Genomic DNA, 162,501 nt, shown 5'->3' on the forward strand with positions numbered 1-162,501 from the left:
GGTGCAAGGGTCGAATTCAGGCAATTTCCACGGCGTGTTCAGGTATTTACCGACCGATCCGTCATAGGCGGCCTTATAAGTGCCAGCCGTTCCCGCATCCCTAAGCGCACCGTCGATAAATTTGCAAAATTCGACGTCGCCCTTTTTGATGCCGATGCCCGAACGTTCCACTGTCAGGTGCTTGCCGACCAGTTCGAACTGGTCCGGCTCTTTCGCAACGTAGCCCAGTTCAACTGCCGCACCGATAACCGCGCCGTCGACGGAACCCTTTTTTATGGCCTCGCCGCATTTGGAGAAATCGTCGAAGGCGATCACGCGTGCCTTCGGGAAGCGGGTGTCCAGGGTCGTACGGCCCTCGCTGCCGTTCAGGACACAGATTTTCTTGCCGTCCATGTCTTCAGGCTGGTGGATCCCGGCTGGTTTACCCTTCTTGATCATGATGTCCTGCCCGTGGATCAAGTACGGCCCGGCAAAGCTGATTGCTTTGCGGCGTTCATCCGTGATGGCCAGCGTCGTGATCACCATGTCCGCCTTGCCTTGCTGGATGAATGGGACACGATTAGCGGATACCGTTTCCACCCATTCGATCTGAGCGGGCTTGAGTCCGAGCTTCGCGGCTATGATCATGCCGATGTCCACGTCGAAACTGACCGGCCGCCCGCTCAGATTGCGCAGTCCGAATAGAGGCTGATCAAACTTGGTTCCAATGCGGATCTTTCCCGATTTGACGATGTTCTCCATCGCCGAGCCAGGCGGATAGGCCTGTTGTGCATAAGGGTTCCCATTGCTAGTCTTAGCGTCTCATTTGCCGGTCCAGGCGTGTGTCCGATGATCCGTTGATGTCCCAATGAAGCCAAGAAGCGTTAGATCTGCTTGCGGATAATCGTGCAGCATAGTACTGCCGGGTCTCGTATACCCCAGGACCTTGCCCTCGGGATATTGGCTGCGCCCGTCGGCAATGATCGCTATTTCACCGCCGCCGATTGTTATATCAGTCTGGAGGAAGGACAAATTGTTGAGGAAGCTGCAGGTGCTTGCAAGTGCGTGAAGTTTTCGCGCAGCCGCGTTCCGCCCGTTTCCGCTGCTGCTCAACGTAGGAACCGCGATGGGAATGCTGAGAATTCAGGGCTTCAAGAAGACGATGAAGGCGAAGTGGATGGCGGGTGCATGAGCAAAAACAGCATAATCCGCAAGATAATTGTGTTTGTCAGGTTCAAGCCGCCCCCTTAATCTTGCTCGCATGGCAACGACGAATAGGGCATAGGGACATGGACGAAGATTCGTTGAGCGGCTGGATTGGAACCTCGGAGGTGCTGACCGATTCGCTGGACTCCGTTCGTTTCAACGCGGCTGCAGCAGCGCTCTTGACCGATGCTTCCAACCCGCTGCATGCCAGTAACTTGCCACCGCTATGGCATTGGATGTATTTCTGGTCGCCCGCGGCGCACGATGCGCTGGGTGACGATGGCCATCCGAAGAAGGGCGGCTTCTTGCCGCCAGTGAAATTGCCGCGCCGCATGTGGGCCGGCGGCAAGCTGGTTTTCAGGGGCACGCCCGTTATCGGCGATACGCTGACGCGGACTTCGACCGTGACCGCTATTCGAGAAGCCGCCGGCAGGTCCGGGCCGCTGGTGTTTGTCACGGTCAGGCATCAATACACGCGTGACGACGTGCTTCTTATCGAAGAGTATCAGGATATTGTGTATCGCGGTCGGCAAGGAATGGCGTCCGCGGCGTCTCAACCAAAAGAGGCGCCGAGCGACCATGCATGGAGCAGCAGCTTCACGCCCGACACGACACTTCTTTTCCGCTATAGCGCGCTGACATTCAACGGACATCGCATTCACTACGATCGCGATTATGCGATCTGTGAGGAAGGTTATGCCGGCCTTGTCGTGCAGGGCCCACTTGTTGCGACCCTGCTCGCCGGCTTCGCGCAACGACACCTGCGAATGCCGCTATCGAGCTTTGCGTTCAGGGGTATCCGGCCGCTCATGGACGGGGCTCCCGTGATGTTGTGCGGAAAGCCAGCGGTTGATGGATCCGGCGCGCATCTATGGACGCGCGACGCGCACGGATTCGTCACGATGGAAGCGACCGCGACGGTCGGACATTTGAACTCCCAATCATGAGTTATCCATTTCTTAACGAGGTCCGGGTCATCGAAAGCTCGGCGTTCATTGCGGCGCCGCTGGCGGGGTTGACGTTGTCTCAGTTTGGCGCGGACGTGATCCGGATCGATATGATCGGCGGGGGTATCGACTATGCGCGCATGCCCTTGGCACCGTCGGGACGCAGCCTCTACTGGACCGGCCTGAACAAGGAGAAGAGATCCATTGCGATCGATATTCGCCAGCCTCGCGGTCGTGAGCTCGTCCAGCAACTGGTTACGGCACCCGGCAATGACGGAGGAATCTTGCTGACCAACGTGGGCGTTCCATGGCTCAGTCATGCGACGCTCGCGGCGCAGCGCGATGATTTAATCAGTTGTACGATACAAGGTAACTTCGACGGCTCAACGGCGGTGGATTACACGGTCAATTGCGCAACAGGATATCCATTCGTCCAAGGTAAGCGTGAACATCCAGCAAGCCACGCGCATCCGACGCCAGTGAACAGCACGTTCCCCGCATGGGACGCATGCTGCGCATACCAGGCCGCGCTGGCGGTGACATGCGCTGTGATGGCGCGCCGCGCGACAGGTGCAGGTTCTGAGCTGAAAATTGCGCTCTCCGACGTCGCGTTCTCGATGCTTTCTCATCTCGGCATCATGACCGAAGCCGAAGTGCTCGGACGCGAGCGCGAACCCATTGGCAACTTCATTTATGGCGCCTTTGGCCGGGACTTCGTGACGCGCGATGGCAAGCGGCTGATGATTGCCGGCATATCGGCGGGGCAATGGAAAGCACTGGTCGAGGCTTGCGAACTCGCCGGTCCGATTGCGGAACTATCCGCGCGGCTGGACAAGGACCTGAATAAGGAATCGCATCGATACGAAGCGCGTGAAGCCATCGCGGTGCTTATCGAGCGGTGGTTCGCTGCGCGCTCCTACAACGAGATCGAACAACGTTTCAATGCATCGCGTGTGTGCTGGGGACCGTACCGCGGCGTCTGCGAACTGTTGCGTGACGACAATCGCGTCGGTGCCAACAATCCGCTGTATCAGCGCGTTAGCACGGAGGGCGTTGGTGAACACTGGGCCGCTGGCACGCCCGTGCGCGCCGAAGGAGTGGCTCGTAGCGAAGTGCGTCCTGCGGCGCTGCTCGGGCAGCATACGGACGAGGTGCTGAGCAGCGTGCTCGGCCTGGATAGCGCAGCCGTGGGCAAGCTTCACGATGCCGGTATTGTCGCCGGTCCCAAGTCGGATCCAACCGTTCTCCATCGATAATCCCACGATGCCCTCATTTCCGTCTCCAAGCCGTGGGACCATGGACGCCACGCTCATTCGCTCCTATCTCTTTGTTCCCGCGACGCATCCCGCGCGTTTCGCCAAGGCAGCGGCCTCGGGGGCGGACGCCGTCATCATCGATCTGGAAGATGCCGTGTCCCCCGACGCGAAAGACGATGCCCGCAATGCCGCCTGTGCGTTCTTCGATGCCGGCGGTCATGCGCTGCTGCGCGTGAACGCTGCGGACACCGCGTGGTTTGCGCAGGACATGGCGTTATGCGCATCGGCGGGCGTGACGGGCATTGTATTGCCGAAAGCCGAGGGCGCGCGTGAACTCGACGCCGTTCGAAACGCGTTGCACGAAGCCAAACCTGTCCTGCCGATCATCGAGACCGCTGCGGGGATTGCGAATGCAGGAAGCATCGCCGCAGACCCGCAGACGGTGCGGCTGCTCTTCGGCACGGTCGATTTTTGTCTCGACCTGAACGTGCAAGGAGACGGCGAAGAACTGTTGTTCTATCGATCACTGCTTGTGCTTGCCTCGCGGCTTGGCGGCATAGACATGCCTGTCGATGGCCCCGCCCTATCCATTCACGAGCCTGAGGCATTGCAGCGCGCTTGCGAACATGCAAGGCGCATTGGGTTTGGCGGCAAACTCTGTATTCATCCCGCGCAAGTGGCCGATGTGAACCGATGCTTCTCTCCATCGGACGCCGAGCTGGAGTGGGCCGCGCGTGTAGTGGATCGGGCGGGCAGCGGCGCTGGTGCGTTTTCGCTCGATGGAAAGATGGTGGATGCGCCAGTCATAGAACGAGCCGCGAGGATACTTAGCCGTGCACGCACCGCATAAAGAAGAATGTCTGGACCATTGCAAGGACCCCATGCGGCAATTCAGGCTGGATGGAAAGGTGGCGCTCGTGACCGGCGCAGGCGAAGGGATTGGCGCCGCGATTGCATTGGCTTTCGCAGAAGCGGGAGCCAACGTGATACTCGTCGCGCGAACCGTGTCGAAGCTCGAAGAGGTAGCGGCTCAGGCACGCAAGGCCGGACCCGGGCGCGTGATGGTCGCGCCGTGCGACGTCACCCACAACGACGCGATGCGCGCGCTGATCGGCACGCTGCCATCGCTTGATATCGCGATCAACAATGCAGGCACCAATTATCCGGGGCCGTTCGTCGACGTTTCGGCGGAGCACCTCGACACCATGCTCACGCTGAACGTACGCTCGTATTTCGTCGTGGCCCAGGCGGCCGTCAAGAAGATGCTGGAAAGCAATACGGCCCGATCCGGAGGGCGCAGCGTCATCAATATCTCCTCGCAAATGGGACATGTCGGTGCGCCCGAGCGCAGCGCCTACTGCATGACCAAGCACGCCGTTGAAGGCTTGACGAAAGCCATGGCGGTCGAGCTTGCGCAGCGCAACATCCGCGTCAACAGCATTGCGCCGACTTTCATCGATACCCCTCTGATTCGCCGTATTGTGGACACGCACGAGAAGCATGTCGCGCTCGTCTCGTGCATACCGCTCGCGCGTCTTGGCTGCGTGGAAGACGTGGCCAGCGCCGCGGTTTATCTGGCGTCGCCGGCTGCCGCCATGATCACCGGGACGTGTCTTGCGACCGACGGAGGGTGGACCGCGCAATGATTCCATGCTGCACGATTGATCGGCTAAACCGAAGAATCGTCAAGACTATTGTGATAGTAGGCGCACGCGTCCGTGCGTAAAGTACGTACATAGGAAAGTTTTTGTTTGACCGATAAAGAAGGAGCGCAGCAGGCAAGATGACAACGACTAAACAATACGATTACATCATTGTCGGCGCGGGGTCTGCGGGATGTGTGCTGGCGAACCGGTTATCCGCCGATCGCACCACCCGCGTGCTGCTGCTCGAGGCGGGTCCTGCAGACGACAAACTGTGGATTCGCATTCCAGCCGGCATGACACGCCTGATCTCGGACCCGAAGGTGAACTGGCGATATTCCACGTGCAAGGAGCCGGGACTCAATGATCGCGTGCTTGCTTGTCCGCGTGGTAAGACACTGGGCGGTTCAAGCTCAATCAACGGCCTGGTCTACATGCGCGGTCACCCGGACGACTATGATCACTGGCGCGACCTCGGAAATCGCGGCTGGGGTTGGTCCGACGTGCTGCCGCTCTACAAGAAGAGCGAGAACTACGAAGGCGGCAGCAGTATGTATCACGGTGGTACGGGCGAACTGAGCGTGGAGGACTTGAAATCGCCGCACGAGGCGTCGCGGGCATTCGTTGAAGCCGGGCAACGCATTGGCATCAAGCTGAATCGGGACTTTAGCGGCGCCACGCACGAAGGCATCGGGTTCCTGCAATTGAACCTCCGATCAGGCGTACGCGAATCCGCGGCCACCGCGTTCCTCAACCCCGTCAAGAAGCGCCCGAATCTGGAAATCTGCGTGAACGCGCGCGTGCAGCGTGTGTTGACCGAAGGACGTCGCGCGATCGGGGTACGCTTCACGGCCGATGGCGCCACCCATGAGGCGCGAGCGCACGAAGTCATTTTGTCTGGCGGAGCGATCAACTCGCCCCAGCTTCTCATGCTCTCCGGAATCGGACCTGCCGATCATTTGCGTTCGCTGGGTATTGGCGTTGTGCATGACTTGCCGGGCGTGGGAGAGAACCTCCACGACCACACCTATGTGCATTATCTTGCGCAGGTATCGCCCGAATTTTCAATCAACCGGAAGATCTCCTCGAATTTGAGACTGCTGCCCCACGTGTTGCGTTACATCACAACACGTCAGGGTTTGCTGACGAGCGCGGCCGCGCAGGTTGGCGCATATCTTCGTTCGGACCCGAGCCTGAATCGCCCCGACTTGCAGATGCAGTTCCGTCCGTTCAGCATTCTGGTGCGCAAGGACGGCACGATATCGGCCGAAAACGTCCCTGCGGTCACGGCATCGTGCAGCCAGAGCAGGCCGCAGTCGCGTGGACGTCTTTGGCTCGATTCATCGGACCCGATGGTGGCGCCGCAGATCTTGTTCAACTATCTTACGGCGCAAACCGATCGTCAGGTGCTGATGGCAGGAGTGCGGTGGATGCGCAAGGTATTTGCCGCCGAGCCGTTTGCCAGTCATGTCGTGAAAGAAACAGTGCCAGGTCTTGGCGTAAGTTCGGACGAAGATCTGATGGCTTATCTGCGTGCCAATGCGCAGCCGATGTATCACCCGGTCGGAAGCTGCAAGATGGGCCACGACGCCATGGCGGTGGTGGACGACCGTCTGCGCGTACATGGCATTGGAAATCTCCGCGTAGTCGATGCCTCGATCATGCCGAGCATCACATCCGGCAATACCAATGCGCCGACCATCATGATTGCGGAAAAGGCGTCGCAGATGATTCTGGAAGACGCACGGCGCGGGCGCGCCGAGATTCCGGTAAGCGTGTCCGAGCATGCCTGAGCGTAAACGGTCGTTCTGAAATCGATGAATCGGGGAGTCTCTTCGGTTCAAATCAATATAGTTAGTACAACACATAGGATATTCAGATCATGTTTGTTGAAGAAAGAATCTATACAATCATCCCGGGAAAAACGCCTGATTTCCTGAAGCTATACGAGGAAGAGGGCATGGCGATCCAGGCGCGGCATCTTCCCGCCATGGTGGGCTATTACTCGTCAGATATCGGCACGTTGAATCTGATCGTACATTTGTGGGCGTTCGACGACATCAACCAGCGTGTGGCGTTGCGCGCCCAGATGGTCGCCGACCCGGACTGGCAGGACTATCTGAAAAAACTCATGCCACTGATCCTGCATCAGGAATCACGCATCCTGCGTCCCGCCTCATTCTTTGAAGGCAGGCTGCAAACGATTATCGATGCAGGGAAAAAGAAGCTCAATGCACAACCTGCCTGAGCATTGCGGACATGACTTCCGACCCGTTCCTATTTGAATGACTCTCATGAACACGCTGAAAAACAAGGTTGCACTCGTTACGGGCTCGACCAGTGGAATTGGTCTTGGCATTGCGCGATGTCTGGCTGAAGCCGGCACCGACGTCATGCTCAACGGCTTTGGCGACGCCCGCTCCGTCGAATCCCAACGCGCGGAACTGGCTGCGGAGTTTGGTTGCCGCGTAGCTTACAGCGCGGCCAACATGGCCAACGCCGCCGAGGTTCGCGAACTGATCGCGCAATGCACACGCGAGCTCGGGCAGGTGGATATCCTCGTGAATAACGCGGGCATCCAGTTCACGTCGCCAATCGATGAATTTCCCGACGAGAAATGGGACGCCATCATTGCGACCAACCTATCGTCGAATTTTCATTCCATCAAGGCCGTGTTGCCCCAGATGAAAGAGCGCAACTGGGGGCGCATCGTGAATATCGCGTCGGCGCATGCACTGGTGGCCTCGGTCACCAAGTCTGCGTATGCAGCGGCGAAACATGGGGTGATCGGACTAACCAAAGTGGTTGCGCTGGAAACAGCCCGGACCGGCGTTACTTGCAATGCGATTTGCCCGGGCATGATCCTGACGCCGCTGGTACAAAAGCAGATAGACGACTGGGCCGAGCGCGACGGCATATCAAAGGAACGGGCTCAGGAACTGATGATCGCGGAAAAAATCCCGACAGGTCAGTTCCAGACAGCCGCGCAGATTGGCGCGCTGGTCGTGTTTCTGTGCTCCGAAGCGGCGGGACAGGTTCGAGGCGCGGCCATGCCAGTCGATGGCGGATGGACTGTGCAGTAAAGGCCGCGCGCATCGTCGCTCGCAGCCGGTCACGGACGATGCGTCAGCTATGGCGCAGGCGCGCTCCTTGAGCGCGTGGCATCAACACGGTGTAGTCCAGGTCGAGAACAACGCCAGGGTGATAAGCCGGCACGCCGTCGGTCTCTTCAATCGCTCGTTCAACCTTCGAAGGCGAGGTGTTCTTCAGACCAACCAGACGCAAACGAAGCGCTGCGACGTCGGTACGTCCGGGAAGTTTCCATTTGTCTACGACCTCGGAGTAGGCATACAAGGTATCGCCTGCAACGATTGCCGCAACGTGCGTGCCGGCGTTGATCGCAAGAATGGACAGCACGTTTTCCAGGCCATCATACGCGAGCGCGCGGCAAACGGAGATCACGTGGCCCCCGTAGACGAGCCGCCGCCCCACGCGCGAATCCCTCATCGCGAGTGCGTCGAAGTGAGGACGCGCGTTGTTCTGATATAGCCGCGTGGCGAGCATGTGCTCCGCTTCCTCAACGGTCGCGCCCGATGGATGATTGATGCGCTCGCCGACCGCATAGTCCTCCCAGAAATCGAGCGACCCGGTCGTCTCGCCCAGTTCCTGAATCGCTTCGCTCGAGCGCAGGCGTGCATGCGGCAGGAGTTTGTCGGTGGGAACGAACGCCGATAACGCGGGGACGCGATGTTCTTTTGAAGCCGCTTTGCGCGCCGTGTCTTCGGGCGTGGAAGCAGTTTTTCCCTGTACTCGTTTGTGAACCATCACCCATCGCACCCAAGTGATCACCGGATGGTCGTCCTCGCGATATGCAGTAGAGCGGACATACACCACGCCGCTCTTGCCGCTCGAATTCTCTTTCAAGCCGATCACCACGCTTTCGCAGTGCAGCGTGTTGCCGGCATAGACGGGGCACAAAAAACGCGCTTCCGCGTAACCCAGGTTCGCGATTGCGTTCATCGAAATGTCGGGAACTGTCTTGCCAAAAGCGATATTGAAGACGAGCAAGTCGTCGATGGGGCGGCTTGTAAAGCCGAGTTCTTGAGCCGCCGTTGCTGACGAGTGTGTGATGGCGCGGCTGCCCGTGAGCGCGACGTACATGGACGCATCGCCTTCGGTGACGGTACGCGGCGTGCCATGCCGGATGACCTGGTCCAGATGAAAATCCTCGAAGAAATTGCCGCGGCGTTCCTTGTCTGCCATGGTGCCGTTCCTCGCTTGTGGGTGCGTACCCGCGGATGCGGGCCGAATCATGTCGGGTGACTTTAAGCTGAGCGCGGGCTGCGGACAAACGAGGTTATTGCGTTGATTATGCGGTTTTTCCGCTTAACCACGATCCGGTTCATTCCATCGCATAAGCGGGCTTGGCTGTGACCGGGCCGCCGATCAGTTGCTTGAGCAACTGGACAAGCCGTCCGGAAGCGGGTGACAAGCTTCGGCCGCGCGTGGTGATGACCGCGATCTGACGTGCGAGCGGGGGGTTGACGATCCGCAGCACATAGGTGGTGGGATCGGGTTCGGCGGGCAGCGCGATTTCCGGCAGGATGGCCGCGCCGAGGCCCGCATTGGCCATCGATATTAGAGTCTGCGCCTGCGTGAACTGGTAACGGGTCGTGAATGACAGATGCCGCTCGGACATGATCTCCTCAAGCATTGAACGCAAGGCCGTTGCGCGGTTGAGTACCAGCAGCGGCATGTTGGTAAGTGTCGCGAGATCAATGGTCTTGCGGCTTGTCGCGATGAAGCGTTTGGGCACGAGCGCGTAAAACGCGTCGGTCAGAACGGGTTCGAAATGAAACTCCGGAACGTTCACTATAGGGCCGATTCCGAAGTCGACCTCGCGTTTTCGGACGCTGTCGAAGAGCGCTTCGGAAGTCAGCTCGCGCACGAAGATATCGACGCCCGGGTACTCTCGCTCGAACTCCGCGAGCACCGGGGCAAGGCGCGTTTCGGCAATGGTCGGCGAACACGATAACGACACACGTCCGCGCCGGATGTCCGCGAGTTCCTGGATCTTCCGCAAGCCTGAATCGACTTCCAGCAACGCTCGTTGTGCGCACTGCAGCAACTCGTCGCCTTCATCTGTCAGACGCACGCTGCGAGTTGTCCGATGAAACAGGTCCACGCCAAGCTGCAGTTCGAGCTGACGGATTTGAGAACTGATCGCGGACTGAGACTTGAAAGATTTTTCCGCTGCGATTCGGAAACTGCCGTGCTCGCCGACCAGGATAAAAGTCTGCAGGAGCTTGAGGTTGATGTTCTTGAGCGGCTTGATGGAAGGCTTCATTCGACACCAAGGGGAGGGCCGGGAAAACCGCATAATAAGCGCGATAGAACAGAAAGTGTGGACGCAATCGAACACTACAGATTTACCCTTATCTCCTGCGCGCCAAGTCCGCTCGCCAACCGTTTGCTTCGGATCACTGAAAGCCGAGTGGCGTATCGGGGACGTCCTGTCATGACTTCGAGAGCCGCTTGCACCAAGCGTTTGAGACACATTCGAACCCTTGTGAAAGGTGTTTTTATTATGCGGTTGAATCGCATAATAATGAAGATAAATGCGTTTGTCGGGCCCAAGGAGCGGTCGTAAAGTCTGTGTCCATTAGAGCGGGAAGTCTTCGAACCGTTAAAGGACAAGGACAAACGATGGCATTGGACAAGTCAGCAGCAGCGCACTCCGCGGACAATGGCCCCAGCGCGCCAGCAGCGTTACGCAACCTGAAGGTCCTCGACATAGCGACCTTTGTTGCGGCTCCTTTCTGCGGCACCATCCTTGCGGATTTTGGCGCTGAGGTGATCAAGATCGAACAGCCTAAAACGGGAGACGCGCTGCGTCAGTTCGGAACCGTCACCGAATGCGGCGACAGTCTCGTATGGTTGAGCGAGTCGAGAAACAAGAAGACCGTCACGCTTGATCTGCGCAAACCCGAAGGCGCTGATGTGTTCCGCAAGCTTGTAGCGCAGTCGGACATCGTGCTCGAAAACTTTCGTCCTGGCACGCTGGAGCGCTGGGGACTTGGTTTCGAGGCGCTTCGCGAGATAAATCCCGGCCTGATCATGCTGCGCATCAGCGCGTACGGGCAAACAGGTCCGAAACGGGAAGAGCCTGGCTTCGCGCGCATTGCGCATGCGTTCGCCGGGCTTTCATATCTGGCTGGAGAATCCGATGGTCCGCCGGTCGTCCCTGGCTCGACCTCGATGGCTGACTATATCTCGGGCATGTGGGGCGCTATTGGCGTGCTCACGGCATTGCGCGCCCGTGATCAAAGCGGCAGGGGGCAGTTCATCGATATCGGCCTGTACGAGTCTGTCTTTCGCCTGCTCGATGAGATTGCACCGGCGTTCGCCAAATACGGTTCAGTGCGAGGCCGCATGGGCGCGGATACGGTCAATGTCGTCCCGCATAGCCACTATCGGACGCGCACGGGCGAATGGGTCGCGCTTGCGTGTACCAACGACAAGATGTTCGAGCGGCTGACTGTCGTGATGGGCCGTCCCGAACTATACGAGGAATTCAGGACCAGCGTTATCCGCGTGGCGAACCGCGATCGCGTCAATGCGCTCGTCGCCGATTGGATGGCGTCATGCACGCTTGAAGAAGTGATCGATAAAACCCGCGAGGGCGGCGTGCCATGTGCGCAGATTTACTCGATTCGAGAGATATTCGAGGATCCGCAGTATGCGGCGCGCGGCAATCTGCTGAAGGTGGACGATCCGCGTGCGGGCCCGCTGACCGTGCCTGCCGCTGTACCACGGATGTCCGAAACCCCGGCCACGTTCAGGCACGCAGGTCGCGCTCTCGGCGCAGACAACGCCGAGATCTATGCAAAGTACCTCAATCTGACTGAAGAGGATTTGCGGGTACTGACCGATCTTGGCGTGATCTGACCATGGCCTCTCAGTCAGGAGTATCGAGTATGAACACGGCAACAAAAGCGGCGGCAGGACTTGAGCGGTACCGGATGTATATCGGTGGCGAGTGGACTGATGCTGCGGACGGCGAGACGTTCGAGACCACCGATCCATACACCATGCAGGCCTGGGCGACACTGCCGCGCGGCCGCAAGGTGGACGCGGAGCGCGCGGTGCAAGCAGCCGACAAGGCTTTTAACTCAGGGCCGTGGTCAGCCATGAAAGCGAGTGCACGCGGGTTGCTGCTGCACAGGCTGGCGGATCTCATTGTGCGCGATGCCGACAAGCTTGCGCGGATCGAAGTGCGCGACAACGGCAAGCTGATCACGGAGATGCGGGCCCAAACCGGCTATCTGCCCGAATACTTCCGCTACTTCGGGGGCCTTGCGGACAAGATAGAAGGCGCGGTCTTGCCCATCGACAAGTCCGACACGTTCAACTACACCACACATGAGCCGCTTGGCGTGTGCGTGGCGATCACGGCGTGGAATTCTCCGCTCCTGCTCGCTGTCAACAAGCTCGCGCCCGGACTCGCGGCTGGCAATACCTTTGTGCTGAAGCCGTCCGAATACACGTCGGCTTCTGCACTCGAACTGGCCAAGCTCTTCGAAGAAGCCGGCTTTCCTCCCGGCGTGCTCAACGTGGTGACGGGGTACGGCGCGGAAGTCGGGGCGCCGCTTGTCGAGCACAAGAAGGTAGCAAAGATCGGTTTCACCGGCAGTGAGTTTGGCGGCCAGAAGATCTACGAAGCAGCGGCGCGAGACTTCAAGCACGTCACGCTGGAACTGGGCGGCAAATCGGCGAACATCGTTTTCGCGGATGCGAATCTCGACGACGCCGTGAAGGGCGCCATCTCCGGCATCTTCGCGGCGACGGGCCAGACCTGCGTAGCCGGCTCGCGCCTCTTGGTGCAAGACAGCATCTACGATGAATTCGTGGACCGGCTAGTCGCATTTGCCCGCAGCGCGCGCATGGGTGACCCGTCCGATCGCGCGACACAAGTAGGTCCGGTCACCACACCGCCGCAATACGAAAAGATCCTGGAATACATCGGCATTGCCCGCAATGAAGGCGCGCAATGCCGGCTTGGCGGGAACGCGTCTACACGTCCGGAATGCGGCGCAGGACTTTTTGTCGAGCCGACCATTTTCTCCGAGGTGCGCAACGACATGCGCATTGCGCAGGAAGAGGTATTCGGACCGGTGCTGAGCTGCATCCGGTTCAAGGATGACGACGAGGCCGCGGCAATTGCCAACGACAGTCTTTATGGACTGGCTGCCGGTGTCTGGACGTCCGACTTGCGGCGCGCGCTCGAGTTTCCAAAGCGCCTGAAGGTGGGGATGGTATGGGTGAACATGTACCGCGCAGTCAGCTACATGTCGCCGTTTGGCGGCTACAAGCGTTCGGGCATTGGCCGCGAGAACGGCATGGACGCGATCCGCGAATACCTGCAGACGAAAAGCGTGTGGATCAGCACGGCGAAGGAGACACCCGACCCTTTCGTGATCCGCTAACGCCCGATGCTATCTACTACCGAGCCGGAGATTCCCATGACAACCCGAATATCCGAAAACCCGACCATGCAGCAGTTCAGGATCGACCAGCGTGTTGCGCTCGTGACGGGAGCGGGGCGGGGCATTGGCGCTGCGATCGCGCAGGCGCTTGCTGACGCCGGAGCGGAAATCGTACTTGTGGCGCGCACGCGCGGGCAACTCGAAGAAGTCGCGGCACAGATCACGAGCCGTGGAGGACGGGCCCACGTGCAAGTGTGCGACGTCACCGACTCGGCCGCGATCCGCGCATTGATCGACGCATTGCCTGCGCTCGATATCCTCGTGAACAACGCGGGCACCAATATTCCCGAGCCTTTTGTAGATGTCAGCGACGAACACCTCGACGTGGTCCTCAATCTGAATGTGAAGGCGTATTTCGTGGTTGCGCAAGCCGCTGTGAAGCGCATGTTGCGCGATGAAGGACGCAGCGCCCGGGGCGGCGCTGTCATCAATATCTCATCGCAGATGGGCCACATAGGTTCCCCCAACCGCACGGCCTATTGCATGACGAAACACGCTGTGGAAGGACTCACCAAAGCGATGGCGATAGAGCTTGCGCCCGAGCGCATTCGCGTCAATAGCATCGGGCCGACCTTCGTTGACACGGCACTGGTACGCAGCATCGTCGACACGCCGGAAAAGCGCGAGTTCCTGGTGTCGAAAATCCCGTTGGGGCACATGGCCGACGTACGCGACATCGCGGCGGCGGCAGTCTATCTCGCATCGCCGGCAGCCGCGATGGTCACCGGCGCTTCGCTGCTGGTAGATGGCGGATGGACCGCTCAGTAAGCAATCTTGCCAACCCATTGAACCGTTAGTCATACCGTCTGGAGTGCACGAATGAACAGAACATATGGACGATTCGTCGTCGAGCAAACCGGGGCCCCCGATGTCATGCGCTGGGTCCAGGAGCCCGCGCAGACAGTAGGCGCCGATGACGTGCGTGTGCGTCATGAAGCGATCGGCGTGGATTACATCGATACGCAGATCCGTGCCGGTGAGATGCCTGCCACGTTGCCTACCGGGCTTGGTTTTGCTGGCGTCGGTATCGTGGAAGAAACCGGCGCGAATGTGACGCATGTGAAAGAAGGCGATCGCGTTGCTTATATGTATTTCACCGCGGGAAGTTATGGCGAGGAGCGCGTGGTGCCAGGCGAGCGCATCTTCCGCTTGCCTGATCAAACGCTCGCGCCCGATCTCGCTGCCGGTGCGCTATTTCGTGGGCTGACCGCGTGGTACCTGTCGACGAGGCTGCGCACCATCAAACCCGGTGATGCGGTACTCGTTCATGCGGCAGCGGGTGGTGTTGGCCTGATGCTCACGCAGTGGCTGAAGCATCTCGGCGCAACCGTGATCGGTACGGTCAACTCGCAGGAGAAGGCCGACGTGCTGCGCGAGTTCGGTTGCCTGCATGCTGTCGTGATCCCGCAGGAAAGCTTCGTCGATAAGGTGTGCGAAGTAACGGGCGGCAAAGGCGTCGCGGTGGTGTATGAAAGCATTGGCCGCGAGACCTTCGAGGGTTCGCTTGATTGTGCCAGCCGTTTTGGTTTGATCGCGTCGTTCGGCTGGCCTTCGGGAGATCCAGGACCGGTCTCGCTGATGCATCTGCGCAGCAAGGGTTCGCTCTTCATTACGCGGCCGACCGTGACACAGTACACCGCGGACGCTGCCGATTTCCGCGAGGGTGCTGCCGCGCTGTTCGGCTTGATCCAGAACGGCACGCTGCGCGTGAAGGTCGGCAATGCGTATCCACTGAAGGACGCGGCGAAGGCGCATACAGACATTGTAGCGGGCAGGACCGTGGGCTCCGTGGTGCTGACGGTGTAGGGCCAGACAGTTCATCATTACCGGAGACACGCAATGTTATTGAAAGACAAGGTCGCGATCGTAACGGGCTGTGCGTCTATGAAAGGAATCGGCTTCGCTACGGCGAAGCTGTTCTCGGCGCATGGCGCGCGCGTCGCCATGATCGACCTGAACGAAGACGCGGCTGGTACGGCTGCTGCCATGATCGGTAAGCAGCACCGGGGTTTTGCCTGCGACGTGCGGGATGCCGCACGTTGCGAGCAGGTCGTGGAGGAGATTCTCGAAATGTTCGGTGCGGTCGACATTCTCGTGAATAACGCGGGCATCAGCCAGCCGGACCGGCTGATGGACAGCACGATGAATGATTACAACCTGGTGATGGACGTGAGCGCGAGAGGCACCTTCAATATGTCGCGCGCCATCGTGCCGCATTTTCGCACGCGCAAGAGCGGCGCGATCGTCTGCATGGGATCGCTCGCGGCACAGCGAGGCGGCGGGGTGCTTGGCGGACCGCATTACGCGGCGGCGAAGGGGGCGGTGCAGGCGCTCGCCAAATCGATGGCGCGTGAACTCGCGCCCGACGGTATCCGCGCCAACGCGATCGCGCCGGGACTCATTGATACGGAACTGCTGCTGGGAAAAATCACCGACGAAGGCAAACAGGCGGTCGCCGCCAGCACGCCGCTCGGAAGGCTCGGTACCGCGCAGGATGTCGCAAACGTCTGCTTGTTTCTGGCATCGGACTTGTCCGGCTATGTGACCGGGGTGGTCTTGGACGTCAACGGCGGTTATCACATTCATTGACGTGAGATTCATGCAGTTTTTGGTAAGCGAACTTTATTTATTAATAAGGATAACGATTTTTTATCGAGACCTGAATCCGGGTCTCGCGAAAACATCGGGCAGGGCGGCGACGCGCCGGTATCCCCTTGCATGACCGGGGCAAAGAGCGCGCGCCAAACGGGGTAGACGGAGGTTGTCGACTCATTGCATTGCAGGTGCCAGGCGCAACGCGGCGAGAAGACAGGCTCACCCATCCGCTGCAATTGATGCAGTCACAGGAGACAAAATCATGCTGATCAAATCCAAAAATGTGCGCTTGCTTGCTGTGGCGCTCGCAGCGAGCCTGACGGTCGCGGCGCACGCGGCCGACCCCATCAAGATCGGTGTATCCGGGCCGTTCACCGGTGGGTCGGCGCCCATGGGCCTTTCAATGAGAAACGGCATTAAACTCGCTGTCGATGAAATCAACGCCGCAGGCGGCGTACTCGGGCGGCCCCTCCAGATGGTCGAGCGCGACGACGAAGCCAATAACGCACGCGGACTGCAAGTCGCGCAGGAACTGGTCTACAAGGAGCACATAGCGGCGGGCGTCGGCATCATTTCGACCGGCGTGATTCTCGCGAGCCAGAAGGTCTATCAGGACGCGCAGATTCCGTTGCTCACGCCAGGCCCGAGTGGCACGTCGGTGACCAAGGTCTTCATGACCTCGGCCTATCCGAAGAGTTACATCTTCCGGGTCTCGCTGGTCGACCGGATCCAGTCCGCGATGATCGCCAACGAGGCGGTTGTGAAAGACCACTACAAGAAGGTCGCCATTTTCGCGGACTCGTCGAACTACGGTCAGCTCGGCCGGCAGGACATGACCGCGGCGCTTGAAAAGCTTGACGTCACGCCGGTCGATGTCGAAAAGTGGAATCAGGGTGACGTGAACATGACCTCGCAAGTACTGCGCGCGAAATCGGCAGGTGCGGAAGCTATCCTGACGTACGGCGAAGGGCCTGAACTCGCGCAGATCGTGAACGAGATGGCCAAGCTTGGCTGGAAGGCGCCGATTATCGGTAGCTGGACATTGTCCATGCCGAACTATATCCAGCTCGCGGGCGCCAATGCCGACGGCACACGGTTTCCGCAGACCTTCGTGGCGAACACGTCGCCGCGACGCACGGAATTCGTCGAGAAGTACAAGAAGGTCTATCACACGGACTACATTCCGGGTGCGGTGTGGGCGGCGCAAGGTTATGACGTGACCTATCTGATGGCAGCGGCCATGAAACAGGCAGGCACGACCGATGGCCCGAAAGTGCGCGATGCGCTCGAAGACCTTCACGAGAAGATGGACGGCCTGATCATGACCTACGACCACCCGTTTTCCAAGACCGATCATGACGCGATCCGGGATGCATCGGTGGCGGTCATGGCGCAAATCAAGAACGGCATGGTCGTGAAAATAGACGAAGGCCAAGCGCAGGCCGCGCGCTGATCCACGCAGGCAGTTTTCTCCTGCGACGCCCTACACCAGGCGTCTTGCCCGCGCGGCGAATCTCCGGACGCCGCCGCGCGAGTCACTCCACTTGCTGCTTTCGAGGTAACGAGGCATGAACGTCATCTTGCAGATCATTGTAAGCGGATGTGCCGTCGGAATGATCTATGCGGTCACCGCATTCGGTTACCAGCTTACATTCGCCACCTCCGGCACCATGAATTTCGCGCAGGGGCAGGCGCTTGCCGTCGGCGCATTGATGGGTCTCACGATCCTGCAGCATGTCGGCAACTACTGGCTGATGATTCCCATCGTGCTTGTGATGGGCGCGATTGTCGGCGTGATCACCGAACGTATCAGCGTGCGCTCGGCTGTCGCGGCGAAAAGCGAAGGCTGGATCATGGCGACCATTGCGCTCGGCATCATCATGACAAACATGGCTGAGAACATCTGGGGTACTGACGATCTTAAATTTCCATCGCCGCTGCCCGACACGCGTATCACAGTCTGGGGCGCAAGCATCCTGCCAATGGAACTGCTTGTGATCGCCGGCGCGCTCGCGCTGATGGCCGCGGTCGAGGTGTTCAACCGCAAGACCATCTATGGACGCGCGGTGATCGCCACCGCCAGTGACGCCGATGCTGCCGGCCTGATGGGTATCAATACGCGTCTGGTGGTGACGTTTTCTTATGCACTCTCGTGCATGAGCGCGGCTTTCGCGGGCATCCTGATTGCCCCGCTGACGGTTGCCGGCGCCGACATGGGGGCGACGCTCGGGCTCAAGGCGTTTGCTGTCGCCATCATCGGCGGGCTGACGTCGGGCATGGGGATCATTGCGGGGGGCGTGATTCTGGGCGTCGCGGAGACATTCACCGGCTATTACGTATCGAGCGGCTATAAGGATGTGCCTGGCCTGCTGTTGCTGCTTGCTGCCCTGGCGATCAAGCCCGCCGGTCTGTTCGGCAGAACTTCAATCAAAAAGGTGTGAACATGGGGCAATCGAAGAAGCTTGCATCATGGCTCATGATAGTCGGCCTGGCGGCATTCCCGCTAATTAGCCAGAACCCGTATTACACCCATTTGCTCGTGATCATCGGTATCTACTGCGTCGTGGTCTTCGGGCTGGATATCGTGGTTGGGTACACCGGGGAAGTGTCGCTCGGGCATGCCGGTCTTTTTGGCATCGGTGCATACGCCACAGGCATCCTGCTTGCCACAGCGGGGCTGCCCTTCTGGATAGCGATTCCCTGCGCTATCGCCATAACTGCTTTTTCCGGCGCCATCCTCGCGGTGCCGGCATTGCGGTTGACCGGTCCGTATCTCGCGATGGTGACGCTGGCGTTCGGAACCATTGTCCAGATCCTGCTCAATGAAATGGATTTCCTGACAAACGGCGCGCAAGGTCTTGCGATCAGCAAGCCTGTGGTCCTCGGTCATCTGGTGAGCGCCACCGACTTCTACTACGTGGTGCTGGCCGTTGCCGCACTTGCAATGCTGGTCGTGTCGCGGATCATGTCGTCTCACTATGGCCGCGCGTTCCTCGCGTTGCGCGGCAGCCCGGTCGCGGCGGACTGCATGGGCGTGTCGGTCTACCGCTACAAGGTGATCGCGTTCGTGATCAGCGCCGCGTTCGCCGGACTGGCTGGTTCGCTGTATGGATTGTCCGAGGAATACATTGCCCCGAATACCTTTTCCATGGAGCTCTCCACGCTGTTCCTGCTCGCCGTCACGCTGGGCGGAAAACGCTCGCGCGTGGGCACGGTGATCGGTGCGTCGACCATTGTGATCCTGCCGAATCTGCTGTCCGATATCGTCTTGTTCCGCGCCCTGACTGTTGTGATCGCGGTCGTGGTTGCCGTGCTTGCAGTGCATGTCTATCGCAGCAAACGCGCCACTATGCGCGCGCTTCTCGCGCCGGTCGTCACGGTGGCTGCTTTCGTCTGCTTTGCGTTCACCGTCAGCGACATCGTCAGCCAGCGCCTGACCATCTTCGGGTTGATTATTCTGGGCGTGGTGTATTACCTGCCCGAAGGCGTGGCAGGTTACTTCAGGGTGCTTACACGCAACTGGAGTGCGGCCAGGGCGCTGCGGACCGCAACCCCGGATAGCCGCCCGCCACATGAGGTGCCGCAAGAAGAGCTGTGGGGAAACGCGGCGCTGCGCCTGGCTTCGCCAGCGGAGTGCCTGCTCGACTTATCGGGCGTCGTGATGCAGTTTGGCGGCCTGCGCGCGCTCAACGACATCTCTCTCAAGGTGATGCGCGGCACCGTGCATGGACTGATCGGGCCCAATGGCTCGGGCAAGAGCACGATGATGAACGTGCTCACCGGCGTGTACGCCGCGACCGGCGGCAACATCGACTTCAATGGTGAACGCTCGAACGGGCTGACGCCTTCAAGGATTGCACGCAAAGGCATTGCACGCACGTTCCAGAACGTTCAGTTGTTCGGGGAAATGAGCACGCTCGAGAACGTGCTGGTCGGACTGCACCAGACCTTTCATGCCAATCTGCTCGACGTGATATTCCGCACGCCTCGTTTTCGCCGGGAAGAGCAGGCGGCACGTGTGCGCGCCGCGGCGTTGCTTGGTTTTGTCGGCATGCACGATCTTGCGGCCGAGCAGGCGCGCAACCTTCCGTACGGTAAGCAGCGCCTGCTCGAGATAGCGCGGGCGCTGGGTACGTCGCCGTCCTTGCTGCTCCTCGATGAACCCGCCGCTGGCCTGCGGCCCGCCGACTTGCCGGAACTGCGGCAGATGATCGAGAAGATTCGCGGACACGGCATTACCGTGATCCTGATCGAGCATCACATGGACCTGGTCATGGCGATTTGCGACCGTGTCTCGGTACTCGATTTCGGACAGAAGATTGCCGAGGGTGCGCCCGCCGATATTTCCCGCGACCGCCGCGTGATTGAAGCGTATCTCGGCGCACCGGCCGTTGCGCCGGGTGCGGCCATCGCTACCCCGACTGTGGCCTAGGAGACGCGCAATCATGCTCAGGATCGATTCCATACACGCAGGTTACGGCACCACCGAAGTGCTGCATGGGGTCTCGCTCGAAGTCGCCAAGGGCCGCGTGGTCAGCCTGATCGGCTCGAATGGCGCGGGCAAGACTACGACCATGCGTGTGATCTCCGGCATGTTGCGCGCCCGTGCGGGCATTGTGATGCTCAACGGGCAGGACATCACGCAATTCGAGTCCTTCAAGGTCGCACGGCTCGGGCTCGCGCACAGTCCCGAAGGGCGCCATGTGTTTCCCACTCTGTCGGTCAGGGATAACCTCGAACTGGGCGCGTTCGCGCGGTTCGTCGGCAAGCGCAGGAAGGGCGACATCAAAAGTGACCTCGAACGCGCCATGGACCTCTTTCCCATCCTGAGGAAACGCGCGACGCAGCAAGCGGGAACCTTGTCTGGCGGCGAGCAGCAAATGCTTGCGATGGCGCGCGCCATCATGCTCGACCCGGAAGTGGTGCTGCTTGATGAACCATCGATGGGCCTCGCCCCCCTGCTCGTGGACGAAGTGTTCAGGACAATCGAGCGTCTTAAGCAAGATGGCGTGACGATGCTTGTCGTCGAGCAGTTCGCGGCGGCTGCGCTGCAGGTGAGCGATTACGGATATGTGCTCGAGAACGGCAAGGTTGCGATTGAAGGACCGGCCGTCACCTTGCGCGACAACAAGGCGGTGCAGGCCGCGTATCTGGGCGGCATGCATTGAAGCCAGACCAACGGATCAAACCACGCATGCGAATGCGATCAAGGAGCAGACGTGAACCAGCATCAGTTGCACGAAGCCGCCAGCACGCTTTTGAAAAATGCCCGCGACCGCACGCGGCTTGTCGCGCTACCCGAGAGCTGCAGGCCCGCGAGCCGCGCTGACGCGTACGCGGTTCAGGCGGAGGCCGCGCGCCTGTCCGGGCGACTCGTGGCCGGGTGGAAGATCGCCGCGACAAGCAAGGCGGGACAGGAGCATATCGGCGTGGATGGACCCATCGCTGCGCGGCTTTTATCCGAGCATGTGATCGCTGGCGGACTGACCGTGCCGATGAAAACAAACGTGATGAACGTCGCCGAAGCGGAGTTTGCCTTTCGCATGAAGTCCGCGCTGCCGCCCCGAGGCCGGCCGTATGAGACAGGCGAAGTCATGGATGCGGTCGATACGCTTCACCTCGCGATCGAAGTGCCTGATTCCCGTTACGAGGACTTCGCGCGAGTCGGTGCGCCCCAACTGATCGCCGATGCCGCGTGTGCGCTGTGGCTTGTCGTCAGTCCCGCGGTTGCAGAGGGTTGGCGTAGCGCCGATCTCGTGTCGCACAAGGTCGCGGCATATCGCAACGGCTTGCTTGCGGGCGAGGGCAGTGGCGCGAATGTGCTGGGCGACCCGTGCATTGCGATTACGTGGCTTGCCAATGAATTGAACAGCGTTGGCGAGTGCTTGCAGCCCGGACAGCTCGTCACTACGGGGGCGTGTGTGGCACCCATGGCAGTCGCGCCGGGTGACACGATGAACGTCGATTTCGGCGCATTCGGCTCGGTCGAGGTGTCGTTTTCATAGATACACGGCGTCACGGTCAATGCCAGGCCTGCACGAGATAGGTGACTTAACAGGAGACAAAGCCATGGACCTCAGTCTTACGGAAAGCCGTGCGCGGCTATCGGGCAAGGATAAACGGGCGATTGCCGGCGCGGTGGCCGGCACGGTGTTCGAGTGGTACGACTTCGTGCTGTATGGTTCGCTCGCGGATGTCATCGCGGCGAATTTCTTTACCGGTATAGAACCGGGCACCGCCTTCATCTTCGCGTTGATGACGTTTTCGGTCGGGTTCGTCGTGCGGCCTCTCGGCGCTGTGATCTTTGGGCGTCTCGGCGACATGATAGGGCGCAAGAAGACTTTCATGACCACGGTCATGCTGATGGGACTGGCGACTTGCGCCGTTGCGCTTACGCCCGGCTATGCAACCATTGGCGTGGCTGCGCCGATCATCCTCGTGCTCTCGCGCATCCTGCAGGGTTTTGCGGTAGGCGGGGAGTTTGGTGGCGCGGCGACTTACGTGGCCGAACATTCGCCGCAGAATCGCAGAGGCCGCAATACGTCCCTGATCCAGGCGACGGCTTCAACCGGCTTGCTCGGCGCGCTGATCATCACCATTGCCACACGTATTCTCACAGGACCTGACTTCGCGGTCTGGGGCTGGCGCATACCGTTTTCGATATCCATCATTTTGCTGATCGTGTCGCTCGCGCTGCGCAGGAAGATGGACGAATCGCCCGCATTCGAGCGGGCCCGCGCGGCAGGCGTGCTGTCAAAATCGCCGGTGCGCGATTCGTTGCGCGGGAAGAATCTGGCCAAGGTCATGGTGGCGCTGTTCGGGATCTGCGGCGGCATGACGGTCGTGTGGTACGTGGTTGTGATCTATCCACTGTTCTTTCTCACGCGCGTATTGAAAGTCGATGCCAACGTGTCGAACCTGCTGGTTGCCATCGCCATGCTGGCCGCAATCCCCATGCTGTATGGCTGTGGTGCATTGTCCGACCGCTTTGGGCGCAAGCCCGTTTTGTTGATCGGATATCTGCTCGCCGCGGTGACCATCTTTCCCGCGTTCCGCGCAATCACGCACTACGCCAATCCCGCACTCGAACAGGCGCAGACCAAGAATCCCGCCGTGGTTCACGCCGACCTGCGTGCGTGCGCTTTCATGTTCGACCCGGCAGGCGTGCGTAATTTCAGCAATCCCTGCGATATCGCGAAGAAAACGTTGAGCGCCGCCTCGGTCAACTATTCGGTCGTCGGCGGCGGCTCTGGCGAGCCGGTCACGGTCACGATAGGCGACGACGTGATTCGTGGATTCGACGCCACCAGTCTTGACGCCGCCGGGCTGAAGGCGAAGGCGGGCGACTTTAGCCAGGCGCTCTCCGCGGCGCTGGTGAAGGCGGGGTATCCGCCAAAGGCTGCTCCCGATCAGTTCCACTTCGGCGCCGTCTTGCTGCTGATGTTGTTCCTGGTCTTCGTCATGAGCCTGACCTACGCGCCCATTGCCGCCATCCTGGTCGAGATGTTCCCGACAGAGTTGCGATACACATCGATGTCCATTCCGTTTCACGTAGCGAGCGGATGGATTGGCGGGCTGCTTCCCGCGCTGTCGTTTGCCATTGCCGCCGCGCAGGGGAATATCTACGCGGGTCTGTGGTATCCGATGTTTTGGGTCGGGCTGGCGCTGGTGGTCACCGCATTTGCGTATCGCGAGTCGCGAGCGGTCAATATCTTTAGATCGTAGAGTGCGTCGTCGGACCGGGCCAACAGTATGAGGTGCCGTGTTTGTTCGAATACGACACCGTGTCGCGACGCTCGCTTGGGGCAAGGTGGGCGCGGGAGGTCGCGCCTGAAGATGCACTTTGTTTGGTGCGCGGTCCCGACCGGCGTTTGGGGCCGCCATCAATTCGGCACGGGTTCAATCGGGCACGATGCGGACGTGATCGGCCAGCGGGATTTGCTTGGCTTCTGGGCGCCTTGGCGGCTGGAGCGCAACGGGTCATAGCGATAAACACGTTTCAGAGCAAACATGCATTGGCTGGCGCACGCCTAAATTACTTGGGCTCCGTGCGCGAGTGATCGACGGGAATTTTTCGCGTCTGTGTTAATGCCACACCACCTTCTCCTGCGATACCGTGTCCGCCATCGTCAATACGCCTCTGCTCGCGATTGCGCATGCTTTTATGCACGGCAAAGTACAACTGCAGCAAAATTAGAATGGCCGATGCAGCCATGAATACCGCGCTGATCGGGTGCTCGAAAAACACGCCCAGGCGGCCGTCCGACAGAAGCAGCGAGCGGCGGAAGTTTTCCTCGACGAGCGGTCCGAGTACGAAGCCAAGCAGGATCGGCGCAACCGGAAAGTCGAGCGTAAGAAAGATTGCGCCGATCACGCCGAACACCAGCACTTCGCCCACCTGGAAGAGGCTGTTGTTGGTGCTATAGACACCGACCGCGATAAAAAAGAGCGCGGACGGAAACAGATACCGGTAAGGCACTTTCAGGAATTTCACCCAGATGCCGATGAGCGGCACGTTCAGCACGACCAGCAGAATGTTACCGACCCAGAAGCTCGCTATCAGCCCCCAGAACAGGTCCGCATGCTCGGTGATCAATTGCGGTCCTGGCTGAATGCCCTGGATCAGCAGGGCGCCGAGTATCAGCGCCATCACCGGGTCGCCCGGAATGCCGAGACTCATAGTCGGAATGAAGTCGACCTGGGTTTTGGAGTGCGAGGCGGCTTCGGGCGCTGCGACACCAGCGATCTCGCCTGAGCCGAAACGCTCTGGATGTCTCGCTATCTTCTTTTCCACCGCATAAGCCAGGAACGTCGTAATGGTCGGTCCGGTACCTGGCATCGCGCCGAACAGCGTTCCCATCAGCGTGCCGCGCAGCATCGGAAAAAATGCCTGGCGAAGCTCGTTGCGGCTAGGCCGCATATCGCGTATTCGAAGCTTGATGCCGGTGCCCACCGCATGCATGTGATTGACGTTGGCGAGGAACTCTGCCACGCCGAACAGCCCAAGCGCCAGCGCCACCAGTTCGATACCGTCCGAAAGCTGATAGACACCGAACGTGTAGCGCATCGTGCCGCTGTTCACGTCGGTGCCCACCACGCCCAGCATCAGGCCGAATAGCGTCATCGCGACGCCCTTCAATGGCGAGCTTCGCGACATCGTGCCGCCCGCAAGCAGTCCGAGCAGCATGATCGAGAACAGCTCGGCCGGGCCGAACTTGAATGCCATGCGCACCAGCAGCGGTGACGCAAACACCATTACGGTAATACCGAACGAGGCGGCGAAGAACGACGAGATCATGGTGATGCCGAGCGCCGTGCCACCTTTGCCCTTCTGTGTAAGTGGATAGCCGTCGAGACAGGTCACCGCATGCGGGGGATGGCAGGGCAGGTTCAGGAGAATCGCGCCGATTGCGCCGCCGTATTGCGAACCGTAGAAGATGCCGGCCAGCATCAAAATGGCGGCAACCGGCGGCATCGTATAGGTCAGCGGCAGCAGGATCGAGATTGCCGATAGCGGTCCCATGCCAGGCAGCACGCCTATCAGATTGCCGATGAGCACGCCGAAGAACGACCACATCAGATTGTGCAGTTCGAGCGCGACGCCGAAGCCGTGCCAGAGATCGACCAGAGATTGTCCAATCATGACTTAACCCCAGGAAAACAACGGGAATTGCAGTTTCAGCGCCCAGCGGAACACCACGGCGCTGATCACGACCATTGCAAGGGCGAGCATTGCAGCCCGTTTAGGATCATTGGTGCGATCACCGAGCGCAGAGATGAAAACGAGCGCGAAGGTCGCGGGCGCGAGCCCGCCATACTCGCCAATGCCGACGAACGCCGCGATGCCGCCGAGAATGCAGGCCCACGCACCCCATTCGGGTTGACGGGCAGGAGATTCGGTGCTGGTCGCGGCGCGCCGCGCTGACAGCCGGGCCGAAATGACGATGCCGAGTCCCACCAGCGCCATCAGCAAGCCGAGTGCGACCGGGAAAAATCCCGGGCCCATGTTGTTCAGCGTGCCGACGTCGTAGGTCGCGCCTTCCACTAGCGCGCCCGCACCGATCAGCAGCATTAGCGTGCCGCCAAGATAGTCCCGGCGGACCTGGGTCAACTGCAAGGGCATGACTGTCTCCTGTGTATCTCGCGCAGCTCTGCGGCCGGGCGTGAAGCGTCAGACGAAACTGCGTGCGGCGAAGCGCAGGCGCCGGTGATTCATCACCAGCAACAGCAGCGCGCCACCGCCTGAAATGAAGGCCATCGGCAGGAACGCCAGTGCATAGCTGCCGTGCGCCTCGCGGATCAGGCCGACGATATAAATCGGGAAGAACGAAATCAGGCTGCTGATCGCGTTGATTTGCGCAATACCCGCCGCCTTGATGTTGTCGGGCAACCATTCGGTCGCGATGGCCCACGTCGGCGCCTTCGACGCGTAGATGCCGACCACGGTGAGGCCCAGCAACAGATAGGACGGCACAAACGCGGACGACACCATCATCAGCGCGGTGGCGAGCGCCGCCACGATCAACGGCACGGCGGTGTGCCAGATCCGCTCGGAACGCCGGTCCGAGTGATAGCCCGCGGCAATCACCGCGACGGCGCCGAGGAGGAACGGCACGGAGTTGAGCCAGCCGGCCGCCATGTCCGACACGTGAAACGATTTGATGAAGCGCGGCGCCCACACGGCGAATGTATTCGAGGTGGCCGACGAAGCCGCGAGCACGACCGCGAGGCCCAGCACGCGCGGATTGCACAGCACGCGCCAGAGCGGCACCGCGTGGCCCGTGCTGGCTTCGTCCGGAGCGCGATCGCGTGCCAGCATGTTGCGATAGATCTCGCGTTCGGCAGGCGTCAACCAGCGTGCGTCTTCCGGGCGGTTATCGATGTAGAACATGCAGACGACTCCGAGCACCACCGCCGGCAGTCCTTCTGCGATGAACAGCCATTGCCACCCGGCCAGCCCGAGCACGCCGTTCAAGTGCAGCAGCGCGGCGGAAAGCGGTGAGCCGAAGAAGCTCGACAATGGAATTGCGAGTGCGAACCAGCCGACGTAAGTTGCGCGGTGCGACTTCGGAAACCAGTATGTGAGGTACAGGATAACGCCGGGAAAGAGTCCCGCCTCGGCTGCGCCGAGCACGAAGCGCATCACGGAGAACGACCACGGTCCTTGCACGAGCGCCATGCAGGTGGAGACGATGCCCCACGTGATCATGATGCGCGTGAAAAAGCGCCGCACACCTTGCTTCAGAATCAGGATATTCGACGGTACTTCAAATAGCACGTACGACACAAAATACAATCCCCCGCCGAGTCCAAGAATGGCTGGCGAGATGTGGATATCGCTTTCCATCTGGAACGACGCGAAGCCGATGTTGACTCGGTCGATGAATGAAACGAAGTAGCAAAGAATCAGGAACGGCATGATGCGCAAGGCGGCACGCCGAATCAGCTTTTTCTCGACGTCGGTCGCCCATTCCAGATTTCTGTCCACTTGTGTCTCCTTATTGTCAATTGCATAAACAACTGCCGAGGGTCAATGCGCGCCGCGCTCTTGCACGGTGCATGCCTGTTCAGTCGTTTTCCGTTGTCGCATCTTCGATCCCTCGGGAGTTGAGCGCCAATCATATTCATACCGAAAGCGATACGTTTTTCTGATATAGATGATTTCCCGGAGACGAAAGTGCGAGCATGGATATCGCATGCGGCGAGAATATCCGCGTGATTCCGAATATTTCGGGTACTCCTTGCGTGATAAGTTCCGCACTATTCTGTTGAGCCCCGGCCGCGCGGTGCATCCATGGATCAGCGGACAGGGGGTGGAAATGAATCTAAAAGGTTATGCCTGAACTTCCGAACTATCTGCCCCGGCTTGCGCAAATGCATAAGTTGCGCGCTTTTGCTGCCGTCGCGCGGCACGGCAACGTACATCGCGCCAGCGAAGCATTGCATCTGTCGCAACCTTCGGTGACGCGCGCGGTGCGGCAGCTTGAAATGTCGCTTGGCACGCTGTTGTTCGAGCGCACGACCAAGGGGATGCGTCTCACGGCGGCCGGCGACTGCGCGTACCGGCGTGTCGAGCGTGCGCTCGAGGCGTTGCGTGCGGCGGGCAGCGACATTCTGCGTCGCGCGGTCCCTGGGCGACACCGCGTGCCGCCGACGGAGCGGCTGTCGGAAACCGTCACCGAAGCCATGCTGACGGCACTCGTCGCGGTCGCGCGCTCCGGTAGCGAAAAGGCCGCGGCGGCCGCGGTTGGCGTGACCCAGCCGGCACTCAATCGCAATCTTCATCTGCTCGAACATCTGGCCGGCGTGCCGCTCTTCATGCGCTCCGGCCGCGGCACGCAGCTCACCGAGCCCGGCGAGCTGCTGCTGATGCACGTAAAGCTCGCGCTCAGCGAAATCCGCGTCGCTGACGAAGAACTGGTGTCGTTGCGGGGAGAACTGGCCGGACTGCTGGTGGTGGGCGCGTTGCCGCTCTCGAGCGGACATCTCGTGCCGCTCGCGACCGAACGCACGTTGCGCAACCATCCGGGGCTCAACATACGGATCGTCGATGGCACCTACGAAACGCTGGGCCACGGCCTGCGTTGTGCCGACGTCAATCTGATCGTCGGCGCGTTGCGCTCAGACGAGAGCGAACCCTATTCGATCCACGAGCCGTTGTTCGACGACACGCTGAGCGTGGTGGTCCGTGCGCAGCATCCGTTGCTGCGGCAACAGAACATCGGCAGCCTGAATCGACTGCGTGAACACGAATGGGTCGTGCCGCTCGCGGGCACGCCATCACGCGTATTGTTCGACGGCGCGTTTCGCGCTGAATCGGTCGAGCCGCCCAACACGCAACTCGAAGCAAACAGTCCTTCGATTGTGCGCACGCTCCTGCTTTCGAGCGATCGGCTCGCGCTGGTTTCGCATCGTCAGATCCAGCACGAGTTGCGGCAGGGCATCCTCGTCATCCTGCCAGTGGAAGTGAAATTCGCGCGTCGCACGATCGGTATCGCGCGGCTGCGTAATACCGAACCGTCACCCGGCATGCTGGCGTTGCTCGGCGCACTGCGAGCCGTATCGGCGGAATGACGCAGTGCGCACCTGGCTGCGATCAACCCGCCCCGAGCCTCGGCGCAGGCCTAAGGGTTTTTCCCGGGCCGGGCTATAAGCATAACGTATCGATCTGCCGACGATCGGTATTAGCCAGGGCGGCGGTCAGGCGCAACAATCTCGCATCGTTGCAGACCTGGCAGATACCGGTTCGATGCGGACTGACGGGGACGCGTTCCTTCACTCATCCGTTTATTCATGTCCACTCTCTCTCCGACTTCGACACACCGCAAGACCGGTCTAGTCGTCAGCGCGCACTCGGCCGATTTCGTCTGGCGAGCCGGTGGCGCGATCGCGTTGCACGCCAGCCAGGGCTATCGCATGATGGTCGTTTGCCTCTCGTTCGGAGAGCGCGGCGAATCAGCGAAACTGTGGCGCAAAGGCGGCCAGACGATCGAAAGCGTCAAGGCCGCGCGCCGCGACGAGGCGCTCGAGGCAGCCGCGATTCTCGGAGCCGAGATCCAATTCTTCGATCTCGGCGATTATCCGCTTCGCGTCTCCGACGAAGCCTTGATGCGGCTGGTCGACGTGTATCGCGATCTGCTGCCTTCGTTCGTGCTGAGCCATTCAGCCGAAGACCCATACAACGCCGACCATCCGCTGGCAATGAGCGTAACGCGCGAGGCGCGCATCATTGCGCAGGCCGAGGGCTATAAGCCGGGACAGCAGATTCTTGGCGCACCGCCCGTCTATGCATTCGAACCGCACCAGACAGAACAATGCAACTGGTCACCTAATACCTTTCTCGACATCACGGAGGTGTGGGATCGGAAACGCGGCGCCATCGAAGCGATGGCGGGCCAGGAACATCTTTGGCATTACTACACACGTGTCGCACTGCAACGCGGCGTGCAGGCCAAGCGCAACATCGGCATTACGGCCGCGCGCAACATCGAATATGCGGAGGCTTACATGCAGCTCACCCCTAACGTAGTGGAGTCGCTCGCATGACGCTCGGAATCGTGGTGCCCAACAAACGGCGCGCCGACGCGCAGGCCATCGCCGCCCTCGCGCAGGCCGGCGCGGCGACAGCCCATGAAGCCCAAGGTCGGCTCGGCCTGATGGGAGCAGGCATTCGCCCAGTCTGGCAAGGCGCGGCGATAGCCGGCTCAGCTGTCACAGTGTTGCTGGTTCCCGGTGACAACTGGATGCTGCATGTTGCCGTGGAGCAATGCCAGCCGGGCGACATCGTCGTCGCCGCCGTCACCTCGCCTTGCGACAACGGCTATTTCGGCGAACTGCTGGCTACGTCGATGGCGGCGCGAGGTGTGCTCGGCCTCGTGATCGATGCCGGTTGCCGCGACGTCAAGGCGCTCAAGGACATGAATTTCCCTGTGTGGTCGAAGGCCGTGTCCGCGCAAGGCACGGTGAAGGCAACGCTTGGCTCGGTCAATGTCCCGGTGGTATGCGCCGGCCAGGCGGTCCGTCCGGGCGACGTCATCGTCGCCGATGACGACGGCATTGTGGTCGTGCCGTTCGGCGACGTCGACAAGGTCGTGCATGCCTCGACACAGCGGCTCGAGAAAGAAGCCAGGACGCGCGCTGTGCTCGCCTCCGGCGTGCTCGGACTCGACTACTACGGCATGCGGGAAACGCTTGCCGCGAAGGGGCTTTGCTACGTCGCGCCGCAAGATGAATGAACTCGACGCAGCCGCTCGGCGTAGGGCCGCACGGTGCGCAAGACCAGGAAGGAGGCCATAAGCGTCATGACGATCCGTTCGATCGAAGCCATTCCGTTAAGTCTGCCTTACGAGATGTTCGGGCCGAAGCCGCTTTTCGCCGGACATCCGCGACAGATGGAAATCCTGCTCGTGCGCGTCGAGACGGAAGAAGGCCAGGTCGGCTGGGGCGAGGCATTTGGCTATGCAGTGTGGCCGGCCACCCGCGCTGCGCTCGAGCATCTCGTCGCGCCGCTCGCGATTGGCCGCGATGAAACCGGTATCGCCGAGCTCAACCTGCAATTGCAACGGCCTTTGCATTTGCTCGGACGCACTGGCGCGGTCACGTTCGCGCTGTCGGGCCTCGACATCGCGCTGTGGGATCTTGCCGGCAAGGCTGCGGGCAAACCCGTCTCTGCATTGCTGGGTGGCGCGCGGCATCGTGATCTGCCGGTCTATGCCAGCCTGATGCGCTACACCGACCCGGCGCTCGCAGCGCATAACGCGGCGGCGGCGCATGAACGCGGCTTTGCTGCGATCAAACTGCACGAGACCGGTGTCGAGCACGTCAAGATGGCACGCGAGGCGCTGGGTCCACAAGTGGGTTTGATGCTGGATGTAAATTGCCCGTGGAATGTCGACGAGGCGGTCGGGATTGCGCAGCAGCTCGCGCGTTTCGATCTGACGTGGTTCGAAGAGCCTGTCTGGCCTCCGGAAGATTTTGCGGCGCTCGCACAAGTGCGGCAACGCTGTGGCCTCGCCATTTCGGCGGGCGAGAACGTGATGAGCGCGACCCATTTCAAGCAGATGTTCGAAGCGGGCGCGGTCGACATCGCGCAGCCGAGCGTCACGAAGATCGGCGGTATCAGCGAATTCATGAAGATCGCTGGCATTGCGGCGCGCTATTGCGTGCCGCTCGTGCCGCACTGCCCGTACTTCGGTCCCGGGCTGCTTGCGAGTTTGCATATCGCATCGACTTTCGAAGCCGAAACCATGATCGAATATTCGTTCGCGGATCTCGGCGCGAGTCCGCTTGGCGACGCGATTGCAATCCGCGACGGCCGCATCACCATTCCACAGGCGCCTGGTCTTGGCCGGGACCCCGATCCCGACGTGATCGCGCGATATCGCGTGGCCTGACTCACACACTGACGAGGAAACTCTATGCAGGGGGAATTACCGCGCTATCCGGACGAAGCCGTCCGCGTGCTCGATCCGCGCTTTGCCCGCTACGTTAATCCGTTCGCGGCGGTGGAGCGGCTTGCCGACGGATGCCGATGGGGTGAAGGCCCGGTCTGGTTCGGCGACGGACGGTATCTCCTATGGAGCGATATCCCCAACGACCGCATCATGCGCTGGACCGAGGAAACCGGCGCGGTAAGCGTGTTTCGCTCTGGCTCGAACCTGCTTGCGAACGGGAACACGCGTGACCGGCAGGGACGGCTCATAACGGCCGAACATGGCGGCAGGCGCATATCGAGAACCGAGTACGACGGCTCGATCACGGTGCTCGCGGACCGGTATCAAGGCAAGCGTCTCAATTCGCCCAACGACGTGATCGTCAAATCCGACGACTCGATCTGGTTCACAGATCCGCCGTTCGGCTTACTCAACAACTACACAGGCCGGGTCGGCCAGCAGGAACTGCCCGCGAACGTCTATCGGCTCGATCCGCACGCGGGCGAGCTGAGGGTGGTGGCAGACGATATCGAAGGGCCGAACGGCCTGGCTTTTTCGCCCGACGAGTCCATCCTCTACGTGATCGAGTCGCGCACCAATCCGCGCCGTATCCGGGCGTTCGACGTGGAAGGCGGCACGCAGCTCGTGAAAAGCCGGGTGCTGATGGACGCCGGTCCCGGCACGCCGGATGGATTGCGCGTCGATATCGACGGCAACTTGTGGTGTGGCTGGGGCATGGGCCGCGCGGAGCTGGATGGCGTGCGAATCCTGTCGCCACAAGGCGAGCCCATCGGTCATATCGCGTTGCCGGAGCGCTGCGCCAATCTGTGCTTTGGCGGTCCACAGCGCAACCGCTTGTTCATGGCGGCGAGCCGTTCGCTGTATTCGTTGTTCGTCAACACACAGGGTGTGGCGAACGGATAGATTCACGCGCAAAGGCGCTCTCCAAACGAGAGATCAGCGCGATGGCGCGGTTCACTATAACTATTTCGGAGACCAAATTGAGACTCAAGCACCTGATACCTGCAACCCTGCTGGCGCTCGTCAGCGTCCTCAGCCCGGCGGCTCACGCGGCCTATCCCGAATATCCGATCCGGCTGATCCTGCCATTCTCCCCTGGCGGCTCCAGCGACCTCGTGGCGCGGGCCGTCGCGCAGAAGGCGTCGACGTTGCTGCATCAGGCGATCGTGGTCGACAATCGGCCCGGCGCGGGCGGCGTGGTGGCGACCAGCTTCGTCGCGAATGCGAAACCCGACGGCTATACGCTGCTGTTCGCGCAGACTTCGCACGCATCCAACCCATCGCTTATGAAGCGGCTGCCCTACGATTCCGAGAAAGGCTTCACGCCGATCGCGCTTCTCGCGGATCATCCGGGCGTGCTGCTGGCGTCGACAAAAACGCCCTACAACACGTTCGCTGAATTTCTCGCATACGCCAAGGCGAATCCCGGCAAGGTCAAATATGCGTCCGCAGGCATTGGCACATGGCCGCATCTGACCATGGCGATGCTGGCGAGCGATGCGAACCTGAAAATGGTTCACGTCCCCTATGCGGGCGCCGCTCCGTCGCGGATTGATCTGCTGGCTGGCCGCGTCGACGTGAAGGTCGAAGCCTACGCCACAGTCAGCGACCTGATCAGGAGCCACCAACTCAAGGCGCTGGCCGTTACCGGCAAGGAACACGTGGCCGCGCTGCCGGGCGTGCCGACCATCGCCGAATCGGGCTTCCCGGGTTTCGATTCATCGATCTGGATGGCGGTGCTCGGACCGGCGAACCTCCCGCCCGACGTCACGCAAAAGCTGCAGGCCGCCTTCACCGCCGCAGCCAAGGAACCCGCCGTTGTCAAGCAACTGGCCGACCAGGGCATCTATGCGCGCGGGCTGCCCGGCAGCGCGGTCGCGACGCTGATCCACGACGAAATCATCAAGTGGCACAAGGTGTTGGGCGCGGCCGGCGTTCAGCCGATGTAACGCACGTGGCTCACGTTCTTCAAGCCACCGACAGACACTGACTGGAATTTCGCGAAGCATCATGGCTCTTTATTTTTCCGAAACTGACGTCCGCCATGTGCTGACGATGCAAGTCGCGCTGCAAGAAGTCGAGCAGGCGTTCGCGGCCCGTGGCCGTGGCGTGGCGTTCGATGTGCCGCGCGAACGCGCGCGGCTGCCCGGTGCGCATCTGCATATTATGCAGGCGGCCGCACCCGAACTCGACCTGGTTGGCTATAAGGCGTACTACATCAAGCCCGGCGCGGGCCGCGTATCGCTGATTCATCTAATCAGCCGCAGCAGCGGCGAGCTTCAGTCAATTGTCGAAGCTGACTGGCTCGGGCAAATGCGCACGGGCGCCACAACCGGCGTAGCGGCACGGCACCTTGCGCGCAGTGAGGCTGGCGTGCTCGGCCTGTTCGGTTACGGGCGCCACGCCGTTACGCAACTCGAGGCGATCAGCCTTGCGTGCTGCTTGCGTGAAGTGCGCGTGTTCGGTCGCGACGGCGAACGTGTCGAGGCTTTTTGCCGCGAGCAGCGCGAGCGTCTTCAACTGGATGTGCGGCCAGCAGCTTCGCGGGAGGACGCGGTGTATGGCGCCGACGTGATTGCGTTGATGACGCGTTCCAGCGAGCCGCTCTTCGACGGAGCGTGGCTTGAAACCGGTCAGCTCGTGACCGCTGCCGGTTCGAACAGCCTAGATCGCCGCGAGGTCGATCTTGAGACTGTGGCGCGCGCCGACCTGATCGTGGTCGACTCACGCGAAGTCGCCGAGCGCGAATGCGGCGACCTCCTGCCTGCCTATGAAGCCGGCATCGTGCATTGGGAAAGCATCACCGATCTCGGGCAGGTGGTGGCCGGCGTGCGTCCGGGACGGCGCGACGACGCGCAGATCATCTTGTTCGAGTCGCATGGAATGGCGTTGCAGGACATCTATACCGCTTCGAAGGTCGTCGAACTGGCGCGCGCGCAGGGTCTCGGCACGCCGCTGCCGATCGCTTGAACGCACCGCATCCGCTGGCAACGCAGCACGATTGAGCAATTACACAAATTCAATTAACGCTTGGAGACCGAATCACTATGTCAACCGGAAGAAAAACCCTCGTGGCCGCCGGCCTTATGTCGTTCGGCTGCTTGTCCGCTCACGCGCAGAGTACTGTCACGATCTACGGGATTCTCGACGCGGGTATTACCTACGTGAACAACGCCGCGATTTCGACAGGCCACTCGAGCCTGCTCGAGTATGGCAATGGCGTCGCGCAGGCGAGCCGTTGGGGCATGAGGGGAACGGAAGATCTAGGCAATGGCTTGCATGCGGTGTTCACCCTCGAGAACGGCTTTAACACCGGCAACGGAACGTTCGCGCAGGGCGGCGCCGAATTCGGCCGCCAGGCTTTTGTCGGCCTGTCGAAAGACGGTATCGGCTCGTTGACGTTCGGGCGCCAGTACGCATTTTCGACGGAATATCTCGGCACGTATTATTCGATGGGCGGTGCAACGGTAGTCGGCAATTTCGCATTCCATCCGAATGCGCTCGACCAGGAAACAGCCACGCAACTAAACAACACTATCAAGTTTTCGAGCGCCGATCTGCATGGCCTCAAGTTCGGCGCGTTATATGGTTTTTCAAATCAGGCTGGCGCGTTCGCGGGTTCCGCCCCGACGGCCAATCCGGTCAACGCCGGTTCGTCGCGCACGTATAGTTTCGGCTTCAACTACGACTACGGCAAGCTCGGCCTGTCGGGCGCCTACACCAATATCGGCAACCCCAACGCCGCCACGCCTGCCTTCACGACCACGATCGCGAACGTCAACACGCAGGCCAACAAGGATTTGTGGACGCTCGGCTTCGGCTTGCGCTACGTGTTCGGTCCCTTGCTCGCGTTCGGCAACTGGACCGACACGCACCTGATTCCGCTGACCGGCCGTTCTTCGGTACTGACGAGCTATGAAATCGGCGGAAGCTATTCATTCACGCCCGCCTTGAGCTTCGCGCTCGGCGACTCATATTCGTCGCTGACAGGCGGCTTCAATGGTCACTGGAACCAGATCAATAGCGGCCTGGATTATGCATTGTCGAAACGTACCGACGTGTACGCGCTAGTGGTATATCAGAAGGCTACCGGCACCAATACGATCAACGGCAAGGTCGTACCGGTGCAGGCGGAAATCGGCGCGGCCACTACCTTTACTGCGAATTCCGGCGTTGGAGCGAGCAGCCAGCTGGCTGCTCGCGTCGGCATACGCCATCGGTTCTGATGCCGGCCGGGCGCGCCCCGCACAGAACCCCCGACCTGGAGTCAGTTTGTAATGAAAATCACTCGCCTCGTTACTGAAGTCGTCCGGCTGCCACTGCCGACGCCTATTCCCAGCGCGCGCATGACCATCCAATCGGCCGACTGCGTGCTGGTCTTCCTCGAGACCGACGCGGGGCTGATCGGGGAAGGCATGGCATTCACGCTCAACGGCAAGCGTCTCGCGCTGGTCGAATCGATGATCCGCAGCCTCGAGCCGCTCGTGCTCGGCATCGAACCGTCGATGAGCGGCGCGTTCTGGCGTGCCGCCATGGGCGACGTCGCTTTTCTCGGGCAACGCGGCTTGACGGTAGTCGGTTTGTCGGCGCTCGACATGGCGTTGTGGGATCTGCGCGGCAAGGAAGCCGGCATGAACATCAGCCGCCTGCTCGGACGCTGCCGCGACGCCATGCCGGCTTATCGCAGCGGCGGGTTGCGTCTGTCGCTGTCGATCGACGAATTGCAGCGCGAAGCGGCGAGCTTCGTTGAGCAGGGCTTTCGCGCGATGAAGATGTCGCTGGGCAAGCCGCTCGCCGCCGACGACCGTGCGCGCGTCGCCGCCGTGCGCGAAGCGATCGGCCCGAACGCGCGCCTGATGGCGGACTGCAACCAGCAGTTCAGCGTGGCCGAAGCGATCCGCCGCGGCCGCACGCTGGAAGAATTCAATCTGGCGTGGATAGAAGAGCCGGTTCCATATCACGATCACCACGGCGAAGCCGCGGTGGCCGCCGCGCTCGACACGCCGGTGGCCAGCGGCGAGAGCGAATATACGCGCGCCGGCATGCTGGACATGCTGCGTCTGCGCTCGGCCGACATCCTGATGCCGGATCTGCAACGCATGGGCGGTCCGACCGAGCTGCTCAAGGTCGCGCACTGCGCCGAACTCGCCAACGTGCCGGTCTCGCTGCATCTTTTCAGCGAGTGGAGCCTCGCGCTCGCAGGTGCGTTGCCCAATGCCGAGGTGCTCGAATACATGCCCTGGTTCTCCGGTCTCTATACGAACCGCATCGAGCTGGATGGCAACGGCTGTGTGCCGCTTTCCGATCTTCCTGGCTGGGGATTCCCATTCGACCCTACCGCGGTCGCACGCTACCGCGTCTAACCTGAGCAAGCCTGAGCTACGCCCATGGATCACGCCTCGACTCGCCTTTCCTTTCGCATGCCTCGCGGCGCGTGCGATACGCACTGCCACATCTGGGGTTCGCTCGCGCGCTTTCCCTACGCCGAATCGCGGCCCTATACGCCGCCTGAACGCGACAAGCACATGTTGAGCGCGCTGCATCAGCGCCTGGGCATCGAGCGAACCGTGGTGGTGCAGGGCATTGTGTATCGCACCGACAACCGCGTGATTCTCGATGCGATTGCCGACCGGCCGCACACGCGGCGCGGCATCGCGCTGATCGATCCAGACATCCCCGAGGCCGAACTGCAGCGGCTGCACGAAGGCGGGATTCGCGGCGTGCGCTTTGGCTTTGTCAGCCATCTTGCGTCGCGTCCCGACCTGGCGAGTTTCCGGCGCACGGTCGAGCGGATTTCGCCCTATGGCTGGCACGTTCTACTGCACGTCGATGCCGCCGATCTGATTGAACTGGCGCCGGTTTTCGCCGCCTTGCCGGTGCCGTTCGTCATCGATCACATGGGGCGGGTCGATGCGGCGCAGGGCCTCGCGCAGCCGCCGTTCGCACAGCTTCTGGAGCTCGCGCGGCGGGACAATTGCTGGGTAAAGTTGTCGGGCGCCGACCGCGTATCGGCGCAAGGCGGCACCTTTGACGACGCCGTGCCGTTCGCCCGGGCGCTGCTCGAGGCCGCGCCCGAGCGCGTGATATGGGGCACCGACTATCCGCATCCGAAGCCCCGCCACGATGTCATCGACGATTCGAAGCTGGTCGAGCTGCTGCCGCGTATTGGCGATGCCGGCCAGTTGCGGAAATTGCTGGTGGACAATCCGCTGCGCCTGTACGGCTTCACAGAATGAGCGAAGCTCGAATCCCAATGAATCAAAGGCACGAAATGAACGACCCGACGATCGCGCAGCGGCTTGGCCACTTCATCCATGCGAATTCTTACGAAGCCCTTCCCGCGCATGTCGTCGAACAGGCCAAATCGCGCATGCTGGATTCGCTCGGCACCGCGCTGGCGTCGCGCGAACTGCCCGTGCCGGCGACCGCGTTGAAGTTCGTCGCGGGCAGCCAGGGCGCCGCGAGTATCTATGGACATACGCAACGCGTGGCCGCTATCGACGCCGCGTTTGTGAACGCGACGTTGATCAACGGCACGACCCACGACGACTTTCTCGACAAGTCGCACCCCGGCGCGGTGACGATTCCAGCCGCGCTCGCGATCGCCGAAGAGCGGGGCAGCTCCGGACGTGACGTGCTCGCCGCAGTCGTGCTCGGCTATGACCTTGTCGGACGTGCCTATCGCGGCGGTCCCACGATGCTGCCGAAATTCAGGGCCACCGGCGTTGCCGGCGCAATTGGCGCGGCGGCGGCGGCGGGGAAGCTGCAAGGCTCGAACGCCGATGAACTCGCCAGCGCCCTGGGTCTTGCCGCCATGTTCGCATCCGGTTTCGGCGAAGGTTTCGTGTCGGGCACGATGGACGTCAAGCTCAATGTCGGCTGGGCGTGCCGCAGCGGTGTATCGGCGGCCCGCCTTGCGCAGTGCGGGGCCACCGCGGCGCCACGCGTGTTCGAAGGCAACGCGGGCTTTTTCAACGCATTCGCAGGCAATACGGATGCTGCCGCCGAGGCGGTGCGCGATCTTGGCGCGCCATTTCTAATCGAGCAATCAGTCTACAAGGAGCGGCCGGTCTGCATCTTCGTCCAGACGCCTGTCGAACTCGTGCTTGCGCTAGTCGACGAACACGCAATCAGGGCCGCCGCGGTCGAACGTGTCGTGATTCACGCGCCACGCGCAACCTTCACGAACCCCGGCTTTCACAACGTAGCGCCTTTTTCGACACATCTTCAGGCACGCATCAGCGCGCGCTTCACGACCGCGGCGGCGCTGCTCGGACGCCCGGTTGGCGAATACGCGTTTTACTACGATATCCACGACGAAGAAGTGCTTGCGCTCGCCGAGCGCATCGAACTCGTCGACATCGGGCCCGACGCCGATAGCATACGTGTCGACATCGTCCATTGCGGCACGACGTTCACCAGAAGCGCGGTCGAGATGGATTCGCTGTTCCCGACGCTGGACAAATCGCGCGCGAAGTTCGAACGCGTAGCAGGCCCATGGCTTGGCAAACGTACGCCGCAAGTCGTCGATCTGGTCCTCGGCCTCGACCAACTGTGCGATATCCGCGAGCTCACGCGGCTATTGCGCGCTGACGCCGCATTGGCATGACGTGCATGCCGCCCTGTCGCCCACTGCTGCACATGTTAAACGGAGGACATCATGATGGGATGGCGTGCCCGCTTGGGCATTCTTGTGCCGCCAGGCAATCCGACGCTCGAACCCGAGGTGATGCAACTGACGCCGCATGGCGTATCCGCGCATTTCACGCGGATGGTCGCGCATGGCGAGACCGGCTCACATGACGGGCAGGACGATCGGAATCGCACTCAGATCGCGCACCTCGACGAGAACGTCGAATTGCTTTCGATGGTCAAGCCCGGCGTCATTGCGCTTGGCCACACGGCGACGAGCTATACGCTCGGCGTACAAGCCGAAGCCGATCTGATCGAAAGAATCACGCAACGCTGGCATATTCCGTTCATTACGGCGTTCGGCAGTGTCGTTGCCGCGCTACGGCATCTTGGTATCGAGCGCGTTGCATATGGCACGCCGTATAACGCGCAGACAACCCTGCAAGGCAAGGCCCATCTCGAAGCATATGGCTTCAAGGTCGTCGCGTTCGGCAGCTTGCCGAACGTGCGTAACATCTACGACGAATCGAGCGAACGCGCTTACGGCCTCGGCCGGCAAGTGAATTCGGCGGACGCGCAGATCGTATTCCTGAGCGGCGTGGGCATGCCGACCGTCGACGCCATCGACATGCTCGAACGCGATCTCGGCAAGCCCGTGATATCGAGCGTCACCGCCATGATGTGGAACGCTCTGCGCATCACTGGTGTTCACGCGCCCATAGAAGGTGGCGGCCAGTTGTTGCGATCTTCCGCGTCGCCTTCATCCGGCTACATTTAAGCGTACTCGTGCGTTTGCGTGCACATGTGACGCGCGTGCCGGCCGATTCCCGTTCCCTCAAGTGATTTCATGACCAAGACCCTTCACGTCATTTCGTCGATGGCGACCCGGCACGTGCTTAACGAACTTGCGGAATTATTCCAGCGCCAACACTCTTGCCGGCTGGACATCGAGTCGGTGGGCGGGGTAGTCGCCGCGCAACGGGTGCAGGCGGGTGATGCATTCGACGTCGCCGTGCTGGCAGCCGACGCAATCGAGGCGCTGGCACAAGCAGGCAAGGTGAGGGCGGCAACCTGTCTCGATGTCGCGTGCGCGGAGGTAGCCGTCGCTGTGCGGCGTGGCGCGCCCCGGCCTGACATCGGCTCGGAGGCGGCGCTCAAGCACGCGGTCGAGGCGGCGAGCAGCATTGGCTATTCGACCGGTCCGAGCGGTACGCATCTGCAATCGCTATTTGAGCGTTGGGGCATGGCGGAGGCGATCGCCGGACGCACGATCCTGGCGCCGCCGGGCACGCCGGTCGGTGCGCTGGTGGCCGAGGGTCGCGCGGAACTTGGCTTTCAGCAACTAAGCGAGATGATTCATCTGCAAGGAATCGAAGTGCTTGGACCGTTGCCGCCCGGGGTGCATATCGTCACGGTGTTCAGCGCGGCGCTCACTGCCGGAGCGGTAGACACGCAACTCTCGAAGATGTGGCTGGCCTTTCTGGTTTCGCCAGAAGCGGACGAGGTAAAACGACGCAACGGAATGACGCCAGCGCAGTGAGACGCGCCAGCCATGCCGTCCGCGTTACCACAGGGTTATCAATGCGCGGCACAAAATCCCTCGATCGGCTGTGCGAAGGCTCGTCTAAACTTGGGAATCGCCGTCGACCATCGCTTGCGACGTGCAATGCCCTGATGGTTTTGGCGACACGCCGGGCGTGCTTGACACGTTGCCTGTTCGAGTGAGAAGGACAAACTCGCACGGCGCGGCGTTGTTGTCCCGGCATGTTTTGCGCCTTACTATTGTCGAACCCAGACAATTGAAAGAGGAAGCAAATCGCTATGAGAGAAAGTGTTCGGGACGTAAGAGTCGTGAACCTTCGAGTTCGAGTGTTAGCTGAGACCCTCGTCAGCGAATTCCATATGGGCCAGCAGGCTAAACGGCCTGCATCAACGGGCCGGACATAAGCGTGCTGCCTTGACCTGTAGCCTATGTGCAAAACCCAGTTTGCAATCCGGGAGGCGTCCACATAAACGCCTCTTAGGCCGACCACCGGGCGGCTGACTCAGTCGCCGCGCCGACCAGATCGGAAGCGCCACACGCGTCAGTTTTTTTGGTCCCTAGCCGTCATTGTTGTTGCAGTATGGGTAGGATGATGGGTAGGGTGTGTTCGGGAAGAGTGGGAGTCAAACCTGGCGGTGCTTTGCGGGCAACTGTTGGAGTCGGCTGCCTTCCGCCATGGTCTTTTTTTAGAATGCTGCGGTTATTTTTGGTCGATATTATTTCAGCAAAAATATAGTGGCTGGTTATCTCGTCGGCTTCACTTTATCGCCTCTTCTGTTCCGCACGTAGTGCTGGGTCATCGTCAAGGATGTGTGGCCCAGTTGCTTTTGTGCCTGGCGAATGTTCCCGTGCTGTCCGTCTTATCCGTCCCCGCCTTGGCCCGCAGATCACGAATCTGAAAGTCTCCATCTTTCACGTCGAGCAAAACTTGATCAAAGCAGGTAACAAATAAAGCCCCAGCCGCTAATGTGCGCAAACATACGGTGATCCTGTTGGCAGTTAATTAAAATTCTTCCACGAGCTTCGTGTAGCCTCAGCGTGGCACGGCACACGCTTGCGACCACTACCGAATTACTCGGTGCCTATGGCCGCCGTTATTGAGCCGCCAAAACTAGAATTGGTGATAATAAAAATGTGGATGCGGAGATATTCAGTACAAAAACCGGACGTTACCGGGGTGGTGAGCTTGGGCTTGGTTCTTAACTTATTTTTGATGCGCCCGACGGCGCTCGGTGAAACATATACGTCTCTAGGCATGGTGCTCGCCGTTCCACTTGTGTACCTTCATATATGGCACAACACTAAACGAACCCGTTATTCAAATGCGGTGATTCGATGGGACATTGCGTCGCTGCTCAGCCTGCTATGCCTGTATTGGCTTTACATTTGCCCGATTTCGATAGTCTTTGAAATGTCCCAACTCGACTGGGTATTAAAAGAGTTTGTCACCACTCTCATGATCGCGCTTGTCTACGGCATGTTTCTCATGGATGCAGAAGCCAATCGCAGGTTCTTTAAGACCTTATGCACGGTTATTTCCGTGCTTGGCTTATCCAGCGTCATCACCGTCGCATTATCAGCAATACTCGGTAGCAAAGACGCGTTGTTCCTGTTCTCGTTGAACGTCAAGGGATATACCGAGGTTACCTTGCACCAAGAGACATCGACTGGCGCCATTTATTTTCCCTTTTCAATGCTTTACGGCGATTACGTGTCGGGAACGGTCAAGCTTGATCGTTATTGCGCGTTCTTCCGCGAAGCGGGCATTTATCAGGCAGTCGCATGTTTTTGCCTTGCATATGAAGCTTTCACGCGCCGATCCAAACTTGTCATGTTTGGACTGGCCGGCGGCACTATCTGCGCGTTCTCATCTTTGGGGATCGCTCTGCTTGCAATGAGCATTGGAACCATCTTTTTATTCTCGGGTTCACGAGTTGCGTCATGGCGTGTAGTGATCACAGCGGTCATTCTCGGGCTCGTATATCCGGTGTCGATGTACACCCCGTATATCGGACTGGAAGACAAGGCAGTCACGCACGGCGCCTCGCTATCCGATCGCTCGAGTTCGATCGAACGGGGTCTGGAGGATGTCCGACGCAATCCATTTGGCAATGGCCTTTATTCAAGCCTTGGCAAGAACGACGGGATCTGCCTGCTCGCGGAACTGGGCATGATCGGACTGTTTGGTTTCGCCTGCAAAGTCCTGCTTCTGTCCGGATTGAGACTAGGGCCAGGTCTGAATTGGAAGAAAGTCGCGACTTGTGCGCCGTTGTTGATCACGGCGCTCGTATCCCAGCCGATCGCGGGAGCGCCCGTTATGCTCGTGATCGGCATGGTGTTTGTTCCACGCGTGGTCAATCGGAAGGGGCGCGCAGCGCTTCGGTTGATGAGGCCTGGTATGCCCGAGATTTTAGCCAGCGGACCCGCGGTGGTTACAGCTAAACAAATGTCGGTGGATTCGCCTTTGCCGGATTCTTTCGTGGCTAACAACTGATCGCGCTGTTTATTTGACGATGTTCTGGCCAGTTGCGCTGCGCTTCGTGAGGCGCAGCGGCGTTGGGCAATTCGTGATCGTATTTCCTGAAACCGAGCTTTCCGCCACTGCGTTGATGCCCTGTGCAAATCCCGACACGTAATTACCTGTGATGATTGTGTCGGTGGTGCCCGGGTCTGGCAACAGGATGCCAGTGGTTTCGCCGCGAGTCACGGATCCTTGCACGTGATTATCGGCAATGATCGCCCGCGTGACTGGCTGTGCGTCGTGACTGACGCTCGGATCCACGCCGAATTGAATGCCATTGTTCGCCCTAAGCGCGGTCACCACGTTTCCGGTAATGGCGATCGCCCCGCTCGCATCTTCCACATGAAGCGTACCGTTCGCGCTCGCGCTGTTCGAGGCGACCGTGTTTGCGCGAATGACGAGATCGGTCACGTGCGCAACATTGAGCGGGAGATCGAGTTGCAGGTTGCTAGGCGCGATCGTATTTCCCTCAATAACAACGTCGGAGCACATGATATGAGGGGTGTTGACGCCGATGCTCGCATCCAAGCAACTGTTGCCGCTGATGTGCAGATGCCGGGATGGTCTGCCTAGCGGTTTTTCTCTGACTCGCCTTTCCATGCCGTCCTGATTGTTAATTTGAACCCCGTACGAGCATTTTTCGAACACATTGTCTTGAACGTAGAGACCGTTGAGTCCTGTGCCGAGAAACCAAGAGCCAAAGATGTTCGACTGTAACTTCGATGGCTCCGTCGTACGGGAGAAGACGCGGTTTCGAAAAAACCGCTGGTTGGATGCGTCGTTGACAGCGTTGAGCACGCCTTGCATCGCGTCCTTGCCGACGTTGGAGAGATCGAAGACTAACTCCGTGACAAACGTATCGGAGCCGCCCCATTCGAAGGCGCAACTTGCTTTTGCGCTGTCGACCCTACTGGTCAAAGTCGCGCCTTCACCGATGGTCGTGACATCGCGAGCGTAGATGCTTCCCTTGACGAGATAAGTACGTCCACGCAAGAACACCGTGCGCTGCGAAGTGCCGCGGACGTGCGCATACATCGCATTCAACGCAGCGGTGTCATCGGATATGCCGTCTCCTTTAGCGCCGAAAATCAGCGGCGTGACAATAAAAGCGTCTTTCATGGCCAGTTCGTGGGAAAACGATCCGGCTTGAGGCGTTCGTGTAGCCGCGCGCGCACGGTCGCCGGCTCCGATAAGCAGGGCGGACAGCGTGGTATTGATGACGAAACGGCGGCGCGGGTTTTGTGAACGCTTCATTGAGTGCATTGACAAGGCAGGGTGTTCGCGTGCAGTGGCCATGCGTTGCATAAGCCGTTCGTAGTTTAACTTCAAATATCCCGACTTTGTACGGCGTAGCAAAGCCGGTTGATTCGGCTCGTCGTGACATTTCCAATGGCGGACTTCGTAGATGCCGTGAAACGGCTGCCGCTGTTTCGACAGCAATTGTCCTCAGTCGTGGCCTCCTGCGTTGCAGCCGTACCATGCAAGTCGCCGATGTGCGATTCGTCGCGCAGCAACGGATCGGTCGCGGTCATGCCAGCGAGCCGGGAGGCTGTAATCACACCGCGTCGACCTGCGAAAGCGCGGCGATAAGATCTCCGAACCTTTCGCCCTGCACCACGATATGTCCACGCAAAGCGGCCGCCGCCGCTTCGCCGTCACCTTTTCCAAGGGCATCGACCACGGCCTGGTGTTCACTGAAGGAAGCGCCCATGCGGCCTTTTACTCTTAGCTGCAAGCGCCGGTACGGCCTGAGCAGTTTGTGCAGGGCTTTCGCTTGGTCATGCAGGAAGCCGTTGTGACTTCCCTGATAGATAAGGCAGTGAAAACGCTCGTTCAAATGATAATAATTGTCCGGGTCATCCGAATCGCGCGCCTGCTCGCACGCAAGGTGTGCTGACTTGAGTTCGTCTAGCTGCGCTGTATTCATGCGCCGCGCCGCAAGACGGCCGCACATTGCTTCGAGTTCGGCCATTACCTCGAACATCTCGATCAGCCGGTGCAGGCTGATCTTCGCTACAACCGCGCCGTGCCGCGGCCGCATCTCCACCATTCCCGCCGACGCAAGCTGGAGCAGCGCCTCGCGCACCGGGGTCCGCGACACCTGAAAACGCGCCGTGAGTTCAGCTTCATCGAGCGGCGCCCCGGGCGGCAGCGCGCCTGTCGCAATGTCCTCTTCAATGGATTCCCTTAACTGGTCCGCGCGAGTGAGCTTGTTCGTCATGATCGACCTTAACGGTTGCGGCGTTGGCAAGGCGGTACGCGTAAACGATAGTTGAGAATGCAGGGGCGTGACTTATAAATACACAAACACTCCGTAAATATTTTAAAGCCTCACCTACAACTTACAAATCTTTTTCAGCGTATTTAAATGGACTTCGGATCGTAGTCCATTTCTGCGCACGGCCCGCGCTCGCCCCCGGGGTTGCTGACTGCCCCTGTTTCTGCGCCCAGCGTTCGCGCGCGCATCCCGTTGCGGGGCCCTTTCCAGCAATACTTGCATGACGGAGACACTGACCATGATAGTCAAATCAGTAGGTGTACTACTGGGTATGGGTGCGGGCGCCTTGTTGATCGGCGGCTGCGGACATAGTGACGACGGTTCGAAAAGCATCGACAGGGGCGCTGGCTTCATCAACAGTTTCCAGATCATCTCGACCGCGCCCGCGTTCGGTGGCGCAACTCCCGCGGGCGCGGCGGGACCCTATCAGGTCATCACTGCTGTCGTGCATGGCGAGCTTGATCCGAACAACCCGCTCAATGCGGGCATAGTCAACATCAAGAACGCACCGGTCGGGGCAGACGGCTATGTGGCCTATGAAACCGATGTCGTGCTCCTGCGGCCACAAAGTGCGTCAACTGCAAAGCGCGTGTTGTTCTACGATGTCGTGAATCGTGGCAGCAAGATAGGCGACGCGTCATTCATAGGCGGCGGAGCGCTGGATACGGGCGCTGCGCCAGCATCCAGCTTCCCCTCACTTCTGCGCAACGGCTATACAGTCTTGTGGAGCGGATGGCAGGGCGATGTTCCGCTCACGGGCAATAGCTCGCTTGCCGGCGCTGGGCTGCTTGGCACGAGCTTTCCGGTCGCGACCAACAAGGACGGCACGCCAATGACCGCGTTGAGCCGCGAAGAGTTTATTCCGGACTACGCCGGCGGTCCCGCCACGACCATTCCACTCACTTACCCGCCCGCCGATCTCAATGACAAGACGTCGGTCACTTTCACGGCGCGGCAGTCGTGGCTGACGGCGTACGGCAGCATTCCGGGCGGAGTGCAAACCTACACGGCGCCCTCAGTCTCCGTTCCGGCATGGAGTTATATCAGTACACCGAACAACGTATATGAAGGAAATTACTCGGTGACGTTCACTCCGCCGACCAGCGTTCCCGGCCCCAACGGCACGAGTGTTCCACCGGACGCCGGCACTATCTATAGTTTCGTCTATAAGGCGGCGGCACCCACTGTGGACGGCATCGGTTTTGCGGCACTGCGCGACCTGGTCTCGTTCCTCCGATACGACTCGACCGACGCCCAAGGCATGGCGAACCCCCTCAATGACCTGAAGACAGCTCCCTGCGCCACGGCCTCATGCTCGCAAAATACCAATTTCGATGTTGCCATCGGCGAAGGCATTTCGCAGTCCGGGCGCTTCATGAAGGACTTTTTGTATCAGGGATTCAACGTCGACAAGAACGGCAAGATTGTGTTTGACGGTATGTTCCCGATCATCTCCGCTGCCCGGCGTACCTGGACCAACGCCGCGTTTGCGCAGCCTGGCCGCTGGTCCAAGCAGCACGAAGACCATTTCATGCCGGGCTTCCAGTTTCCATTCACTTACGCCACGCTCACCGACCCCGTCAGCGGCATGACAGACGGTCTGCTGAAACAATGCACGCAAACCAACACCTGTCCGAAGATCATGCAACTCGATGGCGCCTTCGAATGGTGGGGCGGCGCTGCTTCGCTCGTGGTCACTGACGGACGCGGCAACGACGTGCAGCTGCCTCCTAACGTTCGTTATTACCTCGTGCCTGGTACACAGCATGGCGGCGGTAACGGCGTCACAACCGGCAATCTCGTCATTCCCGCGGCAGGGAGCCAGTGTCAGTTGCCGGGCTCGCCCGTGGAGGAAACGCCGGTTGAGCGGGCTCTGATTCCAGCTCTTGTGAACTGGGTCGCCAACGGGACGGAGCCACCGGCGTCGCAATATCCAACGGTGGCGTCGGGTACGCTCGTGGCGCCCACGCAAACGGCGACCGGCTTCCCGAATCTTGCGAATGTCAGCGTGCCGAGCGGGACGGCGGCCACCCCGGTTGCACTGCAACTGACGTTCAATGGCGAATATAACCAGCTTTTCGTGACCGATTACAGCAATGCCGTACCTGTGGTCAACACCGCGCAGCAGTACACCATACTCGTGCCCAAAGTCGATGCAAACGGCAACGAGACAACGGGCGTCTTGGTACCCGACGTCAGCGTGCCGCTTGCAACTTACACGGGATGGAATTATCGCGGAGCGGGTCACGCCATAGGCGATGGCTGCATCTCCAACGGAGCGGCGATTCCGTTTGCTGCGAACGCCGCAGCACAAGCGGGTGGGATGGATTCGCGCGCGACGCTGACAACGCTTTATGGCGCAAGCCGGTCGAAGTACCAGGCGGCCGTGGCGGCGGCAGCCAACGCGCTGGTAAGCAAGGGCTATTTGTTGCAGGCGGACGCGGACAATGTCTTCATTGCAAACGCGGCGAGTGTCTCACCCACGTTATTGCCGCAGCCCTGAACCCGCAGCGGGACGCAAGATCGTGACATGGTCAAGTGTCACGATCGCTCGATCATGAGGATGCCTCTTCATCATGAATGCGACATCTCCAACAAAAAGACTCGCAGCCGCCAGATGGCTCGCAATCGCTATGATGATGCCGCTTGCCGGGTGCGGCGGGGGAGGAGACTCCAATAACGCCGCTTCGACCACTCCCGCTCCCACTTCTTCCGATGTGGCCGTTTATGGAAACAGCCTGACGCTTGGCAGTGTTGCGCCGCTGTCGTTGTCGTATATTGCGGCGAAATCGACTACGAACGCGATGATCGTGAGTCCTGTCGCGGCGCCCCTGCTTGCAGCAGGCAGCACGCCACTGGTATCCAGTCACTTCCAGAGCGGCTTGGCTGGTGCGGGGATCGCATGTGTTTCGGCACCGGCGAACAGCATTGGTACCGTGGCAGGCGTCAATGTGGGTGTGAACATCAAGAGTGTCGCTGTGCTTCTTGATGGATCATGGACGGTATCGACAACACCTTCTGCGACATGGATCTCGCTTGGCGCCAATGCCGCGACATTCGATGGCTGGGAAAACTGTGGCGCCAAAGCGGAAGGGAGCCCGTCGCCGTCATCCACCCTGGTCGTTGCTGCGGACGGGAGCTTTACCGACAACGTCTTCAACGGCAATCCATCGACTACCGTGAATATCGTGAATCAAGATTTCACCGCTTCGCAAGCCGCTTCGATGCTTTCGGACGCTGGATATCTGGATACGAGTCAGGCCGGCAATCCGCAAGATATCCGGTTGAAGATTTATCAAAACACTGCCAAGCAAACGCTTCTTGTGGAGCAGGGCATTCCCTCGAGCGGTGCAACCAACGGCAACCCTGGCTATGTCGCGATCTACTATCGGCGTTGACGTGTTTTGCGTTAACCTTTGCATTAGATGCAACCGGTCCTGCAATCCACCGCTTGATCAAGTTCTGCTCAACAGCCTAAAAACTCCTCTGATGAAACCTCGGTCGTTTCAACATACATGGTTGGCATTTCCCGTGAGCAAGCACGCAGAAGCGCGGTCACCGTAATAGGACAAGACAGAGCGGAAAGGACATCCGTCGATGAGCGTCCGGACGGAGTGTGCGTCACTGGACAACTGAAGCCAAGCTGAAAACCAGGTGGGCAGCGGCAGCGGTCCACCGATTTTCATGTGGCACTTTTAAAAAGTATTGACCTTAAAGTCCACTTTGATCCTACAGTTAAAAGACGGTCAAGCAGGGCGTCAACGGACTATGGATGCCCGCCGCTGCGTACCGTTAAGGCGAATTGGACGAGGACAGTGAAGGCTCTCCATGGGCGGATAGTTCGGGTGCCGGGACGCCGTGCTGAATGCAGGCACCCAGGATGGAATCCCTTTAATCATCGTCGCCGACCATCTATCAGACAGAAGGAGCAGTACGTGAGCCTGACCGCAGCGACCAGGCGCACTACACCGATTGATTGCGAACACATCACCGGAGAAGCGAAAATGGGATTTGTCACAACGAACGATGGCGTCGATATTTTCTATAAAGACTGGGGCCCGCGTGACGCACAGGTCATTTTCTTTCATCATGGATGGCCGCTCAGTGCGGATGATTGGGATGCCCAGATGCTCTTTTTTCTGGCCAAGGGTTTCCGGGTCATCGCACACGACCGGCGCGGACATGGGAGGTCGAGTCAGGTCTGGGACGGCCATGACATGGATCATTACGCCGATGACGTTGCGGCGGTCGTGAACCATCTCGGCGTGCAGAAGGCGGTACACGTGGGCCATTCCACGGGCGGTGGCGAGGTCATCCACTATGTCGCCCGCCACGGTGAAGATCGCGTTTCAAAGGCGGTACTCATCAGCGCGGTGCCGCCCATCATGGTCAAGACCGAGAGTAACCCGGGCGGCTTGCCCAAGCAGGTCTTCGACGATCTTCAGGCGCAGCTCGCGGCAAACCGGGCGCAGTTTTACTACGACGTTCCCGCGGGCCCGTTCTACGGTTACAACCGGCCTGACGCTAAGCCCTCTGATGGCATCATCAGGAACTGGTGGCGGCAGGGCATGATGGGCAGCGCAAAGGCTCACTATGACGGCATTGTCGCCTTCTCGCAGACGGATTTCACCGAAGACCTGAAAAGCACCACCATTCCCGTTCTGGTCATGCATGGTGACGACGATCAGATTGTTCCCTATGCGGATTCGGGACCGCTCTCGGCGAAGCTGGCGAGGAATGGTACGCTGAAGACCTACCCAGGTTTTCCTCACGGCATGCCGACGACCAACGCCGACGCGATCAATGCCGATCTGCTCGCGTTCGTCAAAGAATCATAGAGCCGTCAACTGCCTGCGATCGCGCCGCTACTGACGCGTCCAGGCAAATCAACGAGCTACCCCGCGGGTGGCTCGTTCCGTTTTCCAAAGCCGCCATGGAAGAAAACATGGCGGACGCCAGCTATGGTCCATCAGAAAATCGCATTTCAGAAACCACCCCTGAGCCGCCGTTCGATTTTCTCGAAAGCGGACATTGTCCGACCGGGGTCTATTGGTCGCTGCCGACTACACGTTTATTGCGCCGGTGATTTTCATTTCCAGCACGAACGCGCGCACCCGATGGAATAACCGGCACCGCTTCCCTGTTCTGTAGGTATATCCGACGCCCAGCGACTTCGTTCAACGATCCGTCGCTGCACGGAGCAGACGGACGCAGCCGCGTCTGATAGAACCCACTACGGAGGACACCGATGCCTTTGGAACAAAACGGACAATGCGGGACCGACCGGCCCGATCCGCCGGTACGCTGGAAACATTCGACCACACCGAACATCACATGGACCTGGCACCATACGATCCCATGGAATCAGTTGCGCGCAACATGGAACTGGATGGTCGAGAACGCGGACTGGAGCTCGCTAAAGGCGTTCCTTTACCTGATTGGCTCGGACAACAGCGAAACTGTGGTTGCTGAGATTCAAGCTGGTCAGTTGATGCAGCGCGATGAACTGCATCAGATGATCGCGTGGCAGAAATGGAATGTGGTGGAAGGTCCAGGCGGCCCCAATCGTGCGCCGGGTGACGACCCTGGCGAAGGCTTCGAGGCGTGGTCGTTGTGGGGACTGTCGAATAATCAGCGGCAAACAGTGCTTGATGTGAAACAGATTTATGACGCAATGCTAAAACTGCCGCAACAAACGCAGCCGGGCAACTTCGGCGCATTCCTTTCAACGTTCCGTCACCTGCGTAATAGGCAACTGATCATGTGGGAACCGAAGATGTGGGATGCGGTGATCGTCGGCCGGGCTCCAAAGCATCCACGGGAACCCGACGTGAGATCGACGTGGAGGAGACGGCGAGGCTAGACGCCGTGCATCTTCCACATCACGCATTCGCATCGGTGCCGAATACCGGAATCTCGCAAAAAGACCAAATGAACTTAGGTATGCTTTTCAACGCCGAGATGGTCGCGCAGATGTTTTCCGGTATATTCCTTGCGAAATACGCCGCGACGCTGCAACTCCGGCACAACCTGCGAAACGAAGTCTTCAGTGCCTTGCGGAAAATGCGTGGGAACCGCAAGAAAGCCATCGCAGGCGTCATTTTCGAGCCATTCCTGCATGGTGTCGGCGATAGTCGTTGGCGCGCCGACCAACTTCATGTAGCTACCTTCCGCAAAACGTCGAGCGGTTTGCAGAATTGAGAGATTTTCTCCCCGAGCCAGGTTGACGATTGCGTCCCGATGAGACTTGCCTGCGTTGGTCTCCGGCAGGTCGGGCATTGGGCCGTTGAGGTCATAGTCCCTGAAGTTAAGACCGCCGGAATGCGGCGCCAAGTGCGTGATGGCCAGTTCCTCAGGAATAAGGTCCCGCATCCGAATACGAAAATCTTCGGCATCCTGATCTGTCTTCCCGACAATGGGTGTAATACCCGGCAGGATCTTGATCTTGTCGGGGTCACGGCCGAACCTCATCGCCCGCTGTCGGATGTCTTCGCGGAAGGCTTGACTCGTCTTCATGTCCGTTTGCAGAGTGAAAACCACGTCAGCCGTACGCGCCGCAAGCTCTCGTCCTGGTTCGGACGAGCCGGCCTGGAATACGACCGGGCGGCCTTGTGGACTTCGTCCCATCGTGAGGGGGCCACGCACCTTGAAGAATTTCCCTTCGTGCTTCAGGAAATGCATTTTCTCCACGTCGAAGTACACGCCGCTTTTTTTGTCGCGGATGACGGCGCCTTTGTCCCAGCTGTCCCACAATCCGTTGACTACATCGATGAACTCGCTGGCCCTTTCATAGCGAAGTGAATGCTCCAGATGGGTATCCAGACCGAAGTTTTGAGCCTCACTCTCATTAAAAGACGTGACGAGATTCCAGCCGGCCCGGCCGTTGCTAATGAAGTCAATGGACGCAAACCGACGAGCGAGGTTATACGGCTCGTTGAAGCTTGCGGTTGAAGTCGCTGCAAGTCCAAGATGGGTTGTGGCCATGGCGAGCGCTGGCAGCAGCATCATTGGATCAAAATGCATTGCTCGTGGATTGGCGGCCCCGTAGGTATCGCCGTTCATGATGTTGTTGCTGCGCGGGATGGCCGCCTGATCTTCAAAGAAAATGGCATCAAGTTTGGCCGCCTCAGCGAGCTTTGCTGCCCGAACATAATGTTCAATACCAAGATCGACTTCGGGAATCGCATCGGGCAGGCGCCAGGCGCCGAGATGCTGCCCCGGGAAAAGAAAGAGCGCTAGGCTCATCATCCTGTTGTTCATCAGACTTCCTCGTTTAACGGATCGTTTGCTCAACTTGAATCGATGAAGCTTGCGTGGCAAGAATGTTTATCAACGCCGCCCGTATTTGGTTGGCGTTCCCTGGTCACCCGTCTCAGGTGTGGGATGGTATGAGGGTGACTTTGAACTCAACCCTCCCAGCAAACCATCTTTCCATAAATGTGGTGTACCACGCATTTGGGAGGAAATCGTATGCAATAGTTATGCCAAGATTTTTTATTTGCGCTCTGCAGCCAGCAACGCAAATTCGGGTAGCAATTGCTTCATTTACGCCGTGGACATCCCTTCGTCGTGCATTCAGGGCACCGCTTTGGATCACGGAAATGAGATATTGCACCAAAGAGGGTGCACCACATATTTAGGCCGTACTAGTCAGAAAGCGGATGTAATGAGCGCAGGAGATTACGAGCCATGCCGCTGCGATAGCGTAGAAATATAGGCAACATCCGGGCGCCTTCAAACCAAACGCGTGCCGAGTTGCATCTACGCCGCGCCGACGTCGCCGTCGACCGCGCCACGCAGGCCGTGATCAAGTACTTGGAACGCAGCGTGGCTTCGGAACCTGATTAGCCGCTCGTGGAAGACGGTCCTGCAATGTACAAGACGTTTCGCGACAAGGAGGACGGGTGTATCAATGTCGTCCTCAAACCCTGAAGGCGAGCAATCCGCTCCGTGTGGATTCGGACGGCTGTTCGTATGACAATGTGGGCTCGATTAAATAATGCGGTGCCAGCCCTGGCCGGCTGCCCGCGCACAATCAACCCTGTTGCATGGGAGACAGCTTGATGAAATGCACAATCGTGGGATCGCGGTTTTTCGGCGCCTCGGTGCTGGAAGCGTTTCTGGCCGAAGGAATCAAGATCGCCGGCGTGGTCGCGCCCGCGGCTGATGACCGCCTTGCCGTCGCCGCCCGTGCGGCCGGCTTGCCGAGCGTCATCCACGAAAATCCGAAGTTCATTGAAGGTAGCGCCATTCCTGAAGACACGGGTCTCATCATCGCCGCGCACACCCATGCGCGCGTAAGCGACGAGGCGTTGGCTCGCTCGCGCCTGGGCGGTGTGGGTTATCACCCTTCGCTTCTGCCACGTCACCGCGGCATTGCGGCGGTCGAGTGGACCATTTTGGAAGGCGACCCGATCGCGGGAGGCTCCATTTATCATCTCTCGCACGGGTGGGACGCGGGCGCGATCGCGGCGCAGGACTGGTGCTTCGTCAGGAAGGGCGAAACCGCGCGGGAACTCTGGGAACGCGCGCTCGCCCCGATGGGACTCAAGCTGTTGCTGCGCGTCGCCCATCACGCTCGCGAACGTGGCGAGCTGCCGGCGAGCGCGCAGGATGAGCAGTTCGCGACGCGCGCGCCGATCATTCGTCGTCGCATCGACATCAGCGAGGAGCCGCCCGGACCGCTTGCAACGCTCGTTGTCACCGCGATCGGCGCGGACCGCCCGGGCATCGTCAATCTGCTTTCCGAGCGCGCGCGGGCTTTCGGCGCCAACTGGACCGGCAGCCGCATGGCGAGCATCGGCAGCCAGTTCGCCGGCATGGTGCAGTTCGAAGTGGCGCAGCGTCACGCCGATGCGCTTACCACCGCGTTACGCGATCTCGAGAGCGCGGGATTGCGCGTCGTGATCGCCCGCAGCGACCTGCCTCCGCTCGAAAGCGGCCGCCGCCGCTTCTCGCTGGAGCTGACGGCGCCCGACCGTCCCGGCATCGTGCAGGACCTTTCGGCGAGTTTGTCGGCGCACGACATCAGCATCGAGGAACTGAGCACAGAGCTCGCCTTCGAACCCGCCCGGCCGCATCAGTTCGCGGTCAAGGCAGTGCTCGCAGTGCCTGAAAACATGTCGATCGACGCCTTGCGCGCATTGCTCGAATCGCTGGCTGCCGACATGTTGGCCGACATGGCTCTTGGCGAAAACGGCGCGCAACCGTGTTGATGTGGATTTTCTCGCTTCTTCAGGAATCGGCTCGTCAGCAGTATCACCGTCTAGTTGATTCCCGCCTCCAGATCTCCCCAGCCGCTGAATCGATCAATATTGTGGAATATGAAATTATTAATTGCTCATATCGGATAAATAAAAAGCGCTCTCCTTAAATTAATCAGATGTAATCTCCCTAATTCAAGTACCAAGCTATCCGCTTTACCGGATATTCGAAAAGATAATGTAAGTCAGTTTAAAGAAAGCAGGAATTTTTGAGTCGATTTTTGACTTTCTGTCAGAGCTGTACTAGATTAAAAAACACTCGCATACTCCACGAAAGTTGTTGCCAAACATTTTCAATGCGAGTTTGAGACCGTAAGCATACTTACGGTCTCTCCTTTCACATTGCCCACGCGCATTTGATATGCTCGTGGGCAAATTTCGTTTAACATCAAGATGTTATGTGGTAAAAATTAAGTTGCTTAATGGCAACAACTTTAATGACGCGTATTTTTGAGATGTATGCTCTGCGCTGATTCGTTTCCTGATTGTTATCGCGTGGAGAATGAAATGAAAAAGATAGCTTTGAGTGCGCTTTCATTGAGCCTGTTTGGACTAGCGGGTGCGGTACATGCCCAATCCAGTGTCACCCTATACGGCACTATCGATGCGGGTGTCGGCTATGTTAAAACCAGTGCGGGCGCGCGGTGGGGATTTATCGACGGCACGCTCTCGGGCGATCGCTGGGGATTAAAGGGATCTGAGGATCTTGGTGCTGGCCTGAAGGCTATTTTCGATTTGGAAAACGGCTTCGATATCGCCAACGGGACACTCGGACAAGGCGGTAAGGAGTTCGGGCGACAAGCATTCGTCGGGTTGTCCGGCGATGCCTGGGGTACCGCCACGATCGGCCGCCAATATGATCCGCTCGTCGATATGGTCCAGCCGATCACCGAGGACAACTACTTCGGCAGCGCCTTCGCAACGCCGGGCGACGTCGACAACTACGACAACAGCCTGCGCGTGTCCAATGCGGTCAAATACGTCTCGCCGAATTTCGCGGGCCTCCAGTTCGAGGGCCTGTATGCGTTCAGCGGTCTCGCTGGCCGCACGGGTCAAGGCTACACATACAGCGGTGCCGTCACCTACAACAACGGCCCACTCGGTATCGCCGGAGGCTACTTCCTCGCGACCAACCCGAATCCGACCGCCGGGGCCTTCCGCGACGGCTGGGATCCGACCTCGTCGTCGGATGCGATTTTCGATGGCGCGATCAATACGGGCTACGCCACGGCGAAATCGCTTGGCATCGCGCGCGGCGCGATCCAGTACGCCATCGGAGCGTTCACGGTGGGCGCGTCCTACAGCAACGCGCAATACAAGAACGATGGCGCGTCAACTTTCGCCAGCACCGAGAAGTTCAATATCGGTAGCGGGTTCCTGAACTATCAGGTGACGCCGGCCGTGCTGCTGGGTGCGGGCTACACGTATACGAAGGCGAGCGGCGATACGTCGGCCAAGTACCATCAGGCTAGCCTGGGCGCCGACTACTCGGTCTCGAAGCGCACGGACTTCTATGCCGTGGCGGCTTACCAGCATGCGAGCGGCACGCAGTTGAATCCGGACGGCACGACGCAGAACGCGCAAGCGTCGATCGGATCGTACGGGTTCAATGGCACAGCAAGCCAGGAACTCGTGATTCTCGGTATGCGCCATAAGTTCTGATACGCGCCGCTCTCGAGCGTGGACTTGGCGAACGCCACTGCGGTCGCACTGGCAGGGATTCGCGAAGCAGGGTGCAGGATTATCACGATCCGGTACCCTGCGAAATTGCTGGAAGGCTTCGAACTTCACCCACACGTGTTTGCGGATCGGCACGGCTACATTACCCATGCGCGCCGGGTTCGCTGCGGGCGATGAACGCTCTTCCGCCGAAGGCTGACCCAGTCGATGTGACTCGTCGGGATCGAACAGGTAGAGCGCTTCTTCAATCATGAATTAGTAGATCAGTGATCAAAGCTGTCGCATCAGCTATCGAGCATTGGGTGGTATCTATGCGGACGTCGGGGTTCAGCGGTTCCTCGTAGGGTGAGTCGATACCGGTGAAATTTTTGATCGCCCCCTGTCTTGCGAGCTTATAGAGTCCTTTGGGATCGCGGCGTTCAGCGACTGCAGCGGGAACATGCACGTGCACTTCCACAAACCGATGAGGCCCGGCAATGATCCGCGCCAGTTTCCGGTCTGCCGCAAAGGGTGAAACGGCACAGACCAACACCAGCAGTCCCGCGTCAGCCATCAATCGACTCACTTCGCTTATCCGCCTGACGTTTTCATGTCGATGCTCGTCGGAGAATCCGAGATCTTGGCACAGACCGGTACGCACGTTATCGCCATCCAATAAAAAACTATGTTTGCCGGCGTTATGGAGCGTTACTTCAACAGCGTTAGCGACGGTGGATTTTCCAGCTGCCGGCAAACCGGTGAACCAAACGATGCCGGGATTCTGTCCAAGCAACTTGGCGCGGTCGTCTGCGCCGACAGAAGAAGTGTGAGGGTGAACGCGGGTTGAATGATCGGTTGGCAAGTCCACTTGACCTCGTTGCTCTATACCGTTATGCATGACCCAATGCATCAGTAGTATCGCCACTCTTCCGATAACTCTCGCGCAAGCGCAAGCTTTTCTTTTACGACCGCAGTGATGCCGGCTCCCGGTCCCGACGTACCTTTCTGCGACACCAGAAAATTCAATGCTGCGGCGTGGGTGGACTTGATCGAGCGTCCATCGATTCCTTTCATGAGCCGGGCATTGCCCTTTGTCTGCGCGACAAGATCTCTTGCTCCGCCAAAGTCCGGCGTTATTGCGACCTGGCCTTGAATTTGTGCCCGCAATGCCGAGGCGTATGCGGGAGACTGCCCCAGCCGATCGAGATCGACCAGCAAATCCGCTTGATCGAGCGAGCGCACCGCGCACAGAATCCACATCGCCATAAATGCCCGATAAGCGTTGTCGCCATCGACCGTACGCACATACTGCTCGCAGGCCGCCGCATACTCATCGACGGAGGTCACGGGAACAGGCGGCAAGCGAACGCCACATGCCTCAATGACTTGCTTGACGATAGGCTCGCCCTGATTAAGGCCTAATACACGGAAGGGAGCAGCCACAAAAAAGGGGTTGTTCCATTGCTGATGAAGCAACCATCCGGAGGCAAACTGCGATGCGGGATTTCGTACGACCACCGCGTGCATTACCTGGGGAAACGCGCTCTTGAACCAGGGCAGCCGGCCGAGGGATCGACAAAACTTGAAGACAGGGATTTTCCCCTCGCTCGTCGTCTGGTCATGGAGGTTTTTCAGATATGCATGCAATGCTGAAAAACCCGCATCCGCCGAGGGTCCGAAGCGATCCGTGCCAAAACTCTTCCGATATCCCGCCACACCATGCATATTGTCCTGGATAAACGGCCGATATTCGGTGAAGTAAGGCGCCGTGAGTGTCGGATGACCCGAGGTCCAGGTGGGCTCCAAGGCGGGGATGTCAGCCTCTCTCAGATCGCCGAGTATCGGATGAAGCGGTTCATAGAACGCTGTCACGGTCTGGAACGCCCGAAAGCGAGACCATACCCAGGTTCCCGCGCTTCGCCATCCGGTGTGCAGAAAAATTCCATGTGACTGTTCTTTCTCTTGCATGACAGCTTCCTGACTGCCGGGGTCTAAGGATGTCTGTCCGTTGTCATCGGCGATGCGCGGAGCACTTTTCAATTGATGCGTCATCAGCTTTCTCTACACTCGGGAGGGAAGGTGGGTTTATCGGTGCAGGATCGGCGTTGCCAATTGCCTCGAGCCCCCATGCATGCAGAACTACTAGCGTGCATTGCGAACCGCAGTGAAAGGCGATAGGCGAGTGCTGATAATGGGAAAACGAAGTGTAATTCCACGCATCGTCGTACCGCGTTACGGCGCGGCTCGAAACGATTACGATCCGTTACTAATGCAGTTCTGTCAGATAGTGCGTAAAGTGCCGGTCCATCCCAAGGGTAAAAGTGTCCGCCGCAAATCGCGGCAACGGGCGCAGATACATCGGTATTCGTCAACGAACTTGGTTTTGCTAAAGCTGCCGCTGACCGGCGTCTGGATGAACTGCTGCGTGCAGCGCACAGCACACGTTCTCGCCGCACTCTGAGCTTTCAAGAAATCATCTTCCCGTCCCTTTGTGTTCATGCCATAGCGCGTTTGAAAAGTGAGCAAACCTCCTGGCGTCCGCTGAAGCATCTTGTGTTCAACCGGCTTTTTTTGGGGCTTAGCGGTGCCTTCGATTTCCTAGTGGTCGTCTCGCCAACCCAAGCGTCCGTTTGAACAAGCGACGTGCTTTTCCTCGCCAGAATTTAGATTTACGCCCTCTAATAATTAATTTTGAGATTGAAGCAAACATTTAATTGATGTATAAATGCGACGCATTCGCAATTAGGATGGCTTTGGTTAAGAGTCACTCCAAATGTTCTCGCCCTATTTACTGAACTCGAAGGACCCATGAAATTTGCCGCCCCCCGCCGCCGGCGTGACTGCGCAGCGGGTACGAAAAAATTCGAACTGCTACGTGCTTTCTCTGCCGCAACCGTCCTGGTATCCACAGCCTGGCCAATCGCGAGTAACGCGGCGACCGACTTGCCCGCCGACCCGGTTCCTCCCTCAAAAACCGCCGCCGCCACTTCGACCGACACCGGGACCGGCACCGACACTGCCCACGATGGCGTTGTAAGCGGCGGCACGCTCAAGGCCGTCACGGTCACCGGCAGCAACCTGCAACGGGCAAGTACCTATGCGCCGAAGACCGTGAGCACCGGGCAGTATCGCGGGCTTGATGCACTTGATGTTCCCGCGACGGTGAACGTTGTGACCCGCGACGTGCTCACGGCACAGGCAGCGACGGGGATTTACGATGCACTGCGAAACGTCGCGGGTGTCGTGCGTCAACAGTTGAGCGGCATTGCCTACGACCAGCTTTCGATACGCGGCATCGCCCTCGACAACCGCACGAGTTATTACCTGAACGGCGTTTTGCCGATCGACAACAACATCTGGATGCCGATGGAGGACAAGGATCGCGTCGAGGTATTGAAGGGCGCGTCGGCGCTTTACTACGGTTTTGCGGTACCGGCGGGAATCGTCAACATGGTCACCAAACGAGCTGGCAACACGCCGGTTACAAGCGCGTCCTTGCTGGTGGACTCGAACGGTTCCGTCGGCGCGCATGCCGATGTCGCCAGACGCTTTGGCACGGATAACCAGTTCGGGATCCGCGTGAATGCGATGGATGAGCACCTCGAGACGCCCATAACGGGTGATCGCGGGTACCGCAAGTTCGAGAGCGTTGCGCTGGACTGGCGGGCGAACGATCGTCTGTCGTTCAAATACGATCTTGAACATATCGACGAACGCGTGGTGGAACAGGCCGGCATCACGCCGCTTGCGGCGGTCAACGGTGTCATTGCGCTGCCCAGATTGCCTGACGCCTCCACGCTGCTCGTCCCCAACGACAAGAAAACAAACGCCACCGCCACAAGCCAGTTGCTGCGTGCAGACTATTTAATCTCGGAGAATTGGAGTGCGAACGTGTCGGTCGGGCAATCGATTACTCAGCGCGATCGCTGGCTGTGGATTCTGCAAAAGTACAACGTCAACACTGGCAACGGCAGTTTGCAGGGAAGCAAACAGAACGGCCAGTTCTATGAGAGCAAAGTCGCGCGCGCCGAAGTGAATGGCCTGTTTCAGACAGGAAACATCAATCACGATGTTACGTTCGGCGTCTCCGAAACATGGCAGTTCCAGCCGGATTTCACCACCTACTACTATACGGCGACGCAGAATCTGTACTCTCCCGTGAGCATCACTCAACTCACGGCAGCGGGGTCGAAAGCGTTCTATGCGCAGCACATCAACAACCGGGGTGCGTATGTATTCGATCGCATTGATCTGACGTCAACGCTGCAATTCACCCCGGGATTGCGCTACTCCGACTACCATGCGACACAAGCGTTCACGACGACGCAGGACGTGAACCGCACCTCACCGTCGGCGAGCTTGGTCTATAAGATCACGCCGCAAACGAGCGTGTATGCGAGCTATATAGAAGGCCTTGAATCGGCCGGAAGCGCGCCGGCCACGGCATCGAACGCGTACCAGGTGTTGCCGGCCGCTGTCAGCAAGCAAGAGGAACTTGGAGTACGTCATCGCTTCAGCAATGATTCTCTGGCGTCGATTGCGTTGTTTCAGATTCGCCAGCCCGCGGCGAGCACCGACGCGAATAATGTCTATGCGCTGAACGGTACGGGTCGCTATAGAGGGCTGGAGTTTTCTTATCAGGGTGACGTCACGCGCGATCTGTCGATCGTGACTACCGGTATGTGGCTCAATTCGCGTTTGGTCGACAGTTCTGACCCGAGTACGCTCGGGAAGATTCCCGAGAACACGCCTCGCTATACGGGCAGTATTTTTCTCAACTACCGGGTGCCCCACGTCGCGGGCTTCTCGCTCAATGGCGGAGCCTATTTTGTCGGATCGCGGCCCATCAACGACGCAAACCAGGCGACTATTCCAGGCTACACGCTGTTTTCGGCCGGCGCGCGCTACGCGACGCGCATGTTCGGCAAAGCTGCAACGTTCCAACTGAATGTGGAGAACGCCTTCAATAAACACTATTGGGCATCGGCGGGATCGAGCCAATTGGGCATCGGGCTGGAACGCACGGTCTCGCTCACATCGACCTTCGATTTTTAATTTACGTCGGCTTAATGCCGAACCTGAACAGGGAAATGAATCTGATGTCCATCTTGTCGATTTTTAGACGCGCCCAGGTTGCTCATTCGAAAGCTACGTGGCTCAGCGAATTGTTCGTGCCCAAGCGTCGCAAGGCGATCAGTACGGTTGTGATGACCGCTGTGGTCTTCGTTCAATTGACCGGGTGCGCCCTGGCGCAGAAAGCGCCAGTCGACGCGGCAAGCCGACCCGTCACCGATCACAAGAAGGTGCTGTATGTGACACGCCTTAAACATCGTGATCGGGAGGAAGATGACAAAGTCCGCGCCCATCTCGAGGAACGCGGAATGATCGTCACGATGGTCGATCAGACCAGCCCGGCAAGCGCCGCGGCAGGTCAGGATCTGGTGGTCATTTCGTCGGTTGTCAGCGCGCGAGACATGGTTGGCACTTCCTTTCGGGATGTCCCGCTGCCGTTGCTGACCTGGGAGTCCGACCTTTTCGACTCGTTAAGATTCACGGGGCAAAAAAAAGGTGAGGATTTCGGCACGCTAGAGAAGGAGCACTACATCAACGTCGTCAACGCGCCGAGTCCGCTCGCTGGCGGCGTTCCCGCAGGCAAGCGATGGGTGTACCCTCGTGACGGTGAAATGGGCTGGGGTAAGCCTGCCCCTGGCGCGACAGTGATTGCGACCGTACCCGGCGAGCCGGACGAGGCGGTGCTGTTCGCTTATGAGAAAGGCGCTACGATGGACTACGACTTCATCGCACCTGCTCGCCGAGTTGCGGTGTTTCTCGGCAATCGCACGTTCGAAAAACTGAGCGCAGACGGCACTACGCTATTCGATGCCGCGCTCGATTGGGCTGTGAGCGCGCCTGTCTCGCCAACGCGGCACCCTGAACTGCCTTCAAAGTAACGCTTGGGACACTTAACGACATGATGGCCACGCGGGAGGAAATTTCCGGCCCGGATTCCACCCGTCCTCATCCGCACGGTGCGGAGTCGCTCACGTATGCGTGAGACGATGATATTCCCTGTTGTAGTAAATGAGCACGCCAGGCTGCGTATTTGTTTGAAGCTCGATCACCTTGCAAACGAGGATGTCGTGCGTTCCGACTGGAATGCGGCTGACCGTCTTGCAGTCGATCGAAACCATTGCGTGCGCTAGACGCGGGGCTCGTTCATGCCGCTCGATCCATTCGCCGTGCTCGAAACGCGCGGCCATCGGCTGCTTGCTTGAGAAAGCCGCCGATATTCCGTGCTGCTCCGCACTCAGCGTATTGATACACAGCACGCCGTTCGCGATGGTAGCGGCATACGCGGACGACGTCCGGTTGACGCAGACAAGCACACTCGGCGGTGTATCGGTCACGCTGCACACAGCGGAGGCGGTGAAGCCCGCACGCCCGCTTGCACCGTCGGTCGTGATGACGTGAACCGCAGCGCCGAGATGAGCCATCGCGTCACGAAATGCAAGCATTGATACTTCGTTTGCGTCCAGGTCAGTCGGCATAAGAAGGGTCTTCCTTGTCGAGAATTCGCTTCATCTCCTCGAAGTGAGCAATCGAAAAATCCGTGATGCCTTCCCAGTCGCGCGCGGTTTTCTCCGCCACCTGATCCGACAGCACATTCAGCGGTCGCCCCGTTGCGTAAGCGAGATGCAGGATCTGGCAGGCGCGCTCGATCGTGTACAAATCATCGAAGGCTTCGCCTATGGTCGCAGCCGTCACCAGAATGCCGTGATTGCTCATCATGAGGCGCGATTTGTCACCGAGCGCGGCAACGAGGCGCGCACCCTCTGCGGCGGTATCGGCCATGCCTCCAAACGCTTTATCTATGGCGACACGGTTGAAGTAGCGCGCCGTATTCTGTTCAATCGGCTTGATCTCCGGATCGGCGAGGCTGGCAATAGCCGTGACATAAACCGGATGCAGATGAAGCGCGACTTTCACGTGCGGCGCACGCCGGTGAATCTGCCCGTGAATGGCCCACGCAGTGGGATCGATATCTCTTCGATCCTCGAGATCTTCGGCCTCGTCGGCGTCGAGCAGCAGCAGGTCGCTTGCCCGTATCCGGGAAAAGTGCTGCCACTTGCGGTTCATCAGGAACTTGCGTCCATCGGACGACACGGCTGCGCTGAAATGATTGGCAACCGCTTCATGCATTCCCAGGCGAGCGAAGCAGCGAAACGCCGCAGCCAGATCGACTCGAAGCTGGCGTTCATCCATGTCGAATACTCTCCTTATTGCGTAGAACGAAAAATCGTGTGCGCGTGCACGTCATTGCGAAGCCGCGGTCCTACCACGCGGGTGTACCGACTGCAGCAGCAGAAACAGCAGCGTGACGACCGACAGCACGACCGTCGACGCGGCTGCCAGTGTGGGCGTGACCTGCAACAAGATGTCGTCCCAGAGTTGCTTGGGTAGCGTGGTCTTCACTCCGCCGCCGATGAACAGGGCCACAGTCAACTCCTCGAATGACGTGAGAAAACCAATCACGAATCCTGCGGTGAGCCCGTTCTTGACACACGGCAGCGTGATGCGCCGCAACACTTGCAGACGGGTTGCGCCCAGCGTGCCCGCGGCATGATCGAGGCCCCAGTCATGGCCCTTGAACGTGGTCAGCAGGATGACGAATACAATCGGCATCGCGATCACGACATGCCCGATGACAATGCCAATGTTCGTGGCAACCAGCGAGATATGCGCGCACAGGAAAAACAGTGCGATCGCAGTGACGATGGACGGCACGATCATCGGCAACAGGAACAACAGAAAAAGCGCGCCCTTCATGCGAGACCTGGAGCGGGCAATGCCCAAGGCCGCGAGCGTCGCGATAACAGCGGTCGCCAGCGCCGCCACGAGTCCGATACCAAACGAGCGCACCGTGGCGCCAATCCAAAGAGACGACGAAAAGTACGCGTCAAACCAGCGCAAGCTGAAGCCCTTCGGCGGGAAGGACAAAAAGGTATCGCTGGTAAACGACATGGGCACGATTGCGGCAATCGGGAAAAGCAGCACGAAGATCAGTGCGCACGAGTAGACCAGAAGCGGACTGACGCGGGTAATGGGCTGCACGCGGCGATCGTAAAAAGCAACCACATGCGACGACAGGAAACCCGCTGCGTTGACCATTGCATTGCCGGCCCGCCGCAAGTGGAGATGATGGCTCGGACGCACGCTGTCCGCATCCCCGGCGAGAGACGACATTCCGAAGACCAGGTTGTAGAGAAAGCAACTGATCAGCGCCGACATCACCAGTACAACCGCCAGCGCACTGCCAAGTTGCCAGTTCTGCAATTCATTGATTTGCACAATGATCAGCTGCCCCAACATCATCTCGCGGGGGCTGCCAAGCAGCGTTGGTGTGATGAAGAAGCCAAGCGCACTGATAAATACCAGCAAGCCGGCTGCGGCGACACCGCGCATGGAAGACACGAAGAAGATTCGCCAGAACACCTGCGCACGATCGCCGCCCAGCGTGGCGGCGGCCATCGACATGCGGCGATCGATTTGATTCATCACCGGCAACATCGTGACCACGGCAAGCGGCAACAGCGTATGACTGATCGTGAAAATGACGGCGGTCCGGTTGAACAGCAGCCGGTCGCCGCCTGCGAGCCCGAGTTCGTGCATGACATTGGCGACGAAGCCCGTGCGCCCGAGCAAGACCATCCACGCAAAGTTCTTGACCAGCGTGCTGGTCCAGAACGCCAGCAGCACGAGCAGCGCCACGCCTTGCTGTTGGCGCTTGGGCAAGCCCGAGAGCCAGTAGGCAAGCGGATAGCCAAATAAAAGGCAATAGGCGGTGGTTTGAAAGGCGATCGAAAACGTGGTTTGAAGGACCTGCCTGTACACGCTCGGCCCGAAGAACCGCGCAAATGCGGACATCGAGAACTCGCCGGTTCCGTTCTGGATCATCGAGAGCGAAAGCAGCCTGAGCGAGGGATACACAAGAAATGCCGCAAGAAACAGGACCCCCGGGGCCGCCAGCCACAGTGGTCCGGCATTGAGGCTGCGAGCGCGCCGGGGCGTATCGGCCGCCGCCACGGATGTATTCATCGTGCAGCCTGTGCGTGGCGATTGGCAGGCCGCGCGAGTCCGAGGTTTTCACGCAAGGTCGTGCCGCTGTATTCCTTTCGAAAACGCCCGCGCCGCTGCAGTTCCGGGATGACGTGCGCGACAAAGTCGGTCATGTCGTTGGGCAGCACATGGAAGGCGAGCATGAAACCGTCGGCAGCGCGGGTATCGATCCATTCCTCCATGTGATCGACGATTTGCTGCGGTGTCCCGCACAAGGTGACCTTGCCGCGCTCGTAGCTCGAATAGAGTTGCCGCAGCGTCAATTTCTGATCGCGGATCATGCTGACGATCTGGTTGAAGTAGGCCTGATGCAGATTGGCCGTCTTGGGAATCAGGTGCTCGGGAATGGGTTCATCGAGCGGGAAGTTCGTCAAGTCGAGTTCCAGATCCGCACCCAGGCGCATACGGCCTACGTCAGGATGAATCAGGCTTTGCAGTTCGCGGTACTTGTCCTGGGCCTCCGCCTCGCTGCTGCCGACCACCACCGAGAGGCCCGCAAGGATTTTCATTTCCTCCGGGGCGCGGCCGAAGGCGGGCATGCGGCCCTTGAGATCGGCATAGAAACGCTGTGATTTTTCAAGCGTGGGATCCGAAGAGAAGACCACTTCGGCCGTCTCGGCAGCGAAGGATTTGCCGTCTTCCGAAGACCCGGCCTGAATGATCACCGGCCGTCCCTGCGGCGCGCGCTTGATGTTAAGGCCGCCATAAACCGTGAAAAACTCGCCCTGATGATCGGTCGTATGAAATTTCCCGGGTTCAAAGACTTTGCATTGTTCCTTGTCGCCCACGAACGCGTCGTCTTCCCACGTGTCCCATAGTTTCGATACCACGTCGAAGAACTCGCGCGCGCGGGCGTACCGCCGGTCGTGCGGCGGCAGTTTATCGAGGCCGAAGTTTCTGGCGGCGTAGTCGTTGGCCGATGTCACGACGTTCCAGCCGGCGCGTCCATGGGACAAATGATCCAGCGAAGCAAACTGGCGCGCGAGATTATAGGGCTCGTAGAAACTCGTGGAAGCGGTGGCTCCCAGTCCAATATGACGTGTCGATCCCGACAGCGCGGACAGCAGCGTGATCGGCTCAAAGCAGTTCATGAACAGCGGATAGCGTGTATAGACGTTGAGCTTTTCCGTGCGGGCCGCGGGCGTATCCGCAATGAAAAAGAGGTCCATCAGGCCTGTTTCCGCAAGCGTTGCGAGCTTGCGGTAATAGTCGATATTGGTCGACGCGTCCCGCGGCGCTTCCGATTGCAGCCATGATGCAGGGTGCGAGCCCGTTGCATGCACGAGCACGCCAAGAGCCATGTGTTGGTCAGTCATGATGCTGCATCTCCTTGGAAACAGGTCAGGGTATCGGTCACGCGTTCAACAGCCATTCCTGGAACTTCTCGTTCGCCGAATCGAAGTTTTTTCCCCACCAGGCGGTGTCTCGCCGGGTAAGACGTTCCAGGTTCCTGGGGAATGTCGGCAACAGCTCGGCACGCGCCGGATCGATGAGTTTGTAAGCGTTGCTGTTGCTGGGGCCATTTGCGACCAGGCTCGAGTACTGCGCCTGACGATCGGCCCGCATGCAAAAGCGCACAAACTGCTGCGCCTGTTTCAGGTTCGGTGTGCCGATGGGAATGGACCATCCGTCCACGTTGTAGGTGCCTTCCCAGACGATCTTCACAGGCGCGCCGGCAGAGATGGCCGCAAGCGCCCGGGCGTTCCACGTATCCGATAAATCCACTTCGCCGCTTTGCAGGAGTTGCGTGTTTTGTGCGCCGTTGGCCCACCAGACATTGATGGACGAATGAATCTTGTCGAGCGATTTCAAGGCGCGCTCGACGTTGATGGGATAGATGTCCTTGGGCGCGACACCATCGGCGAGCAGCGCATTTTCGAAAAGACCGATGGGCGACCGGAACAGCGCCCGGCGTCCCGGAAACTTCGCGGTATCCCAATAGTCGCGCCATCCCGCCGGCGCAGCCTTTGGAAACTTGTCAGTGCGATACGCCATTACCACACCGTAGATGGAAAACCCGAACCAGTTGTTTGTCAGCATGCCCGGGAGAATGCCCGCCCCATCGCTCGAAGCAATATCGAGCGGCGCAAGATAGTTTTTCTGGCCGGTCAAGCGAAGCACGTTGTCCGGCGTCACCATTGCAAGGTCCCAGATGTGCGAGCCGGAATCGACCGAAAGCTTGAATTGCGTGACGGGGTCGGACTCGTGCGCTACGTTGACGATCCGGATTCCTGTTTCTTTTTCGAATGGATCGTAAAACGCGGTGCGCATGATGGGGCCGAGGGCGCCGCCGTTATCGGCTACCGTCAGCTGGCCGGCCGCGCTTGCGCGCTGCGTCCAGATGGTTGGGAGTCCGAGCGCCAGTCCGGTGGCGCCTGTCGTTTTGATGAACTGCCTGCGGCTGGTTCTGATGCTCGAGCTCACGCGCGTTTCTCCAGATAAGATTGCAAGGTTGAAGCGTTGATCACGAACCGCCAGCAAGCGTGCGTCAGGCGGCTCGTGTAGTGAGCGTTAATGGCGCAGCAGCAGAGAGTGTTCGACTTGCCAGCGCAGCGAGACAACGTCGCCAATCGAATACCTTCCTGTTCGCGCCGCTTGTCTGACGGTTAAAACGGCACCGCTTTGGAGTTCGACGAGCAGGCGCGTCTCGGCGCCCCCGTAGATACTTTCGATAACCCGGCCGCTAACGAACCCATTGTTGGTGTCGTCAATGCAAATGTGTTCGGGACGTACGATAAGCATTGCCTCGGCCGCGTTGGCGGCGGCGAGTGAGTCTTCATCGGTCGGAAGCGGAACGTTGCCGTCAACGGTGGCAAGCCAGCCGTCGCGCCCCGGCTTGCCGCGCAACTTGTTTGAAACCCCGATGAAGTCGGCCACGAACGACGAGGCGGGTTTTTCATAAATTGCTTGCGGCGTGCCTATCTGTTCAATGCGCCCGGCGTTCATCAGGCACACCCGGTCGGAAAGAGCGAGCGCTTCTTCCTGATCGTGAGTCACGAAAATAATGGTCGATCCTGTCTCACGATGAATCCGCTTGATTTCGACTCGCATGGATTCGCGTAGCTTGCGATCGAGTGCGGACAGTGATTCGTCCATGAGAAGCAGGGAGGGTTCGTAGACGAGGCAGCGCGCAAGCGCGACGCGTTGTTGCTGGCCACCCGACAATTCTCGTGGAAACCGTTCGCCGAATGTGGCGAGCTTCACAGTTTCCAGTGCGTGCATGACGCGGCGTTTTACGTCGGTCGCCGGCAAGCGCCGCATCTGTAATGGAAACGCGACATTTTCGAAGACGTTCAAATGCGGAAAGAGAGCATAGTTCTGAAACACGACGCCAATGTCGCGCTCATGAACAAGTGATTTCGTACGATCCTGCGAGTCGATGAACAGCTTGCCCGCAGTCGGCGCTGTCAGCCCGCAGATGATTTGCAGCAGCGTCGTTTTCCCCGATCCGGACGGTCCGAGCAGCGTGAGCAGCTCACCGGTCTTGACCGAGAGATTGATCGGATGCAAGGCGACAGTATTGCCGTAATGCTTCGACAAGCCTTCGATGCGCATTTTTATCGCGGAGGCTGGAAGGTATGGGGTCCCGCATTCCTCAGCGGCGAAATCGGCCAGCTTGTCCATGATTGGCTCCTGAGCATGACAGTCATCATCCCGTCAGCAAAGAGCGCGCAGGAGACACCGTGCAGACCCCGGCTCAAACGTTTTAATGCGTTCAACCGAAGGCGAAACCAATTTAACAAGTCAAATTAAAGGGAAAAATATTGTTTTTGCATGCAATAGATAGGTTGTCCCTATGCGCTTTTCCGGTGAGTTCGCGCGATGTTGGTTGGTGAAATTTCGACTATCGTTAATAAGCCGGGTCAATGAGCCGAGTGTTGGCGAACGTCTTTTGCACGATTGATCCGGCCATGCGAAGCACCTGTCCATGTCTTTGAACATGTTGCGTCGTCGATCTTCGACGGCGCGATGACAAGGAGATTTTCAATGTCGAAGATGAAAGCCGTACAAGTCGAAGCACCGGGTGGCCCGTTAAAGCTTGTCGAGCTGGATATTCCGCAGCCGGGCCACGGTCAAGTCCGGATCAAGATTCACGCTTGTGGAATATGTCACAGCGATTCGCTCACAAAAGAGGGCCAATGGCCTGGTCTGCAATTTCCACGGGTTCCGGGCCACGAAATCGCGGGTGTTGTGGACGCTGTGGGCGACGGCGTCGAGGGTTGGAGCGTAGGCCGGCGGGTCGGCGTCGGCTGGCATGGTGGTCATTGCGGCCAGTGTTCACGTTGCCGTAAAGGCGATTTCGTTCTCTGTGAAAAGGGGCAGGTTCCCGGAATCAGCTACAACGGCGGTTATGCGGAGTTCGTCGTCGCTCCGGTCGAAGCGCTTGCCAGTATTCCGGATGATCTGTCCGATGTGGACGCGGCACCGCTGCTTTGCGCCGGAATTACGACCTTCAATGCGTTGCGTAACAGCGGTGCGCGCGCAGGCGAAGTTGTTGCGATTCTGGGCATTGGTGGGCTTGGGCATCTCGGTGTCCAATTTGCGAGGAAGATGGGCTTCGACACGGTTGCCATCGCTCGCGGACAAGACAAGGCGGAGCTTGCAAAACAGCTTGGCGCGAATCACTACATCGACAGTAAAACGCAGAATGTCGCGGACGAGTTGAACAAGCTCGGAGGCGCCAGGATCATCCTTGCAACGGTTACGAGCGGCAAGGCAATGAGCGCGGCGATCGGTGGCCTTGGGGTGAATGGCAAGCTCATTATGGTTGGGATTTCTGAAGAGCCGGTCGAGGTGCCGATCGCGCAATTCATAATGGGACGTCATTCGATTCAGGGCTGGCCGTCGGGGACATCGGCCGATTCCGAAGATACGCTTTCTTTCAGTGCACTCTCGGGAGTTAAACCGATGATCGAGGAGTTTCCGCTTGAACAAGCGGCACAGGCTTATGACCGGATGATGAGTGGAGCGGCTCGTTTCAGGGTTGTTCTCAAGGTCGCTTGATTCGACGCGCAACGTGGAATATCCCCGGTTGTAAGCCGAACCAGCCGGGGTGCTCCGGAATGTCGGCTTCGCATGGTTGGCTGATTCGACGACGAAAGCTGCGAAAGGTTGGCATTCCACCGCTACATTTGTGTATAGGACTGAGATCGACTCGCTGTTACAACAATCGCGTCAATTTGCGTAACGGGTCGCCAATTGAGCGGAGTTGCCCATGCATCCAGCGCGCACCTGATTCATGCTCATCAATATCTAATCTACGAAAGATCGGGCTAAAGAATTCGCATTTGCTGACGATAAAACAGGATGAGCATACCGGCGCACTGACGCGCAACCGACCCGCTGGCTTATCGCTACGCAATGTGATCGCCACTACGCGCGCAGGCGTCTCGGTTGGAAAGCCACGCGTCGCCTGTAGGCGTACACGATGTTTTTCCTAAAGTCTTACACTCCGTCCCGAATTTCATGTTGGTGTCCAATTAGCTATCCTATCGATTGAGCGCTCACTTCACGCTCCAGTGAGCGCCCAATCGAACACTTATCCGACACGCACTTCTATACGGCGCGGTTTCGCCTCTTCACGACGCGCGATGCTCAGCTTCAATACGCCGTCAGTGAGGTTCGCTTCAATCTTCGACGTATCGAAATCCGCGCTCAACGAAAACGCCCGCGCGAAGCGCGGCTCCCGAATCTCCGCGTGATGCAGGCGAAGACCTTCCGGCGTTTCAATTGAAGCCTCGGCTTCAATAAACAGCGTGCCGTCTTGCACATGCACGTTTAAGCGATCTCGTGACACACCTGGAAGATCAGCCCACAACGTGACGCCATGCGCATCTTCGTAAATATCAACAGCGGGCGCCAAGGCGGGTCCCTTCTGCGTCTGTGCTTCGTCGCGGCGTGCGAGCGCGCTGTTGCTGCGTTCCGCAAGTTGGGTTTGAGTATTCATGACGTTCTCCTCAAATGGTTCGCGAAAGTGATTACTGGACCGGAATGGCACGTGGGCGCGAAGTCTCGCGCTTACCTACGCTGATCGCGAGACAGCCATTCGCATAGCGTGCTTTTACGTTGTCCGGATCCGCGTCCCGCGGCAGCTCGATCGCGCGGCGGAAACTGCCCGCGAAACGCTCCTGCGCATAAGCACGCCCCTCGGATTCAGGCTCGGCGCGCGTGCGCTCGCCGCTGATGGTCAGCAGGCCCTTGTCCACTGTCACCTCGATTTTTGCTGGATCGATGCCCGGGGCAAATGCGACAATTTCTACGGAATCGTCGGTGCTCCCGAGATTGATTTGAGGAAAGGCGCTGAGCCTGGACGCCCGGATGCTAGATGGCAACCCTCCAAACAACGACGACATTTGGCGTTGCAGGCGGTCGAACTCATCAAACAGGGCGGTGTTAAAAAGAAGGTCACTCATCGCTGCTATCTCCTATATGCGGCAGGAGACGAACCGGCATACGCGCTCCAGTCCGTCTGCCAAGCCTCTGACAAACCAATCGAAACACGCAGCGCAAACAATGCGACTGCTTTACGGAATCGAAAATAGGACAGCCGCAATATTTTTCAAGGGACTCGCATCAAATTTTTTTTGCTGTAGCGAGTGTCGTCTGAGAACACTAGCGATCCTATGCGAGCAGGTGCGGTGGCACCGTCATCGAACGATCGTTCGTGTTTGTCTTGGGAGCGAAAAGCTGTGAGCGCGCGCGAGCAGGTCATCAACGCACTTCGACTTGATCCTCGCAGGCCGTTGTCGGCCATGACATGGTGGTCAGGAGGCATTGACTTCTCCTGTCTGTATTAGGGCATTCAGTCGATACGAGCGCCAGTGAGCTGCTCGCTCAGTTGCCATAACCGGCCGGCCGCGATCGGATCGGTAGCACGAGGGCGTACACCGTGCAATTCCGCTGATTCATCGCCCGGCAAGGCACGAGCAATATCGCAGTCCGCACAATAGACACCTCCCATACCGTCGAGCCGGGGGCTTGTTGCGCACCAGACACTCGTCGCCGCCCCTTGTTGCGGCGTCTTCTTGTTGTTCCCCGGATCGATGATCGGACGGCCGTCGTGGTCGATGACCTGGCTGGCTCGCAGTTGCTCGTTCGACATATGCCGGACCAAATCCGTCACGATGCCGCCGGGATGGACAGAAAACGCGCGCACGCCCGAGCGTTGACCGATCGAATCCAGCGCCACGGCGAACAGCGCGTTGGCGGTCTTCGACTGACCGTATGCAACCCAGGGTTCGTATTCACGATGCTCGAAGTTCGGATCATGAAAGTCGACACCTGCCCGGCGATGACCGAAAGAGCTGAGTGCGATCACTCTGGCATGACCGGATCTCACGAGCGCCGGCCACAATCGGCAGGTCAGTTGAAAATGGCCAAGATGGTTTGCGGAAAACTGGGATTCATATCCGCGGCCGTCGCGAACAAGCGGCGGCGCCATTACGCCCGCGTTGTTGACGAGAATATCGACGGTGTCCGTTTCTTTCAGTACGTGTTCGACGAAGCGATCAATGGAAGCGGGATCGAGCAGGTTCATCGGCTGCTGCACGACGTCGGGCATCTCGCTCAACGCGGTCCTGGCCTTCACGAGATCGCGCGCTGGCACGAAGACTCTGGCGCCAGCGGAGCGCAACGCCTTGACCGTCTCGATGCCTATGCCGGAATAGCCGCCGGTCACGACCGCGCATTTACCGGTCAGGTCGATGCCGCGGATGACTTCCTCGGCGGTGGACGCCGCGCCGAAGCCGGAGTCAATGGGTGATTGCGGGGTAGACATGTGGTGCCCTCCAGATTGAATCCAGGCATGGTAGGCTGCCCGCTTCGCACCTGTAAGACGTATTCGTTCACCTTTTATGCGCCATCGTTCAAATCTGTCGGCTGATCCTCTCTCCGATCTGCTGGATGTGCTTCAGGCTCGTTGCGAGCTGTCGGGGCAACTTATCGCGGGCGGCGCCTGGGCGCACCGCTTCGACAACCTGGATGCGATCAAATTTAATGCCGCGACCGCGGGCGCCTGCTGGTATTTCATCGACGGCATGTCCGAGCCTGCACCCTTCGAGACCGGCGACGTCCTGATCACCAACGGCACGCGCACGCTGACCCTCGCCAGCGCCCCGGCACTGATCGCCAGCGCATCGACCACGCCGATCGCGCAGGACGATGAAGGCCATTACCGCCTGGGCGAGGGGGATGACTTTGCCATGCTCGGCGGCCTGACTCAGGTCGATACGGACTGGCAGGCGCTCCTGTTGAACGGCCTGCCGCCGTTCATTCACATTGTGGGAGCCATGCAGGAAGCCTCGCCGATTGCCTTGCTGCTGGCGCAACTGGTCGCGGAAATGAGGCCGGGAAGCAGACCGGGTCGCAGCGTCGTGGTGGCCGGGCTGGCGCAACTGCTGTTCGTGCAGACCTTGCGCGCCTATCTGGCGCATGCGCCGCAAAGAGACGAGGGTTGGCTGAAAGGCTTCGGTGATCACCGGCTGGCTGTCGCGCTCGGCTGTATCCACGGCGATCCTGCGCGGAACTGGAATCTGGATGAACTGGCGAAGGAAGCCGGCATGTCGCGTACCTCGTTTGCCGTTCGCTTCCGCGACATGATGGGCGTGCCGCCGCTGGCCTACCTGACCCAGTGGCGCATGCAACTGGCCAGACGCGAGATTCGCGCGGGCGTATCGGTTGCGCAAGCGGCGGCCAGGGTCGGCTATGCGTCCGAAAGCGCCTTCAGGAGTGCGTTCAAGCGCGTGACGGACATGGCGCCTGGCGAGTATCGGCAAACGCTTGGGAGAAAAGTTGCGGAGCTATCGAAAATCTCGTGACGTCGATGCACATGACTTTTGATAACGCACTGACAGGCGCGCACATTGCGCCCATGTCGCGGAAACGGGACAAGCGATCGCCGACGAAGCAAACGGCAACGCCGTTTTCCTGCGCGCCGATCTCGCCAAAGAAGGCCAGCTTTCGATAAAACATTTCGGAGTACTCGGTACCGGGTATGGCATGCGTGAATGAAGTGCGATTGCGGGAGAAGCGTCGCGCGATAAGACACCCTGTGCACTCATTGCCAGCGGTCCCGATAGCTCTTGGCTGGCTGCTCGTGGTCGCCCGATACCAATGCGCGGAGGTTTCCATGCGGCGTCGAATTCGCTCAGATTCGAGTAGTCGCTTGCCCAATAACCTGGCGGGCTTGCGCGATTGTCTTTCCTGTGCAAATGTGCGCGTGCCGAAACTTGTAATCCAAGCCGCTTGCAAGCCAATCGCAAACTGGCGCGTACGTCGGAATAACGCACTCGTTCCTGATATGCTTTTGCCGTGCTCCGGCGCGTGAACTTGGCGTCAATATCCATGGCGGCAATATCCACTCAAGAGGGTTGGAATCAACATGACCAGTCAGTCGAATTCACGAGGCGTGATCGTCGTCATCACTTTGCTCTTCACGGTGCTGACCGCGCTCTATTTGCTGATCGGTGGCGTATGGCTGCTTGCGGTAGGCGGCTCTGCTTACTACATCATCACCGGCATCGTGCTCTTCGGCGTGGCCTGGCTGCTTTGGCGGCGCAGCCCCGCCGCGCTCGTGCTCTATGCGCTTGTGCTTGTCGGCACGGCGATCTGGGCTCTCTGGGAGTCGGGTTCCGACTTCTGGGCGCTTGCGCCTCGCTCCGGTGTCCTCGTCATCTTCGGCGTCTGGTTGCTGCTGCTCATGAGTTGGCGGCTGGACGGCGAGCGCAAGCTGGGTATTGCGTCGCTTGTCGTCGCGCTGGTGGCATGGGCAGGCGTGCTTGCGTACGCAAGCTTCAATGATCCACAGCAGGTCAACGGCACACTGACTGCTTCGGCGCCCGCAAGCAGCGCGAACAGCGCAAACAGCGGTATCGACGCCGCCGACTGGCCCGCCTATGGGCGCACTCAGGAAGGCACTCGCTACTCGCCGTTGCAGCAGATCACGCCCGAAAATGCGAAGGATCTTCAGGTAGCCTGGACCTTTCGAACGGGTGACATGAAGGGCCCCAACGATCCCACCGAGATTACCGATGAAGTCACGCCGATCAAGATCGGCGACCTGCTTTACCTGTGCTCGCCGCACCAGAAACTGTTTGCGCTAGATGCGAAGACGGGCGCGCTGAAATGGAAGTTCGATCCGGAACTGAAGTCCGATCCATCGTTCCAGCACGTGACGTGCCGCGGCGTGTCATATGTCGATTTGTCGGCCAGCGCCACGGCCACGGCACCCGCAGCCGCCGCCGCAGCAGCACCGGCAAGCAATGCCGCCGTTGCCACTGCCGCCTGTACGCGCCGCATCTACCTGCCGGTCAACGACGGGCACCTCTACGCGCTCGACGCGCTGACGGGCCAACGTTGCGAGGGCTTCGGCAACCACGGCGACCTCGACCTTCAACATGCCCAGCCAGTCACGACGCCGGGCATGTACGAGCCCACGTCGCCGTCGATCATTACCAGCCGGGTGATCATCGTGGCGGGCTCGGTCGAGGACAACTTCTCGAGCCGCGAGCCCTCAGGTGTCATTCGCGGTTTCGACGTGCGCACGGGCGAATTGCTCTGGGCGTTCGATCCGGGTGCGAAGGATCCCAATCACATCCCCGGTCCGGGCGAGCATTACACGTGGACGTCGCCCAACTCGTGGGCGCCCGCCGCCTACGACGCGAAACTCGACATGGTCTATTTGCCGATGGGCGTGACAACGCCGGACATCTGGGGCGGCCACCGCACGCCGGATCAGGAGCGCTACGCCAGCGGCCTGCTGGCGCTTCACGCCTCCACGGGTAAGCTCGCCTGGTTCTACCAGAGCGTGCACCATGATCTATGGGACATGGATCAGCCGTCGCAGCCAACTGTCGCCGACATTACCGGCAAGGATGGCAAGACAGTACCGGTCGTCTACGCGCCGGCCAAGACCGGCAACCTCTTCGTGCTTGACCGCCGCACGGGTGTGCCGGTTGTGCCAGCGCCCGAAACGCCAGTGCCGCAAGGCGCGGCTCCCGGCGACCACGTCGAGCCGACGCAGCCGTTTTCGCAGCTCACGTATCGTCCGTCGAAGAACCTGACCGACGCCGACATGTGGGGCGCGACGATGTACGACCAGCTCGTGTGCCGCGTGATGTTCCACAAGCTGCGGTACGAAGGCACGTTCACGCCGCCTTCGGTGCAGGGCACGCTCGTGTTCCCAGGCAACCTGGGCATGTTCGAATGGGGCGGTATTGCCGTCGACACCGATCGTCAGATTGCGGTGGCGAATCCGATTGCGCTGCCGTTCGTTTCGCGTCTGATTCCGCGCGGCCCGGGCAACCCGATGGAGCCGGTGCCGGGTGCCAAGGGCAGTGGTACGGAGCAGGGCATCCAGCCGCAATACGGCGTGCCGTTCGGTGTCACGATCAATGCATTCCTCTCGCCGCTGGGCTTGCCGTGCAAACAGCCGGCATGGGGCTACATTTCCGCGATCGACTTGAAGACCAATGAAATCGTGTGGAAGAAGCGCATTGGCACGGTGCGCGACAGCTCGCCGATTCCGCTGCCGTTCAAGATGGGCATGCCAATGCTGGGTGGCCCGATTGTCACTGCCGGCGGCGTGGCGTTCATTGGCGCGACGGCGGACAACTATATTCGCGCGTTCGACGTGAACGACGGCAAGCAGCTCTGGCAGGCGCGCCTGCCGGCAGGCGGCCAGGCTACGCCCATGAGCTATTCCATCAACGGCCGGCAATATGTGGTGATCGCCGCGGGCGGCCATGGCTCGTTCGGCACGAAGTTGGGGGACTATGTGATTGCTTATGCGTTGCCGCAGCAGTGAGTGATGCAGGTGAACCTTGGTGGGAGTCGTTGACAGTTTGAGGATTCTGTGAGGCTTGGCAGGGGTGGTATTCGGTCAACTTCGGCCTATAGGCACGGCTTCGTATTTCGCCTACCGATCCACCTCGGCTTTAGTCCGCAGACTACGGGATAAAAAACATGCTGACTGTCCTCGGAAAAGCATCGTCAATCAATGTCCGCAAAGTCCTCTGGACATGTGCCGAGTTGCACATTTCCTTCGAGCGGGAGGACTGGGGCACGGGATTCAGGCAAACTGATACCCCCGAATTTTTATCGTTGAATCCGAATGGTCTTGTACCCGTCATCAAGGACGACGATTTTGTGCTGTGGGAATCGAACTCGATCATTCGCTATCTCGCTTCGCGCTATGCCGGTGAAGCGCTTTATCCCGCCGACCCTATAAAGCGCGCAAGGATCGATCAGTGGCTGGACTGGCAGGCATCGGACTTGAATCGGTCGTGGAGCTATGCTTTCCTTGGTCTCGTCAGGAAATCGGCCGCGCATCAGGTGCCGGGCGAGATTTCTGCGTCGCTAGCCGGCTGGACTCGGCACATGGGTATCCTAGAAGGCCAACTTGACGCGACGCGCGCGTTCGTCGCTGGAGAGCATTTCAGCCTCGCCGACATTCCTATCGGATTGTCCGTGAACCGCTGGTTCAGCACCCCATTTGAGCATCCGCGCTTCGCCGCCGTTTCCAGCTATTTCGACCGTCTTGCTGATAGCACCGGCTTTGCAGCATATTGCAAAAACGGAACGCCGTAATTCTTGTCTGGTCTCTTGACTCTTGATTGACGTGCCCGGAGCGCCCGCTTTGGAGAAAGATGATTGACCGTTCACGATCGACGCGGCCGGTTGCGTCAATTACCGCTCGGTGAAAATCCGAGACATCGGAATTCAACGACTTCGCGGAGGCAAAAAAGATGAGGCAGATCAGGCGACGAATCGGCGAGTGGCTTCCACGCGAAGAGGATGTCGTCGCGCGCTTTCGCAAGGAATTCGCAGCACATGCACGTAAGCGTGCGAACGCCGCGCAAACGAATAGTGCCGTTGCGGATCTGGCGGCGTTCATACGGGACGATCCCGTGGTACGCATGGACTTTACCCGGGCAATCGGGCAGGCGCGTGAAGCGGGTTTCAAACTTGGCTATGCAGACATCGACGAGTTCATCGTCTTGCTCGATGCAATGTTGACCTACGCCCCGCCCTTTAGCGAGTCCAGCCTGATCCATTGCCCGGTTAATGCATTGCTGGACTGGCCGATGGTCATGCCCTCTGGTTACGCGCTCTTTCGCGACCCGGCGTTCAATGCGCATCTAAAGCGCGTGTTGAACGTGTGGTCGGCATTTGTTAGCGGGCCCTATTCGCGTGAGCATTTGAACACTAGATCGCCTAATGGCTGGTTCAGTCACGAAGCGGACAGCAAGATCGGGCTGTCGCAGTTCTTATGTGATCCAGCCAAACCATACTGGGGATACGCGTCATGGAACCACTTCTTCACGCGCGAGTTCAAGCCCGGCGCGCGGCCGGTGGCGCAGCCCGGCAATGACAAAGTCATCTTCAGCGCGTGCGAGGCATCGCCCTACAATATTCACGACAACGTCAAGCTTCAAGATGCGTTCTGGATCAAATCGCAGCCGTATTCCCTAATCGAGACGAACTCGGATATTTCCAGTATGGCGGGTCGACTTATTGCCTGATCTTCAAGTCTGGCGTGATCGAGAGCTTCGTTGTGCAACCGCCATTTCGCGACGACGCGCCGCCTCTGCGGGTCAATGCCCACTTATGTACTGCCAGGTGAAAGATCTCGATCAAGCCCCGTGCCACCCGTTTCCAGAGTCACCATGAAGGAAAGGGCAGCTCTCATTTGCAATTGATCCAGTTCTCAGCCGTTGACTGGCGATAACAATGAGCACCAGAATGGAGATTACTTTCAGCACATTGCAAGGTCGGGAGACGCAAATGGAAGCGACGTCAATGAATGAAGTCTTGCAAGAAGCCTCGCAACGATCTATCGCATACTTGCAGTCCGTCCGGCAGCGGCCGGTCACTGCCTCACTTCAGGCAATCGAACGTCTGGACGAATTGAAACATCCGCTTCCTCAAAGAGGCATGGATGCGTCGGAGATCGTGCGTCGCCTCGATGAAATAGGATCGCCAGCGACGGTCGCCACTACGGGCGGAAGATACTTTGGTCTGGTGATCGGCGGCGCATTACCCGTTACGGTCGCTGCAAACTGGCTTGCAACGGCATGGGATCAGAATGCCTGTTTTCGCTGGACCTCGCCGATTGCGGCGGTCCTTGAGGACGTGTCGCTGCAATGGCTGAGCGATCTGTTCGGGTTGGAAAGCGGCATTGCGGGAGCGTTTGTCAGTGGCGCCTCAATGGCGAACTTTACCGCGCTGGCCTCCGCGCGCCACGCGCTTCTCTCTCGCCTGAACTGGGATGTGGAAGCGAAAGGACTCTACGGCGCCCCCGAACTGCGCGTGATCGTCAGCGACGAAGTTCATGTCACTATCTTGAAGGCACTCTCGCTGCTCGGCCTTGGACGCGAGCGCGTCATTCGGGTTCCCACTGACCGGCAGGGGCGAATCAAGATCGATAGTCTGCCGGAGTTCGATGACCGTACGATTGTTTGCATCCAGGCAGGTAACGTGAACACGGGAGCCTTCGATCCCGCCGCCGAGGTTTGCCGCCGGGCGAGGGAGGCCGGAGCCTGGGTTCACGTCGATGGCGCCTTCGGGCTCTGGGCGCTTGCAAATCGTGATTTCGCGGCGCTGACTGCGGGCTTCGCTGAGGCCGATTCCTGGGCGACGGACGGCCATAAATGGCTCAACGTTCCCTATGACAGTGGCATTGTGCTTGTCCGAAAGGCCGCCGAACTCCGCGCGGCAATGTCGGCGAGCGCCGCGTACCTGGCTGAAGGTGTGGAAGGCGATCGCGAGCCCTCGCACTACACCCCCGAATCGTCAAGGCGGGCGCGCGGTGTCGAAATATGGGCCGCACTTCTGCACCTTGGAAGAGATGGCATCGCCGGTCTTGTCGAACATACGTGCCGCCATGCCCGAATGTTTTCTCAAAGCCTGGAGAAGCACGGGTTTGAAATTCTCAACGATGTCGTGCTTAACCAGGTGCTCGTGTCGTTCGGATCTCCTGAGGCAACCCGAGCCGTGATCAATCGTCTTCAGGCCGAAGGCGTTTGCTGGTTCGGCGGCACTGTGTGGCAGGGACGTCCGGCCATGCGTATCAGTGTCACGAGTTGGGCGACCACTGAAGCTGATGTGCGACTTAGTATCGATGCAATAGTTCGGGCCGCTGAGCGACGGGAGGGTGGGACGTCCGCTTAGTTTCAACGGAGCGCGTTTGCCGGTTGCACTCGAGTTGGACGCAAAGTTCTCAGCGCACGCGATTTTGCGTCAGAATTCCGAATTCCGATCTTTCCCCGGATGAGCGTGAGGATGGGCTCGTAGTGGTGCAACATGGGTTCGCGGTGAACGAGCAGAGCGCGCAACTCGCGGACTCAACCGGTGGTGTTTAAACAATCCACGCCGGTGCGTGGGGCAACGTGGCACTCTGCGCCGTGTCGTGGTTGACCCAGATCCTGGCTCCTTCCTTGTGCGCCAGTTGCTCGATCCTATGCATCGAAGAAAGAGACGCTTCCCGATCGGCATTCATGGCGGGAACGCGACGATGCTTCAGGTTGCAACAGTTGTGTGCCACGTCGCCGCTAAGAATGACAGGGCCGGTTTGTGGAAGTCTCACGAGCAACGAATTATGTCCCGCCGTGTGTCCAGGTGTATAGATCACGCGAATTGCACCGTCATCGAAGACGTCGCAATCGCCTTGTATGACTTCGACCTCGTTATTGCGCATGGTCGAATATAGCTCAGGCAGATAGCCAAACCTGTCTGGGTTTGAGCCGAACATGGCGTCGTGTTCCGCTTGCTGGACGATCCATTTGGCGTTTCTGAATAGGCCGGAGTTTCCAATGTGATCGTAATGAGCGTGCGAAAACATCACGATGTCCACGTCGTCGGGCGAGACGCCGATCGCTTCGAACTGCGAAGCGACAGTGCGGACTACCATGCCCCGGATACCATGCGCGATGATCTTTCCGCCCGGCTCCGAATATAAATAGTCTGGAGTACCCGTGTCCCACATCAGCCATTTATTTCTGTGGCGGATCAGATAGGCGTTACAACTGAGGGTCATGGGAACCCCGACATTCATGCCCGGCGAATAGATGGAGCCGTCTTCAACGCGGGCAATCCCTCCATCCAGTATGCACAGTTTCTCAACGGTCGATTCGTGCATGGCAATCCTCCGTTTTAATCGGCGGTTCAAGCTGCCTTGCGCCGCAATCGGCTCACCGACAGCCATAACGCTGAAACCAGAAAATAGATGGCGCCCACCGCAGCATAGCCGGCAACTCTTCCGATAGCTGGAGACATTGATGTCTGAGCTTGTACGATGAAAAATGCCCCTGCAAGCCCGGATTGGGCACCGCTCAATATCATTGCCCATTGTGCGCCGAAGCGCTTCCACCGGCTTGCGGCGGTGCCGAGTTGAAGCAGCCCGGAAAGTATGGCCCAAGCGCCAAATGTCGCAAGTACCCAGTTCATGCCCGTTCTCAAAGACACAACAACTGCGACGGTCGTTATGACACTGATGGCGACGTTGATTGCCTGAATTCGGGCTTTGGCCAGCCCGCCGCTGCGCGACATGTCGATGTAATTGGCAAACGCATCCCAGGCGGGATACGCAATAAGCAGAACCGTTGCGATCGCAGGGGAATGCAGCCCGACAGAAAAAGCAATTGCAACCCATACGGCGGAAAACGCGGCGCGAACAAAATAATACTGCGTGAGCCAACGCTCTTCGCGAGCGCGGCTGCTATCAGCGTAAAGATCAGTCATGAAAACTCCTTCTCGATTTTAGCTATCTCACGTATGGATAGATCCTTGGCTGTAGTGCTCACATGGGCGGCACTACGCCATTCTTTTCGACAACGACGAAATTGCCGTCATAAGATCCGTTTTTTCCATGCGTTGCCACGACGAATACCTGCTTGCCTGTGCTCAGGTCATCGCGGGTTGCAGGAATGAGCGTGACGATCGGGGCATTGGCCGGGATCGCGATGGTGTTGCTGCCGCCCTTGTACGAGAGGGTCAGGTTTCGGCCGTTGGTGCCTTGCACAACGGTGTCAACGTTGGCATTGGTCATCGAACTGTTCGCGCCGAGATCCCATGCATAGTGTCCTTCACCCGTACCGCGCGCGGCTTCGGGGAACACGAGAACCTCTTTCGCAACCAGCTTGCCGTCCGGACCGGGTATCGCCGCAGCGCCGACGTAAGTGCCCGGCTTGATATCCGAAAGCTGCACAGGCTTCACCGCGTTCAGGTGCGTCGTATCCTTCATCTGGATGGTGACGGTCTCGCCGCTGCGACGGTGTACCTGCAAGGTGCTGCCAGAGAAAGATTCGATTGCGCCGCGGATCCGCTCGGGCTTATCGGTAGAAGATTGTGCAAATGATGTTCCGGCGAGCGTCAGTGCCAGCGAGGAAATGGCGAGTTTCAGGCGAATAGACATGAATGCTCCGTATGTTCTTTAGCGGTTGAAGATTGCGGTTACGAAATGGCCGATATGAATGAGGCACCAACGGCAGCGAGCGGCAAAGCGTGCTCCGCAATACCAGAGCAGCTTCCGCTGATGCTGTATCTAAAAACGGCGAAAACCCGGCGTCGTGCTGCAGTTTCGACAGGGCTTGCATCGGTGGTCAGGATCGCATTCGGGTCATTCCGGCGCTATCGGTCAAATGACCGACCCCAGGTTAGAAATGCGTTTTGTGCGGATGGTTTCTAATCGGGGCGTGAGCATGGAGCGACCACTGACGGTTCACCGCGCACTGGATGGAGGGTGACGAGTCTTGCGCGAGCAGTTGGTCTGAACGCCTTCACAGGCGATACCCAAGGCCGCCTTGAATAGGCCGAGCCGCCCGAAACATCGGGCACTGGCTGCGAGGTTGATCGGTAGAAACAGAAAGAATGAAGATTGCGCGAGGCGTTTATCACGTCCGCCTCGCCCGCCGATCAACTACCTCAGCGCGCCCGGTTGCGCGGTCTCGAACAGTCCGCGCACTGCATTGAGATACGTGTCGAGCGACGGGCCGATATGACTTCGGCATAACGTCACGAGACTCTCGCGGCTGCCGCTTTCGATTGCGCGGATCATGGCCCAATGTTCATCGCGGGCATTCATCAGATGCGGCTGGCTCGCGGACGTATAAAACCGCGCACCGTGCACCTTCTGCGCCGAACTGCGGATCATCTCCGCGAGATACGGATTGCCGCACGCCGAGAAAAGGCAATCGTGGAACGCCATGTTCGCGTGAAATGCAGCGCGATAGTCCTTCGCTTCCACCGCCCGCGTATGTTCGGTCTGGATCCGCGTCAGTTCCGCCACGAACTCCGGCGAGCCGGGCAGGGGAATCTGTTGCGCGGCGAGCATCTCGAGCGCTTCGCGCACCGAATAAATCTGGCGGATTTCTTCGGGACTGAGAAGGCGCACCGTCGCGCCTTTGTTGGCGATGTGCTCGACGAGCCCCATGCGTTCGAGTTCGAAGATGGCTTCGCGGATCACGTGCTTCTTGCAATCGAACTGGGCGCTCAGCTTTTCCTCCAGAAGGCGCTGGCGCGGCATTAGCCAGCCAAGCACGATCTGCTCCTCGAGCGCTTTCACGATCTCTTGAACCTGATTAGTCGATGGTTTTCGAGTGGTCGTGTCTGTCATCTAAAACCTGTATTTCGTTGAGGAGGATTGAAAAGCATCTACGTTCGATGCCCGTAATTCTAGCCGCGAGCGTTTTTCTGTAAAGCAAACGTTATCTCTTGGCACGGGTGAATTATACGTCAACAAGATCATTGACAATCTCGTCAAAGAAAACGAGACTTGTCGCGTCGAACCAATTTGCAGGGCATTCAGAGCGCGCTTCGCGCTTTTCCCGGTTCGTCACACCCCGTCCGGCCACGCGCCAGCGCGGGATCATTGCTCACACAAGAATGGAGACAGACGCGTGAAACAGCGGCTGAGCGGCAAGCGCATCGTCATTACGGGCGCGGTCAACAACATCGGGAAAGCGGCGGTCGACGCCTTCCTTTCAGAAGGTGCAAAGGTCGTGATTGGCGATATCGACGCCGAACGGGGCGCCCCCGTTGCGGCTGAACTCGGCGCGAACGTGCGGTTCCTTGCGGTGGATGTGTCCCGCGAGGAAAGCGTCGCGAATTTCATCAACGAAGGCGCTGCGTGGCTCGGCGGCCTCGACGTACTGGCGCAAAACGCCGGCGTGATGACGTCCGGCGACATTACGGCGCTCGATGCCGCCGCATTCGATCGCGTCTTCGCCGTGAACGTGCGCGGGCTTTTTTTCGGCGCGAAATACGCGGTGCCGCATCTGCGCCGAGCGGGCGGCGGCTCGATCATCAATACTGCGTCGCTTGCCGGCAAACGCGGCCAGCCAGGGCTCACTGTGTATTCGGCGTCCAAGGGCGCGGTCATTGCATTCGGCACCACGCTCGCGCTGGAACTGGCCGCATCGAATATTCGCGTGAATACCATCTGCCCCGGCTGGGTCGACACCGCGTTCAATGACCCGATCGTCGGATTCATGGGCGGGCGCGCCACGCAGGACGACAAGGTTTCGACCTTCGTGCCGCTTGGCCGTCAGGGCAAGCCTGCCGAAATCGCGCCGCTCTTTGTTTTCCTTGCCTCCGACGAATCCTCGTATGTCAATGCTCAGGCGCTGCTTGCGGATGGAGGTGCGTTCAACTCGTAAGGAAACCGAAGCGTTATTTCAGCCTGGTTCAACCGCCCCGAAGTTTCTCAGGAATTCGTCGAAAACAACATATGTTTCCCTCGCAAAGAGGGATGACAGGAGATAGTCATGTCCCGAAAGTGGTCCGTGGCCGCGCTGAGCGCAGCCTTGTTGGTGTCAGCGGTTTCGACAGCGCATGCCGCCGATAAAAAACACCTCTATTTCGTCGCCAATGGCGCGGTGGATTTCTGGAAGCTGGCCGAAGCCGGCATGCGCAAAGCCCAGTCCGAATTGCCGAACTACACGCTGGAAATGAAGTATCCGGAACAGTCGTCGGCGGCGGTTCAGAACCGCTTGCTGGACGACCTCGTTGCCAACGGCGCGGCCGGCATCATCCTGAGTTCGGTGGACCCCAAGACCCAGACCGACGAATTGAACAAGGTCGCCGGCCAGACGCTGCTCGCCACGACCGATGGCGATGCGCCCGACACCAAGCGCGCGTTTTATCTGGGATCGAGTAATTTCGATGCAGGCAAGCAGGCCGCGCAAATCCTCATGAAGGCCATGCCGAACGGTGGCAAGTGTGTGGCGTTTGCGGGCTTGCCGGGCGCCGACCTGGCCGTGCAGCGCATCAAGGGAATGAAGGAAGGCTTGCAGAATACGAAGATCACTATCGACAGCGTGCGCTCTGACGAAATGGATCAGGCGCGCGCGCAAAGCAACGCCGCCGACATTCTGACTGCGCGCAAGGACGTCAACTGCATGATCGGTATTTTTGCGTACAACACGCCGCAGATCGAACTGGCGTTGCAGCAATCCGGCCGCGCGGGTCAGGTGACGGTGGTCGGCTTCGACAATGACCAGGGAACGCTCAACGGCATCAAGCAGGGCGTGGTGGCGGGAACCGTGGTGCAGCAGCCGTATCAATGGGGCTACCTCGGCATGAAGTACATGGCGCGTTACGTGGAAGGCGACAAGTCGTTCATTCCCAAGGGTCACAAGATCATCGTGCCGACGCAGATCATCGATAAATCGAATGTCGATGCTTTCATTGCCCAGGTCAAGACGTGGATGGCGAAGAAGTGATGAGCGAGCCGCTGCCGTCCGCGTCTCGTGCGCCGTTGCTTTCGTTGACTGCGATCACCAAGACGTATGGCGCCGTGCGGGCGCTGAAGGGCGTGAGCTTTCACGTCGATGCGGGCGAGGTCGTCGGCTTGATTGGCGAGAACGGCGCGGGCAAGTCGACATTGATGAAAGTGCTCGGCGGCGTGATCGAACCAACCAGCGGCACGATCGCAATAGAAGGGCGCGAGCATGCCGCGTTGAGCGTGTCGCAGTCGCTGGGCGCGGGTATAGCGTTCGTGCATCAGGAGCTCAACCTGTTCGAGAACCTGGATGTAGCCGCGAACGTCTTCATTGGACGTGAACCGCGTTATGGCGGCCCGCTGCGGCTGGTGGACAACAAGGCGCTGCATGCCCGCGTCACGCCGCTCTTGAAGCGGCTTGGCTGCGATTTTTCGGCGCGCACGCCGGTTGCCGATCTGTCGATTGCGCAGTGCCAGATGCTGGAGATTGTGAAGGCGTTGTCACTCGACGCAAAGCTCATCATCATGGACGAGCCCACGTCGAGCCTCACCACGTCCGAGACGTCGCGATTGCTCGATGTCGTCGCCGATCTCAAGCGAAGCGGCGTGGCGATCATCTTCATCACGCACCGGCTGTCAGAGATCGAGCAGTGCGCGGACCGCGTGGTCGCATTGCGCGACGGCGCGCTGGTGGGCAGCCTCGATCGTGCGGCGATCCGGCACGACGCGATGATCCGCCTGATGATCGGACGCAGCCTCAACACGCTCTACACGCCGCCGGAAACGGCGCCGCGCGCGCCCGTTCTGGAACTCGACGCGTTCGCAACGCCGGCTTACCCCGCGCAACCCGTGACGCTCGCATTGCGCGGCGGCGAGATTTTGGGCCTCGCGGGTCTGATCGGATCAGGGCGCACGGAACTGGCGCGCGCGGTCTTCGGTATCGACCGGCCGGCGGGCGGCGTGCTGCGCCTGAACGGCAAGCCTGTCGTGATCCGTTCCCCGCGCGGAGCAATCAGGCATGGCATCTATCTGATTCCAGAGGACCGCAAGCACGCCGGTTTGATCCTGGACAGCAGTATCGCGGAGAACATTGTGCTTGCGAGCCTGCCGTCGGTATCGCGGGGGAATCTCGTCGATGCCGGCAACGTGCGGCGCGTGGCGCAAGAGCAGAAAAATTCGCTGCGCATCAAGGCGCCTTCCGTGGATGTCGCCGCGGGCGCGCTGTCTGGCGGCAACCAGCAAAAAGTGGTGCTCGGTAAATGGCTGTGCATGAAGCCAAAGCTGATCATCTTCGACGAACCCACGCGCGGTGTCGACGCCGGCTCAAAGAGCGAAATCTATGCGCTGATGCGCAAGCTCGCCGACCAGGGCGTGGCGATCCTGATGATATCGAGCGACATGGAAGAAGTAATCGGCGTGAGCGATCGCGTGGCGGTCATGCACGAGGGCGCAATCGCCGGCATTCTGGAACGGGACGCGCTCAGCGAAGCGAGCATCATGCATCTCGCCGTCGGTGAAACAGCCCCGACGGTTCATTAAAACAGGCAGACATCATGTTGAAGAAAGACTTGGGGCTACTCGTGCTCATCCTGGTCGTGGGTACGATTGTCGCGATCATCAACCCGCGTTTCATCTCGCCAGCGAATCTGTCGAACACGGCGAACCTTATCGGCCTGTTCGGGTTGTTCGCAATAGGCGAGGGGTTCGTGATCATCACGGGCGGTATCGACTTGTCGATTGGCTCGGTGTTCGCGCTGCTCGGCGTGATCTTCATGACACTTCTTTCAACCGATGGCGTGAACTGGATCGTCGCCACCGTGCTGATGGTCGTGGCGGGACTGGTGATCGGGCTGGTTCACGGTTTTCTTGTGACGAAACTGCGCATGCAGCCGTTTGTTGTCACGCTTTGCGGCTTGCTGATTTATCGCGGCGCGGCGCGTTATTACACCGATGACGGCACCGCGGGATTCGAGTTCGGACAGACCTTTCCGACCCTGGAACGGCTTACTACAGGGCACATCTGGGGCGTGCCGAACAGCTTCATAGCGTTTGTGGTGCTCGCGGCGATCATGGCGGTTGTCCTGCACAAGTCCGTCTTCGGCCGATACCTTTTCGCAGTCGGGAAGAACGAAGAGGCGGCGCGTTACTCGGGCATCAACACGCGCGCGGTCGTGATGGCGTCGTACGTGATCTGCTCCGGACTGGCGGGGATTTCGTCTGTCTATTTCGCCATGTACACGCGCTCGGTCGCGCCCGCATCGCATGGTACGTTCTACGAACTTTACGCCATTGCCGCGGCGGTGCTTGGCGGCTGCTCGCTTCGCGGCGGCGAGGGTTCCATACTCGGCATTGCGCTGGGTGCGGTCCTGCTGCAGATCTTGCAGAACCTCGTCAATCTGCTGGGGATTCCGTCATCGCTGAACTTCGCCGTGATGGGTGGCGTGATCGTGCTCGGCGTGTTGATCGATGGCCAGTTGCAGGCTTTGCGGCAACGGCGCGCCGCACTGCGGCCATCGGCGGAACAACAAGTGGCCGTGAAGGCGTGACACGCTTTCACGCACGTACCATCACACGGATACCCACGGCATGAGTCAAACACCACACAGACCTTTGAGCCCGGACAAGCGCGGCGATACGGGCCTCGCCGCGTTCTACAAGGAACTGACCACGCAGGAGCGGCGCACGTTCTGGACGTGCTTCACCGGTTGGGGACTCGACGCGCTCGACTTCATGATCTACCCGCTCGTGATCGGCACCATCATGACGTTGTGGAAAGTCGATACTGGCATTGCGGGCCTGGCGGTGACGGGCACGCTGCTGACATCGGCAATTGGCGGTTGGCTTGCGGGTTATCTCGCCGACAGGATTGGCCGCGTGAAGACGCTCCAGATCACCGTTGCTTGGTTCTGCATATTCAGCATTGCGTGCGCGTTCGTGCAGAACTTCGACCAGTTGATGATCGCCCGCGCCATTCTCGGTTTCGGTTTTGGCGGCGAATGGGCGGCGGGCGCCGTGCTGATCGGAGAAACTATCCGCCCGCAATTCCGGGGCCGCGCGGTCGGCGTGGTGCAATCGGCGTGGGCGGTCGGCTGGGGCGCCGCGGTCCTGCTGCAAGCGGTGATGTTCTTGGTGTTTCCACCCGAAACCGCCTGGCGCGCAATGTTCGCATTCGGCGTGTTGCCTGCGCTGCTGCTGGTGTATATGCGGCGTCACGTCAAGGAACCCGAGATCGCCGACAGAGCCAGAAAGCAACGCGCGGTCGATGGCGATGCACCGTCGCTCTGGGAAATCTTCCGACCCGGTACGCTGAAAACCACGCTGCTCGGATCGGTCTTCATGATGGGATGCCAAGGCGGTTACTACGCCATATCGACGTGGATTCCGACCTTCCTCAAGACCGAGCGGCATCTGACGGTCATCAACTCGACCGGTTATCTGGGTTTCCTGATTACGGGAAGTTTTTTAGGGTACCTGTTCGGCGCGTGGATGGCGGACCGTTTCGGACGCAAGAAACTCTTCGTGTCGTTCTCGATAGCAGCGATCATCGTGGTGCTCGCCTACACGCAATTCACGATCAGCAACGAAGCCATCCGCTGGCTTGGTTTTCCGCTCGGGTTCTTTTCAAGCGGTTATCTTGCGGGCGTGGGATCGTTTCTTTCCGAGCTTTATCCGACACGGCTGCGCGGTTCCGGCCAAGGCTTCTGCTACAACTTCGGCCGTGGGATGGGCGCGCTTTTTCCTGCGCTTGTCGGGGCATTTTCGGTACGCTTCGGACTTGCGACCGCCATCGCGATTTTTGCCGTGGTGGCTTACGCATTGCTCCTCCTTAGCGCGGCGATGCTTCCCGAGACGCGCGGCATTGAACTGGACGACATCAAATGAGCGATATCGAAACAAGCAACGCGCCACTTTGCCCGGGACCCGCGCCGGTACAACCGCGGCCATCGGCGTTCGAAATGCCCGCCGGCGCGGTCGATACCCACGCGCACGTGATCGGCGCTCCGCCGCTTTATCCGTGGATGCCGGATCGCGCCTACACGCCGCCGCCCGCCACGCCCGATGCCTATCTGAAGATGCTCGACGCCGTTGGTTCGCAATATGGCGTGTTGATTCAGGTGAGCGTGCATGGCCAGGACAACACGCTGATGCTTGATACATTGCGCGCACATCGTGAGCGCTTGCGCGGGGTCGTCGTGCCGGCGCTTGGACTTCCCGACGCACACTATCAATCGATGAAAGACGCCGGCGCGGTCGGCCTGCGTTTGAACGTGCTGTACGGCGGCGGTGGCGTGAGCCTGGCGCAGCTTGCCGAATACGATGCGCTCGCGCGCGACTGGGGCTGGCACATGCAGTTCCTGCTCGACGCGAGGGAACTGCCTTCGCTGGCGCCGCAATTCAGGAAGCTGCAATCGACGATAGTTGTCGATCACATGGGCCACATTCCAACGTCCGAAGGCGTCGGGTCGGCGGGCTTTCGCGAACTGCTCGCGCTGGTTCGCGACCGCGCCTGGGTCAAGGTATCGGGCGCTTATCGCCTGAGCGCGGAGGAACCGCCTTATCGCGACACGATCGGCTATGCGCAGGCGCTGATTGAAGCCGCGCCCGATCGTTGCGTATGGGGTTCGGACTGGCCACATGTCGCGACCTGGACCACCATGCCAACTGTCGCTCAATTGCTCGATACGCTTGCGCTCTGGGCGCCGGATCCCGCCGTGCGCACAGCAATCCTCACCACCAACGCACACACGCTTTACGGTTTCACTCACCACTAAAACCATGTCAGAAAAATCTTCCACGGGTCTTCGTAAGGGCCTGACCAGCTACGGCGACAGCGGCTTCTCGCTCTTCCTGCGCAAGGCGTTCATCAAAGGCGCGGGCTACACCGACAGCGCGCTCGATCGCCCCGTGGTCGGCATCGTGAATACGGGCAGCGCCTACAACCCATGTCATGGCAATGCGCCCCAACTGATCGAGGCGGTCAAGCGCGGCGTGATGCTCGCCGGCGGCCTGCCAATGGACTTCCCCACCATCAGCATCCACGAAAGCTTTTCGTCGCCAACAAGCATGTATTTGCGCAACCTCATGTCGATGGACACCGAGGAAATGCTGCGCGCGCAACCCATGGACGCCGTTGTGATGATCGGCGGCTGCGACAAGACCGTGCCGGCGCAATTGATGGGCGCGGCATCGGCGGGTCTGCCGGCCATCCAGTTGATCACCGGTTCCATGCTGACCGGTTCGCATCGTTCGGAACGTGTGGGCGCGTGTACGGATTGCCGTCGCTATTGGGGCAAGTTTCGCGCAGAAGAGATCGACGAACAGGAGATTGCGGACGTCAACAACCAGTTGGTCGCGAGCGTGGGAACCTGCTCGGTGATGGGCACGGCGAGCACGATGGCATGTATTGCCGAAGCCTTAGGCATGACCGTGCCGGGCGGTGCAACGCCGCCTGCAGTGACGGCCGACCGCATGCGCGTGGCGGAACAAAGCGGTGCGCAGGCCGTGAAGATGGCGCGCGAGCGGCTGACCATCGACAAGATCCTGACGCCCGATGCGTTTCATAACGCCATGCGCGTGTTGCTGGCGATTGGCGGCTCGACCAACGGCATCATCCACCTGACCGCGATTGCGGGGCGCTGCGGACTTGAAGTCGATCTCAAGGCGCTCGACCGCATGGGCCGCGATACACCCGTTCTGGTCGATCTCAAGCCGTCCGGGCAGCACTACATGGAAGATTTTCACCACGCTGGCGGCATGGCTACGCTGCTCCGTGAACTCAAGCCGCTGCTCAAACTCGACGCGCTGACCGTCACGGGCCGCACGCTTGGCGAAGAGATCGAACTCAGCGGACCGGGCTTCGCGCAAGACGTGGTGAAGACGCGCGACCGGCCGATCTATCCGCAGGGCGGCATTGCGGTGCTCGAAGGCAATCTCGCGCCCGGAGGCGCGATCATCAAGCAGTCGGCGGCGCATCCCGACTTGATGGAACATGTGGGCCGCGCGGTCGTGTTCGAGAACGCCGACGACATGGCGCAGCGCATCGATTCCGACGACCTGGATGTCACCGCGGACGACATTCTGGTGCTCAAGAATATTGGGCCCAAAGGCGCGCCGGGCATGCCCGAGGCGGGCTACATTCCAATTCCGAAAAAGCTGGCGAGGGCAGGGGTGAAGGACATCGTGCGCATCTCGGACGGCCGCATGAGCGGCACTGCGTTCGGGACCATCGTCCTGCACGTGACGCCGGAGGCCGCGATCGGCGGCCCGCTTGCGTATGTGCACAACGGCGACCAGATCAGGCTGAGCGTGGCAAACCGCGAGATATCGCTGCTCGTTTCCGAGGAAGAACTGGCGCAGCGCGCACGCGATGAACCCGTTGTGGTTCCGACGGCGGCACGCGGCTACCGGAAGCTTTTTCTGGAGACGGTGATGCAAGCGGACAAGGGCGTCGACTTCGATTTCCTGCGCGCCGAGAACATGACCGGATCTACGCCATCCATGGAGTCGTGAGTCTGTGCACCTGTCCCACGCTTGCCGGCCGGTTGACCGCTCTATAAGGATGCTGTCCGGCAATCGAATGACGCGAAGATATCGGCAGCCCAATCGCCGAAAACTTTCAGTTTCGTCTGCAAATGCCTGTTGGACGGGTACAGCAAGTGCAACTCATGCCGTGGACGATTCCATTCTTGCAGTAGCGGCACCAGTACGCCGCGCTCTATGTAAGGGCGTGCCATGAAGCCATACGTCTGGCTGATTCCGAGCCCTGCTATCAGGGCCGTGAGGCGAGACGTGCTCTCATTGACTGCAACTGTAGTGCCTCGACTGATCTCGAATGCCTCATCGTCGCGATGAAACAGCAGCGGACGTGATTTTCCCGTCAAGGACGAAAAATAACTAATCAACGAGTGTCCATGTTCCAGTTGCTGCGGGTGAGTGGGGCGGCCATGTGCCGCGAGATAAGCGGGGCTCGCGCAGGTTACGTAATCGAACTCGGCAATACGCCTTCCCACCAGCGAACTGTCGGGTAGCGTGCCGGCGCGGATGACGCAATCGACTCCTGCTTCGATCAGGTCTATGGGGCGATCGCTCACGCCGAGATAAAGCTGGATATCTGGATAGCGCGCGCGGAAATCGGCTAGAGCGGGTATCAGGATCAGGTTGGCGAGTGACGACCCGATGTCGATACGCAGGCGTCCGCGCGGTTCCACGCGGGTATGTGCGGCTAGCGCATCCATATCATGCACTTCGTCGATGACGCGCACGGCGCGTTCGTAATAGGCCACGCCTTCGGCCGTCACAGTGACGCGCCGTGTTGTGCGCTGTAGCAACTTGACGCCGAGATGAGCTTCGAGATCCCGAACTAATTTCGTGACAGTAGGACGCGGAATGTTGAGCGAGTCCGCTGCCTTGGAAAAATTTCCGGCGTCGGCGATCCGGACAAACACGCGTAGGGCGAGTAGCTGATCCATGTTCAGGGGTCTTTATTTATGTGGAGAAACTATGAATTAGGAAACGCTGTCTTTATTCAAGAAGCCGCGCGCCATATTGTGTTGACTCTTCGACCACACCTGAAAATGGAGAGCGACATGAGTAGCAAACTGGACGGCAAGGTAGCCGTGATTACGGGCGGCAGCACTGGCATCGGGCTTGCGACGGCCAAGGTGTTCGCGCATGCGGGGGCGCAGGTATTCATCACCGGACGCCGTCAGGCGGAGCTTGATGCCGCAGTCGAGGAAATCGGCGCCGGCGCCATCGGAATTCAAGCGGACTCGGCGAAACTGCCCGACCTGGAAACGCTGTTCGCGAAGGTCAAATCCGTTGCCGGCCGCGTTGACGTGCTTTTCGCCAACGCCGGTGGTGGCTCCTTTCTGCCTTTGGGTTCGATCACAGAGGCGCAGTACGACGATACCTTCGACCGCAATGTGAAGGGCGTGCTCTTCACGGTGCAGTGCGCGCTGCCGCTGCTGGGTGAAGGCGCTTCGGTCATCATCACCGGTTCAAATACGAGCATCATGGGAACGCCCTCGTTCAGTGTTTACAGCGCTACAAAGGCCGCGGTCCGCAATCTCGTCCGCAGCTGGATTCTTGACCTTAAGGGGCGTGGCATCCGCATCAACACGATCAGCCCTGGTCCCATTCACACGCCCGGCCTCGTGGGTCTTGCCGGCCCGGATGCCACCGCGCAACAAGGTCTGCTTGACTACCTGGCGACCCAAATCCCGCTGGGTCGCGTTGGCGAACCGGAAGAAGTCGGCAAGGTCGTCGCATTCCTTGCGTCTGATGATTCGAGTTTCATCAACGGTGCGGAAATTTTCGTGGATGGTGGACTCGCACAGGTCTAGCATTTCGATCGCCTTGGCTGCAGAGCGGGCGTGAGTTCTACAGAGCCGGGGAGAACGTCCGCTATCTGGCGGTTTTAGGCCATGTGCCGAGCACATGGTCGACGAGTCCATCAAGGGTCTTTTTGGACGCGCCCGCTTTCGCCTGTACTGCCATACCTTGTGAGACAGCCATCACAAACGACGCGAGCGTCGCGCAGCTTACCGATGATGGCAGATCGCCTTCCCGTTGCGCGCGCTCCAGACGCCGGCGTAGCGCCAATTGCGTCGCAGCGCGACGTCGGATGAGTTCGCGACGAATAGGTTCGGCGTCATCCGAACATGCAAGCGCGCCATTTAAACCCAGGCAGCCGGGGTGAGCGGAGTTCATGGTGTGAAGAACGGCCGAGCCTCGGAGGATGCGTTCTACGACTCTCAGGGAGGTAGGCTCGTTCAATGCCTCGGTCATGAAGCCCATGTACTTGGCGCCATAGAGATCAAGAGCCTTGCGAAAGAGCGCTTCCTTATTACCGAACGCGGCATAGAGGCCGGGGCGAGCCACGCCCGTGGCCTTCGTCAGGTCGTCAAACGATGTCCCCTCATATCCGTTCTGCCAGAACACGGACAAGGCGGCGTCAAGCGCCTCGTCTTCATCAAACTGTTTGTGTCGCCCCATAGCGCATCCGAAACCGGTTTCAATAACGGACAGTATAAAACACTTGACTCATGCTCTGTTGAAAAGTACCGTTCGTTACTATATCGATCAGTATTGTATTTGATACTGAAGGATTTGACGTCGAAGACGCTACTGAACGCCTGGAGACGCGAAATGAAAATCGGAATTCTTGGTTCGGCCACCGTGGGCATGACGCTCGCCTGCGGACTCGCGGCAGTCGGTCACGACGTCTTCATTGCAAACAGTCGAGGTCCGGAAAGCCTGGTCACTCGTCTCGCGCAAACTGGGACGGCGGCGAAGCCCGCCTCGGTTTCAGAGGCGCTTGCGTGCGACGTGATCTTCCTCGCGGTGCCCTGGCTGAAGGTGCCGGAGGTGCTTAAACCCGACATCTCATGGGAAGGGCTCATCCTCGTCGACACGACCAACATTTTTGTCAGCTATGCCCCGGATTTTCGCGTCGACGATCTCAGGGGTGATTCCGGAAGCGAGTCTGTCGCCAGGCTTGCGCCGTCTGCACGCGTCGTGAAGGCGTTCAACACGCTGCCATTCACGGTGATGTTCGCGCCTACGCCTGCGGGCATGAAGCGAGTGCTCTTTGTCGCCGGAGACGAGAGCGAAGCCGTCTCGACAGTTGCAAGTCTGATAGAGGAACTAGGCTTCCATCCGGTCGCGCTCGGACGGCTTGCGGGGGCGGGTCGCCAGATGGAACTCGGCGGCCCGCTTAGTTCTTTGGAGCTTTTGTTGCCCGCAAAGACGGGGACGTCATGAGCGATTTTTTCATCATCATGTTCGATGTGTCTACGGCGGGTTTTGGCAAGGGCCATCCGTCAAATCCACCCGTTCATTCAGCTACAGAAGGAGAGCCACCATGGCAGGCAACACAACAGATTCACTGATTGGCAAGGTAGCGCTTGTGACCGGCGCCGCACGAGGTCTCGGCGTCGAAATCAGCCGCGATCTCGCAGCGCGTGGTGCACACGTTATCGTCGGCGCGCGTGACCATCGGAAAGCCGAAGATGTTGCGGCCGAACTGCGCGAGCGTGGCGGCGCGGCATCCGCGCTCAAGCTCGACGTCACGCATGAGGAGGATCGAAGGGCGGCTTATGCATCGATCGACAACGCGCACGGCAAGCTGGACATCCTGGTCAACAACGCCGGAATCCTGCTGGATAGTCCCGACGGAGGGACGCCAGCGCCACGGCAGCCCAGTGAAGCGTTGCCGCACGTGTTGCGCGAGACGTTCGAGGTGAACTTCTTCGCCCCCATCTTTCTGACGCAGTTGCTGCTTCCACTGCTCAAGCGCTCGGACGCGCCGCGTGTGGTCAATGTGTCGAGCATCCGGGGTTCGCTCACGCATCTTTCCGATCCGGCCTCGCCAGTCTATCCAGTGCGCGCGCTCGGATACGACAGCTCGAAGGCCGCGCTGAACGCATTCACCGTATTGATCGCGGAGGAACTGCGTGGCACACCGATCAAGATCAACGCTATCCATCCCGGATGGCTCAGGACCGGGATGGGCGGCGAGCGGGCGACGATGAGCGTAGAAGACGGCGCTCGCACGGCCGTCCAATACGCCACCCTGGGCGAGGAGGGTCCCACTGGTGGCTTCTTCTTCCTTGACGAGCGCTTGCCCTGGTAAGCGTAGAGCCGGAGTAAAACATTTTTCATATCAACAAATGGGCTAACAATGAATAAAACTCTTTCGGGCAAAGTTGCCCTTGTCACCGGTGGCTCGCGCGGTCTGGGCGCCGCAACCGCAATCGCACTTGCTGACCAGGGCGCGGACATCGCGATCAGTTATGTCGCATCGGAAGAAAAGGCGGCAGCGCTCGTCGAGGTCCTGAAGGCGAAGGGCGTGCGCGCCGTCGCGATCCGGGCGGATCAGGGCGACCCTGGCGCGGCCGCACCGCTGATTCAGAACGTGGTCGAAACATTGGGGAAGCTCGATATCCTGGTGAACAATGCCGCCGTCGCATGGCAGGGCAGGACCATCGATGATCCGGAAATCGACAATGCGGCGATGGATCGGCAATGGATCATCAATACGATGGGCGTTGTTGCCAACATTCGCGCAGCCGCCAGGGTGTTACCGGACGGAGGACGCATCATCTCGGTCGGTTCCGGCCTCGGCACGCGGATCGCGTTTCCGGGCACGACCGACTATGCAGCGAGCAAGGCCGCGGTCGTGGGTTACAGCAAGGGCGCCGCACGTGACCTTGGCGCGCGCAACATTACGGTCAATGTTGTCCAGGCCGGCATGATGGATACCGACATGGCCGCCGCGTCGAAGGGAAAGCTCCCGCCGATCATTATGGAGTCGCACGCCATTCATCGATATGCAGCCGTCGAGGAAGTTGCGGCGGCAATTGTGTTTCTCGCTGGGCCGGATGCCGGCTTCATCACGGGGTCGGTGGTCGACGTGAATGGCGGGTTCACCGCTTGAGCAGCGCGGTTCGTGATACGCGGTTATTCTGGCCGTTTAGCGATAAATCGGGCCAAGCATAACGGCGCCGCACCAGGCGCCGGCCGATAATCACCCGAGAAGACTCTGCGCTCATTGTGATGAGCAGCTTGTCGCCAATCTAGGTGCGCGATCTGGCTAGGAGGGTAGCAGGAAAATTCGCCTTGCTGGACGCACCGGTCAGTGGCAGGGTTGAAGACGCCACGAATGCGACGCTCACCATCATGGCGTCGGGGCCGCTGACGTTGCAGGAAGCACTGTAGCCAGTGTTGCAAGCTGTTGGAAATGACATCGTCAATGCTTATCCCCCAAGCCACACCACACGTCTGCATACTCGAAAAAAACGCGCTGTCGTTTAACCAAACCGGCTCGGTCAGCAGTACCGCGTTGCGGCTGCGCAATTCCCTGGTGCGAATTGCCAGCGTGCGCTGACTCAATGAATGTTTGACTTTCCGCCCCCACCTTCCAGGCGAATCGCAGACGGCGCCACGCATCTTGATGTTCTGGACCTTCATGGCGCCCCCCTTTGACAACGGTAGCCTCGTGCGCAAGCTACGTCGACCGGCCCGTTGTTTGCTGAGCATACGTGCTGGAAACCCGGAACGATTCCGCGCGTACGCCTGATCTTTCGCATTGCTTTCTGAAGTGCGTTTGACGGACTTTCAATTGACCATCGTAGTAGCAGGAGTCAGTTATGAACGTATCCGATAAACCCCCGCAATCTCCGCAACGCCGCACGCTGCTGGGCGCAGCGGCACTCGGCAGCGCCAGCCTGCTGGCCGCCCGCGCGGCGAGCGCCCAGTCCGGCGTGCCCGATGCGCTTCCCGGACAGCCGCTGCACAGGGTGAGTCAGCCCGAAGGCGCTGCCGCGGACTCGGACACGACCGCTGACATCATTGTGAACACGCTGCTTGCCTGGGATGTCGACCACGTGTTCGGCATGGTCGGTGACGGCATCAATCCGCTGATCGAAGCCTTGCGGCAGCGCCGCGACAAGATCCGGTTCATTGGCGTGAGGCACGAAGAGGCGGCGGCGTTCATGGCGTCGGGCTGGGCTAAATCAACCGGACGTTTGGGCGTTTGCGTCGCCACCACCGGCCCGGGCGCGGTTCATCTGATGAACGGTCTCTACGATGCGCATTTCGACGGTGCGCCCGTTCTCGCCATCACCGGTCTGACGTTCCACGATCTGCTCGGCACGCGCTTCATGCAAAGCGTCAGTACGACAGCACTGATGGAGGACGTTGCGCTCTACAACACTGTCATCACTGGGCCGCGCCACGCTTTGGTGGTGACGGACATTGCGTGCCGTTCGGCGCTCGGCGGCCGTGGCGTCGCGCACCTGACGATATCGAAGGACATTCAGGCGCAGCGGCTCGCGAGCGACAAGGCGTCGATGGAAAACCACGGACTGCGGACATCGACCAACTGGAACCGTCCCGCGCCGGCTCCTTCCGCCGACGATCTTCAAGCCGCCGCCGGCCTCATCAACGCGGGCAAGCGCGTCGCGATCCTTGCAGGCCAAGGTGCGCTGGGCGCGACAGCGGAACTGGAGCAACTGGCGGCGCGGCTCAACGCGCCGGTCGCAAAAGCGCTGCTCGGCCGCGCCGCGCTTCCTGACGACTCGCCGTTTTCCACGGGCGGCATTGGCCATCTCGGCACCGTGCCGTCCGAGGAAGCCATGCACTCCTGCGACACGCTGTTGATCATCGGTTCTACCATGCCCTGGGTCGACTCGTATCCGAAACCGGGCGCCGCGCGCTGCGTGCAGATCGACATGAAGGCGGAGCGCATAGGCTTGCGTTATCCGGCGGAGATCGGTCTTGTTGGCGATACAAGATCGACCTTGCGGGCGCTGTTGCCCATGCTGCGGCAAAAGGACGATGTATTTTTGCGTGAAAGTCAGGCGCGCGTTGTTCAGTGGAACCGATTGCTCGATCAGGTTGCCGCGACGCAGCGTGTTCCGCTGCGTCCCCAAAGCGTGATCCGCACCATCAGCAATGCGCTTGCGCCCGATGCACTCATTTGCCTCGATTGCGGCGCAAACACACATTTCGCCGCACGTTTCCTGACGCTTCGCCGCGGCCAGCAGTTAGTCGCGACCGGCATGCTCGCGACCATGGCCCCCGGCTTGCCCTTCGCCATCGCGGCGCAACTAGCCAATCCTGGCAGGCAGGTCGTGGCAATTGTCGGCGATGGCGGGTTTGCCATGCTGATGGCCGAAATGTCCACGGCCGTCAAGGATCAACTACCCATCAAGGTCTTCCTGCTGCGCAACGACGCGCTCGCCGAGGTGCTTTTCGAGCAGCGCGAGCTCGGCAATCCGGCGTACGGATGCGAACTGGGCGGCATCGACTACGCTCAAGTCGCCACTGCATGCGGTGCGCAAGGATTGCGATGTTCAGCGCCAGCGGAGGTTTCGCAGGCCGTGCAAGCGACGTTGCGCGCGCCCGGCCCGGCGTTGCTGGAAGTGCGCGTTGATGCAGAAGAGCAGCCGACCATGCCGCATCAGTTGAAGGTATGAAGCGACCGCGTTGGCGAAACGAGCCTGCACGAATGGGTCCGGGATCTCTTCAGCACGCGAGGCCAAGTAGCGCCAAGTAAAAAGTCCACGGAGGGCCGCACCCGTGGACAATTCATACAGATCTGTTTTTCGGTTTGGACTGCCGGTGTGTTGATGCAGGCTCGTGGCCCATGTGCGGTCGGCCATTGCCGGCCATGGAAATAATACTGATACCAGAGCCTGTGTTCCTTTTCGGGACTTTCTGGCTGCATCGCAGTGGCGAGATTCTGGATGTTGCAACGTTCTTCAGCATGACGCCGTCCTGAGAGTGAGTGGGTCCAGCCCGGGCGTGACGGAATTTGCAGGGGCGTACAAGCAAGGTTACCGATGGCGCGGCTGGCGGGCAATCCAGATAAATTCGGGGTTCGCGTTAGTTAAGCTTTCGCGAATATGAACGCTGGACCGGCGCGGCCGAATAAAGAAATCGCTCGTGCGCCCCTCCGACACGCTAGCTCGAAATCACAATTGACGACACGTTTGAATCCGTATATCGGTGGCTCTATGACTTGACCGTCGTGCCAATCCGCCCGGTCGTGAGCGGTGGTGTGCGACGCCTTTGTCTTGTGAATGAAGTCAGGCGAAAGGCCGCTTTCCCGGCACGCACGGCGACTTCAATACAACCATAAACCTTGTAATTCAGGTGGCTTGGCGGCCGCCCCTTTGTTAAGGCTATGCCGATGAGCATCAAATCCGATAAAGATGCGCTCGCTCTTCGTTCACAGAAATTACGGGCACTTCTGCGAATTTCCATTGCCACTGTCGCGGCGCTCGCATCGATATCATCGGCAAACGCGACAGAATCCGCCTTGGGACGTCCGGTCGCTGGCATGAGCGTGCTTTCCGGAATCGGTATCGTGCCACCCGAGCCGGTCACCATAGTCAGCATTGAGCAGATTTATATCGATGGTTCAATCGGCGGCAACCGGCAAGTGCCGATTGCAGGCAAGGCGTCTCTTGGCGTCGACGCGCAGATTGCTTTTACGCTTGCCAGCGTGCTGAGAGTGTGGGGCGGCGCCGGTGGCTGGGACTTCGCATCGGGTATCACGGTGCCCTACGTCTGGACGGAAGTGAACGCATCGTTTGCTGCGGGTCGTGTGGGAACGTCGAGCAGCGACAGGGCGTCCAACCTGTTCGACCTGTATTTCACGCCGATAGTGGCGGGGTACCACTTCTCCCAGACCGCGCATATTTCATTGAGCTTCAACTTTTGGGCACCCACGGGTCGCTATGACCCGGGCGCGTTGGCAAACGCGAGTCTCAACAACTGGACGTTCGTACCGCAGGTCGCCTTTACCAAGTTCGTTCCAAAATACGGTTTGGAGTTCGATGTCGTGGGTAATCTGCAGTTCTACACAAAGAACACGGCGACAAACTATCAGAACGCACCGCTGTTCACGCTCGATGCACTGGCGCTGAAGAAGTTTCCGAATGGATTAGGCATGGGGCTGGTTCTGGGTACGGTCCAGCAACTCGGGAATGACTCCGGGCCGGTGGCCGACAAGTTGAATGGCTTTGTCGGACACGACTTTTCGATGGGTCCGATCGTCACGTACGACACCAAGATAGAGGGTAAGCCTTTGTCAGCGAGTTTGCGGTGGGTGCCGTCGATTGTCAGCGTGAACCGGCTCAAGAGTACAACAAGTGTGATGGCGACAGCGACCATCGCCTTCTGAGCCCTCATAGCGAAAGGGCTCCGGGAATGACAAGACCTCACACGCGGGTTCTTGCCGCCGCAGCAATCGCTGCGTGTATCGGAGGCGAGGGAACGCTACAGAACGGCTGGGCGCGGCCGGACGTGGTCGGTGGATACGGACTCGACCATCTCGCCCGGAGAGTCCATACAAGCAAAATCAGTCGCCCGCGCCGGCAGATTTTTGAAGTCCTGCAAGGCGCGCCTTCAACGCTTCGACCATCTGAAATTGAGAGTTCTTGACGGGCCCGGTGTAAGTCGTGCTTTGTGCGGGTGCTGGCGGATACTTCACATAGCTGGCGACGACCGTTTTCATCACCGAGTCGAATATTGGAACCGTCCAGCTCTTTTCAGTCCAGTTGGTCATCAGAATATCGTAGTGCTCGCCGGGGTCCGACTGTAAATCATAAATGCGCGGCACCGTGGCAACGTACTTTTCCTGGCCCTTCCACCCTGTATGGTCATCCTCGCTAAAAGGAGGATAGTCTCCACGCAGGTTGAACACGGCCTTGAATTTGCCGACACGGATGGCTCCGGGCGCGATCTCATCTTCCGTTTGATAAAGCCAGAACGTGCGCTTGGATTTACCGGTGCCCAACAGGATCGGGGTCATGTCGTAGCTATCAAAGATCGTCGGCTTGCCTTCCCGGTCGGTTGTCGGCAACGTCGTTCCGGCTATGTCCGCGAACGTCGCCATGAGGTCGAGTCCGCCAACGATATCCCATGACGTCGCGCCCGGTTTTATGTGCCCTGGCCACCACGCCAAAGCGGGAACGCGGCTGCCCGCTTCCATATCCGTACCCTTGGTCCCGCGAAACGGCGTGTAACCCGAGTCCGGGTAAACATCCTGCCACGCGCCGTTGTCGACTGTGTAAAAGACCAAAGTATTCTTGTCGAGGCCCTCAGCCCGTAGTGCATCCATGATTCGGCCCACCCGGGTGTCGAGCTCTACGACCGCGTCTCCATACTTTGTCTTGACGTCCGACTTCCCGACAAATTCCGGTGCCGGCAAATTTGGTTGATGGTTCTTTGTAAAGTTGATGCTCATGAAGAACGGCTTGCTATCGTTCCCATGCGCCTTGATGTAGTCGACGGATGCGGCCTCGATGCCCTGATCGAGCAAGGGAATGTCATCGCCAGAAACCTTGCGTACTTCCCGGAATTTTTCGCCCGCCTTGCCTTCAATCTCTCCAAGCGCGCTGACCGTGGGTACTTCTGCCGGCCAATCCGGATTCCATTTCTTGTCGGCGTAGGTGTACGCGTTCAGATGGTACAGATAGACGTTTTTCATCTCGTCATATCCGTGAGCAGTCGGCATGGCATAGTCGGCTTCTCCGAGATGCCATTTGCCGGTGAAGAACGTCGAGTAGCCGGCTTTCTTGAGGACATCGGCAACCGTCACTTCGTTCTTCGGCAGGCCGCCTCCCTGTCCTGGAGCCGCGACGGTCGTCATGCCGCTCCGGTTGGGGAGCCTGCCGGTTTGCATCGCGGCGCGGCCAGGCGTGCAACTGGGTTGGCCATAAAAGTCCCAGAACTGCATACCTTCACGCGCCATGCGATCAAGATTTGGCGTGGGCGCACCGCGGCCCTGACCACCGCCATAAACGCCGAGATCGCCCCATCCTGTGTCGTCGGAAACCAGCAAGATGATATTGGGCTTCTGATTTCCGGTTTGCCCGAGCGCCGGTGATATCGCCGTGAGTAATGCGGTAGAGCCAGTCACCAGGCGCATCAAGACACGACGGTATGGCATATTGGCCGGCATGTGTGCCTCCGTTTTCAACTCGAGCGAAACGAGGGGTATTTCCTCGACCGATATTGAAAACGGGCGAATGAGTCAAGCGATTTGTTTCCACCTGCAAGCGGCCTGACTTTTATAAGTGCCGCTCTGCTTGAGGCTGCGTTGCGGCGGAAAACCAGCCGTACGGTTTCGGACGAACAGGTTGCAGTCGGCCGTGCACTCGATCTCGATGCGGCGCTCGTCTGTCCACCGCAAGGATCGTGTGATGTCGTGAGGCATCCATATCGTGCGGCGATCCCAAGGCGGGCGGCGCGCTAATTCTCTTGCATCGGCTTTCCGATCGCATTACCTTGAAGTGCTGGCATTGCACTCGCCACGTCACTTTGATAGAAGGCTGGGAATCTCTCGAACTGACGTTTTGCGTCAGCCGGGTCAACGCCGTCCTTCAACACTGCGCTGGAAAATCCGGTGCGCTCCATCTGGATGAGCTGGTCAATCAGCACGTCGCCAGTCGCTCGCAGATCGCCGGTGAAGCCGAGTCGTCGGCGCAGCAGATAGGCCTGGCTGTAGGCCCGGCCATCGGTGAAATGGGGGAAGTGCAGTTCTATGCGCTCGATCTTGCGAACCCGGTCTTTCAATGCGAGCGGATCCTCGTCGTTGGCGAGTGACACAACCTGCCGCGCATGATCGACCGCGTGCTCGCGTGTCGTAAGAAGCCTGATGTGCGCGGTATCGGTCATGCAGCCCTCTCTCCATTCGTGCGTACGTCGTTGGCGGCGGCCTTGAAGGGATCAAGCCCGACGCGCCTTACCGTCTCGATGAAGTGTTCCTGCCGCGTGCCAATTTCCTGCCTGATCGCAAGGTACGTGGAAAGAACCGCCTCGATGACTTCTGGCACTTCCGGCGCTGAGAAAGATGGTCCGATTACCTTGCCCGGTTGCGCCGGGCCGCTAGTGGCCGAACCGTCTGATCCGCCAAGCGTAACCTGATACCATTCCTTGCCATCCTTGTCGACCCCGAGAATTCCGATATGGCCGCTATGGTGATGGCCGCACGAGTTGATGCAGCCACTGATATGGAGATCGATCTCGCCAATGTCATTAAGCTCATCGAGATCCTGGTAACGCTCGGTGATTGCCTGCGCCACGGGGATCGAGCGCGCGTTTGCCAACGCGCAAAAGTCTCCTCCCGGACACGCAATCATGTCGGTGAGCAGATGCACATTCGCACTTGCGAGGCCCGCGTTGCTGGCCGCCTCCCAAAGCGCGAACAGGTCGTCGGCATGCACCCAGGGGAGCACGAGGTTCTGCGTGTGCGTCACGCGCGCCTCGCCTGCGGAAAAGCGGTCCGCGAGTTCCGCCACCAGGTCGAGCTGGTCGGCCGAGGCGTCGCCTGGCGCCTGAAGGAGCCGCTTGAACGAGAGCGTGACGATTCGCATCGACGGGTTCTTATGTTGCGCGACATTGCGGTGCAGCCAGCGTTCGAACAAAGGATGCCGTGCAGCCTTGGCGTTCAGCGTATCAAGACCACTGGAGTTGGCGTGCGCTGCGCGCCGCGCGAACTGCGGTGAGAGGAACGATGCGCTCACGCGATCCAGTTCCGCTTGCGGGATGGTGTGCGGGCCGCCATCGTGCTCCACGATCTGACGAAATTCAGCCTCGACATCATCGATATAACGCTGGCCTTCAGCCTTCACCAAAATCTTGATGCGCGCCTTGTATTTGTTGTCGCGGCGGCCGTACTGGTTATAGACGCGTACCACAGCCTCGATGTAGTTCATGATGTGGCGCCATGGCAGGAACTCGCGCAGCACCGTCCCAAGTATTGGCGTGCGTCCCATGCCCCCACCGGCAGACACCCGAAAACCCAGCTCGCCCGCATCGTTGCGCAGCAAGTGCAGGCCGACATCGTGCCAGTCCGTCGCCGCGCGATCTTCTGCTGCGCCCGTTATCGCGATCTTGAACTTGCGCGGCAGGAATGCGAATTCCGGGTGCAGCGTTGTCCACTGGCGCATGATTTCCGCGAAGGGCCTGGGATCGGCGACCTCGTCGGGCGCCACGCCGGCGCGTTCATCGCAGGAGATATTGCGGATGCAGTTACCGCTGGTCTGGATGCCGTGCATGTCTACGCTTGCCAGAAGGTCCATGACGTCAGCGGCCTTCGCGAGCGGTATCCAGTTGAACTGGACATTTGTGCGCGTGGTGAAATGAGCGTAATGGGTGGGCAGGCGAATTGTACCGAGTTTTCGTTGCGCCTCGGACGCAAGCCGATACACCTCTGCCTCGGGTTCATCATACTCACGGGCCACGCGGGCCAACACGCGAAGCTGCGCACTCGAGAGCTCGCCATAGGGTACCGCGACACGCAGCATCGGAGCATGGCGTTGAACATACCAGCCGTTCTGCAGACGAAGCGGACGGAAATCGTCTTCGCTCAATTTCCCGCTCTGCCAACGCTCGATCTGATCGCGGAATTGCGCCGCTCGGCTGCGTACGAAAGTTCTATCGAATTCGGTGTATTGGTACATTGTCGCGGCGGTCCAGCGGTCGTGTCGAATAGGCCCTGCATCGTTTCCAGGCGATCAGCGAATACTTGAAGCCGGAGGATCCGTTTGAAGCAGGGCGGCGCACCAAGGTAAGGGAGCCGCGTGTCCGGTTCAAGAAGCAGATGACATCGAATCCTGGGTAGCAGATACAGGGCTCAGACCTGAGACAGCCAGGAGAAGCTAACTCGCTGCTGCTGCAAAACTTCGTCCAACTGCTGCTGTTTCCCGCGTCTGATTGGCTCTACGATGACATCACTGAAAATGTTTTGCCGTTGGTCAACAGCGAGAGGTGAGTCATGGCTTTTCTAAGAATGCTGAGAATCGTACTGTGGAGTTTCTTTGGCGTACGCAAGAGCGCATCGCATCAAGCCGATATGGCAGCGATAAAGCTGCCATTGCTGCCAGTGGTCGCCATTGGACTGGCTGGCGGATTTGGTGCGCTTCTGTTCTGTCTTGCGCGGCTTGCGACGACCGTGGCGCACTAAGTTTTCTGACGGGAACAAACCACTCCCGGTTTCATTGAGCGCACCATGAACGGACATCATGTAGACAGATGTCCGTTACTTGACGCGGACCGAAGGCCGCGTGAGCAGCTCGCCCAGCACCCGGATCGCATCATCAATTCTGGAGCTCCACGGGTGACCAAAGTTGAGCCGCACATAGTGCTCGAACGAGTGCGTCGCCGAAAAGATCGGACCTGGAGCGAGGCTGACACCTTGCTCGATCGCCAGGCGGTGCAGTTCCATTGCGTCGATAGCCTCGGGAAACTCAAGCCAGAGAAAATACCCGCCGCTCGGATGCGTGCGGCGTACCCCGGCAGGCAGCCAGCGCCGGATAGCGCTATCCATTTCTCCAAGCTGCTGGTTCAGTGCGCCGCGTAATCTTCGAAGATGCTTGTCGTAGCCGCCATGCTGAAGATAATCGGCAATACCGGCCTGCACCGGAATGCTGGCCGAGAGAGTCGTCATCAACTTGAGCCGCTGCACTTTGTCCGTGAACCGTCCCGCCGATACCCACCCGATTCGATAGCCCGGCGCAAGCGTCTTCGAAAACGAACTGCAGTGCATGACGAGCCCATGCTTGTCGAACGCCAGGGCCGGCAATGGATACTCGGGCTGAAAGTGAAGCTCGCCATAGACATCGTCCTCGATCAGCGGCACCTCATGCTTTGCGAGCAATTCCACGAGTGCTTTTTTCTTCTCAAGTGAAAGAGTCACTCCTGTCGGGTTCTGAAAATTCGTCATGAACCAGCAGGCGCGAATCGGATGCTTCTTCAAGGCGTCGGCGAGGGCGGCGAGATCGAGACCCGTTATGGGATCAACCGGGATCTCAACGGCCCGCAAGTCCAGCCGTTCAATAGCCTGCAATGCGGCATAGAAACCCGGGGATTCGACGGCGACCACGTCGCCTGGCCGGGTGACCGCCATCAGGCACAGGTTCAATGCCTCCAGTGCGCCGTTGGTGACTACGATCTCTTCGATAGGCTGCGATATGCCCAGGCCCATATAACGCATGGCGACCTGGCGACGCAGGTGTTCATTGCCCGGCGGCAGATCGACCACCGTGCTCCACGGGCTGATCAGCCGGGAGGCCTGTGCGAGCGACTTCGCAAGCCGGGGCAGCGGGAAGAGCAGCGGGGAGGGAAAGGCCGAACCCAGTGGCACGATACCCGGTGTCTTCGCTGCATTCAGCACGGAAAACACCAGGTCACTGATATCGACCTTGCTTGATTCGGCGAGGGTGGCCGTCCGCGGTGTTCGTGCCGCGGTGACGGTGGCTCCCGGAGCGACGTAATAGCCGGAGCGCTCCTGCGCGCGCACCAGGCCCCATTCCTCAAGCAGGTAATACGCCCGAAATACCGTGGATTGACTCACGCCGTGTTGCGCGATGATCTGGCGCAGCGAGGGCATGCGCGAGCCGACCGCGATGCTGCCCGAGCGGATTTCGGCAGCCATTGCGTTGGCCAGTATTTCGTATCTGTTCATCGGCTTTCAGTGTCCCCGCGCTTATTGCTGCACGTCCCAACTGCTTCGTTAAAAAATCGTCATCTGCTGCTATGGCGATGCCTGCCATTTTCTTATGCTTCGTATCAGAAGGAAAGCGGCATCGCGTGACACGGTGGCCGATTCTCCGCCCTCCCGAACATTTGCGTGTGGTTACTGGAAGCCAGTTCGAATTGAATATCGAAACTTCACCGTATGCGGGCGCGACCCGTCGCGTGCAACCGTCGGCTATTCGCCAGTTGTTTTCGCTGTTGGCGAGACCTGATGTCATCTCGCTTGCCGGTGGTTTTCCAAGCGCCGCCGCGCTTGATCTTAACGGGCTGCGCGGAGCCACGGAGCGTGCGCTTATCTCGTCGCTTGCGACATCGTTTCAATATGGCAATAGCGAAGGTCATGAGCCGCTCAGGGAATTGATTGCCCAGCGTGCGAAGGCGAAGGGCATGAAGCTCGGCGCGCCGGATGTTCTTGTGACCACGGGATCGCAACAGGCGATCGACCTGATCACGCGCGTACTGGTGGATCCAGGCGACCACGTAGCGGTTGAGTCTCCCACTTATCTCGGCGCACTGCAGGCATTCCAGTTTCAAGGTGCCGACGTGCTGGCCGCGCCAACGGATCACGAAGGCGTGAGGGTGGAGCAACTCGAAGCAATGGTCGTGCAGCATAGGCCGAAGCTGCTGTACCTGATTCCGAATTTTGCCAATCCGACAGGCCATGTGATGTCTTTGCGGCGTCGCAAACAGGTTCTGGCGCTTGCGAGGACCCACCGCTTTTTCATTGTCGAAGACGATGCGTATGGCGAGCTCTATTTTCAGGATCCGCCTCCGCCTTCGCTATTCGCATTGGCCAACGATGAGGAACGCCAATGGGTGGTCCATCTGGCGAGCTTTTCGAAAATACTCGCGCCCGGACTCCGGCTTGCATGGATGTCGGCACCCGTTGAACTCCTGCGTCACCTGATCGTCGCCAAGCAACTGGGCGATACGCACGCGTCGACCCTGGCGCAGCTTGTCGCGTTCCATTATCTGAATGCGGGATCGCTCGAACCGTCGCTCGGCCGCATGCGGCGCTTCTATGAAAATCAGGCGCGCGCCATGCAGCGAGCGATCAAGGCAGAACTGAGCGGCACGCCATTCAACGCGATGCATCCGGAAGGCGGCATGTTCTATTGGGCGGATCTTCCATACGTGGATACGTCAGCCATGCTGCGCAACGCGATCGACGAACACGGCGTGGCCTACGTACCCGGCCCGGCGTTTTATGCCGGGAATCCGAGCCGTACGCGTTTGCGATTGTCGTTTGCCAGCGCATCGGTCGAGCAGATCGGGGAGGGCATCCGGCGTCTCGCGCGCTGTATCCGGTGGGACCGCGTGGAGGCATCGAATCAGATGACGCGGGCGGAGCATTTGCCATGACCGGATCATTGTTGTCGCCCGGGTTGTTGCAAGGGTCGATTGTGGCGTTGCTTACGCCAATGACGCCCGATGAGAAGATCGATTTCCCCGCACTGGAACGGCTCATCGACCTGCATGTGGATGCTGGAACGAGCGCGATCGTGGTTGCATCGACGACAGGGGAAGGACCGGCACTTACGTTCAAGGAGCATGTGCGCCTGTATCGCGCGGCCGTCCTCTGCGCCGAGGGCCGGATTCCCGTGATCGCCGGCCTGGGGTCGCCCTCCACGCATGCCGCGTGCGAGTTGGCGAGAGCAGCCGCGACGGAACAGGCCGACGCCATTCTCTGCGTGACGCCGTACTACAACCGGCTCAATCCATTGGGCTTGCAGCGCCATTTCACGACAGTGGCCGAAGCAGCCGGTACGCCGGTCATTCTCCATGACGTACCGCACTGCACTGGCGTAACGCTTCCCGAAGATCTGATCGTGGCGTTGAGCAGCCATCCGAACATCATCGGCCTGAAGGATGCCACAGGCGACCTGCATCGCGCGGAGCGGCTGCTGCATGCTGTCAGCGCGGGGTTCCAGATTTTCAGCGGCGACGATTCGACGGCTTTCGCCTTGATGGCCGCGGGCGGCGCCGGCGTCATTTCCGTGGCGGCGAATGTCGCGCCCTCCGCAGTTCGCGCCATGTGCGATGCACTCCGGCGAGGCGACACGGAAGACGCCAGCCGGATCAATGACAGCTTGCAGCCGCTCTATGCATTCCTCGCGGCCGAGACGAATCCTGTTCCTGCAAAGTGGCTTGCGCACCGGATCGGATGGACGGATGCGACGTTGCGCTTGCCACTTGCCATTTCCCCGGAACTCGCTTGCGATTTCTCACGCAACGGCGCGCTCGTTTCCTGTGCGGCGTTGCTGGGCCGCTAGCGCGAGCAGTCGAATGAATGCGAATAAACCAAAACGAATGAATCAACACGATTGGTCGAGGGCCGCATCTGACTGAAGTGCGTTCCCTTTGTCTCGCCACCTCTGGATCATGAATAAAAATGAGTGATGTAATCTCGGACACCGTTGTCGAACACCACGGATCACACGATATCCCCGTCGGATGGCGTCGCTGGTTGCTGGCGACCAATCACAAGGACATCGGCACGCTCTATCTCTTGTTTGCCATCACGAACCTCATGATCGGCGGCGTGATGGCCCTGATGATCCGGGCTGAGTTGTTCGAGCCGGGACTGCAGATCATGCGGCCGGAGTTCTTCAACCAGTTGTCGACCGAGCATGGGCTCATCATGATCTTCGGAGCGGTCATGCCGGCTTTCGTCGGCCTCGCCAACTGGATGATTCCGCTGCAGATCGGGGCATCCGACATGGCCTTCGCCCGGATGAACAACCTGAGTTTCTGGCTGCTGCCCGTATCCAGCATCCTGTTGGTCGGCTCATTCTGGGTTCCCGGCGGCGCGCCTGCCGCAGGGTGGACCATGTATGCGCCACTGTCCACGCAGATGGGACCAGGCATGGACCTGTCGATCTTCGCGATTCATCTGGCGGGCGCTTCCTCGATCATGGGCGCGATCAACATCATTGTGACGATCCTCAACATGCGTGCGCCCGGCATGACCTTGATGAAGATGCCGATGTTCGCGTGGACGTGGCTCATTACTGCGTTCCTGCTCATCGCAATCATGCCCGTGCTGGCCGGCGCGGTAACCATGCTGCTTTTCGACCGGCACTTCGGCACGTCGTTTTTCAATGCGGCGGGAGGCGGCGATCCGGTCCTGTACCAGCACATTTTCTGGTTCTTCGGACATCCGGAAGTCTATGTGATGATCCTGCCCGGCTTCGGGATGGTCTCTCAGGTGATCCCGGCATTCTCCCGCAAGCCACTGTTCGGCTATGCCTCGATGGTGTACGCAACCTCGTCCATTGGCATTCTCTCGTTCATGGTCTGGGCACACCACATGTTCGTGACCGGCATGCCCGTGACCGCGCAGTTGTTCTTCATGTACGCAACCATGACCATCGCCGTGCCGACAGGCGTGAAGGTATTCAACTGGATTGCGACGATGTGGCGCGGTTCGCTTACCTTCGAGACACCCATGCTCTTTGCGATGGGGTTCATCTTCGTGTTCGTCGTGGGTGGATTGACCGGTGTGACGCTCGCCATGGCGCCGTTGAACGTCGCGTTGCATGGCACGTACTACATCATTGCGCACTTTCACTACGTGATGGTGGCCGGTTCGCTTTTCAGCATCTTCGCAGGCTGGTATTACTGGGTGCCGAAATGGACCGGCTATATGTACAACGAATTGCGCGGAAAGATTCACTTCTGGGGATCGATGATCTTCTTCAACGTCACGTTCTTTCCCATGCATTTCCTGGGGCTTGCCGGCATGCCGCGGCGCTATGCCGACTACCCCGCGCAATTCACGGACTTCAACCAGATCGCGACGATCGGCGCGTTTGGTTTTGGTCTCCTGCAGGTCTACTTTCTTTTCTGGATCGCTTTACCCGCGTATCGCGGGACGGGTCTTGTGCGGGCGGAAACGAAACCGTGGGACGGCGCCGAGGGCCTCGAGTGGACATTGCCGAGCCCCGTGCCATTTCATTCATTTGAAACGCCGCCTCGCGTGGAATAGCGCTGGCCATGAGGCGGAGGAAAGAAGCACGGGCGTTAGACCCAACGTACCGGATGTCGGGTGCGCACAGTCCGCTTCCCTGGACGGAACCTGCTCTGGCGTCTCGATTACCTGTTAAGTGGGTCGGGTCGGTCAATTTAAAAATCGTCCGTCGATGATGACAAGTCAATCAGGAGAACTTCGACGAACATGTTGGACAAAAGCCTTGATCGCCGGGGCTCGCTCATGGCGGCGAAATGCGGCCGCCACTTCGGACGGGATCGCTTTACCTGAAATGGGCCGGTAGGTGATACCCGGCAAGGCCACGCAGGACGCGAGCGTATGAGGGACGACGGCTACGTTCCCACCCAGCGCTACTTGAGCCAGGACTGCCGCCAAGGTGCCGGGGCGGGGTCCCAGCAAGGGCGTGAATCGTCCTCGCCGGCCAATTTCCAACGTGCCGAAATCCTGCTCAGGCACGACAAAATGCTCGCCGCGCAACTGCGCGGGCGCTATGGCATCAAATGCGCAGAGTGGGGAGTCTGTGGGCAGCGCCAGTGTGAAGATGTCGCGATACACCGTTACTGCCTGGATTCCTTCCAGATATTGGATAGGAGGACGAACGTAGGCCACATCGATCTGTTCGTCGACGAGCATGGACGCGACACGATCCATTACAACCTCCACGAGATCGAACTCTATGCCGGGATGCCCGGCGCGAAACGCTCTGATTGTCTGTTGCAGCACTCCCGCATAGGCGGCCGACGCCACATAACCTACAGCGATGCGTCCAAGTTCGCCGCGTTCGGCGAAAGAGGCGCGCTCGGCCCCGCGTGTCAGATGTTCGAGCGCTGCAAGCACGTCGACAAGATAGGCCTCGCCCGCATCTGTCAGCGTGACCGAGCGCTTGGTCCTGTGAAATAGCCGCACGCCGAGCAGCCGCTCTGCCTCCTGGATCTGCTTGGTCAGCGAGGGCGGTGCAATGCCGAGTTCCTCGGCCGCCCGCGAGAAATGAAGATGTTTCGCCACGCACACGAAGCAGCGGATATGCCGAAGTTCTGGTAGCCGCATGGAATGTACATTTTCGTTAATTATTTTGCGATTCTATATTAATGACTGGAAACGACGCTGCGCCTATCATCGGCGTCATTCTTCAGTCCTGGTTTCGATCCCATGTCCATCACGCGCCATACCGATTCAGTAACGAGTCTTTCCGAGGTTCGTCCAGCGGCAGCAGATCACTTGAATAGTCAGCCGGGCGCGGCGCCAAAGGCAGGGTTAGCCGATCTCCCACCGTTGACGGCGCGCGGGCGACGATTCGTTCTGGTTACTGCATCGGCCGCGTGTTCGCTTACCGTGCTGGACGCCAACGTGGTCGCCGTGTCCTTGCCAGCCATAGCAAGGTCGTTTCACGCTACGTTTGCCGATGTCGAATGGGTGGTGAGCGCCTACATGGTGGCGTTTGCGTCTTGTCTGCTGGCGGCGGGTGGCTTGGCCGACCGCATTGGACGGAAGAAAACGTTGATGCTCGGTCTGGCCGTGTTCTCGCTCGCATCGCTCGGATGCGGACTGGCGCCGTCGATGTTCATTCTCAATGTCGCGCGTGCAGCGAAAGGGTTCGGGGCGGCGATGTTCCTGACATCGGCGCTGGCGGTCATCGCGCATACGTTTCATGAAGGACAGGAGCGTGCCAGAGCCTGGGCGGTCTGGGGCACATGCATGGGACTTGCAACGACTGCGGCGCCACTTATAGGCGGCGCGATTACGCAGTGGATCGGCTGGCGCTGGATTTTTCTTTTGAACTTGCCTGTGTGTGCGGTCCTGGCTGTCTGTGTCAAAACCGGCATTCGCGATTCGTTCAACCCGAATGCCGGTGCGGTCGATGTGCTGGGCAGCGTGCTGTTTGGCGCAGGGCTTTCGCTGGGGATCTGGGGGCTCATTGGTGCGCCAGGCGACGGCTGGGAAAGCATGCCCACGGTTTTGAGGTTTGCCGGCTGCGTGTTGTTGCTGGCTGGATTCGTCCAGGTCGAGCGGCTCAAGCAGCACCCAATGATCGACCTGGCGCTCTTTCGGCAACCGCGGTTCGTCGCCGCTGTGCTTGCCATGTTCGGCTATGCGGCTTGCGCTCAAGTCATGATGACTTTTCTGCCGCTCTACCTGCAAAACGCATTTGGTCTGTCCTCGATCGCCGCAGGTCTGGGTATGCTGCCGTTTGCGATTGCGATGATCGTGGGACCTCATGCAGGTTCCGCGCTCGGCACACGAATCCGCAGTCATTCGGTATTGACGACCGGGTTGTTGCTGATCGGAGCGGGGAATCTGGCCACCGCATTCGTTGCAGGCGATGCGCGCTACCTGCTTGTCGCGATCGGAATGCTGCTGACAGGTTTAGGCGCGGGCATTCTCAACGGCGACACTCAGAAGGCGATCATGGCGTGCGTGCCGACCAATCGGACCGGCATGGCTTCCGGCATCAGCACCACGACCCGGTTCACCGCGATTGTCACATCGGTCGGAGTGCTTGGAGCGGTGCTTGCCGCGCGGACGCGCGTTGGCCTTGATTCGAGCGCCGCGGCCATAAGTGGATCTGGCGTGCGGCTCGGCGCTGACTTCCTTTCGAGCGTGCTCGCGGGGGATGTCGTGCAAGCGACTGCTCATCTTCCGCCTGAAGCGAGAATGGCGATTGAACATGCGGCCCGGGTAAGTTTCGCCGGGGGTTTTGCATCGGCATTGTGTGTGGCGGGCGTGCTCGCAATGGTGATTGCCGCGGGCGTCTGGATACTGTCGAGCCGGCGCGAGGGACCGGACGCACGGCGTACTGGTTAATACCGCACCTTCCGCTTCCGGTGTCCAATAGGGCGATAAGCAAAGGCAACCCGCGCAGCGATGCCTTGTTCAGAAGAAAGCGAGTTTCATTCGCTCGCTACTTGGTCGTATAACCGCCGTTGATCAGGATGGTTTGCCCCGTGATCCACCACCCGTCGCTCACCAGATGACGGATGAAGGGCACCACATCTTCAATGTCGGTCAAACCCGTTTTAGAGAAGGGCGAGAGTGCGGCGGCGCTCCTGTGATAAGCCACGGCGTCCGCGCCCTCGGCAGGATAGAAGAACGGCGTGTCCATGGGGCCTGGCCCGACAGCCGTCACGGAGATGCCCCGCGCGCCGAATTCCTTTGCCGCCGCGCGCGTGAAATGCTCGACCGGCGCTTTGGTGCCGGCATAAGCGGCATAAAACGGTGTGAATGCGCCAAGCAGCGACGTGACCAGCGTGACGATCTTGCCATTGTCGTTCACGTGCTTGCCCGCTTCTCTGAGAAAGAAGAACGCAGACTTGGAATTCACCGCTGTCATTTCATCGTATTCGGCCTCGGAGATGTCGACTAACGACTTCTTGAGCACCTTGCCTACCGTATTGATCGCGATATCGGGGCGGCCCACGGCAGCGGCGACATCCGAGAACAGCTTCTCGACCGCGCCGGCCGAAGTCAGGTCGGCCTGGAAAGCGACCGCCGTGGCGCCTGCCGACTTGATCGCGGAAAGTGTCTCTTCCGCAGCGGCCTTCGACCCGGCGCTGTTGTAGTGGATTGCCACCGCCTTCGCGCCCTGCGCGGCGAGGTCCCGTGCAATCAGGCCACCGAGATTTTTCGCTCCGCCTGCGATGACGACGGTCTTGCCCTTGATGCTGTGGTTTGCCATGGTTCATCCCCAGTGCCGAAGCCGCCCTATGCGGCTTCTCATCTGGCTGGATGATATATTCCAGAAAAATCATTTAAATCTACTGTTTCTGACATCACTGGTCAGAAAAGTCGAACAGTGCAACGCGCATATCCGGACATGACGATAAGCAACGGCGGCAGCGCATGCTTACCTGATCCATACACAATCGAGCCGCGCGCTCGCGAAGCCAGGAGCACATGTGGATCGCATTGACCTGTTTCGCGTCTTTGCCCGCGTGGTCGAATGCGCGAATTTCACGCGCGCGGCGGACACGCTGGGTTTGCCCCGCTCATCGGTTTCCGCAGCGATCCAGGAACTGGAAGGACGGATTGGCGCGCGGCTGCTGCATCGGACAACTCGCAAGGTATCGCCGACACAGGACGGCGCGGCACTCTACGAACGCTGCCTGCGCCTGATCGCCGATGTCGAGGAGACCGAGAACCTTTTCCGGCCGACATCCGTGGGACCGAGCGGCACGGTGCGCATCGACGTGCCGGGCCGCATAGGACGGCTGATCGTCGCTCCCGCGTTACCGGCATTCCTTGCTTCCTATCCGAAAATCGATATTGCGCTCAGCCTTGCTGATCGCACGATCGACCTTGTTGAAGAAGGCGTGGACTGCGTGCTGCGCGTGGGCAAGCCGCATGATTCCGGCTTGATCGCGCGTCCCATTGGCGATCTGCCACTGATCAATGTCGCAAGCCCTCTTTATGTGTCACTTCACGGGACGCCTCGCACGCCCGGCGACATGGCAACCCATCAGGTTGTTCAGTATGCCTCACCATCGAGCGGACGTGCTGCACCATGGGAATGGCTCGAGGGCGACAGCGTCAGGACGCTGGCAACGCAAGGGCGCGTGACCGTCAACAGCGCGGAAGCATATATCGCATGTTGTCTTGCGGGGCTAGGCCTGATCCAGATTCCGGCCTATGACGTGCAGCAGCATCTGAGTGCGGGCGAACTGATCGAGGTGATGCCGGAATACCGGGCTGCGCCAATGCCGATGAATCTGCTCTATCCGCATCGGCAACATCTTTCGCGCAGGGTTCAGGTGTTCGCCGACTGGCTCGATACGTTGTTGAAAGCTCGACTCGTTTGCGATCCGGCAGGACGAAAGTGACATTGCCGATCAGCGCTTACGTGCTTGAATACGTTTCCGGTATTTTTGCAATGCTCAACCGCGAAGTACGTCACCTCATGCTCGCATTGAGCGCGGGGACGTCGGAAAACGCCTGTGCAATGAAGTCCATGAACACGATCGCGCGTCTTGGCAAAAGACGGTTGGCGACGTACAGGATCTGAATGGGCACCGGCGGCGCTTCGTAGCCGCTTAACAGGAGTTGCAGTTCGCCGCTTTCCAGGCCTGCTTCGAACAGCCATCTTGGCCCGTACGCAATGCCGACGCCGCTGATCACCGCTTCCTGAATGGCCTGCGGCGAATTGATTCGAAGCCGCCCCGACACGTGTATTTCGGAATCGCGGAAACGCCACGTACCGCCCGACGACAGCAGCGTGTAGACAATGCACTCATGCGCGCGCAGGTCGTCCGGCTCGCGCGGCGCGCCGTGACGGGCCACGTAAGCAGCGCTTGCAACGCATACGCGCTCGAACAGGCCGACGCGGCGTGCCTTGAGGGCGCTGTCCTCGAGATGACCGATGCGGATAGCCAGTTCGGCGCCTTCGTCGACCAGGTTCACGTATCGGTCGCTGATCTGGAGATCGAGCGCCAGGCGAGGGTAGCGGGCGAGGAAGGCCGGCACCTGTGGCATCACGAACGCGTGAGCCAGCGAGGTCGGACAGGCAACGCGCAACCACCCCGTAGGCTCCGCTTCGTCGCGCAGGGACGACTCCGATTCCGCGACGGCGTCGAGTATTCGTCGGACCTCCGCGTAGTAACGCTCGCCTTCGGGCGTCAGCGCGAGCCGGCGCGTTGTCCGCAGCAGCAGCCTGCTCTGAAGATGCTCCTCGAGCGCCGCCACATACCGGCTTACGTTGGGCTGCCCCAGGCCCAGATCGCGTGCGGCTGCGGAAAAGCTGCCGGTCTCCACTGCCCGGGCAAAGCAGGTCATCAACAGAAAACGATCCAAGCGCAGGCTCCCATGATCCATGCAATCAAAGCATGAATCATATGCAAATTCCCGGTCTTATCAAGACAAATGGGTAAGTTCATGCTTCGCACTGGTCGGCAGCGGGTTCCGCTGCTGGTGACATTCATCAATCAGGAGCGTCCTCATGTCCCGTCTGCAAGGCAAACGTACCCTCATCACCGGCGGCACTACCGGCATTGGCCTGGAAACCGCGAAACAATTCCTCGCCGAAGGCGCGCGTGTCGTTATCACCGGCAACAACCCCGACAGCATCGCCCGCGCGCGGACGGAACTGGGTTCCGATGTTCTCGCGGTACGAGCCGATTCGGCCGACGTCGCAGCACAGCGCCAACTCGCCGAAACGATCAAGACGCACTATGGCCAGCTCGACATCGCCTTTCTCAACGCCGGTGTGTCGGCGTGGGTGCCGATTGAAGAATGGACCGAGGAGATGTTCGACCGCTCCTTCGACATCAACGTCAAGGGGCCTTACTTCCTGATCCAGGCGCTGTTGCCAGTGTTCGCCAAGCCGGCATCGGTGGTGCTCAACACGTCGATCAACGCCCATGTTGGCGCGGCGCGCTCGTCGGTCTATGCCGCGACCAAGGCCGCGTTCCTGAGCATGTCGAAGACGCTGTCGGGCGAACTGCTCGAACGTGGCATCCGCGTCAACGCGGTCAGCCCCGGCCCGGTCGAAACGCTGCTGTACGACAAGCTGGGCATTCCCGACGCTTACCGCGAGCAGGTCAACAAGGACATCGCGGCGACCATTCCGTTCGGCCGCTTCGGCACGCCGGAAGAAGTCACCAAGGCCGTGCTGTACCTCGCCTCCGACGAATCCAGGTGGACGGTGGGCTCGGAAATCATCGTGGATGGCGGCCGCACGCTCAACGGCTGATAAATACGCGGGGAAAGAGGCGTCCACCTTTCCTGATCGGATGGCCGGCGGTTCACACGGGTTACGCACCTGCCTGAACTGACCGGCCTTTGGCGTGGGGACTTCCACATGTCCGCGGGTGTGGTAAAGGGCGCGAGCAGCAGATATCTGTCATCGATACGTCATTTAATTCGCGCCGTCCGCGCGCTACCATCCGGAGCATGCACCTGGGGGCGGATGGCCACCGTGCCGGCTGGGTCGTGCGCACCGGTATCCGCCTCGCCTTCATCCCGATCACGACAAAAAAGGAAACGGCATGACAAAAAAGGACGCCCCGTCTGTTGAATCCCGCCAAGCGGCCGAGACAGAGAAAACGCCGCTCGCGCCCAATCCCGGCCGCCGCACGTTTCTCGGCGGGGTTGCGGCGCTTGCCGTGGGTGGCGGACTCGCCGGCTGCGCCGCGCCCGATGGTGCAGGCGAGGGCCGCGTCGCGCGCAGCCTCGCTGGCGCCGAACTCGACGCCGCGCTGCGCGAGAACGTGAAGACCATTGTCGTGATCTATTCAGAAAACCGCAGCTTCAACAACCTGTTCGGGGATTTTCCCGGCGTCGAAAAGCCGCTTTCCTCGCTCAAGCCCGCCGACTACCTGCAGCGCGACCGTGATGGCGAGACCGTATTGCCGTCTCTGCCGCCTGTGCCGGGCGGATGGCTGCTCAAGGACCAGGTCGCCGATGGCGTCAGCTACCGCGCCGGGCAGCAGTATCAGGCGAATCTGCCCAATGCGCCGTTCGCGCTCAAGGGACCTGCCGGCGAAAACCTGCCGCTTTCGCTCGTCACGCACGACCTGTGGCATGTGTTCTATCAGAACCAGATGCAGATCAATGGCGGCCGCAACGACATGTTTGTCGCCTGGGCCGATTCCGCCGGCTTCACAATGGGCCACTACGCGAACGCGAGCTACGACCTGCGCATGTGGGACCTCGCAAGCGAATACGTGTTGTGCGACAACTTCTTCCAGGGCGCGTTCGGCGGGTCGTTTCTGAATCACCAGTATCTCGCCGCCGCCACGCCGCCGCGCTATGCAAACCCGCGCGAGAGCATCGCGAAGTTCCAGATTGCGGAGACTGTGAGCGGCCGCCCGGACGACCCCAACCTGAAACCGCTGACGGCTACGCCGGCAAGCGCGATGAACGGCACCCCGAAGTTCGGCCCGAGCGCACTCACGCCGCCCGAGACACTCGGCGACGGCACGACGCTGAGCTACGCCGTCAACACCATGTTGCCGCCATACGCACCGACGCCGCTTACGCCGGGTCCGGATGGTGTGGTGGATCTCCGGCTCGATGCGAACGCCATGGCGGTGCCGCCGCAAACCCACGATCACATTGGCGACAAGCTCGACAGGCGCGGCGTGCAATGGGCGTGGTACGCGGGCGCGTTCCAGGAGACGCTCGATCGTCACGGCGCGAATCTCACGAACGGCACGCCGGTGATACCGAACTTCCAGTATCACCATCAGCCGTTCAACTATTTCCGCAATCTCGGGCCGGGCACGGAGGCCCGCGCAAAACGTCTGCGCGACGGCGGCCTGGGCGACGACGAGAGCACGAACCGCTTTCTCGCCGATGCACGCGCCGGGCGTCTGCCCGCCGTCACCTTCTACAAGCCGCAGGGCAACCTGAACATGCATGCGGGTTATGCCGATGTCGCCTCGGGCGACCGCCACATCGTGCATGCGGTGAAGGCGCTGCGCGCGAGTCCGCAGTGGAAGAACATGGTCGTGATCGTGACTGTCGACGAAAACGGCGGCTGGTGGGATCACGTCGCGCCGCCGAAGGGTGATCGTTGGGGACCGGGCACGCGGGTGCCGGCGCTGGTCGTCTCGCCGTTCGCGAAGAAGGGTTATGTGGACCACACGGTCTACGACACGGGCTCGATACTGCGCCTCGTCACGCGTGTGTTCGCGCTTGAGACGCTCGACGGCCTGAAACTGCGCGATGACGCGATGCGCGCGCGCGGCCAGACGCCAATGGGCGATCTCACGCATGCGCTGACATTCGGCGCGTAAAAAGAGCAGGGCGTCACGCCACGGCGCCTCCCGTGCTCTCGCCTAATGCCTGCCGCCGCGCCGGCTGCGCTGGCGCTGGATGTGCTGGCTCCATGCGGCCGAGCGGTCGCGGATGAAGTTCGTAAGATCGGCGCTCGAAGCCGGCAGCGGGTCCGGCTCGACGTCATAGTGGCCTTTCTCGTTGCGAACCGGCAACGCGGCGACACGGGCGGCCTGCAGACGGTCGAGCCGCGACGGCGTCGACGCATTCTGGTGATGCGGGCTCGATACCGGCACCGTCACGTTCGCAAGCGGATCGTCGTCGCGCAGCTTGGCGAGCGTGAGCACGTCGCCGAGCGACGGTGCGGCCGCGTCGCGTTTCGTCAGCGGTTTGGTGCTCCAGCGTTCGTGAATGGTCGCCAGCACCGACGTGTGATCGATGGTTTTGCCCTTTGGCGCGCGGAACACGGTGCCGGCCTCGATCAGTGGCGAGACGAGCACGGCCGGCACGCGTAGGCCGAAGCGCGTGAAGTCGAAGCCGTATTCGCCGACCGTGCCGTCTCCGGGCGGTGTTGCGTTCGACGGCGGCGCGACGTGATCGTAGTTGCCGCCATGTTCATCGTAGGTGATGACGAGCAGCGTCGAGCGCCAGGCGCGGCCGTTTCTCAACGCGTAATAGGTATCGTGAATAAGCTGTTCGCCGGCGGCCACGTCGTAGTTCGGATGCTGGCTGTTGCCGGTTGCATCCCAGCTCGGCTCGAGGAACGTGAACGCGGGCAGCTTCCCGCTCGCGGCAAGCGCCTGGAAATCGCGGAAGTGACCGAAGTGGGATTCGTCGGCGTGCTGCACGTCGGGAAAATCATGGCGCGTGAGCGGGTCGCGGTTGTAGCCGAAGATCGCCCAGTCGGCCTTCGCGTCACCGAGGTCCGACATGCGGCCGAAAATGCTGGGGCACGTAAAGATCTTGACGTGATCGTCGAGATGGCCCTGCGAGGTGCCTGCAAGCGCGAACGCGCGGTTTGGCATGGTCATCGTGGGCGCGGAGGCGAACCAAGCATCGCAGACCGCGTAACCGCGCGCGAGCCCGGACAGCACCGGCAGCAGGTCAGGCGTGTACATGCCCATGATCTGCGACGGCGTGGTGCCGGGCAACGAATCCTTGTAGTGCTTCGCGAGATCGGACGCGATCGCCGACTTGAAGTTGAGCACGAAACCGCGATTGTCCGGCACGGCGTCTGAAGCAGGGTCGTCGGTCGAGAATAGCTGGTAGTTCGTATTGTAGAAGCCTTCGCCGGGATCGGCGCCCGGCATCAGGTACGGATTCGGATCGCTCGCCTTGATGCCGTAGACCGCGATTTCGCGGCCCGTGTCGTCGGGGTTCGACTCGTTGCCCGTGAGGCCGTCGAACGGGTGGCCCAGCGGGGAGCGATTTCCCGTGTCGCTGTAGAGGAAACCGAGCATCTGATCGAAGGACCGGTTTTCCAGCATCAGATACACAATGTGGTCGATTTTTGCGAGCTTGTTCGCCATGGCCGTCTCCTTTGCGAACTTCGCAAAGTACGGCGCTTGCGTGATCGTTGTGTGACCGGGGCCACGATATGTCGCCAACGCGTCGCCAACGCACACTGAGACTTTTTGATTGGAACGGCGGTTCGCCGAAAATGCCGCAATCGCTTACGAAGAAGTGATCTGTGCGGGAGGGAGCGTTTCCATCAGTTCGAATATCTTGTCGACCGGCACTGGCTTGGCGAAATAAAAGTCAAAACCGGCTTCTATTGCCTCCTTGTGAAACTCCGCCGTGGCGTATCCACTCAGGGCGATCAATGTCAGCGGCGACGCGTTGAACCTGTCGCGCAAGCTCACCGCAACATCGAAACCGGACATGTCAGGCAAGCCGATATCGACAATCGCCACGGTCGGCACGAACGATGTTTCCGGCGACAACGCCGATTTTCCGTCAAGCGCCACGCGGCACTCGTGACCGTTCATGGACAACAGGGTTTCCAGCGCGCACACCGAGTCTTCGTTGTCGTCAACGAGCAGAACTCTCTGGGCGTGGCCGCCGTAACCCGCCGTGATGCTCGCCGTTTCGTCCGGCGCCAGGTCGTGCGCGCGCGGCAGTTCGACCACGAACGTACTGCCTCGCCCGGTCCCGGCACTGTGCACGCTGACCGTGCCGCCATGATCGCGCACGAGACGCTGGACCACCGTCAATCCAATGCCGAGTCCCGCCTCCTGACGGGCAAGGCCCATCGACGCCTGCGCGAAGAGATCGAATACCCGAGGCAGCATGTCGGCGTCGATGCCCATGCCGCAATCGATCACCTCGACGCGCACGGTGCTTTCGTCGAAACCCGCGCGGATCCGGATTTCACCGGCTTCCAGGGTATAGCGCGCCGCGTTGTGAATGATATTGCTGAGCACCTGCTTCAGCCGTCCAACGTCGACACGCACCATCACCGGCTCAAGCGGATACTCCACCGTCACCCGGTGTCCGTATCGGGCCACTTCCGCCGAAGTCATCTCCACCGCGCCGTCGATCAGCGTACTGATCCGCACGATCTCGGTCTTCAGTTCTACCTTGCCGCGAGTCAGCCGCGCCACGTCGAGCAGGTCGTTGACCATGTGCGAAAGATGCTGCGTCTGGCGGCCGATCACGGCGAAGGTGCGAGCATGCATGTCGCTGACGGGTTCCGTGGAACGCTGCGCCACTTCGAGCGACAAGGAAATCGCGGACAGGGGATTGCGCAGTTCGTGCGCAAGCATGGCGAGAAATTCGTTCTTGCGCGCGTCCGCGTCCTCGAGTTCAGCCTTGTTGCGCCGCAGTTCCTCAAGCGCGAGCAGCATGTCGCGGTTTTGCCGTTCCAGTTCCTCAACGGGCGTCTGCGCTTTCCTGCGCATCAGTTGCTCGACCAGTCCGTTCAACTGCGTGGTCGTCAGGCGCGCAGTATCGCGGGGAAGCAGCATTTCCAGCGATACCGTCGTGCCCTGACCCGGCCCGGACGTGATGAAGAAGCCATCGGCCATGCGCCGGCTGCCAGGAATGCCGATGCCCGATGACTTTCCGCGGTAAGCCGCATCAGCCAGGAGTTCATCGAGATTTGCAATGCCCGGACCTTTATCCGTGATCTGCGCGACCACGCATTGCATGTTGATCGCCTCGCTGGCGTCGCCAACAAGAAAGGTCAGCGTGCCGCCTCCGGCGAACTGGACCGCATTGCGCGCAATCTCCGAAATGGCGGTGATGAAACGCGTGCGTTGCAGATTGTCGAGACCGAACAGTTCGCCTACCTGACGCGACCGGTCGCGGATCGCGACAAGGCTGAGATTGCTGCTGATCGGCGTGGAAAGGATTCGATGAAGCATGGGTCAAGCCGCCTTGATGACGACGACGGTGGCATCGTCCAGATCACGCGCGAAGTCGCGATGCAGCACGGCGGCAATCAGGCTCGGATGATGTTGAATCAAACCGGGATGCCGGGTGAGATTCCAGCGCGTCGAAAGGCCGTCGGTAGTGAGGATCATCGCGCTGCGAGCGGTCCAGGTCACCTCGGCCTCGCGCACCAGACGCATGTTGTAGCCAACGGTGCCGTCGGTCGACAGCAGGTGCTGGCTCGATTCGCCCGACGCGACAATGCCGACAATATTGCCAACGCCCGCGAACTTGACCACGCCGGCGGCGGTATCGATTTGCGCAACCGCCATCACTGCGCCGCGAGTCGCCTTCAGGCCCTGGTGTGCGCTGCGAAGAATGCTGCCGGGAGAATCGGCCTTGCCGGATTGGCGAAAGATTTCGACGGCCCGCTGGGATGCGTCCGAAGCAAGCGGTCCATGTCCAAGGCCATCGAGCACGACGGCGCGCAACTGGCCTTCCTGTTCCTCGACGGCCCATGCGTCGCCGCAGACTTCCTGGCCCGCCTTGGGTGTGGATCGGGCGCCGATCGAATAGCGCGAGGCGCCGGCTGTCGCAGAGCGTCCGTTCTGTATTCGGGCAAGCACTGCGGTGCCGGCGCCGGCAACCGAATAAACATCGAACAGGTGCGATTGCCGCGACATGGTGCCAAGTCCCGCACCGAGACTGCCGCCGGTCGAAAATCCGTCGCGCCGGGCTGTATCGAGGTTCGCGATGCCTGGCCCGCGGTCGAGCGCGAGCAGTTCAATGCCAAGCGTCTCGCCGTCTGCATAGCGTCGCAGCAGAATTTCGCCGCGATCCGCGTACTTGATGATGTTGGTCGCCGCTTCGGTGACGACCAGCGCGGCGTCGGCCTGATAGCGCTCTGCAAACCCAAGGTTCTGAGCGAGCTTGATCGCCGCGCGGCGCGCCTCGGATACGCCGCTTTGATCGGTGAGACTCAGCGCCGCTTCCATTGAGTAATGCTCACTGTTGTCCCGCCGTTGACGGTCGACGTAATTTCGAAATCGTTGACAAGGCGCCGCGCGCCGCCCAGTCCCAATCCCATGCTTTTAGCCGTGCTGTAACCGTCCTCCAGCGCCCGGTCAATATCAGCAATCCCCGGACCTTGATCCGTGAATACGAGCTTGATGCCGGTGCGTCCATTGTGCTCGACCTCGATGATCGTGACCGTGCCCCCCTTGCCGTGGACCAGCGTGTTTCGCGCGAGCTCGCTCGCCGCCGTCACGAACTTGGTCCGCTCCAGCGTGCCGAATGCCATCTTCGTCGCGAGTTCCTGGATGAATTTGCGCGCGCCGTTGACTTGATCGGACGTGCGAATTTCCAGAACGGCGGGGCTCAGCGCAACTATGAGGGTTCTCCCGTTTGATCCGCCGCGTCATCGAGCGACTGGCGCAGCAGCGCCATGCCCTTGTCGACATCGAGCGCCGTGCGGATCCCTTTCAGCGACATCCCGAGCTCGACCAGCGTGATCGCCACGGCCGGCCGCATGCCCACCAGTACCGTGGCTGCGTCGAGCACGCGCGCCATGGCGGCGATGTGTCCGAGCGTCCGGCCAATGAACGAGTCGACAATCTCGAGCGCCGAGATATCGATCAGTACGCCCCGCGCGCGCGTCTGCTCTATGCGCGAAGTCAGGTCGTCCTGAAGATTCAATACCAGCTCGTCATGGAGTTCGACCTGGATCGATACAAGCAGAAAATCGCCAAGCTTCAGAACCGGAATTTGCTCCATACCTATTCGCCCGTTCTGGCGCTGCCGAGCTTGCTTACTGTCAAGCCGACCCGGCGCAGCGCGATCTTCAGCGCTTCAGCTAGCGTGGCTTTGGTCACGACGTCCCCCAGATCCACGCCCAGATGTACGATCGTTTGTGCAATTTGCGGGCGGATGCCGCTGATGATGCACTCGGCGCCCATCAGGCGAGCGGCCGCGACGGTCTTGAGCAAATGCTGCGCGACCAGTGTGTCGACGGTCGGCACGCCAGTGATGTCGATGATCGCGATCGCGGCTTCGTTTTCCACTATTGAATCAAGCAGGCTCTCCATGACGACCTGAGTGCGTTCGCTGTCGAGCGTGCCAATAAGCGGAAGCGCGACGATTGAATCCCACAGCTTGACGACCGGTGTGGTGAGGTCGAGCAGTTCCTGCTGCTGCCGTTCTATGATTTGCTGGCGGCTTTTCTGGTACTCGGACACGGTGACCAGGCCGAGCTTGTCCAGCACTTGCGTCAGTTTCCAGAATTCCGAGTTGAGACTGTCCGCGTCCGCTCCGGATTGGCGAAGACCCTCGAACAACGGCTTCTTAAGCGAAAAAACGAAGGTTGCAGTTTCTTCCGGAGAGAAACCCTGCACGACGCGCTCGCGCGATAACTTCGCCAGGTGACTCCGCACGTCGTTCCACTCAGCCCCGGTCATTTCCTCGTCGTAGTCATTTTTGACCGCGTTCGCGAATATCGACAAAAATGCGCGCGAAGCTTCCTTGACGTCAGCCTCCGACAGCAGGTCCTGCCGCGCACCACCCGAAAGTTGCTCGGCGATCCACGTTGTAAGTATTTTTGCTTCGTCTTTGACTAAAACTTCGCTTAAACCAGCGCGCTTGCTCAAGTGTTTCTCCTAATCGCTATTCACGGATGTTTTGCGGCATGTGATTATATGGGACAATCTCAAAAATCCCGATTCGGACCCAGGATCTTTCGTGTTGTAACGGCCTGGTTCAATTCAGCGCGTTCCTGGCGCTTCGATTCGCGGGACGACGATTCTCCGGTCTTGCATCGCGCCAGACCTGCTAGATCCGCTGGACCGGTCATCAGGCCAGTTCGCGACTTTGAGCGACTTCATTGCGCTCGCCTTGGCCGCTCTCTCATTTCCGCGAGAATCGCGATCTTGCTCGTCTTGCAACTTGCGTGGCCGGTTCGCACTTTACAAACATCGCCTGTATTACCCTTGTTGCCCGATGACGCAGCGCGCCGGCAATTGACGTGTGCATGCCCTATACTACTTTTCCAACTATTGTCCACCCGGCAACATTTCTTTCGCTTTGTTTCCAACCGCTGCAAGTGCGTCCACGAATATGACCTTAAATACCAGCGGCAGCCTCGGCGATGTCAACAGCGAACATCGCTACGAACTGCTCGTGACGAGCGTCAGTGACTATGCAATCTATATGCTGGATCCAACCGGCCACGTGGTCAGCTGGAATACGGGCGCGCGGCGGTTCAAGGGGTACGAGAAGGACGAGATCCTCGGGCAACACTTCTCGGTCTTCTATACGGAAGAGGACCGGGTCGCGGGAAAGCCGGCACTCGCGCTCAGCACAGCGCAGGCCGACGGGAGATTCGAGGGTGAGGGATGGCGTGTGCGTAAAGACGGCTCACGCTTTTGGGCTAGTGTCGTCGTTGACCGGATTATCGACGCGACGGGTACGTTTGTCGGCTTCGCCAAGATTACCCGGGACATTACCGAACGCAAGGCGGCCCACGAGGCGTTGCGCGTGAGCGAGGAACAGTTCCGGCTGCTCGTTCAGGGCGTGACCGACTATGCCATCTACATGCTTTCCCCAACCGGCGAGGTCACGAACTGGAACGCAGGCGCGGCGCGCATCAAAGGCTATACGGACAAGGAAGTTATCGGCACGCATTTCGAGCGGTTTTATACAGAGGCCGACCGCGCCAGCGGATTGCCGGCCCGCGCACTCGCCGCGGCCAAGCGAGACGGCCGGTTCGAACATGAGGGCTGGCGCGTACGGAAGGACGGGAGCACCTTTTGGGCGCATGCTGTCGTTGACATCATCCGCGATGGAACCGGCCGGCACATCGGGTTCGCCAAGGTCACGCGCGATATCACCGAGCGCAAGCATGCGGCCGAAGCTTTGGAACGCGCCAATGCGGCATTGGCCCAGTCGCAGAAAATGGAAGCGATCGGACGCCTTACAGGCGGTGTCGCACACGATTTCAACAACCTCTTGCAGGTGATCAGCGGAAATTTGCAACTCCTCGCGCAAGACGTTGCGGGAATGGGCAGACCCGAGCAGCGCGTGCGCAACGCACTGGCGGGCGTGACACGCGGCGCCAAGCTCGCTGCCCAACTGCTGGCTTTCGGCCGGCGCCAGCCGCTCGCGCCAAAGGTGGTGAACCTTGGCCGCTTCATACGCAATCTCGACGACATGTTCAGACGCGCCCTCGGTGACGGCATACAGGTGGAGACCGTTGTTTCGGGGGGATTGTGGAATACGTTTGTCGATCCGTATCAAGTGGAACACGCCATCTTGAATCTCGCGATCAACGGACGTGACGCAATGCAGGGACATGGGCGCCTGACCATCGAGGCGGGCAACGCCGCGCTGGACGACAATTATGTCCGGAGCAACCCCGGCGCGGAGACGGGCCAGTACGTGATGGTCGCGGTCACCGATACGGGTTCGGGCATAGCGCCGGACTTGATGGAACGGGTGCTCGAACCTTTCTTCACGACCAAGCCGGAAGGTCAGGGCACGGGCCTCGGATTGAGCATGGTATATGGCTTCGTCAAGCAATCGGGCGGCCATCTCAAGCTTTATAGCGAAGTGGGTCACGGCACAACGGTGCGAATCTACCTGCCGCGGGCCCTGCAGGAAGAAGACACCGTCGTCGAGATAGACGCAGGGCCGGTCACCGGCGGCAGCGAAACGATCCTTGTTGCGGAAGACGACGAGGACGTGCGCCGCACGGTCGTGGAACTCTTGTCCAATCTCGGCTACCGGATACTCCTAGCCAAGGACGCAATGAGCGCGCTGGCGATCATCGAGAGTGGCGTGCCTATCGATCTGCTGTTCACCGACGTGGTCATGCCGGGCAGCTTGAGCAGTCCGGAGCTGGCACGCAAGGCTCGTGAGCGGCTTCCAAGTATTGGCGTCCTCTTCACGTCCGGCTACACGCAAAACGCGATAGTGCATGGGGGCAAGCTCGACCCGGGCGTCGAGTTGCTGAGCAAGCCCTATTCGCGTGAAGCGCTAGCCCGCAAGATTCGTCATGTGCTGCGCAACCAGGAGCAACGCGAGGCGGCGGCTGCGGCGCTCTCTGCGGCTAAACCTGCAACCGCCCATTTGCCCGCGGCGTTCGCCTCGCAGCAGGTACTGCTCGTAGAAGACGACGATCTGGTGCGCGCCGGAACGATAGAAATGTTGAACCGTCTTGGAATCGCTCCCTTGCAAGCTGCCAACGGCGCCGCGGCAATGAGCGTCCTGGAAGCACAACCAGTCGACGTGCTGATTGTCGACATCGGATTGCCGGATATTTCCGGTATTGACCTGGCGATCAACGCCAGCAGCCGCTTCCGCCAGTTGCGCATTGTCGTCGCGTCCGGGTACGACATTGTCCTGAGCCCGGAACAGCGCACGATGCTGCCAACGGCTCGCATTCTGCGAAAGCCCTATGACGCGCTGGATCTGTCGCGTGTCCTGGGTTCGCATTCCGACTGAAAAATCGGAATTGGCCCGGGCGCCGGTCCAGCGGTGTCGCATTGACTCGAGCGCGATTCAACGGACTCGCGCTTTTTCCACAGTTACATTGTCCGCGGCACGAATTCGAGCGTACCGGCGAGCACGGTCAGAAGAATCAAGACGAGCGGCACATGGACGATCAACTGCGTGAACGTGAATCCCACGATATCCCGCGCGCGCAATCCGAGCACGCCGAGCAGCGGCAGCATCCAGAACGGATTGATCAGGTTCGGCAATGCCTCGGCCGCGTTGTACACCTGCACGGCCCAGCCAAGATGCACGCGCAGGTCGCTCGCCGCCTGCATCACATACGGCGCTTCAATAATCCACTTGCCGCCGCCCGACGGCACGAAAAATCCCAGGATGGCGGAGTACGCGCCCATTACGGCCGGAAACGACATGTGCGACGACACTGAAACAAAGAACGCCGCGAGCACATGCGAAAGCGCCTCGCCGCCGGGGGCCGCCGCCTTCGTCAGCATGAACGCGATACCGCCGTATAACGGAAACTGGATCAGCACGCCCGCCACCGAAGGCACCGACGCTTTCACCGCCTGCAGGAACCGATACGGCCGCCAGTGCAGCAACATGCCGAGCATCAGGAACAGGAAGTTGTAGGTGTTGAGGTTCGAGATGGCGAGGAGCGGGTCCTTGCTCGAGAATTCATGAACGAGCCATCCAGCACCCAGCGCCACCAGTACGATGGTCAGCAGCGGACTGTGTTCGAGCCAGTCGCCCGGACGTTGGGCGCGTGCGGCTTGCATGGGCGCTTCGGACAGGTCCACGCCCAGATCCGCCGCGCTCACCACGCGTTCGTCGCGCGGCGACGAGAACCACGCAATGGCGAGCGAGACGACCGCGAGCGCCGCGGCCATGAGCATCGATTGCGGCAGGAAAATGGTCTGCGAGAAGGGCAGCACGCCCGTGATGTCGCTGATCGCCTTGGGCAGGCTCGCCGGATTCGCCTGCAGTTGCGCGGCGGCCGAACTCAGGCCGAGCGCCCAGGTTGCGCCCATGCCGAGATACGCCGCTGCGCCGGCCGCGCGATAGTCCATGGCGAGATCGCCGCGGCGTGCCAGCGCCCGCGCGAGCAGGCCGCTGAAGATCAGGCTGATCGCCCAGTTGAACATCGACAGGACAATGCTGACCAGCGCGACGAACGTGATCGCGGCGCGCCCCGAGCGCGGCAGGCGGGTAAGCATCGCGATGAGTCTCGACGCCGGCGTGGAAACGGCGACCACGTAGCCGGTAATCGCGATCATCGCCATTTGCATGGTGAAGGGAATCAGGCTCCAGAAACCATCGCCGAACGTCTGCGCAACCTGGGTTGCAGGCGCGCCGATGGCGAGTGCCCCGAGCGCCACGGCGGCTACCGCGATGGCCGCGAAAACGTAGGCATCGGGGAACCAGCGTTCCGACCAGCGCGCAACAGCAATGGCAACGCGTTCAAGGAAGCCGCTCCCGGAGGGCGGCGCGGTTCTTTCGAGCGTGGTCGTGTTTTTCATGGGTTCTCGCTTGGGCGTGGTAGTGGTAGTAATCGTGGAAATGGCGTCATGGGATTTCGAGGCGTGCTCATGCATCGATTTCCAGATCGGAAACGGGAATGGCCTGGCAACCGAGCAACATGCCGGGTTCGTCAGGCGCTTCGCCGTTAAGGTGCGCCGCGTCGCCCTTGATCAGGCGAACGGCGCAGCTTTCGCATTGCCCGACGCGGCAACCGCTTGGCATCGCGATGCCCAGTTTTTCGGCAAACTCCAGCAGCGTTCCGGATACCGGCTGCCACTGCGCCACGCGGCCGCTGCGTCGAAACGTGACGGTATGCGTGCGCTCACCTGCGGGAAGGGCACGCGGCGGCGAGCGGAACTCCTCGTGGAATATGTCGAAGCCCGGCATGCCACGCGCAATAAGGCCGGTGCGCACGGCGTGCATCATTGGCGCGGGTCCGCACATGTAGACGCGCGCGCGCAGCCTGATGTGCTCGTCGGTCACCACGGCGTCGGTGATCCGTGCGCCGCCGTAGTAATCAATGACGTCCAGTTGCGGCAGTTCGGCGCGCAATGCCGCAAGGCGCGCCTTGAACGCATGTGTCGCGCTGCCCCGGTTTGCGTAATGCAATTCGATTTTCGGCGGCGCCGCGTCCATCAATACAAGTGTTTCGAGCTGGCTGATGAAAGGCGTAATGCCGATCCCGCCCGCGATCAGCACGACCGGTTGTGGCGACTGCAGGGGCAAGGTGAAGCGGCCGGCGGGCGCACGCAATTCCACCTGCGCGCCGCGTTCAATGCGCCTGTGCAGATGCGACGAAAGCGCGCCATGCCACTCCGCGCCGGTATCGTCAACGCCGCGCTGATGCCTGACCGCGATGCTGTAATGCGTTCGCGACTTTAGCCGCGCAGGCCCCGTCAGCGAATAAGCGCGTGCAAGCGGCTCCCCGCCATGTCCGGGATCGACGCGGATGGACACATGCTGGCCCGGCTGGAAATCGGGCAAGCCGCCGTGATCGGCGGGCGTGAGATCCAGGCCGATGACACCATCGGCGATCGGCTGGGTGTTGCTCACGATGAACGGACGCCATCCGGTCCAGCCACGGCGCGCGATATCAAATAGCGGATCGCGCGCGATGTCGCAGCGAAACGACCGCAGCGGCACGGAGCCGCTTGTCGGGTCCGCATGGTCCGACGAGATCAGGCCGTTGTAATGGCTGTTGCCCGGTCCGTCGAGCGTAAAGCCGGGTGCGCCAATCTCGGGACAGGCTTGCCACCAGCCGAATTCCGCGACAACGGTATCCGGTTGCAATGCATCGACCCGGCGTGCGATGAAGCGCGCGATACCGTTGCGCGTGGTGACGATCACCGGATCACCGTCCGCGATCTGGCGCGCCTGTGCAATGCCCGTGGCGATATCGAGCATGGGCTGCGGCGAGCGTTTCCTGAGCGACACGAGCGAGCGATGCTGGCTGTGGCAAAAATGGCCGTTCTTCGCCGAGGACAGAACGAAGGGAAAACGGCTTCCCGCGAGGTTCTCCTCGGCTGGTCTGACGAACCTCGGCAGCGGCGCTTGGCCGTGCCGGTGCAGCAACGCCGAATACAGTTCAACGCGCCCGGTTTCGGTCGCGAAACCCGTGGTTTCATAATGCTTTTCACGCTCGGGCAAGGGCATGCTGATACCACCGGGCTGCTCGCGAAGCTGCGCGACCGTAACCCCGAGCGGCGCGAGCATGTGATTCCATCCGGCTTCGAGAGAGCCGTCGAAGAAGTCGCGTTGCATGCCGAGCCGGCAAGCAAGGTCAAAGACAATCTCGTTGTCCGAGCGCGCTTCGTCTCGTGGCTCGACAAAGCGGCGGCGCAGTTGCACATGCGTTTGCGACGCCGCGTTCAATTCGAAGCCCACGCGCAAGCCCTCGCGTTCCCACGGCGTGCCGACCGGCAACAGGATGTCGGCGTAGCGTGCCGTGGGTGTTTCGAACAGATCGCAATGCACGTGAAATTCGAGCGCTTCCAGCGCGCGGCGCGCCGTTGAAATATCGGCCTGCGATGCGAGTGGATTTGCGCCAAAACCGAACATTGCGCGCACCGGATACGGCTCGCCTTCCAGAATGGCGCGATACGTATCGCGCGCGGTCACCCAGCCGTGCGCGGGCGGCCCCAGCGGACGCTCGGCAAGCCCGAGCGCCTTCTTGCGCTGCTCGGGTGCGAGTTGCGCGAGGTCGCTGATCGCATTCACGGGAAGCTTCGGATACAGGCGATTGCCGCCGGTTTTATCGAAGCAACCGGTCAGCGCGTACAAGACGGCCATGGCGCGTTCGGTCTGCGTTGCGTTGGTATGCTGTCCAACGCCTGACCACGCGTGATACGCAATCCTTTTCGACGACCCGATCAGCCGCGCCGCCGCAATAATGGTCTCAGCCGGAATGCTCGTGAGTTCCGACACATGCGCGGGCGTATATATCGCGGCTTCGCGCTCGAGCAATTCGAACGCCGGGTGACAGCGAATGCGGCCGTCAGCGGTGTCTATATCGAATGTGCCGCGCAGCGCGCCCTGCGTTCCAGTGCTCAGGCCTGCTGTGCCCCACGTCAGCACGCGGTTATCGGACGCGTTTGCATCCACGTCACGTTCGCGCAGGAACGCGCCATTGTCCTCGCGCACGAGAACCGGGCCATTGGTCCAGCGCCGCACGAAGGATTCGTCGTATTGGCCGTCCCGGATCAGCAGGTGGATCAGGCCGAGGGCAAGCGCGGCGTCGGTGCCGGGGCGCACGCGCAGCCATACCTCCGCCTGCTGCGCGAGCCCGGTCGGACGCGGGTCGACCACAAGCAGCTTCGCGCCGTTGGCGCGGCCGGCGCCCACAGCGTTCGCCTGCGCAAGCCACGCCGCCGCCGGATTGTGGCCCCACAACATGATGAGATCGGCGTGTTCCATGTCGGGCGTCGGCATGCCGCAGCCAAACGTGAACGCGTGCGCAAAGTCCTTGTGCCAGTTGCAAATCTCCGTGGCATAGCAAATATTCGGACTGCCATACAAACGCACGAACCGCTCGATCCAGTCGATGCTGTCCGACAACGGCGTGCCGCTTGGCGTGGTAATGGCGAACACGACGGACTCCGCGCCGCTTTCGCGCCGGATCGCGCTCAGGCGCTCGCTGACTTCGCTGAGCGCCTCGTCCCACGAAATGCGTTGCCAGCCCGGATCGGCGGCGTGCTTCGGGTTCGTGCGCCGAAGCGGATATTTCAGACGGTGCGGACTATGGACGAGCTCCGGCGCGGCGCGCCCCTTCATGCACATGGCCGAGCCTGTCGGATGCGACGGATCGGGGCGTACGCTGACCAGTTGCCCGTCGCGAACTGTATTGAGGGTGCCGCACCGTGAACGGCACAAGGTGCAGTAGCCCGGTGTTTCTATCGATTTCATCGGAGGGAATGCGTTGACGGGTGCTGAAAATCGATCCTAGGGTGGCCAAAATAATATTGATAATTCAAAATTAAGAACTTGCGATATTGGCAAAATCAATGGACTTCACGCTGCGGCAAATACGGTATTTCATTGCGACGGCCGAGACCGGGCAGATCTCGAAGGCAGCTTTGCGCTGCAATATTTCGCAATCGTCGATGACCATCGCGCTCAAGAGCCTGGAAGAAGCGCTTGGTGCCGAGTTGTTTATCCGGCATTCAAAAGGCTTGCGTTTAAGCGACGCTGGCGAGCGCTTCCTGCGTCACGCGCAGCAAATCGATGCCGCCGCCCGCCATGCCGCCGACGACATGCGCGAGCGGCCCGACGGGTTGTCGGGCACGCTGCGCATTGGCGTGACGGACACGATTTCGGCTTATTTGATGCCAACGCTGCAGCTTGCGCTCAAGCGGCGATTTCCGGATCTGTCGCTGGTGCTGTTCGAACGCGAACGCGTCGAGGTGGAGCAGGCTATTGTTGAAGGGCAGCTTGATCTGGGCATTGTGCTGGTTTCGAATGCGGCGCTTCGCGAAGATATAGAGGGCGAAACGCTGCTGCGTTCGGCGCGGCATTTGTGGGTCGCGCCCGATCATCCGCTCGCCGCGCTGGAGAGCGCATCACTCGCCGATGTCGCACATCATGACTTCCTGCTGCTCGACATGGACGAGCATGTGAATACGGCGCATCGCTATTGGGCGCATTGGGGATTGACGCCGCCGGTAGCCTTCCAGAGCAAGTCGATTGAAGGAATCCGAAGCATGGTGGCGCAGGGTGTGGGCGTGACGATCCTGTCGGACCTGGTCTACCGCCCGTGGTCGCTGGAAGGCGGCCGCATTGTGCGAAGGCCCGTTGTGAATGCGGTGCCGACAATGGATGTCGGCATCATCTGGGCCAGGGACAGGGGCTTTCCGCATCACGGCGATTCGCTGCGCGATTTCCTGCGCGTGACCTTGCGTGAATCGCGCAATTGAGCCTGTGGTCCGCGACTTCTCCATTTTTTAGATGAACCTAGAGCGCGGCCTCGCGGTACTTCGCGAACTTCGACGTTTGCCCGATCCCCGGGTTGAAGCAGTTGCAAGGATCAAGCTGCTTGTAAAACGCGGCGAGCTGGGGTTTCGCGTGGTACAGGTGACCCACATTGTGCTCCGCCGGATATTCGGCGCCGCGATCATCCAGCAGAGTCCACATCCTGTGTTCGACTTCAAGGCAATCGTTTCCCTTCTTCACGATGTAATCCTGATGGAAGACATGGCAGAGGAAGTGGCCGTAATACAGCTTGATTGCAATCGTCTCTTCAATCTCGGGCGGCAAGGTCTCGATCCAGTCGCGATCGTTGCGACGCAGCGCAATATCGAGCGCAACAATGTCCTCCACTTCCCGCGTATGCACGGCCCGGTAACGGACCGCTGCGCCAGCAGCGGCGAAACGGTGCAGGAATGCTTTCCGGCCTTCTTCGTCGGTACATTCGAAAAAGCCGCCCGTGGCGTTCTCAAAGTAGCTTGAGAGAAAGGCACGCGTTTCTTCGACACTTTCGGCCGCCACTTTCAACATTAGGTGATGTTCGTACTTGTCGCGATACTGCTTCATGCGCGCCGGCAGATGGCTTGGAAACAGCCGACTCGCAGCCTGCAACACGCGGTCGGTGAAGTGCGAAGGGGCAAATCCGATGCGGTCGAACAGTGCATCGAAACGGCTTTTCAGTCCGAACAGCGCGGGCAGCCTGGACGTGCCGAGATAATTGATTGCGAGGAAGGTATCCTTGCCGTACTCCTCCGCAATATCGAAGGCGTCGCGATGAAGATATTCGCCCGAGATCGGCAGGTGCTTGAACTCATGAAGCGCGTGACGGCGGATCTCAGTCAGTTCGTCGGGCCGGTTCGTGCCGATATAAAAGACCTTTGCGTCCTGATCGATTGGAAACGTGTCGAGCCTGACTGCGAACACCATCACCTTGCCGGCCGAGCCGGACGCTTCATGGAGCCGCTGCGGGTCCGCGTTGAATCGCGCGGGCGTCTCGGCATCGATCTCGCGCACATGAGCTGCATAACCATGGTCCGATCCCGCGCCCGCGTCATGCCGGATATCGACGTCTGAAAACTCGCCTCGGTCGAGCCGTCCAAGCATGTCGCCGGGCAATTCGCCGAGCTCGATTCCCAGATGGTTGACGAGATTCAGTTTGCCGGTTGCATCGACTTGCCCAAACAAAGCCATCTCCGTATACGCCGGGCCGCGATGCACCAACGCGCCGCCCGAGTTGTTGCACACACCACCGAAAACCGACGCGCCGATGCAACTCGAGCCGATCACCGAATGCGGTTCGCGGCCAAGCGGCTTCAGCGTTTTTTCCAACTGGTCGAGGGTTGCGCCTGGCAGGCAGACCACCTGCGTACCGTCATTGATGACGTACACGTTCTTCATGCGGCTCGTGCTGACGATCACGATGTCCCGGTCATAGTCGTTGCCATCGGGCGTCGAGCCGCCCGTGAGCCCTGTGTTAGACGCCTGCGTGATGACGATCACATTCGACGCGATGCACGCCTGCAGCACGTTCCATTGTTCGGCGATCGTCCCGGGACGCACCACCGCCAGCGCCTTGCCGGCGCCAAAACGAAAGCCTGTGCGGTAGCGGCGGGTTGCGCCTTCATCGGTCAGCGTGTGCTTCTTGCCGACAATGCCGCGCAATGTCGCGATCAACTTGCTGGCCGCGTCGGCCGGGAGTGTTGCCAGTGGTGCGCGTGCTGTTGACATTGGAATCTCCTGAGAAAAGTTGGACGTGATCCGCTGCCGCTATCTCCAACCGACCTGGCTGCGGCGTTTCAGCGCATCGGGTTGACTCAAAGGTTAAAATCAGCGCGGTCATTCGTCCAATATCTTGCGAACACATTTTGGAGACGAAAAAGATATGGAATTTCGTCAGTTACGCTATTTCCTTGCCGTCGCGGAGCATCTGCATTTCACCGATGCAGCCGCGCATCTCGGGATTGCCCAGCCGCCCTTGAGTCAGCAGATCCTGAAGCTCGAGCGGGAAATCGGCACACGTCTATTCATCCGGCATCCGCGCCGCGTGGAACTGACTGAAGCGGGACGGCTCTTTCGCGCGAGCGCGCGGCGGATCGTGGATGACGCGCAGCAGGCGTTTGTGGATGTGCAGAATGCGGGACGCGGCGAGACGGGCCGGCTGTCGCTCGGGTTCGCGGGTTCCACGGTATTTCATCCAATGGTGGCGACGACGATGCAGCACTATCGGCATGCATATGAGCGCGTCGCGATCAGTTGCGAAGAAAGCAATAGCGCGGCCTTGCTCGACAAGGTCGCCGAGCGGCAACTCGACGCTGCCCTCGTGCGCATGCCGCTCAACTGCCGGGACTTGATCGTCGAACCGCTGGCCGACGAAGCCATGCTGGCGGTACTGCCGGCGAACCATCGCTTGAACCTGCGGCGGCGCGTCGATCTGGCGAACCTTGCCGATGATCCGTTCATTCTCTTTCCACGCCCAATCGGTCCTGATCTATACGACTCGATCATCAGCGCCTGCCGCGAAGCGGGCTTCGCTCCCTCGATCAGCATGGAGTCGCCACAAATATCGTCGGCAGCCAATCTTGTTGCGGCGGGGTTCGGCGTTGCGGTGGTTCCCGCGTCGATCCGGCAGATCCAGGTCGAAGGAGTGTCGTATCACGAACTGCAGGGCAAGCCACTTTCGACTGGCATTGCGCTGGTTCATAGACCACGCGAAAAATCGGCGACCGTGCTGAACTTCGTCAAGATCTTGAGGCAGCAGCGACTGGCCGCGCGCGTTGGCGGCAGCGCCTGATCACGGCCGCCCTGCGGTTGCAATCGCGACGCCTACTATTGCGACTGCCATCGCCCACCACGCCGTTGAGGGTAAAACTTCGCCCAGCATTGCGTAGGACATCAACGCAGCCCCTGGCGGCACGAAGAAGAACAGGGACGCTACTTGCGACACCTTGCCCGCGCGCGTCATGGCAAGCAGCAGCGTGATGGCGATCAGCGAGTTGCCGATCACGAGGTACAGGAGCGTGGCGACGAACGCGCCGGTCCATTGAACGTGCATCGTTTCGAACGAGACGGACAAAGGCGCGCAAATCGCAAAACCAATGGCGTACTGGATCAGATTCGCGCTCAGCGGGTCCTGGCGCGTACCGAAGCGCTTCTCGTAAAGCATTGCGGCGGTCATGCCGGCGAGCGCGCCGGCCGCCAGAAGCAACGCGCTCAATGACTGGACTTCCACATGGCCGCGCGCCGCGATCACACCGGCCGCGCCGGCCAGGCCGAGTACCAGCCCAATCCACTTGCGGGCGCTGACGCGTTCGGCAACCAGCACGGGTGCGAGCACGCCGACAATGATCGGCTGCAACGACACCACGAGAGCAAGAACGGTTGACGAAAGGCTCGCTGTCAACGACAGATAGCTCAAGCCGAAGTACATCACCTGAACCAGAAAGCCGGTCACGGCCAGATGCATCCACGCTCGTGCGGTGCGTGGCCAGACAGGACGCCGCCATACGCACAGCACGAGCAGCACGGCCACGCTCAACGCGAAGCGGATGGACAGGAAGGCGAGCGGCGTTGCGTAACGAAGGCCGATCTTCGCGATCGGAAAGCCGGCCGACCACAGGACGAGAAATATTGCCGGCGCCGCTGCAATGAGCCAGCGGCGCTCCGCCGATGCCGGGACTGATGCCTGATCCATCTCAGTTGTTCTCCTGTAGCGACACGCATGATTGCAACCCAGGACGCGGCGCGTGACAAGCGCTGTTTATCGGCCATTGTTTGCGCGAATCAGGTTTACCCGTAAACCATGTGAACGTTCGCATTGACGGGTTTACTTCCGCGGAAGCTTGGCTATATTAAGGATGTGAACGATCACATTGCGGGAAAAAATGAAATCAGAAGAAATCAATCGCGCGCCCACCTTAAAGGATGTCGGCAGACGGGCTGGCGTGTCGTACCAGACTGTTTCCCGCGTGATGAACGGCTCAGAGCGCGTGAGTCCTGCTACGCGGGATCTCGTTGTCGCTGCGGCGCAGCAGCTTGGTTTCAGGATGAACCGCGTGGCGGGCAGCCTGCGGACGAACCGGTCGCGCACCATCGGGCTGGTGATGTCGGATGTGGCCAACCTGTTCTTCGCGGAGGTTGTCGGCGGCGTTGAAGCCGAAGCGGCGCTGAATGATTACTCCGTGATTCTTGCGAACAGCGGCGAAGATCTCGAGCGTGAGCGCGAGGCGGTAATGGGGCTGATGGAGCGGCGTGTCGACGGCTTGATCGTTGCGCCCGCGGAAGGCGATCACGGTTATATGGAGCGTGATCTGCCGGAGCGGCTTCCGCTGGTGGCGATCAACCGCATGATCGACGAACCCGCTTGCGGCGCGGTGCTGAGCGACAACGAAGGCGGTGCGCGCCTTGCAGTGCAATATCTGCTCGAACGCGGCCACACGCGCATTGGTGCGCTGGCAGGCTCCCGAGGACTCATGACGTCGCGGGAACGGATTGCCGGCTTCAAGGCGACCTTGAAAGCCGCGCGCGTTCCCGTGCGGCGCGACTGGATACGGTTCGGTGGGCTTCAGGCCAACTCGGCCTACGCCGCGGCGCTGGCCTTGCTCGATACCGGTGACCGGCCTGGCGCATTGTTCGCCACCAGCAACACGATTGCCGAAGGCGTGCTGCTGGCAATGCGCGAACTGGGCCTTCAACGCAATAGCGACGTTGAAGTGATCTGCTTTGACGACGTGCCCTGGGCACGTCTTGTCGATCCGCCAATGCCCGTCATTGCTCAGGACACCCATCAAATTGGCCGGATCGCGGTGCGCATGCTGCTTGGACTGATCGGGCAGGATGGCTCGCGGCCGGAGATCGTCAGGCTGCCCACGCGCCTGATGACCAACGAGATTGTGTTGCCCGAGCGGGCATTGAAACCGTCGGCCGCTGGGGATGCAAAGCCTCTCAAACGTGAAAGGAGCGCGGCGGGCGTTAATGCGAAGACGCGCAGCACGGGAGACGTGTCATGAGTCATCCTTCTGCCCTTTTGCATCCAGATCTTGCATTGAGTCCGGTGACGCTTGCTCCCTGTGCGTTCGAACAGGCATTCAAGCACACCGCGCATGCGGGCTTCAAGGGCATTGGTTTGCGCTACGATCAGTTCGAACAGTATCTGGCGCAAGGAGGAACATTCGACGAGGTACGTGGCTGGCTGAGCGAATACGGCCTGCACGTCGCCGAGGCCGCGTTTCTTGCCGAATGGCAATACCACGGCGGTCTGCCGCTCGTGAGCCGCCGGCAACGCGGCGGCGGCGCTGACGAAACGCGCGAACGGCTGCTGCATCGCCTGCATGCGTTCCTTCGGCATTGCGAGCAGTTCGAATGCGCGAACGTGACCGCCGTTCCCGCCTTGCGTGAAACGGGCGAACTTGCGGTCGCCGCCGAGGAATTCGCGTCGCTGTGCGATCTGGCACGGCCCTATGGCGTGCGCCTGTGCCTCGAATTCATGGGAACGTCGCCGGAGATATCCACGCTGGCAAGCGCCACGGAACTCGTGAACCTCGCCAACCGGGCGAATGGCGGCGTGTTGATCGATACCTTCCTGTTCCACCAGGGCGGTTCGCTCGTAAGCGATATCGAACGGATCGCGCCCGAGCGGATCTTCAACGTGCAACTCGCCGATGCAAAAGACAAGCCAGCCGCGCAACTCGACATGCTCGCCGACCGTCTTTTCCCGGGCGAAGGCGTGGTCCCGGTCCAGGCAATCGTGAATGCACTCCTCGCGCGTGGGTACGACGGCTGGTGGACCGTCGAGCTATTCAACCCGGACTTTGCGCGCATCGATCCTGCTTCGCTTGCGGCACGCGCGGCGGCATCGGCAACTGCTTTGTTCGACAACTCGCTAACCGGCAGAAGAATCGCAGGAGCCCGCGCATGAACTTCGATCTTCAAGGCGTGATGGTGACCGGCAGCGCGGGTGGTTTGGGCCGCGCGGTGGCGCTGGGCCTCGCCGCGCACGGCGTAAGCACCATTTGCGTGGATGCGAACCACGGAGGCCTCGCGCAGACCGCGAAAGAGGTCGAGGCGCTGGGCGCGCGCTGCCTGCCTGTCGCCGCCGATCTGGCGTCGGAGGCGTCGATTGCCAGCGTGTTCCAGCAGGCCGGCGATAGCGGCATCGCGCTCGACGGCATCGTTACCTGCGCCGGCATCACGAACAAGACGCGCGTGCTCGATCTGACTGTGAGCGAGTGGGATCGCGTCATGAACATCAATCTGCGCGGCACCTTTCTGTGCGTGCAGCAGGCGCTTCGCACAATGATCCCGCACAAACGCGGACGCATTGTGACGGTGGCATCGGATACGGCGAAACGTGGCGCAGGCCGCCTGTCAACGTCTGCTTACGGTGCGTCCAAAGGCGGTGTGGTCACGCTGACACGTTCACTCGCACGCGAACTCGCGGTTCATCGCGGTGCGATTCGCGTGAACTGCCTGTGCCCCGGACCCATCTGGACGGACATGCATCTGGGCATGACCGAGCAGGAGCGCCAGACAGTCGAGAACTCGGTACTGATGGGCCGCTTCGCCCGGCCGGAGGAAATCGCCGCAGGCGTGTTGTTCCTGCTATCGGACGAGGCCTCGTTCGTCTATGGCGAAACATTGATGGTGGATGGCGGGGTGGTACTCGACTAACCACCTCACGGACGGGCATGTGCCTGGACGAGGATTACGCAACCGGTCATCAAGGAGAGAAGCAGATGGACACGTTCAAGGGGAAAGTCGCTGTTGTCACGGGTGCGGGACGCGGTATTGGTACTGTCATCGCGCGTTACCTGATTGCCGAGGGCGCGACTGTGTATGTCCCGGATCTCGACGGCGAGCGCTCGCGCGAGGCTGCGAAGCAGCTAGGCGAAGCCGCTAGGCCGGCGACGCTGGACGTGACGTCCGCCACTCAGGTGAAGGCGTTCTTTCACCACGTTGACGAAGAGGCGGGGGGCGCGGATCTGCTGGTGAATTGCGCGGGCGGTTACGCGCCGCTCGTGCCGACGCTGAACATCACCGAAGCCGAATACGACCTCGTGATGGACTCGAACCTGAAGGGCACGTTCCTCTGCTGTCAGGCCGCGATTGCCTCGATGATCAAGCGCAGCGGCGGCGCGATCCTGAACTTCAGCTCGCTCGCCGGCAGGCAGACGAGCCCTGCGCTCGGTTCGCCCTATACCGCGGCGAAAGCGGGCGTGCTCGGACTCACGCGTCATCTGGCGAAGGAGTTCGGTGCTAACGGCGTGCGTGTCAATGCGGTGGCGCCTGGCACGACCGAAGGCGAACGCGTTGCGGGACTGCTCACGCAGGATGATCGCGCGCGCCAACTGGCCGGCATACCGCTCGGCCGTTTCACCACGGCGGAAGATCTCGCGGACGTCGCGGTCTTTCTGCTCTCGGAACGCGCCCGCTACATCACGGGCGCGACCATCGACGTCAATGGCGGCGTGCTGACCATCTAGGCCGCTGGCCGCGATCGAGCGGAGGACATCATGCGCACGGTGTACGTTGTCGGAACCTGTGACACGAAGGGCGCCGAACTCGGGTTCGTGCGGGAACGGCTGCTCTCGGCAGGCGTGCCCGCATTGCTCGTGGACGTTGGTACGCTTGGTGCGCCGCGCGACGGCGTGCGGCCGGATATCGATGCAAGTACGGTCGCCGGATACCATCCGGACGGCGCGGCGGCGAGCAATGCGGTGGATCGGGGGACGGCCATCGCGGCAATGGGCTGCGCGCTGTCGCGATTCCTCGCGGGGCGGCAAGACGTAGGCGGCGTGATCGGCCTGGGCGGTTCGGGCAACACCGCGCTCGTCACCGAGGCGATGCGCGCGCAACCGGTGGGCTTGCCGAAAGTCATGGTATCGACGGTGGCCTCGGGCAACGTTGCGCCCTACGTGGGCACGAGCGATCTCATGCTGATGTATTCCGTGGTCGATATCGCGGGGCTGAACCGCATCAGCCGCGCGATTCTCTCGAATGCAGCGAGCGCGATGGCCGGCATGGTGAAGGGCGATGCATCCATCGGGAGCGCTGGCTCGACCCTGGCAGTGAAGCCAACGCTTGGCATCACCATGTTCGGCGTGACCACGCGCGCGGTCGATTTATTGCGTGAGCGGTTGGACAGGCAATACGAGTGCCTCGTCTTTCACGCGACCGGCACGGGCGGCCAGTCGCTCGAAAAGCTGATCGATAGCGGCATGATCGAAGGTGCAATCGATCTCACCACCACGGAAGTGGCGGACTTTCTCGCAGGCGGCGTGTTTCCCTGTCTTGCTGACCGCTTCGGCGCGATTGCACGCACGAAAGTGCCGTACGTGGCTTCATGCGGCGCGCTCGACATGGTGAACTTCGGCGCGCCTGAAACGGTGCCCGCGCGTTACGCGCAACGCCTCTTCTACCGGCACAATCCGCAGGTCACGCTGATGCGTACATCGGTCGACGAGTGCCGGCGTATTGGCGAATGGATCGCACAACGGCTCAACCGCTGCGAAGGGCCTGTCAGGTTCTTGATTCCGGAGCGGGGTGTATCGGCCATTGACGCCGAGGGCATGCCCTTCTACGACCCCGGCGCCGACCATGCATTGTTCGACGCCATAGAGGCCACGTTCCAGCCAACGCGGATGCGGCGCATCGAGCGCCTGCCGTTTCACATCAACGATGCCGCTTTCGCCGATGCCGCCGCCGCCGCGTATGCCGGGCTCGCCGGCACGCGGTCCAGATCCCACGACATGACGAGGTGAACAAGCCATGCCACGTTTCGAGAGAACCGCGTTGCTCGCACGTTATAGAGAGATGATCGCGCGGCGTGAGCCGATTGTCGGCGGCGGCGCGGGTACGGGCCTGTCGGCCAAATGCGAGGAAGCGGGCGGTATCGACCTGATTGTGATCTACAACTCGGGACGCTACCGGATGGCGGGACGGGGCTCGCTGGCGGGGCTACTTGCGTATGGCAACGCGAATGACATTGTCAAGGACATGGCGCGCGAGGTCTTGCCGGTAGTCAAACATACGCCGGTGCTTGCCGGCGTGAACGGCACCGATCCGTTCGCCGACATGGACCGCTTGCTAGACGAACTCGCGCAGATGGGTTTCTCCGGAGTCCAGAATTTTCCGACCGTGGGTTTGATCGATGGCACCTTCCGGCAGAACCTGGAGGAAACAGGCATTAGCTACGCGCTTGAAGTGGAGATGATTCGCATGGCGCGGCGCAAGGACTTGCTGACCACGCCCTATGTGTTCAACGCGGACGACGCCGCGGCCATGGCTGAAGCAGGCGCCGACATCATCGTGGCGCATCTCGGGCTGACGAGCGGCGGCGCGATCGGCGCGAAGACCGGCGTGGCGCTCGAGGACTGTCCGGCGCTGATCGAGGCGTGGGCGCTGGCGGCGCGACAAGTGCGCGACGACATCATCGTGCTGTGTCATGGCGGCCCGATCTCGACGCCCGAAGATGCGGCTTATGTACTGAGATCATGCCCGTCGTGCCACGGCTTTTATGGCGCAAGTTCGATGGAGCGCCTGCCCACGGAAATTGCGCTGACGCAGCGAACGAAGGAATTCAAGGCGATTTCGCGCGATGGCGAACGTAGGGTTTAACGCATCGCGCTCAAGCTTGCGACGATGAACCAGGAGGCAGGGATGAGCCATGTGCCGGGCATTGCAGTGATCGGTTGCGGACGGATTTCGCGCTCGCATCTCTCGGCGGTGTCGTCGCAGCCGGAACTCGCCACGTTGATTGCGACCGTGGACAGCGACCTCCGTCTCGCGCAGGAAGCGGCGGCGCGCTACGGCGCACAAGTCGCGCTCGACAGCGTGGAGCAGGCGCTCGCTCGCAGCGATATCGACGCCGTGGTGATCTGCCTGCCCAATCATCTGCATGCGCCGGTGGCTATCCAGGCAGCGCGCGCCGGCAAGCACATCCTGGTTGAAAAGCCGATGGCCGATACCGCCGGGGACGCGCGTGAAATGGCTGCAGCCGCGCATGAGCATTGCGTGATCCTTGCTGTCGCGCAATGCAGACGCCATTTCCGGGCGATCCGCTATCTGTCGGACCATCACGCGCAGTTCGGCCGGCTTATTTCCGCGCAGGTCAGCCTCGGCGTGTACTGGCCCGATGCGCAGGCCGAATGGTGGCGTGAAGCCGACAAGGCGAGCGGCCTCGTGGTGGCGCTAAACGGCCCTCATGCGCTTGATTTCGTGCAGATGATGATGCGCGACGATCCGCTGCGGGTGCACGCGGAAGCTGTGCGCAACAACGACTTCTGGGCTGGCGAAGACGAAGCGATGATGCTGCTCGCCTATCCGGGCGGACGTCTTGCATCGGTACATCTGTCGTTCAATCAGCGGCCGGTCGAGAACCGCAAGGTGCTCGTGTTCGAACGCGGCACCGCCGTGGTCGAGCACGACACGCAACTGACTTTCAACGGCGACCTGCTGGTCGCGCAAGGCGATGACGAGAAGCGTCATTACCTCGACGAAGCAATCGAATTCCAGCGGCAGTTCCGCGAATTCGCGCTCGCCATGGCCGGGCAGCCGAACCATTCCGTCAGCGCGGACGAAGGCATCAGGCTGATGCGCACGCTCGACGCGGTGCATCAGGCGTTTCGCAGCGGAGAAACCGTGGCGCTGCCGGGCGTGGTGAAGGACGCGCAATCAGCGGACGCAGTACCGTAGCGTCAAGCCAGTTTCATCGGCTAAAAAATAACGGAGACAAGCGGTATCGCCGGGCATACCGGCACAAGCAGGTAAAGGAGGGTGCGGATCATGGACAAGCCAGTTCGTCGTCTGGTATTGAAAAGCGGCGCGGCGCTCTTTGCCGCGCCGCTGGTGGCGCGCTTTGCGCGCGCGGCGGAGTATCGGATCAAGATCGGCAGCGACACGCCGCCGGCCTATGCAATGAACGTGCGGATCAAGGAGGCCGCCGAGCGAATCAAGACGCGTACCAACGGACGCGTTGAAATGAACGTATTTCCGAATAGCCAGTTGGGCAGCGACATGCTCAACCAGGTTCATAGCGGTTCGCTGGATTTTTTTCTTTCCTCGTCGCAACTGGCGGTGCCGCTCGTGCCCGCCTGTGCGTTGCCGGGGCTCGCCTATGGCCTCAAGGACACGCCCGCCGCCTTCAAGGCACTCGACGGCGACGTGGGCGCTTATCTGCGCGGCCAGATGGAAAAAGTCGGGCTCTTCGCCATTCCGGCGATGATGCAGGGCGGCTGGCGGCAGATCATCAGCAACAAGCCGATCAAGTCGCCGGACGACCTGCAAGGCTTCAAGATCCGAGTGCCTATCAGCCCCATGTGGGTATCGCAATTCAAGGCGCTCGGCGCGAGCCCGACGCCCATCAGCATCAACGAACTCTACACGGCCTTGCAGACGAAAGTGGTGGATGGCGCGGAAAACTACCCGTCGCTTCTATACGCAATGAAGCTGTACGAGATCCAGAAATACCTCAGCATGACGAACCATATGTGGGACGGCTACTGGATTCTCGGCAACCAGCGCATGTGGGCGGCCATGCCGAAGGATCTGCAGGCCGTGATCACGGAAGAGTTCACGCGTTCCGTGCTGGCGCAGCGCGACGACATGGTGAAGGTGGATGCGGCCGTACCGGACCAGATGACCAAGGCGGGCATCACGATCATCAATCCCGATCGCGAGACGTTTCGCAACAAGCTCAAGCAGGCGGGTTACTACGCGGAATGGCGCGAAAAATTCGGCCCGCAAGCCTGGGCGTTGCTCGAAAAATATACCGGTCCGCTGGGGTGAGCCATGCGTATTGCCTTGACTGAGAACCGGCTCAAGCTGCAGCACTTGTTCGGAGCGCTGGAGCGTGGCCTCGTGCTGATTACCGAAGGCGTCGCCGGTTTGCTGGTGGCGGCCGAAATCGTGCTGCTTCTGATCGGCGTGGTGTCGCGTTATGTGTTTCATCATTCGCTGGTCTGGTCCGATTCGCTCGCCTCGCTGCTGTTTCTGTGGCTCGCAATGATGGGAGCAGTCGTCGCCTTCCAGCGCAACGAACATATGCGCATGGCCGCGTTTGTCCGGATGGCGCCGCCGGCGTGGCAGGCTTTCTGGCGCGCACTGGCGTTGATCGCGCCACTGGCTTTTCTCGTGCTCGTGTGCGGGGCAACGCTCGATTACGTGATCGACGAAGCCAATCTGACGGATCCGGCGCTCGATATCTCGAATGCGTGGCGCGCCGCTGCAATGCCCGCGGGCATCTGCCTGATGATGGCGAGTTCGCTGTTCCAGCTCGCCCGGCTGGAGCATTGGCGGCCGGTGCTTGCCGCTGTCGCGCTGACCGGCACGGTGGGCCTCGGCCTTTATCTGCTGCAACCCGTGCTGCTCGGAATCGGCAGTTGGAACCTCATCATCTTCTTTGTCGGCGTGGTGGGATTGTGCGTGTTTTCAGGCGTGCCGATCGCATTCTCGTTCAGCCTTGCGTCGTTCGGGTATCTGGCCATCGCCACGCATCTGCCTTTGCTGGTGATGGCGAGCCGGATGGATCAGGGCATGTCGCAGATCGTGCTGCTCGCGGTGCCGCTCTTCGTGATCCTTGGCATGTTGATGGAAATGACCGGCATGGCGAAAGCGCTGGTGGCTTTTCTCGCCAACCTGCTGGGGCATATTCCGGGCGGTCTCTCGTATGTGCTCGTCGGCGCAATGTATCTGGTGTCGGGTATTTCCGGTTCCAAGTCGGCGGACATGGCGGCGCTGGCGCCGGTGCTGTATCCAGAGATGAAGGCGCGCGGCACGAAACCCGGCGAATTTGTCGCGCTGCTCTCGGCGACCGCCGCGCAAACCGAAACCATTCCGCCGAGCCTGGTGCTCATCATTCTTGGTTCTGTCACCAGTGTGTCGATTGGCGCGCTGTTCACAGGCGGCTTGCTGCCGGGCCTTGTGGTCGGACTGATGCTCTGCGCACTCGTCTGGTGGCGGCATCGCCATGCGCCGCGTGAAGAGGGGAGCACCGCCGTGCGGCCCACGCATCGCGAAGTGTTTCGCAGTTTCTGGATCGCGCTGCCGGCGCTTGCGTTGCCATTTGTGATCCGCCTTGCAGTGGTCGAGGGCGTGGCGACTGCAACGGAAGTATCGACGATCGGCATTGTCTATACCGTGCTCGCGGGGCTGCTGATCTACCGCCGTTTCGACGTGCGGCGCGTCTGGCCCATCCTCGTGGGAACGGCCGCGCTGTCCGGCGCAATCCTCTTGATCATTGGCGCGGCGACGAGTATGGCGTGGTGCCTGACGCAATCCGGTTTCTCCGACAATCTCGCCAGTCTCTTCGGGCAATTGCCGGGCGGGAAGGCGACGTTCGTGATTGCGTCGATGGCGCTGTTCATCGTGCTCGGCAGCTTGCTCGAAGGCATTCCCGCGATCGTGCTGTTCGGCCCACTGTTGTTCCCGATTGCTGAAACAGTCGGCGTGCACCCGGTGCATTACGCGATGATCGCCATTCTCGCGATGGGCATGGGACTCTTCGCGCCGCCATTCGGCGTGGGGTATTACACGGCCTGCGCGATCAACCGGATCAATCCGGAAGACGGGATGAAACCGATGGTTGCCTACATGCTCGCGCTGGGATTCGGTTTGATTCTGGTCGCTGCAATACCGTGGATTTCGACTGGATTTCTTTAGCCTGCATTCGGCTATTTCCGGCGGCGGCAACCCGGTCGATGCCGCCGCCGCACCGCGTCACGCAAGCGCGTGGTATGCCTCCGTGTTTTCGGCGAATGTCTTCGGCAATCCCGCCCTCGCGATAGCGCCCACGAACGGTTCCCCCGGCAACCACGAGGCCACGAGTTCCCGAACGCCGAGCAGGGCGGTTATATCTATGCCCGTTTTCATCCCCTCGGATTCCAGCAGGAACACGGTGTCCTCAGTGTTGATGTTGCCGGTGGCATTGGGCGCGAATGGGCAACCGCCAAGTCCGCCGAGCGACGAATCGAAACTGCGCACGCCGGCGTCGAGCGCGGCGTACACGTTTGCAAGCCCGAGGCCGCGCGTATCGTGGAAGTGGCAGGTCACGGAACGGTCGCCCGTCAGCGCAAGCACTTGCCGCATCATCTTGCGCACCTGCCCCGGGTTCGCATACCCGACCGTGTCCGCAATGGCAATGTGATCGGCGCCCGCTTTCAGCAGCGTTTCAACGATCCTGAGGACATGAGCTTCATCGACACGTCCGGCAATCGTGCAGCCGAACGCCGTTGCCACACCCGCGCCAAGCTTGATATCGCGCCGTCCAGTTTCGTCGCGTGCGGCGACGATGTTGCTGAAGTCATCGACGGATTGCGCCGTGCTGCGCCGAACGTTCTTCAGGTTGTGCTCATTACTCGCCGATAAAACGTAGTGCACGTTCTTCAGGCCGGTATCGAAAGCGCGCTGGGCGCCTTTCAGGTTCGGCACCAGTGCGGAAGCACGCAATCCTTCGATCCTCAATGCCCCGCGCGCGACTTCGTCTGAATCGGCGAACTGCGGCACGATCTTGGGCGGCACGAACGACGTTACCTCGATGTCCGCGCAACCTGCCGCGACCATCCGTCTGCACCATTCCAGTTTCTGTTCCGTGCCGAGAATGGTCTTGACCATCTGCAAGCCGTCACGCAATCCGACTTCCGTGACCTGGACGTAGCTATCGTTCATATTGGTTCCTGTTTGCTTTACTGGATTGCCGCGTTCGCCGAATGCCCTGCGTCGGCTTCGGGCTCGTCGCCGGACTTGGCCTGCATCGCGCGGGTCTGTGGCGCAAACAGGATCACCGCCAGCGATCCAATCACCATCAGCAATGCAATTGCGCCGAGTCCGCCGACCATGCTGCCGGTCATTGTCTTGATCGAGCCGATGATCATCGGGCTGACGAATCCGCCGAGCAAGCCGACGCAATTGATGATCGCAACGCCGCCTGCTGCGCCGCTGCCACGGATGTAATCAGTGGAGATCGCCCAGATCAGCGGATTGGGGGCGAGGATGCCAGCCGTCGCCACGGAAAGTGCTATCAGCGACAACGCGAGGTTCCCTGCCAGAAGACTCGCCGCGACAAGACCAATAGCGCCCGCGATCATTGCGCCACCGCAATGCCAGCGGCGCTCCATGGTGCGATCCGAGTGGCGGTTCAACAGGATCAGCGCGACCCAGCTAACGAAGTACGGAATGGCCGAGTAACCGCCGATTGCCAGCGGATTCGATACACCCGAGTTCTTGATCAGCGTAGGCAGCCAGAAGCCGATTGCAAACACGCCGGCAATCTGCGAGAACCACACGAAGCCCATCAGGTACACGCGCGGATCACGCAGGGCGCGAGCAAAGGTATGTTCCGCGTGACCGCTGCCGAAGCTCGAACTCTTGCGAAGATCGTCCACGATCATCTTCTTTTCTGGCGCTGTGAGCCACTTCGCTTCTTCGGGACTATTGTCCAGATAGAAATACGCGGCCACGCCGAGCACGCTTGCCGGCAATCCCTGGACGATGAACATCCATTGCCATCCGTGCATGCCGTGAAAGCCGTTCATGTGTGTGACGAGCCAGCCGGACATCGGGCCGCCGAAGAGACCGGCGATGCCCGTTGCGCACGTGAAGATGGCGATGACTTTGGCGCGGCGCTCGACCGGATACCAGCGTGTCAGGTAGAAAATCACGCCGGGATAAAGACCCGCTTCCGACAGGCCGAGCAGGAAACGCACGCTGTAAAGATGCACGGGCAAGGTAACGAACGCGGTTGCCGCGGCAACGATGCCCCAGAGAATCATGATGCGCGAGAACGTCTTCTTTACGCCAATGCGGGCAAGGAGCAGGTTGCTCGGCACTTCCATGAGTACGTAGCCGAGAAAAAAGATGCCTGCGCCAATGCTGTACGTCAGGTCGCTAAAGCCGACGTCCTGCTTCATGTCGAGTTGCGCGATCCCGATGTTGATGCGATCGAGAAACGCAAACACGTAGCAAAGAAACAGGAATGGGATCAGCCTGCGCGTGATTTTCGCGTAGGCGCGGTCTGCGTCATATGCCGGCGCAGAAGGCATAACCGATGTATCCGGTGTAACAGGGCTCATGATGCGTGTCTCCTCCAGTATTTGGCCGGACGATCGACGCCGTCCGTTCCAGTTTGCTGCGTGACTGCGTGTGTGTTTGTTGCTCGCCGTTGTTACCGCTATCGGTTACGGCTATCGGCCCTTGAACTTCGGTTGCCGTTTTTCGTTGTATGCGCTGATGCCCTCCAGCCGGTCCTCGGTTGGAATCAGCCGGTTATAGGCTTCGATCTCCACATACAGCCCCGTGCGAAGGTCGGCCTGCATGCCAAGGTCGATTGCCTTCTTTGCCTGGGTCACCGAAAGCGGCGCGCTCGTGCAGATGTCGCGTGCTGCATTCAATGCTTCCGGCAGGACCTCGCGTGCATCGCAGAGCTTGTTGACCACGCCCCACGCAAGCGCTTCTTCTGCTGAAAACCGCGCGCCGCGAAAGATGAGTTCCTTCGCGCGCCGCGCGCCGATAGTACGTGGCAACTGCTGCGTGCCGCCGCCGCCCGGCATGATGCCGCGCTTGACTTCGGTAAAACCGAACACCGCATTCTTCGATGCGTACGCAAAGTCGCAAGCCAGCATCAGTTCAAGTCCGCCCGCAACCGCCGAACCGTTCGCCGCGCAGATAAGCGGGACCGGACAGTTCGTGAGCGCGCGGTTCATGCGCTCGAACAGATAATGCTGGCGGCCGAATTGTTCGTCGGTCATGCCTTCGCGTTGCTTCAGATCCGCGCCGCCACAAAAAGTACGCTCGCCCGCCGCCGTCAGGACGACGCATCGGTAGAGCTCAGGATCGAGCTCTATGGCGCCGAACACGCGGATCAGTTCGCGTCCCATCTGTGTGCTGATTGCATTCGATACTTCCGGCCGGTTCAGCCGGACAACGAGAATATCGGAATCGACTTCTTCGAGCTGCAACGTAGTGAGGGCGTCCGTGCCCAGATATTCGTTGATCTTCACAGTGTTTCCTGAGAGGTTGTGTCGAGCAGATGATTGTGTTCGCCAAGCCCCGGCGCCCGGCCAATATTGTCAGGGCGCACTCCCCCAAACGATATGGGCAGGCCGACCACGGTGGCCGCGTCGTCGGAGGTACGTCTGAGGATATCGAGCGCCTGCGTCTGCTCGTGGCCAACCACCTGATCGATGCTCTGTATCGGGCCGCAGGGAATGCCGGCGGTATCGAGCGTATCGAGCCAGTACGACGCGGGCTTCGCGCGAAAAGCTTCCTGCAGCAATTCGATCAGTGCAACGCGATTGCTTACGCGCGCGCCGTTCGTGATGAAACGGGAATCGTCGGCGAGCGCGGGAACGCCTAGCACCGCGCAGAGCTTGCGGAACAGGCCGTCGTTGCCGACCGCGACCATGATGGTCGCGTCGGCGCAGTCGAACGCCTGATGCGGGACGATGCCGGCGGTGCCGGAACCCCATCGTCCGGGCAATGCGCCACAGGCGAGGTAATCGGCGATCTGCATGCCGCCCCAACTAAGCGCCGTTTCGTATAGCGAGACATCCACGAGTTCGCCCGCGCCGGTCAATTGCCGCCGAAAGAGCGCGGCCAGCACGCCGACGGCGGCCCAGAGTCCCGTGCCCATGTCGTTGATCGATACCGGAATGCGGCTCGCCGGTTGACCAGGACCGCCCATGAAACTCATCAATCCACCCAGCGCCTGCACCAGCGGATCGTAGCCGGGCTTCTCGCGCAGCGGTCCCACCGTGCCGAACGCGCCGAGGTTGCAGTAGACGAGCGAAGGTTTGTCGGCCATCAGTTGCGCTGCACCCAGACCGTACTTTTCAACGCCGCCTGCTCTCAGGTTTTGCAGCACGACATCCGCGCGCCGCTCGATCAGTCCCTTCAGCAACGTCGCTTCCTCCGGGTTGCTCAGCGACATCGAGATGCTCGACTTGCCGTGGTTGATCGCGTGGAAGAGGGCGGCGGCGCCGTCGATGAAAGGAGGACCCCAGTCGCGCGCGTAGTCCCCTTTTCCGGCGTTCTCGATCTTGATCACCTGCGCGCCGAGCGAGCCGAGGATCATGCCCGCGTAAGGCGCGGCGAGACTGTGGCCAATCTCGACCACGCAAATTCCGGCAAGCGGCAAGGGCTTGTGCTGCCTGGTTTGCACAGTAACGTCCTCACTCATGCGCGACAGCCAGCGCCGGCGTGTCTTCAGGCTCGACGTTGTACAGCCGTCGCGCGGCGTCCGCGCTGATGTAGCCGTCGGCAATGTCGCCGATAACCCGTTCGCGCTCGCGCTCGAGCGGATCGCCGTAACCGCCGCTGCCCGCGGGCTGCACGATCACACGCTCGCCGCGCCGGACCACGGTCTGGCCGCCCTTGGCCGCAACAGTCGTGGTGGTGCCATCGGTTTTCTCGACGCTGCAAAGAAACGGGGTTCCCGCAAGACCGCCGAAATGTCCTTCGGGCGCGGAGCGGCCCCGTTCGCCGGAGACGGTGAAGGTGGCTTCGTCGTAGTCGACGCGATACACCCGGCGCGAGGTCAATCCGCCCCGATACCGCCCAGCGCCTCCCGTGTCCGCCACGAGGGACCATTCTTCGAGCAGGAGCGGCGAGCTGCGTTCGATCATCTCCACCGACTGGCTGCCGGCATTGCCCACATAGACGCGAATGCCGCTCACGCCGTCCTTGTCTGCGCGTGCGCCCATGCCGCCGGCGTGGACGTCGTGCATGGTGACGAATGCTTGTCCCGTTTGCTCGACGCGCGCGGCGTTCGTATCGCGTCCGCTGAAAATGCCGGCGCAGGACGCACAGTTGCTCTGCCCGACAATGCGCTCCGGAATCGCGGGCGCAAGCGCCTTCAACAGCAGATCGATCACGCGTGGCGATGTTTCGGTGTTACCCGACACGACCGAGGCCGGATACTGGCAGTTCAACACGCTTCCTTCAGGCGCGATGATCGTGACCGGCCTGTAGCAACCCTGATTGATTGGAATGCTGATGTCGGTGATTGCCTTGACGGTGAACCACGTGCTGTTGCACGTCACCGACAATGGGCAGTTGATGCCGCCGCGCACTTGCGCGCCGGTGCCCGTATAGTCGAACGTCACGTGGTCGTCGGCAACGGTGATCTTGACTTTCAGCAGCGGGCGCTCCTGCTTCCAGCCATGCGCCTCTATAGGATCGAGATATTCCTCTGCCTCGTAAGTTCCGTTCGGAATCCTGCCGATAGCCGCGCGGATCAGCTTCTCTGAATGGTCGAGGCTCTGGCTCATGGCGGCACGCAGATCGGCGACGCCGTATTTGTCGACGAGATCGACAAGACGGCGCTCGCCCACGAACGTACCTGCGTACTGCGCCTGGATGTCGAGCAGCAATTCGTGCGAATTGCGGCTGTTGCGGCTCAGGATTTCCAGCACGTCACGCACCGGCTTGTCGTCGCGATACAAGCGCACGGGCGGAATGCGGATGCCTTCTGCGAATACATCCCACGTGGTGACCGTATAACTGCCCGGCGACTGGCCGCCAATGTCCGTCCAGTGGCCGCGGGTCATGACAAACGCGACGATCTCCTCGCCCACGAACACCGGCCGCGTGAACTGCACGTCGGGCTGGTGATTGCCGCCGCCCACATACGCGTCGTTGCTCACGATCACGTCGCCGGGGCGAAGATTTTCGCGGCCGATCGCTTCAACGGAAACGCGCGTGGAGATGACGGCGGAGCCGAGCATCGTGGGAATGTCGTTGCCCTGGGCCACGAGTTGCATCTCGGCGTCGAAGATCGCGGCGGACGAATCGCCGCTTGCGTGCATGAGCGGGCTGCCGGCGGTGCGCATCATCGCGATCTTCATTTCACGCGCGATGGCAAAAAGACTGCTGCGAATAATTTCGTAGGTAACGATATCCATGTTCAGGCCGCCAGTTCGATCACAAGGTTCAGGGCTTCATCCACAACAGCGTTCTGCGCCGTTTTCAGCACCGCGCAACTGCTGTGCTCCTCAATGACAGCAGGCCCCTCCACGCGCGCGCCGACCGCAAGCGCGCTGCGCTGATAGACGGGCAGGGCGTGCTTCGCGCCATCGAAATAGACTTCGCGCGTGGCCTTCGGTTTGAGTCCGGACGCCGCGGCCTTGGCGGATTGAGCAACCCCGCCGCGCCAGCCGGTTTGCGTGACGATCTGCATGCGCAGGTTCGCGACGACGATGGGCTTGTCGGCGCTCACGAAATTCCACAGGCGTTGATGCGCCGCTTCGAAACCGCCCGCGAGCGCGTGGCACAAGCCTTCGGCATGACCCTGCACTTCGACGGTGATGACATCGGGTTGCCCGGCATAGCGGCAATCCGCAAGACGCACGATACGAGCGCTTTCAGGATCGACGTCGAGCCTGCGAAGCTCGGTTGCACCGAGTTCGAGGAGTTCGGAGAATTGCGAGAAAAGCGTGGTGTCGTCGAGATGATCGAGGTCTCGTTCAACCGGGCGCTGATAGTCGTATTGCTGATCTGCGACCGTCATGCCGAACGCGCTGAACAAACCCGGAAGCGGAGGAATCACCACGCGGCGAATGCCCATTTGCTGCGCGAGATCCAGTGCGTGGACCGGACCCGCGCCGCCGTAGCAGATATAAGAGAACTCGCGCGGATCGTAGCCGCGCTCGACCGTCATGATGCGAATGGCTTGCGCCATCAGCGCGTTGGCAACGGAGCGCACCGTCTGCGCCGCTTCGAGCACGCTCATGCCGAGCGGCTTCGCCACGCGTTCTTCCACCACACGATACGCGGCCTTTGCATCGAGCCTGAATTCGCCGCCAAGAAAGCTTTCCGGATCGATGTAACCCAACACGAGATTGCAGTCCGTCACGGTGGCGCGCTCCCCGCCACGGCCGTAGCAGGCCGGTCCCGGATCGGCGCCCGCGCTCTCCGGTCCAATGCGCACGCCGCCGCCTGCGTCGATCCATACAATCGAGCCGCCGCCCGCGCCGACCGAATCGATGTCGATACTCGGGCTTCGCACCGCGTACGTATGCAACAGGCTCTTGTTGCGCAATTCGGGCCGGAACTCGCGGATGAGCGAGACATCGAACGTGGTGCCGCCCATGTCGCCCAGAATCGCGTTACGCAGGCCGCTTTTTTCGCAACTGCGAATGGCCGCGCTGACGCCGCCGGCGGGACCGGATTCGAGCAATACGATAGGCCGGTCCGCAACCACCGCCGTGCTCGCGAGGCCACCGTTCGACTGCATGAAGAGCAGCTTGCCGTTGAAGCCGAGATCGCCGAGAGCGTGGCCGAGACGCTCGATGTATCGCCCGCAAACGGGCCCGAGCATGGCGTTGATGACGGTCGAACTCGTGCGCTCGTACTCCATGACTTCGGGATTGACGTCGTGCGATGCACAGATGAACCGGTCCGGCAGCAGCCGCCGCAATGTCTCGACGGCTTCGCGTTCGTGCTGCGGATTCACGTGTGCATGCAGGAAGGAAACTGCGACCGCCTCCACGTCGGAGTCGCGGATCATGGCGGCCAGATCGTTCAGTTCGCTGCGCTGCAACGGTGCTTCAATGTGTCCTTCGAACGTCATGCGCTCGGTGACTTCCAGGCGCCAGCGGCGTTCAACAAGTGGACGCGGGTTATCGAACAAGAGGTCGTAGAGATCGGCCCGGTCATGCCGCGATACACGCCGCAATTCGAGGATGTCGCGAAAGCCGCGCGTGGTGATCAACGCGGTCTTCGCGCCCGTTCCTTCAACGACCATGTTGGTCGCCATGGTCGTGCCGTGCCCGAGAAACGACACGTCCGCGCTTGTCGAGCCCGATATCTCCAGGATGCGCCGGTAGCCTTCCATCGCGCCGACGACCCGGTCGCGGGGTGTGGTCGGGACCTTTGTCGACCAGACCTGGCCGCTTGCATCGTCCACCATGACAACGTCGGTGAAGGTGCCTCCCACGTCGATTCCAATTCTTCTCACGCTGTCTCATCTCCACGGTTGCGGGTTTCGTGGCGCGGCGTTTGATCGGCTATGATCGAACGCCCGCCGTCATGCCCTGCTCATTGAATGGGATGAGTGTAGAGAGCTGCGGCGCGCACGGATAATGAAACCTTCCGATCACGTGAGACTGTGGAGTTATATCGGTGATAACCAGTATCGATGCAATCCTCAGGCGCTTGCGCGGCAGCCACATCGCCCTGCTGATTGCGCTCGACGACCACGGCTCGCTGCGTCGCGCAGCGCAGCAGGTGTCGCTGTCGCAACCTGCCACGACCAAATCCCTGCGCGAAATCGAGTCGATGTTCGGTGCCGAACTGTTCGCGCGATCACCGCGCGGCATTGTGGCCAATGAACTCGGCCGCTGCGTGATCCGTCACGCGCGCACGCTGCGCGCGGAAGTCGGCGCGTTGCGCGACGAGCTTGCCGCAATCATGCGCGGCAGGGGCGGCACGCTTGCCATTGGCGCCGTCATGGGCGCGGTCCCGGGTTGGCTCACACCCACGCTAAGGGCGCTGCGCGAAGAGGAACCGGATGTGTCCGTGGAAGTATGGGAGGACAACAGCGCGCGCCTGCTTTCCATGCTCGACCAGCGCACGCTCGACCTTGTGCTTGGAAGGCCGAGCGTCAGCGTTCATCCGGAGGCTTACGACTTCATTCCCCTTGCGGTGGAAGAGATGTGCATTGTCGTGGATGGCGCCCACGAACTCGCGCGCAAGCCGGATGTCAGCTTGCAGGACATCGCGGGTAATCCGTGGATTGTGCCGCAGGCGCATCTCCCGCTGCGTTCGCTGCTGGAGCAGGTGTTCGAGGACGAAGGCTTGCCGTTTCCCGCTTACGCCACCGAGACCACGTCCACGTTCGCCACCCTTGCGTTGCTGCGTTCAGGCGATGGTGCGGTTGGCCTGATTCCCGTGCTCGTCGCGCAATATTTCGCGCAAGGCGGATTGATCGGCATACTGCCGATCAAGATTACGCGTACTGGCGCGCCTTACGGCATTGCTACGCGCAAGGGCGCGACGCTTACGCGCCCTGTGCAGATGTTCATCGATCTCTGCCGCGACCGGATTGATCAGCCGGGCTGAGACATTGCGATTCAGACACTGCCGGACTATCTGCAAGACCATATGCGTGCATGTCGACGCCATGGGTAAGCAGCTTGCATCGCGTATGGACGAGTCCTTATTGACCTCGGCAAACGAAAACGAACCGTGAGGCAGAGATTCACGCGTTTCACCGTATTGCGATACTCTTCGATTGTTTCCTTCCACTGAGCTGTGCGAGCTTGTAAGCCAGGTTGTAAGCAAGCTTTCGCGCATTGCAGCAGCACTGAACAAGGACCATCATGTCGACCGCTTCTCCCGATTCTTCCAATTCTCCAGTCTGGTTTATCACGGGTTGCTCGACCGGCTTCGGGCGGGAAATCGCACAGGCCGTGCTGGCGCGCGGCTGGCGTGCCGTCGTGACCGCACGGGACCCGGACAGCGTTGCCGACCTGGCGAATTCGCACGCCGGGCACGCGCTCGCGCTTAAGCTCGATGTCACTTCTCCAGATGCCGTGACCGCGGCGGTAGCCGAAGCGAAAGCCAGGTTCGGCCGTATCGACGTGCTCGTCAACAATGCCGGATACGGTTATCTGTCGGCAGTGGAAGAAGGTGAGGACAATGAAGTCCGCGCCATGTTCGAAGTCAATTTCTTCGGCGCGGTGAGCGCCATCAAGGCCGTCTTGCCTGTGATGCGTGAACAGGGCGCAGGACACATCGTCAATATCACGTCGGTTGGCGGGCTGGTCGGCAATCCGGGCAGCGGCTATTACGCTGCGACCAAATTTGCGTTGGAAGGCTTGGGCGAAGCACTCGCGCGCGAGACTTCCGGGTTGGGTATCAAGGTCACGACCGTGGAACCGGGACCATTCCGGACGGACTGGGCAGGGCGGTCGCTCAAACAGACCAGCAAGACCATCGATGCCTACGCGTCGATCGCTGGCAGGCGCCGGTCTGACATTGCCGCAAACAGCGGCCGCCAGCCGGGCGATCCGGTACGCGCGGCGCTGGCGATCATCGCGGCAGTCGAGGCGGACTCGCCGCCTTCGAACCTTGTACTCGGCAAACAAGGGCTTGGTGTGGTTCGCAAGAAACTCGCGGGGCTCATCAACGATCTGGACACGTGGGAAGCAACGACGCTTGGTGCGGACTTTCCCGACTGACATCTCTTGTCGTGCCGGGCGCGCTTGACGTGCATGGATGTACTTACGTCACCGATAGACCGGCATTCTGGCGAGGCTTGCTTTCGAGACGATGGCGAATGGACGCGGGCTTGAGTTCTGCGCACAGGGCAACGATGCATGAGGCGATGACCGGGTCAGCCGCACGAAAGCAGCTAACCCGGCGTTCGGCCGCTCAGGAGTTCAGCAGTTCCGGGACCTGTTTGAGTGGCCCTGTGCTCGCGCCGCTCGATGCATTTTCCAGCAGATGAACTTCCCATCCGCGCTGTTGCAGCCAGTAGGCGGTCGTGACGGCGCGGGTGCCGTCGTCATCGATCAACACTAGGCGCGCGCCGCGAGTCGCCACCGTGCGATGCGACACCGCGAGCAATTGTCCTCCCGGCGCCGAGATGGAACCCGCAACGTGACCGGCTTCGTACTCTTCGGCCGAGCGGATGTCGAGCAGATACGTCGTGCGTTTCGTTGTGTCGGCAAGCCACGCCTCGACGCCTTGTTGATTTACAGTCCTGATTTTTTGTCGTTCGCCGAGCGCCTGTGCGTGCTTTATGCCGAAGGCGGCCGCGCCGCTGCTGGCGGGCGCACGCTTCTCGCCGCCGGTCGCGAGCTCAAGCGTTGCCCGCGTCCAACCCGCAGTACCGTCCTCGAGAAAGGCGACGCGGTTCGGCACTTGCGCGTCGATGAGCGTCTGCGCCCCGATGATCGCACGCGGAAGTCCGGCGCACGACACAACCACGAACGTGTCCGGATTGGGAACCTGATCCAGGAAGCGATACAGGATCTCTTCGCCCGGTGCGTTCACTGCGCCCGGCACGTGGCCACGCGCGAATTCGTCGCGGGTGCGCGTGTCGATCACGATGACATTCTCTTTCGCGTCGTACAGCTTCTTGAGTTGTTCGGCTTCGATTGACGGTGTACCGCGCAAATCGCGCACGCTCTCCGAAAAGATGATGCCGGGAATATCGAACGTGGGCAGTCCGTTCAAGCCGTCCGCGGTCCACGCGGGAATGCCGCCGTTGAGGATGTTGATGTCGGTATAGCCAAGTCCTTCCAGTATGGCCGCGCCTTGTTCTGCTGCGTTGTCGCCATCATCGATAAGTACGAGCCGAACCGACTTTCGTGGGACGAAACGCTGTACGCCGCGCTCCAGGTTTTCGAGCGGCAGATTGGTGGCGAAGAGCGGGTGTCCTTTAGCGAACGCCTCCACCGACCTCAGATCGAGCAGCGCGAGTTCGTTTCCTGTGCCAAGGCCGCCTTCCGTTAACCACGTTTGCAGCGTTGCGCGATGAATATGTCGAATGCTCATGATGATCTCTTGTTAAGTTATCTTGAATGATTTAGTGAAGCCAACATAGAGTAAAAGCGAACCGACAGCAAACTCAACGAAGCGATTGCGGGATCGTTATTCTGAATACCGCGACACGCTAGATCCGCAGTCCTGCCTGCTTCAACAAGGGAAGAATCCGTTCTCCGAAGTATGTGAGGTCCGGCAGGAAATCGAAGAAACCGAGTTGCACCCCGTCCACGCCGGTTCTTTTGAGCGCTACGAGCTGATCGACCACTTGTTCCGGTGTCCCGATGATTTCTATGTTGCCGCCAATGCCGCGGCCTTGTTTCTGCGATTCATCCTTGCGTCCGCGCCATGCGTGCGCGTCGCTGTCATAACTGCGGTCCCCGCTCGATACAGTGTTCGCCACGATTGCATCGGCATACGCGTTGGCTTCGCGCTCGGTGTCGCGGCTCACGATGACCGGGTTGATCACGGTGCGCACCGTGCGGCCCGCGCGCGCCGCTTGCGCCTTGATATTGGCAATATGAGCAGGCAACGTTTCGAGTGCGCTGTCGATATGCGCGCCCCCCGGGCTCGT

Annotated in this window: 134 protein-coding genes and 2 pseudogenes (1 of these 136 cut by a window edge); 85 read left to right on the top strand and 51 right to left on the bottom strand. The window is 60.2% G+C overall.

Annotation, left to right across the window (positions count from 1 at the left end):
* Positions 1-741: the 5' portion of a glutamate ABC transporter substrate-binding protein gene (locus tag AWB64_RS12810; protein WP_060819432.1), read on the bottom strand. The gene continues 3 nt to the left of window position 1, outside the view; 741 of the gene's 744 nt are visible here — the first part of the coding sequence; it begins with the start codon at positions 739-741; its stop codon lies beyond the left edge, outside the window.
* A gap of 144 nt (positions 742-885) precedes the next feature.
* On the opposite strand from AWB64_RS12810, the gene AWB64_RS12815 reads away from it, so the two are divergent.
* The 8 genes from AWB64_RS12815 to AWB64_RS12850 all read left to right on the top strand — a co-directional run bounded on the left by AWB64_RS12815 (position 886) and on the right by AWB64_RS12850 (position 8,114).
* Positions 886-1,230 carry a hypothetical protein gene (locus tag AWB64_RS12815; protein ID WP_060819434.1) on the top strand — a complete coding sequence of 115 codons (345 nt, stop codon included), beginning with the start codon at positions 886-888 and terminating at the stop codon, positions 1,228-1,230.
* 38 nt (positions 1,231-1,268) lie between these two features.
* Positions 1,269-2,132 (top strand): HTD2 family dehydratase, encoded by an 864-nt coding sequence (locus AWB64_RS12820; RefSeq protein WP_060819436.1) that lies wholly within the window; start codon positions 1,269-1,271, stop codon positions 2,130-2,132.
* Positions 2,129-3,388, top strand: a complete 1,260-nt coding sequence (locus tag AWB64_RS12825) for a CoA transferase (protein WP_060819438.1) — start codon at positions 2,129-2,131, stop codon at positions 3,386-3,388. The genes AWB64_RS12820 and AWB64_RS12825 overlap by 4 nt, the downstream gene beginning before the upstream one ends.
* A 40-nt stretch (positions 3,389-3,428) precedes the next feature.
* Positions 3,429-4,238 carry an HpcH/HpaI aldolase/citrate lyase family protein gene (locus tag AWB64_RS12830; protein WP_060819440.1) on the top strand — a complete coding sequence of 270 codons (810 nt, stop codon included), beginning with the start codon at positions 3,429-3,431 and terminating at the stop codon, positions 4,236-4,238.
* On the top strand, positions 4,222-5,034 hold the full coding sequence (locus AWB64_RS12835) for an SDR family NAD(P)-dependent oxidoreductase (protein WP_244164052.1): 813 nt from the start codon (positions 4,222-4,224) through the stop codon (positions 5,032-5,034). The genes AWB64_RS12830 and AWB64_RS12835 overlap by 17 nt, the downstream gene beginning before the upstream one ends.
* A 137-nt stretch (positions 5,035-5,171) precedes the next feature.
* A complete protein-coding gene (locus AWB64_RS12840; protein WP_060819444.1) occupies positions 5,172-6,824 on the top strand; it encodes a GMC family oxidoreductase in 1,653 nt (550 codons plus the stop codon).
* An 89-nt stretch (positions 6,825-6,913) separates the two neighbouring features.
* Positions 6,914-7,279, top strand: a complete 366-nt coding sequence (locus tag AWB64_RS12845; RefSeq protein ID WP_060819446.1) for an NIPSNAP family protein — start codon at positions 6,914-6,916, stop codon at positions 7,277-7,279.
* Between the two features lie 46 nt (positions 7,280-7,325).
* Entirely contained in the window at positions 7,326-8,114 is a 789-nt protein-coding gene (locus AWB64_RS12850) for a 3-hydroxybutyrate dehydrogenase (protein ID WP_244164053.1), read from the top strand.
* A 43-nt stretch (positions 8,115-8,157) separates the two neighbouring features.
* Here the strand turns inward: AWB64_RS12850 and AWB64_RS12855 are convergent, their stop codons facing one another.
* Complete coding sequence (locus AWB64_RS12855) at positions 8,158-9,294, bottom strand: MaoC family dehydratase (RefSeq protein WP_060819449.1); 1,137 nt, start codon at positions 9,292-9,294, stop codon at positions 8,158-8,160.
* A 139-nt stretch (positions 9,295-9,433) separates the two neighbouring features.
* Complete coding sequence (locus AWB64_RS12860) at positions 9,434-10,378, bottom strand: LysR family transcriptional regulator (RefSeq protein ID WP_060819451.1); 945 nt, start codon at positions 10,376-10,378, stop codon at positions 9,434-9,436.
* 359 nt (positions 10,379-10,737) lie between these two features.
* Between AWB64_RS12860 and AWB64_RS12865 the strand changes: the two genes are divergently transcribed.
* From AWB64_RS12865 to AWB64_RS12915, 11 genes are all read left to right on the top strand, one after another.
* A complete protein-coding gene (locus AWB64_RS12865) occupies positions 10,738-11,979 on the top strand; it encodes a CaiB/BaiF CoA transferase family protein (RefSeq protein ID WP_060819452.1) in 1,242 nt (413 codons plus the stop codon).
* 29 nt (positions 11,980-12,008) lie between these two features.
* Positions 12,009-13,517: an aldehyde dehydrogenase gene (locus AWB64_RS12870; protein ID WP_060819454.1), complete on the top strand. Its 1,509-nt coding sequence runs from the start codon at positions 12,009-12,011 to the stop codon at positions 13,515-13,517.
* 36 nt (positions 13,518-13,553) lie between these two features.
* A complete protein-coding gene (locus tag AWB64_RS12875; protein ID WP_063493210.1) occupies positions 13,554-14,345 on the top strand; it encodes an SDR family NAD(P)-dependent oxidoreductase in 792 nt (263 codons plus the stop codon).
* A gap of 51 nt (positions 14,346-14,396) precedes the next feature.
* Positions 14,397-15,383 (top strand): quinone oxidoreductase family protein, encoded by a 987-nt coding sequence (locus tag AWB64_RS12880; protein ID WP_060819456.1) that lies wholly within the window; start codon positions 14,397-14,399, stop codon positions 15,381-15,383.
* A 33-nt stretch (positions 15,384-15,416) separates the two neighbouring features.
* The gene (locus AWB64_RS12885; RefSeq protein WP_060819458.1) at positions 15,417-16,166 is read left to right on the top strand and encodes an SDR family NAD(P)-dependent oxidoreductase; all 750 of its coding nucleotides are present in this window, start codon (positions 15,417-15,419) and stop codon (positions 16,164-16,166) included.
* A gap of 268 nt (positions 16,167-16,434) precedes the next feature.
* The gene (locus AWB64_RS12890) at positions 16,435-17,625 is read left to right on the top strand and encodes an ABC transporter substrate-binding protein (RefSeq protein WP_060819460.1); all 1,191 of its coding nucleotides are present in this window, start codon (positions 16,435-16,437) and stop codon (positions 17,623-17,625) included.
* 115 nt (positions 17,626-17,740) lie between these two features.
* A complete protein-coding gene (locus tag AWB64_RS12895; protein ID WP_060819461.1) occupies positions 17,741-18,613 on the top strand; it encodes a branched-chain amino acid ABC transporter permease in 873 nt (290 codons plus the stop codon).
* 2 nt (positions 18,614-18,615) lie between these two features.
* Positions 18,616-20,604, top strand: a complete 1,989-nt coding sequence (locus AWB64_RS12900; RefSeq protein WP_060819463.1) for a branched-chain amino acid ABC transporter ATP-binding protein/permease — start codon at positions 18,616-18,618, stop codon at positions 20,602-20,604.
* A 13-nt stretch (positions 20,605-20,617) separates the two neighbouring features.
* On the top strand, positions 20,618-21,340 hold the full coding sequence (locus AWB64_RS12905; RefSeq protein ID WP_060819465.1) for an ABC transporter ATP-binding protein: 723 nt from the start codon (positions 20,618-20,620) through the stop codon (positions 21,338-21,340).
* Between the two features lie 51 nt (positions 21,341-21,391).
* The gene (locus tag AWB64_RS12910; RefSeq protein ID WP_060819467.1) at positions 21,392-22,177 is read left to right on the top strand and encodes a 2-keto-4-pentenoate hydratase; all 786 of its coding nucleotides are present in this window, start codon (positions 21,392-21,394) and stop codon (positions 22,175-22,177) included.
* Positions 22,178-22,241: 64 nt separating this feature from the next.
* The gene (locus tag AWB64_RS12915; protein WP_060819469.1) at positions 22,242-23,897 is read left to right on the top strand and encodes an MFS transporter; all 1,656 of its coding nucleotides are present in this window, start codon (positions 22,242-22,244) and stop codon (positions 23,895-23,897) included.
* Positions 23,898-24,207: 310 nt separating this feature from the next.
* On the opposite strand, the gene AWB64_RS12920 is transcribed toward AWB64_RS12915, so the two are convergent.
* From AWB64_RS12920 to AWB64_RS12930, 3 genes are read right to left on the bottom strand one after another with little or no spacing between them, the layout of a single operon-like run.
* The gene (locus tag AWB64_RS12920) at positions 24,208-25,815 is read right to left on the bottom strand and encodes a tripartite tricarboxylate transporter permease (RefSeq protein WP_082850470.1); all 1,608 of its coding nucleotides are present in this window, start codon (positions 25,813-25,815) and stop codon (positions 24,208-24,210) included.
* 3 nt (positions 25,816-25,818) lie between these two features.
* A complete protein-coding gene (locus AWB64_RS12925) occupies positions 25,819-26,295 on the bottom strand; it encodes a tripartite tricarboxylate transporter TctB family protein (RefSeq protein WP_060819470.1) in 477 nt (158 codons plus the stop codon).
* A 48-nt stretch (positions 26,296-26,343) separates the two neighbouring features.
* Positions 26,344-27,660, bottom strand: a complete 1,317-nt coding sequence (locus AWB64_RS12930) for an MFS transporter (RefSeq protein ID WP_060819472.1) — start codon at positions 27,658-27,660, stop codon at positions 26,344-26,346.
* Between the two features lie 347 nt (positions 27,661-28,007).
* On the opposite strand from AWB64_RS12930, the gene AWB64_RS12935 reads away from it, so the two are divergent.
* From AWB64_RS12935 to AWB64_RS13000, 14 genes are all read left to right on the top strand, one after another.
* Positions 28,008-29,246 carry a LysR family transcriptional regulator gene (locus AWB64_RS12935; RefSeq protein ID WP_060819474.1) on the top strand — a complete coding sequence of 413 codons (1,239 nt, stop codon included), beginning with the start codon at positions 28,008-28,010 and terminating at the stop codon, positions 29,244-29,246.
* Positions 29,247-29,465: 219 nt separating this feature from the next.
* Positions 29,466-30,218: a PIG-L deacetylase family protein gene (locus AWB64_RS12940; RefSeq protein WP_060819476.1), complete on the top strand. Its 753-nt coding sequence runs from the start codon at positions 29,466-29,468 to the stop codon at positions 30,216-30,218.
* Positions 30,215-30,907: a 4-carboxy-4-hydroxy-2-oxoadipate aldolase/oxaloacetate decarboxylase gene (locus tag AWB64_RS12945; RefSeq protein WP_060819478.1), complete on the top strand. Its 693-nt coding sequence runs from the start codon at positions 30,215-30,217 to the stop codon at positions 30,905-30,907. The genes AWB64_RS12940 and AWB64_RS12945 overlap by 4 nt, the downstream gene beginning before the upstream one ends.
* Before the next feature lie 66 nt (positions 30,908-30,973).
* Positions 30,974-32,065, top strand: coding sequence for a mandelate racemase/muconate lactonizing enzyme family protein (locus tag AWB64_RS12950; RefSeq protein ID WP_060819481.1), 1,092 nt, complete (start codon positions 30,974-30,976; stop codon positions 32,063-32,065).
* A gap of 24 nt (positions 32,066-32,089) precedes the next feature.
* Positions 32,090-33,028, top strand: coding sequence for an SMP-30/gluconolactonase/LRE family protein (locus AWB64_RS12955; protein ID WP_060819483.1), 939 nt, complete (start codon positions 32,090-32,092; stop codon positions 33,026-33,028).
* A 77-nt stretch (positions 33,029-33,105) separates the two neighbouring features.
* Positions 33,106-34,074 (top strand): Bug family tripartite tricarboxylate transporter substrate binding protein, encoded by a 969-nt coding sequence (locus AWB64_RS12960; RefSeq protein ID WP_157766627.1) that lies wholly within the window; start codon positions 33,106-33,108, stop codon positions 34,072-34,074.
* A gap of 61 nt (positions 34,075-34,135) precedes the next feature.
* Positions 34,136-35,095, top strand: coding sequence for an ornithine cyclodeaminase family protein (locus tag AWB64_RS12965; protein WP_060819487.1), 960 nt, complete (start codon positions 34,136-34,138; stop codon positions 35,093-35,095).
* Positions 35,096-35,172: 77 nt separating this feature from the next.
* Positions 35,173-36,351: a porin gene (locus AWB64_RS12970; RefSeq protein ID WP_060819489.1), complete on the top strand. Its 1,179-nt coding sequence runs from the start codon at positions 35,173-35,175 to the stop codon at positions 36,349-36,351.
* A gap of 51 nt (positions 36,352-36,402) precedes the next feature.
* Positions 36,403-37,488, top strand: coding sequence for a mandelate racemase/muconate lactonizing enzyme family protein (locus AWB64_RS12975; RefSeq protein WP_060819491.1), 1,086 nt, complete (start codon positions 36,403-36,405; stop codon positions 37,486-37,488).
* Positions 37,489-37,512: 24 nt separating this feature from the next.
* A complete protein-coding gene (locus AWB64_RS12980; RefSeq protein WP_060819493.1) occupies positions 37,513-38,361 on the top strand; it encodes an amidohydrolase family protein in 849 nt (282 codons plus the stop codon).
* Between the two features lie 35 nt (positions 38,362-38,396).
* Positions 38,397-39,734: an MmgE/PrpD family protein gene (locus tag AWB64_RS12985; protein WP_157766628.1), complete on the top strand. Its 1,338-nt coding sequence runs from the start codon at positions 38,397-38,399 to the stop codon at positions 39,732-39,734.
* 51 nt (positions 39,735-39,785) lie between these two features.
* Positions 39,786-40,535, top strand: a complete 750-nt coding sequence (locus AWB64_RS12990; RefSeq protein ID WP_060819498.1) for a maleate cis-trans isomerase family protein — start codon at positions 39,786-39,788, stop codon at positions 40,533-40,535.
* Positions 40,536-40,604: 69 nt separating this feature from the next.
* Positions 40,605-41,297, top strand: a complete 693-nt coding sequence (locus tag AWB64_RS12995) for a substrate-binding domain-containing protein (RefSeq protein WP_075643279.1) — start codon at positions 40,605-40,607, stop codon at positions 41,295-41,297.
* A 1,081-nt stretch (positions 41,298-42,378) separates the two neighbouring features.
* The gene (locus tag AWB64_RS13000) at positions 42,379-43,794 is read left to right on the top strand and encodes a hypothetical protein (protein WP_157766629.1); all 1,416 of its coding nucleotides are present in this window, start codon (positions 42,379-42,381) and stop codon (positions 43,792-43,794) included.
* Positions 43,795-43,803: 9 nt separating this feature from the next.
* Here AWB64_RS13000 and AWB64_RS13005 read toward each other — a convergent pair whose 3' ends face one another.
* Both AWB64_RS13005 and AWB64_RS13015 read right to left on the bottom strand, forming a co-directional pair.
* Positions 43,804-45,261 (bottom strand): glycosyl hydrolase family 28-related protein, encoded by a 1,458-nt coding sequence (locus AWB64_RS13005; RefSeq protein WP_157766630.1) that lies wholly within the window; start codon positions 45,259-45,261, stop codon positions 43,804-43,806.
* A 115-nt stretch (positions 45,262-45,376) separates the two neighbouring features.
* The gene (locus tag AWB64_RS13015; protein ID WP_060819505.1) at positions 45,377-46,042 is read right to left on the bottom strand and encodes a GntR family transcriptional regulator; all 666 of its coding nucleotides are present in this window, start codon (positions 46,040-46,042) and stop codon (positions 45,377-45,379) included.
* 295 nt (positions 46,043-46,337) lie between these two features.
* Between AWB64_RS13015 and AWB64_RS13020 the strand changes: the two genes are divergently transcribed.
* The 5 genes from AWB64_RS13020 to AWB64_RS13035 all read left to right on the top strand — a co-directional run bounded on the left by AWB64_RS13020 (position 46,338) and on the right by AWB64_RS13035 (position 51,962).
* On the top strand, positions 46,338-48,602 hold the full coding sequence (locus tag AWB64_RS13020) for an alpha/beta hydrolase domain-containing protein (RefSeq protein WP_060819507.1): 2,265 nt from the start codon (positions 46,338-46,340) through the stop codon (positions 48,600-48,602).
* Positions 48,603-48,735: 133 nt separating this feature from the next.
* Positions 48,736-49,497 (top strand): hypothetical protein, encoded by a 762-nt coding sequence (locus tag AWB64_RS13025; RefSeq protein WP_244164054.1) that lies wholly within the window; start codon positions 48,736-48,738, stop codon positions 49,495-49,497.
* A 606-nt stretch (positions 49,498-50,103) separates the two neighbouring features.
* Positions 50,104-50,937, top strand: coding sequence for an alpha/beta fold hydrolase (locus AWB64_RS13030; protein WP_060819510.1), 834 nt, complete (start codon positions 50,104-50,106; stop codon positions 50,935-50,937).
* 107 nt (positions 50,938-51,044) lie between these two features.
* On the top strand, positions 51,045-51,185 hold the full coding sequence (locus AWB64_RS31575; RefSeq protein WP_157766631.1) for a hypothetical protein: 141 nt from the start codon (positions 51,045-51,047) through the stop codon (positions 51,183-51,185).
* 162 nt (positions 51,186-51,347) lie between these two features.
* Positions 51,348-51,962: a hypothetical protein gene (locus tag AWB64_RS13035; protein WP_060819512.1), complete on the top strand. Its 615-nt coding sequence runs from the start codon at positions 51,348-51,350 to the stop codon at positions 51,960-51,962.
* A gap of 74 nt (positions 51,963-52,036) precedes the next feature.
* Here the strand turns inward: AWB64_RS13035 and AWB64_RS13040 are convergent, their stop codons facing one another.
* Positions 52,037-53,359 carry an LLM class flavin-dependent oxidoreductase gene (locus AWB64_RS13040; RefSeq protein ID WP_157766632.1) on the bottom strand — a complete coding sequence of 441 codons (1,323 nt, stop codon included), beginning with the start codon at positions 53,357-53,359 and terminating at the stop codon, positions 52,037-52,039.
* A gap of 594 nt (positions 53,360-53,953) precedes the next feature.
* Here AWB64_RS13040 and AWB64_RS32600 point away from each other — a divergent pair.
* From AWB64_RS32600 to AWB64_RS13050, 3 genes and pseudogenes are all read left to right on the top strand, one after another.
* Positions 53,954-54,031, top strand: a pseudogene (locus tag AWB64_RS32600) (zinc-binding dehydrogenase); the annotation flags it as partial.
* A 131-nt stretch (positions 54,032-54,162) separates the two neighbouring features.
* Complete coding sequence (locus AWB64_RS13045; RefSeq protein ID WP_060819514.1) at positions 54,163-55,314, top strand: ACT domain-containing protein; 1,152 nt, start codon at positions 54,163-54,165, stop codon at positions 55,312-55,314.
* A 555-nt stretch (positions 55,315-55,869) separates the two neighbouring features.
* Positions 55,870-57,024 (top strand): porin, encoded by a 1,155-nt coding sequence (locus AWB64_RS13050; protein ID WP_060819677.1) that lies wholly within the window; start codon positions 55,870-55,872, stop codon positions 57,022-57,024.
* 262 nt (positions 57,025-57,286) lie between these two features.
* Here AWB64_RS13050 and cysC read toward each other — a convergent pair whose 3' ends face one another.
* Positions 57,287-57,889, bottom strand: a complete 603-nt coding sequence (gene cysC, locus AWB64_RS13055; protein WP_374728619.1) for an adenylyl-sulfate kinase — start codon at positions 57,887-57,889, stop codon at positions 57,287-57,289.
* 41 nt (positions 57,890-57,930) lie between these two features.
* Complete coding sequence (locus AWB64_RS13060) at positions 57,931-59,073, bottom strand: hypothetical protein (RefSeq protein WP_341845212.1); 1,143 nt, start codon at positions 59,071-59,073, stop codon at positions 57,931-57,933.
* Positions 59,074-59,829: 756 nt separating this feature from the next.
* On the opposite strand from AWB64_RS13060, the gene AWB64_RS13065 reads away from it, so the two are divergent.
* Both AWB64_RS13065 and AWB64_RS13070 read left to right on the top strand, forming a co-directional pair.
* Positions 59,830-62,076, top strand: a complete 2,247-nt coding sequence (locus AWB64_RS13065) for a TonB-dependent siderophore receptor (RefSeq protein ID WP_060819517.1) — start codon at positions 59,830-59,832, stop codon at positions 62,074-62,076.
* A gap of 35 nt (positions 62,077-62,111) precedes the next feature.
* Entirely contained in the window at positions 62,112-62,972 is an 861-nt protein-coding gene (locus AWB64_RS13070; protein WP_244164055.1) for a hypothetical protein, read from the top strand.
* A gap of 90 nt (positions 62,973-63,062) precedes the next feature.
* Here AWB64_RS13070 and AWB64_RS13075 read toward each other — a convergent pair whose 3' ends face one another.
* The 6 genes from AWB64_RS13075 to AWB64_RS13100 form a co-directional block, all read right to left on the bottom strand.
* The gene (locus AWB64_RS13075; RefSeq protein WP_060819519.1) at positions 63,063-63,569 is read right to left on the bottom strand and encodes a flavin reductase family protein; all 507 of its coding nucleotides are present in this window, start codon (positions 63,567-63,569) and stop codon (positions 63,063-63,065) included.
* A complete protein-coding gene (locus AWB64_RS13080) occupies positions 63,559-64,284 on the bottom strand; it encodes a class II aldolase and adducin N-terminal domain-containing protein (protein WP_060819521.1) in 726 nt (241 codons plus the stop codon). Before AWB64_RS13080 ends, AWB64_RS13075 begins: the two co-directional genes overlap by 11 nt.
* Positions 64,285-64,335: 51 nt before the next feature.
* Positions 64,336-66,117, bottom strand: a complete 1,782-nt coding sequence (locus AWB64_RS13085; protein ID WP_060819523.1) for an ABC transporter permease subunit — start codon at positions 66,115-66,117, stop codon at positions 64,336-64,338.
* Positions 66,114-67,454, bottom strand: coding sequence for an LLM class flavin-dependent oxidoreductase (locus AWB64_RS13090; RefSeq protein WP_208603275.1), 1,341 nt, complete (start codon positions 67,452-67,454; stop codon positions 66,114-66,116). Before AWB64_RS13090 ends, AWB64_RS13085 begins: the two co-directional genes overlap by 4 nt.
* 37 nt (positions 67,455-67,491) lie before the next feature.
* The gene (locus AWB64_RS13095) at positions 67,492-68,562 is read right to left on the bottom strand and encodes an extracellular solute-binding protein (RefSeq protein WP_060819682.1); all 1,071 of its coding nucleotides are present in this window, start codon (positions 68,560-68,562) and stop codon (positions 67,492-67,494) included.
* A gap of 87 nt (positions 68,563-68,649) precedes the next feature.
* A complete protein-coding gene (locus tag AWB64_RS13100; RefSeq protein ID WP_060819527.1) occupies positions 68,650-69,762 on the bottom strand; it encodes an ABC transporter ATP-binding protein in 1,113 nt (370 codons plus the stop codon).
* 363 nt (positions 69,763-70,125) lie between these two features.
* On the opposite strand from AWB64_RS13100, the gene AWB64_RS13105 reads away from it, so the two are divergent.
* On the top strand, positions 70,126-71,142 hold the full coding sequence (locus AWB64_RS13105) for an alcohol dehydrogenase (protein ID WP_060819529.1): 1,017 nt from the start codon (positions 70,126-70,128) through the stop codon (positions 71,140-71,142).
* Between the two features lie 535 nt (positions 71,143-71,677).
* On the opposite strand, the gene AWB64_RS13110 is transcribed toward AWB64_RS13105, so the two are convergent.
* The 3 genes from AWB64_RS13110 to AWB64_RS13120 form a co-directional block, all read right to left on the bottom strand.
* Positions 71,678-72,085, bottom strand: a complete 408-nt coding sequence (locus AWB64_RS13110; RefSeq protein WP_060819531.1) for an Hsp20/alpha crystallin family protein — start codon at positions 72,083-72,085, stop codon at positions 71,678-71,680.
* A gap of 31 nt (positions 72,086-72,116) precedes the next feature.
* Entirely contained in the window at positions 72,117-72,551 is a 435-nt protein-coding gene (locus AWB64_RS13115; protein ID WP_060819533.1) for an Hsp20/alpha crystallin family protein, read from the bottom strand.
* A gap of 389 nt (positions 72,552-72,940) precedes the next feature.
* Positions 72,941-73,915 (bottom strand): oxidoreductase, encoded by a 975-nt coding sequence (locus AWB64_RS13120; protein WP_060819535.1) that lies wholly within the window; start codon positions 73,913-73,915, stop codon positions 72,941-72,943.
* A gap of 76 nt (positions 73,916-73,991) precedes the next feature.
* Between AWB64_RS13120 and AWB64_RS13125 the strand changes: the two genes are divergently transcribed.
* From AWB64_RS13125 to AWB64_RS13145, 5 genes and pseudogenes are all read left to right on the top strand, one after another.
* Positions 73,992-74,954: an AraC family transcriptional regulator gene (locus AWB64_RS13125; RefSeq protein ID WP_060819537.1), complete on the top strand. Its 963-nt coding sequence runs from the start codon at positions 73,992-73,994 to the stop codon at positions 74,952-74,954.
* A gap of 563 nt (positions 74,955-75,517) precedes the next feature.
* Positions 75,518-77,941 carry a glucose/quinate/shikimate family membrane-bound PQQ-dependent dehydrogenase gene (locus AWB64_RS13130; protein ID WP_060819538.1) on the top strand — a complete coding sequence of 808 codons (2,424 nt, stop codon included), beginning with the start codon at positions 75,518-75,520 and terminating at the stop codon, positions 77,939-77,941.
* Positions 77,942-78,099: 158 nt separating this feature from the next.
* Positions 78,100-78,723 carry a glutathione S-transferase family protein gene (locus AWB64_RS13135; RefSeq protein ID WP_060819539.1) on the top strand — a complete coding sequence of 208 codons (624 nt, stop codon included), beginning with the start codon at positions 78,100-78,102 and terminating at the stop codon, positions 78,721-78,723.
* Positions 78,724-78,881: 158 nt separating this feature from the next.
* A pseudogene (locus tag AWB64_RS13140) lies at positions 78,882-79,759 on the top strand (phophatidylserine decarboxylase associated domain-containing protein).
* A 176-nt stretch (positions 79,760-79,935) separates the two neighbouring features.
* Complete coding sequence (locus AWB64_RS13145; protein ID WP_082850483.1) at positions 79,936-81,306, top strand: pyridoxal phosphate-dependent decarboxylase family protein; 1,371 nt, start codon at positions 79,936-79,938, stop codon at positions 81,304-81,306.
* Between the two features lie 187 nt (positions 81,307-81,493).
* Here AWB64_RS13145 and AWB64_RS13150 read toward each other — a convergent pair whose 3' ends face one another.
* The 4 genes from AWB64_RS13150 to AWB64_RS13165 all read right to left on the bottom strand — a co-directional run bounded on the left by AWB64_RS13150 (position 81,494) and on the right by AWB64_RS13165 (position 84,748).
* Positions 81,494-82,273, bottom strand: coding sequence for an N-acyl homoserine lactonase family protein (locus AWB64_RS13150; RefSeq protein WP_060819543.1), 780 nt, complete (start codon positions 82,271-82,273; stop codon positions 81,494-81,496).
* A gap of 26 nt (positions 82,274-82,299) precedes the next feature.
* Positions 82,300-82,875: a hypothetical protein gene (locus AWB64_RS13155; RefSeq protein WP_060819545.1), complete on the bottom strand. Its 576-nt coding sequence runs from the start codon at positions 82,873-82,875 to the stop codon at positions 82,300-82,302.
* Between the two features lie 58 nt (positions 82,876-82,933).
* Positions 82,934-83,548 (bottom strand): DUF5666 domain-containing protein, encoded by a 615-nt coding sequence (locus AWB64_RS13160; RefSeq protein ID WP_060819547.1) that lies wholly within the window; start codon positions 83,546-83,548, stop codon positions 82,934-82,936.
* A 504-nt stretch (positions 83,549-84,052) separates the two neighbouring features.
* On the bottom strand, positions 84,053-84,748 hold the full coding sequence (locus tag AWB64_RS13165) for a GntR family transcriptional regulator (protein WP_060819549.1): 696 nt from the start codon (positions 84,746-84,748) through the stop codon (positions 84,053-84,055).
* 283 nt (positions 84,749-85,031) lie between these two features.
* Here AWB64_RS13165 and AWB64_RS13170 point away from each other — a divergent pair, with 283 nt between their 5' ends.
* The 7 genes from AWB64_RS13170 (at position 85,032) to AWB64_RS13200 (ending at position 93,364) form a co-directional block, all read left to right on the top strand.
* Positions 85,032-85,790: an SDR family NAD(P)-dependent oxidoreductase gene (locus AWB64_RS13170; RefSeq protein ID WP_060819551.1), complete on the top strand. Its 759-nt coding sequence runs from the start codon at positions 85,032-85,034 to the stop codon at positions 85,788-85,790.
* Between the two features lie 108 nt (positions 85,791-85,898).
* Positions 85,899-86,855, top strand: coding sequence for a sugar-binding protein (locus AWB64_RS13175; RefSeq protein ID WP_060819553.1), 957 nt, complete (start codon positions 85,899-85,901; stop codon positions 86,853-86,855).
* Complete coding sequence (locus AWB64_RS13180; protein WP_060819555.1) at positions 86,855-88,393, top strand: sugar ABC transporter ATP-binding protein; 1,539 nt, start codon at positions 86,855-86,857, stop codon at positions 88,391-88,393. Before AWB64_RS13175 ends, AWB64_RS13180 begins: the two co-directional genes overlap by 1 nt.
* A gap of 14 nt (positions 88,394-88,407) precedes the next feature.
* On the top strand, positions 88,408-89,400 hold the full coding sequence (locus tag AWB64_RS13185; RefSeq protein WP_060819556.1) for an ABC transporter permease: 993 nt from the start codon (positions 88,408-88,410) through the stop codon (positions 89,398-89,400).
* 40 nt (positions 89,401-89,440) lie between these two features.
* Complete coding sequence (locus AWB64_RS13190; protein ID WP_060819558.1) at positions 89,441-90,736, top strand: MFS transporter; 1,296 nt, start codon at positions 89,441-89,443, stop codon at positions 90,734-90,736.
* Entirely contained in the window at positions 90,733-91,626 is an 894-nt protein-coding gene (locus tag AWB64_RS13195) for an amidohydrolase family protein (RefSeq protein ID WP_060819560.1), read from the top strand. The genes AWB64_RS13190 and AWB64_RS13195 overlap by 4 nt, the downstream gene beginning before the upstream one ends.
* A gap of 4 nt (positions 91,627-91,630) precedes the next feature.
* Entirely contained in the window at positions 91,631-93,364 is a 1,734-nt protein-coding gene (locus AWB64_RS13200; protein ID WP_060819562.1) for an IlvD/Edd family dehydratase, read from the top strand.
* A 41-nt stretch (positions 93,365-93,405) separates the two neighbouring features.
* On the opposite strand, the gene AWB64_RS13205 is transcribed toward AWB64_RS13200, so the two are convergent.
* Entirely contained in the window at positions 93,406-94,323 is a 918-nt protein-coding gene (locus AWB64_RS13205; RefSeq protein ID WP_060819564.1) for a LysR family transcriptional regulator, read from the bottom strand.
* Between the two features lie 117 nt (positions 94,324-94,440).
* Here AWB64_RS13205 and AWB64_RS13210 point away from each other — a divergent pair, with 117 nt between their 5' ends.
* A complete protein-coding gene (locus AWB64_RS13210; RefSeq protein WP_060819565.1) occupies positions 94,441-95,196 on the top strand; it encodes an SDR family NAD(P)-dependent oxidoreductase in 756 nt (251 codons plus the stop codon).
* Positions 95,197-95,257: 61 nt separating this feature from the next.
* Here AWB64_RS13210 and AWB64_RS13215 read toward each other — a convergent pair whose 3' ends face one another.
* Entirely contained in the window at positions 95,258-95,848 is a 591-nt protein-coding gene (locus AWB64_RS13215; RefSeq protein ID WP_060819568.1) for a TetR/AcrR family transcriptional regulator, read from the bottom strand.
* 153 nt (positions 95,849-96,001) lie between these two features.
* On the opposite strand from AWB64_RS13215, the gene AWB64_RS13220 reads away from it, so the two are divergent.
* From AWB64_RS13220 to AWB64_RS13240, 6 genes are all read left to right on the top strand, one after another.
* The gene (locus AWB64_RS13220) at positions 96,002-96,616 is read left to right on the top strand and encodes an NADPH-dependent F420 reductase (protein ID WP_060819570.1); all 615 of its coding nucleotides are present in this window, start codon (positions 96,002-96,004) and stop codon (positions 96,614-96,616) included.
* Positions 96,617-96,716: 100 nt separating this feature from the next.
* On the top strand, positions 96,717-97,487 hold the full coding sequence (locus AWB64_RS13225; RefSeq protein ID WP_060819571.1) for an SDR family NAD(P)-dependent oxidoreductase: 771 nt from the start codon (positions 96,717-96,719) through the stop codon (positions 97,485-97,487).
* Between the two features lie 48 nt (positions 97,488-97,535).
* Positions 97,536-98,291 carry an SDR family NAD(P)-dependent oxidoreductase gene (locus tag AWB64_RS13230; protein WP_060819574.1) on the top strand — a complete coding sequence of 252 codons (756 nt, stop codon included), beginning with the start codon at positions 97,536-97,538 and terminating at the stop codon, positions 98,289-98,291.
* Between the two features lie 182 nt (positions 98,292-98,473).
* Entirely contained in the window at positions 98,474-98,572 is a 99-nt protein-coding gene (locus AWB64_RS30900; protein ID WP_157766633.1) for an NAD(P)-binding domain-containing protein, read from the top strand.
* A gap of 431 nt (positions 98,573-99,003) precedes the next feature.
* Positions 99,004-100,833 carry a thiamine pyrophosphate-binding protein gene (locus AWB64_RS13235; RefSeq protein WP_082850474.1) on the top strand — a complete coding sequence of 610 codons (1,830 nt, stop codon included), beginning with the start codon at positions 99,004-99,006 and terminating at the stop codon, positions 100,831-100,833.
* Between the two features lie 716 nt (positions 100,834-101,549).
* Positions 101,550-102,545 (top strand): SphA family protein, encoded by a 996-nt coding sequence (locus AWB64_RS13240; protein WP_082850475.1) that lies wholly within the window; start codon positions 101,550-101,552, stop codon positions 102,543-102,545.
* A 177-nt stretch (positions 102,546-102,722) separates the two neighbouring features.
* Here AWB64_RS13240 and AWB64_RS13245 read toward each other — a convergent pair whose 3' ends face one another.
* The 3 genes from AWB64_RS13245 to AWB64_RS13255 form a co-directional block, all read right to left on the bottom strand.
* Positions 102,723-104,327 carry an arylsulfatase gene (locus tag AWB64_RS13245; RefSeq protein ID WP_082850476.1) on the bottom strand — a complete coding sequence of 535 codons (1,605 nt, stop codon included), beginning with the start codon at positions 104,325-104,327 and terminating at the stop codon, positions 102,723-102,725.
* A gap of 290 nt (positions 104,328-104,617) precedes the next feature.
* Positions 104,618-105,043, bottom strand: a complete 426-nt coding sequence (locus AWB64_RS13250; protein WP_060819577.1) for a DUF934 domain-containing protein — start codon at positions 105,041-105,043, stop codon at positions 104,618-104,620.
* Positions 105,040-106,830, bottom strand: coding sequence for a nitrite/sulfite reductase (locus tag AWB64_RS13255; RefSeq protein WP_060819579.1), 1,791 nt, complete (start codon positions 106,828-106,830; stop codon positions 105,040-105,042). Before AWB64_RS13255 ends, AWB64_RS13250 begins: the two co-directional genes overlap by 4 nt.
* Before the next feature lie 314 nt (positions 106,831-107,144).
* Here AWB64_RS13255 and AWB64_RS13260 point away from each other — a divergent pair, with 314 nt between their 5' ends.
* Entirely contained in the window at positions 107,145-107,333 is a 189-nt protein-coding gene (locus AWB64_RS13260) for a DUF2970 domain-containing protein (RefSeq protein ID WP_060819581.1), read from the top strand.
* Positions 107,334-107,408: 75 nt separating this feature from the next.
* Here the strand turns inward: AWB64_RS13260 and AWB64_RS13265 are convergent, their stop codons facing one another.
* Positions 107,409-108,833, bottom strand: coding sequence for an aminotransferase-like domain-containing protein (locus AWB64_RS13265; protein ID WP_060819583.1), 1,425 nt, complete (start codon positions 108,831-108,833; stop codon positions 107,409-107,411).
* 191 nt (positions 108,834-109,024) lie between these two features.
* Here AWB64_RS13265 and AWB64_RS13270 point away from each other — a divergent pair, with 191 nt between their 5' ends.
* The 3 genes from AWB64_RS13270 to ctaD all read left to right on the top strand — a co-directional run bounded on the left by AWB64_RS13270 (position 109,025) and on the right by ctaD (position 112,892).
* The gene (locus AWB64_RS13270; protein WP_244164056.1) at positions 109,025-110,266 is read left to right on the top strand and encodes an aminotransferase-like domain-containing protein; all 1,242 of its coding nucleotides are present in this window, start codon (positions 109,025-109,027) and stop codon (positions 110,264-110,266) included.
* Positions 110,263-111,177: a 4-hydroxy-tetrahydrodipicolinate synthase gene (gene dapA / locus AWB64_RS13275; RefSeq protein ID WP_060819585.1), complete on the top strand. Its 915-nt coding sequence runs from the start codon at positions 110,263-110,265 to the stop codon at positions 111,175-111,177. The genes AWB64_RS13270 and dapA overlap by 4 nt, the downstream gene beginning before the upstream one ends.
* Positions 111,178-111,296: 119 nt before the next feature.
* Positions 111,297-112,892, top strand: coding sequence for a cytochrome c oxidase subunit I (gene ctaD / locus AWB64_RS13280; RefSeq protein ID WP_060819586.1), 1,596 nt, complete (start codon positions 111,297-111,299; stop codon positions 112,890-112,892).
* A 165-nt stretch (positions 112,893-113,057) separates the two neighbouring features.
* Here the strand turns inward: ctaD and AWB64_RS13285 are convergent, their stop codons facing one another.
* Entirely contained in the window at positions 113,058-113,942 is an 885-nt protein-coding gene (locus AWB64_RS13285; protein ID WP_060819587.1) for a LysR family transcriptional regulator, read from the bottom strand.
* A gap of 102 nt (positions 113,943-114,044) precedes the next feature.
* Between AWB64_RS13285 and AWB64_RS13290 the strand changes: the two genes are divergently transcribed.
* Positions 114,045-115,697: an MFS transporter gene (locus tag AWB64_RS13290; protein ID WP_082850477.1), complete on the top strand. Its 1,653-nt coding sequence runs from the start codon at positions 114,045-114,047 to the stop codon at positions 115,695-115,697.
* A 97-nt stretch (positions 115,698-115,794) separates the two neighbouring features.
* Here AWB64_RS13290 and AWB64_RS13295 read toward each other — a convergent pair whose 3' ends face one another.
* On the bottom strand, positions 115,795-116,568 hold the full coding sequence (locus AWB64_RS13295; RefSeq protein ID WP_060819589.1) for an SDR family oxidoreductase: 774 nt from the start codon (positions 116,566-116,568) through the stop codon (positions 115,795-115,797).
* Positions 116,569-116,788: 220 nt separating this feature from the next.
* On the opposite strand from AWB64_RS13295, the gene AWB64_RS13300 reads away from it, so the two are divergent.
* Positions 116,789-117,709, top strand: a complete 921-nt coding sequence (locus AWB64_RS13300) for a LysR family transcriptional regulator (protein ID WP_060819590.1) — start codon at positions 116,789-116,791, stop codon at positions 117,707-117,709.
* Positions 117,710-117,779: 70 nt separating this feature from the next.
* Here AWB64_RS13300 and AWB64_RS13305 read toward each other — a convergent pair whose 3' ends face one another.
* A complete protein-coding gene (locus AWB64_RS13305) occupies positions 117,780-118,676 on the bottom strand; it encodes a LysR family transcriptional regulator (protein WP_060819691.1) in 897 nt (298 codons plus the stop codon).
* A gap of 145 nt (positions 118,677-118,821) precedes the next feature.
* Between AWB64_RS13305 and AWB64_RS13310 the strand changes: the two genes are divergently transcribed.
* Positions 118,822-119,574, top strand: a complete 753-nt coding sequence (locus AWB64_RS13310) for an SDR family oxidoreductase (protein WP_060819591.1) — start codon at positions 118,822-118,824, stop codon at positions 119,572-119,574.
* A gap of 295 nt (positions 119,575-119,869) precedes the next feature.
* Positions 119,870-121,621 (top strand): acid phosphatase, encoded by a 1,752-nt coding sequence (gene acpA, locus AWB64_RS13315; RefSeq protein WP_060819593.1) that lies wholly within the window; start codon positions 119,870-119,872, stop codon positions 121,619-121,621.
* Positions 121,622-121,663: 42 nt separating this feature from the next.
* Here the strand turns inward: acpA and AWB64_RS13320 are convergent, their stop codons facing one another.
* The 6 genes from AWB64_RS13320 to AWB64_RS13345 all read right to left on the bottom strand — a co-directional run bounded on the left by AWB64_RS13320 (position 121,664) and on the right by AWB64_RS13345 (position 127,615).
* Complete coding sequence (locus AWB64_RS13320; protein WP_060819693.1) at positions 121,664-123,130, bottom strand: alkaline phosphatase family protein; 1,467 nt, start codon at positions 123,128-123,130, stop codon at positions 121,664-121,666.
* Between the two features lie 144 nt (positions 123,131-123,274).
* On the bottom strand, positions 123,275-124,966 hold the full coding sequence (locus AWB64_RS13325; RefSeq protein WP_060819595.1) for an ATP-binding response regulator: 1,692 nt from the start codon (positions 124,964-124,966) through the stop codon (positions 123,275-123,277).
* A gap of 3 nt (positions 124,967-124,969) precedes the next feature.
* The gene (locus tag AWB64_RS13330) at positions 124,970-125,968 is read right to left on the bottom strand and encodes an ATP-binding SpoIIE family protein phosphatase (RefSeq protein ID WP_060819597.1); all 999 of its coding nucleotides are present in this window, start codon (positions 125,966-125,968) and stop codon (positions 124,970-124,972) included.
* Positions 125,953-126,273, bottom strand: coding sequence for an ATP-binding protein (locus tag AWB64_RS13335; RefSeq protein ID WP_244164057.1), 321 nt, complete (start codon positions 126,271-126,273; stop codon positions 125,953-125,955). Before AWB64_RS13335 ends, AWB64_RS13330 begins: the two co-directional genes overlap by 16 nt.
* Before the next feature lie 86 nt (positions 126,274-126,359).
* The gene (locus AWB64_RS13340) at positions 126,360-126,746 is read right to left on the bottom strand and encodes an STAS domain-containing protein (RefSeq protein WP_060819601.1); all 387 of its coding nucleotides are present in this window, start codon (positions 126,744-126,746) and stop codon (positions 126,360-126,362) included.
* 2 nt (positions 126,747-126,748) lie between these two features.
* Positions 126,749-127,615, bottom strand: coding sequence for an STAS domain-containing protein (locus AWB64_RS13345; RefSeq protein WP_060819602.1), 867 nt, complete (start codon positions 127,613-127,615; stop codon positions 126,749-126,751).
* Positions 127,616-128,081: 466 nt separating this feature from the next.
* Here AWB64_RS13345 and AWB64_RS13350 point away from each other — a divergent pair, with 466 nt between their 5' ends.
* Positions 128,082-130,466, top strand: coding sequence for a hybrid sensor histidine kinase/response regulator (locus AWB64_RS13350; RefSeq protein WP_060819604.1), 2,385 nt, complete (start codon positions 128,082-128,084; stop codon positions 130,464-130,466).
* An 83-nt stretch (positions 130,467-130,549) separates the two neighbouring features.
* Here the strand turns inward: AWB64_RS13350 and AWB64_RS13355 are convergent, their stop codons facing one another.
* Together AWB64_RS13355 and AWB64_RS13360 are read right to left on the bottom strand one after the other, a co-directional pair.
* Positions 130,550-131,992: a short-chain fatty acid transporter gene (locus AWB64_RS13355; RefSeq protein ID WP_060819606.1), complete on the bottom strand. Its 1,443-nt coding sequence runs from the start codon at positions 131,990-131,992 to the stop codon at positions 130,550-130,552.
* Positions 131,993-132,059: 67 nt separating this feature from the next.
* Entirely contained in the window at positions 132,060-135,395 is a 3,336-nt protein-coding gene (locus AWB64_RS13360; protein ID WP_060819607.1) for a molybdopterin-dependent oxidoreductase, read from the bottom strand.
* A gap of 98 nt (positions 135,396-135,493) precedes the next feature.
* Here AWB64_RS13360 and AWB64_RS13365 point away from each other — a divergent pair, with 98 nt between their 5' ends.
* Positions 135,494-136,402: a LysR family transcriptional regulator gene (locus tag AWB64_RS13365; RefSeq protein ID WP_060819609.1), complete on the top strand. Its 909-nt coding sequence runs from the start codon at positions 135,494-135,496 to the stop codon at positions 136,400-136,402.
* A gap of 37 nt (positions 136,403-136,439) precedes the next feature.
* Here AWB64_RS13365 and dld read toward each other — a convergent pair whose 3' ends face one another.
* Positions 136,440-138,179 (bottom strand): D-lactate dehydrogenase, encoded by a 1,740-nt coding sequence (dld, locus tag AWB64_RS13370; RefSeq protein ID WP_060819611.1) that lies wholly within the window; start codon positions 138,177-138,179, stop codon positions 136,440-136,442.
* Positions 138,180-138,333: 154 nt separating this feature from the next.
* Between dld and AWB64_RS13375 the strand changes: the two genes are divergently transcribed.
* The gene (locus AWB64_RS13375) at positions 138,334-139,242 is read left to right on the top strand and encodes a LysR family transcriptional regulator (RefSeq protein WP_060819613.1); all 909 of its coding nucleotides are present in this window, start codon (positions 138,334-138,336) and stop codon (positions 139,240-139,242) included.
* Here the strand turns inward: AWB64_RS13375 and AWB64_RS13380 are convergent, their stop codons facing one another.
* On the bottom strand, positions 139,243-140,142 hold the full coding sequence (locus tag AWB64_RS13380) for a DMT family transporter (protein ID WP_060819615.1): 900 nt from the start codon (positions 140,140-140,142) through the stop codon (positions 139,243-139,245).
* Between the two features lie 190 nt (positions 140,143-140,332).
* Between AWB64_RS13380 and AWB64_RS13385 the strand changes: the two genes are divergently transcribed.
* From AWB64_RS13385 to AWB64_RS13425, 9 genes are all read left to right on the top strand, one after another.
* Positions 140,333-141,457, top strand: a complete 1,125-nt coding sequence (locus AWB64_RS13385) for a LacI family DNA-binding transcriptional regulator (RefSeq protein WP_063493211.1) — start codon at positions 140,333-140,335, stop codon at positions 141,455-141,457.
* Complete coding sequence (locus AWB64_RS13390; RefSeq protein WP_060819616.1) at positions 141,454-142,365, top strand: sugar phosphate isomerase/epimerase family protein; 912 nt, start codon at positions 141,454-141,456, stop codon at positions 142,363-142,365. The genes AWB64_RS13385 and AWB64_RS13390 overlap by 4 nt, the downstream gene beginning before the upstream one ends.
* A complete protein-coding gene (locus tag AWB64_RS13395) occupies positions 142,362-143,117 on the top strand; it encodes an SDR family NAD(P)-dependent oxidoreductase (RefSeq protein WP_060819618.1) in 756 nt (251 codons plus the stop codon). The genes AWB64_RS13390 and AWB64_RS13395 overlap by 4 nt, the downstream gene beginning before the upstream one ends.
* Positions 143,118-143,182: 65 nt before the next feature.
* Positions 143,183-143,929, top strand: coding sequence for an SDR family NAD(P)-dependent oxidoreductase (locus AWB64_RS13400; protein WP_060819620.1), 747 nt, complete (start codon positions 143,183-143,185; stop codon positions 143,927-143,929).
* Between the two features lie 30 nt (positions 143,930-143,959).
* Positions 143,960-145,207 (top strand): Tm-1-like ATP-binding domain-containing protein, encoded by a 1,248-nt coding sequence (locus AWB64_RS13405; RefSeq protein ID WP_060819622.1) that lies wholly within the window; start codon positions 143,960-143,962, stop codon positions 145,205-145,207.
* A gap of 7 nt (positions 145,208-145,214) precedes the next feature.
* The gene (locus AWB64_RS13410; protein ID WP_060819623.1) at positions 145,215-146,063 is read left to right on the top strand and encodes a phosphoenolpyruvate hydrolase family protein; all 849 of its coding nucleotides are present in this window, start codon (positions 145,215-145,217) and stop codon (positions 146,061-146,063) included.
* A 42-nt stretch (positions 146,064-146,105) separates the two neighbouring features.
* Positions 146,106-147,140, top strand: a complete 1,035-nt coding sequence (locus AWB64_RS13415) for a Gfo/Idh/MocA family protein (RefSeq protein WP_060819625.1) — start codon at positions 146,106-146,108, stop codon at positions 147,138-147,140.
* Positions 147,141-147,230: 90 nt separating this feature from the next.
* Positions 147,231-148,232: a TRAP transporter substrate-binding protein gene (locus AWB64_RS13420; RefSeq protein WP_060819627.1), complete on the top strand. Its 1,002-nt coding sequence runs from the start codon at positions 147,231-147,233 to the stop codon at positions 148,230-148,232.
* A gap of 3 nt (positions 148,233-148,235) precedes the next feature.
* Entirely contained in the window at positions 148,236-150,104 is a 1,869-nt protein-coding gene (locus AWB64_RS13425; RefSeq protein ID WP_060819629.1) for a TRAP transporter large permease, read from the top strand.
* Positions 150,105-150,161: 57 nt separating this feature from the next.
* Here the strand turns inward: AWB64_RS13425 and AWB64_RS13430 are convergent, their stop codons facing one another.
* From AWB64_RS13430 to AWB64_RS13455, 6 genes are all read right to left on the bottom strand, one after another.
* Positions 150,162-151,109 carry a hydroxymethylglutaryl-CoA lyase gene (locus tag AWB64_RS13430; protein ID WP_060819632.1) on the bottom strand — a complete coding sequence of 316 codons (948 nt, stop codon included), beginning with the start codon at positions 151,107-151,109 and terminating at the stop codon, positions 150,162-150,164.
* A 17-nt stretch (positions 151,110-151,126) separates the two neighbouring features.
* Positions 151,127-152,512, bottom strand: coding sequence for an MFS transporter (locus tag AWB64_RS13435; RefSeq protein WP_374728620.1), 1,386 nt, complete (start codon positions 152,510-152,512; stop codon positions 151,127-151,129).
* A gap of 111 nt (positions 152,513-152,623) precedes the next feature.
* Positions 152,624-153,433: an enoyl-CoA hydratase-related protein gene (locus AWB64_RS13440; protein ID WP_374728621.1), complete on the bottom strand. Its 810-nt coding sequence runs from the start codon at positions 153,431-153,433 to the stop codon at positions 152,624-152,626.
* 2 nt (positions 153,434-153,435) lie between these two features.
* A complete protein-coding gene (locus tag AWB64_RS13445) occupies positions 153,436-154,617 on the bottom strand; it encodes a CaiB/BaiF CoA transferase family protein (RefSeq protein WP_060819638.1) in 1,182 nt (393 codons plus the stop codon).
* On the bottom strand, positions 154,610-156,340 hold the full coding sequence (locus AWB64_RS13450) for a hydantoinase B/oxoprolinase family protein (RefSeq protein ID WP_208603276.1): 1,731 nt from the start codon (positions 156,338-156,340) through the stop codon (positions 154,610-154,612). Before AWB64_RS13450 ends, AWB64_RS13445 begins: the two co-directional genes overlap by 8 nt.
* Positions 156,341-156,342: 2 nt before the next feature.
* The gene (locus AWB64_RS13455) at positions 156,343-158,394 is read right to left on the bottom strand and encodes a hydantoinase/oxoprolinase family protein (protein ID WP_060819641.1); all 2,052 of its coding nucleotides are present in this window, start codon (positions 158,392-158,394) and stop codon (positions 156,343-156,345) included.
* Positions 158,395-158,558: 164 nt separating this feature from the next.
* Here AWB64_RS13455 and AWB64_RS13460 point away from each other — a divergent pair, with 164 nt between their 5' ends.
* Together AWB64_RS13460 and AWB64_RS13465 are read left to right on the top strand one after the other, a co-directional pair.
* Positions 158,559-159,497, top strand: a complete 939-nt coding sequence (locus AWB64_RS13460; RefSeq protein WP_060819643.1) for a LysR family transcriptional regulator — start codon at positions 158,559-158,561, stop codon at positions 159,495-159,497.
* Between the two features lie 260 nt (positions 159,498-159,757).
* Positions 159,758-160,618, top strand: coding sequence for an oxidoreductase (locus AWB64_RS13465; RefSeq protein WP_060819645.1), 861 nt, complete (start codon positions 159,758-159,760; stop codon positions 160,616-160,618).
* Positions 160,619-160,811: 193 nt separating this feature from the next.
* On the opposite strand, the gene AWB64_RS13470 is transcribed toward AWB64_RS13465, so the two are convergent.
* Both AWB64_RS13470 and AWB64_RS13475 read right to left on the bottom strand, forming a co-directional pair.
* On the bottom strand, positions 160,812-161,939 hold the full coding sequence (locus AWB64_RS13470; protein ID WP_063493212.1) for a rhodanese-like domain-containing protein: 1,128 nt from the start codon (positions 161,937-161,939) through the stop codon (positions 160,812-160,814).
* Positions 161,940-162,057: 118 nt separating this feature from the next.
* Positions 162,058-162,501, bottom strand: a 444-nt coding sequence (locus AWB64_RS13475) for an LLM class flavin-dependent oxidoreductase (RefSeq protein ID WP_157766634.1), incomplete at its 5' end; no start/stop codon positions are given.

Source organism: Caballeronia sordidicola (assembly GCF_001544455.2).
GTDB classification, from domain to species: Bacteria; Pseudomonadota; Gammaproteobacteria; order Burkholderiales; family Burkholderiaceae; genus Caballeronia; species Caballeronia sordidicola.

Excerpts from the sequence above, each read along its gene's own strand:
- dapA (WP_060819585.1), top strand. The coding sequence starts at position 110,263 with ATGACCGGATCATTGTTGTCGCCCGGGTTGTTGCAAGGGTCGATTGTG.
- AWB64_RS13330 (WP_060819597.1), bottom strand. The coding sequence starts at position 125,968 with ATGGAAGCGGCGCTGAGTCTCACCGATCAAAGCGGCGTATCCGAGGCG.
- AWB64_RS12950 (WP_060819481.1), top strand. The coding sequence starts at position 30,974 with ATGACGATCCGTTCGATCGAAGCCATTCCGTTAAGTCTGCCTTACGAG.
- AWB64_RS13190 (WP_060819558.1), top strand. The coding sequence starts at position 89,441 with ATGAGTCAAACACCACACAGACCTTTGAGCCCGGACAAGCGCGGCGAT.
- AWB64_RS13180 (WP_060819555.1), top strand. The coding sequence starts at position 86,855 with ATGAGCGAGCCGCTGCCGTCCGCGTCTCGTGCGCCGTTGCTTTCGTTG.
- AWB64_RS13015 (WP_060819505.1), bottom strand. The coding sequence starts at position 46,042 with ATGACGAACAAGCTCACTCGCGCGGACCAGTTAAGGGAATCCATTGAA.
- AWB64_RS13445 (WP_060819638.1), bottom strand. The coding sequence starts at position 154,617 with ATGAGTGAGGACGTTACTGTGCAAACCAGGCAGCACAAGCCCTTGCCG.
- AWB64_RS12895 (WP_060819461.1), top strand. The coding sequence starts at position 17,741 with ATGAACGTCATCTTGCAGATCATTGTAAGCGGATGTGCCGTCGGAATG.
- AWB64_RS13290 (WP_082850477.1), top strand. The coding sequence starts at position 114,045 with ATGTCCATCACGCGCCATACCGATTCAGTAACGAGTCTTTCCGAGGTT.
- AWB64_RS13380 (WP_060819615.1), bottom strand. The coding sequence starts at position 140,142 with ATGGATCAGGCATCAGTCCCGGCATCGGCGGAGCGCCGCTGGCTCATT.
- AWB64_RS13355 (WP_060819606.1), bottom strand. The coding sequence starts at position 131,992 with ATGAAAAACACGACCACGCTCGAAAGAACCGCGCCGCCCTCCGGGAGC.
- AWB64_RS13070 (WP_244164055.1), top strand. The coding sequence starts at position 62,112 with ATGAATCTGATGTCCATCTTGTCGATTTTTAGACGCGCCCAGGTTGCT.
- AWB64_RS13310 (WP_060819591.1), top strand. The coding sequence starts at position 118,822 with ATGTCCCGTCTGCAAGGCAAACGTACCCTCATCACCGGCGGCACTACC.
- AWB64_RS13110 (WP_060819531.1), bottom strand. The coding sequence starts at position 72,085 with ATGAATACTCAAACCCAACTTGCGGAACGCAGCAACAGCGCGCTCGCA.
- AWB64_RS12830 (WP_060819440.1), top strand. The coding sequence starts at position 3,429 with ATGGACGCCACGCTCATTCGCTCCTATCTCTTTGTTCCCGCGACGCAT.
- AWB64_RS13060 (WP_341845212.1), bottom strand. The coding sequence starts at position 59,073 with ATGACGCATCAATTGAAAAGTGCTCCGCGCATCGCCGATGACAACGGA.
- AWB64_RS13255 (WP_060819579.1), bottom strand. The coding sequence starts at position 106,830 with ATGTACCAATACACCGAATTCGATAGAACTTTCGTACGCAGCCGAGCG.
- AWB64_RS12890 (WP_060819460.1), top strand. The coding sequence starts at position 16,435 with ATGCTGATCAAATCCAAAAATGTGCGCTTGCTTGCTGTGGCGCTCGCA.
- AWB64_RS13175 (WP_060819553.1), top strand. The coding sequence starts at position 85,899 with ATGTCCCGAAAGTGGTCCGTGGCCGCGCTGAGCGCAGCCTTGTTGGTG.
- AWB64_RS13195 (WP_060819560.1), top strand. The coding sequence starts at position 90,733 with ATGAGCGATATCGAAACAAGCAACGCGCCACTTTGCCCGGGACCCGCG.
- AWB64_RS13360 (WP_060819607.1), bottom strand. The coding sequence starts at position 135,395 with ATGAAATCGATAGAAACACCGGGCTACTGCACCTTGTGCCGTTCACGG.
- AWB64_RS13325 (WP_060819595.1), bottom strand. The coding sequence starts at position 124,966 with ATGCTTCATCGAATCCTTTCCACGCCGATCAGCAGCAATCTCAGCCTT.
- AWB64_RS13105 (WP_060819529.1), top strand. The coding sequence starts at position 70,126 with ATGTCGAAGATGAAAGCCGTACAAGTCGAAGCACCGGGTGGCCCGTTA.
- AWB64_RS13020 (WP_060819507.1), top strand. The coding sequence starts at position 46,338 with ATGATAGTCAAATCAGTAGGTGTACTACTGGGTATGGGTGCGGGCGCC.
- AWB64_RS12845 (WP_060819446.1), top strand. The coding sequence starts at position 6,914 with ATGTTTGTTGAAGAAAGAATCTATACAATCATCCCGGGAAAAACGCCT.
- AWB64_RS13285 (WP_060819587.1), bottom strand. The coding sequence starts at position 113,942 with ATGCGGCTACCAGAACTTCGGCATATCCGCTGCTTCGTGTGCGTGGCG.
- AWB64_RS13220 (WP_060819570.1), top strand. The coding sequence starts at position 96,002 with ATGAAAATCGGAATTCTTGGTTCGGCCACCGTGGGCATGACGCTCGCC.
- AWB64_RS12850 (WP_244164053.1), top strand. The coding sequence starts at position 7,326 with ATGAACACGCTGAAAAACAAGGTTGCACTCGTTACGGGCTCGACCAGT.
- AWB64_RS13405 (WP_060819622.1), top strand. The coding sequence starts at position 143,960 with ATGCGCACGGTGTACGTTGTCGGAACCTGTGACACGAAGGGCGCCGAA.
- AWB64_RS13420 (WP_060819627.1), top strand. The coding sequence starts at position 147,231 with ATGGACAAGCCAGTTCGTCGTCTGGTATTGAAAAGCGGCGCGGCGCTC.
- AWB64_RS13225 (WP_060819571.1), top strand. The coding sequence starts at position 96,717 with ATGGCAGGCAACACAACAGATTCACTGATTGGCAAGGTAGCGCTTGTG.
- ctaD (WP_060819586.1), top strand. The coding sequence starts at position 111,297 with ATGAGTGATGTAATCTCGGACACCGTTGTCGAACACCACGGATCACAC.
- AWB64_RS12985 (WP_157766628.1), top strand. The coding sequence starts at position 38,397 with ATGAACGACCCGACGATCGCGCAGCGGCTTGGCCACTTCATCCATGCG.
- AWB64_RS13350 (WP_060819604.1), top strand. The coding sequence starts at position 128,082 with ATGACCTTAAATACCAGCGGCAGCCTCGGCGATGTCAACAGCGAACAT.
- AWB64_RS13080 (WP_060819521.1), bottom strand. The coding sequence starts at position 64,284 with ATGGATGAACGCCAGCTTCGAGTCGATCTGGCTGCGGCGTTTCGCTGC.
- AWB64_RS13430 (WP_060819632.1), bottom strand. The coding sequence starts at position 151,109 with ATGAACGATAGCTACGTCCAGGTCACGGAAGTCGGATTGCGTGACGGC.
- AWB64_RS12885 (WP_060819458.1), top strand. The coding sequence starts at position 15,417 with ATGTTATTGAAAGACAAGGTCGCGATCGTAACGGGCTGTGCGTCTATG.
- AWB64_RS13240 (WP_082850475.1), top strand. The coding sequence starts at position 101,550 with ATGAGCATCAAATCCGATAAAGATGCGCTCGCTCTTCGTTCACAGAAA.
- AWB64_RS13400 (WP_060819620.1), top strand. The coding sequence starts at position 143,183 with ATGGACACGTTCAAGGGGAAAGTCGCTGTTGTCACGGGTGCGGGACGC.
- AWB64_RS12915 (WP_060819469.1), top strand. The coding sequence starts at position 22,242 with ATGGACCTCAGTCTTACGGAAAGCCGTGCGCGGCTATCGGGCAAGGAT.
- AWB64_RS12855 (WP_060819449.1), bottom strand. The coding sequence starts at position 9,294 with ATGGCAGACAAGGAACGCCGCGGCAATTTCTTCGAGGATTTTCATCTG.
- AWB64_RS13165 (WP_060819549.1), bottom strand. The coding sequence starts at position 84,748 with ATGACAGACACGACCACTCGAAAACCATCGACTAATCAGGTTCAAGAG.
- AWB64_RS13025 (WP_244164054.1), top strand. The coding sequence starts at position 48,736 with ATGATGCCGCTTGCCGGGTGCGGCGGGGGAGGAGACTCCAATAACGCC.
- AWB64_RS12975 (WP_060819491.1), top strand. The coding sequence starts at position 36,403 with ATGAAAATCACTCGCCTCGTTACTGAAGTCGTCCGGCTGCCACTGCCG.
- AWB64_RS12860 (WP_060819451.1), bottom strand. The coding sequence starts at position 10,378 with ATGAAGCCTTCCATCAAGCCGCTCAAGAACATCAACCTCAAGCTCCTG.
- AWB64_RS12955 (WP_060819483.1), top strand. The coding sequence starts at position 32,090 with ATGCAGGGGGAATTACCGCGCTATCCGGACGAAGCCGTCCGCGTGCTC.
- AWB64_RS13425 (WP_060819629.1), top strand. The coding sequence starts at position 148,236 with ATGCGTATTGCCTTGACTGAGAACCGGCTCAAGCTGCAGCACTTGTTC.
- AWB64_RS13265 (WP_060819583.1), bottom strand. The coding sequence starts at position 108,833 with ATGAACAGATACGAAATACTGGCCAACGCAATGGCTGCCGAAATCCGC.
- AWB64_RS13450 (WP_208603276.1), bottom strand. The coding sequence starts at position 156,340 with ATGGATATCGTTACCTACGAAATTATTCGCAGCAGTCTTTTTGCCATC.
- AWB64_RS13115 (WP_060819533.1), bottom strand. The coding sequence starts at position 72,551 with ATGAGTGACCTTCTTTTTAACACCGCCCTGTTTGATGAGTTCGACCGC.
- AWB64_RS13470 (WP_063493212.1), bottom strand. The coding sequence starts at position 161,939 with ATGAGCATTCGACATATTCATCGCGCAACGCTGCAAACGTGGTTAACG.
- AWB64_RS13185 (WP_060819556.1), top strand. The coding sequence starts at position 88,408 with ATGTTGAAGAAAGACTTGGGGCTACTCGTGCTCATCCTGGTCGTGGGT.
- AWB64_RS13410 (WP_060819623.1), top strand. The coding sequence starts at position 145,215 with ATGCCACGTTTCGAGAGAACCGCGTTGCTCGCACGTTATAGAGAGATG.
- AWB64_RS13035 (WP_060819512.1), top strand. The coding sequence starts at position 51,348 with ATGCCTTTGGAACAAAACGGACAATGCGGGACCGACCGGCCCGATCCG.
- AWB64_RS13065 (WP_060819517.1), top strand. The coding sequence starts at position 59,830 with ATGAAATTTGCCGCCCCCCGCCGCCGGCGTGACTGCGCAGCGGGTACG.
- AWB64_RS13205 (WP_060819564.1), bottom strand. The coding sequence starts at position 94,323 with ATGGATCAGCTACTCGCCCTACGCGTGTTTGTCCGGATCGCCGACGCC.
- AWB64_RS13090 (WP_208603275.1), bottom strand. The coding sequence starts at position 67,454 with ATGACTGACCAACACATGGCTCTTGGCGTGCTCGTGCATGCAACGGGC.
- AWB64_RS13050 (WP_060819677.1), top strand. The coding sequence starts at position 55,870 with ATGAAAAAGATAGCTTTGAGTGCGCTTTCATTGAGCCTGTTTGGACTA.
- AWB64_RS13130 (WP_060819538.1), top strand. The coding sequence starts at position 75,518 with ATGACCAGTCAGTCGAATTCACGAGGCGTGATCGTCGTCATCACTTTG.
- AWB64_RS13155 (WP_060819545.1), bottom strand. The coding sequence starts at position 82,875 with ATGACTGATCTTTACGCTGATAGCAGCCGCGCTCGCGAAGAGCGTTGG.
- dld (WP_060819611.1), bottom strand. The coding sequence starts at position 138,179 with ATGTCAACAGCACGCGCACCACTGGCAACACTCCCGGCCGACGCGGCC.
- AWB64_RS13215 (WP_060819568.1), bottom strand. The coding sequence starts at position 95,848 with ATGGGGCGACACAAACAGTTTGATGAAGACGAGGCGCTTGACGCCGCC.
- AWB64_RS12820 (WP_060819436.1), top strand. The coding sequence starts at position 1,269 with ATGGACGAAGATTCGTTGAGCGGCTGGATTGGAACCTCGGAGGTGCTG.
- AWB64_RS13465 (WP_060819645.1), top strand. The coding sequence starts at position 159,758 with ATGTCGACCGCTTCTCCCGATTCTTCCAATTCTCCAGTCTGGTTTATC.
- AWB64_RS13230 (WP_060819574.1), top strand. The coding sequence starts at position 97,536 with ATGAATAAAACTCTTTCGGGCAAAGTTGCCCTTGTCACCGGTGGCTCG.
- AWB64_RS12875 (WP_063493210.1), top strand. The coding sequence starts at position 13,554 with ATGACAACCCGAATATCCGAAAACCCGACCATGCAGCAGTTCAGGATC.
- AWB64_RS13295 (WP_060819589.1), bottom strand. The coding sequence starts at position 116,568 with ATGGCAAACCACAGCATCAAGGGCAAGACCGTCGTCATCGCAGGCGGA.
- AWB64_RS12920 (WP_082850470.1), bottom strand. The coding sequence starts at position 25,815 with ATGATTGGACAATCTCTGGTCGATCTCTGGCACGGCTTCGGCGTCGCG.
- AWB64_RS12965 (WP_060819487.1), top strand. The coding sequence starts at position 34,136 with ATGGCTCTTTATTTTTCCGAAACTGACGTCCGCCATGTGCTGACGATG.
- AWB64_RS12870 (WP_060819454.1), top strand. The coding sequence starts at position 12,009 with ATGAACACGGCAACAAAAGCGGCGGCAGGACTTGAGCGGTACCGGATG.
- AWB64_RS13040 (WP_157766632.1), bottom strand. The coding sequence starts at position 53,359 with ATGAACAACAGGATGATGAGCCTAGCGCTCTTTCTTTTCCCGGGGCAG.
- AWB64_RS12980 (WP_060819493.1), top strand. The coding sequence starts at position 37,513 with ATGGATCACGCCTCGACTCGCCTTTCCTTTCGCATGCCTCGCGGCGCG.
- AWB64_RS13045 (WP_060819514.1), top strand. The coding sequence starts at position 54,163 with ATGAAATGCACAATCGTGGGATCGCGGTTTTTCGGCGCCTCGGTGCTG.
- acpA (WP_060819593.1), top strand. The coding sequence starts at position 119,870 with ATGACAAAAAAGGACGCCCCGTCTGTTGAATCCCGCCAAGCGGCCGAG.
- AWB64_RS12865 (WP_060819452.1), top strand. The coding sequence starts at position 10,738 with ATGGCATTGGACAAGTCAGCAGCAGCGCACTCCGCGGACAATGGCCCC.
- AWB64_RS12970 (WP_060819489.1), top strand. The coding sequence starts at position 35,173 with ATGTCAACCGGAAGAAAAACCCTCGTGGCCGCCGGCCTTATGTCGTTC.
- AWB64_RS12925 (WP_060819470.1), bottom strand. The coding sequence starts at position 26,295 with ATGCCCTTGCAGTTGACCCAGGTCCGCCGGGACTATCTTGGCGGCACG.
- AWB64_RS12940 (WP_060819476.1), top strand. The coding sequence starts at position 29,466 with ATGTCCACTCTCTCTCCGACTTCGACACACCGCAAGACCGGTCTAGTC.
- AWB64_RS12935 (WP_060819474.1), top strand. The coding sequence starts at position 28,008 with ATGCCTGAACTTCCGAACTATCTGCCCCGGCTTGCGCAAATGCATAAG.
- AWB64_RS13200 (WP_060819562.1), top strand. The coding sequence starts at position 91,631 with ATGTCAGAAAAATCTTCCACGGGTCTTCGTAAGGGCCTGACCAGCTAC.
- AWB64_RS12905 (WP_060819465.1), top strand. The coding sequence starts at position 20,618 with ATGCTCAGGATCGATTCCATACACGCAGGTTACGGCACCACCGAAGTG.
- AWB64_RS13150 (WP_060819543.1), bottom strand. The coding sequence starts at position 82,273 with ATGCACGAATCGACCGTTGAGAAACTGTGCATACTGGATGGAGGGATT.
- AWB64_RS13075 (WP_060819519.1), bottom strand. The coding sequence starts at position 63,569 with ATGCCGACTGACCTGGACGCAAACGAAGTATCAATGCTTGCATTTCGT.
- AWB64_RS13435 (WP_374728620.1), bottom strand. The coding sequence starts at position 152,512 with ATGAGCCCTGTTACACCGGATACATCGGTTATGCCTTCTGCGCCGGCA.
- AWB64_RS13250 (WP_060819577.1), bottom strand. The coding sequence starts at position 105,043 with ATGACCGATACCGCGCACATCAGGCTTCTTACGACACGCGAGCACGCG.
- AWB64_RS13135 (WP_060819539.1), top strand. The coding sequence starts at position 78,100 with ATGCTGACTGTCCTCGGAAAAGCATCGTCAATCAATGTCCGCAAAGTC.
- AWB64_RS12990 (WP_060819498.1), top strand. The coding sequence starts at position 39,786 with ATGATGGGATGGCGTGCCCGCTTGGGCATTCTTGTGCCGCCAGGCAAT.
- AWB64_RS12945 (WP_060819478.1), top strand. The coding sequence starts at position 30,215 with ATGACGCTCGGAATCGTGGTGCCCAACAAACGGCGCGCCGACGCGCAG.
- AWB64_RS13390 (WP_060819616.1), top strand. The coding sequence starts at position 141,454 with ATGAGTCATCCTTCTGCCCTTTTGCATCCAGATCTTGCATTGAGTCCG.
- AWB64_RS13100 (WP_060819527.1), bottom strand. The coding sequence starts at position 69,762 with ATGGACAAGCTGGCCGATTTCGCCGCTGAGGAATGCGGGACCCCATAC.
- AWB64_RS13375 (WP_060819613.1), top strand. The coding sequence starts at position 138,334 with ATGGAATTTCGTCAGTTACGCTATTTCCTTGCCGTCGCGGAGCATCTG.
- AWB64_RS12995 (WP_075643279.1), top strand. The coding sequence starts at position 40,605 with ATGACCAAGACCCTTCACGTCATTTCGTCGATGGCGACCCGGCACGTG.
- AWB64_RS13385 (WP_063493211.1), top strand. The coding sequence starts at position 140,333 with ATGAAATCAGAAGAAATCAATCGCGCGCCCACCTTAAAGGATGTCGGC.
- AWB64_RS13245 (WP_082850476.1), bottom strand. The coding sequence starts at position 104,327 with ATGCCGGCCAATATGCCATACCGTCGTGTCTTGATGCGCCTGGTGACT.
- AWB64_RS13415 (WP_060819625.1), top strand. The coding sequence starts at position 146,106 with ATGAGCCATGTGCCGGGCATTGCAGTGATCGGTTGCGGACGGATTTCG.
- AWB64_RS13030 (WP_060819510.1), top strand. The coding sequence starts at position 50,104 with ATGGGATTTGTCACAACGAACGATGGCGTCGATATTTTCTATAAAGAC.
- AWB64_RS13120 (WP_060819535.1), bottom strand. The coding sequence starts at position 73,915 with ATGTCTACCCCGCAATCACCCATTGACTCCGGCTTCGGCGCGGCGTCC.
- AWB64_RS31575 (WP_157766631.1), top strand. The coding sequence starts at position 51,045 with ATGGCGGACGCCAGCTATGGTCCATCAGAAAATCGCATTTCAGAAACC.
- AWB64_RS13145 (WP_082850483.1), top strand. The coding sequence starts at position 79,936 with ATGAATGAAGTCTTGCAAGAAGCCTCGCAACGATCTATCGCATACTTG.
- AWB64_RS13125 (WP_060819537.1), top strand. The coding sequence starts at position 73,992 with ATGCGCCATCGTTCAAATCTGTCGGCTGATCCTCTCTCCGATCTGCTG.
- AWB64_RS13335 (WP_244164057.1), bottom strand. The coding sequence starts at position 126,273 with ATGGCATTCGGCACGCTGGAGCGGACCAAGTTCGTGACGGCGGCGAGC.
- AWB64_RS13260 (WP_060819581.1), top strand. The coding sequence starts at position 107,145 with ATGGCTTTTCTAAGAATGCTGAGAATCGTACTGTGGAGTTTCTTTGGC.
- AWB64_RS12825 (WP_060819438.1), top strand. The coding sequence starts at position 2,129 with ATGAGTTATCCATTTCTTAACGAGGTCCGGGTCATCGAAAGCTCGGCG.
- AWB64_RS13085 (WP_060819523.1), bottom strand. The coding sequence starts at position 66,117 with ATGAATACATCCGTGGCGGCGGCCGATACGCCCCGGCGCGCTCGCAGC.
- AWB64_RS13210 (WP_060819565.1), top strand. The coding sequence starts at position 94,441 with ATGAGTAGCAAACTGGACGGCAAGGTAGCCGTGATTACGGGCGGCAGC.
- AWB64_RS12840 (WP_060819444.1), top strand. The coding sequence starts at position 5,172 with ATGACAACGACTAAACAATACGATTACATCATTGTCGGCGCGGGGTCT.
- AWB64_RS13235 (WP_082850474.1), top strand. The coding sequence starts at position 99,004 with ATGAACGTATCCGATAAACCCCCGCAATCTCCGCAACGCCGCACGCTG.
- AWB64_RS13340 (WP_060819601.1), bottom strand. The coding sequence starts at position 126,746 with ATGGAGCAAATTCCGGTTCTGAAGCTTGGCGATTTTCTGCTTGTATCG.
- AWB64_RS13320 (WP_060819693.1), bottom strand. The coding sequence starts at position 123,130 with ATGGCGAACAAGCTCGCAAAAATCGACCACATTGTGTATCTGATGCTG.
- AWB64_RS12880 (WP_060819456.1), top strand. The coding sequence starts at position 14,397 with ATGAACAGAACATATGGACGATTCGTCGTCGAGCAAACCGGGGCCCCC.
- AWB64_RS12900 (WP_060819463.1), top strand. The coding sequence starts at position 18,616 with ATGGGGCAATCGAAGAAGCTTGCATCATGGCTCATGATAGTCGGCCTG.
- AWB64_RS13365 (WP_060819609.1), top strand. The coding sequence starts at position 135,494 with ATGGACTTCACGCTGCGGCAAATACGGTATTTCATTGCGACGGCCGAG.
- AWB64_RS13395 (WP_060819618.1), top strand. The coding sequence starts at position 142,362 with ATGAACTTCGATCTTCAAGGCGTGATGGTGACCGGCAGCGCGGGTGGT.
- AWB64_RS13160 (WP_060819547.1), bottom strand. The coding sequence starts at position 83,548 with ATGTCTATTCGCCTGAAACTCGCCATTTCCTCGCTGGCACTGACGCTC.